Source organism: Mesorhizobium sp. B1-1-7, from assembly GCF_006442705.1.
GTDB lineage: Bacteria > Pseudomonadota > Alphaproteobacteria > Rhizobiales > Rhizobiaceae > Mesorhizobium > Mesorhizobium opportunistum.
Genome location: NZ_VFWQ01000012.1, coordinates 1 through 227383, shown reverse-complemented (window position 1 = coordinate 227383; position 227383 = coordinate 1). Strand labels below are relative to the sequence as shown.

The 227383-nt window shown below is 63.1% G+C and carries 212 protein-coding genes, 7 tRNA genes and 1 riboswitch (1 of these 220 cut by a window edge); of the genes, 121 read left to right on the top strand and 98 right to left on the bottom strand.

What is annotated here, in order from left to right; all coding sequences use genetic code 11:
- The 3 genes from FJ978_RS21955 to FJ978_RS21940 form a co-directional block, all read right to left on the bottom strand.
- On the bottom strand, positions 1-337 hold the beginning of the coding sequence (locus tag FJ978_RS21955) for an ABC transporter permease (RefSeq protein WP_140573911.1). Its footprint begins 611 nt before the window's first position; only the first 337 of its 948 coding nucleotides appear in the window; its start codon is at positions 335-337; its stop codon lies beyond the left edge, outside the window.
- A gap of 256 nt (positions 338-593) precedes the next feature.
- Entirely contained in the window at positions 594-2072 is a 1479-nt protein-coding gene (locus FJ978_RS21945) for an ABC transporter substrate-binding protein (RefSeq protein ID WP_140573909.1), read from the bottom strand.
- Positions 2073-2231: 159 nt separating this feature from the next.
- Positions 2232-3512, bottom strand: coding sequence for an acetylornithine deacetylase/succinyl-diaminopimelate desuccinylase family protein (locus FJ978_RS21940; protein ID WP_140573907.1), 1281 nt, complete (start codon positions 3510-3512; stop codon positions 2232-2234).
- Between the two features lie 226 nt (positions 3513-3738).
- Between FJ978_RS21940 and FJ978_RS21935 the strand changes: the two genes are divergently transcribed.
- Entirely contained in the window at positions 3739-4167 is a 429-nt protein-coding gene (locus FJ978_RS21935; RefSeq protein WP_013895020.1) for a L,D-transpeptidase, read from the top strand.
- Between the two features lie 163 nt (positions 4168-4330).
- Here the strand turns inward: FJ978_RS21935 and FJ978_RS21930 are convergent, their stop codons facing one another.
- The 10 genes from FJ978_RS21930 to FJ978_RS21880 form a co-directional block, all read right to left on the bottom strand.
- On the bottom strand, positions 4331-5314 hold the full coding sequence (locus tag FJ978_RS21930; protein ID WP_013895021.1) for a lipid A biosynthesis lauroyl acyltransferase: 984 nt from the start codon (positions 5312-5314) through the stop codon (positions 4331-4333).
- Positions 5315-5327: 13 nt separating this feature from the next.
- Positions 5328-6356, bottom strand: coding sequence for a zinc-binding dehydrogenase (locus tag FJ978_RS21925; RefSeq protein ID WP_140573905.1), 1029 nt, complete (start codon positions 6354-6356; stop codon positions 5328-5330).
- Positions 6357-6392: 36 nt separating this feature from the next.
- Complete coding sequence (locus tag FJ978_RS21920; protein WP_140573903.1) at positions 6393-7670, bottom strand: beta-ketoacyl-ACP synthase; 1278 nt, start codon at positions 7668-7670, stop codon at positions 6393-6395.
- Between the two features lie 43 nt (positions 7671-7713).
- On the bottom strand, positions 7714-8904 hold the full coding sequence (locus FJ978_RS21915; RefSeq protein WP_140573901.1) for a beta-ketoacyl-ACP synthase: 1191 nt from the start codon (positions 8902-8904) through the stop codon (positions 7714-7716).
- Positions 8905-8960: 56 nt separating this feature from the next.
- Complete coding sequence (locus tag FJ978_RS21910; RefSeq protein WP_010909964.1) at positions 8961-9242, bottom strand: acyl carrier protein; 282 nt, start codon at positions 9240-9242, stop codon at positions 8961-8963.
- A 231-nt stretch (positions 9243-9473) separates the two neighbouring features.
- The gene (locus FJ978_RS21900) at positions 9474-10616 is read right to left on the bottom strand and encodes a slipin family protein (protein ID WP_181176744.1); all 1143 of its coding nucleotides are present in this window, start codon (positions 10614-10616) and stop codon (positions 9474-9476) included.
- A 344-nt stretch (positions 10617-10960) separates the two neighbouring features.
- Positions 10961-11030: transfer RNA gene (locus tag FJ978_RS21895), tRNA-Met, on the bottom strand.
- Between the two features lie 5 nt (positions 11031-11035).
- Positions 11036-11107, bottom strand: a tRNA-OTHER gene (locus tag FJ978_RS21890).
- Positions 11108-11313: 206 nt separating this feature from the next.
- Positions 11314-11862 (bottom strand): histidine phosphatase family protein, encoded by a 549-nt coding sequence (locus FJ978_RS21885; protein WP_140573896.1) that lies wholly within the window; start codon positions 11860-11862, stop codon positions 11314-11316.
- A gap of 100 nt (positions 11863-11962) precedes the next feature.
- Complete coding sequence (locus tag FJ978_RS21880; RefSeq protein WP_140573894.1) at positions 11963-14983, bottom strand: caspase family protein; 3021 nt, start codon at positions 14981-14983, stop codon at positions 11963-11965.
- 111 nt (positions 14984-15094) lie between these two features.
- Between FJ978_RS21880 and FJ978_RS21875 the strand changes: the two genes are divergently transcribed.
- The 3 genes from FJ978_RS21875 (at position 15095) to FJ978_RS21865 (ending at position 18789) form a co-directional block, all read left to right on the top strand.
- Positions 15095-16045 (top strand): AEC family transporter, encoded by a 951-nt coding sequence (locus FJ978_RS21875; protein ID WP_140573893.1) that lies wholly within the window; start codon positions 15095-15097, stop codon positions 16043-16045.
- Between the two features lie 170 nt (positions 16046-16215).
- Entirely contained in the window at positions 16216-17673 is a 1458-nt protein-coding gene (locus FJ978_RS21870; RefSeq protein ID WP_013895029.1) for an NAD-dependent succinate-semialdehyde dehydrogenase, read from the top strand.
- 93 nt (positions 17674-17766) lie between these two features.
- Entirely contained in the window at positions 17767-18789 is a 1023-nt protein-coding gene (locus FJ978_RS21865) for an aldose epimerase family protein (protein WP_140573891.1), read from the top strand.
- A gap of 75 nt (positions 18790-18864) precedes the next feature.
- On the opposite strand, the gene FJ978_RS21860 is transcribed toward FJ978_RS21865, so the two are convergent.
- Positions 18865-19386 (bottom strand): hypothetical protein, encoded by a 522-nt coding sequence (locus FJ978_RS21860; RefSeq protein ID WP_224731534.1) that lies wholly within the window; start codon positions 19384-19386, stop codon positions 18865-18867.
- A gap of 139 nt (positions 19387-19525) precedes the next feature.
- Complete coding sequence (locus FJ978_RS21855; protein ID WP_140573889.1) at positions 19526-20452, bottom strand: sugar kinase; 927 nt, start codon at positions 20450-20452, stop codon at positions 19526-19528.
- A 149-nt stretch (positions 20453-20601) separates the two neighbouring features.
- Here FJ978_RS21855 and FJ978_RS21850 point away from each other — a divergent pair, with 149 nt between their 5' ends.
- Positions 20602-21051, top strand: coding sequence for a FixH family protein (locus FJ978_RS21850; protein WP_140573887.1), 450 nt, complete (start codon positions 20602-20604; stop codon positions 21049-21051).
- Between the two features lie 7 nt (positions 21052-21058).
- Complete coding sequence (locus tag FJ978_RS21845; RefSeq protein WP_140573885.1) at positions 21059-22258, top strand: cytochrome c peroxidase; 1200 nt, start codon at positions 21059-21061, stop codon at positions 22256-22258.
- 68 nt (positions 22259-22326) lie between these two features.
- On the opposite strand, the gene FJ978_RS21840 is transcribed toward FJ978_RS21845, so the two are convergent.
- A complete protein-coding gene (locus tag FJ978_RS21840) occupies positions 22327-22779 on the bottom strand; it encodes an Lrp/AsnC ligand binding domain-containing protein (RefSeq protein WP_140573883.1) in 453 nt (150 codons plus the stop codon).
- 163 nt (positions 22780-22942) lie between these two features.
- On the opposite strand from FJ978_RS21840, the gene putA reads away from it, so the two are divergent.
- Together putA and FJ978_RS21830 are read left to right on the top strand one after the other, a co-directional pair.
- Positions 22943-26551: a bifunctional proline dehydrogenase/L-glutamate gamma-semialdehyde dehydrogenase PutA gene (gene putA / locus FJ978_RS21835; protein WP_140573881.1), complete on the top strand. Its 3609-nt coding sequence runs from the start codon at positions 22943-22945 to the stop codon at positions 26549-26551.
- Between the two features lie 108 nt (positions 26552-26659).
- Positions 26660-27712 carry a glycosyltransferase family 2 protein gene (locus FJ978_RS21830; protein ID WP_031250597.1) on the top strand — a complete coding sequence of 351 codons (1053 nt, stop codon included), beginning with the start codon at positions 26660-26662 and terminating at the stop codon, positions 27710-27712.
- A 127-nt stretch (positions 27713-27839) separates the two neighbouring features.
- Here the strand turns inward: FJ978_RS21830 and FJ978_RS21825 are convergent, their stop codons facing one another.
- From FJ978_RS21825 to FJ978_RS21810, 4 genes are read right to left on the bottom strand one after another with little or no spacing between them, the layout of a single operon-like run.
- Positions 27840-28154, bottom strand: a complete 315-nt coding sequence (locus FJ978_RS21825) for an antibiotic biosynthesis monooxygenase (protein WP_013895038.1) — start codon at positions 28152-28154, stop codon at positions 27840-27842.
- 59 nt (positions 28155-28213) lie between these two features.
- On the bottom strand, positions 28214-29362 hold the full coding sequence (locus tag FJ978_RS21820; RefSeq protein ID WP_246678178.1) for a TonB family protein: 1149 nt from the start codon (positions 29360-29362) through the stop codon (positions 28214-28216).
- Positions 29363-29370: 8 nt separating this feature from the next.
- Complete coding sequence (locus FJ978_RS21815) at positions 29371-29814, bottom strand: hypothetical protein (protein WP_023780372.1); 444 nt, start codon at positions 29812-29814, stop codon at positions 29371-29373.
- 5 nt (positions 29815-29819) lie between these two features.
- Positions 29820-31997: a TonB-dependent hemoglobin/transferrin/lactoferrin family receptor gene (locus FJ978_RS21810; protein ID WP_140573879.1), complete on the bottom strand. Its 2178-nt coding sequence runs from the start codon at positions 31995-31997 to the stop codon at positions 29820-29822.
- Positions 31998-32197: 200 nt separating this feature from the next.
- Between FJ978_RS21810 and hemP the strand changes: the two genes are divergently transcribed.
- From hemP to FJ978_RS21785, 5 genes are read left to right on the top strand one after another with little or no spacing between them, the layout of a single operon-like run.
- Positions 32198-32404, top strand: a complete 207-nt coding sequence (hemP, locus tag FJ978_RS21805; protein ID WP_023780370.1) for a hemin uptake protein HemP — start codon at positions 32198-32200, stop codon at positions 32402-32404.
- A 22-nt stretch (positions 32405-32426) separates the two neighbouring features.
- Entirely contained in the window at positions 32427-33485 is a 1059-nt protein-coding gene (locus FJ978_RS21800; protein ID WP_140573877.1) for a hemin-degrading factor, read from the top strand.
- 11 nt (positions 33486-33496) lie between these two features.
- Positions 33497-34435, top strand: a complete 939-nt coding sequence (locus FJ978_RS21795) for a hemin ABC transporter substrate-binding protein (RefSeq protein ID WP_246678177.1) — start codon at positions 33497-33499, stop codon at positions 34433-34435.
- A gap of 5 nt (positions 34436-34440) precedes the next feature.
- Positions 34441-35544, top strand: a complete 1104-nt coding sequence (locus tag FJ978_RS21790) for an iron ABC transporter permease (protein ID WP_140573875.1) — start codon at positions 34441-34443, stop codon at positions 35542-35544.
- A 22-nt stretch (positions 35545-35566) separates the two neighbouring features.
- Positions 35567-36358: a heme ABC transporter ATP-binding protein gene (locus FJ978_RS21785; protein ID WP_140573873.1), complete on the top strand. Its 792-nt coding sequence runs from the start codon at positions 35567-35569 to the stop codon at positions 36356-36358.
- Between the two features lie 28 nt (positions 36359-36386).
- Here FJ978_RS21785 and rirA read toward each other — a convergent pair whose 3' ends face one another.
- Positions 36387-36848 (bottom strand): iron-responsive transcriptional regulator RirA, encoded by a 462-nt coding sequence (gene rirA, locus FJ978_RS21780; protein ID WP_013895047.1) that lies wholly within the window; start codon positions 36846-36848, stop codon positions 36387-36389.
- A 286-nt stretch (positions 36849-37134) separates the two neighbouring features.
- On the opposite strand from rirA, the gene FJ978_RS21775 reads away from it, so the two are divergent.
- The 3 genes from FJ978_RS21775 (at position 37135) to FJ978_RS21765 (ending at position 39717) form a co-directional block, all read left to right on the top strand.
- Positions 37135-38430, top strand: coding sequence for a DUF445 domain-containing protein (locus FJ978_RS21775; protein WP_140573871.1), 1296 nt, complete (start codon positions 37135-37137; stop codon positions 38428-38430).
- Between the two features lie 101 nt (positions 38431-38531).
- Entirely contained in the window at positions 38532-38960 is a 429-nt protein-coding gene (locus tag FJ978_RS21770; protein WP_140573869.1) for a phasin family protein, read from the top strand.
- Positions 38961-39219: 259 nt separating this feature from the next.
- Complete coding sequence (locus FJ978_RS21765; protein WP_140573867.1) at positions 39220-39717, top strand: MaoC family dehydratase; 498 nt, start codon at positions 39220-39222, stop codon at positions 39715-39717.
- 125 nt (positions 39718-39842) lie between these two features.
- Here FJ978_RS21765 and FJ978_RS21760 read toward each other — a convergent pair whose 3' ends face one another.
- Entirely contained in the window at positions 39843-41285 is a 1443-nt protein-coding gene (locus FJ978_RS21760) for an MFS transporter (RefSeq protein WP_140573865.1), read from the bottom strand.
- Between the two features lie 130 nt (positions 41286-41415).
- Here FJ978_RS21760 and FJ978_RS21755 point away from each other — a divergent pair, with 130 nt between their 5' ends.
- Entirely contained in the window at positions 41416-42306 is an 891-nt protein-coding gene (locus FJ978_RS21755; RefSeq protein ID WP_140573863.1) for a LysR family transcriptional regulator, read from the top strand.
- Between the two features lie 2 nt (positions 42307-42308).
- On the opposite strand, the gene FJ978_RS21750 is transcribed toward FJ978_RS21755, so the two are convergent.
- Positions 42309-43658 (bottom strand): PLP-dependent aminotransferase family protein, encoded by a 1350-nt coding sequence (locus FJ978_RS21750; RefSeq protein ID WP_140573957.1) that lies wholly within the window; start codon positions 43656-43658, stop codon positions 42309-42311.
- Positions 43659-43848: 190 nt separating this feature from the next.
- On the opposite strand from FJ978_RS21750, the gene FJ978_RS21745 reads away from it, so the two are divergent.
- Positions 43849-44712 carry a DMT family transporter gene (locus FJ978_RS21745; RefSeq protein WP_140573861.1) on the top strand — a complete coding sequence of 288 codons (864 nt, stop codon included), beginning with the start codon at positions 43849-43851 and terminating at the stop codon, positions 44710-44712.
- 21 nt (positions 44713-44733) lie between these two features.
- Here FJ978_RS21745 and FJ978_RS21740 read toward each other — a convergent pair whose 3' ends face one another.
- The 3 genes from FJ978_RS21740 to FJ978_RS21730 all read right to left on the bottom strand — a co-directional run bounded on the left by FJ978_RS21740 (position 44734) and on the right by FJ978_RS21730 (position 47236).
- Positions 44734-45774, bottom strand: coding sequence for a zinc-dependent alcohol dehydrogenase family protein (locus tag FJ978_RS21740; RefSeq protein WP_140573859.1), 1041 nt, complete (start codon positions 45772-45774; stop codon positions 44734-44736).
- Positions 45775-45875: 101 nt separating this feature from the next.
- Complete coding sequence (gene maiA / locus FJ978_RS21735; RefSeq protein WP_140573858.1) at positions 45876-46526, bottom strand: maleylacetoacetate isomerase; 651 nt, start codon at positions 46524-46526, stop codon at positions 45876-45878.
- Between the two features lie 11 nt (positions 46527-46537).
- Complete coding sequence (locus FJ978_RS21730) at positions 46538-47236, bottom strand: fumarylacetoacetate hydrolase family protein (protein ID WP_140573856.1); 699 nt, start codon at positions 47234-47236, stop codon at positions 46538-46540.
- Positions 47237-47442: 206 nt separating this feature from the next.
- Here FJ978_RS21730 and FJ978_RS21725 point away from each other — a divergent pair, with 206 nt between their 5' ends.
- Complete coding sequence (locus FJ978_RS21725; RefSeq protein ID WP_013895059.1) at positions 47443-48126, top strand: response regulator transcription factor; 684 nt, start codon at positions 47443-47445, stop codon at positions 48124-48126.
- Positions 48127-48302: 176 nt separating this feature from the next.
- On the opposite strand, the gene FJ978_RS21720 is transcribed toward FJ978_RS21725, so the two are convergent.
- From FJ978_RS21720 to FJ978_RS21705, 4 genes are all read right to left on the bottom strand, one after another.
- On the bottom strand, positions 48303-48698 hold the full coding sequence (locus FJ978_RS21720) for a hypothetical protein (protein ID WP_140573854.1): 396 nt from the start codon (positions 48696-48698) through the stop codon (positions 48303-48305).
- 14 nt (positions 48699-48712) lie between these two features.
- Entirely contained in the window at positions 48713-49072 is a 360-nt protein-coding gene (locus tag FJ978_RS21715; RefSeq protein ID WP_140573852.1) for a lysozyme inhibitor LprI family protein, read from the bottom strand.
- Positions 49073-49592: 520 nt separating this feature from the next.
- A complete protein-coding gene (locus tag FJ978_RS21710) occupies positions 49593-50933 on the bottom strand; it encodes a hybrid sensor histidine kinase/response regulator (RefSeq protein ID WP_140573850.1) in 1341 nt (446 codons plus the stop codon).
- A 14-nt stretch (positions 50934-50947) separates the two neighbouring features.
- Complete coding sequence (locus FJ978_RS21705) at positions 50948-52054, bottom strand: FIST signal transduction protein (RefSeq protein ID WP_224731551.1); 1107 nt, start codon at positions 52052-52054, stop codon at positions 50948-50950.
- A 343-nt stretch (positions 52055-52397) separates the two neighbouring features.
- Between FJ978_RS21705 and FJ978_RS21700 the strand changes: the two genes are divergently transcribed.
- The 7 genes from FJ978_RS21700 (at position 52398) to FJ978_RS21665 (ending at position 62530) form a co-directional block, all read left to right on the top strand.
- Entirely contained in the window at positions 52398-52898 is a 501-nt protein-coding gene (locus FJ978_RS21700; protein ID WP_140573955.1) for a (2Fe-2S)-binding protein, read from the top strand.
- 113 nt (positions 52899-53011) lie between these two features.
- Entirely contained in the window at positions 53012-55363 is a 2352-nt protein-coding gene (locus FJ978_RS21695) for a xanthine dehydrogenase family protein molybdopterin-binding subunit (RefSeq protein WP_140573846.1), read from the top strand.
- A 115-nt stretch (positions 55364-55478) separates the two neighbouring features.
- On the top strand, positions 55479-56276 hold the full coding sequence (locus tag FJ978_RS21690; protein ID WP_140573844.1) for a xanthine dehydrogenase family protein subunit M: 798 nt from the start codon (positions 55479-55481) through the stop codon (positions 56274-56276).
- 272 nt (positions 56277-56548) lie between these two features.
- Complete coding sequence (locus FJ978_RS21685) at positions 56549-57571, top strand: acyltransferase (RefSeq protein WP_140573842.1); 1023 nt, start codon at positions 56549-56551, stop codon at positions 57569-57571.
- A 240-nt stretch (positions 57572-57811) separates the two neighbouring features.
- Entirely contained in the window at positions 57812-59194 is a 1383-nt protein-coding gene (locus FJ978_RS21680) for an OFA family MFS transporter (protein ID WP_140573840.1), read from the top strand.
- Between the two features lie 377 nt (positions 59195-59571).
- Positions 59572-61134, top strand: a complete 1563-nt coding sequence (locus FJ978_RS21670; RefSeq protein WP_181176743.1) for a caspase family protein — start codon at positions 59572-59574, stop codon at positions 61132-61134.
- Between the two features lie 97 nt (positions 61135-61231).
- Complete coding sequence (locus tag FJ978_RS21665) at positions 61232-62530, top strand: glycoside hydrolase family 3 N-terminal domain-containing protein (protein ID WP_140573834.1); 1299 nt, start codon at positions 61232-61234, stop codon at positions 62528-62530.
- 19 nt (positions 62531-62549) lie between these two features.
- Here FJ978_RS21665 and FJ978_RS21660 read toward each other — a convergent pair whose 3' ends face one another.
- Entirely contained in the window at positions 62550-63044 is a 495-nt protein-coding gene (locus FJ978_RS21660) for a GNAT family N-acetyltransferase (protein ID WP_140573832.1), read from the bottom strand.
- Positions 63041-63799, bottom strand: coding sequence for a copper homeostasis protein CutC (locus tag FJ978_RS21655; RefSeq protein WP_181176742.1), 759 nt, complete (start codon positions 63797-63799; stop codon positions 63041-63043). Before FJ978_RS21655 ends, FJ978_RS21660 begins: the two co-directional genes overlap by 4 nt.
- A 202-nt stretch (positions 63800-64001) precedes the next feature.
- On the opposite strand from FJ978_RS21655, the gene FJ978_RS21650 reads away from it, so the two are divergent.
- Positions 64002-64430, top strand: coding sequence for an SRPBCC domain-containing protein (locus FJ978_RS21650; RefSeq protein ID WP_140573828.1), 429 nt, complete (start codon positions 64002-64004; stop codon positions 64428-64430).
- Between the two features lie 125 nt (positions 64431-64555).
- Positions 64556-65011 (top strand): carboxymuconolactone decarboxylase family protein, encoded by a 456-nt coding sequence (locus FJ978_RS21645; RefSeq protein ID WP_140573826.1) that lies wholly within the window; start codon positions 64556-64558, stop codon positions 65009-65011.
- 100 nt (positions 65012-65111) lie between these two features.
- Here FJ978_RS21645 and FJ978_RS21640 read toward each other — a convergent pair whose 3' ends face one another.
- On the bottom strand, positions 65112-65543 hold the full coding sequence (locus FJ978_RS21640) for a cupin domain-containing protein (protein WP_140573824.1): 432 nt from the start codon (positions 65541-65543) through the stop codon (positions 65112-65114).
- A gap of 351 nt (positions 65544-65894) precedes the next feature.
- Here FJ978_RS21640 and FJ978_RS21635 point away from each other — a divergent pair, with 351 nt between their 5' ends.
- The 5 genes from FJ978_RS21635 (at position 65895) to FJ978_RS21615 (ending at position 70015) form a co-directional block, all read left to right on the top strand.
- Positions 65895-66383 carry an Hsp20 family protein gene (locus tag FJ978_RS21635; protein WP_140573822.1) on the top strand — a complete coding sequence of 163 codons (489 nt, stop codon included), beginning with the start codon at positions 65895-65897 and terminating at the stop codon, positions 66381-66383.
- Positions 66384-66449: 66 nt separating this feature from the next.
- A complete protein-coding gene (locus tag FJ978_RS21630; RefSeq protein WP_140573820.1) occupies positions 66450-66896 on the top strand; it encodes a hypothetical protein in 447 nt (148 codons plus the stop codon).
- 46 nt (positions 66897-66942) lie between these two features.
- Entirely contained in the window at positions 66943-67242 is a 300-nt protein-coding gene (locus FJ978_RS21625; RefSeq protein ID WP_013895077.1) for a DUF982 domain-containing protein, read from the top strand.
- A gap of 426 nt (positions 67243-67668) precedes the next feature.
- Positions 67669-68115, top strand: a complete 447-nt coding sequence (locus FJ978_RS21620; RefSeq protein ID WP_013895078.1) for an ATP-dependent DNA ligase — start codon at positions 67669-67671, stop codon at positions 68113-68115.
- A 1588-nt stretch (positions 68116-69703) separates the two neighbouring features.
- The gene (locus tag FJ978_RS21615; protein WP_140573818.1) at positions 69704-70015 is read left to right on the top strand and encodes a hypothetical protein; all 312 of its coding nucleotides are present in this window, start codon (positions 69704-69706) and stop codon (positions 70013-70015) included.
- Here FJ978_RS21615 and FJ978_RS21610 read toward each other — a convergent pair.
- A complete protein-coding gene (locus tag FJ978_RS21610) occupies positions 70002-70460 on the bottom strand; it encodes a phospholipase D-like domain-containing protein (protein WP_140573816.1) in 459 nt (152 codons plus the stop codon). The two genes, FJ978_RS21615 and FJ978_RS21610, sit on opposite strands and share 14 nt — an antisense overlap.
- Positions 70461-70581: 121 nt before the next feature.
- Positions 70582-70656 (bottom strand) — tRNA-Asn (locus tag FJ978_RS21605).
- Between the two features lie 221 nt (positions 70657-70877).
- Here FJ978_RS21605 and FJ978_RS21600 point away from each other — a divergent pair.
- Complete coding sequence (locus tag FJ978_RS21600; protein ID WP_041164196.1) at positions 70878-71138, top strand: hypothetical protein; 261 nt, start codon at positions 70878-70880, stop codon at positions 71136-71138.
- 38 nt (positions 71139-71176) lie between these two features.
- Here the strand turns inward: FJ978_RS21600 and FJ978_RS32860 are convergent, their stop codons facing one another.
- Positions 71177-71422, bottom strand: a complete 246-nt coding sequence (locus FJ978_RS32860) for a hypothetical protein (protein ID WP_181176741.1) — start codon at positions 71420-71422, stop codon at positions 71177-71179.
- A 224-nt stretch (positions 71423-71646) separates the two neighbouring features.
- Between FJ978_RS32860 and FJ978_RS21595 the strand changes: the two genes are divergently transcribed.
- From FJ978_RS21595 to FJ978_RS21555, 9 genes are all read left to right on the top strand, one after another.
- Positions 71647-71720, top strand: a tRNA-Cys gene (locus FJ978_RS21595).
- A gap of 90 nt (positions 71721-71810) precedes the next feature.
- Complete coding sequence (locus tag FJ978_RS21590; RefSeq protein WP_140573814.1) at positions 71811-72479, top strand: protein-L-isoaspartate O-methyltransferase; 669 nt, start codon at positions 71811-71813, stop codon at positions 72477-72479.
- A 180-nt stretch (positions 72480-72659) separates the two neighbouring features.
- Positions 72660-74045 (top strand): TolC family outer membrane protein, encoded by a 1386-nt coding sequence (locus FJ978_RS21585; RefSeq protein ID WP_013895085.1) that lies wholly within the window; start codon positions 72660-72662, stop codon positions 74043-74045.
- Between the two features lie 410 nt (positions 74046-74455).
- Positions 74456-75325, top strand: a complete 870-nt coding sequence (locus tag FJ978_RS21580) for a PopZ family protein (protein WP_140573812.1) — start codon at positions 74456-74458, stop codon at positions 75323-75325.
- 263 nt (positions 75326-75588) lie between these two features.
- Positions 75589-78372 carry a valine--tRNA ligase gene (locus FJ978_RS21575; protein ID WP_140573810.1) on the top strand — a complete coding sequence of 928 codons (2784 nt, stop codon included), beginning with the start codon at positions 75589-75591 and terminating at the stop codon, positions 78370-78372.
- A gap of 360 nt (positions 78373-78732) precedes the next feature.
- Positions 78733-80022: an outer membrane protein transport protein gene (locus tag FJ978_RS21570; protein WP_140573808.1), complete on the top strand. Its 1290-nt coding sequence runs from the start codon at positions 78733-78735 to the stop codon at positions 80020-80022.
- A 377-nt stretch (positions 80023-80399) separates the two neighbouring features.
- Entirely contained in the window at positions 80400-81692 is a 1293-nt protein-coding gene (locus tag FJ978_RS21565) for an OmpP1/FadL family transporter (protein ID WP_140573806.1), read from the top strand.
- 306 nt (positions 81693-81998) lie between these two features.
- Positions 81999-83723: a dihydroxy-acid dehydratase gene (ilvD, locus tag FJ978_RS21560; RefSeq protein WP_140573804.1), complete on the top strand. Its 1725-nt coding sequence runs from the start codon at positions 81999-82001 to the stop codon at positions 83721-83723.
- Positions 83710-84561 carry a tetratricopeptide repeat protein gene (locus tag FJ978_RS21555; protein ID WP_013895091.1) on the top strand — a complete coding sequence of 284 codons (852 nt, stop codon included), beginning with the start codon at positions 83710-83712 and terminating at the stop codon, positions 84559-84561. The genes ilvD and FJ978_RS21555 overlap by 14 nt, the downstream gene beginning before the upstream one ends.
- Positions 84562-84599: 38 nt before the next feature.
- On the opposite strand, the gene FJ978_RS21550 is transcribed toward FJ978_RS21555, so the two are convergent.
- The 4 genes from FJ978_RS21550 to erpA form a co-directional block, all read right to left on the bottom strand.
- Positions 84600-84917, bottom strand: coding sequence for a hypothetical protein (locus FJ978_RS21550; RefSeq protein ID WP_023778716.1), 318 nt, complete (start codon positions 84915-84917; stop codon positions 84600-84602).
- Positions 84918-85003: 86 nt separating this feature from the next.
- Complete coding sequence (gene xth, locus FJ978_RS21545) at positions 85004-85798, bottom strand: exodeoxyribonuclease III (protein WP_013895093.1); 795 nt, start codon at positions 85796-85798, stop codon at positions 85004-85006.
- A gap of 7 nt (positions 85799-85805) precedes the next feature.
- Entirely contained in the window at positions 85806-86198 is a 393-nt protein-coding gene (locus FJ978_RS21540) for a VOC family protein (protein ID WP_013895094.1), read from the bottom strand.
- A 10-nt stretch (positions 86199-86208) separates the two neighbouring features.
- On the bottom strand, positions 86209-86556 hold the full coding sequence (gene erpA / locus FJ978_RS21535) for an iron-sulfur cluster insertion protein ErpA (RefSeq protein ID WP_140573802.1): 348 nt from the start codon (positions 86554-86556) through the stop codon (positions 86209-86211).
- Positions 86557-86646: 90 nt separating this feature from the next.
- Between erpA and FJ978_RS21530 the strand changes: the two genes are divergently transcribed.
- From FJ978_RS21530 to FJ978_RS21470, 13 genes are all read left to right on the top strand, one after another.
- Positions 86647-87861 carry a deoxyguanosinetriphosphate triphosphohydrolase gene (locus FJ978_RS21530; protein WP_140573800.1) on the top strand — a complete coding sequence of 405 codons (1215 nt, stop codon included), beginning with the start codon at positions 86647-86649 and terminating at the stop codon, positions 87859-87861.
- Between the two features lie 62 nt (positions 87862-87923).
- The gene (gene argS / locus FJ978_RS21525) at positions 87924-89681 is read left to right on the top strand and encodes an arginine--tRNA ligase (RefSeq protein ID WP_140573798.1); all 1758 of its coding nucleotides are present in this window, start codon (positions 87924-87926) and stop codon (positions 89679-89681) included.
- A 103-nt stretch (positions 89682-89784) separates the two neighbouring features.
- Positions 89785-93156, top strand: coding sequence for an SPOR domain-containing protein (locus FJ978_RS21520; RefSeq protein WP_140573796.1), 3372 nt, complete (start codon positions 89785-89787; stop codon positions 93154-93156).
- Positions 93157-93390: 234 nt separating this feature from the next.
- The gene (gene nagZ, locus FJ978_RS21515) at positions 93391-94410 is read left to right on the top strand and encodes a beta-N-acetylhexosaminidase (RefSeq protein WP_013895099.1); all 1020 of its coding nucleotides are present in this window, start codon (positions 93391-93393) and stop codon (positions 94408-94410) included.
- A gap of 63 nt (positions 94411-94473) precedes the next feature.
- Positions 94474-95274 (top strand): ScpA family protein, encoded by an 801-nt coding sequence (locus FJ978_RS21510; protein ID WP_140573952.1) that lies wholly within the window; start codon positions 94474-94476, stop codon positions 95272-95274.
- Entirely contained in the window at positions 95271-96035 is a 765-nt protein-coding gene (scpB, locus tag FJ978_RS21505) for an SMC-Scp complex subunit ScpB (RefSeq protein WP_140573794.1), read from the top strand. The genes FJ978_RS21510 and scpB overlap by 4 nt, the downstream gene beginning before the upstream one ends.
- 180 nt (positions 96036-96215) lie before the next feature.
- Positions 96216-96437, top strand: coding sequence for a twin-arginine translocase TatA/TatE family subunit (locus FJ978_RS21500; protein ID WP_013895102.1), 222 nt, complete (start codon positions 96216-96218; stop codon positions 96435-96437).
- A gap of 30 nt (positions 96438-96467) precedes the next feature.
- A complete protein-coding gene (tatB, locus tag FJ978_RS21495; RefSeq protein ID WP_140573792.1) occupies positions 96468-97211 on the top strand; it encodes a Sec-independent protein translocase protein TatB in 744 nt (247 codons plus the stop codon).
- A complete protein-coding gene (tatC, locus tag FJ978_RS21490) occupies positions 97208-98083 on the top strand; it encodes a twin-arginine translocase subunit TatC (protein WP_013895104.1) in 876 nt (291 codons plus the stop codon). Before tatB ends, tatC begins: the two co-directional genes overlap by 4 nt.
- A 102-nt stretch (positions 98084-98185) precedes the next feature.
- Positions 98186-99490 carry a serine--tRNA ligase gene (serS, locus tag FJ978_RS21485; protein ID WP_140573790.1) on the top strand — a complete coding sequence of 435 codons (1305 nt, stop codon included), beginning with the start codon at positions 98186-98188 and terminating at the stop codon, positions 99488-99490.
- Positions 99490-100248, top strand: a complete 759-nt coding sequence (gene surE / locus FJ978_RS21480) for a 5'/3'-nucleotidase SurE (protein ID WP_013895106.1) — start codon at positions 99490-99492, stop codon at positions 100246-100248. Before serS ends, surE begins: the two co-directional genes overlap by 1 nt.
- The gene (locus FJ978_RS21475) at positions 100245-100904 is read left to right on the top strand and encodes a protein-L-isoaspartate(D-aspartate) O-methyltransferase (RefSeq protein ID WP_013895107.1); all 660 of its coding nucleotides are present in this window, start codon (positions 100245-100247) and stop codon (positions 100902-100904) included. Before surE ends, FJ978_RS21475 begins: the two co-directional genes overlap by 4 nt.
- Before the next feature lie 258 nt (positions 100905-101162).
- Positions 101163-102695, top strand: a complete 1533-nt coding sequence (locus FJ978_RS21470) for a peptidoglycan DD-metalloendopeptidase family protein (protein WP_041164198.1) — start codon at positions 101163-101165, stop codon at positions 102693-102695.
- A gap of 114 nt (positions 102696-102809) precedes the next feature.
- Here the strand turns inward: FJ978_RS21470 and FJ978_RS21465 are convergent, their stop codons facing one another.
- Positions 102810-103700 (bottom strand): NAD-dependent epimerase/dehydratase family protein, encoded by an 891-nt coding sequence (locus tag FJ978_RS21465; protein WP_140573788.1) that lies wholly within the window; start codon positions 103698-103700, stop codon positions 102810-102812.
- 113 nt (positions 103701-103813) lie between these two features.
- Here FJ978_RS21465 and FJ978_RS21460 point away from each other — a divergent pair, with 113 nt between their 5' ends.
- Positions 103814-104629 (top strand): AraC family transcriptional regulator, encoded by an 816-nt coding sequence (locus FJ978_RS21460; RefSeq protein WP_140573787.1) that lies wholly within the window; start codon positions 103814-103816, stop codon positions 104627-104629.
- Positions 104630-104666: 37 nt separating this feature from the next.
- On the opposite strand, the gene FJ978_RS21455 is transcribed toward FJ978_RS21460, so the two are convergent.
- On the bottom strand, positions 104667-105587 hold the full coding sequence (locus FJ978_RS21455; RefSeq protein ID WP_140573786.1) for an ATP-binding protein: 921 nt from the start codon (positions 105585-105587) through the stop codon (positions 104667-104669).
- Between the two features lie 271 nt (positions 105588-105858).
- Between FJ978_RS21455 and yajC the strand changes: the two genes are divergently transcribed.
- From yajC to FJ978_RS21425, 6 genes are all read left to right on the top strand, one after another.
- Positions 105859-106200, top strand: coding sequence for a preprotein translocase subunit YajC (gene yajC, locus FJ978_RS21450; RefSeq protein WP_010909882.1), 342 nt, complete (start codon positions 105859-105861; stop codon positions 106198-106200).
- Positions 106201-106251: 51 nt separating this feature from the next.
- Complete coding sequence (secDF, locus tag FJ978_RS21445; RefSeq protein ID WP_140573784.1) at positions 106252-108801, top strand: protein translocase subunit SecDF; 2550 nt, start codon at positions 106252-106254, stop codon at positions 108799-108801.
- Positions 108802-108826: 25 nt separating this feature from the next.
- Positions 108827-109222 carry an Mth938-like domain-containing protein gene (locus tag FJ978_RS21440; RefSeq protein WP_032928014.1) on the top strand — a complete coding sequence of 132 codons (396 nt, stop codon included), beginning with the start codon at positions 108827-108829 and terminating at the stop codon, positions 109220-109222.
- 1 nt (position 109223) lies between these two features.
- On the top strand, positions 109224-110072 hold the full coding sequence (locus FJ978_RS21435; RefSeq protein ID WP_181176740.1) for a phytoene/squalene synthase family protein: 849 nt from the start codon (positions 109224-109226) through the stop codon (positions 110070-110072).
- Positions 110073-110155: 83 nt separating this feature from the next.
- Positions 110156-110590 carry a hypothetical protein gene (locus tag FJ978_RS21430; protein WP_140573782.1) on the top strand — a complete coding sequence of 145 codons (435 nt, stop codon included), beginning with the start codon at positions 110156-110158 and terminating at the stop codon, positions 110588-110590.
- Positions 110590-111540 (top strand): sterol desaturase family protein, encoded by a 951-nt coding sequence (locus tag FJ978_RS21425; RefSeq protein WP_181176739.1) that lies wholly within the window; start codon positions 110590-110592, stop codon positions 111538-111540. The genes FJ978_RS21430 and FJ978_RS21425 overlap by 1 nt, the downstream gene beginning before the upstream one ends.
- A gap of 2 nt (positions 111541-111542) precedes the next feature.
- Here FJ978_RS21425 and FJ978_RS21420 read toward each other — a convergent pair whose 3' ends face one another.
- The 5 genes from FJ978_RS21420 to FJ978_RS21400 form a co-directional block, all read right to left on the bottom strand.
- On the bottom strand, positions 111543-111872 hold the full coding sequence (locus tag FJ978_RS21420; RefSeq protein WP_140573948.1) for a type II toxin-antitoxin system RelE/ParE family toxin: 330 nt from the start codon (positions 111870-111872) through the stop codon (positions 111543-111545).
- Positions 111847-112149 (bottom strand): type II toxin-antitoxin system ParD family antitoxin, encoded by a 303-nt coding sequence (locus FJ978_RS21415; RefSeq protein WP_140573778.1) that lies wholly within the window; start codon positions 112147-112149, stop codon positions 111847-111849. The genes FJ978_RS21420 and FJ978_RS21415 overlap by 26 nt, the downstream gene beginning before the upstream one ends.
- Before the next feature lie 70 nt (positions 112150-112219).
- Positions 112220-113629: a methylenetetrahydrofolate--tRNA-(uracil(54)-C(5))-methyltransferase (FADH(2)-oxidizing) TrmFO gene (gene trmFO / locus FJ978_RS21410; protein WP_140573776.1), complete on the bottom strand. Its 1410-nt coding sequence runs from the start codon at positions 113627-113629 to the stop codon at positions 112220-112222.
- A 394-nt stretch (positions 113630-114023) separates the two neighbouring features.
- Entirely contained in the window at positions 114024-114164 is a 141-nt protein-coding gene (locus FJ978_RS21405; protein ID WP_013895120.1) for a DUF1127 domain-containing protein, read from the bottom strand.
- Between the two features lie 49 nt (positions 114165-114213).
- The gene (locus tag FJ978_RS21400; RefSeq protein WP_013531315.1) at positions 114214-114354 is read right to left on the bottom strand and encodes a DUF1127 domain-containing protein; all 141 of its coding nucleotides are present in this window, start codon (positions 114352-114354) and stop codon (positions 114214-114216) included.
- A gap of 237 nt (positions 114355-114591) precedes the next feature.
- Between FJ978_RS21400 and FJ978_RS21395 the strand changes: the two genes are divergently transcribed.
- Together FJ978_RS21395 and FJ978_RS21390 are read left to right on the top strand one after the other, a co-directional pair.
- On the top strand, positions 114592-115710 hold the full coding sequence (locus tag FJ978_RS21395; RefSeq protein ID WP_140573774.1) for a DUF2157 domain-containing protein: 1119 nt from the start codon (positions 114592-114594) through the stop codon (positions 115708-115710).
- A complete protein-coding gene (locus FJ978_RS21390) occupies positions 115707-116291 on the top strand; it encodes a GDYXXLXY domain-containing protein (RefSeq protein ID WP_140573772.1) in 585 nt (194 codons plus the stop codon). The genes FJ978_RS21395 and FJ978_RS21390 overlap by 4 nt, the downstream gene beginning before the upstream one ends.
- 49 nt (positions 116292-116340) lie before the next feature.
- On the opposite strand, the gene FJ978_RS21385 is transcribed toward FJ978_RS21390, so the two are convergent.
- Positions 116341-116425: transfer RNA gene (locus tag FJ978_RS21385), tRNA-Leu, on the bottom strand.
- 362 nt (positions 116426-116787) lie between these two features.
- On the opposite strand from FJ978_RS21385, the gene tig reads away from it, so the two are divergent.
- The gene (tig, locus tag FJ978_RS21380; protein WP_140573770.1) at positions 116788-118281 is read left to right on the top strand and encodes a trigger factor; all 1494 of its coding nucleotides are present in this window, start codon (positions 116788-116790) and stop codon (positions 118279-118281) included.
- A 156-nt stretch (positions 118282-118437) separates the two neighbouring features.
- On the top strand, positions 118438-118959 hold the full coding sequence (locus FJ978_RS21375) for a hypothetical protein (RefSeq protein WP_140573768.1): 522 nt from the start codon (positions 118438-118440) through the stop codon (positions 118957-118959).
- A gap of 47 nt (positions 118960-119006) precedes the next feature.
- On the opposite strand, the gene FJ978_RS21370 is transcribed toward FJ978_RS21375, so the two are convergent.
- Positions 119007-119687 (bottom strand): GntR family transcriptional regulator, encoded by a 681-nt coding sequence (locus FJ978_RS21370; RefSeq protein WP_140573766.1) that lies wholly within the window; start codon positions 119685-119687, stop codon positions 119007-119009.
- A 220-nt stretch (positions 119688-119907) separates the two neighbouring features.
- Between FJ978_RS21370 and FJ978_RS21365 the strand changes: the two genes are divergently transcribed.
- The 7 genes from FJ978_RS21365 to FJ978_RS21335 all read left to right on the top strand — a co-directional run bounded on the left by FJ978_RS21365 (position 119908) and on the right by FJ978_RS21335 (position 128409).
- Positions 119908-121035 (top strand): sugar ABC transporter substrate-binding protein, encoded by a 1128-nt coding sequence (locus tag FJ978_RS21365; protein ID WP_140573764.1) that lies wholly within the window; start codon positions 119908-119910, stop codon positions 121033-121035.
- A gap of 103 nt (positions 121036-121138) precedes the next feature.
- Complete coding sequence (locus tag FJ978_RS21360) at positions 121139-122671, top strand: sugar ABC transporter ATP-binding protein (RefSeq protein ID WP_140573762.1); 1533 nt, start codon at positions 121139-121141, stop codon at positions 122669-122671.
- Positions 122668-124743, top strand: a complete 2076-nt coding sequence (locus FJ978_RS21355) for an ABC transporter permease (RefSeq protein ID WP_140573760.1) — start codon at positions 122668-122670, stop codon at positions 124741-124743. The genes FJ978_RS21360 and FJ978_RS21355 overlap by 4 nt, the downstream gene beginning before the upstream one ends.
- A 13-nt stretch (positions 124744-124756) precedes the next feature.
- Positions 124757-125563: an SDR family oxidoreductase gene (locus tag FJ978_RS21350; protein ID WP_140573758.1), complete on the top strand. Its 807-nt coding sequence runs from the start codon at positions 124757-124759 to the stop codon at positions 125561-125563.
- A 13-nt stretch (positions 125564-125576) separates the two neighbouring features.
- A complete protein-coding gene (locus FJ978_RS21345) occupies positions 125577-126524 on the top strand; it encodes a 3-hydroxyacyl-CoA dehydrogenase (protein WP_140573756.1) in 948 nt (315 codons plus the stop codon).
- Complete coding sequence (locus FJ978_RS21340) at positions 126521-127483, top strand: 3-keto-5-aminohexanoate cleavage protein (RefSeq protein ID WP_140573754.1); 963 nt, start codon at positions 126521-126523, stop codon at positions 127481-127483. The genes FJ978_RS21345 and FJ978_RS21340 overlap by 4 nt, the downstream gene beginning before the upstream one ends.
- A 47-nt stretch (positions 127484-127530) precedes the next feature.
- The gene (locus FJ978_RS21335; protein WP_013895132.1) at positions 127531-128409 is read left to right on the top strand and encodes an SMP-30/gluconolactonase/LRE family protein; all 879 of its coding nucleotides are present in this window, start codon (positions 127531-127533) and stop codon (positions 128407-128409) included.
- A 24-nt stretch (positions 128410-128433) separates the two neighbouring features.
- On the opposite strand, the gene FJ978_RS21330 is transcribed toward FJ978_RS21335, so the two are convergent.
- From FJ978_RS21330 to map, 10 genes are all read right to left on the bottom strand, one after another.
- A complete protein-coding gene (locus FJ978_RS21330; protein WP_140573752.1) occupies positions 128434-129750 on the bottom strand; it encodes an ArgE/DapE family deacylase in 1317 nt (438 codons plus the stop codon).
- A complete protein-coding gene (locus tag FJ978_RS21325) occupies positions 129750-130709 on the bottom strand; it encodes an ABC transporter permease (RefSeq protein ID WP_140573750.1) in 960 nt (319 codons plus the stop codon). The genes FJ978_RS21330 and FJ978_RS21325 overlap by 1 nt, the downstream gene beginning before the upstream one ends.
- A complete protein-coding gene (locus FJ978_RS21320) occupies positions 130706-131692 on the bottom strand; it encodes an ABC transporter permease (RefSeq protein WP_140573748.1) in 987 nt (328 codons plus the stop codon). Before FJ978_RS21320 ends, FJ978_RS21325 begins: the two co-directional genes overlap by 4 nt.
- Before the next feature lie 7 nt (positions 131693-131699).
- The gene (locus FJ978_RS21315; protein WP_140573746.1) at positions 131700-132686 is read right to left on the bottom strand and encodes an autoinducer 2 ABC transporter substrate-binding protein; all 987 of its coding nucleotides are present in this window, start codon (positions 132684-132686) and stop codon (positions 131700-131702) included.
- Positions 132687-132720: 34 nt separating this feature from the next.
- Positions 132721-133491, bottom strand: coding sequence for an ATP-binding cassette domain-containing protein (locus FJ978_RS21310; protein ID WP_140573744.1), 771 nt, complete (start codon positions 133489-133491; stop codon positions 132721-132723).
- Between the two features lie 28 nt (positions 133492-133519).
- Complete coding sequence (locus FJ978_RS21305) at positions 133520-134296, bottom strand: glutamine amidotransferase (RefSeq protein ID WP_140573742.1); 777 nt, start codon at positions 134294-134296, stop codon at positions 133520-133522.
- A gap of 58 nt (positions 134297-134354) precedes the next feature.
- The gene (locus FJ978_RS21300) at positions 134355-135542 is read right to left on the bottom strand and encodes a PfkB family carbohydrate kinase (protein WP_140573740.1); all 1188 of its coding nucleotides are present in this window, start codon (positions 135540-135542) and stop codon (positions 134355-134357) included.
- Positions 135543-135887: 345 nt separating this feature from the next.
- Positions 135888-136655, bottom strand: coding sequence for a hypothetical protein (locus FJ978_RS21295; protein WP_140573738.1), 768 nt, complete (start codon positions 136653-136655; stop codon positions 135888-135890).
- Positions 136656-136953: 298 nt separating this feature from the next.
- The gene (gene radC, locus FJ978_RS21290) at positions 136954-137715 is read right to left on the bottom strand and encodes a DNA repair protein RadC (RefSeq protein ID WP_013895141.1); all 762 of its coding nucleotides are present in this window, start codon (positions 137713-137715) and stop codon (positions 136954-136956) included.
- A gap of 57 nt (positions 137716-137772) precedes the next feature.
- Positions 137773-138600: a type I methionyl aminopeptidase gene (map, locus tag FJ978_RS21285; RefSeq protein ID WP_023763563.1), complete on the bottom strand. Its 828-nt coding sequence runs from the start codon at positions 138598-138600 to the stop codon at positions 137773-137775.
- A 334-nt stretch (positions 138601-138934) separates the two neighbouring features.
- Here map and FJ978_RS21280 point away from each other — a divergent pair, with 334 nt between their 5' ends.
- The 3 genes from FJ978_RS21280 to FJ978_RS21270 all read left to right on the top strand — a co-directional run bounded on the left by FJ978_RS21280 (position 138935) and on the right by FJ978_RS21270 (position 139937).
- On the top strand, positions 138935-139231 hold the full coding sequence (locus tag FJ978_RS21280; RefSeq protein WP_140573736.1) for a DUF982 domain-containing protein: 297 nt from the start codon (positions 138935-138937) through the stop codon (positions 139229-139231).
- Between the two features lie 198 nt (positions 139232-139429).
- A complete protein-coding gene (locus FJ978_RS21275) occupies positions 139430-139693 on the top strand; it encodes a DUF6074 family protein (protein WP_140573734.1) in 264 nt (87 codons plus the stop codon).
- Positions 139694-139861: 168 nt separating this feature from the next.
- Positions 139862-139937 (top strand) — tRNA-Cys (locus FJ978_RS21270).
- Between the two features lie 160 nt (positions 139938-140097).
- Here the strand turns inward: FJ978_RS21270 and FJ978_RS32855 are convergent.
- The 5 genes from FJ978_RS32855 to phaC form a co-directional block, all read right to left on the bottom strand.
- Entirely contained in the window at positions 140098-140274 is a 177-nt protein-coding gene (locus FJ978_RS32855; protein ID WP_181176749.1) for a hypothetical protein, read from the bottom strand.
- 149 nt (positions 140275-140423) lie between these two features.
- Positions 140424-140498: transfer RNA gene (locus FJ978_RS21265), tRNA-Glu, on the bottom strand.
- Positions 140484-140642, bottom strand: coding sequence for a hypothetical protein (locus FJ978_RS32850; RefSeq protein ID WP_181176738.1), 159 nt, complete (start codon positions 140640-140642; stop codon positions 140484-140486). Before FJ978_RS32850 ends, FJ978_RS21265 begins: the two co-directional genes overlap by 15 nt.
- A 46-nt stretch (positions 140643-140688) precedes the next feature.
- Positions 140689-141930, bottom strand: a complete 1242-nt coding sequence (locus FJ978_RS21260; protein WP_140573732.1) for a YcbK family protein — start codon at positions 141928-141930, stop codon at positions 140689-140691.
- A gap of 215 nt (positions 141931-142145) precedes the next feature.
- A complete protein-coding gene (gene phaC, locus FJ978_RS21255) occupies positions 142146-143981 on the bottom strand; it encodes a class I poly(R)-hydroxyalkanoic acid synthase (protein ID WP_140573730.1) in 1836 nt (611 codons plus the stop codon).
- 98 nt (positions 143982-144079) lie between these two features.
- Between phaC and FJ978_RS21250 the strand changes: the two genes are divergently transcribed.
- The 8 genes from FJ978_RS21250 (at position 144080) to recJ (ending at position 151170) form a co-directional block, all read left to right on the top strand.
- Positions 144080-144472: a hypothetical protein gene (locus FJ978_RS21250; RefSeq protein WP_140573728.1), complete on the top strand. Its 393-nt coding sequence runs from the start codon at positions 144080-144082 to the stop codon at positions 144470-144472.
- Positions 144473-144531: 59 nt separating this feature from the next.
- On the top strand, positions 144532-145749 hold the full coding sequence (locus tag FJ978_RS21245; RefSeq protein ID WP_013895148.1) for an LL-diaminopimelate aminotransferase: 1218 nt from the start codon (positions 144532-144534) through the stop codon (positions 145747-145749).
- A gap of 37 nt (positions 145750-145786) precedes the next feature.
- Positions 145787-147100 carry a homoserine dehydrogenase gene (locus tag FJ978_RS21240; protein ID WP_013895149.1) on the top strand — a complete coding sequence of 438 codons (1314 nt, stop codon included), beginning with the start codon at positions 145787-145789 and terminating at the stop codon, positions 147098-147100.
- A gap of 111 nt (positions 147101-147211) precedes the next feature.
- On the top strand, positions 147212-147568 hold the full coding sequence (locus tag FJ978_RS21235; protein ID WP_140573726.1) for a hypothetical protein: 357 nt from the start codon (positions 147212-147214) through the stop codon (positions 147566-147568).
- 70 nt (positions 147569-147638) lie between these two features.
- A complete protein-coding gene (locus tag FJ978_RS21230) occupies positions 147639-147806 on the top strand; it encodes a Thivi_2564 family membrane protein (protein WP_023763577.1) in 168 nt (55 codons plus the stop codon).
- Between the two features lie 205 nt (positions 147807-148011).
- Positions 148012-148995, top strand: a complete 984-nt coding sequence (glpX, locus tag FJ978_RS21225) for a class II fructose-bisphosphatase (RefSeq protein WP_140573724.1) — start codon at positions 148012-148014, stop codon at positions 148993-148995.
- A gap of 73 nt (positions 148996-149068) precedes the next feature.
- A complete protein-coding gene (locus FJ978_RS21220) occupies positions 149069-149293 on the top strand; it encodes a DUF6434 domain-containing protein (RefSeq protein WP_140573722.1) in 225 nt (74 codons plus the stop codon).
- Positions 149294-149388: 95 nt separating this feature from the next.
- Positions 149389-151170, top strand: a complete 1782-nt coding sequence (gene recJ / locus FJ978_RS21215; RefSeq protein WP_140573720.1) for a single-stranded-DNA-specific exonuclease RecJ — start codon at positions 149389-149391, stop codon at positions 151168-151170.
- 21 nt (positions 151171-151191) lie between these two features.
- Here recJ and FJ978_RS21210 read toward each other — a convergent pair whose 3' ends face one another.
- From FJ978_RS21210 to folE, 4 genes are all read right to left on the bottom strand, one after another.
- A complete protein-coding gene (locus tag FJ978_RS21210) occupies positions 151192-151749 on the bottom strand; it encodes a dihydrofolate reductase family protein (protein ID WP_140573718.1) in 558 nt (185 codons plus the stop codon).
- 159 nt (positions 151750-151908) lie between these two features.
- A complete protein-coding gene (locus FJ978_RS21205; RefSeq protein ID WP_174324779.1) occupies positions 151909-152883 on the bottom strand; it encodes a patatin family protein in 975 nt (324 codons plus the stop codon).
- An 81-nt stretch (positions 152884-152964) separates the two neighbouring features.
- Positions 152965-153423, bottom strand: coding sequence for a phosphoribosyl-AMP cyclohydrolase (hisI, locus tag FJ978_RS21200; protein ID WP_140573946.1), 459 nt, complete (start codon positions 153421-153423; stop codon positions 152965-152967).
- Positions 153424-153514: 91 nt separating this feature from the next.
- Positions 153515-154150, bottom strand: a complete 636-nt coding sequence (folE, locus tag FJ978_RS21195; RefSeq protein WP_013895157.1) for a GTP cyclohydrolase I FolE — start codon at positions 154148-154150, stop codon at positions 153515-153517.
- A gap of 241 nt (positions 154151-154391) precedes the next feature.
- Between folE and FJ978_RS21190 the strand changes: the two genes are divergently transcribed.
- Positions 154392-154838, top strand: coding sequence for an iron-sulfur cluster assembly scaffold protein (locus FJ978_RS21190; protein ID WP_140573716.1), 447 nt, complete (start codon positions 154392-154394; stop codon positions 154836-154838).
- Here FJ978_RS21190 and FJ978_RS21185 read toward each other — a convergent pair.
- On the bottom strand, positions 154835-155749 hold the full coding sequence (locus FJ978_RS21185; RefSeq protein ID WP_140573714.1) for a LysR substrate-binding domain-containing protein: 915 nt from the start codon (positions 155747-155749) through the stop codon (positions 154835-154837). The genes FJ978_RS21190 and FJ978_RS21185 overlap by 4 nt on opposite strands.
- A 93-nt stretch (positions 155750-155842) precedes the next feature.
- Here FJ978_RS21185 and FJ978_RS21180 point away from each other — a divergent pair, with 93 nt between their 5' ends.
- From FJ978_RS21180 to blaOXA, 3 genes are all read left to right on the top strand, one after another.
- The gene (locus tag FJ978_RS21180) at positions 155843-156001 is read left to right on the top strand and encodes a hypothetical protein (RefSeq protein ID WP_140573712.1); all 159 of its coding nucleotides are present in this window, start codon (positions 155843-155845) and stop codon (positions 155999-156001) included.
- 74 nt (positions 156002-156075) lie between these two features.
- Complete coding sequence (yidD, locus tag FJ978_RS21175) at positions 156076-156450, top strand: membrane protein insertion efficiency factor YidD (RefSeq protein WP_013895161.1); 375 nt, start codon at positions 156076-156078, stop codon at positions 156448-156450.
- Positions 156451-156591: 141 nt separating this feature from the next.
- A complete protein-coding gene (gene blaOXA / locus FJ978_RS21170; RefSeq protein WP_140573710.1) occupies positions 156592-157413 on the top strand; it encodes a class D beta-lactamase in 822 nt (273 codons plus the stop codon).
- A gap of 5 nt (positions 157414-157418) precedes the next feature.
- Here blaOXA and FJ978_RS21165 read toward each other — a convergent pair whose 3' ends face one another.
- The gene (locus FJ978_RS21165; RefSeq protein WP_140573708.1) at positions 157419-158255 is read right to left on the bottom strand and encodes an SAM-dependent methyltransferase; all 837 of its coding nucleotides are present in this window, start codon (positions 158253-158255) and stop codon (positions 157419-157421) included.
- A 209-nt stretch (positions 158256-158464) separates the two neighbouring features.
- Between FJ978_RS21165 and thrS the strand changes: the two genes are divergently transcribed.
- Positions 158465-160441, top strand: a complete 1977-nt coding sequence (gene thrS / locus FJ978_RS21160) for a threonine--tRNA ligase (protein WP_013895164.1) — start codon at positions 158465-158467, stop codon at positions 160439-160441.
- An 85-nt stretch (positions 160442-160526) separates the two neighbouring features.
- Positions 160527-161465, top strand: a complete 939-nt coding sequence (locus FJ978_RS21155; protein ID WP_140573706.1) for a GNAT family N-acetyltransferase — start codon at positions 160527-160529, stop codon at positions 161463-161465.
- A 2-nt stretch (positions 161466-161467) separates the two neighbouring features.
- Here FJ978_RS21155 and FJ978_RS21150 read toward each other — a convergent pair whose 3' ends face one another.
- Positions 161468-162430: a hypothetical protein gene (locus tag FJ978_RS21150; protein ID WP_140573704.1), complete on the bottom strand. Its 963-nt coding sequence runs from the start codon at positions 162428-162430 to the stop codon at positions 161468-161470.
- Between the two features lie 154 nt (positions 162431-162584).
- On the opposite strand from FJ978_RS21150, the gene FJ978_RS21145 reads away from it, so the two are divergent.
- Both FJ978_RS21145 and FJ978_RS21140 read left to right on the top strand, forming a co-directional pair.
- Entirely contained in the window at positions 162585-163169 is a 585-nt protein-coding gene (locus FJ978_RS21145) for a nitroreductase (RefSeq protein WP_140573702.1), read from the top strand.
- Positions 163170-163778, top strand: coding sequence for a flavin reductase family protein (locus FJ978_RS21140; protein ID WP_023778778.1), 609 nt, complete (start codon positions 163170-163172; stop codon positions 163776-163778).
- A gap of 19 nt (positions 163779-163797) precedes the next feature.
- Here FJ978_RS21140 and FJ978_RS33265 read toward each other — a convergent pair whose 3' ends face one another.
- The gene (locus tag FJ978_RS33265; RefSeq protein ID WP_246678175.1) at positions 163798-164013 is read right to left on the bottom strand and encodes a hypothetical protein; all 216 of its coding nucleotides are present in this window, start codon (positions 164011-164013) and stop codon (positions 163798-163800) included.
- A gap of 305 nt (positions 164014-164318) precedes the next feature.
- Here FJ978_RS33265 and FJ978_RS21130 point away from each other — a divergent pair, with 305 nt between their 5' ends.
- The gene (locus FJ978_RS21130; protein ID WP_140573700.1) at positions 164319-166220 is read left to right on the top strand and encodes a hypothetical protein; all 1902 of its coding nucleotides are present in this window, start codon (positions 164319-164321) and stop codon (positions 166218-166220) included.
- 30 nt (positions 166221-166250) lie between these two features.
- Here the strand turns inward: FJ978_RS21130 and FJ978_RS21125 are convergent, their stop codons facing one another.
- Together FJ978_RS21125 and FJ978_RS21120 are read right to left on the bottom strand one after the other, a co-directional pair.
- Positions 166251-167132, bottom strand: coding sequence for a CoA ester lyase (locus FJ978_RS21125; protein ID WP_140573698.1), 882 nt, complete (start codon positions 167130-167132; stop codon positions 166251-166253).
- On the bottom strand, positions 167132-167584 hold the full coding sequence (locus tag FJ978_RS21120; RefSeq protein WP_013895173.1) for a MaoC family dehydratase: 453 nt from the start codon (positions 167582-167584) through the stop codon (positions 167132-167134). Before FJ978_RS21120 ends, FJ978_RS21125 begins: the two co-directional genes overlap by 1 nt.
- A gap of 152 nt (positions 167585-167736) precedes the next feature.
- Here FJ978_RS21120 and FJ978_RS21115 point away from each other — a divergent pair, with 152 nt between their 5' ends.
- Positions 167737-168861 carry a DUF2336 domain-containing protein gene (locus FJ978_RS21115; RefSeq protein WP_140573696.1) on the top strand — a complete coding sequence of 375 codons (1125 nt, stop codon included), beginning with the start codon at positions 167737-167739 and terminating at the stop codon, positions 168859-168861.
- 19 nt (positions 168862-168880) lie between these two features.
- Here FJ978_RS21115 and FJ978_RS21110 read toward each other — a convergent pair whose 3' ends face one another.
- Positions 168881-170950, bottom strand: coding sequence for an FUSC family protein (locus tag FJ978_RS21110; protein ID WP_140573694.1), 2070 nt, complete (start codon positions 170948-170950; stop codon positions 168881-168883).
- A 104-nt stretch (positions 170951-171054) separates the two neighbouring features.
- Positions 171055-173112, bottom strand: coding sequence for a DNA topoisomerase IV subunit B (gene parE, locus FJ978_RS21105; protein ID WP_140573692.1), 2058 nt, complete (start codon positions 173110-173112; stop codon positions 171055-171057).
- 257 nt (positions 173113-173369) lie between these two features.
- Between parE and cpaB the strand changes: the two genes are divergently transcribed.
- From cpaB to FJ978_RS21055, 10 genes are all read left to right on the top strand, one after another.
- Positions 173370-174269 carry a Flp pilus assembly protein CpaB gene (gene cpaB / locus FJ978_RS21100; protein ID WP_023778788.1) on the top strand — a complete coding sequence of 300 codons (900 nt, stop codon included), beginning with the start codon at positions 173370-173372 and terminating at the stop codon, positions 174267-174269.
- 31 nt (positions 174270-174300) lie between these two features.
- Positions 174301-175746 (top strand): type II and III secretion system protein family protein, encoded by a 1446-nt coding sequence (locus FJ978_RS21095; protein ID WP_140573690.1) that lies wholly within the window; start codon positions 174301-174303, stop codon positions 175744-175746.
- Between the two features lie 4 nt (positions 175747-175750).
- The gene (locus FJ978_RS21090; RefSeq protein ID WP_013895179.1) at positions 175751-176020 is read left to right on the top strand and encodes a hypothetical protein; all 270 of its coding nucleotides are present in this window, start codon (positions 175751-175753) and stop codon (positions 176018-176020) included.
- 46 nt (positions 176021-176066) lie between these two features.
- Positions 176067-177281 (top strand): response regulator/pilus assembly protein, encoded by a 1215-nt coding sequence (locus tag FJ978_RS21085; RefSeq protein WP_013895180.1) that lies wholly within the window; start codon positions 176067-176069, stop codon positions 177279-177281.
- Positions 177278-178699, top strand: coding sequence for a CpaF family protein (locus FJ978_RS21080; RefSeq protein WP_013895181.1), 1422 nt, complete (start codon positions 177278-177280; stop codon positions 178697-178699). The genes FJ978_RS21085 and FJ978_RS21080 overlap by 4 nt, the downstream gene beginning before the upstream one ends.
- Positions 178700-178704: 5 nt before the next feature.
- Positions 178705-179670 carry a type II secretion system F family protein gene (locus FJ978_RS21075; RefSeq protein WP_140573688.1) on the top strand — a complete coding sequence of 322 codons (966 nt, stop codon included), beginning with the start codon at positions 178705-178707 and terminating at the stop codon, positions 179668-179670.
- A gap of 1 nt (position 179671) precedes the next feature.
- The gene (locus FJ978_RS21070; RefSeq protein ID WP_013895183.1) at positions 179672-180637 is read left to right on the top strand and encodes a type II secretion system F family protein; all 966 of its coding nucleotides are present in this window, start codon (positions 179672-179674) and stop codon (positions 180635-180637) included.
- Positions 180638-180780: 143 nt separating this feature from the next.
- On the top strand, positions 180781-181614 hold the full coding sequence (locus tag FJ978_RS21065) for a hypothetical protein (RefSeq protein ID WP_140573686.1): 834 nt from the start codon (positions 180781-180783) through the stop codon (positions 181612-181614).
- A gap of 162 nt (positions 181615-181776) precedes the next feature.
- Positions 181777-182250 carry a hypothetical protein gene (locus FJ978_RS21060; protein WP_140573684.1) on the top strand — a complete coding sequence of 158 codons (474 nt, stop codon included), beginning with the start codon at positions 181777-181779 and terminating at the stop codon, positions 182248-182250.
- Between the two features lie 185 nt (positions 182251-182435).
- Positions 182436-183611 carry a GGDEF domain-containing protein gene (locus FJ978_RS21055; RefSeq protein WP_140573682.1) on the top strand — a complete coding sequence of 392 codons (1176 nt, stop codon included), beginning with the start codon at positions 182436-182438 and terminating at the stop codon, positions 183609-183611.
- On the opposite strand, the gene gcvP is transcribed toward FJ978_RS21055, so the two are convergent.
- The 3 genes from gcvP to gcvT are packed head-to-tail and all read right to left on the bottom strand — an operon-like array spanning position 183612 to position 187914.
- The gene (gcvP, locus tag FJ978_RS21050; protein ID WP_140573680.1) at positions 183612-186422 is read right to left on the bottom strand and encodes an aminomethyl-transferring glycine dehydrogenase; all 2811 of its coding nucleotides are present in this window, start codon (positions 186420-186422) and stop codon (positions 183612-183614) included.
- A 17-nt stretch (positions 186423-186439) separates the two neighbouring features.
- Positions 186440-186808, bottom strand: a complete 369-nt coding sequence (gene gcvH / locus FJ978_RS21045; protein ID WP_023763607.1) for a glycine cleavage system protein GcvH — start codon at positions 186806-186808, stop codon at positions 186440-186442.
- Positions 186809-186813: 5 nt separating this feature from the next.
- Positions 186814-187914 carry a glycine cleavage system aminomethyltransferase GcvT gene (gene gcvT, locus FJ978_RS21040; RefSeq protein WP_013895189.1) on the bottom strand — a complete coding sequence of 367 codons (1101 nt, stop codon included), beginning with the start codon at positions 187912-187914 and terminating at the stop codon, positions 186814-186816.
- A 149-nt stretch (positions 187915-188063) separates the two neighbouring features.
- A riboswitch (glycine riboswitch) is annotated at positions 188064-188150 on the bottom strand.
- A 173-nt stretch (positions 188151-188323) separates the two neighbouring features.
- On the opposite strand from gcvT, the gene FJ978_RS21035 reads away from it, so the two are divergent.
- Positions 188324-189325: a hypothetical protein gene (locus tag FJ978_RS21035; protein ID WP_013895190.1), complete on the top strand. Its 1002-nt coding sequence runs from the start codon at positions 188324-188326 to the stop codon at positions 189323-189325.
- On the opposite strand, the gene FJ978_RS21030 is transcribed toward FJ978_RS21035, so the two are convergent.
- The 7 genes from FJ978_RS21030 to FJ978_RS21000 all read right to left on the bottom strand — a co-directional run bounded on the left by FJ978_RS21030 (position 189322) and on the right by FJ978_RS21000 (position 194533).
- On the bottom strand, positions 189322-189759 hold the full coding sequence (locus FJ978_RS21030) for a GNAT family N-acetyltransferase (protein WP_140573678.1): 438 nt from the start codon (positions 189757-189759) through the stop codon (positions 189322-189324). The two genes, FJ978_RS21035 and FJ978_RS21030, sit on opposite strands and share 4 nt — an antisense overlap.
- Positions 189759-190550: a molybdopterin-binding protein gene (locus FJ978_RS21025; RefSeq protein WP_140573676.1), complete on the bottom strand. Its 792-nt coding sequence runs from the start codon at positions 190548-190550 to the stop codon at positions 189759-189761. The genes FJ978_RS21030 and FJ978_RS21025 overlap by 1 nt, the downstream gene beginning before the upstream one ends.
- A gap of 1 nt (position 190551) precedes the next feature.
- A complete protein-coding gene (locus tag FJ978_RS21020) occupies positions 190552-191433 on the bottom strand; it encodes a cytochrome b/b6 domain-containing protein (RefSeq protein ID WP_140573674.1) in 882 nt (293 codons plus the stop codon).
- 97 nt (positions 191434-191530) lie between these two features.
- Positions 191531-192208, bottom strand: a complete 678-nt coding sequence (locus tag FJ978_RS21015; RefSeq protein ID WP_140573672.1) for a DUF1345 domain-containing protein — start codon at positions 192206-192208, stop codon at positions 191531-191533.
- Between the two features lie 30 nt (positions 192209-192238).
- Entirely contained in the window at positions 192239-192706 is a 468-nt protein-coding gene (locus FJ978_RS21010) for a YaiI/YqxD family protein (protein ID WP_140573670.1), read from the bottom strand.
- A 63-nt stretch (positions 192707-192769) separates the two neighbouring features.
- Positions 192770-193339: an S-(hydroxymethyl)glutathione synthase gene (gene gfa / locus FJ978_RS21005; protein ID WP_140573668.1), complete on the bottom strand. Its 570-nt coding sequence runs from the start codon at positions 193337-193339 to the stop codon at positions 192770-192772.
- A 66-nt stretch (positions 193340-193405) separates the two neighbouring features.
- Positions 193406-194533, bottom strand: a complete 1128-nt coding sequence (locus FJ978_RS21000) for an S-(hydroxymethyl)glutathione dehydrogenase/class III alcohol dehydrogenase (RefSeq protein ID WP_140573666.1) — start codon at positions 194531-194533, stop codon at positions 193406-193408.
- A 238-nt stretch (positions 194534-194771) separates the two neighbouring features.
- Between FJ978_RS21000 and FJ978_RS20995 the strand changes: the two genes are divergently transcribed.
- The 3 genes from FJ978_RS20995 (at position 194772) to FJ978_RS20985 (ending at position 201444) form a co-directional block, all read left to right on the top strand.
- Positions 194772-196784 (top strand): acetyl/propionyl/methylcrotonyl-CoA carboxylase subunit alpha, encoded by a 2013-nt coding sequence (locus tag FJ978_RS20995; RefSeq protein WP_140573664.1) that lies wholly within the window; start codon positions 194772-194774, stop codon positions 196782-196784.
- A 264-nt stretch (positions 196785-197048) separates the two neighbouring features.
- A complete protein-coding gene (gene dnaE / locus FJ978_RS20990) occupies positions 197049-200576 on the top strand; it encodes a DNA polymerase III subunit alpha (protein ID WP_140573662.1) in 3528 nt (1175 codons plus the stop codon).
- Between the two features lie 64 nt (positions 200577-200640).
- Positions 200641-201444 (top strand): ion channel, encoded by an 804-nt coding sequence (locus FJ978_RS20985; protein WP_140573944.1) that lies wholly within the window; start codon positions 200641-200643, stop codon positions 201442-201444.
- Positions 201445-201561: 117 nt separating this feature from the next.
- Here the strand turns inward: FJ978_RS20985 and FJ978_RS20980 are convergent, their stop codons facing one another.
- Positions 201562-202443, bottom strand: a complete 882-nt coding sequence (locus tag FJ978_RS20980) for a DMT family transporter (RefSeq protein ID WP_140573660.1) — start codon at positions 202441-202443, stop codon at positions 201562-201564.
- Positions 202444-202635: 192 nt separating this feature from the next.
- Here FJ978_RS20980 and FJ978_RS20975 point away from each other — a divergent pair, with 192 nt between their 5' ends.
- Positions 202636-203142 (top strand): hypothetical protein, encoded by a 507-nt coding sequence (locus FJ978_RS20975; protein WP_140573658.1) that lies wholly within the window; start codon positions 202636-202638, stop codon positions 203140-203142.
- A 44-nt stretch (positions 203143-203186) separates the two neighbouring features.
- Here FJ978_RS20975 and FJ978_RS20970 read toward each other — a convergent pair whose 3' ends face one another.
- Complete coding sequence (locus tag FJ978_RS20970) at positions 203187-204515, bottom strand: DNA polymerase IV (protein WP_140573656.1); 1329 nt, start codon at positions 204513-204515, stop codon at positions 203187-203189.
- A 66-nt stretch (positions 204516-204581) separates the two neighbouring features.
- On the opposite strand from FJ978_RS20970, the gene FJ978_RS20965 reads away from it, so the two are divergent.
- Together FJ978_RS20965 and FJ978_RS20960 are read left to right on the top strand one after the other, a co-directional pair.
- Positions 204582-205169 carry a GNAT family N-acetyltransferase gene (locus tag FJ978_RS20965; protein WP_140573654.1) on the top strand — a complete coding sequence of 196 codons (588 nt, stop codon included), beginning with the start codon at positions 204582-204584 and terminating at the stop codon, positions 205167-205169.
- Between the two features lie 22 nt (positions 205170-205191).
- The gene (locus tag FJ978_RS20960) at positions 205192-206790 is read left to right on the top strand and encodes a hypothetical protein (protein WP_181176736.1); all 1599 of its coding nucleotides are present in this window, start codon (positions 205192-205194) and stop codon (positions 206788-206790) included.
- Positions 206791-206840: 50 nt separating this feature from the next.
- Here the strand turns inward: FJ978_RS20960 and FJ978_RS20955 are convergent, their stop codons facing one another.
- Both FJ978_RS20955 and FJ978_RS20950 read right to left on the bottom strand, forming a co-directional pair.
- Positions 206841-207494 (bottom strand): hypothetical protein, encoded by a 654-nt coding sequence (locus FJ978_RS20955; protein ID WP_140573650.1) that lies wholly within the window; start codon positions 207492-207494, stop codon positions 206841-206843.
- Positions 207491-207790 carry a DUF3572 domain-containing protein gene (locus FJ978_RS20950; RefSeq protein WP_140573648.1) on the bottom strand — a complete coding sequence of 100 codons (300 nt, stop codon included), beginning with the start codon at positions 207788-207790 and terminating at the stop codon, positions 207491-207493. The genes FJ978_RS20955 and FJ978_RS20950 overlap by 4 nt, the downstream gene beginning before the upstream one ends.
- A 247-nt stretch (positions 207791-208037) precedes the next feature.
- On the opposite strand from FJ978_RS20950, the gene FJ978_RS20945 reads away from it, so the two are divergent.
- The 9 genes from FJ978_RS20945 (at position 208038) to ugpC (ending at position 218300) form a co-directional block, all read left to right on the top strand.
- Positions 208038-208409: a response regulator gene (locus FJ978_RS20945; RefSeq protein ID WP_006334976.1), complete on the top strand. Its 372-nt coding sequence runs from the start codon at positions 208038-208040 to the stop codon at positions 208407-208409.
- Between the two features lie 33 nt (positions 208410-208442).
- On the top strand, positions 208443-209816 hold the full coding sequence (locus FJ978_RS20940) for a PleD family two-component system response regulator (protein WP_013895209.1): 1374 nt from the start codon (positions 208443-208445) through the stop codon (positions 209814-209816).
- 547 nt (positions 209817-210363) lie between these two features.
- The gene (locus FJ978_RS20930) at positions 210364-211857 is read left to right on the top strand and encodes an FAD-dependent monooxygenase (RefSeq protein WP_140573942.1); all 1494 of its coding nucleotides are present in this window, start codon (positions 210364-210366) and stop codon (positions 211855-211857) included.
- Positions 211858-212027: 170 nt separating this feature from the next.
- Entirely contained in the window at positions 212028-212762 is a 735-nt protein-coding gene (locus tag FJ978_RS20925; RefSeq protein ID WP_013895211.1) for a FadR/GntR family transcriptional regulator, read from the top strand.
- On the top strand, positions 212759-213946 hold the full coding sequence (locus FJ978_RS20920) for a PLP-dependent transferase (protein ID WP_013895212.1): 1188 nt from the start codon (positions 212759-212761) through the stop codon (positions 213944-213946). Before FJ978_RS20925 ends, FJ978_RS20920 begins: the two co-directional genes overlap by 4 nt.
- A 29-nt stretch (positions 213947-213975) precedes the next feature.
- The gene (locus FJ978_RS20915; protein ID WP_013895213.1) at positions 213976-215253 is read left to right on the top strand and encodes a sugar ABC transporter substrate-binding protein; all 1278 of its coding nucleotides are present in this window, start codon (positions 213976-213978) and stop codon (positions 215251-215253) included.
- Between the two features lie 203 nt (positions 215254-215456).
- Positions 215457-216380: a sugar ABC transporter permease gene (locus tag FJ978_RS20910; protein WP_140573646.1), complete on the top strand. Its 924-nt coding sequence runs from the start codon at positions 215457-215459 to the stop codon at positions 216378-216380.
- Entirely contained in the window at positions 216380-217228 is an 849-nt protein-coding gene (locus FJ978_RS20905) for a carbohydrate ABC transporter permease (RefSeq protein ID WP_013895215.1), read from the top strand. Before FJ978_RS20910 ends, FJ978_RS20905 begins: the two co-directional genes overlap by 1 nt.
- 4 nt (positions 217229-217232) lie before the next feature.
- A complete protein-coding gene (ugpC, locus tag FJ978_RS20900; RefSeq protein ID WP_140573644.1) occupies positions 217233-218300 on the top strand; it encodes a sn-glycerol-3-phosphate ABC transporter ATP-binding protein UgpC in 1068 nt (355 codons plus the stop codon).
- 103 nt (positions 218301-218403) lie between these two features.
- Here the strand turns inward: ugpC and rpmG are convergent, their stop codons facing one another.
- From rpmG to FJ978_RS20860, 8 genes are all read right to left on the bottom strand, one after another.
- Complete coding sequence (gene rpmG / locus FJ978_RS20895) at positions 218404-218571, bottom strand: 50S ribosomal protein L33 (RefSeq protein WP_006201775.1); 168 nt, start codon at positions 218569-218571, stop codon at positions 218404-218406.
- Between the two features lie 154 nt (positions 218572-218725).
- Positions 218726-219184 (bottom strand): hypothetical protein, encoded by a 459-nt coding sequence (locus FJ978_RS20890; RefSeq protein ID WP_140573642.1) that lies wholly within the window; start codon positions 219182-219184, stop codon positions 218726-218728.
- Between the two features lie 115 nt (positions 219185-219299).
- Positions 219300-220478, bottom strand: coding sequence for an MFS transporter (locus FJ978_RS20885; protein ID WP_013895218.1), 1179 nt, complete (start codon positions 220476-220478; stop codon positions 219300-219302).
- A 77-nt stretch (positions 220479-220555) separates the two neighbouring features.
- Positions 220556-221296 (bottom strand): NUDIX hydrolase, encoded by a 741-nt coding sequence (locus FJ978_RS20880; protein WP_013895219.1) that lies wholly within the window; start codon positions 221294-221296, stop codon positions 220556-220558.
- Positions 221297-221369: 73 nt separating this feature from the next.
- Positions 221370-221822, bottom strand: a complete 453-nt coding sequence (locus FJ978_RS20875; protein ID WP_140573640.1) for a DUF983 domain-containing protein — start codon at positions 221820-221822, stop codon at positions 221370-221372.
- The gene (gene rnr, locus FJ978_RS20870; RefSeq protein ID WP_140573638.1) at positions 221822-224140 is read right to left on the bottom strand and encodes a ribonuclease R; all 2319 of its coding nucleotides are present in this window, start codon (positions 224138-224140) and stop codon (positions 221822-221824) included. Before rnr ends, FJ978_RS20875 begins: the two co-directional genes overlap by 1 nt.
- Positions 224141-224146: 6 nt before the next feature.
- Positions 224147-226759 carry a type I DNA topoisomerase gene (gene topA, locus FJ978_RS20865; RefSeq protein ID WP_140573636.1) on the bottom strand — a complete coding sequence of 871 codons (2613 nt, stop codon included), beginning with the start codon at positions 226757-226759 and terminating at the stop codon, positions 224147-224149.
- Between the two features lie 339 nt (positions 226760-227098).
- On the bottom strand, positions 227099-227383 hold a 285-nt coding region (locus FJ978_RS20860), incomplete at its 5' end, for a hypothetical protein (protein WP_140573634.1).

Here is a 227383-nt window from a genome sequence, read left to right as displayed (position 1 = left end):
CGATGACCGTGGACAGCACAAGCGCGATCAGCGCCAGCGGCAGCGACACGGCAAGCCGTTCGCGCACGAGATCGATGACCGGCACCGAATAGGTATAGGAGCGGCCGAAATCGAGGCTGAGCAGGCCGCCGGCCCAATGCAGGTAGCGCCATGGCAGCGGTGCGTTGAGGCCCATCTGGTTGCGCAGCAACTCGACCTGGTCGGCGCTGGCGTTCATGCCCAGCATCAGCCGGGCAGGGTCGCCGGGAAGGATTTCCAGCACGGCGAACACCACCATGGTAGCCAGCACCAGCGTGGCGAGCGCGATGGCGAGGCGCTTGAGGAGGTAGGCGGTCATGGGAGATGAGGGACGGTGGTGTTGCCGATGGCAACCAACAGGTGACGACTTCGTTCTACGGCGCCCCCCTCTGTCCTGCCGGACATCTCCCCCTCAAGGGGGGAGATTGGCAGTTTCAGCGCCGGCGCCACAAATGCGTCGTTGATGATTGGCGAAAGCAGCGGCGACAGCGCAATCTCCCCCCTTGAGGGGGAGATGCCCGGCAGGGCAGAGGGGGGCGCCAAGGTGCGCAAGCGCCGCCTGTTAGCCAACAGCCTCACTCGCCCCACTTCACCTTGGTCAGGTCATTGGCCTGGATCGGGGCATTTTCCCACAGCCCTTGCAGCTTGGCGTCCCAGACCCCGACTTTTGGCAGTTCGTAAAGGAAGCCGACCACGGCGTCGTCGGCCAGGATCTTCTGCGCCTGTCCGAGCAACGCCTTGCGCTTGGCCGCGTCGGAGGTGAGGTTGAGGTCGGCGATCACCTTGTCGAAGGCCGGATTGTCATAGTTGAAATAGTAATCCTTGCGCGAATAGATATCGATGTCGTTGGGCTCGGTGTGGGAGACGATGGTCAGGTCGTAGTCCTTTTTGGTGAACACCTGATCCAGCCACTGCGCCCATTCGACCGGCAAGATCTCGAGGTTGATGCCGACGTCGCGGAGTTCCGAGGCGATGATCTCGCCGCCGAGCCGCGCATAGCCGGGCGGCGGCAGCTTCAGCGTCGCCTTGAAGCCGTTCTCCAGGCCTGCTTCCTTCAGCAATTCCTTGGCCTTGGCGACATCATGCGGATAGCGGCCGGTGAGATCGACATAATCCTTGTTGGCCGGCGACATGTGCGAGCCGATCGGCTGGCCGAGGCCGGCCGAGGCGCCGTCGATGATCGCCTTGCGGTCAAGCGCGTAGGAGATCGCCTGCCTGACCTGCAGCTTGTCGAAAGGCGGCTTCTTGTTGTTGATCGAGAGGATGGTTTCGCCCTCGGTCGAGCCGATCACCACCTTGAAACGCGGGTCGTCCTTGACCTGTGCCAGGCTGTCGGGATCGAAGAACGGGAAGGCCTGGATGTCGCCGGAAAGCAATGCCGGAACGTTTGCGGCGGCATCCGGCACGATGCGGAACTCAACCTTGTCGAGGAATGCCGGCGTGCCCCAATAGTGGTCGGCTTTCACCAGCGTGATCGACGACCCCTTGGCCCAGCCCTGGAACTTGAACGGACCGGTGCCGATCGGGTTCTCCTTGTTGGTGTCAGCCGATTTTGGCGACACCATCACCGCGTCGCCCCAGCCCATATTGTAGAGGAAAGACCCTTGCGGGTTCTTCAGCGTGACCTTGACCGTCGCCGGATCGATGACATCGACCTTGTCGATGGCCGCGAACAGGTTCTTCTGAGCATTGACCGAATTGTCGGCGCGGGCGCGGTCCAGCGAGAATTTCACGTCGTCGGCGCTGAAGTCGGCGCCGTCGTGGAATTTCACGCCGGTACGCAGCTTGAAAGTGTAGGCCTTGCCGTCGTCGGAAATGGTCCAGCTTTCGGCCAGGTCCGGCAGTACTTCGCCATTCGGGCCGATGCGTGTCAGGCCCTCGAACACATTGGCGTAGAGCACCTCATCGATGGCGGCGGCGGCGCCGGCGGTCGGGTCGAGATGCGGCGGCTCGAGCGGAATGCCGATGACAAGGTCGGTGCGCGCGGCAAAGGCCGGGCTTCCGGCGGCCAGTGCCAGGACGGCCGCGGCCAGAATGGTTTTCCACAATCTCATCGTGCACTCCCATGCGTTCAGACACGTGCTCAAACCGGGCGATAGAAGCGTGATTTCGCGCGGGAGTAAATTGCGTTTCGTGCTGCCGGGCGTCATGGTTGGGAAAGTTTTTCTCCCGGCGGCCGTTTCGATCGGTCGAAGCTTGCCCGGCGGGAGGCCTCAGCCTGCGGCCGTGCCGCGCAGCAGCACGTTCAGCCCGATCGCCATCACCTTAGCCGATTCCACCATGTCCGATATCCCGACCCACTCATCCGGCCGGTGGGCAAGGTCGAGAATGCCGGGTCCATAGGCGATGCAATCATAGATGTGGCCGATGCGGGCAATATGCTTCTGGTCGTAGGTGCCGGGCGAAATGACGTAGTCAGGCTCGCGGTCGAAGATCGCATGAATGCCTTGCGCCACGGCCTTGACCACGGGCGCGTCGCGCTCGGTCATCAGCGGCAGCACTTCCATGAGGTCGCGTATCTCGTAGTCGAACTTCTTGCGCTCGCGCTTCAGCCGGTCGAGAATGCCGGTCACTTCGGCTTTGACCGTGGCCAGATCCTCCTCGAGCAGGAAGCGGCGATCGATGGTCAGCCGGCAGGAATCGGGTACATTGGGCGAGGGCAGGCCGGGCCGGAAATCCTCGGTCTGGCCGCCATGAATGGAATTGATGTTCATGGTCGAGCGCCTCGCCCCTTCGGGCACCACCGGCATGCGTGTCATCTTGCGGTCAAGCGCGGGGAACAACTCGTCCTCGAAAGCTTGCAGTACAGCGCCCATATGGCGCACCGCGTTGTCGCCGAGAAACGGCATGGAGCCATGCGCGATCTCGCCCTTGGTCTCGATTTCCGCCCACCAGACGCCGCGATGGCCAAGGCAAATGCGGTCCTTGTTGAGCGGCTCGGGGATGATGACGTGATCGACCCTGGGCTTCGAGAAGTAGCCGAGCCCGGCCAGATGGGCGACACCGCCGAAGCCGCCGGATTCTTCGTCCACCGTGCCCGATATCTCGATGGCGCCGGGAAAGTCGGGGAATACTTCCATGAAGGCCTCGACGGCGATGATGGAGGCGGCGAGCCCACCCTTCATGTCGCAGGCGCCGCGGCCGTAGACCTTGCCGTCCTTGACGACGCCGGCGAAGGGATCGACGGTCCAACCATCGCCGGCTTCGACGACGTCGATATGCGAGTTGAAGTGGACGCAGGCGCCTGGAGAGCGTCCGTCAAATCGCGCGACGACATTGATTCGCGGATAGCGATCCGTATCGCCGGGCGTGCCGTCGGCGCGGATGAATTCCGTCTCGAAGCCGCGCTTCTTCAGCCGCGCACCGAGATATTCCGCGCATGGCCCATAGGCTTCGCCGGGCGGATTGATGGTCGGAAAACGGATGAGGTCGGCGGTCAGCGCAACGACATCGTCGCGCTTGTTGTCGATTGCCTTGAGGAGTCGCTCGTTCATACGACGAGTTGAGCAGCGATATCGGCGGTTTTGCAAGCCCGCTGGTGATCAGGCCCGCGCGGCGTGTCGTTGCGGCAACTATCGCGGGAAATCGTTCAAATTCTCTGCTTTGGATTGGCCAATTGGTCAACGAGTGTGTGTTACTTCATTCACCTGCCATTAAAAAGATGAAAAGCATCGTGATGGCAGGCAGGCAAGCAAGGGGCAATCAAAGGGGTTTGATCGCATGAAAAAGACAGTTCTCATGGCGGCCGTATTTGTCGCGATGCTGTTCGGCGCTTCGGGGCAGGGCTGGGCAGCCAGCCTCGTGGCGAACATAGACGTATCTTCGCAGACGATGACGGTCCGGTATGGGCTATCGGTTTACACGTGGAGCGTGTCGACCGCGCGCACTGGCTATTTCACGCCGCGCGGCAGCTATCGGCCGCAACGCACGGCCCGGATGTGGTATTCGCGCAAATACCATATGTCGCCGATGCCGTATTCCGTGTTCTTCCATGGCGGCTATGCCATCCACGGAACCGGTGCCGTCAGGCAGCTCGGCCGCCCGGCTTCGCATGGCTGCGTGCGGTTGCACACGGCCAATGCCGCGGCCTTCTATTCGATGGTGCGGGAAGTGGGATTCGGCAACACGCGCATCGTCGTCACCAACTGAGCGCCTGATTTCGCCGGTACATGGTCGGCTGGCGTAGAACGGATGTTCTCGCCTGCGACCTTGCTTAAAGCGCGTCGCGACGAAACAGGTTCATGCGACGCGCTTTAAATCTTTGCTTATGCATCTCGTTCGCTCAAAACCAGATCAGTTTGGGCGACATGTATTAGGTGTTTGCGACTGAAGCCGGCTTCGGGCGCTGTTTGCGACGCCAGTTGCTGATCTCCCACCTTTTGTGGAACCACATCCACTGGCCGGGATCCTCGCGCACCCAGCGCTCGACCACGTCATTCAGCATCTGGGTGGTGGCGTGGACGTCGACGCTGCCGTCGGCGGTGCGCGGCAGAACCAGCTTGTCCTCGATCTCGAGCCGGAAGCGGTTGCCAGGCAGCCTGACGCAGCGCGCCGGATAGACGTCGCAGTCGTAGTGGCGGGCGAGCGTGCCCAGCACGCGGTTGCTCTGGCAGGGACGGCCGAAGAAGGTCGTCTCCAGGCCGTTGGAGAATTTCTGGTCGACAAGGACGCCGATATTGCCGCCGTTTTCCAGGACGCCCGCCAATGCGAACGAGGCGCCGGCCATCGACGGCAGCAGGGAACCCATGGTCGAGCGGCGCGTCGAGAGGATGTAATCGGCAAGGTAGGGGTTGTTGGGCGGGCGAAACAGCGCCGTGATGTTCATGCCGAAGGTCGCGGCTGCCACCGGCAGCAGTTCGAAATTGCCGAGATGGCCGGTGAAGACGATATGCGGCTGCTTTTCGGCGGCTATCTCGACGAAGTGCTCCGTTCCCTTGACCTCGACGCGGCCCGGCTTGCTCGAGGCGGGGTCGTAGTCGAACAGGGCGTCGAGAAAGATGTATTCGGCGGCCAGCCGGGCCATGTTGCCCCACATGTCCGACGCAATGGCCTGGATCTCGCTTTCGCTCTTTTGCGGGTAGGCCTTGCGCAGATTGTCGATGGCGACCTGATGACGCCCGACCCAGGGGCCGATGCGGCGCGCGACGCGGTCGGCGAAATTCAGCGCGGCGTCGACCGGTAGCAGGCGCAGTATCGAGATGATGATCATGGCGGCGCGCGCAACCAGCCAGTAGTTCACCTGGCGCAGCTGCCTGCCGTAGCGAAACCTGAGATCGCGGCGAAACTTCTTGAGCACCGAAGTCAAGGCTCTAGACGACGCGCAGGATGATCTTGCCGAAGACGTCGCGGCCTTCCATGCGCTTCAGCGCCGCATCGATGTCGTCGAAGCCGACCTCGGTGTCGATGACCGGCGCGACCTGGCCCGCCGCCATCTTCTGCATGGCGTTGGCCATGTTTTCCATGCGGCAGCCGAAGGATCCCAGCAGTTTCAGCTGCTGCTGGAACAGCTGCATCAAATTGATCTGTGTCGACACGCCCGACGTCGACCCGCAGGTCACCAGGCGGCCACCACGCTTCAGGCACAGCATCGAGCCGGCGAAGGTATCCGCGCCGACATGTTCGAAGACGACGTCGACGCCCTTCTTCTTGGTCAGCTTGCGCACGACGCCTTCGAAACGGTCGTCACGGTAGTTGATGACATGGTCGGCGCCGAGCGCCTTGGCCTTGTCGATCTTGTCGTTGGAGCCGACCGTGGTGATGATTGTGCAGCCCATGTGCTTGGCCAGCTGGATCGCCGCCGAGCCGATGCCGGATCCGCCGGCATGGATCAGGATCGTCTCGCCGGGCTGAAGCCTGGCGTTGTCGAACAGCATGTGCTCGACGGTGCCGAAGGTCACGGGCGCCACCGCGGCCCCGATATCGGTCACGCCGGGAGGTGCGGGGACGAGCAGACGCGCCGGCAGGTTGATCTTCTCCTGCGCGAATCCGTCGAGGTGGAAGCCGTGGACACCCGAGACATGCTCGCAGAGATTGTCGCGGCCTTCGCGGCAGGCGCGGCAGAGGCCGCAGGTGCGCGCACCGTAGATCGACACCAATTGTCCGGGCAGCAGGCTGGAAACACCAGGACCGACCGCCTCGACCTCGCCGGAGGCTTCGGCGCCGACGACCAGCGGCAGCTTGCGCTTGGCGAAGGCCATGCCGCGCCAGCCCCAGACGTCGATATGGTTCAGCGCCACCGCCTTGATGCGCAGCGTGACTTCGCCGAGTGCGGGTGGCGGCGGGGGCGGCAGGTCCACCGTTTCAAGACGGCGGTCCTCGATAAGTTGCAGTGCGCGCATGAGGCCTGTCGGTTCTGTATGGCTGAAAAAGGTCGCTTAGACCGGTTCCCGCGCCATGACAAGGCAAGTGTTCTGGCCGCCGAAGCCGAAGGAGTTCGACAAAACGCTGCGAACCTCGGCATTGCGCTTCTTGTTCGGCACCACGTCGAGCACGATCGCGGGGTCCGGATTGTCGTAGTTGATGGTTGGCGGAATGACGCTTTCGCGCATCGTCATCAGCGAGAAAGCGGCCTCGACAGCGCCGGCCGCCGACAATGTATGGCCGATCATCGACTTGTTCGACGACACCGGCATGGAGCTTATGCGCTCGCCGAACACCGTCGAGAGCGCCAGATGTTCCATCTTGTCGTTCTCCGGTGTCGACGTGCCGTGGGCGTTGACATAGTCGATTTCGTCTTCACCCAGGCCGGCATCGGCCAGCGCGGCGCGAACCGCGGCAATGGCCGGCGAAGCGTCCGGTTTCGAGCGGGTGCGGTGGAAGTCGTCGGCCTTTTCGCCGCAACCGCCCAGGATGCCGAGGATGGTGGCGCCGCGAGCCAAAGCCGTCTCAAGCGATTCCAACACCAGTGCTCCGGATCCCTCGGCCAGCACGAAGCCGTCGCGATCCCTGGAGAAAGGTTTTGACGCTTTTTCGGGAATGTCGTTGTGCGTAGACAACGCCGAAAGCAACGAGAAACGGATCAGTGCCTCGGCGGTCGCCGAGCCATCGGCGCCGATCGAAAGCGCCCGGTCGCATTCACCGCGGCGGATCGCCTCGACGCCGAGCTGGATGGCTGTGGCGCCCGAGGCGCAAGCCGTCGACAGTGTGATCGGAAGACCGCGTGTGCCAAGGCGGTCGGCAAGGCGGTCGGCGATCGAACCGAACTGGGTAGTCTCGAAAATATCCAGCTCTTTCAAGCTGCGCGCCACCCGGAGCAGTCTTTCGGCGGCGGTGTCATCCTTGTCCTTGTCGGAATTGTAGAGCGAAAAGCGCTCGGCCCAGTCAAGTTCGACCGGCGGGGAGGCAAGGAAGAGCGGTCCGCCGAAATCGTTGGAATCAAGACCCGCTTCGGCCACCGCTTCGATACCCGCAAGCTCGGCCAACTCGTAGGTGAGGGGGCTCGCGCCTTTCGAACTCGACGGCAGGAAGTCGACCATGCCGGAGATGCGAGTGTTCAGTTGATCGATGGGAAAGCGGGTGATCGGATGGATGCCCGACTTGCCCGAGGTCAGTGCTGCCCAATTGTCCGATTTGCCGACGCCAAGCGAGGTCACCACGCCGATGCCGGTGACGGCGACGATTGGCCTGCCCATGTGATCTCTGAGATTGGCCATTCGGGAGCCCCCTTGTCGTTGCAGCATGGATCGTGGAGCCGCGTTACGCGGCGTTGACCAGCGCCATGCCCTCGAATTGGTGATAGCCGATCGCCGTTGCAAGGACGCTTGCGGGAATGCCTTCGAACGGCTTCTCGGCTGTGGCATCGAAGACAGGGTAGCCAGCCTTGCGGTCGACGGCCAGTGCCGCCAGCGCCACGGCAAACGGAAACTGCGCTTCCTTCATATGCCCGGTCAGCGTCGAGAAACCGCGCGCGGCGATTGCCTCGACAGCATCGAGCGCCGCTTTCTCGGCGATGGTCGCCGCATGCGCGCCAGAGGCGCCGGACATCGCCAGCAGCTTGCCGTTCGGCAAGGCCGCCCGGCTGAGCAGTGCCGCGATCTCCGCGTCCAGTTCCCCGCGCGAACGTCTCGCGCGGCCGGAGACGACCGGCCCGAGTTCGGCGTAGATCTTGCGCCCACGGCTTGCCGCGTGCTCGCGCTGCTCCAGCACCAGGAAGGCGCCGCCGGAGCCCGATACCACGCCACCGCCCTCGGTGCCCTGTCTTTGCCAGACGGGTTTCCAGGGGCCACGATGCAGGTAGCCGGCAAGTTCATAGCCGAGCAGCATGTCGGAATGTTCGGTCTGGAAGGCACCGCCGACCAGGACGTGCGTCGACTGGCCCGAGCGGATGCGCGCGGCGGCCGTCTCGACGGCTGAAACACCGGCACCTTCCTCGCCCATGAAGGTGCGCGACGAGCCCGTCACCTTGTGGACGATCGAGATATTGCCGGCGAGCAGATTGGAGAGCTGGGCCAAAAACAAGGTCGGCCGCAATTCCGTCGTCAGCTTCTCGTTGAGCAGCACATCGCGGTCGTTTCGGCTTTCCGAAGCAGCCAGAATGGCGGCATCGACTGCCTCGTCGCGCTCGCCGCCGCCGGCGGCCACCACCATGTCCATGGTCGTGCACAGTTCGTCATTGCCCTTGATGCCGGCGTCATCCAGCGCAAGTCCCGCAGCATAGGTGCCGAGCCGCTGCCAGGTTTCCATCTGCCGCTGGTCGCCGCGCTTGGCGATCTGCAGGTTCCAGTCGATCTCCGGCAGCGGATGGACGGTGTACGGTGCAAAGCGCGCGGCTTCGAGCACCGGCTGCAGGCCTGGCTGCGAGAGTTTCTGCCAGTGTGCGTCAGGGCCTTCTCCCAGCGAGGAGACAAGGCCGATACCAGTGATGACGACGTCGTGGGGGCTGCTCATGAGCGGCTTTGTGGGTCAGGAGGCGCAGCCCGTCAAGACCGCGCGCTTGCCCGATCTCAGGCGGTCTTGGCGGCAACCAGCGCGTCGATCTTGGCGCACAGGTTCTTCATGACGAAGTAGTCGTCGGTCGATGCCTTGCCGTCGTTGACTTCCTGGGTCCACTTTTCCAGCGGCACCTTGATGCCGAATTCCTTGTCGATGGCAAAGACGATGTCGAGGAAATCGAGGCTGTCGATGCCGAGATCGTCGATCGTGTGGCTCTCGGGCGTAATGGTGTCGATATCGATCTCGCTGGTGTCGGCAATGATCTTGGCGACTTTGTCGAACGTGGTGGACAAGGGCTTTTCCTTCTTTGCGGGCGGAATCTGTCCGCATTCGTTTGGGCGCTGTCTAATCGGTTTTTCCCGGCAGGAAAAGGCCTGATAAGCCGGGCGCAGATGGGAAGCGTGCCCAAGAAAGGCAAGAAGGGCCGCCGGTCAAACCTGCGGCCCTTCCCATTGACGTTGCGTCAGCCTTGTTTGGATGCATGTCGTTATCCCAAAACCGGCCCCACTTTTGGGCGACATGCATCAACCTTCGCGGAGCTTCACAAGGTCGTTGAGCAGCCCGCCCGTCCCGTTGTGGACGGTCAGCCGCTCGACCTTGCCGGCGATGGTTTCCAGAGCCTCGAGCTCCTTCAGCCGCAGCATCACCGGGTTCTCCGCCATCACCTTGGCCGTGTTGAGCAGGGAACGCGTGGCGTTCGTCTCCTCGCGGCGGCGGATGACGTTGGCCTCGGCCTGCTTTTCGGCCGACACCACCTGGTTCAGGATCTCGCGCATCTCGCCCGGCAGGATGACATCCTTGAGCGCGATATCGCTGACCTCGACCCCGATCTCGGCCATGTCGGCGCGGACCTTGGCCGCCGCTTCCTCGTCGATCGTCACCTTCTTCTCCAGGATCTGGTCGAGGGTGAGCGCGCCAAGCGTCTTGCGGAAGGCGTACTGCAGGGCGCGGTAGAGGGCCTCGGAGAAGTCCTTCACAGCGCTCACCGCCTTGACCGGATCGACGACCCGGTATTCGGCGGCGATGTTGACGCGGATCGTGACGCGATCCTTGGTCAGCACTTCCTGCCCGGCGACATCGAGCGACTGGCGCTTGAGGTCGACGACCTTGATCTGCACCATGCGTCCGACATTCCAGAAGCCATGCACGCCCGCGGCGAGCGTGCGCACCAGGACACCGTCGACGAACAGCAGCCCGGCCTGGCCGTCGAGGACCGGGTGGACGGACATCAATTCCGCCTTTCGGGCCTGGCCGAGCCGGCGCATCACCGCCGGATCGACGGCGAGATCGGCCGAGGTGTCGACCAGCGTCACCTTCCACGGACCGGCATCCGTCCACAGCACCAGCTTGCGATCCGGCGCCAGAACGGCGTGCAGGTTGCCGTCGCGCTCGATGATTGCGACGTCCGTGCGCCCGGTGCGAACGACGGTGAAATGACGCGCGGCCACGTCCGGGAGCTTGTCGAACAACGCCTTCTCGTACGCCGAAACGAATTCCGGGTTCTTCAGATCGTGCCGCGACACCTCAAGGCTTCCACCCCGGTTGGCGAGCCGATGCTCGCCCGGCAGCAGGACAGCCTTGATCTCACCCTTGTAGAGGGTGAGGGCACGTTCGTTTTCCTTTACGAGGACGCGCTGGCGTCCAAGAACCTTATCGAGAACAGTCATTGTCTTACTCCTGTCGGGCATGGCCCCATGCGAGGCGCCACGTCATGCGTCGATCTTCCCTTCGTTTCTCGTTTCACGTCGTCATGGTCCGGGCATGAATGATCCGGGGACTGGTGGCATCAATCCGCGGCGGGCCTTCGGGAGCGGATCGCGGGGGCAACGAAGCGGGCGCCGGAGGCCTTGGCCTCCCTTGCCGGCGACGCTGTGCCTTGATCGTCACCGCGGGCCTGGCCGCGAGCGGATGGCGTCGGACCTTTCGATGCGGCCTTGGCCCGAAGGCTTCGGCCGTCCGTCAGGTCCTCAGCATTCCAGTCCCCGGACCGTTTTTCAGATGGCTTATCAGGCCAGTGGAGAAGGAATCGAACCTTCGACAATCAGATTATGAGTCTGATGCTCTAACCAATCTGAGCTATCCATGATGTGGATGAAGGGACTCGAACCCTCGACCTCCGGAGCCAAATCCGGCGCTCTAACCTCTGAGCTACACCCGCAATCCCAACACCCGAAGCGGCGCCGTATACAGGGCGGCAAAGCCGCCTGCACGGGCGGAGGCAAAAGCTCCAACCGTTGTGCTCGCTTCGGTTTTCGTGACCGGGAGCGCGGCTATAGAGCCTGCGACGGGTTGTCGCAAGCGGCATTGTCGCGGCGAATTCGCGGCTTCTTCGGATAGTGGTATTTCGGCAACACGGCTGCCATCTCAAAACGTGACGCGGCCGAGCACCCGCAGGCCGTCGCCTTGCGGCTCGACGACCACGGCCTCGCCTTCGCGCGGCGAGATGCCGGTCAACGCCACGATGTCTTCCAGATGGGTGACCATGACCAGATTGTCGGAGCCGGAATAGGCGCGGATTTCCTTCATGATCGCGGCGACCTGCTCTGCCTTCTGCGCATCGCCGCCCTTCAGCAGGTCGAGCGGCGCAAAGGGTTCCGGTTCGGCCTCGAAGGCGATGCGCGCGGTGTCGAGGCAGCGGCAATAGCGGCTGGACAGCACGCGCTCGATGGGAGCGGCGCGCGCGGCGAACAAGGCACCGATCTTGCTCGCCTGCTGCTTGCCGCGCGCCGAGAGATTGACCTGGGTGGCGCAGCTGTCGATGTCGAAATTGGCGGGGTCGGTGGTGCCGGTGACCATGGCATGGCGAAGCAGCACGACATGGCCGCCGTCACCCAGCAGTGCCCAGCCGGCATCCGTGGCGTGGGCAGCGACGGGAACGACGAGCAGAAACAACGCCAAGGCAAATCGAATCATCGCAACCTTCCAGGGGCGTGGCATCACGCGCCGGTCATTCGCATATAGGGATCGGAAAGCGGGCACAAAGACAAGCAAAGCACCTGTGGCCCCCGTCGCCTCACTTTTTGGCGATCTGCTTCTTCACCAGGTCGATCTTCTGGTCGGTAAGCGGGATAGGCATGGTGTAGCCGGCTTCGGTAAAGCCCTGCTTGGCGTTCTCGAAGAATTCGATCGCCTTGAGATATTCCGGTTTGCCGCCGCCATAGCCGGCGCGGTTCCAGTGGATGTCGCCGAGATTGTTCTGTTCGAACGCCCATTGCATGGGCTGGCTTTCCCTGGTGAACACTTTCAGCGTCGCCGTGAAGGCCGCTTCCGCATCGTCGAGATATTTGCCGGTGCGCTGGATGTTGCCGAGGTTGAGCAGGCTCATGCCGATGCCGTTCTGGGCATTGGCCCAGTCGACGGGTGCCGTTTCCATGGTGAGAATTTCAAGCGCGGCCCGCCGCGCGGCGATCGAATCCTGCAAGGTCTTGGGATCGGCATTGCTCATGCTCAGCCAGTGCAGCGTCGATCCGATGCCGGCCTGGGTCAGCGCCCACTGCCGAGGGTTCGTCTCGCGCTTGTACTCGCGCAACGCATCGCGGTAGGCGTCGACCGCCTGGCTGTAGTGCTCGGGCTTTTCCGTCACGCCGCCAAGAAGCTGCAGCGTGTTGCCGAGATTGTAGTAGCTCATGGCCCAGTCGAGAGGGAATTTCCGCCTGACATAGACTTGCCGGGCTGCCTGGAACGCTGCTGCCGACTGCTCGAGCTTGGCTGCGTCGCGGGTGCGCTGGCCAAGCGTCTGATAGATCGAGCCGAGATTGTTCTGGGCCGACGCCCAGTCCATCGGGAACCTTTGCCGGGTAAATACCGTCAGTGCGTCGTCATAAGCTTCCGCCGCCTCTTCGAGCGTGCCGGTTCCCATGTCGAAGCGGGCGACGCCGCTCAGCGCATTACCGAGGTTGAGGCGGCTGGTGGCCCACGAGACCGGGAAGGTTTCACGGGTTCGCACTTCGAGCGCGGCGCGGAAAGCATCCGCTGCCTCGTTGATCTTGGCCTTGTCGTTGAGCTGGATACCAAGCGTCACAAGCGTGTTGCCGAGATTGTTCTCGACCATCGCCCATTCCACGGGTGCCTTTTGACGCGTGTATTCCTCAAGCGCCAACCGATAGGCTGCTTCCGCTTGGCTGAGATGCTCGCCGGCGGGTTCGCGCTCGGAGAGCGCATAGAGCGCGAGGCCGAGATTGTTCTGCGACGAGGCCCAGTCGAGCGGTACCTTGTCGCGCGGGCGCTTCTCCAGTGTGGCACGCATCGCCGCAACCGCTTCGTTCAGCCGCTTCGGGTCGCTTTCGCGCTCGCCGATCTTCAGTAGCACATTGGCCAAATTGTTCTGCGCGGCGGCCCAGTTGAGATCGTCCTTCACGCGATCGAACACCACAAGCGAATCGCGGAAGATCCGCGCTGCCTCTTCGAGGCGCGCGGTCTCGGTCTCGCGCTCGCCGATGGTCTGCAGCACCACCGCCATGTTGTTGCGGGTGATCGCCCAGTCGCGATTCTGTTCGCCATTGGGGATGAAGTACAGGATGACGCGATAGGCCTCGATGGAATGCTGCAGCGCATCGAGGTCGCCGGTGGCGTACCCATAGGCGTTGAGCGCTTCCGCTTCCTGGTTCTTGTAGTTCCAGCGCAGCTTGTCGTCCCATTTCTGCGCCAGTGAGAACGCCTTGGCGTAATCGCCGGCGGCGGATTTGTAATCGAACACCAGCGCCGAGGCGTCGGCGCGCCTGGCATAGATCGCAGCGTCGGCAAGGCGCTTCTGCCTGACGAGATCCTCGGCCTCGTCGACCGCATCGCTGGTCCGCTCGATCCGGCCGACCGCGTCGTCGAGGAACTTGCGCGCCGTCACGATCGCGCCCTGGCCGATGGCCTTGTCGGCGGAGGCGACCAGGCGCTTGATCTCCGGATCGTCGGTGCGCAGCGCGGCGCGCTCGGACATCATCTTCTTCAGGCGCTCTGCCTGCGCGTCGAGCACTTTCTGCAGGTCGGTCGGATCCTCGGGGATCTTCTCCGTGCCAAGCGCCCTCAGCACACCATAGAGTGCATCGAGCGGCACATTTTCCTGCAGCGAGGCCAGTTCTACTTGGGCGCGCTTCGGGTCGGGCAGGTCGGATATGGTCAAAAGCAACTGCCGCCGTTCGCCGGTGATCAGTCCGTCGTCGCCGGTCGGTTCCGGCGGCGCCACGCCGAAATAGAGCAGCCGGCGCAAGCTTTCATTGATCCAAGGGCGCTGCCTCGCCTTGGTGTCGAGATAGACTTCCTCGGTCACCATGCGCATGACCGAGCCGAACTCGGTGCCCTTCATCGCTGCAAGATGGCGCAGCAGCGCTGCCGCGTAGGGGCTGTTTTCGCCAGCAGCACCATCCAGCGCCGGGCGGCCGGGCTCGGCGGCGAAGCCGACCACCGTGCCGAGGCTGGCGTCAGCCGCCGGCGCGTTGCCGAGCGCCTTGGCGCCACGCACCGGCTCCAGTCCGCCAGCGCCAATCGGCTCGGCGGAGGCGGTCGGCGCCCGCCGGACCATGGCGTTGGCCGGGAACGGGTTGGTGCGGCAGGCATCGAGCAGCACGATCGTGACCGGCACGGTCTTTTTCAACTCGTCCATGACCGCCGATATCGGCACCAGCGCCTGGTCGGCATCTGCGAGCGACGACACGTCCGCATCGACCGGAACCAGGTAATTCTCGCCACCGGCCTCGATGCCGTGACCGGAATAATAGATGAGGGCGACGTCGGCTCCCTCGGCATCTTCCGTGAAACGCTCGAGGTCGCGTTTGAGCTTGGCGGCATCGCGATCGCTGACGTTGCGGGCGTCGAAGCCGAGATCGGTCAGCATCTTGGCCATGTCGCGGGCGTCGTTGGCTGGATTGGGAAGGGCGGCGATGTGCTCGTATTGCGACTGGCCGATGATCAGCGCCACGCCTTTGAGGTTTTTGGTCTCGGCAAGTGCAAGCGTGGTCGCGGCAAGGCAGAACAGCGCGGCGGCGAAAGCCGTCCGCCATGTCTGCCGGAAAAGATTACGCCTCGAGATTTCGACAAAGCCCATTTGTCGCCCGCGTCCGCCCTGATACTCCAAACCCTGTATAACGCTGTCAGTCCACCATGATCAAATTTGGGCGTGATTGCGCCGCGCGCGTGGCTCGCCTATCCCTGAAAAATGTCTCCGCTTACCGAAACCGTGCTTTTTGTCTTCAGCCTCGTGGCGCTCGGCTATCTCGCCGGGCTCACGGGCTATCTCAGACCGGCGAGCGGCGAGGGGATAGCCGATTTCGCGGTCTCGGTGGCGATGCCGCTGCTTTTGTTCCAGACGATGGTGAACGCCGATTTCCACGGCGTGGCGCCATGGCCGCTGTGGGGCGCCTACTTCACCGCCGTGGCGATCACCTGGGCGGCGGGCCATATCGTTACCACCCGGGTTTTCGGGCGCGATGCGCGCGCGGGCGTCGTCGGGGGCGTATCGTCGGCCTATTCCAATGTGGTGCTGCTTGGCGCGCCCTTCATTCTCGGCATATTCGGCCCGAGCGGCTTCGAAGTGCTGTCGCTGCTGGTTTCCGTTCATTTGCCTGTTATGATGATGGCGTCGATCGTGCTGTTCGAGATGTTCGGCCGCGGCGGTGGCGAGCACGTGCATCCGCTGCGGGTGCTGCGCAGTTTCCTGCGGCGGTTGTTCATCAACCCGCTGATCATCGGCATTCTCCTGGGGCTGGCATGGCGGCTGAGCGGCGTGCCGCTGCCCGACCTCGTCATGCGGCTGGTCGATGCGCTGGCCGACACGGCAGGGCCGGTGGCGCTGTTTGCCATGGGGCTCAGCCTGCGCCGCTTCGGCATATCCGGCAATGTCCGCCCGGCGCTGGCGCTTTCGGTGCTGAAGCTGTTCCTGATGCCGGCTCTGGTGCTTGCTTTCGTCTGGTTGCTCGGGCTGCCGCCGTTGACGGCCAAGGTCGCCGTCGTGGTTGCCGCCTTGCCGTCCGGCATCAATTCCTATCTCATCGCCGTTCAGTTCAACACCGGCCAGGCGCTGGCGTCGAACCAGATGACCATCGCCACGGCCTGCGCCGCTGTCACCACGGCTTTCTGGCTGACGGTTGTCTTGCACGTTTTCGGGTAGCTCTCGTCTCGCGCTGGCCCAAGCCCTATATGCCATCTTGCGATTGCTTGCGGGCCTTGCCCTAGGTAAAGAGCAGTGGCTCCGGCGTGCCGGCTTTTCCAGAGGCGTGGCGCCCGCTCACCGAAGAATTCACAGGCCGGCCCGTCAGTGCGCCGAACGGAGGATAGACCATGCTTCAGAAAACCAGCCATTTCATGCGGCAGGCCAATCTCATCAACGGCGACTGGGTGCAGGCCGACAGCGGCCAGACGGTCGACGTCAACAACCCGGCCACCGGCCTGAAGATCGGCACCGTGCCGAAGTCGGGCAAGGCCGAGACCCGCCGCGCCATCGAAGCCGCCAGCGAAGCTTTCAGGAGCTGGCGCAAGACCACCGCGCTCGAGCGCTCGAAGCTGCTGCGCAAGCTGCATGACGCGATGATGGACAACCAGGATGTGCTGGCCGAATTGCTCACCATCGAGCAGGGCAAGTCGCTGTTCGAATCGAAGGGCGAGATCGGTTCGGCTGCGGCATACATATTGTGGTTCGCCGAGGAAGGCCGCCGCACCTATGGCGACGTCGTGCCGTCGCCGTGGGCGGACCGCCGCATCCTGGTGACCAAGGAACCGGTCGGCGTCATTGCCGCCATCACGCCGTGGAATTTCCCGTCCTCGATGCTGGCCCGCAAGCTTGGCCCGGCCCTTGCCGCCGGCTGCACCGCGGTCGTCAAGCCGGCCTCGCAGACGCCGTATTCGGGTCTGGCCTGGGGTGCGCTGGCCGAGGAAGTCGGCTTCCCCAAGGGCGTCGTCAACATCCTGACCGGTTCGGCCAGCGAGATCGGCGACGAGATCTGCGCCAACCCGCTGGTATCGAAGATCACCTTCACCGGCTCGACCGAGGTCGGCAAGCTTCTCATCCAGAAGTCGTCGGTGACCGTCAAGAAGGTGTCGATGGAACTGGGCGGCAACGCGCCGTTCATCGTCTTCGATGATGCCGACATCGAGCGTGCGGTCGCCGGCGCGATCACCGCCAAGTACCGCAACTCCGGCCAGACCTGCGTCTGCACCAACCGCTTCCTGGTTCAGGCCGGCGTCTACGACAAGTTCGTCGAGAAGCTTGCCGCCGCCAGCAACGGGCTGAAGGTCGGTTCCGGCCTCGAAGAGGGTGTGCAGCAGGGCCCGCTGATCGACGAGAAGGCGGTCGAGAAGGTCGAGGAACTGATCGCCGACGCCACGTCGAAGGGCGGCAAGGTCGTCGCCGGCGGCAAGCGCCATGCGCTGGGCGGCTCGTTCTTCCAGCCGACCGTCATCGCCAACGCCACGCCCAAGATGCGCTTCATGAAGGAAGAGATCTTCGGGCCGGTAGCACCCGTGTTCAAGTTCGAGACCGAGGAAGAGGCTGTCGCGCTCGCCAATGACACCGAATTCGGCCTTGCCTGCTACTTCTACACCGGCGATCTCGGCCGTGCCTTCCGGGTCATGGAAGGACTGAAATACGGCATGGTCGGCGTCAATGAGGGCCTGATCACCACGCCGGAAGCGCCGTTCGGCGGCGTCAAGGAATCGGGTCTCGGCAAGGAAGGCGGGCATCAGGGCATCGAGGATTACCTCGATACCAAATATGTCTGCATCGGCGGCCTCGGCCTCTGATAGACTGCTCTGAGACGGGCAGGTCGGTGACCTGCCCACCTGGGCTTAAGAAAACCAGCCGAAGCCCTCTGGATCAATTTGGCATTTGCGGGCATGGCGATGAAAGACGGCGAGGTTTTCGGTACGACGCGGGCGGGCGAGCCGGTGCGCCGCTTCACGATCAGGGGCGGCGGTCTCACCGCCAACATCATCGGACTCGGTGCCGTCATCCAGGATCTGCGGCTGACCGGGCATGATGCACCGCTGGTGCTCGGCTACAACACCCTGGAAGCCTATGAGGCCGACAACGCCTTTTTCGGCGCGGTTGTCGGCCGCTATGCCAACCGCATCCGCGACGGCCGCTTCACCATCGGCGGTAACCGCTACCAGACCGAGCAGAATTTCCTCGACAAGCACACGCTGCATGGCGGCTCGCAAGGTTATGCGCGCCGCTCGTGGGCGGTTTCGCTGCATGGCAGGGATTTCGTCACGCTGACGCTGCATGATCCCGACGGCGCGATGGGCTTTCCCGGCGCGCTCGATGTTACCTGCACCTACCGGCTGAAGATCCCCGGCACGCTCAGCGTCGAACTGACGGCGACCTGCGAGGAGCCGACATTGTGCAATCTCACCCAGCATTCCTACTTCAACCTGGATGATGGCGGTGCCGGCGACGTTCTCGACCACAGGATGATGCTGAATGCCGGCGCCTATCTGCCTGTCGACAGCGACATGATCCCAACCGGCGTGGTCAAGCCGGTCGACGGCACGCCCTTCGACTTCCGCCAGGCACGACCGCTGCGCATGGAGACCGAGGGCGAACAGCTTCCTTATGACCAGAATTTCTGCCTCGGCGCGACGCGCGGGCCGCTGCGGCAGGCGTCATGGACGCAAGGGGCGAGTTCCGGCGTCGAAATGGAAGTCTGGACCACGGAACCAGGCGTCCAGCTTTATACCGGCCAGTATGTGACGCCGCGCACGGGCCTGGAAGGGCGGGACTACAAGGCCTTTTCCGGATTCTGCCTCGAGCCGCAGATATGGCCGGATGCGCCGAACCGGCCGTATTTCCCGCAAGCGACGCTGTGGCCGGGCGCGATCTACCATCATGTGACGGAATACCGGTTCAGACTGCCTTAATCGGGCCAATCTTCCGGAATTCGCAGCCATGACAGGCCTAAAGCAGGATGAATTGAAGTCGAATTGGTCACCCTGCTAGACCTGCATGATCGCGAACAGCCACGCCAAGATGTCCAGCAACAACAGAAACAGGGCAAGCTGCAGTGTGACGCGCAGGCGTTGGATGATCCGCCAATTGCTGGCCATGTCGGCTTTGATGCGAAGTGCGAGCGCCCGGTACATGCCGTCAATGGTCTCGGGCGGATCCCGGTCGACGAACTCCTGCAGCAATTGCTCCGGGTCGAAGCGGAACGTGTAATTGTAGTATGGCCACACCATGATCACGGTCAGCAGACCGATAAGAAAAAGCAATGCCAGCGCCAGCCAGTCCCAGAGCCCCAGTCCATTCGCCAGTGCTCTGCCGCCAAGAAGCGAATTCACGAACGCGGTCGCGAAGATCAGATTTCCCGCTCGAGCGTTGAGACTTTCCACCACACCCTGCTGGTGTTCGAGGCCACGAACAGCCTCCGCATAGATAAATGCCAGGCGAGGATCGCTGCTACGTGTCTCGGCGGGCTGGGAATTGCGCTCTTCCGCTGGTGAACGCTGCTCGACCATAATTGCCGTCCTGCGCCAATCGGATCATCCATGGCCCAATGATCATCCATAGCATTGGACGCGAGCCCGAGAGAAGATGCGGGCCAAGTCGCTCGCGGTGTGCGGCGATACGATAGCATTCCTACGACGACAGCAGGTCTCAACCTGGCATTTCGAATGCCGCCCTCAACGTCTCGAACGGCGCCAACGCGCCGCGCACCTGCACCACGGCGGCGGCGACGCGGTGGCCGCGGCGCGCGGCTTCCACCGGCTCATGGCCGGCAAGGCGCGCCGCAAGATAGCCGCCGTTGAAGGAATCGCCGGCTCCGGTCGTGTCGACAGGGGCCGCGACATGAATCGCCGGCACGTCGTGGATTGTCCCTTTACTGGCAACCAGCGCCGGCGCTTCGCCGTTCTTGACGACTACTTCGCCGACCCATTGTCCAAGCCGCTCCGCCGTCGCTCGCGGGGTTTCGTCACCGAACAGCATCTGCTCATCTGGGAAGGTCGGCAATGCGATGTCGGTGACACCTAACGCCTCGACGATCGCTGCCTGGGCGTCCTCGCGGCGACGCCAGAGCCGTGGCCGATAGTTGGGGTCGAAGGCGATCAGCGAGCCTGCCGCCCGCGCCTTGGCGATGGCCGCCAGCAATGTGGCGCGCGCGGCATCGTCCAGAATTGCCAAAGTGATTCCCGAAAAGTACACAAGAGACTGATTTTCAAGGTTTTTTGAAAGCGCTTTGGGGTCCGAAGCAAGCTGCCGGGCCGCGGCGTCGCTGCGCCAATAGGTGAAGGAGCGCTCGGCGCCGGTCAGCGTGATCGCGTAGAGGCCGGGCCGTGCACCGTGTATGACCGGGCTGGAGCCGATGCCGATGCCATTTTCAGCGAAGAAGCCGATCTGGCCTTGCGAGAAGGGATCGTCGCCGAAGGCCGAGACATAGGTTGCCGGCCGGTCGCCGCTCAGCGCATGCAGCGCCCAAAGCGTGTTGAACGTGTCGCCGGCAAAACCCATGCGCCAGTTCGGACCCGTCTGACCCGACAGTTCGAGCATGCATTCGCCGATCGAGGCGACACCGTTTCCAGCCATCCAGAATCCTCCAGTGATTTCGGTGCTGTAGCTTTTTGCCACCGGCAGCGCCATGCTTGGCAAGCAGGCTTTTTTGCGCCACAGCGTTTTCCCACAGCCGACGGGATGCGATCCGCCCGGCAAACGTTGTCTGCAGAAGAGGAACCGGTTTGGCATCGTTATGGCGTTATCTCTTAGCGGGTCTTGGTCTGGCTGCCTTGCTGGTCAGCATCCTGGCGGTCGTCTACCTGACCGCGCCGCACTCGGCGCGGCCCGCCGGCCCGGATGTGTCGCGCACCAGGAACAGCGACAACGGGCTGTTCACGGCGAGTTTTTCGCCGGAGCGGGGTGTAGTGCGGCAGGGCGAGCTGGAATCCTGGCTGCTGACCCTGAAGACCAAGGCCGGCGCGCCGGTGGAAGGGGCCGCGATCGCGATCTCCGGAGGCATGCCGCTGCACAATCACGGCCTGCCGACCAGCCCGCAAGCGACCGACTATCTCGGCGACGGGCGCTACCGGATCGAAGGGGTCAAGTTCACCATGAGCGGCTGGTGGCAGTTGCATTTCGCCATATCGGCCACCGCCGGTTCCGACACGGTGCTGTTCAACGTGGTGCTGTGAGCGATCGATGAGGCGCCTTTCTTATTTTCTGGCGCTGATGGTGGCCGTTGTCCTCGCGGGCTGCGGCAAACCGGATTTTTCTGACGCTGAGAAGAAGAAGATCGCTTCGCTGGCGCTGAACACATTGCCGCCACTGAAGCCCGACACGACGAACCGGTTTGCCGATGTGCCGGCGGCAGCCGCGCTCGGCTCGACGCTGTTCTTCGATCTCGGCATGAGCCGCGACGGCACGGTCTCCTGCTCGACCTGCCACAAGATCGACCGCCAGTTCCAGGACGACCTGCCGCAAGCCGTCGGTGTCGGCCGCACCAACCGGCGCACCATGCCGCTGGCCGGCGTGGCGCGCGATCCCTGGTTCTTCTGGGACGGCCGCCGCGACAGCCTTTGGGCGCAAGCGCTGACACCGCTTGAAAACCCGCTGGAGCAAGCGGGAAACCGCGCCGCCTACGCCCATTACATCAAGGCGCGCTTCGGCGAGCGCTATGCGCGCATCTTCGGGCCGTTGCCCGATTTTTCCGGCATTCCGGCGAATGCCAGTCCGCTTGGCACCGATGCCGAAAAGGCCGCCTGGAGCGCGATGAGCGACACGCAGCGCGACGCGATCAACCGCGTCTTTTCCAATATCGGCAAAGCGATCGCCGCCTTCGAGCGGTCGATCGAGCCGGCACAGACGCGCTTCGATCGCTTTGCACTGGACCTTGCCACAGGCGCAGAGCCGAAGGGCGATGCCGTCTTTTCCCGGGAGGAAATCCTCGGGCTAAAACTGTTCATCGGCAAGGCCAATTGCGTGACCTGCCACGACGGTCCGCGCTTCACGGACAACAGTTTTCACAACACTGGCGTGCCGCCCGTGACGGGCCTGCCGCCGGATCGCGGCCGCGTCGACGCGGTGACACAGGTCGAGGCGGATCCGTTCAATTGCTTCGGCGCCTATCGCGACGGCGGTGCCGGCGCCTGCGGCGAGCTGCGCTTCATGGTCAAGGATGCGCCGCAACTGGTTCGCGCCTACAAGACGCCCTCGCTGCGCGGCGCTGCAACGCGGCCGCCCTACATGCATGCCGGGCAATTCTCGTCGCTCGACGAAGTGGTGGCGCATTATGCCAAGGCCGCGCCCAGCGTGGAGGGGATATCCGAGATTCACCCGCTGGAGCTGTCCGACCGAGAGCGCGCGGCGCTGGTGGCGTTTTTGAAGACGCTGTCGGAATAAAGCTGGCCGACGAAAGATGATTGCGCCCGTGGATGAAAGGTGGAGGCGCTTCGGCCAATCTCGAAACTCTACCTATCCTTCACCGTCTCCATCGCCACGAAGGTCGAGGTCTGGGCGACATGGGGCAGGGCGGAGATGCGCTCGCCCAGCACGCGGCGATAGGCGGCGATGTCCTTCGTGCGGACCTTCAGCAGATAGTCGAAACTCGATGCTATCATGTGGCACTGCTCGATCTCGGCTACGCCCTGCACCGACCGGTTGAAGGCGTCGAGGGCCGCGGAGCGGGTGTCGGACAGTTTCACCTGGACGAAGGCGACATGGCCTTCACCCATGCGCTCGCGGTCGATGATTGCCTGGTAGCCCCTGATATAGCCGTCCTTCTTCAGCCGCTTCACCCGTGCCTGCACCGGCGTTTTGGACAGACCGACCTTTGCCGCCAGTTCGGACATGGAGAGCCGGCCATTGCTTGCCAGTGCCGACAGGATGTTCCTGTCGATGCGGTCCAATTGGTCTTCTGTCATCAAAAAGGCAGTCTGTTTGCCGGATTTTGACCGCAATGATAGATCAAGTGACCTGCCATGTCGATTTCTTTGGACCGGCTGAAATTCCGCGCCTGTGCTAGCTTGCGCCATTCGGTCCGGTGACCGCCGGCCCGCTCCCCGATGCTCGCTCCGCAGGACCGCCATGCCGCTCGACACCATCCGCCAGCAGATCCGCGCCAACTACCTGCCCGACGAAGACGAGGCCGTGAAGCGGCTGGCGGAGACGACAGGGCTTTCCGCGAAAGACCGCAAGGCGATTTCGGCGCGAGCCGCGGATCTGGTCAGGGCTGTGCGCGGCTCGTCCGATCCGAGGCTGATGGAGGTTTTTCTCTCCGCCTATGGCCTCTCCACCAAGGAGGGCGTGGCGCTGATGTGTCTGGCCGAGGCGCTGCTGCGCGTGCCGGACACCGAGACGATGGACGATCTCATCGCCGACAAGATCGCGCCGCACGACTGGTCGTCGCATTCGGGCGGTTCGAGCTCCATCTTCGTCAACGCCTCGACCTGGGCGCTGATGCTGACCGGCCGCGTCCTCGACGAGGGCGAGGGCGGCATCGAAGGCACGCTGCGATCGATGGTGCGGCGGCTGGGCGAGCCGGTCATCCGCAAGGCGGTGGCGGCCGCGATGCGCGAAATGGGCGAACAATTCGTGCTCGGCCGCACCATCGCCGAGGCGGTCAAGCGCGGCCGGCCGATGACGCAGAAGGGCTATCTCTATTCCTTCGACATGCTGGGCGAGGCGGCTCGCACCGAGGCCGACGCGCTGCGCTATCACAAGGCCTATGCCGACGCCATTTCCTCGCTCGACAGCGGTTCGAACGGCCCCGACATCCGCCAGAACCATGGCATCTCGGTCAAGCTGTCGGCGCTGCATCCGCGCTACGAGGTGGCGCAGAAGGAAGAGATGCTGCCGGTGATGGCCGAGCGGCTGCTGTCGCTGGCGCTGGCCGCACGGCATTCTCGCATGGGCCTCAACATCGATGCCGAGGAAGCCGACCGGCTCGACCTGTCGCTCGACGTCATCGAGCGGGTGCTGGCCGAGCCGGAGCTCGCCGGCTGGAACGGCTTTGGCGTCGTCGTCCAGGCCTATGGGCCGCGTGCGGCCTTTGCCATCGACTGGCTCTACGCGCTGGCCAAGAAATACGACCGCAACATCATGGTGCGGCTGGTCAAGGGCGCTTATTGGGACACCGAGATCAAGCGGGCGCAGACGCTCGGACTATCGGGCTATCCCGTCTTCACCCGCAAGGCCAACACCGACGTCTCCTACATAGCCTGCGCAAAAAAGCTGCTTGGCATGACGGACCGGATCTACCCGCAATTCGCCACCCACAATGCCCACACCGTCGCCGCCATCCTGTCGATGGCCGACAACCGCGACGCCTTCGAGTTCCAGCGCCTGCACGGCATGGGCGAGGCGCTGCACGAGACGGTGCGCCGGTCCGAACGCACGCGCTGCCGCATCTATGCGCCGGTCGGCGCGCATTCGGATCTGCTTGCCTATCTGGTTCGCCGACTGCTGGAGAACGGTGCCAATTCCTCCTTCGTGCACCAACTGACCGACGAGGACGTCGAGCCGGAGGACATCGCGCGCGATCCGCTGGAAACCGTCTTGAGCCAGGGCCCGGCCGCCAATCCGGCGATTGCCCGGCCATCCCAGATTTTTGGGGCCGGCCGCCGCAACTCCAGGGGATTCGACATCACCGACACGGTGACGCTGGCGGCGATCGACGAGGCCAGGGCGGCCTTTGCCGGTCCCGACCGCTGGCATGCCAAGCCGATCACGCGCGCCGCCGGCTACGGCAAGCAGCGCCCGATCGTCAATCCGGCGAAGCCTGACGAGGTGGTCGGTACGGTTCACGAGGCCGCCGCCAAGCAAGTCGCGACCGCCGTGCGCATCGCGGTCGAGGCGCAGCCGGCCTGGGCCAAGCGGCCCGTGGCCGAGCGTGCCGCCATCCTCAACCGCGCCGCCGATCTCTATGAGGCGAATGCCGTCGAGTTTTTCGCGCTCGCCACCCGCGAGGCCGGCAAGTCGCTGGCCGACGGTGTGGCGGAAGTGCGCGAGGCCGTGGACTTCCTGCGCTACTACGCTGCCGAGGCAGCCAATGCCGAGCCGGGCACGCAGGCGCGTGGTGCCATTGTCTGCATTTCGCCGTGGAATTTCCCGCTCGCCATCTTCACCGGCCAGATCGCGGCAGCGCTGGTCACCGGCAATTCGGTGATCGCCAAGCCGGCCGAGCAGACGCCGCTGATCGCCTTCCGCGCCGTCGAACTGTTGCGCGAAGCCGGCGTGCCGGAAGACGTGATCCAGTTGCTGCCCGGCGACGGCCCATCGGTCGGCGGGCCGCTGACCGCTGATCCACGCATCGCCGGTGTCTGCTTCACCGGTTCAACCGAGGTCGCCAAGCTGATCGAGAAACAGCTCGCCGAGACCGCCGCGCCCGACGCGATGCTGATCGCCGAGACCGGCGGGCTCAACGCCATGATCGTCGATTCCACCGCGCTGCCCGAGCAGGCGGTGCGCGACATCCTGGCCTCGGCCTTCCAGAGTGCCGGCCAGCGCTGCTCGGCGCTGCGCGTGCTCTATGTGCAGAAGGACGTCGAGAAGAAGATGCTGGAGATGCTGAAGGGCGCGATGGAAGCGCTCAACATCGGCGACCCCTGGCGGATCTCGACCGATGTCGGCCCGGTCATCGACGACGAGGCGCAGGCTTCGATCCGCGATTATTGCACCACGATGGGCCTGCAGGGCCGCCTGATCGCCAAGCTCGAGGCGCCGAAAGACGGACGCTTCGTCGCGCCGCATGTCTTCCGGGTCAAAGGCATCGAGGAGATGCAGCGCGAGGTATTCGGCCCGGTGCTGCATGTCGCCAGCTTCGACGCCGACGAGATCGATACGGTGATCGCCGCCATCAACCGCAAGGGCTATGGCCTGACCTTCGGCCTGCACACCCGCATAGAAGGCCGTGTCCAACATTTCGTCGACGGCATCCATGCCGGCAACATCTACGTCAACCGCAACCAGATCGGCGCCGTCGTCGGCTCGCAGCCGTTTGGCGGCGAGGGGCTGTCGGGCACCGGGCCAAAGGCCGGCGGACCGCACTATCTCCGGCGCTTCCGCAGGGGGCCGGAAGCCGGCACCGAAGTTGGCGAGGGCCACAAGGTGACGGCGACCGAACTGGCCGACAACCTTCCCGATCCGACACTCGGCGGCTGGTCGACGCGGCCTGATCGCATCGCCATCCTGAGGAAGCATCTGCGCGGCAAGGGCGCGGCCGCCATTGGAGCCGCCGCCGGTATCGACTTCGGCCAGGTCGACCTTCCCGGGCCGACCGGCGAGGCCAACACGCTATCGTTGTCGCCGCGCGGACGCGTGCTGTGCCTCGGTCCCGACGCCGATACGCTGCTTGCCCAGACGATCCAGGCGCTTGCCGCCGGCAATGCGGTCCTGGCCGTGGCGCCGGGCGCACCGGCCGCACTCTCGGCTTTGACCGGCAAGGGATTGCCGCTGGCCGCGATCGACGGCCGGCCGGATCCAGTCGAGGCGCGCTCGCTGCGCGTCGATGTCGTCGCTTTTTCGGGCACGGCTGAAGCCGCGCGCATCGTGCGCAAGGTCATTGCCGACAGGGCTGGTCCGATCGTACCGCTGGTCAGCGAGGTGCTCAATCCGGCGGCCTATGCGCATGAGCGGGCCGTCTGCGTCGACACGACGGCGGCGGGCGGCAATGCGAGCCTGCTCGCCGCGGCTTAGGAGGAAGGCTTTCCCTTGCCATCGGCTTCGGGTCCCTTGTCATCGGCTTCGGGCCGGTGCAAAGGGCAAGAGCCCGAAAACCTGGGCGTCCATCGGGGCAAGCCACGCATGCCAAGCACGACCGTGCTATTCGAGCTTCCTCGAGTAGGCGTCATCATCACTTGTCACAATTATCGCGCCTATGTCGGGGATGCGATCCGCTCGGTATTGGCGCAGACCTATCAGAAATGGGATTGCGTCATCGTTGACGATGCCTCGACGGATGGTTCGGCCGAACATGTGCGCCAGCTTCTCGAAACGATTGGCGACCCACGCCTGCGTCTACTGGTGCGGCCGCAAAATGGCGGCCAGATCGCAGCGTTCCGTGACGGTTTTGCCGCCGGCGATCAGCCGTTCGTGGCTTTCCTCGATGCTGACGATGTCTGGCTACCGAATTTTCTCGTCGCGCATCTGTCGGCTCATCTGAACACGATGCATCCGGCATCTCTGTCCAGTTCCGATGCTTTTCTGGTTGATCGCGACCGTGTCGCCCTGAGCGGCACCTACCTTGGGCTGCGCAAGCCACGTTCCGGGGAGAACCCGATTGGCGTTGCCGTGCCGTCCGTCAATCGGATCGGTGAGGTGGCGCCGGAGATCGCCTATTCATCGGAATATCCAATTACCTATCTGGGCCCCAAAACCCCCGGCTGGATATGGGCACCGACATCATCGATGGTTTTCCGGCGTGGCGTGCTGGAACCGGTGCTGCCTTTCCCATTCAAGGTGAGGACGGGGACAGACTATCTGGCGGCGACTTGTGCGCATATGGTGGCCGGCAGCCTGCTGTTGTCGGAATCTCTAGGCCTCTATCGTCTGCACGGTGCCAATATCTCCACCAACGGCGCATATGAGGGCGGACATGTGCAGCTGTTGCCGGCGAACAAGGTCAAGCAAATCGCTTTGGGCGCCGATGTTCTCGACTATGTTGTGGCTAATGCCGAACGCCTCGACGCGATAAACGGCAAGGGTTTCGTGTCAGAAGTGCTTGCCCATCATTTAAGGCGATTTGGCAAGCTGTTTGACGATCCACGCATAGCGCCCTTTCTGAGCCCAAGAAACCGTTGGCGATGGTGGCGCAAGCGTGCCGTCAGGCATCTGCGGCGCTTGTTTGGCCAAGCCTGAAAGTTGGTGCCGTGGTCGCTGAGACCTACGCCTCTTCCGGGGCGCAGCCGAAAATGCAGCGGCGGCACTTCGCCGCCCTGATGTAAGCAGGACGAGACTTCAGGCGGCTTGCACGACGTTTCCGTCGTCAGGCACCCTCGACGACGGAAAAGCCCTCGAATTGCGGGTGGCCGAGATAGTGGACCTTCGTCGTGCCGACGTTCCTGTGTGCGGCACGGAAATTCTCGGACTTGGTCCAGGCGACGAAATCGTCGTGGCTCGCCCACACCGTGTGCGAGGCGAACAGCGTGTAGCCTTCGGTCTCGTTGACCGGGCCGCGCAGCAGATGGAATTCGCGGAAGCCTTTCATCCCGGCAAGGCTGGAATCGCGGTTCTTCCAGACGGCTTCGAAATCGGCCTCCGAGCCGGCCTGCACCTTGAAGCGGTTCATGGCGATGTACATGGGGTTCCTTTCATGCGGACGTTGATGGTTGGCGCCGCGGCAGTTCGTTCCGGGCGTATTCAAAATGGGCCGATTTCAGCCTCGAACTCCAAACTCGAGCTTGCGGCCTGCGGCGGAATTGGAGGAAAGGGCGCGGCCTTGTGCACGATGCCGAGGGCGGTCTGATCGAAGTTGGGAGATCCTGAACTTTGCAGGATGCGCAGTTCATCGATGCCGCCCCGGCTGCCGATGACGAACGTCACCACGGCGTTGTTGCGTGCGGTCAGTTGCACCGAAGGCGGGACGCTGCGGTTGACACGGCTAAGCTTTCTGACGACGTCACTGCGATAGCTGAATTCCGCGTCGCGGCCTGCTTCCTTCTGCTTTTTACCCTTGCTGGCCGGCGGTGCCAGCTCATCCCGGCCATCCGCCGTGCCGCGCTTCTCGTCCGCTGTTGTTGAAGGGGCGGCAGCCGGGGTTGGCCTGGCGCTGGGGATTGGCGGTTGGTCTGGAACGGCGACAGGCATTTCGACGGTTTCGGCCTGGACGCCCGGCTGTACCGGCGTTTCGGTCTTGGCGGTCATATTCTCAGCGGCGACGCTCTGGTTATCAAGGCGCGGCGTTGCCGCCACCAGTATGTCCGGCGTGGCCACAGACTGTTTGGCCGGTTCCGGCGAGGGCTCCGATGCCTGCTTCGCCGCGTCCCGGACAGGCTCGGGAGCATGCGTCACGGTTTCTTGCTCAGGCTGCGAAGGTTTTGTCGGGGGTACCGGCCTAGCTGCCCTTGCGGGTTCCGGTTTGGCTGGCGGCGGGCTTGGCACCAGCTTGACGCTCACTGCCGCCGGATCCTTGTCCAGTGCGCTGCCGGCTATCTTGTCTCCGACCTGATCGCTGCCTTCCGGCTGCACCGAATCCCTGGAATCGAATGATCCCGAGGATGAAATCAGAAAAGCCACGGCGGCATGGAGCAGGCCGGAGATGACGATTGCCGTCGCCCACTTGCCGGTGCCAGCGGTCGGCCCCACCAACGCAAGCGGTTCGATTGGTTTTATAGCCAGCTCGGCGCTGGCGTCGGGGAGCGGGCTGATGTCCTGCATGTCTCGCGACGAGACCTGCAGCGACCCGAGCAAAATTGTCAAATCAAGTTCGTTCGCTGACGGCGGTAGCTGGTCATGGCCGGCCAGCGGCCAGGCCGCGGTGTTTCGCGTGAATGCGGGATGCAGTCCCAACGCCGTTCTCAGACGCCGAACGCGATGCCGGTCTTGGTGCCTGTCTTCAGCTTGCGCATGCAGGCATTCGGTTCGACACCGTTGCCGGTGCATTCGGTGGCGCTGTTGATCAGCACGCGGCTGATCTTGGCGCAGTCGGTGCCGGCGAGATCGAAACGCGTCACCTTGGTCTTGCCGGCCGGCAGGTCCTTGAAGTCGAGCACGGTCAGCCGGTCGACGACATCGGCCTCGTTGAACAGCGCGATCTCGAACGCCGCCTTGGAGAGGTCGGCGCCGAGACTGTTGTTGACAAGGAAGGTCAGCCGGCAGCCCTTGTCGGAAGGTTGCGCGGCATTGAGTTCGAGGGTGAGCGCGGGGACCGGCGCGGGCTCCTCAGCCCACGCCGGAACCATCGCAAGCGACACCGCCAGCATCGAGGTCAGCAGACGAAGGGATGTCGTCAAGCTCGTCATGGTCATCAGCCTCCAAAGCGCATGGTTGCCGCCAGCTTCAACGTTACGCCGGGCTCGTAAACGGCGACTGTCGTGCTGCCGTTCAACGGGTTGACGTATTTGACATCGAACAGATTGTCGGCTCGGAAATCGACTTTGAGATTGTCGGTGGCCTGGTAGCTGGCGAAGGCATTGACCAGCGTATAGTCCTCGGCCACCGCATTGCCCTTCGGCTTGCCATTGTATTGCACTTCGCCACCGACGGTCAGCTTGTCCTCAAGGAAGCGCAGTCCGAGCTGCGCCGTGACCTGCGAGGAGGGGATGGTGGCGAGGTCCGCCCGGTCGCCTTCATACGATATGGTATGGCCGTTGGTGATCGAGGCAGAGAGACCTGCATAACCCCATGCCGCGTCGTACACGCTTTCCAGTTCGAAGCCGTTGATCTTCGCCTTGGCAAAATTCTGGTACTGGAAGCAGATCGGGATGCCCGGCCCAAACGGGCAGCCGCTGGTGGGGTCGAACGGCGATAGCGTCACGCCATCGATATAGTCGTCGACGTCGTTGTTGAAATAGGCCGCCTTGAGACGGAACGCGTCGCCGGCCTCAAGGATTTCATTCTGCTTGTAGTTGACGCCGAATTCGGTGGTCTTGCCTGTCTCGGGCCGCAGATTGGGGTTGGGCAGGAAAGGAAAGCTGACGCCGGCCGGATGATTGCCGCTGATCAGCGTCTCCGTGATCGATGGCGAGCGATAGCCTTCCGCATAGGTGCCATAGAACTGAAGGCCTGCAAGCCCGGCGGACTCAAACGGCGAGACACCGACGGTGATGCGCGGCGATACCCTGTCGCCGGAAATGTCGTGGGTATCGTCCTTCAGGCTGTAGCTGTCGTAGCGCAGGCCGCCAATCACCTCGAGCCACTCCCAGGTGAGCTTGTCCTGGACATAGGCGCCGGACACGTTGCGCTTGCCCGAAGGCGTATAGAAGCTGTCGCCGCCGGCAGCGCCGCCGGTCTTGACGTTGTCGCCGACCCAGTCGCCGCCATAGGTCAGCTCATGAGCGACACCGCCCGTTTCGAACCGGGACGTGTTCCAGATGTCGATGCCGGTCGTGCCGACGTCAAATGTCGACTGCGATCCTGCCGGAAGAACCACGGGCACGCCGGTTACCGGATCGAAGCGGTTTTGCGCAACGAGGCTGGTCAGATCGAGATTGGTCTTGTTGTAGGAGGTGTTGATGTGGAGATCGAGCCAGCTCTTGTCCTCATCCGTGATGTTGTAGCGGGCCGTGAAGGTGTTCGACTTCAGGTCGACATCGTTGACCGGAACGCCGCCGCTGGTTTCGTCCCAACTGTCGCTGGTGCCGACCCAGCCGAGCTTCAATTCACTGTTGTCGGTCGGACGGATGGTGGTCTTGAGCAGGCCGCTCAGCACGTCGAAGCCGGTGCCGTTGACGGTATCGCCGCCGCCATCCTTGTAGTTGTCGTAGTTGCGGTAGACGATATTGCCGAGCGCATCCCAGTTCTCGTTGAAACGGTAGGCGCCGGAGGCACTGGTGGTCCAACCCTTGCCATTGTTCTCATAGCGTCCGGTCACCGAAGCGCCCCATGTTTCCTCCGGCTTGAGGAAGTCCACCGCATCCTTGGTGTCGAAGAAGACGACGCCGCCGATGGCGCCCGAGCCGTAGGTGTTGGCGACAGGACCACGGATCACGTCGACGGATTTGACGAGCTCCGGGTCGATGTAGAAGGTCGACTGGGTGCCGTGGTCCGAACGCTGGAAATCCTGCCGCGCGCCGTCGACGATGACCGCGACGCGGCCGAAATCCTGCAGGCCGCGTATGTTGATGCTGGTGCTGACGCGCCTGGCGTCGGCCTGTGTCGCAACACCGGGAACACCGAGCAGCATCTCGTTCGGCGTCGTCGCCATGCGACGGTCGAGTTGCTCCTGGTCGACATGGCTGGCCGAGGCCAGCGATTCGATTGCCGTTTCACCGGTGCGGCTGATGACCAGCACCTTGTCGAGCAGCGTCGCGCCCGCTTGTCCCGCTTTTTCCTGGTCGGCCTTCTTCGTCTCATCCGTCTGCTGCATTGCCTGCTGGGCGTTGGCAAGCTGCGCCGACAAGGCGATCGCCGCCACGCTTGTCAGCAAAGCCGCCGCACCGTTCGCCGCAGACCGGCCGCGCCGTTCCCAATTCATCAACCCCATGCCCCAACTCCAAATTCCAGGTTCGATGCTGGCTCGCCCGGGGCTGGCTGGCATTTTTGATCGTGTCCGGCGTCTTAAATCTTGACTCGTTTGCTCCGGTATTGCACTGACTAATAAACATGATTATTCTAGTCAAGAAATGAATCGGTAATTATGCAACGCCCAGCCAGATGCCCGGCACAGGAGAGGGATCGACACAGATGAACACGCACAATCCCAACGATTTTCGCCATCGCGTCCGCCGTTCCGACGACACCGCAGTCCGTTTCGACCGGGTTCCGCTGGCGGTGCGGACCCTGTCCAGCAACACCCTTTTCCAGGGCGAGCACGAGATCGGCATCGAGCACCATGGTGCTCTCTACAGGCTGAAGATCACCCGCCAGGGCAAGCTCATTCTCAACAAGTAAGGCAAGGCAATAGGGGTAAGACATGGACCAGCGCGTAAAACCCGCCCCGCATGAAATCCGGCGGGCACGGACGGAAAATCCGAAAACGCGCGAGCGTGACCTGGCCGCCCAACTCGGCATTTCGGAGGCCGAGTTGGTCGCTGCGCATTGTGGCGACGCCTTCGTCCGCATCGAGCCGCGCGTCAACGACCTTCTGACCGGGCTCGAGGCCGTCGGGGAGGTGATGGCGTTGACCCGCAACGGAAGCGCCGTGCATGAAAAGATCGGCGTCTACGACAAGGTCGTCACCGGTAACCACAATGCGATGGTGCTCGGCGAGAATATCGATCTGCGCATCTTTCCGAAAGTCTGGGCGCACGGCTTTGCCGTGGAGAAACGCGATGGCGACGAGATCCGCCGCAGCCTGCAGTTCTTCGACGCGGCGGGCGAGGCGGTGCACAAGGTGCATTTGCGGCCAGCCTCCAGCCTCTACGCCTACCAGAAGCTGGTTGCCTCCCTGGAATCATCGAACCAGGATCCGACGATCGACATTTCAGGACCAATCTCCGAAGAGAACGAGGCCTCGGCGGCCACCGCCAATCTCGACGATCTGCGCGACCGCTGGAGCCGGCTGACGGACGTCCACCAGTTCTTCGGCATGCTGAAGACGCTGAAGCTCAGCCGCCGCCAGGCGGTGCGCATGGTCGGCCAGGATTATGCCTGGCTGCTCGACAATAACGCGGTCCAGGCCATGTTCCATCACGCCGCCCAAGGCGAGATGCCGATCATGTGCTTCGTCGGAAACCGCGGCTGCATCCAGATCCATTCGGGGCCAGTCAAGTCGATCAAGCCGATGGGGCCGTGGCTCAACGTGCTGGACGAGACCTTCCACCTGCACCTGCGGACCGACCACATCCATGAAGTCTGGGCGGTACGCAAGCCGACCAAGGACGGCCATGTCACGTCGCTGGAGGTCTACGCGGCCGACGGCAGCATGATCATCCAGTTCTTCGGCAAGCGCCACGAAGGCGAAAGCGAGCGCGACGATTGGCGGTTCCTGGCCGAGAACCTGCCGCGCGTTCCAAACCCGACGGCAGCCTGAGGACAAGTGTGATGCGCTCTTTCCTGAACATGCCGGCCCTGAATCGGCCGGCCATGAACCTGCCGGCAGTACGCCGATCAATCCTTGCGCCGATGATCGGCCTCTCCCTTGCTTTTGCCGCGCTGCAGCCGGCCGGCGCCACCGAAGGCGTCTCCGTCTTTTCCGATCCGTCGAAGATCGCCGCCATAGGCGGTTCGATCACCGAAATCGTCTATGCGCTCGGCGAGGAGAAACGTCTGGTGGCCCGCGATTCCACCAGTCGCTATCCAAAGGCCGCGCTCGACCTGCCCGATGTCGGCTATATGCGCGCGCTCTCGCCCGAGGGCGTGCTGTCGGTCAATCCGACAGGCATCCTGGCGCTGCAGGGCAGCGGCCCCAGGGAAGCCGTCGATGTGCTGAAGAAGACCAGCATTCCGTTCATCGAAGTGCCTGAGCATTACAGTCACGAAGGCATTGTCGAGAAGGTCCTCATTGTCGGCAAGGCACTCGGCGTCGACGCCAAGGCCGAGGTGCTGGCCAGGGAGCTCGATGCCAAGCTCAAGGCCGCCGAAAGGCAGACGGCCTCGATCAAGGAGCGCAAGCGCGTCCTCTTCGTGCTCTCCATTCAGGGCGGCAAGATCCTGGCGGCCGGCAGCGACACTGCGGCCGACGGCATGGTCAGGTTGGCTGGCGGGGTCAATGCCATCGAGGGCTTCTCCGGCTACAAGCAACTGTCCGACGAAGCGATCATCACGGCCAGGCCGGACGTGATCCTGATGATGAGCAATGCCGGGCCGCCGGTGTCGGACGACGAATTGTTCGGCAATCCGTCCATCGCCTCGACGCCGGCGGGTGTCGCGCGCAAGCTGGTCCGCATCGATGGCGGCTACCTGCTCGGCTTCGGGCCGCGCACGGCGGATGCCATCCACGATCTCGCCGTCTCATTCTATGGCGCGCAGGTCACGGACTGAGCATCATGGTCGATCAGTCGATCGCCGGCCCGGTGAAGGTGATGGCGAATGCATCCGAAGGCGACCGCTCGGGTCGCGCCCGCATTGTTATCCTGCTGCTGTGCGCGGGGCTCTCGGCCGCCGTGTTCCTGTCGCTGACATCGGGCGCGTCGGACGCATCCGCCGTCAACGTCATCAGGGACTGGTTGTCTGGAGCCATTCCAGGCGATGCGGCGCTGAGCGCGCGCGACAGCCTGATCGTCTACGACATCCGCCTGCCGCGCGTCATTCTCGGCATGCTGGTCGGTGCAGCGCTTGCGGTATCCGGCGCTGCCATGCAGGGCCTGTTTCGCAATCCGCTGGCCGACCCCGGCCTGATCGGCGTTTCGGCCGGCTCCAGTCTCGGCGCGGTGGCCATCATCGTGCTCGGCGGGACAATGTTAGCTCCAGTGACGGCCTTGCTCGGCACGCTTGCGCTGCCGTTGGCGGCGTTCTTCGGCGGTCTTGCCACGACGCTGGTGCTTTATCAGGTTGCGACGCGGCGCGGGCAAACCTCGGTCGCCACCATGCTTTTGGCCGGCATCGCGCTGGCAGCCCTTGCCATGGCGCTGACCGGCATCCTGATCTTCATGGCTGACGACCGCCAGTTGCGCGACCTGACCTTTTGGTCGCTCGGATCGCTCGGTGGCGCGACCTGGGGCAAGATCGCTTCCGTCGGGCCGATCATCGTGCTGGCATTGGCGGCGATGCCGTTCCTGGCGCGTGGCCTCAACGCGCTGGCGCTGGGCGAGGCGACCGCCGGCCATCTCGGCATCCCGGTGCAGCGGTTGAAATACACGGCCATCGTCGGCGTTTCGGCGGCGGTCGGCGCGTCGGTCGCCGTCAGCGGCGGCATCGGCTTCGTCGGCATCGTGGTGCCGCACCTGCTGCGCCTGCTGATAGGCCCGGACAATCGTTACCTGCTGCCGGCTTCGGCACTGCTCGGCGCCTCGCTGCTGCTGCTCGCCGACGCTGTCGCCCGCACCATCGTGGCGCCGGCCGAATTGCCGATCGGCATCGTCACCGCTGTGGCAGGCGCGCCGTTCTTCCTGTGGGTTCTGCTGCGCAAGCGCGGCGTGATTGATTTGTAGATTTTGGATTTGTGAGGCTGGGATGATCGAGGCGAGGGATGTTTCGGTTGATATCGCCGGCAAGCGCATCGTCGGCGGTGTCGATTTCGATGCACGGCCAGGCGAGGTGGCGGCGATCGTCGGCCCCAATGGGTCGGGCAAGACGACCTTCCTCAAGGCGCTGTCGGGCGAACTTGCCTTTACCGGACGCGTCGTTCTCAACGGCTGCGATCTCTCGGCCATGAAGCCGGTCGAGATCGCCGTCCAGCGGGCGGTGCTGCCACAGGCGACGACGCTGTCGTTTCCGTTCACCGTGCGCGAGGTGGTCAAGCTTGGCCTTGTCGGTGGCCGCTCGGGCGCCTTGCCCGGCGAGGATCTGCGGCTGCCGGAGCGGGCGCTGGCGCGTGTCGATCTCGACGGCTTTGCCGGGCGCTTCTACCAGGAGCTTTCAGGTGGCGAGCAACAGCGCGTCCAGCTTGCACGCGTGCTCTGCCAGGTCTGGGCGCCGGTGCTCGACGGCAGACCGCGCTATTTGTTCCTCGATGAGCCGGTTTCCAGCCTCGACATCAAGCACCAGCTGATCATCATGAACATCGCCCGCGATTTCGCCAGACGGGGCGGCGGCGTGGTCGCCATCCTGCATGACCTCAATCTGACGGCCATGTACGCCGACCGCATCTTCGTCATGCATCGCGGCCGGCTGGCCGCGACCGGTTCGCCACGGGATGTGCTGAGCGATGATCTGATCGAGAAGGTTTTCGACTGCCGGCTCCGGGTCGGTGTGCTGCCGACCGGCAACATGCCATTCGTGCTGCCGCAATCCTCGGTCGGTTGATATTTCAGGTAAGGCCGGCCTGGCCAGGTCAGGCGGCCGGGGCGCGGCGCTCCAGCATGTCGATGCCGAGCAGGCTGCGGACGTTCGGGCGCGCCGCCACCATATCGGCGATCGTGTATCGCTCCAGCACCGCGAAGAATGCGTTCAGCGCTTCACGCAGCGCCGAATTCAGCGCGCAGCTATCGACCAAGGGGCATTCGGCGGCATCATTCTCGAAGCATTCGGCCATGGCGAAGCTTTCTTCCGTCACCCGAACGACGTCGAACAGGCTGATCGCTTCGGCCGCGCGGCCAAGCCTGACGCCGCCATTGCGGCCACGCACGGTCTCGACAAGGCCATGCTCGACCAGCGGCTGCAGGATCTTGAACAGAAACAGTTCCGACACCGAATAGGCGGCCGCGATCTCCGGAATACGGCTCAGCCGGTCGTTGTTGGCGGCACAATACATCAGGATGCGCATGGCATAGTTGGTCTGGCGTGTAAGCCGCATTTCGTCCTCACTCAGCGCTGGTGCGGTGCAACGCGCCAGATTCCAGAACTTGCCGGCGCGGCTCTCACCCGGAATTTGGGATTCGCCACGCTGGCCTCGGCCGAATATGGCCTATACCTTGGAATAATTCCAGACTAGCCGGGCATTATAGATGAATATTCCCGTCAACTTTATGTGCGGAGCCGGGCAAAACGCGGGGCGATGTGGCTGTCACGGGCATTTCGGCGGCCGCAACACTAGATAGGCTCGGGATCGCCCTGCGAGTTCGATGAGGAGCAGTTCATCCATGGCACAATCGGCTTCGTCCCTGGCGCCGGTCCGTTTCGATGCCGACGCTGCCGCCAAGCTCTCCGCTTTGCGGCGGACGAAGTTCGTCGCCACGGCCGCGCTGGCGCTTTGCGTGCTGGTGTTCGCGTTGGCCAAATCGTTCGAACACTCGTATCCGTGGCTGGGATTCGTCGCGGCCTTCGCCGAGGCGGCGACCATCGGCGGTCTGGCCGACTGGTACGCGGTGGTGGCGCTGTTCAAGCGGCCGCTTGGGTTGCCGATCCCGCATACCGCCATCATTCCTGAGAACCAGCACCGTATCGCCGACAATCTCGGCCGCTTCATCGAGGTGAACTTCCTCGCCCCGGAACCGGTGCGTGAAAAGCTTGCCGAGGTCGATTTTTCGGCGCTGGTCGCCGACTGGCTGGCCGACGGCGAACGCGCGGCCGGGCTGTCGCGCTTCGTCGTGCGGCTGGTGCCGCAGACGCTGGCTGCCGTAGAACAATCCGGCCTGCGTGGCTTCGTCACCAGCCGCATGCTGGAGCAGATCGAAAAGGTGCCGCTGGCGCCGCTCGCGGCCGAACTCTTGTCCGCGCTCACCGACGACCGCCGCCACCAGAAACTGTTCGACGAATTCACCAAGGTGGTCGGGCGGTTCCTCAATGACGAACAGGCATTGGCGACGATGCGCGAAAAAATCCGCGAGGAGTTGCCGTCGCTGTTCAACCTGTTCCGGGCCGACGCCTATCTCTTGAAGAAGATCGTCGCCTCGGCCGGCTCCCTGCTCGACGAGGTGCGGGCCGATCCCGACCATCCGATGCGCGCCGAATTCGACCGTTTCGCCCAAGGCTTCATCGAAAAACTCAGAACATCGAAGCAATACGCCAAACGCGCCGAGCAGATGAAGCGGGATTTTCTGGCCCGGCCGGAGGTCAAGGGATTGGCCGGCGACATGTGGGCAAGCCTCAGCCTGTTCATCGAGCAGGACGCCAAGGCGCCGAATTCGATGATCCGCGCGCATCTCGCCAACATATTCGTCGAGGTCGGGCGCCATCTCGCCGGCGACGCGCAGATCCGGGCCGACATGAACCAAGGGTTCGTCGTGGCGCTCGCCTCCTTCGTCGAGAGCCAGAAGAGCGGCGTGTCGAAATTCATCGCCGACCAGGTCAAGCGCTGGGACCTTGCCCAACTGACGCGGCTGATCGAGATGAACATCGGCAGGGACCTGCAATACATCCGCTTCAACGGCATGATCATCGGCGGGCTGGCGGGTATCGCGCTCTACACGATCGAACTGCTGCTCCCTGTCAATTGATGCGCATCGGTCGCCTGCCCGTGTTCGAAATGGACACGCGGCAGCCGAGTGCTATGCTCCCGACGAGGCACCCGCATCCGCGGCACAGGGGAGAAGACATCATGGCCAAACAACCGGAATCCGATTCCTTCATGGACATGTTCGGCAGGTTCGGCCGCGACCTGAAGGTGCCCAATGTCGATGTCGAGGCGATCCTTGCCCATCATCGCAAGAACCTCGAAGCCTTGGAGAAATCGGCGCGAGCCGGCGCCACGGGCGCGACCTCGCTGTTGTCGAGGCAACGCGAGATGTTGCAGGACACGCTGCGTGACGTTGCCGACATGGCGCAGGGCTACCGGGCGCCGGGCAATCCGCAGGAAATCATGGCCAAGCAGACGGAGTTCGCCAGGAAATCCTTCGAGGCCGCGCTGAAAAATGCTGGGGAAGTGGCTGAATTGGCCCGGAAATCCGGCACCGAATCGATCGATATCCTGCGCGCGCGCATCAAGGAGGCGATGGAGGAAATCCGCGCCGGTTATGGGCAGAAATAGGCTCCCGAGGCCTGTCGCTCCGCCTTCATCCGGGCACACCGGCTCGCAGTTCCGCAACCTTGCGCGTAGTTGCATCCACGCCATGGAATAAGCACCAGCAGGGCCGGGAGGCCCGAAAATCCGGATTCGACCCTGCCATTGAATCGCAAGGCATGGCACGATTCCGCTGGAATTCGGCGGAACGGATTCGTGCAGGGCGAATTGACAGAGGCCGTCAGTTCGTGGTCCGGAGGCGCTGAAAGCGATCGGGAAAGCAGGAATGACAGAAATACGGCCTAAAACGCCGCCGACCTACGAGCAGTTGAGGACGATGTCCGGGCAGGAGCTCGGCGTCTCGGAATGGACCACTGTCGACCAGGACCGTATCGACCAGTTCGCCGAATGCACCGGCGACCATCAATGGATCCACGTCGATCCGGAACGGGCGCGGCGGCAAAGCCCATTTCGCACCACGATCGCGCATGGCTACCTGACGCTGTCGATCATCGGCGCGCTGGCGCTCGGCATGGGCATCGTGCCGGAGAATACGCAGGCTGCGTTCAACTACGGCTTCGACAAGGTGCGCTTCCTGGCGCCGGTCAAGGTCGGCGCGCGCATCAGGCTGCGTACGGTGCTGCTGTCCATGGAAGACAGGGGGCCCGGCCAGTATCTGATGAAGGCCGCCAACACGGTCGAGATCGAAGGCGAGGAGAAGCCGGCGCTGACGGCTGAAACATTGGTCTTGCTCTACGAGCGCCGCAAACGGGCAGGGGCCTGATATCCATATTTAGGTGAGGCCGGCCTGCAAACGCTGGCCTCCTGCGCTTCTCCGTTCTACTGCGTCGCAGTAGAACTGTGGTCACGTACTTCAGTACGCTCCGCTCCGGCTCCCGGAAACCACCACTATTGTGAGGCCAACGTGCTAGGTATCCGGCTGGCAAAACGGGCCGAAAGAACTGCCAGGACCAGCGCAGCTAGCACCATGCCGGTTGCCGCTCCGAAAGTGGTCTGCATTCCCTGCGCGGCCGCGGCCGGCGACAGGATCGCCGTGTCCGCAGCGCCTTGCGCGAATATCGCTCCCATCAAGGATGCGCCTGTGATCAGGCCGAGGTTGCGCGACAGGTTGAGCAGGCCTGATATGACCCCGCGTTCGCCGGCGTCGACACCGCTCATGACGGCTGCATTGTTGGAGGTCTGGAACAGGGCGTAGCCGAAGCAGGTGACGGTGATGGGAACGACATAGCTGGCAATGCCGAGCTTCGTCATCGCGAGCGACAGCAGTAAGGTGCCCATGGCGAGGCCGAGCAGGCCGGCGACCATCATCCTGTGGGCTCCGAAACGATCGGCAAGTCGTCCGGCCAGCAGCGCCGACAGGGCCGAGACCAGCGGCCCGGTGGAAAGCACCAGACCAACCATCGCGGCATCCAGCTCCAGTCCGCGCGACAGGTAGAATGGCGCTACCACCAGGGTCGCCATCATCACCGTGGCGACGACGAGGCTCATGACCAGGCTGGCGCTGAGCTGGAGGTCGCGGAAGCTGGCGAGCTGAACCAGCGGTGTCTTCACTCTCGCCTGCGCAATGGCGAACAGGACGACGCCGATGCCGGCGGCAGCCAGCAGGCCGATGTTGAGCGCGCCGAAACTACCCCGGCCAAGCGTCATCGCCATCGCATAGGCGCCCAGGGTCAGGGCGAGCAGCGCCGTGCCTGTCGCGTCGAACTTGCCTCGGGCGGCATGCGTTCCATTGCTGCGAGCAGGCAGGGCACGCCAGGCGAGCGCAAAGGTCAGGAGGCCCAGCGGGACATTGACCAGGAAGATCGCCCGCCAGCCGAGGCCGGCGATCAGCAAGCCGCCGAGCGAAGGGCCGAGTGTCGTGCCGATCGCGGACATAGCGCCGAGCAGGCCCATGGCGCTGCCAGTCCGGTCCTTGCTCACCGTTTCGGCGACAAAGGCAAGCGTCAGCGCCATCATCAGCGCTGCCCCCAGCCCTTGCACGGCCCGCGCGGCGATCAGCAGCCACAGTGTCGGCGCCAGGCCGCAGAGCACGGACGCCGCTGTGAACAGTGCGATGCCGCCAAGCAGCAACGGCTGGCGCCCGACCATGTCGGCCAGCCGCCCGGCGCTGACGATCAGCGTGGTGATGGCAAGGAGATAGGCCAGGACCACCCATTGCACGGCCTGGAACGAGGCCCCGAACGTCTGCATCAGCGAGGGCAGCCCGACGCTGGCAATGCTGGTTCCGAGTGACGACAAAAGCGTGGCGAGCGACAGGCTGGCCAGCGCCCAGCCGGCGGATTCTTTCTGTTGCGGCGCTGATATCGGTCCATTTTGCTCGGCGACTGCCATGACGATCTCCTTTTGTCGGCTCCGGTACCGGAGCTGTCGGAGATCTAGTCCTGCGGCTGATATGGCGAAAGGCGCAGCATTTGCATCATATTCGTGCACCGAACGCCATATCATATGCTATGATCGGCCGATGACGTCACCCGATCTCAATCTGCTCTTTGCGCTAGACGTTCTGCTCGCGGAAGGCAGCGTGGCACGCGCCGCGCGCCGTTTGCGTCTCAGCCCTTCGGCCATGAGCCGGACACTGGCACGGCTGCGCGAGGCAACAGGCGATCCCCTGCTGGTTCGCGCCGGACGCGGCTTGGTGGCGACGCCGCGCGCGGAAGAATTGCGGCGGCAGGTCGGCCCTGTCGTCCAGGAAGCGGAGGCGCTGCTGCTCCCCGCCGAACTGCTTGATCTCTCAAGCCTGGACAGCGTCTTCACATTGCGCACCAACGAAGGCTTCGTCGAAGAATTCGGGCCTCGTCTCGTCGCCCGCATCGAGGCCGATGCGCCAGGGGTGCGGCTGCGTTTCGCGCCGAAGTCCGACAAGGATGCGATGTCGCTGCGTGAAGCGGCGATCGACTTGGAAATCGGCGTCGCCGGTGAAACCGGTCCCGAAGTGCGTATCCAGGCGCTGTTTCGCGACCGCTTCATCGGTGTTGTTCGAGCCGGCCATCCCTTTGGCGAAGGCCCGGTGACGCCCGAGCGCTATGCGGCGGGCCGGCACATCAGCGTCTCGCGGCGTGGCCGCGAGAGAGGGCCGATCGACGAGGCCCTGAGCGCGCTTGGTTTGCAGCGGACGGTCGTATGCATGGTGTCGGGTTTCTCGGCCGCGCTCGCCATGGCACGCGGCTCGGACCTGATCGCCAGCGTGCCCGAGCGGCATACGGTTGGTGCGCGCGCCGGCATGCATAGTTTTCCGCTGCCGGTCGCCATCGTGGATGTCACCATATCGATGCTCTGGCATCCGCGCCTCGATGCCGACCCGGCGCAGCGCTGGTTGCGCGACTGCGTGCGGGAGGTTTGCGTGAGCCGCTGAGATCAGCGCGCCATCGCCGCCTCGAGCACCTTGAAAATCCGCTTGTCTTCGCACTGGGCAACATTGAAGCGGAGGAAACGGCTGGCGGTCTGGGACAGGCTGAACGCGTTGCCGGGCGCCAGCACGACATTGTCGGCCAGGGCACGGCGTGCGATTTCGGCCGCGTCCACGCCATCGGGCAGGCTGCACCACAGGAACAGGCCGGCCGGCTGGTCGATCCAGGGCGCGATGCCGATCGCCTTCAGGCGGGTGCTGGTCTCGCTCATGGCGCGCGCAAGCTTGGCGCGCAGCAAGTCCATGTGCTTGCGGTAGCTGCCGTCCTTCAGCAGCGTCAGCACCAGTTCGGCCGCCAGCCGTCCGCCACCGAAAGTCGTGGCGATCTTGAGATCGGTCAGGCCCTCAATCCAGTCGCGAGGCGCGGCGACGAAGCCGCAACGGACCGAGGCCGACAGCGTCTTGGAGAAGCTGCCGATCTGGACAACGCGGCTGAGACCATCGAAGGCTGCCAGCCTGGGGGCGGGGGCATGTTCGAAATCGGCGAAGATATCGTCCTCGACAATGGTCAGGTCCGACTGATCGGCGAGTTTCAGCAGCCGGTGTGCGGTGACCGGCGACAGGATCGCGCTGGTCGGGTTGTGGATGGCGGAATTGGTGATGTAGAGCCGCGGCCGGTGTTCGGCGAGCGCCTGCGCGAACAGTTCGATATCCGGTCCCGACGGCGTGTAGGGAACGCTGACCACCTTGGCGCGGTGGGCGCGCAGCAAAGCGTGGAAATTGAAATAGCAGGGATCGTCGACCAGCACCGTATCGCCGGGCTCGATCAGGAACCGGCACAACAGGTCGATGGCCTGCGTGCCCGATTCCGTCAGCATGATCTGTTCGGGCGAGACTTCGATGCCATACCCGGCCATGCGCCGCGCCAGCAATTGCCGCAATGGCGGCAAGCCGAGCGGCGTGCCGTAATCGGCGAGCGCAACATCATCGGCACGCGCCACCGTGCGCAGTGCGCGACGCAATGCGGACTGGGGCATCCAGGAGGCCGGCAGCCAGCCGCAGCCGGGTTTCAGGATCTCGTCGCCGGCTTCCAACGACTGGCGCGAGACCCAGAGCGGATCGACGGCACGATCGAGCCGCGGGCCGATCTCGGCCAGTGACAGCGGCGCCAGCGAGCCGGCGGCATAGAAGCCCGAGCCCGGCCGGGAGCGGATCGCGCCTTCGGCTGCGAGCCGCTCATAGGCCTCGACCACGGTGGATTTCGACACCTGCATGGATTTGGCGAAGGCGCGGATCGAGGGCAGTCGCGCTCCCGGTGTCAGGCTGCGCGCGGCGATACGCTGGCGAATGGTCGCCATGACAGTCTCGACGAGGGTGGTCGCGACAGGGATGGTCGCGACAAGGGCGTGTGCACCGTCCGGTTCCAAAGCGGGTTCAGCCATCTGTACTGCTCGATCGTTCATTACAGTTTCGTGAAATTGTACCCCATTGTCTCTGGCTGCACCATGGGTGTCTGCCCGATAGAGGGCGAAAGACATGGAGCCTGGAATGGACAAGATCGCGAGCGGCTGGCTGAACGGATTTATCGGCGTGCTGATCTTCAGCGGCTCGCTGCCGGCGACGCGTGTGGCGGTGGTGGATTTCGATCCGACATTCCTGACATCGGCCCGGGCCGCGATTGCCGGGCTGCTTGGCCTGGCCATGCTGATCCTGTTCCGGCAAAAGCGCCCGGAGCGTGGGGATTTGCTGTCGCTGGTGATCGTCGCACTCGGCGTGGTGGTCGGCTTTCCGCTGCTGACCGCGTTGGCGCTGAAGCACGTCACCTCCGCCCACTCGATCATCTTCGTCGGCCTGCTGCCGCTGGCGACCGCGATCTTCGGCGTGCTGCGCGGCGGTGAGCGTCCACGAGCGGCGTTCTGGCTGTTTTCCTGCGTGGGCAGCGCGCTGGTCGCGGGTTTCGCGCTGATGCAGGGCGTGACGGCCTCGCCGGTCGGCGACGGTTTGATGCTCGCCGCCATCGTGGTCTGCGGCCTGGGCTATGCCGAGGGTGCCGCGCTGTCGCGCAAGCTCGGTGGCTGGCAGGTGATCTGCTGGGCGCTGACGCTGTCGCTGCCGATCATGCTGGTGCTGACTTTGGCGACCCTGCCGCCGTCGTTTGCCGCCGTCGGCTCCCACGCCTGGATCGGGCTCGCCTATGTCTCGCTGTTCAGCATGCTGATCGGCTTCGTCTTCTGGTATCGGGGTCTGGCGCAAGGCGGCATCGCCGCCGTCGGGCAGTTGCAGTTGCTGCAGCCCTTCTTCGGCCTTGCGCTGGCGGCGACGCTGCTGCACGAACAGGTCAGCCCGCTAATGGTGGCCGTCACGCTAGGCGTGGTGGCCTGCGTGTTCGGGGCGAAGAAGTTTGCGCGGTAGTTCGGAAAGCGACGGCCGCACTTAGAACTTCGTCACCACCCCGATGCCGATGCCCTCGAAGCCACCCATTGCCATCAGGGCGGCGGGCGCTTCGTCGAGGCTGATCTTTTTGCCGACCAGCAGTTCAGGCTTGAGCTTGCCGTGGCGGATCATCTCCATCATCGCCGGGTACCGATAGGCCTGCATGCCGTGGCTGCCGAGGATTTCGAGTTCGAAGGCGATCACCTTGTCCATCGGCACCTGCGGGCGGGCGTGATCGCCAAGCATCAGCCCGACCTGCACGTGGCGGCCGCGGCGGCGCAGATTGGCGATCGAGTTGAACGAGGTGGTCGGGTGGCCGAGCGCGTCCATCGACATATGCGCGCCGCCATTGGTGATCTGCTTGACCGCCTTGACCACGTTCGGCGTCGTGGATGCGTTGATGGTCGCCACCGCACCGATCTTCTTTGCGAAATCCAGCTTCTCGTCGGTGAGGTCGATGGCGATGACATTGGCGCCCATCGAACTGGCGATCATGATCGCCGACAGGCCCACGCCGCCGCAGCCATGCACCGCCACCCATTCGCCCGGCGTCACCCGGCCCTGGTCGACGATGGCGCGGAATGAGGTGACGAAGCGGCAGCCGAGGCTGGCGGCGGTGGCGAATTCCATCTCGTCGGGCAGGCGCACGAGGTTGGTGTCGGCGTGCTCGATGGCGACATATTCGGCGAAGGAGCCCCAGGCGTTGAAGCCGGGCTGCGATTGATGTTCGCAGACCTGGTGATTGCCCGAATTGCATTCGAAGCAATGGCCGCAGCCGACGGCGAACGGCACCGTGACGCGCTCGCCGGCCTTCCAGCGGGTCACATGCTTGCCTGCCGCGACGACGATGCCGGCCAGTTCGTGGCCCGGCACATGCGGCAGGCGGATATCGGCGTCATGGCCCATCCAGCCATGCCAGTCGCTGCGGCAGAGCCCGGTCGCCTCGACCTTGATGACGACGCCATCGGCGGCCGGTTTCGGATCGGGAACGGTCTGGATAGTCGGCGCTTCGCCGAATTTCTCGAAGACGACGGCTTTCATTGGTCACTCCACCCTAAGACGGCATGCATTGCGGGAAACGATAGCCGATTCCTTGTCCGGTCAAGCGGAAATCGATTCCGTCGGACGTGATAGAGGATTGCCTACTCGGCATCGATCTGGTTCTCAGGCGCGGCCTTCTGGAAGGCCGGCAGTGCCATGCAGTCGGCGTTGATGCGCGCGATTGTCGGGTAGGGCGCCAAGTCCACGCCGAAACGGGCGTTGCTGGCGATTTGTGCAACCAGGCAGATATCGGCGAGCCCCGGCGTCTCGCCGTGGCAGAATGTTCCGGTCTCCGGCGACGACGCCAGGAGCTTTTCAAGCGGCTGGAAACCTTCATTCACCCAGTGGCGGAACCAGTTGGTGATGTCCTGGTCGCCGGCGCCGAACAGGGTGCGCAGCGAGGTCAGCACGCGCAGATTGTTCACCGGGTGGATGTCGCAGGCGATCATCTGCGCCAGCATTCTCACGCGCGCCCGGCCAAGTGCGTCCCCAGGCAGCAGCGGCGGTTCGGGCTGGATCTCGTCGAGATATTCGATGATCGCCAGCGACTGCGTCAAAAGCGTCCCGTCGCCCAGCACCAGCGCCGGCACCAGCCCCTGCGGATTGACCGCGAGATAGGCGGGCTCCAGATGGTCGCCATGGCGCAAATGGTGCGGGACATAGTCATAGCTCAGCCCCTTCATCTCCAGCGCGATCCGCGCCCGATAGGAGGTGGAGGACCGATAGTAATTGTGCAGGACGAACTCGCTCATGGCTATATCGCTCACAATTGGGGCTGGCCAAAGGTGACTTCGATCGTGCCGATGCCGTCGACGCCGCCGGTCATCGTCTCGCCTGGCTTGACCGCGCCGACACCAGCGGGCGTGCCGGTAAAGATCAGGTCCCCGGCTTCGAGCCCCATCGCCTCGCTACAGATCGAGACGATGTCGGCGATCGGCCAGATCAGCTCGGCGAGGTCGGCGTCCTGCCTGACCTTGCCGTCGACCGCGAGCCAGATGCGGCCCTTTTGCGGGTGGCCGGATTTCTGGGCCGGCACTAGCGGGCCGCAGGGCGCCGAGCGGTCGAATGCCTTCGACCAGTCCCAGGGCCGCGCCGCCTTCTTGGCCTCGTCTTGCAAATCGCGGCGGGTTAGGTCGATGCCGACGCCATAACCCCAGACATGATCCAGCGCCCGCTCACGCGGGATGCGGAAGCCTGGTCTGCCGATCGCGGCGACCAGCTCGATCTCATGGTGCAGGTTGGCGGTGAGCGGCGGGTAGGGAATGGTCACACCGGAATCGACCACCGCGTCGGCCGGCTTGGTGAAGAAGAAGGGCGGATCGCGCTCATCATTGCCGAATTCACGCGCGTGCGCCGCGTAGTTGCGGCCGACGCAGAAGATGCGGCGCACGGCGAACCGCTCGGTTGACCCGCTGACGGCGACAGAAGGCGTTGGCGGGACGGGGAGAACGAAAGCGGTCATGGTGGTCTCTGTCTTGGACGTCGGATGCCGGGTACCTTCGGCCGAATTCAGGGGCCGGGCAAGGCGTCGCATTTCACAGGGCACGCGCGCCGCGGTGCCTGTATGAGAATCCGCCTATCAACGGTAGACTATTTGGCAATAATCCGGTCATGCTCGTGGGATTAGCTTGTGCTGGAAACTGAATAGGGGGCTTCGGAACGAATGTGATGACCGCAGTCAATGATCGCGCCCGGTTCCTCATCATCGACGACCACCCGCTGTTTCGCGAGGCGCTGCACAGCGCCGTTCAGATGGCTTATCCGGAAGTCGATACGGTCGAGGCGCGCTCGATCACCGAGGCGCTCGATCTCCTGGCCGACGCCAAGCCTTTCGACCTCGCGCTCCTCGATCTCTCAATGCCCGACGTGCACGGCTTCGACGGCCTGCTGCAGCTCAGGACCCGCTATCCGCGCCTGCCGGTGGTGATCGTGTCGGGATATGAGGAGCCGAGGATCATCTCCGAGGCCTTGTCCTATGGTGCGGCAGGCTTCATTCCGAAATCGGCGCGCAAGAGCGACCTGGCGGCTGCCATCCGCTCGGTGATGGACGGCGCCATCTATGTGCCGCAAACCTATGAGGGCCAGCCGGCGGACGCCGACAGCAGCGACCGCGCCGACATGGTCCAGCGCCTGTCCAAGCTGACGCCGCAGCAGTTGCGGGTGCTGCAGATGCTGCGCCAGGGTCTGCTCAACAAGCAGATCGCCTACGAGCTGCAGGTCGGCGAGACTACGGTCAAGGCGCATGTCTCCGAGATCCTGCGCAAGCTCAATGTCTATAGCCGCACGCAAGCGGTGATCGAGGTTTCGAAGCTGGACAATGCGGAGCTGTTTCGCGACCAGGCCGGGTTTTGATCTTTTACCCTCCCTTGTGGGCAGGGTCGATCCGCGAAGCGGAGCGGGATGGGGAGCTTGGCGCCGCACCCTGGGGCTCCGCGCCGACGGCATTCAGCGCACTTTGGCCGTCAAGAGATCAGGAGCGGCGGGCGTGAGGGCAATTACCACCAGCCCGTCGCGTGGAAGGTAGCAGCCTAGTTATTATCGTCAGCATCCGGATTGTCGACCTGACAGCCAATGCCATGACATCCGATATAATTGCCTTGGGTGTCGAAGTTCGGATTGCCGTCTTTGTCGTACTGAGGCCTGTTATCGATGACACTAGGACTCGCGGTGGATTGGAGATCATTCCTGCGCTTGCGATCTCTTCGGTCCTGCCGTTCCAGATCGTTCATTGTACGGCGCTGGTCGTCGGCGCGTTGCTCGTCCTGATCCCTCATGCAATCGGCAAAACTGTTAGATCCCGGTCGATAGCCGTATGAAGCGCATTTTTCCTGGTCTGCTGCTCGCTGGTCTTCAGTGCTGACGCAGCCGGCAACCGCCAGCGGCACAAGCGCGATCAGCAGATATCTCATCTTGAAGGTCGGCATTTTGTTTCTCCCGGCTATTCTGCTGGCACCGGGCAAGCCAGGTCGCCCTCCTGGCAGTTCAAGTAGGCCTTCAACTGCTTGTTGCGATCCTTGGTAAGTTCAGCCTGGCACGCAGCGGCAACCATCGGTGCGGCGGATCCGCCGTCATCCCCACTGGATTGGAAAGTGCATTCGGCATTGCGGAACGCGATCCAAGTTCTCTGCGCTTTCACAAGCCGCGCTTTGCCGCCGGAATCGTCTGCAAGCCGTTTCTGAATTTGCTTGAAGGTCTGGTTCAATCCTTGGTCTGCTCTTTTGAAGTCCGAAGCAGGATCAGCCAGAGCCGCAGTGGTGGCAAACGACAGCGTGGCAATGGCAGCAAGTAGAAAACGCATGGTTGTATCCCTCAAATTGCATCAACCAAGGGAAGCACGCATGGGGGATGGCCGGCAAGCATTGGCGAATTCGTATAGTAACCAAATGGTTGGATCGGGCGTTGCGAACGCGGAAAGCTATTCCAGCGCCGCGGACTGCGCAGCCTATGCCGTCAAGGAGTCCTTCGCTTCCTCGCTAGCCATCCGCAGCTGAGGCTGCGTTGCGGCGCGCTACCCGCCATCTGGACGCCAGCTATCGCGGCCGGTTTCCAGGCCAGCGGGTGAAAGGGCGTTCTCAAGGTTTGAAGTGGCCCAGGTCCGACGCTTACGACCCAAGGTTAACGAGTTCGCCAGCGATGAAATTCCGCATGAGATCATCGATGCACGCTGCGACCTCGCCATCATCGAACTGGCCGATCCGGGCAATCTGGCGCTGACAGCGACGCCGGGGGCAGGTCAAGGTCGAGGGCATCGAGGTCGAGTATGCCGCTGTTTCGGCTGTCCGGGTCGTTTGGATCAGCCTCACCGCACGTTATGGAGCTCAGGCCAGCAAATGTGCCAGCAGCGCCCTTAGTTGTGCCGGTTTCAGCGGCTTGCGCATAAGCTCGATGCCGCCCGCGCGGGCGGCCTTGGCAATTTCCTCGGAATTGTCGGCGGTGACGATCAGCGCGGGCACGGCGCGGCCGAGATAGTTGCGGACCTCAGATATGGTGGCGGTGCCGAGATCGCCGCCGTCGAGATGCTGGTCGGCGATGACGATGTCTGGCACCCAGTCGGTGTCGCCAAGCATGTTCAGCGCATCGTCGGTCGACGTCGCGGCCCGCACCAGGCATTGCCAGCGTTCGAGCAGGAAGGTCATCGCCTCCAGCACCTCGATGTCGTTTTCGACCAGCAGCACCTTGGTGCCGAACAGGCCGTAGCCGCGCGGCCGCTCCAGACTGGCGGCGCTGGCGATGGCGTCGGCAGGGGCGCCGATGCCGACAGGAACATCGATGTGGAAGATCGTGCCGCGGCCTACCTTCGACGAGAATGTCACGGGGTGCCCGAGCGCGCCGGCCATGCGACGCACGATGGCAAGCCCGAGCCCGAGACCGCCGCCGTTGAGCTCGGCATTGGCAGGCAAGGTGCCGCGATGGAACTCCTCGAACACCGCCTCGCGCTGGTCCTCGGGAATGCCGCAGCCGGTATCGGCGACATCGATGCGGATGGTGTCGCCGCGATGCCTGGTGCCGACAAGGACGCCACCCGAACGGGTATAGCCCAGCGCATTGGAAAGGATGTTCTGCAGGATGCGACGCAGCAATGTGCGGTCGGAGCGGACCACGGCGTTGACCGGCCGGAATTTCAGCGACAGCTGCTTGAGTGCCGCCACCGGCTGGAAGTCCGAGCGCAGCGAGGAGAACAACGCCTCCAGGCTGACGTCGCCGATGTCGGGCTGCACCACGCCGGCATCGAGCTTGGAGATGTCGAGCAGGGTGCGCAGCAGATCTTCCATCGTTTCCAGCGAGCGCTCGACCTGGCGCACCAGCTTCCTGCCTTCGTCGCTGGTCTGCACTTCGGCCAGCGCCGAGACGGAGAGGTGGGCCGCGTTCAGCGGCTGCAGCACGTCGTGGCTGGCGGCGGCGAGGAACCTCGTCTTGGACAGGTTCGCCAGCTCGGCATTTTCCTTGGCGGCGCTGAGGTCGATGTTGGATTGCTCCAGTCGGCGCAGCGTCGAATGCAGCTCTTCGGTGCGCGTGCGCACGCGATTTTCCAGCGAAATCGCGGTCTGGAACAGCGAGAAGGCGTTGCCTTGCTGGTCCATCGACCGCTCGACGCGGCTGACCAGGGCGGCGTTGATCTTCTTCAGCTTTTCAAGGTCGTTTATGCTCCTGAGCGGCATTTTGTCCGGCTGCCTTATTCTGCCGCCTGGCGGTCGCCGAAAGCGATTCCAGTGAAGGTCTGGTTCAGATGCATCGACCGGTACTGCTCGCCATAGGTGCCGAAGCCGACGACATTGTTGATCCGATAAAGCTCCGAAATGTCACGAAAGACCTGCCGGTTGCGCGCATCCAACCGGCGCAGCACGCAGTCGAAGCCGAGGATCAGGTCGATGCCACCCAGCCGCTCCTCGACCTCGCGCAGGGCGGCACGTGTCGATTCCACCATGTCCTTGGGCTGGGCGATCGACAGCACGACGCCGTCGTCGATGGCGCAGAAGAACGACAGCGAGCCGTCCGCATGCATTCTCTGGATCGAGCGGCAGTAATATTCGCCGCCCACCTTCACCACCACCGGATGCGAGGCGAAGCTCAACGGCGTCAGGGCCTGCGGGAGAATACCCACGGAAGCGGCATATTCCTCGGCCGCATTGGTGGCGTTGAACTCGCGCACGACGCGATGATCGGCATCGGACGCCGTCACCACCAGCTTTTCGTCGGTCGGAACGAAATTGTCGGTCTTGAAGACGTGGAAAGGGATTTCCGTGGCGATCAGCACGATGATGGCGCTGTCCGAGCTGACCCTGCCGTTCGAGATCAGGCGTGTCGTCTCGAACTTCAGATCGTCGCCGGCCGAGCCGCCGAGCAGGGGGATGTCGTCAAGGCCCCAGTGGATGGCGGAGCTGACCGCCTCCTCGGCATAGGATAGCCCGTCGATGAAGCAGAGCGCGAACGTGTTCCTGGTGTGCTCGCCGCCGACCCGGCCGCGCAGGTTGCGCCTCAAGGCTTCAACCTCGCTGGTGATCCTGTCCATGCCCGACGAGGACAGATCGTCGACCATGGTGCTGACGGCGGTGAACGCCGCCGAGGGCAGCAGCATGGCGAGCACATGGCCGTCCTCGAGGCCCTGCGGCGTGATCTCGCCGGCGGTCGAGCAGCCGGCATGGTGGAGCCCCGGTGCGTGGGTCAGAAGTGCCCGTGACAGGGCGTCGGCCTCGACGAGGCTCTGGGAGAAGAACAGCAGGGCAAAACCAGCGTCGATGGCGGCAGCCTCGGCGGCCACCGCGCATGCAAATGCGTCCATGTTGGGCTCGTCCGTCGTCAGCGCCGACAAGCCGCATGCGTAGCGCGTCCGTGAACTCGTCAGCGGCGTTCTCCCGCATTTCCTCCGACGCTGTTTTTATGCGCTGCTGTTTTTACAAGCTTCCGGCGCGCGGGCGTCGAAGGACATTGTTGCTTCCAACCGGCGTTTTGGCAATGGGGTGAGGGGAATGCATCCTTGGCCCTGGCCATGACCGAAAGTACAATGATCCGGCTTTTCCGTCGCGCTGTTTTTTGTGCATTGTGCGGTGTACGAATGACGCATGGCCGAAGTGCCACAGCGCGTCGGCAGCGTGATGACCAAGGTTGATACCCAGGGAGGGACCATGTCGGACGTTTCGTTGATGGTGAACGGCAAGCGGGTCAGCGGCGCTGCCGAGGATCGAACGCTGCTGGTTCACTTCCTGCGCGAGAATCTCGGCCTGACCGGCACGCATGTCGGCTGCGACACGTCGCAATGCGGCGCCTGCGTCGTGCATGTCGACGGCAAGGCGGTCAAGTCCTGCACCATGCTCGCGGTCCAGGCGTCCGGCTCCAGCGTGGTGACGATCGAAGGTCTTGCCAATGGCGCCGACCTGCATCCCGTCCAGGCGGCGTTCAAGGAACATCACGGCCTGCAATGCGGCTTCTGCACGCCAGGCATGATCATGACGGCAACCGACATGATCAAGCGCCATCCCGAAGGCCTCGACGAGGCGACGGTGCGGGCCGAACTGGAGGGCAATATCTGCCGATGCACCGGCTACCACAACATCGTCAAGGCGATCCTTGCCGCATCGAAGACGATGTCGAAGGGTGCCAAGGGCAAGGCGAAGCAAGCTGCGTGAACGAGGCAGTAGGGCAGTAAGGCAGTAGGGCAGTAGGGAACCGGAGCCAATTTTCCCTACTGCCGTACTGCCCTACTCACCTACTCCCCTACAATCTCGGGAGGGAATTTCTGATGGGCATTGAAGGTGTTGGCGCTCGCGTGGCGCGCAAGGAAGACAAGCGCTTCATCACCGGCGCGGGCCGCTATGTCGATGACATGGTGGTTCCCGGTATGAAGCATGCGGCGTTCGTGCGCAGCCCGCATGCGCATGCGCAGATCAAGAAGATCGACGTCAAGAAGGCGCAGGACATGCCGGGCGTCATCGGGGTGCTAACCGGCAACGAACTCAAGGCCGACGGCATCGGCAACCTCATCTGCGGCTGGATGATCCATTCCAAGGACGGCTCGCCGATGAAGATGGGCGCATGGTCGCCGCTGGCCGTCGACAAGGTCCGCTATGTCGGCGACGCCGTCGTCATCGTCGTGGCCGAGACCAAGGGCCAGGCGCGTGACGCGGCCGAGGCGGTCGAGATCACCTACAAGGAACTGAAGGCCGTCGTCGACGCCACCAAGGCGCTCGAAAAGGGTGCGCCGCAGGTCCACGCCGAGGCTGAGAACAATTTGATCTTCGACTGGGAGATCGGCGATGCCAAGGCGACCGACGCCGCCATCAAGGCGGCGGCGCATGTCACCCGCATGAAGATCGTCAACAACCGGCTGGTGCCGAATGCCATGGAGCCGCGCGCGGCTCTCGGCCATTACGACAAGGCGGAGGATCACTACACTTGCTGGACGACATCGCAGAACCCGCATGTCGCGCGGCTGGTGATGAGCGCCTTCTACAATGTCGCGCCGGAAAACAAGCTGCGGGTGATCGCGCCCGATGTCGGCGGCGGCTTCGGCTCCAAGATCTACATCTATCCCGAAGAGATCGTCTGCCTGTGGGCGTCGAAGAAGACCGGCGTGCCGGTCAAATGGGTCGCAGACCGCACCGAAAGCTTCCTCACCGACGCGCATGGCCGCGACCATGTCTCGACCGTCGAGATGGCGTTCGACAAGAACAACCGGATCACCGGCTTCAAGGTCGACACGATCGCCAATCTCGGCGCCTACATGTCGCTGTTTTCGTCCTGCGTGCCGACCTATCTCTACGCGACGCTTTTGTCGGGTCAGTACGATATCCCGGCCATCCATGCCAATGTGCGCACCGTCTACACCAACACGGCACCCGTCGATGCTTATCGCGGGGCAGGGCGGCCGGAGGCTACCTATCTCCTGGAACGCACCATGGAAGCAGCAGCGCGCGAACTCGGCGTCTCTCCGGCCGAGCTGCGGCGCAAGAACTTCATCACCGTCTTTCCGCACCAGACCCCGGTGATCATGAACTATGACGCCGGCGACTATGGCGCGTCGCTCGATGCGGCCATGAAGACCTCCGACTATGCCGGCTTTGCCAAGCGCAAGGCCGCAGCGGCAAAGCAGGGCAAGCTGCGCGGCATCGGCATGAGCTGCTACATCGAGGCGTGCGGCATCGCGCCGTCCGCGGCGGTCGGCTCGCTCGGCGCCGGGGTCGGCCTTTGGGAGTCGGCGGAAGTGCGGGTCAACGCGGTCGGCACGATCGAGGTGCTGACCGGCTCGCACAGCCATGGCCAGGGCCATGAGACGACGTTCGCGCAATTGGTCAACGAGCGTTTCGGCGTGCCGATCGATTCGGTTTCGATCGTCCATGGCGATACCGACAAGGTGCAGATGGGCATGGGCACCTACGGGTCGCGCTCGGGTGCGGTCGGCATGTCGGCGATCGCCAAGGCGCTCGACAAGGTGGAGGCCAAGGCCAAGAAGATCGCCGCGCATCTGCTCGAGGCCGACGAAGGCGACATCGTCATCGAGAACGGGGCGCTGAAGGTCGCCGGCACCGACAAGAACGTGCCGTGGTTCCAGGTGGCGCTTGCCGCCTACACCGCGCACAATCTGCCGGCTGGAATGGAACCCGGGCTGAAGGAAACGGCCTTCTACGATCCGTCGAATTTCACCTTCCCGGCGGGCTGCTACATCTGCGAGGTCGAGATCGATCCGGAAACCGGTACGACCGAGATCGTCCAGTTCGTCGCCGCCGACGATTTCGGCAACATCATCAACCCGATGATCGTCGAGGGCCAGGTGCATGGCGGCATCGCCCAGGGCGTCGGCCAGGCGCTGCTGGAAGGCGCTCATTATGATGCCAGCGGGCAGCTGCTGACGGCGAGCTACATGGACTACACCATGCCGCGCGCGGACGACCTGCCGTCCTTCAAGGTCTCGACGTCGAACACCCCGTGTCCGGGCAATCCGCTCGGCATCAAGGGCTGCGGCGAGGCCGGCGCCATAGGCTCGCCGCCGGCGGTGATCAACGCCATCACCGATGCCATCGGTATCCCCGACATTGCCATGCCGGCTTCGCCGTCCACCGTGTGGGCAGCGATCCGTGCCGCGACGAAGCACTGAAAGGAGTGAGTGTGGAGTAGTGAGTAGCGAATAGGGAAGCGCTTCATCAACAACGGCAGCTGATCATTCACTACCGACTACCCACTACTGACTAAGCACTCTCAAGGAGGATCCCATGTACGCAGTCAACTACCACCGTGCCGCCTCGGTCACTGAAGCCGCCAAGCTGATCAAGACGGACGACGCCAAGCTGCTCTCGGGCGGCATGACCTTGATCCCGGCCATGAAGACGCGGCTGGCGGCGCCTTCCGATCTCGTCGATCTGTCGCGCATCACGGAGCTGCAAGGCGTCAAGGTGTCGGGCAAGACGGTCACCATCGGCGCTGCCACGACGCATTTCGACGTCGCCAATGACGAGAAGCTGAAGAAGGCGTGCCCGGCGCTTGCCCATCTGGCGTCGCTGATCGGCGACCCGGCGGTACGCCACAGGGGCACGATCGGCGGCTCGATCGCCAACAACGATCCGGCGGCCGACTATCCCGCGGCGCTGCTGGCGCTGGGGGCCACCATCGTCACCAACAAGCGCGAGATAGCCGCCGACAAGTTCTTCAAGGGACTGTTCGAGACCGCATTGAAGGATGGCGAGATCATCACCGCGGTCACCTTCACCGCACCGGCGAAGGCCGCCTATGAAAAATTCCGCAACCCGGCCTCGCGCTACGCGATCGTCGGCGTGTTCGTGGCCAAGGGCAAGGATGGCGTCAGTGTCGCCGTCACCGGCGCCGGCGACGACGGCGTCTTCCGCTCGAAGGAGATCGAGGCGGCGCTGGCGAAGAGCTTCGACGCCGCGTCGCTCAATGGTGTGAAGGTGTCTGCCAAGAACCTGATGACCGACATCCACGCTTCCGCCGACTATCGCGCCAATCTGATCTCGGTGATGGCCAAACGCGCGGTGGCGGCAGCCAACGCCTGACACCATCGGTTTTGGACAAGGGAGGGGCCGCGACGGCCCCTTTTTCGTATGCGGCGACCCTTAGCGGTCCAATTCCCCTAGGGAATCGACTCCTGCGCAGTGCCTTTGCTTGAAGCAATGACGGCCAGCTAGTTCTCCTGGTACTGCCCGGGCTGCAATCTCGCACTTGCACAAATTTATCTTGCACTGCAATATGACCTGGGCGGGAATGCGAGCCGGGTTCGGAGCATGCACCGCCGTGCCTTTCGCATGTCCAACGCGAAGGGATCGGCATGTCCGAAATTTCCGCCACCCATCTGGCTCCGCCGCTATCGGTCGCCGACAGATCGACCAGAACCAGGCTGGCCTATCTCGACGGCTGGCGCGGACTGTCGATCGCCCTGGTGCTGATCGGGCATTTCTTTCCGGTTCCCGGAATCAATCTCGGGGTGCTGGGCGTCGAATTTTTCTTCGTGCTCAGCGGCCGGCTGATGGGCGAGATCCTGTTCATCGAACGCTACCCTCTGAAGAAGTTCTTCAAGCGCCGCTTCTCGCGCATCTATCCAGCACTTCTGGTGTTCGTTGCCGTTGCCATGGTCGCGCTGTCGGGAACGTTCATCGCCTTCAAATGGAAGGCGGCGCTGACGGCGCTGACATTCACCTACAATTACGCCGGAATTCTCGTCACACGCGCCGGTGCGCTGGACCATATCTGGTCGCTCTGCGTCGAGGAGCATGCCTATGTGATCCTGGCCCTGATCAGCGCCACCGTTGCCAGGCGCGACCGCGTCATACCGTTGCTGCTGGCGCTGGCCTTGCTCGCAATGGCGAACGGGGCGGTGTCTTACTGGGTGTTCAGACTGGACTACGAGAGCACCTACTGGCGCACCGATGTGCACATCGCATCGATCCTGCTGTCGGCATCGATCTGCCTGCTCAAGGCCGATGGCAGGCTGCCGGCCATGTTGAAGGGGCCCTATGTCGCCCTGGCGGCTGCGGCCGGCGCGGTTTTGCTGTTCATGGATCCCGTGCCGACGCCGATCCATTACCTGGTCGCCGTGCCGCTGCTGGCGATTGCCGTCAACGCGCTCGATTTCAGCGCCCAATTCTTTTCCGGATTGCTGTCGTCCTGGCCGATGGCGACGTTGGGCCTGTGGTCGTATTCGCTCTATCTGTGGCAGCAGCCATTCTACAAATTCGTCTACGAACAAGGCAGCGACCCGTGGCTGATGCTGGCCGGGGTTTTTGCCTGCGCGCTCTGCAGCTACTACGTCATCGAGCGGCCGGCGCGCGAATGGCTCAACCGCAACTGGTGAATGCTATCGTCATCGCTGCCAATGCCGTTCAGGCCACGCTGCTCACCTGAGCAGATGATCAATTGATAGTCTCTAATGTACCCAATTTTGCGCGGTGGTCTGATTGCCGACGCATCCATGTCTTCTTAGACATTGGTCTTATGGGCATGCACTCCTTATTGCCCCGCCTTCTTGCCCGCCTAGTTTGTTCACGGGAATACCATCTGGGAGGATGGTTCGGGGGCTATCTGGGAGGATGGAATGGCGACGACGACCGCAGAAGGCGCCGCAGGCTGGCTTGATCGCTCACACACGATCGCCGAGCCGGGTTTCAGCCGATGGATGGTGCCGCCGGCCGCACTCTGCATCCACCTTTGCATCGGCCAGGCCTATGCGTTCAGCGTCTTCAATCTGCCGATGTCGAAGCTGATCGGCATCACCGATTCGGCGCCCGACGACTGGAAGCTGACCGGGCTCGGCTGGATTTTCTCGATCGCGATCCTGTTCCTAGGCATCGCGGCCGCGTTCGGCGGCGGCTGGCTGGACCGCGTCGGGCCACGCAAGGCCATGGTCGCGGCAGCCTGCTGCTTCGGTGGCGGCTTCATCGTCTCGGCGCTCGGTGTCTACCTGCACCAATTGTGGATCATCTATCTCGGCTACGGCGTGCTCGGCGGCATTGGCCTCGGCCTTGGCTACATCTCGCCGGTCAAGACGCTGATCACCTGGTTTCCCGACCGGCCGGGCATGGCGACCGGCATGGCGATCATGGGTTTCGGCGGCGGCGCCTTCATCGCCTCGCCGCTGTCGGTCTATCTGATGAAGCTGTTTTCGACGCCCGAACACATCGGCGTCGCCGAAACCTTCGTCGTGCTGGGCGTCGTCTATTTCATCTTCATGCTGATCGGCGCCGTCATCGTCAGGGTGCCGCCGGAAGGCTGGCGGCCCGCCGGCTGGGTGCCGCCGGCAACGCAAAATTCGATGGTGACGAGTGCCAATGTCCATCTCGACGATGCGCTGAAGACGCCGCAATTCTGGCTGCTGTGGGGCGTTCTCTGCCTCAACGTGACGGCAGGCATCGGTGTCCTCGGCCAAGCCTCGGCCATGAGCCAGGAGATGTTCCCAGGACGCATCTCGGCTGCCGCCGCAGCCGGTTTTGTCGGGCTGCTGTCGATCTTCAACATGCTCGGCCGCTTCTTCTGGGCCACGACCAGCGACTATATCGGCCGCAAGATGACCTATGCGGTGTTCTTCGCGCTGGGCGTCGTCCTCTACGCGGCGGTGCCGTGGACCGGCCAGTCGGGCAGCGTGTTCCTGTTCGTGCTGTTCTACGGCGTCATCCTCAGCATGTATGGCGGCGGCTTTGCCGCCATTCCCGCCTATCTGCGCGATGTCTTCGGCGTGCGCTACGTCGGCGCCATCCACGGTCGTCTTTTGACGGCATGGTCGGTGGCGGGCGTGCTGGGGCCGGTGCTGGTGAATTACATCAGGCAATACCAGATCGACAGCGGGGTGGCGAAGGCCGATGCCTATACGGTCACCATGTACATCATGGCCGGCCTGCTCGTTGTCGGCTTCCTGCTCAACCTCATGATGCGGCCGGTCAATCAGCGCTTCCACATGAAGGCCGAACGGGCTGCTGCGTAAAGAGAGTGATGACGATGCACTCGATCAAACTGACGCTCGCCTGGCTGCTGGTCGGCATACCGCTGGTGTGGGGTTTCTGGATGACCTTGATGAGCGCGGCGGCGTTGTTCCAATAGCCGCGCCTGCCACTGCAACTCTGCTTGGCCGGATGACCGCGTATCCGGCACGCCAGCAGGTAGCCACCTCAAGGTTGCCTTTCTTTTGGCAATATACTTATCATAACTGCTGGCTACGAGACCGCGCTTGAAATGCTTGAGCGGTTGCGGCCGGGGTTCGGCGTCATGCGGATTTGGCGCTTTGGGTGGGGCGGTTGGATGCATAGGGTTGTAACGGCTCTCGGGCTGATGCTGTGGTGCATCCTGTTTGCCTTGCCGTCATTGGCCGCCGACAAGGTGGCCCTGGTCATCGGCAATTCGAATTATGACCATGTTGGCCTGCTCCCCAATCCGAAGAACGATGCCGACGACGTCGCCGCGGCCCTTGAGGGCGTCGGGTTTTCGGTGCGAAAAGCGACCGATGTCACCTTCGATCAGATGAGGCAGGCGCTTGGTGCGTTTTCGCACGACGCCGCTCAGGCCGATATGGCCGTGGTGTTCTTCGCAGGGCACGGCATCGAAGTCGACAAGCACAATTTCCTGCTTCCGACCGATGCCAAGCTGGAAAGCGACCTGGACGTCAATTTTCAGACCGTGCCGCTCGATATGGTGGTGGACGCGGTAAGCCGGGCGCACTCCCTGAGACTGGTCTTTCTCGACGCTTGCCGAAACAACCCTTTCGCCAACCGCATGCGCCTGTCGGACGCGACGCGTTCGATCGGACGGGGGTTGTCGCCCATCGAACCCAAGGGCAGCACGATCGTTTTCTATTCAGCGCGCGACGGAACCGTCGCCAGCGACGGATCGGGCCGCAACAGCCCTTACAGTCAGGCGTTGCTCAAATATCTCCCGCAGGCCGATCTCGATGTCGACAAGATGCTGAGGAAGATCAGGGATGATGTGCTGAAGGCCACCAACAACGTCCAGGAGCCCACCACCTATGGGTTGCTGCCCAGCGAAGATATTTTCCTGGTTCAGTCGCGGTCGGCCGTTTCCCTCGTCGAAAAGCCAAAGGGGGACGATCCGCCGGTGACGGTCCCGGCTGCAATTCCGGTCGACCCGGCAGCGACGGAATGGGCGGCGATCGAAAACCTTGAAAGTCCGGCAATTCTGCGGACCTTTATCCAGGCGCACGGCGATACCGTGTATGGGAAATACGCCGAGGCAAGGCTCGCCGAACTGCAAGAGCGCGAAAGGCAACGCCAGCAGACAGGGGAACAGCAATCCAGCCAGCCGCCACCGGCGAGCCAGGCTTCGCTTCAGTCGCCGCAATACAACATTCCTTCGACAACGCCGGCACCGCCCCGGCACTGGTATCTGGCGACATATTCGAACGTGGATTTTTATGGTGGAGACCTGTACTCGAAAGGTCTTGAATCGGCGTCGCTGGATCAGTGCGCGCAGACTTGTGCCGCCAACCTTTCCTGCAAACTCTTCACCTACAACAGTGCAAAGAACCGTTGTTTTCCCAAGTCGGAATTTTCCTACGCCCAGATAATGTCGGGTGCTCAGGCAGGCTATTTCTTTGAAAGCGAAAGACGGGACCAGGCTCCGACATTCAGGGCCGAATGGGAAATCTTCGTGAAGGCCGACCTTTTGGGCGGCGACAATTACTCCGCCAGGGCATCCTCGTATGACGACTGCCTGCTGATGTGCAAATCGGATCAATCCTGTCGCGCCTTCTCCTATGTGCCGTTCGGCAAAAGCAAAAGCTGTTGGATCAAGACGTTCGCTGCGACGTTGCCCACATACAGTCAAAAGACGGAGCGGGGCATCGTGTCGGGCAGGCGGGCCGATATGGTCGTCAGGGCCGACGGCGTCTACGACACGGCCGCACGGTACTGACCTTGCGGTTTCGGTCGCGGCAGCTGTCATGGTTAACCGTCGGTTAGCGACCTCGACGTATTGATTGCGGGGAAACCGTCAAACGGGAGATTCACGGGTGTTCTCCATCAAGCTGGTAACCGGGTTTTTTTCGGCGCTGCTGATGACTTCGGTGGCCGTCGCGGGTCCGCAGGCGGCTCAGGTGAAAGCCGATGCCAAGACGTCCGACTCCAAGACGGCCGCTTCGCGAAGGGTCGACGATTCGAGTCTCCGCGTGATGATTGGCCAGATGATCCTGGTCGGCTTCAATGGAGTCTCGGCCGACGCGGCGTCGGTGGTCGCGGTCAGGCAAGAGATCGCCGACGGCAGCATCGGGGGGATCATGTATCTTTCTGACAACGTCAGCGACAGAACGCACGTGGCGGCGATGAACGCGGCGTTTCTGGCCGCCAATCGGAAGTTGCCGCCCTTCATTTCCGTCGATGAGGAGGGAGGGGCAATTGCAAGATTGACGGCTGGCAACGGATTTCACGAGGTTCCGGCCGCCGTCGATGTCGCCAGCAAGTTCTCGCCTCGCGGCGCGTACGAACTCTACTCCAGGCTCGCGACGGATTTGCACGAATGGGGCTTCAACCTCAATTTCGGTCCGGTGGCGGACCTGAATGTGAATCCCGCCAATCCCATTATCGGGAAGTTGGGCAGGAGCTTTTCCGCGAACCCGGAAATCGTCGCCCAATATGGCGCGGCCTTCGTAAGGGCACATCGTGATGCGGGTGTCGTAACCACGCTCAAGCATTTTCCCGGGCACGGCTCGAGCTCGACCGATAGCCACAAGGGGCTGGCGGACGTATCCGGCACCTGGTCGAGCCAGGAACTGATTCCGTTTCGCAAACTGATCAATGCGGGCTACGCGGACTCGGTCATGGTGGGCCATCTCTACGACCGCGCCCTGCAAAAGGGGGAAGCCGTGGGGCCAGCCTCGCTCTCATCGGCGATCGTTACTGGCCTGCTGCGCAAAGACCTTGGCTTCGAAGGCGTCGTCTTTTCGGACGACCTGCAAATGAACGCCGTGGAAAAGAGCTATTCGTTCGGTGGCGCGGTTGTGCGCGCCGTCGAGGCGGGAGATGATATTCTGATCTTCTCGAACCATAAGAACCCGGATGCCGACCTACCCGAAAAGGTCATCGACATCCTCATGGCTGAAGCCCGCAGGAACCCGGTGGTCGCGGCCAACATCGTGAAGTCGTTTGCCAAGATATCGGCTCTCAAGGCAAGCCTCGCACAGCGGGGTGGTCCAAAGATCGATCTGCTTTCGACCAAATCCATCACGCCCGATCCGGGAAACGAGGTCATGCCGGCCGACGTGGAGATGGTTCGGCGCGACATGGCCTTGAAGGTCGTTGGGCTGCCGGGCTGACCCGTCCTGGCCTGACCCGCTAGGCCGCCGCGGCCAATTTCCGCGCGTAATAGCGCACTGCCTTCTTGCCGCCATGGATCACCGCGTCGCCGACTTCGGCGAAGCCGAGCGCGGCGTGGAAGGCGTCAGAGGCGGGGTTGGGCGGGTCGCTGTTGACCTCGCAGGTGACCAGCGTGTGGCCGGCGCGCCGGGCGTGGTCGAACAGATCCTGATAAAGCAGGCGCGCGTGGCCACGGCCCCTCGCATGCGCGGCCACCACGACACGGTCGACATAGACGAAGCGTTCGTAGCGTTCGCGGAACCAGACAAAATTCGGGCTGTCGTAGCTGGCGTCCTGGTCGAAGGTCATGATGAAGGCTTCGAGATCGCCGATGCGCCTGGTGTAAAACGCTTCGCCGAGCAGGAAGGACAGCCGCTCGGCTTCGAGCCACGACAGTTCGGCGGCATGCTCGTTGTTGAGGGCGAGGATAGAGGCTTCGTCGCCTTGTGATATGCGGCTGATCGCGGAGGTCATGCCTTGGCCGCCGCGATCGTTGCCGCCACCAGCGGTGTGTCGGTCAAAATGTTGCGATACTCACGGTCGAGATCGGAGCCGCCCATGCCAACCCTTGGATTGCGGTAGCGCATGGCGCTCGGCACGTCCTTGAGGGCGGCGAAATGCATTTCCGCCAGCCCGGTCTTTGCGCGCACCTCGGCGATGTTGCCGAGATCGAGCCCGCCGCAACCAAGGATGATGATCCGGTCACCGGCCTGTCGCACCAGATCCGCCAGCAACGGCAGGCCTTCGATGGCGGTGTCGCGCTGGCCGCTGGTCAGCACGCGGCCGACCTTGCAGCGTATCAGCGCATCCAGCGCCTCGCTGGGATCGCGCGTCATGTCGAAGGCGCGGTGACAAGTGACGTTCAGCGGACCTGCTGCCTCGGTCAATTCGCCCATGCGCCGTTCATCGATGGTGCCATCGGCGTTCAGGCAGCCATACACGACGCCGGGCACGCCGAGGTCGCGGAGTGCTGCTACATCGGCGAGCATCGAGCGGTATTCGGTCTCGCTGTAGAGAAAATCGCCGCCGCGCGGCCGCACCATGACGTGAAACGGCACGGTGGCCTGGTCCAGCGCCGCGCGCACCGTGCCGAGACTCGGCGTGATGCCGCCTTCGACAAGGCTGGCGCACAGTTCGACCCGGTCGGCCCCGGCCGCCTGCGCGGCAAGCAGGCCATCGATGCCTTCGACACAGATTTCGATCAGCGGTGGGCGAGTTTCAGCGGTCAAGGGATGATCCAGTCCATGATGTCGCGAAAAGCCCTAGCACCCGGGCGGCCGGCGCGAAAGCGTGAACGGCAGGCCGTCATTTGGACCAGGCGGGCATTTGCCGGCTTGACAGTTGTATAACTGCGAGGTTATGGGTTAATTCATAGCTGGTGAGTTATTGATTTTGCCTGAGCAGCGCGAACACGGCAAGGAGGAACGAGGCATGACACAAACCAAATCGATCGTCGTCGAGCGGCTGATTCCGCATTCGGCGGAGAAGATATGGCGCGCACTGACCGTGCCTGAACTCGTTGCCGAGTGGCTCATGCAGAACGATTTCGCGGCGCAGGAGGGGCATCGCTTCACCTTCCGGGCAGCACCGGTGCCGGGCTGGTCTGGGGTGACGAACTGCGTGGTGTTGAAAGTCGAGGCGCCGCGCCTGCTTGCCTATAGCTGGGGCGACGGAAGCGAATCCGACAGCGGGCTGAAGACCGTGGTGACCTGGTCGCTCACGCCCGAGGGTGCTGCGACCCGGGTGCGGATGGAGCATTCGGGGTTCCGGCCCGCCGACGGGCGCGGATATGTCGGCATGGGAAGCGGCTGGCCGCGTATTCTGGAACGGCTGGAGCAGGTGGCCGCGAAGCAAGGCTGACGGCCGAGCTTTCATCGACCAGACCGGTCGGCACTGCTGCCGATCGCAACAGTTCGCGCCGGAGGCTCCGCTCCCGGGCTCGGCAAAACACGCCCTGCCAAAACATGTTTTCAAAGGAGAAGACCATGCAAGCGAGAATCAAGAACCCGGTGATGCTTATCCCAGGCGCCCTGCAGGCGTTGCTGGCGCTGGACAAGTCGACCGAGGCGGCCGACGTGCCCTATGTGACGCGCAAGCTGATCCATCTGCGCGCCAGCCAGATCAATGCCTGCAGCCTATGCGTCGACATGCATGCGCGCGAACTGAAGAAGGCCGGCGAGAAGGACGAGCGCATCTTTGCGCTGGCGGCATGGCGGGAGACGCCATACTTCACCGATGCCGAACGCGCGGCCCTCGCGCTGGCGGAGGCCGGCACAAGGCTCGCCGATCGCCCGGACGCCGTGCCGGACGATGTCTGGGACGAAGCCGCCCGCCACTATGACGAAAAGGCGCTTGCCGCGCTCGTTGTCCAGATCGCCCTGATCAACGCTTTCAACCGGCTGAACGCGACGACACGACAGATGGTCGGCTCCTGGGGCTGAGCGCTGGGTCAAGCGCTTGGGGCAAGCCGACTGTCGGCGACCGCGCGGAAAGGCGGGCGGCGCTCGCGTTCCCGCCTTCAGGGCACAGGCATCGCCTTGGCTACTGGCGCAATTCCGTATTCTTGGCGCCTTCCTCGACCTGATCGATCACCAGCAGCTTGACCGGGCCATCGCCGATGTTGGTGGCCTGATGCCATTGGCCGATCATTTCGATGATGAAATCGCCCGTCTTGTAGGTGTTGCTGTTGCCGGTCTCGACATTGGTGACCTTCAGCGTCCCGGCCTCGACATAGGCGTAGCGCGGGAAGGGGTGCCGGTGCACCGGCAAGGTCGCGCCCGGCGCGATGTCATAGGTCGACACCAGCACCTGCACGCTCTTCTGCGGCAGCGTGATCGGCTGCCCGGATGCGGTGGTGGTGCGCGAAGCCAGCGGCGTGACCACGACAGGCGTGCCGCTGCTGTCGAGTGCCAGGGCATTCGTTGCAAACGATGCAGCTGTGAGTAGCAGTGCCGATGCCAGGATCTTGCGCATGATTCCTCCCTGAATCGCCACATCTATCACCCGGCGGCGGGGTGCGTACAAGCATTGTACTTGAGTTGAGGGTGATGCGATCGAGTAACGGCGGGCCGGCCCATGATCCACGCACTCGCAACGTCACGCATGGAGTCGCTAGGATTACGACACAGTTCTCATAGCAGCGGTCTCGTACCGCCAGGGAAGGATCGTTGGTGCTGTTCCGAAAAAATTTTCGCAACGACCTCTTGAAGGGAAAAAACGCGATTCCCAGATCGTTTTCCGTCGAGGCTACGGCTCGACAAAATGGCGTCGCGGCGACGCTGCGGCGGCCTCATAACCCCATGTTGCTTCACGGAGGATATGGCTATGAGAAGCTTTGATTATGCCCCCCTTTACCGCACGACGGTCGGTTTCGACCGACTCTTCGACATGCTCGAAAACAGCGTGCGTTCGGACTGGCCCCCTTACAACATCGAGAAGAATGGCGACAATGACTATCGCATTACGATGGCTGTCGCCGGCTTCGGTCTCGACGAAGTAGAGCTTGTGCAGAACGGACCCGAATTGTCCGTGACCGGACAGAGGAAACCTGATCAGGAAAATCGGGAAATCCTCCATCGCGGTCTGGCGATAGGCAACTTCAAGCAGGTTTTCAAACTTGCAGACCACGTCAAGGTCAAGGCAGCCAATCTCCAGAATGGCCTGCTGTCGGTGGACCTGGTCCGCGAAGTGCCCGAAGAACTCAAGCCCCGGCGCATCGAGATCAGCTCCGAAGCCAAAGGGCTTCCCCTCAAGAAATCCGACAAGAAGGAAGCCATCAAGCTGAACGCAGAACCGGAGCGCGAAGTAGCTTGACCCTGCAATCCAGTTTGTTGTCTGCCTCCCGGCTCTGCCGGGAGGCACAGATTGCGGAGAATGGAGATGAAATCCGAAGCTTACGATTATCATGAACCGAAAAACCTCGCCGCTGAATACGCTGCGCTGCAGACACCTGATGACGTGCTGAAAGAGGAGATGACGATCGGCGCAAAACGGGCTTTGCTCGCTTACTGGGCTTCCGATGTCCATGCGGTTCCGGGCAGGCCTGCCTTACGTCAATTGGAAAACGGCGTCATCGTGAAGGTCGGCGATATCCTTCGTGCTCTCAACCAGTTGGACGAAATTGAAGGCAAGCCGCCGGTTTCCAGGGCGCGGGAGAGCGGCGGCCGATCCTCAGATCGGCGTCGCGACAAAGCCAGGCGCAGCTGGCTGCGGTATCCCTGGCGAGATGACGATGATGATCCGCCGCCGGTTCCCGCGTATGTCGCGGTCCCGCCCAGACGCGGAGATGGTGGCGTGTTCGCGGCGCCTGAGCACGCAGCCGCGTGACGAGCCGATTCAGCAAACTGGTTCGCTCAACCGAAAGGAGGTCTAGATGGGCGATAGGATGTTCGATCAACCGGTATTGGTAATCAATGGCCAGTTCATTCAAGAACTGGGATGTCTCGAAGACGCTTTCGATTTCTTGCATGATTGGCCACGGGAGCGGCGGGGCCCGATTTTCGAAACCGCCTTCCGGGCCTGCCAGCGTGCTTACGACGGCCAGGTTTCACTGTCGGTCGCGCGCGATGCTGTTGCTGGGTTCGCAAGATCCGTCAAAATCCTGCAAGAGCCGCTTGCTCCGCTCCCCTGGATGGGCGGCATGAATTCCGGCCGCGGCGGGATCGCGGCTTGATTTCGACAATGATGGCGGCGCCACGAAGGTGGCGTCGCTGCCGCTATGCTGCTCTTCCGGATGTCTGCGCCGCCGTGCAACTTTCCGGGGGTCGGCGGGCCGAGGTCCGATAGCTTCGTCATCCCCATCGAACTTTCAGTTCGTCTAAAATGTTCCGGAACCCTCCGTTCCGTCAAAGTCTAATGATCAGGAACGCACACTGGAAAGCTCGTGCGGTAACGGTTGATTCAACCATCGATGGTAATTTGGTGTGCAGTGGCGGCTCCGACATGGGGGCGGGCGCTTGAGTGCCGGAGCCGCCTGCGCAGCCCGGTTGGGGTTTGACCGCGCCGTCCTAGAATGGGACAGCGCGGTCAACGATTCGTTAAAATTTTCCGGAACTAATTAAGCGCATCCTAATTGGGTCGCGATTCGCGAGTCAGTTTCATGCGTTTGAAGTTTATCCATCCGATGGAGCCCGAACTGGTCGATACGCCACCGCAGGGCGATGACTGGCTCCACGAGATCAAGTTTGATGGCTACCGCACCCAGGTCATCAAGGACAAAGACGGCATCCGGCTGATCACCAAGAACGGCTACGACTGGACGGGCCGCTACATCCAGCTCGCAGGCGAAGCGGCGGCGATCGAGGCGGAAGACTTCATCATCGATGGCGAGGCGATCACCATCAATGAGGCGGGCCTGGCCAAGGCAGACAAGCGGCAGCGCCTTTGGGACCACGTCCAAGGCAAGATAGGCGGACCGGCGTCTGCAAGGCTCAAGAGCGACAAGGCCGAATGGCTGAAACCTGGTCTAGTCGGCCGGGTGCGGTTCCTGAAGGGCGAGGAGAAGCTGCGCCATGCCAAGCTGCTGGATTTCAGGGATAGGCAATAGACCAGACCGCTCCACCTCACTTGAGGATGAAGTAGAGCGGGACAAGCATTGAAAATGCTGCGACGCCAGTGAGGAAAAGGTCTGTGATCATGAGCCCCCGCTCGGAAATTCATGAACCACTTCCATAGCCAATTTAGCTAAAATGCAAGGAGCGCTCCGCTTTGGTCATTCTTTTGCGCGGATGGGTCCAAATTCACACCCTTGGACTCTATCGCGCAACCTCAAGGTAGTGCTAGGCGAGGCTGAAGCAGGAATATAATCCTCCCGTTGCGGCGAACCCTTCAACGGAGATCGCCTTGCCTCAGAAGACCCTCGCCGACACCCTGGCCGCCCGCGAAACAGTCTATGTCACCTGTGAGCACCCTATGTGCTGCAGGTCGACCCGCCTCGACATCCAAGTGCCGATTGACCGGCTCGGACCGGATCACGGGTCAATGCATCAGGATCTTGCCGGATTGTTCATCTGCTCGGCATGCGAAGCTGATGGCCGTGATCGCCGGCCGGTGTTCTTCACATCTGTTCCTGACTACGAAAGCCACACGCGAAGCTCAACAGCGACTGGAAGCCGACGTTCAAACGATAAGATGGCCACCGGCAGGGCGGGCTGGCAAGATCTGGCAAGATCGTACGCGTCCACCGAATGTGACATTGGGGCAACCTGATCGCGCGAACGAACATGCGAACGGAACAGTCGCTTGACGCTCGAAGCAGACTGCGAGAGCGTTGTGCTGTCCGGGGGTAAAGCGGCGCACGGCTCGTCGAGAGCTGTTAAAGGCGGGGGCCTTTCTCGACGAGCCTGCCTTCGGACATAGGCGCTCGCTAACGGAGATCGGCGACAAGGTGCGGGTCGAGGAGGCACCCAAATGGACAAGCGGCAAAACAGGATCGTTGAGGCGTATTGTCTCATCGCCGTTCCGGCATCAATGCTTCTCACGATTGTACTAGCTCAAATGATCCTTGGCTGAGAGCGCTAGGCGTCATGGCGAAAGGCTGGACGTGCCATAAGCCCGTGAAGCCCTATGCCGAAGAGAGCATCGGCCGACGTGAAGTGATAGAAAATGGTCATGTCGTCCGCAGCCTAGCTCCGGTGCCTTCGCCATTCGTGATGTCAACATTGTGCGTAGCGTACGCCGCGACGATCTTTGCCTTCGTGGTCTCGCTCGCATTTCCGGTCTGTTCGTAGCGATGAACCGTCGTGAATGCGATACCAGCTTTCTCGGCAAGGTCGCGAACTGACCACCTCAGGACAGCGCGGGCGGCTCTGTTTGCTTCAGGTGTTAGTGGAGCATTTTGCATACAGTTGTAACTATTACCGTTGATGACTTTGCGTACAGGCTTTAGGCCCGCTGCCAATGGTGGCGGGCTTTTTCATGCTGCTGACATGGCGCTGCACACGAACCATTTCGAGGAGACGCCGGGCGCCCGCTCGGGCCTAGGGCAGGGGGCGGCTTCTTGCGAAGTGTCTTATATTAGCAATACACGATATATTAACGGCTTCTGATGCAGCCTTCCGCACGGAGGACTGGTATACGACGTACCAACGCGCGCCTGTAGCGCCGGGGACGCTCGACCAATGCGGAGCAAGCGCATGAGTGTCGGAACAGCTCTCGAACAATTGCTGCGGTTGATTCATCGCCGAGCCATGAAATTAGCGGCGTTGCCAGAGGATGAAAGGGATTTACACTACGATCTCATCCGGCTGTCATGTTGCAAAGCCGCCGAGCACATTGGGCAAAGTCCCGACGAGGCAGCCATCACGGCAAACGATATGGCTGGGTTTGTTCGCGCACTGGTCGGAATCGTTGAGGTGGGCTGTCGATCAGATCAAGGGCGAAGCGACGATCGGCCGCCGCCGATACGACATTTTGGTGGTGGGGAGAATGGCACTACGCGCATCTAGAGATGGCCCGCTGGCTCACGGTGGTGGGCTCAGAGTGGAGCGGCGGCTTCCACATGTCGATGTAGGCCGGAATCTTAAGCACTGCGACTTCGGCCGGCACCACTGTTATCGACGCTGGGGATCTCGCTGCCAGATCCTTGAATGACTGACTCACATTCCAGACCTTGGCGTCATCGACGATAATAAGTCGATCATGCAGCAGTCGGGCGCCCGTGGTTCGCGCCTTGATCGGGCGCTTGGCGTCATATTGGGCTGACCATCGTCTAACAGCCGGCGCCAGTGTGGCCTTCACAGAGGCGCCGTCGCATAAAAGATCGATCTTCACGCCTTCGGCGCCCATTGGAGCGAAGTCGGTCAGAATCGTCTCATCCAGATAAGGGTCGACGATGAGCAGCCTGGATCGAGCTTCCTTGAGAATCTTGCCGATGGCGGACATGGCGTCCATGGCATTCCCTACCGGCAGAAACGCCCCAGAGGTCGCGGCCGGCGCCGCGAGTTTGTAGCCCAGATGGAGTTTTGGCTGAAGGAACCGAAGGGCAGTCTATAAGCTAAGTGCTTGGAATTGTTGGCTCCCCGGGCCGGATTCGAACCAGCGACCAACCGGTTAACAGCCGGTTGCTCTACCACTGAGCTACCGGGGAACAGAGGCTCTTCAGCAAGTGGCGCAGCCTATAGCAAACCCTTTTCCGCTTTGCAAAGAAGCATTTCGTATTTTTCCGAGACTTTTTCGCTCAGGCGTTTCTCGCAATCGGCGGCGGCCGCCCTCATATTAGCCGTCTTGGCGATCGGCGCGGAACCGAAATGGTGGTCGCGGCTTTCGTAAACAGGTATTGTCGAGGCACAGACGGGACAGCCATTCGCGATGACGGCAGCAGACGAAAACCGGATACCGGCACGAAAGATCTCGGTGTTCGGGCGCGAGTTCACCATGCCGCAATCGCGCGGGCTCAGAATCACGATCGGCGTGCTTTTGACGATTGGCGGCATTCTCGGCTTCCTGCCGATTCTCGGCTTCTGGATGGTGCCGCTCGGATTGCTGGTGCTCTCCTATGAATTTGCCATGGTGCGCCGCCACCGTCGCCGCTTCGTCATCTGGTGGGAGCGGCGGCGACGGCCGGATTGAGCGGCCGGGCGTCAGCCGCGCCCTCGATCGCCTGTCAGCTATGCTTTTGTTCGGGTTCCGGATTTTCGTGGATCCGGTTTGCTCTCCGCGCTTCTTTCCAGGTCCTCGCGGATTTCCTTGAGAACAGCGGCGGCCGATGCGAGGCGCGCGCGATCACGCGGCGAAAGCCGGCTGGTGCCTTCTATTGCGATGCACTCGATGGCGTAACGCAGCAGCTCCTCGCATGCTGATCGCGACAAGCCGTCCCAGGCGCTCGTTCCATTGTTCCGGATTGCCGGCCGCATGGCGCAGTCCTCCTCGTTCCTCAACGGCGGCGGGGGCGTGGAGTTTCTCGCAATCTGCTGATATACCTAACGCGTTGCTAATGTGCGTCGCGACCATTGTGGCCGCGATGCTCGATATGGAGAGGCAAATTCATGCAGAGGAAACCGCGCGGAATGCGTGGTGGCCGCTTGACGCCATTTTCGCCGCAACCTATTGGAACCGGGTGGAACGCCGGGAGCAATGAGGCCTCGTGGCGGAGTGGTTACGCAGAGGACTGCAAATCCTTGCACCCCGGTTCGATTCCGGGCGAGGCCTCCAATGCCCCAGGCTCCCGCGCGCCAGCGCCGGGGCCTGAAGTTCCGATCGTAATGAACCGCGGTTTGGCGCGGCAAGCGGATTGGTTGGGACATGAACGCTGATTTTTCCGAACTCCGCGTCAAGATGGTCGATGGTCAGGTTCGCACCACCGACGTGACCAGCGCGCCGCTGCTCGACGCGATGCTTTCGGTCCCACGCGAGGATTTTGTCGGCGCCGCCCAGCGTGAGCTTGCCTATATCGACGAAGACATCCGTATCGCCACCGGGGCCGGTGGCGCACGCTACCTGATGGAAGCCTCGCCGCTGGCCAAGCTGATGCAGCTGGCTGAAATCAGCGCTGCCGATTCGGCGCTCGATGTCGGCTGCGGCACCGGCTATGCCTCGGCCCTCCTGTCTCGGCTGGCGAAGTCGGTGGTGGCGCTCGAAAGCGACCCGGCGCTGGCCGAAACCGCCAGGTCGACGCTTTCCTCGCTGGGCTGCGGCAATGTGACCGTGGTCCAAGGGGCGCTGGCGCAGGGCCATGCGGCCAAGGCACCCTACAACGTCATCTTCATCGGCGGCAGCATCGAGAAAGTGCCGGAATCGCTGCTCGACCAGCTCGCCGAAGGTGGACGCCTGGTCGCCGTCGAAGGGCAGGGCAATTCCGGCGTGGCGCGACTCTTTTTCAAGGCCGGGGGGGTTGTAACCGGGAGAAGGGCATTTAATGCGGCAATTAAGCCACTACCCGGGTTCGAACGTGAGCATGCTTTTGAATTCTGAATGATTTGGCCTTGCAGCAGAGGCTTTGTCATGGTCGCTTGCATTTGAACAATCGTTGCAAATCCCAAACTGGGGGCACTTTGGGCTGAGCGACGGGGAACATGAAACACGCCACGCCGGTTGCTCCAGGGAGAAACCGGCGTGGCGCGGTTCCCGTGGAAAACGAATGAGGGATATACCGTGCCGTCTGTATCCAAGACCCTTTTTGCCGCTGTCCTTGCCTCCGCGACAGCGCTTTCTTCGCTGACCGCCTCGGCGGAAACCATCTCCGGCGCGCTCGCCAAGGCCTATCAGTACAACTCCACGCTGAATGCATCCCGCGCCGGCGTGCGAGTCACCGACGAAGGCGTGGCCATCGCCAAGTCGGGCTGGCGCCCGACGGTTACGGGCTCGGCCAACATCGATTATACGAACACGCGCCGGGCAAATGGCGGCAGCAACTCGAAGCTGACGTCCGGCAGCTACGGCATTCAGATCAACCAGTCGCTGTTCGACGGCTTCCAGACCAGGAACAACGTGGCCGCGGCCGAATCCCAGGTCAAGGCATCGGTCGAAAGCCTGCGCAACACCGAGGAGAACACCCTGTTCAGCGCGGCCACGGCCTATATGGACGTGATTCGCGACCGGCAGATCGCGGTGCTGACCGAACAGAACCTGCAGTTCCTGACCGAGCAGGCGCGTGCGGCGCGCTCGCGCTTCGAGGTTGGCGAGGGCACGCGCACCGACGTTGCCCAGGCCGACGCGTCGCGTGCCTCGGCGGTGGCCTCGCTCAGCGCCGCCCGTGCGCAGGCGTTGGCCAGTGCCGCGACCTATCACCAGGTGGTCGGCGACGAGCCGGGCAAGTTGAAGCCGGCTTCGCCATTGGGCAGGCTGCTGCCGTCGAGCCTCGACGCGGCGATTGCCATCGGGTCGAATGAACATCCGGCCATTCTCGCCACCCAGCATCTTGTCGACGCTGCCGCGTTCTCGGTGAAATCGTCCGAGGGCGCGCTGTTGCCGCAGCTGTCGGCTTCGGCCGGCATTTCGCAAGATTATCGCAAATCCATTCCCGACGTCACCGGCTCCAACGGCAATTCGACCTCGGCCAATATCGGCGCGACGCTGACCATTCCGATCTATTCGGGAGGCCGGACCTCTGCGCTCGTGCGGCAGAGCAAGGAATCGCTCGGCCAAGCCCGTATCCAGGTCGACGTCAGCCGCGACCAGGTGCGTCAGGCCGTCGCCACGGCATGGTCGCAATACACCGCCGCCCAGCAGAGCGTCTCCGCCAACAAGCAGGTGATCGACGCCGCGCAACTGGCGCTGAATGGCGTCATTGAAGAGCGCAATGTCGGCCAGCGCACGACACTCGACGTGCTGAACGCGCAGGCTGCGGTCATCACCGCCAAGATCAACCAGGCCAATTCCGAGCACGACGTGGTGGTGGCGAGCTATGCCATCCTGTCGGCCATGGGGCGCCTGTCGATCGACCGGCTCGCCTTGCAGGTGGCGAAGTACAAGCCCGAGGAGCACTACAACGCCGTCAAGGACAAGTGGATCGGCCTGCGCACCCCGGACGGCCGCTAGAGAATTTCACCGTTTCACGGAAACGGCGAACCGCTCTATCTCTTTGTTTTTACGCAATTCCCAAGGGAAAAGCGCTAGGCGCTTTTCCCTTGGGAATTGCTCTAGGCTCCGCCGGGTCGCATTGCGACCCTCTTGGTTGAGCGGGATATTTCGAAAAACTGTCCCGCTTTTTCGGCTTCACGCTCTATCTCCCTGTTTGGCGCAATTCCCACGGGAAAGCGCTATGCGCTTTTCCCGGGAAAGCCGTTTCACGCTTTTCGCGGAATTGCTCTAATCTGTTGAAATCCCACATGTCCCCAGATTGGGGATTCTCGTGCGGCGATCCGTCGGTTACGCTGTGGCCATGATTCGAATCCGGCTTTTTGCCGGAGCGGAAGACTACTGAGGTCACAAGGGCGGCGGATGTGACGATGGCGACGGCAAGCAGCGCACAGCGCGAACCTTCCATGGAAGAGATACTGGCTTCCATCAGGAGGATCATCGAGGATAGCGACAACGGCCGCAAGCCGGGCGAGGCCGATGAGCTGCGCCAGGACCTGGAGCCGGCATCGGGCGCGGCGGTAACCAACGACGTCGACGCGTTTCGCGCCGAGTTGCAGGCCGCCCCCGAAGTCAGGAAGCCGGCCGCGCTGGCGGAAGTACCGGTCACGCTTGGCGAAGTGCGGGCGCCATCGCCCGAGCCGGTGATCGCACGCATGGAATCGGTGTCGCGTACCGATGCAGCCCCGGTCAAGCCGTCGATGACGCTTGCCGAGGTCAGCGCCAGGATCGCTGCGGAGCCGGTGCCTGCCGTCAGGACGGATGCGCCAATGGTCCCGCAGGTTGAGGTCCCCGAGGCCAGTGCGACGAGCGATGCCATCGTCGCCGATTGGCGGCGCGAGATCGCCTCGGTTGGCGAGCAGGCGAAGGCGATGCCGGACAGGAGCGTCCGCAAGCCGGTTGGCCAACCCGAGGCGCCAGCGGATGAACCGGTGGCGGAGCCTGCTTTCGAGCGGCCTTCTTCAAGCGGTGCTCCGGCAGGCACCTCCGAGGTGCGTGCGGCAAGTGAAGCGCCCGCGGTCCGCGCCGCAATCCTTTCCGAGCACACGGGCCGGCAGGTGGCCGCTGCCTTCGGTGAGCTGTCCGACGCGTTTGCCAGTCGCAGCAAGAAGACATTCGACGAGATGGCCGAAGAGATGCTGCGGCCGATGCTGCAGGACTGGCTGGACAACAATCTGCCGACGCTGGTCGAAAGACTGGTGCGCGAGGAGATCGAGCGCGTCGCGCGCGGGGCGCAGTAAGGATCACAGCCCATTCCGGAATCAAAGCGCCGCCCTCGATCGGCGCTTTCCTGAAGCCGATGCGATCTCCAGCAGCGCCGGCACGGTATTGCCGTGATGCCGGTGGTCAAGGCGCGAGCGGCGCTCACACGACCTTCCGTTGAAAAGGACAAGGCCGCGCCTATCTGCTTGTGGTGAACCGGGTCCGCCCTTGCGGTTGACTTGGCCGAGGCCTTCCGATTTACACCGAACCAGCAAATCCCGACAGCGCGGACCGTTTCCCCATGCTTGAAAAGACCTACGACGCAAAGACCGTCGAGCCGAAGATCGCCAAGGTGTGGGAAGAGGCCGACGCGTTTCGCGCCGGCGCCGGCGCCGAGGAGGGCGCCGAGGCCTTCACCATCGTCATCCCGCCGCCCAACGTCACCGGCTCGCTGCATATGGGCCACGCGCTCAACAACACGCTGCAGGACATTTTGGTGCGCTTCGAGCGCATGCGCGGCAAGAACGTGCTGTGGCAGCCGGGCATGGACCATGCCGGCATCGCCACGCAGATGGTGGTCGAGCGCCAGCTGATGGAAAAGCAGATCCACCGCCGCGACCTGACGCGCGAACAGTTCATCGAGAAAGTGTGGGAGTGGAAGGCCGAATCCGGCGGCGCCATCTTCAACCAGCTGAAGCGGCTCGGAGCCTCGGCCGACTGGTCGCGCGAACGCTTCACCATGGACGAGGGCCTGTCCAAGGCCGTGCTCGAAGTGTTCGTCACGCTCTACAAGGAGGGCCTGATCTACAAGGACAAGCGCCTTGTGAACTGGGACCCGAAACTGCTGACCGCGATTTCCGATCTCGAGGTGGAGCAGCAGGAGGTCAACGGCAATCTCTGGCACTTCCGTTATCCGATCGAGGGCGTGGCGTTCGACCCGGAGAACCCGAAAACCTTCATCATCGTGGCGACGACGCGCCCCGAGACGATGCTGGGCGACACCGCGGTCGCCGTGCATCCGGATGATGAACGCTTCCAGCATCTGGTCGGCAAGAACGTGGTGCTGCCGATCGTCGGCAGAAAGATCCCTGTCGTGGCGGACGAGTATTCCGACCCTGAAAAGGGTTCGGGCGCGGTCAAGATCACGCCGGCGCATGATTTCAACGATTTCGAGGTCGGCAGGCGCCACAAGCTGCCGGCGATCAACATCCTGACCGTCGAAGCCGCCATCAAGCTCAAGGATAATGAGGATTTTCTCGCCGGCCTCGATATGACGCCCGAACGCCTGGCGGTCTGGGACGAACTCGACGGGCTCGACCGTTTCGCCGCGCGCAAGAAGATCGTCGAACTGATGGAGGCCGGCGGCTTCCTCGACAAGGTCGAGCCGCATCGCCACGCCGTGCCGCATGGCGATCGCGGCGGCGTGCCGATCGAGCCGTTCCTGACCGAGCAGTGGTATGCAAACGCTGCCGAACTCGCCAAGCCGGCGATCGCCTCGGTGCGCGAAGGCCGCACCAAGATCATACCGGGCAACTGGGAGAAGACGTACTTTCAGTGGATGGAAAATATCGAACCTTGGTGCATCTCGCGCCAGCTTTGGTGGGGTCATCAGATACCCGCATGGTACGGGCCGGACGGGCGCGTCTTCGTCGAGAAGACCGAAGAGGAGGCTTTGAGCGCGGCGATAGAATATTATCTGGCGCTGGAAGGGCCGTGGAAGGCCTGGGTCGAGGACAAGCTCGAGAACTACAAGCCGGGTGAGATCCTGACCCGGGACGAGGACGTGCTCGACACCTGGTTCTCGTCGGCGCTGTGGCCATTCTCGACGCTGGGCTGGCCGGACCAGACGCCGGAGCTGAAGACCTACTACCAGACCGACGTACTGGTGACCGGCTTCGACCTGATCTTCTTCTGGGTCGCCCGCATGATGATGATGGGCCTGCACTTCATGGATGAGGAGCCGTTCCACACGGTCTATATGCACGCGCTGGTGCGCGACAAGAACGGGCAGAAGATGTCGAAGTCGAAAGGCAACGTCGTCGATCCGCTCGACCTCATCGACGAATATGGCGCCGATGCGCTGCGCTTCACGCTGGCCGTGATGGCGGCGCAGGGGCGCGACGTGAAGCTCGATCCGGCGCGCATCGCCGGCTACCGCAATTTCGGCACCAAGCTGTGGAACGCGACCCGCTTCGCCGAGATGAACGAAGTCGCCCGCAACGACGATTTCTGGCTGAACGACGCCAAGCTGGCGGTCAACCGATGGATCCTGACCGAGCTGACGCGCGCGGCGCGCGAGGTCACCGACGGCATCACCTCATACCGCTTCAACGAGGCGGCGGGCGCTGCCTATCGCTTCGTCTGGAACCTGTTCTGCGATTGGTACCTGGAACTGCTGAAGCCGGTGTTCATGGGCACGGACGAGGCGGCCAAGGCCGAAAGCCGCGCCTGCGTCGCCTTCGTGCTCGACGAGATCTACAAGCTCTTGCACCCGATGATGCCGTTCATGACGGAAGAGCTGTGGGCGCAGACGGCGGGCGAGGGCAAGGAGCGTGAGTCGCTGCTATGCCATGCGGCGTGGCCTTCGCCGGACTTCGAGGACGCGGCCGCGGCCGCCGACATCAACTGGCTGGTCGATCTCGTCTCCGGCATCCGCTCGGTACGCTCGGAGATGAACGTGCCGCCGGGCGCAATAGCGCCGCTGGTCGTCGTCGGCGCCAACGCCGTGACGCGTGAACGGCTGGCGCGCGAAGAGTCTGCGATCAAGCGCCTGGCGCGTGTCGGCGACATCTCGCTCGCCGATGCCGCACCCAAGGGCTCGGCGCAGATCGTGCTCAACGAGGCGACGATCTGCCTGCCGCTCGGCAGCCTGATCGATCTCGCCGCCGAGGCCTCACGACTGCAGAAGGAACTGGCCAAGGTCACCGAAGAGATCGCACGCCTGCACAAGAAGCTGTCCAACGAAAGATTCGTCGCCAGCGCGCCGGCCGAGATCGTCGAGGCCGAACGCGAGAAGCTCGCCGAATACCGCGATGCGCAGGACAAGCTTTCGGTGGCGCTGACCAGGGTCCGCGACGCCGGTTGAAAGGCAAGATTCGCCGTGACGCCGGAGGGGATTCCCATGCGTCACCTGCCTCGAAGACGGGCATTCCCTTGCGTTAATATTGACGTAAACGGAAACTTTTAGCCCCATTGTTGCCATAATGTAACAATGGGGCGGTAGCCCCTCAAAAACGGCTATTTTTTGAGCCATTTTAGTCGTTTTCTCTCGCTTTTCGGGCCGCCACAAGCTTCGCTAGGCGATTTTAAGCGTTCTGGCGCTGCGTCGCATTTTGTCAAAAATGCGTTTGGCGAACATGTACATGTACGCCTCTGAATTCGTTGTTGCACCGTTAACCCGAATTGGTTCTAGCTTGATGCACTGGTTATTCGGGGGAGGACATCCATGAACACTTTGCGTTTGAAAGCACTGCTGGGGGCGGGGTGCTTTTCGCTGGCTTTGATCGGGACGGCGCATGCCGGCGGCTTCTCGCGCGGCTCGGCTGACACCGATATTCTTTTCGAGGATGGCAATTTCAATATGCGCGCTGGCGTGACGTATGTTTCGCCGCATCGTGAATTCACCAAGAATCCAAACCCGGCACTTGTCGGCACCGAATACACGGACGACTACGTCATCCCGTCGGCGGCTGTGAAGTTCAACCTGACTGACAATTTCCGTTGCGCGGGGACGATGGTCGACAACAATGGCGGTTCGACCACTTACGACTTCCCGAAGGTCAGCGGCAAGCTTGCCGAGGACTTCACTACCAATGAAAAGGCGCTGACATGCGGCGTTAAATTCGATCTAGGGCGAGGCAATCTTTGGCTCCTCGGCGGCGGATTCGCGGAAACTCTTGACTACAACCGCGTCAACGCGCTGGGGACGCTTCCTCCGTTCAATGTTGCGCTCCCAAATGCAAATCTTGAGTTGTCGGGGCAGGACTTTGGTTACCGTATTGGGGTGGCGTACGAGATTCCAGAAATAGCTCTTCGCGCCCAAGTGATGTACCGATCTGGAACCAGCTACGGCGCCGATGGCAGCCTTTCGGTGCCGACCGCGGCGTTGCTGGGAGCGCAGGCAAAGCAACTCCAGGCTGCAGCTATTGCCGCGTTCGGAAGTGGCAATCCCGTGCTTGGCGCCGCACTGGCCCAGCAAGCGGCAGCGGCGCTAACACAAGCCAATTTCGCTGCCGCCAACAACCTGGAAACCGCCGCCCCTGCTACTGGTACTGGTAATCTGCCCCAGAGCGTTGAATTTAAACTCCAGTCGGGTATCGCGCCTGGCTGGTTGGCTTTCGGTTCCGCCAAATGGATGGATTGGAGTGTTCAGAAGGCGCTGATCGTCAATTCTCCGATAACCAACACGATCGATACGTATAATTGGAAAGACGGGTGGACGATAACCGGCGGCGTTGGCCACGCGTTCACGGATCGTCTCTCCGGAATTGTGAGCCTGACTTGGGACCAAGGTGTTGGAACTGGTTGGGATCTCACCAGCGACACTTATACGCTCGGCGTCGGCGGCTCGTACAAGGACGGGATGGGCGGCGAGTTGCGGGGCGGTGTCGGCTTCAGCTATCTGACCTCGGCGGCCGAAACCCAGTATGCCGAAATCCCGGGAGTGTCAGGCAACCAGGCTGTCAAAGCTGGCTACGCCGTCGCGGTTAATCTCGGTTACGCTATCAAGTGGTAAAACCATTTTTATCTGCGATGGAAAGGCCGGGCATTGCTCGGCCTTTTCTTTTTCGGTTGCGCCGTCGTTCCAAAAGCAGTTGCTTAACTAGAGTGATCTTGACGTAAACGGAAGTTTTTGCCGCATTGTTGCCGTAATGTAACAGTGGGCGCATTTGGCCATCAGAGACTGCGTTCCCGAGGTATTTTGGCCGTTTTTCGGGGTTTCGCGGATGCCTTGAGCGCAGACGGGTATCTCAAGCCTAACCGCATGGACGTTCAGCGCGTCGGAACGTAACTCTAAAAAAATACGTACATGTACGCCTCTTGAAATCGTTGTTGCGGAACCCATGCAAATTGGTTCTTGCTTGGGTTGTGCTCGATTTCGGGGAGAGATTCATGGACAATTTGCGTCTGAAAGCGCTGCTGGGGGCAGGGTGCTTTTCACTGGCTTTGCTCGGGACGGCGCTCAACTCAGCGCATGCCGGTGGCATCGAGCGCGGCGGCTACGACATCGATCTGCTGTTCGATCCGGCGCCGTTTGCCGTGGACACCGACGCGACCTATGTCTCACCGCACCGCAAACTAAAGAACGCGGTCGACACATCGGGAAACCCGGCTCCGCTCAGCGGCAACAGCTCGACCCGCAACACCGAGGACTATTGGGTCCCCTACTTCGGCGTCAAGGCTTCACTCGGTCATGGGGTGGACTGCCTGCTTGACTACTCGCAGCCATGGGGCGCGAGTTCGAATCCGGGCATTTGGAACGGCTCATATTCCAATATCGAAACCAGCATCAAGAGCAACAATTACTCCGGCACCTGCTCCTACAAGATGGACGTCGGCAAGGGCCAACTGCGCTTTATCGGCGGCGCTTTTTATCAAGAAGTCTATGGCTTTAAGACAAGCTATATCGGCGGTGTTCCTGACCTGTCGGGCGCCTTCCCCGTTCCCGCCAATTTCGTCGGGCGCGTCGATCTGAAGGCAGACGGTTGGGGATGGCGAGCCGGTATTGCCTACGAAATTCCCGATATCGCTTTGCGTGCCAGTCTGGTTTACAATTCCCAGGTCAAGCTCGACAATATTTCGGGTACGCTCGATACGACGTCCCTGGCTCCGATCGCGGCTTTTCTGCCCCCCGGCTCTTCTGCGGTGACCGACATTTACGGTTCGGCGAAGATGCCGGATTCGGTGGAGTTGAAGCTTCAGTCCGGCATCGCTCCTGGTTGGCTCGCTTTTGGTTCGATCAAGTGGGTCAACTGGAGCGTGCTGCAAAGTGTTCCGATCTGCTCGACGGCAAGCAAGGGTGTCGCACCCTGTACATCGGTTTCCCCAAGCCCTGTTAGGCTAACCTCGCTCGATCTGATGTATCGCGACGGCTGGACAATTAGTGGCGGTATCGGTCACCAGTTCAACGAGCAGTGGAGCGGTGCGGTCCAGATCGCATGGGATCGGGGCACCTCGCGTGGCTATGGTGACCAGACGGACACTTGGACTTTCGGCGGCGGTGTTGCCTATACGCCGAAGCCGAATATCGAATTCAAGCTCGGCGGGGCTCTCGGTGTGCTGACCAGCGGTCACTCTGGAGAAGTCTCCGATAGTAATGGCTACGTCGCTGGTACGGACGTCCGCTACGACTTCGGCAACGATTTGGTTGCAGCGCTTACCGGCGGCGTCAAGATCAAATTCTAAGTCGTCGGAAATACGGCATAAAGGCCGGGCATTGCCCGGCCTTTTCCGTTTGAGCCGGCATCGCCGGTGCGCCTGGTATCCAAGCTACGTTGCATATAGGCGACACCGTTGCCGCCTCGTGCGATTGTGACGTTTTGGCAACACGTTCTGAACAACCCCTGAGCTAGAAGCCGGGCCGAGGAAATTGCCCATTTCCCGCCATAAACCCGGCGCACCTCGATCTTGTCTCGGGACACGCGCCAAAAGGCTCGGCGATGGGAGAGGCCGCACCGCCCCATTTGCAGGGAAGATGGGGCAAGGAAGAGAATGGACGCCAAAGTCATTTCCAAGGCCAAGCTCCCTAGCCGTTATGTGACCGTCGGTCCGGCGCGTGCGCCGCATCGCTCCTATCTCTATGCCATGGGGCTGTCCGCGGCCGAGATCGCGCAGCCGCTGGTCGGCGTCGCGTCCTGCTGGAACGAGGCGGCCCCTTGCAACATCTCGCTGATGCGCCAAGCGCAAGTGGTCAAGAAGGGCGTCGCCGCCGCAAACGGCACGCCGCGCGAATTCTGCACCATCACCGTCACCGACGGCATCGCCATGGGCCACCAGGGCATGAAATCGTCGCTGGTGTCGCGCGAGGTCATCGCAGATTCGGTCGAACTCACCATGCGCGGCCATTGCTACGACGCGCTGGTCGGCTTGGCCGGCTGCGACAAGTCGTTGCCCGGCATGATGATGGCCATGGTGCGCCTCAACGTGCCGTCGATCTTCATCTATGGCGGCTCGATCCTGCCCGGCAGCTATCGCGGCCGGCAGATCACCGTGCAGGACGTGTTCGAGGCTGTCGGCCAGCACTCGGTCGGTACGATCGATGATGCCGAACTGCTCGAGATCGAACAGGTCGCGTGTCCCTCGGCCGGCTCCTGCGGCGCCCAGTTCACCGCTAACACCATGGCGACCGTCGCCGAGGCGATCGGCCTGGCGCTGCCCTATTCCTGCGGAGCGCCCGCGCCTTATGAAATGCGCGACCGCTTCAATTTCGCGTCCGGCGAAAAAATCATGGAACTGATCGCGAAAAACATCCGGCCGCGCGACATCGTCACGTTGAAGGCGCTGGAGAATGCCGCGACCGTGGTCTCGGCCACCGGCGGCTCGACCAATGCGGCCCTGCATCTGCCGGCGATCGCGCATGAAGCGGGGATAAAGTTCGACCTGTTCGACGTGGCCAGGATTTTCGAGAAGACGCCTTACATCGCCGATCTCAAGCCTGGCGGCAAATATGTCGCCAAGGACATGTTCGAGGCCGGCGGCATTCCGCTGTTGATGAAGACGCTGCTCGACCATGGCTATCTGCACGGCGATTGCCTGACGGTCACTGGCCGCACTTTGGCCGAAAATATGGAGCATGTTTCCTGGAATGAACACCAGGATGTGGTCCGCCCGGCCAACAGACCCATTACCCAAACCGGCGGTGTCGTGGGGTTGAAGGGAAACCTTGCCCCCGAAGGCGCGATCGTGAAGGTCGCGGGCATGACGGAGTTGAAATTCTCCGGCCCGGCGCGCTGCTTCGATTCGGAAGAGGAATGTTTCGAGGCGGTGACGCATCGCAATTACCGGGAAGGCGAGGTTCTCGTCATCCGCTACGAAGGGCCGCGCGGTGGGCCGGGCATGCGCGAGATGCTGTCGACGACGGCAGCACTCTATGGCCAGGGCATGGGCGGCAAGGTGGCGCTGATCACCGACGGCCGCTTCTCGGGCGCGACACGCGGCTTCTGCATCGGCCATGTCGGCCCCGAAGCGGCGGTTGGCGGCCCGATCGGTCTCATCCGGGATGGCGACGTGATCTCGATCGACGCGGTGAATGGCACGATCGAAGTGGCGCTGACCGAGGCCGAACTGGCGGCGCGGGCAAAGACATGGAAGGCGCGCACGACCGACTATCAGTCGGGCGCGATTTGGAAATACGCACAGACGGTAGGTTCCGCCCGCGACGGCGCGGTCACCCATCCGGGCGGTGCGAAAGAAACACACTGCTATGCGGATATCTGAGTTGTTGAAGTCAACACCAGAGTTGTTGAGGTCATCTGTCCTTCCGGCACTGGTCGCGTTTGCGATCTTTGGCGCCGTGGGCCAGGCTTTGGCCTTCGACGACAAGGTGTTCGACGACAAGACCGGCGTGAAGCCGCAATCTAGCCCCTGGGCGGTGTTCCAGTTCGGCTTCTCCGCCTACAAGAACGGCCACAAGGAACAGGCCGCGGAGGCCTATAAATACGCCGCCGAAAACGGCCAGATCGGCGCCACCTGGAAGCTTGCCCGCATGTATGCCGAGGGCGACGGCGTGGCGCGCGACGACTATGAAGCGTTCAAGTTCTTCTCGGAGATCGTCGACCAGGACGTCGAGCCCGGTTCGCCCGAGGAAAGCTACGTCTCCGACGCGCTGGTCGCGCTCGGCGATTACCTGCGCAAAGGCATTCCTGGCAGCCCGGTCACCGAGAACGAGGTGGCGGCACAGGAATATTACATGCGCGCCGCCGCCAACTACCGCAATCCGAACGCCCAGTTCGAGATGGGGCAGATGTTCCTGAAGGGCGAGGGCGGGGTGAAGGCCAGCGTCAAGCAGGCCGGGCGCTGGTTCCAGCTTGCCGCCGAGAAGGGCCATGCCGGTGCGCAGGCGACGCTTGGCCACCTGCTGTTCCAGAGCGGCAAGATCGTTCGCGGCCTGGCGATGATGACGGCGGCGCTCGAACGCGCCTCGCCGGCCGATCAGCCCTGGATCCGCGGCATGCAGGAAGAGGCCTTCGCCGCCGCCGGCGAAGCCGACCGGCGCACCGCGATCTCGCTCGCCGACGACATCCTGACCAAGGGCACCACCAACGCGGAACAGTAAGGGTGATCTCCCCAAAGGGGGATCAGACAACGGGAAAATCAGTTCTCGGTGGGTTCAGTCGGCACCATGCTTGGCGCGGGCGTCGAGATCGGGGTGACGTGCAGGTGTGGCGCCATGGTGTTTTCGGGGCAGTTGTCGCCGACCTTCGTCCAGGATGTGTTGTTGAGCACCATCTCACAGCGAGCCAGATGGCTCTGGTCGGCAACGGTCAGGCAGGCGACCTGACCGACCGGATAGGATTTGCCATTGGCAAGACATTCCGGTGCGGCGAAAGCCGGCACCATAGCGGCGGTGGCAAATGCCAAGCCGATCGGACAAACAAGAAATCGAATGCTCATGGGAACCCCAGCCGCCATGATGATCTCCCATCATGCGCCTGAATGTGGCGACATGAGGTCCAGCTCGGCTGTGTCCCGGCATCTGGCCCGGGGGCGCTTCTCCGTCAGGCCGGCAACAAGGCGAGGTCGATCGCCACCGGCACATGGTCGGACGGCTTTTCCCAGGCGCGCACATGTTTTTCGATCGAGGCCGACGAGAATCGGTTGGCGGCTTCCGGCGACAGCAGCAGATGGTCGATGCGGATGCCGTTGTTCTTCTGCCAGGCGCCGGCCTGGTAATCCCAGAACGTATAGGTGTCCGGCGCATCGGTAACCGCGCGCACGGCCTCGGTGAAGCCGAGGTTGAGCAGCCGCCGGAACGCTTGCCGCGTCTGCGGCTGGAACAGCGCGTCGCCCAGCCAGTTCTCCGGAAACCGCGCGTCGATCGGCTCGGGAATGACGTTGTAATCGCCAGCCAGCACCAGCGCCTCTTCCAGCCTCAGGCGCTCTTCGGCCCAGCGCTCCAGCCGCGCCATCCAGGACAGCTTGTAGGGAAATTTCTTCTCGTCATCGATCGGATTGCCGTTCGGCAGATAGAGCGAGGCCACCCGAAGGGCGCCCTTGTCGGTCGAGAACACGCCCTCGATGAAGCGCGCCTGTTCGTCGGCATCGTCGCCGGGCAGGCCCTTGGTGACCTCGTCGAAGCGCAGCTTCGACAGCAGCGCCACGCCATTGAAGCCTTTCTGGCCATGGGTTTCGACATTGTAGCCCAGCGCCTCGATCTCGGCGCGCGGGAATTGGTCGTCGACCGTCTTGATCTCCTGCAGGCAAACGATATCGGGCGCGCTCTCGGTCAGCCAATGGGTGAGGTTGCCGATGCGGGCGCGAACGCCGTTGATATTCCAGGTGACGATTTTCATGACGGTCTTATTCTTCCTGCGGCGGATGGCGTTCGACGAGGCCGATCGTATTGCCAGCAGGATCTTTTATAAAGGCCATCCACTCGCTTTCTCCCGCTGGACCGAACTGGCCTTCGGTATCGTGATGCACCAGCGTCGGCGGTGCGGTGAAGGGAACGCCCGCGGCCTTCGCCTGGGCATGGAAAGGTTCGAGGCCGGCAATGTCGAGATAGACGGTGCCGGCCGGAACGCCGTCGGTGAACAGCAGGCGCACATCGCCCGCCATGATGAAGGCGATACCCGGGGGATCGTAGCGGGCGTGAACGCCCATACCAAGCACATCGCGCCAGAAGGCCAGCGTCGAATCAAGGTCGCGTCCGGCCGACAGCGCGACCTGACGGACCGCGCCGATGGCAGGCATCGCAATGCCGCTAGATGGAGAAACTGGTGCCGCAGCCGCAGGAGGCGACCGCGTTCGGGTTCTTGATCTGGAAGGATTGGCCCATCAGATCGTCGACGAAGTCGATCACCGAGCCGCCCATATAGACCAGCGACAAATCGTCGATCAGCACGGTGGCGCCGTCCCGCTCGATGGCGACATCGTCGTCATTGCGCGTGTCGACCAGGTCGAACTTGTAGGAAAAACCCGAGCAGCCGCCGCCTTCGACGGAAACGCGCAGCGCCGTCTTGCCGGTTTCGCCAGAAACGATCTTGGCGATCCGCCTGGCGGCGGCCTCGGTCATGTCGACTTTCATGGCAGTCTTGGCATCAGCGCCCATGGGCGTCACCTTGCTTTCGGTTTCACATGATAGGTATGAAGCGAGAGGGGCCAAGTCAACTAGATCAAGTCAACCGCGGCAGCATCAGCCATGACCAACGAGTTGGGCGACATCGGATTCGGCTATCGGCCGCGCGCGGCCTATGCCACGGATCCGGCGCGCTCGCGCGGCCGGCTGTTCGACGAGGTCGAGAGCCCGACCCGCACGCCGTTCCAGCGCGACCGCGACCGCATCATCCATTCGACGGCGTTCCGGCGGCTGAAGCACAAGACGCAGGTCTTCATCGCCCATGAAGGCGACCACTACCGCACGAGGCTGACCCATTCGATCGAGGTGGCGCAGATCGCGCGTGCCCTGGCGCGGGCGCTGCGCGGCGACGAGGATCTGGCCGAGGCGGTGGCGCTGGTGCATGATTTCGGCCACACGCCCTTCGGCCACACCGGCGAGGACGCGCTGAACGAGAAGATGGCCCAATGGGGCGGCTTCGACCACAACGCGCAATCGCTGCGCATCGTGACCAGGCTTGAGGCGCGATACGCTGAATTCGACGGGCTGAACCTGACCTGGGAAACGCTGGAAGGGCTGGTCAAGCACAATGGCCCGCTGACCGACGGCAGCGGCAAGGGCCTGAAAGGAGCCGTGCCGCAGGCAATCCGCGATTACTCGCAGTTGCAGGACCTCGAACTTGACCGGTTCGCCGGCATCGAGGCGCAGTGTGCCGCGATCGCCGACGACATCGCCTACAACAACCACGATATCGACGACGGGTTGAGGTCAGGGCTGCTGACGCTGGACATGCTGAAGACTGTCTCGCTGCCGGGAACGATCCTGAAGAGTGTACGCGAGCGCTATCCAAGGCTCGATGACGTTCGCACCGGCCATGAGCTGATGCGGCGGCAGATCACCGCCATGGTCGAGGACGTGATCATGTCGACGACAGCCAATCTGGAGCGCGTCAGGCCGCAGAGCGCCGATGCGGTGAGGGCGGCGGGCGAGACGATGGTGACCTTTTCCGCCGAGATGGCAGCGGTCGAGAAGGAACTGAAGGCTTTCCTCTACAAGCACCTCTACCGCCACAAGGAAGTCATGCGGGTGCGCGGCGATGCCGAGCAGATCGTCAGGGACCTGTTCGACGTCTATTTCGCCGACCCGCGCGCCATGCCGGATGGCTGGCGCGAGGGGTTGGACCGGGCTGAAGATCGCATCAAGGCCCGCAGCGTGGCCGACTTTCTGGCCGGGATGACCGACACTTACGCGCTGAAGGAACACCGGCGTTTGTTTGACCGCACCCCGGATTTGAGCTAGGGCGGGCTCGATTTTGCCGGCCAACGAGCCGGATTCGCCATAAAGCCGCCAGAGCAATACCCATGAACATCTTCGCCGATTTCACCGCGCGAGTCATAAAGGCTGTCGAAGCGCTTGATCTGAAAGACAAAGACGGCGTTTCGCCCGATCTGTCGCGCATCGCAGTCGAGCCGCCGCGCGACGCCAGCCATGGCGACCTTGCGACCAATGCTGCAATGGTGCTGGCCAAACCTACGGGGCAGAACCCGCGCGTGCTGGCCGACAGGCTGGCGCTGGTGCTGCGGGATGACGTGGATGTCGCCGCCGCCGAGGTCGCCGGTCCGGGCTTCGTCAACCTCCGGCTCAAGGACGGCTTCTGGCAGGCCCACCTGTCGGCACTTCTGGGCGAGGGGCGCAACTATGGCCGCTCGACGATCGGCGCCGGCCGGAAAACCAATGTCGAATATGTCTCGGCCAACCCGACCGGGCCGATGCATGTCGGCCATTGCCGGGGCGCGGTTGTCGGTGACGCGCTCGCCAATATCATGGCCTTCGCCGGTTACGACGTGACCAAGGAATATGTCATCAACGATGCGGGCTCGCAGATCGACGTGCTCGGACGCTCGGCCTTCCTGCGCTATAGCGAGGCGCTCGGCGAGGACATCGGCGAGATTCCGCCAGGGCTCTACCCCGGAGACTACCTCGTCCCCGTCGGCGAGGCCCTGGTCAAGGAATTTGGACGCTCCTTGCTGCAGATGCCGGATGACGAGGCGCTGGCCATCGTCAAGGACCGGACCATCGATGCGATGATGGCGATGATCCGCGAGGATCTGGCGTTGCTCAACGTGCATCACGACGTGTTCTTCTCCGAGCGCACGCTGCATGCCGACAATGCCAGGAAGATCCGGTCGGCGATCAACGACCTGACGCTGAAGGGCCATATCTACAAGGGCAAGCTGCCGCCGCCCAAGGGCGAGAAGCCGGACGACTGGGAAGACCGTGAGCAGACGCTGTTCCGCTCGACCGCGGTCGGCGACGACATGGATCGGGCTCTGGTCAAGTCCGACGGCTCATTCACCTATTTCGCCGCCGACGTCGCCTACCTGAAGGACAAGGTCGATCGCGGGTTCGTCGACCTGATCTATGTGCTCGGCGCCGACCATGGCGGCTACGTCAAGCGGCTGGAGGCACTGGCGCGGGCAATTGCCGGCGACGACGTCAAGCTCACCGTGCTGCTGTGCAACCTGGTCAAGCTGTTTCGCGATGGCGAGCCGGTTCGCATGTCGAAGCGCTCCGGCGATTTCGTGACGTTGCGCGAAGTGGTGGAGGAAGTCGGGCGCGACCCGATCCGCTTCATGATGCTCTACCGCAAGAACGATGCGCCGCTCGATTTCGACTTCGCCAAGGTGACCGAGCAGTCCAAGGACAATCCGGTGTTTTATGTGCAGTACGCCTCGGCACGCTGCCATTCGGTGTTCCGGCAGGCGAGCGAGCAGTTGGGGGAGGCGAATTTCGACCGCAACAGCCTTGTGGCGGCGGTGACGTCGCTGACCGATGAGGGCGAGATCGGCCTGATCCGCAAGCTCGCCGAATATCCGCGTCTCATCGAGTCCGCCGCGCTTGCGCTGGAGCCGCATAGGCTGGCATTCTACCTCTACGATCTCGCTTCCAATTTCCACGGACACTGGAACCGTGGCACAGATAATCCGGACTTACGTTTTGTTAAGGTTAACGACCGAGAATTGACGCATGCCAGACTAGGGCTGGTGCAGGCTGTTTCGGACGTTCTGACGTCCGGCCTGACGCTGATCGGAGCCGCCGCGCCTACCGAAATGCGTTAGGTTTGACTAAAAAACCTGTCACCTTTTGCCCACATTGCGCTGGTAAGGGCCAACCCTGCGCGACGTCCATGGCGTCCGACTGAGTGCGAGTTCGGGAACAATAATGGCAGACAGAACCCAGCTGAGAGTAGCCGACAACAACGACATCGCCGACGATGATCCGTTCGCGGAACTGACCAGGATCATGGGATTCGACCCGCGCCAGCCGGTCAAGCCGAAAGCCGACGTCGCCAGTCAGCCGGCGGATGAGGGCGACTTCGATATCGACCTCGAAAAGGAACTGATGGGCGAGTTCGACGCTGGCGACAGCGACGCCGCTCCGGGTGTCGAAGCTCATGAGCCGGCATTCGAAACGGCTTCCGCTCATGAAGGGACGGATGACGATCTTCGCGCGGACGATGATCTTGCGCTTTCGCTCGACGACGATTTCCACCTGGACTTCACTGCTGCCGATGAGCAGGCGTCCGTCGCCAGCCATGGGAACCCCAGCGCTGCCGAAGCCGCACCAGCCGTCGAACCTGCCTTCGACGCCGATTTCGATAATGCCGTCGCCAGTTCGCTCGAAGACGTTTCGCCCTTCGAAGACGATGTGCCGATGGAGGACGAGCTTGCCGCGTCGCTCGATCAGGATTTCCGCATCGAGGACGAAGTCGCCGGGACCCAGCACGCGGTTGCCGAAGTGCCGGTTGTCGAGGCAGCCTCCCATCCTGAGTTTGACGACGAAGCCGCGATTTCGCTCGAAGACGAATTGATGCTCGACGGCCATCCGGTGGATCAGCGTCATGCGGCTGCGACCACGGTGGAATACCCAGAGCCGGTGGCGGCCGGCCAGGACCAGGCGATTTCCGACGAGGATTTCGAGGGCCGTTTCGACGACGCCATTGCCGATGTCGATGTGGATTTTGACGTTCCAGCGGACGAGCCGGCGGCCTTCGATCAGGCGGAAGCAGACGAAGTGCGCGCCGATGCCGTGGATACTGGCGAATTTTCAAGCCCTGAAGCCGGGCCGGATGATGCATTCGATCCGAGCTTGGACGATGGCGTTGCCGAGCCTGCCGAAGAGCCCGTCGTTGCCGAGGCCGCGGCCACTCCCGCCTGGCTGGTGGCGCCCGCCGCAACCGTGACGGCCCCTGCCGCCAATGAACGAAGCCTGGAAGACGAGTTGAACGCGCTGCTGGGTGCCATGACCCAGCGCACGGCTCCGGCGGCCAAGGAAGAGCCCGTCATGGCTCAACCCTTTGTGGCCCAGGCCCAGCCTTCCGCTGCTCCCGCCCAGCCTGCTGCCGCACCAGAGACGGTTGCCGACGAGCCCGCCGACCTTGCTGGCGACCTCGACTGGGATCTCGATGAGTCGGCGTCCGAAGAGGCGCATGCCGCCCAGGCCGCCGATGTCGATCTCGACGATATGCTGTTCGATGAACTCGGGGATCACGGCTCGGATGCCGCCGAGGTCGACGTTGATTTCGACAATGATGCATTCGACGCCGCCTTGGCCAACAGCCTCGATCCACGTGAGGGGACCGCTTCCCCGCAGGATCGGGATGATTCTCTCGATTGGCTGGCGGAACGTTCCACGCCGACGGAGCCAGCCCGCTCGTGGAGCCGCGTGACGCCGGTTCCCCAGCCGCCGGCGTTTGCCGCGCAGCCGTCCGCTTCGATGGCGGCCAGGACCGCCACACCGGAAGCGGCCCCAGCGGTGGCATCTGTGCCGTCCTACCGTGCGGCCGAACCGGCTGCGGCTGCTGCCTACACAACCCCAGTCTCGGCACCGCCGGCGCCGCAGTCCCCGCGCTACGACGAGATGCCCGATGTCGAAACGGTCGATGTGCCCGAGCGCGTCGTGGCGCTGGCTGACGATCTCGACATTCCGGAGCTGCACTTCGAGGAAGATGCGCCGACGACGGCCGGCTATGACGATCTCGATGCTGAGTTCGCCAGCCTTTTGACCGAGATGAATTCGGTCGAGGTGGCGCCGGCCTCCGCTGGCAGCGCTTCGTATGCCGATGAATCCTACAACGCCGGTTTCAACCCTGGTGGCCTCAATCCGGCCTATGAAGAGCCCAAACCGGCCTATCAGCCGGAAGCGCGGACCTATGCGGCGCGACCGGCGGAAATGCCGGCCCGTGCGGCGACGACCGCAAGCTATGCCGATGCCGCTGACGGCTTCGACCTCGACAGCCTGCCAGGCAGCCAGCCGGTTTCGCAGGCGGACGATTTCACCGTCGACGAACTCGACTACGATCCGGAACTCGACGAGGCGATGTCCGTTCCGGGTCTGGGCGAACGCGAGGCGGCCAAGTCGTCGGGGCGTCGCGGCCTGTTCATCGCGGCGATTGTCGGTGCGGTGGCGGTTGCAGGCGGCCTTGGAGCCTTTGCGCTGTCTTTGGGTGGCAAGGGCGGGAGCGAAGCTCCGGTGATCGTCAAGGCCGACAATTCGCCGATCAAGGTCAAGCCTGAGAATCCGGGCGGCACCGTGGTGCCGAACCAGGACAACAAGGTCTATGACGCGGTGGTCAAGGGCGCGAAACCGGCCGAGCCGGTTCAGCAGAAGCTTGTCACCGACGTCGAGGAACCGGTGGATGTGCAGGCGAAGGACCCGGCACGCGCCGTCGATCTTTCCCCCGACCAGAACGCTGCGGCTGACCAGAACGCTGCCGCCGGCGAAACGGGCGACAACAACGCCGCGCAGACGACCGCCAATGCCGCGCCGGCGACCGCCAATGCGGCGCTGGCGACTGCCAATGCAGCGCCGACCGGCGATGCGGCGCCAGCCGACAACGTAGCGCCGGCACCCAAGTCCGAGGATCGCATCGCGCAGGTGCTGCAGGATGCCGAGAAGGGCACCAACGCCGATGTCGTCGCCGTTGCGCCGCGCAAGGTGAGGACCATGGTCGTCAAGTCGGACGGCTCGCTGGTGCCGCGCGAGGACCCGGCACCGGCCGCACCGCAGGTGGCCGTCACCGAACCGGCCGATCCGGCGCCGCAGCATGTCGCCCCTGCGGCCCAGTCCGATGCCGACCAGACCGGCACCGTGGCGCCCGTCGCCGCACAGTCGGACGACGCGCCGGCCCTCAAGCCGGCAGCCAAACCGGAAAAGGCCCAGTCAGCCAATACTCCGGCCAAGGTTGCGATCGCGCCACAGCGTCCGTCAGACCAGCCGGTCGACGTCGTCGGCGAGGTCAAGCCCGATCAGGTCGCCTCCATCGATCCGGCAACGACGGCAACCGGTGGCGGTTCGTGGTCGATGCAGGTTGCTTCGCAGCCGACGGTGGAAAGCGCCCAGTCGAGTTACCAGGATCTGCAGCGTCGTTACGCCAGCGTGCTTTCCGGCCGCAAAGCCAACATCGTCAAGGCCGAGATCGCCGGCAAGGGTACGTTCTACCGCGTTCGCGTCGTGGCTCAGTCGCGCAACGATGCCATCAACCTGTGCACCAACTACAAGGCTGCCGGCGGCAACTGCTTCGTGTCGCGCTAGAGCAATTCCAGGAAAAGCGTGAAGCGATTTTCCGTTCGGAATTGCGTCAAAACCAAGAGTTAGAGCGGTTTGCCGTTTCCGTGAAACGGTGACCCGCTCTAGTCACCGGTCAACCAATCAAGCCGGCGCGGTCTTATACCGCGCCGGCTTTTTCATGTGGAAGCCGTTCTGGCGCCGGGCGGCGGTGATCCCGGGACGATTCCCTTTCGTCGCGCGAAGTCCTAGACTCCAGGCATGACCGAATCAAAATCCATGATCCTCGGCTGTGCCGGGAAATCGCTCACCCGCGAAGAAATCAATTTCTATCGCAATGAATGCCCGTGGGCCTTCATCCTGTTTGCCCGCAACATCGGCGAGACCGAGCAGATCCGCGACCTGGTCGCCGAGATGCGCGACTGCATCGGGCGTCCCGATGCGCTGGTGTTCATCGACCAGGAGGGTGGCCGGGTGCAGCGCCTGCGGCCGCCGCTGGCGCCGAACTATCCAGCGGGCGGCGCGCTTGGCGCGTTGTGGCGCGACGATCATGACGCCGGTGCCCGCGCGGCCTGGCTGTTGGCGCGCCTGCACGCCTTCGACTTGCTGCGCTACGGCATCACGGCGGATTGCCTGCCGGTGCTGGACGTGCCGATCGAGGGCGCCAGCGACGTCATCGGCGCGCGCGCCTACGGCAAGGAGCCGCGTCCGGTCATCGAACTCGGCCGCGCCGCTGCCGAAGGCTTGATGTCGGGCGGCGTGCTGCCGGTCATGAAACATATTCCGGGCCATGGCAGGGCCTTCGCCGACACCCATTTCGAGCTGCCCGTCGTCAACGCCTCGCTCGGTGATCTGCAGCGGCACGACTTTGCTCCGTTCCGGGAGCTCAACCATCTGCCGATGGCGATGACGGCGCATGTCGTCTACAGCGCCATCGATCCCAACAACCCGGCGACGACGTCCGGCAAGGTCATCGACGAGATCATCCGCCGCGAGATCGGCTTTGATGGGCTCCTGATGAGCGACGACACCTCGATGAAGGCACTTTCTGGGGATTTCCCGACAAAGGCGGCCTCGATCCTTGCGGCGGGCTGCGATCTGGTCCTTCACTGCAACGGCGTTTTCGAGGAGATGGCGGGCATCGCGTCGCGGACCAAGGGGCTTGAGGGCAAGTCGCTTGAGCGTGCAAAGCGCGCGATGACCTATATAGAGAAACGCGACGCGGCCGAAGAAACCGAGATACGCGCCGAATTCGCCACCTATTTCGATGCGGTGGCCTAGCTGAAAGGAAGTGACGGGGCAGTGGCGGAAACATTGGAAGGCAAGGCCGCGAAGGCCGCACCGATGGACCGCCTGTGGGCCGAGAACGACGATTCACGGCTGACGGGCGACCCGTCGCTGGTCGTCGACGTGGCCGGCTTCGAAGGTCCGCTCGACCTTCTCCTGCACCTTGCCCGCACCCAGAAGGTCGATCTGGCGCGCATCTCGATCCTGGCGCTGGTCGAGCAGTATCTGGCCTTTGTCGAGACGGCGAGGACGCTGCGGCTGGAGCTTGCCGCCGACTATCTGGTGATGGCGGCATGGCTCGCCTTCCTCAAGTCGAAGCTGTTGATCCCTAAGCAACCGGGCGAAGAGGGCGAAAGCGGCGAAGAGCTGGCAGCGGTGCTGCAGTTCCGGCTGAAGCGCCTGGAAGCCATGCGCGACGCTGCGGCGCGCCTGGTCAACCGCAACCGGCTCGGCCGCGACGTGTTCGCGCGCGGCATGCCCGAAATGGTCATCATCGAGAAGCGCAACGCCTATTCGGCGTCGCTCTACGATCTCTTGACCGCCTATGCCCAGCAGCGGCAGAAGCAGGCAATCAACAATGTGACGATCGCCAGGCGTGGCGTCTGGTCGCTCAAGGACGCGCGCGACGTCCTGACCCGCCTGGTCGGGGCTGTTAGCGACTGGACGACGCTGGAAAGTTTCCTGATCGTGTACATGACCAGCCCCGAGGAAAGGCGCACGGCGATCGCCAGTTCCTTTGCGGCAACATTGGAACTGGTGCGTGACGGCACGATGGACGTTCGTCAGGATCAGACGTTCGCACCGATCTATCTGCGCGGCCGGGTGCAACCGATCAAGGCAGTCGAGGTGGCAACATGAGCGAACGCGCCAATGCTTCCGTGATCCCGTTCAAGGTCGAAGATGAGCCGGAGCAGGAGCTTGTTGCCGAAGAGGGCGCCGAGCAGGTCCAGAATCCGGCCGAGCGGCTGCATATGGCGGAGGCCGTGCGTATGGCCGAGGCGATCGTGTTCGCCAGCGCCGAACCCGTCAGCGAAAAGCAGCTTGCCGCGCGCCTTCCCGACGGCATCAATGTCGCCCTCGCGATGACCGAGCTGCAGCAGATCTACGCCCGGCGCGGCGTCAATCTGGTGCGCGTCGGCGATGGCTGGGCGTTCCGCACCGCCGGCGACCTGGCCTTCCTGATGAGCCGCGATACGGTGCAGCAGCGCAAACTGTCGCGGGCGGCGCTCGAAGTGCTGGCGATCATCGCTTATCACCAGCCGGTGACGCGCGCCGAGATCGAGGACATCCGCGGTGTCGAGACCTCGAAAGGCACGCTCGACACGCTGCTCGAGACGGAATGGGTGCGCATGCGCGGCCGCCGCAAGACGCCCGGCCGTCCGGTCACCTACGGCACCACCGAAACCTTCCTCGACCATTTCGCGCTCGAGGAAATCCGTGATCTTCCCGGCATGGAAGAATTGAAGGGCGCCGGCCTGCTTTCGGGCCGCATGCCGTCTAATTTCTCCATTCCGCAGCCGCCGGCCGACCCGGATGCGCTGACCGAGGACGAGGATCCGCTGACCGACATCGATCTCGAGGAACTCGGCCTGTTGACGCCGCGCGTCACGGAAGATTGACCGCGAAACCTGTTTCAAAAGCAGCTGGCAGACTGTACATGCGCGGATTCGTAGCGGGCCATCACACTGAAAATGCGTGACAACCGCCACCCTTTCATAAACTCTGTCGCAGTTGTGTTTGAATCCCAACGCGAAAACGCATAGATCATCGCCAGGGAAACCATTCGAGAGAGATTTGCTATGGGTTCATTTTCGATTTGGCACTGGATGATCGTGCTGGTCATCGTGCTTCTGGTGTTCGGCCGCGGCAAGATCCCCGAGCTGATGGGTGACATGGCCAAAGGCATCAAGAGCTTCAAAAAGGGCATGGCGGATGACGATGTCGCCGAAGACAAGCGCACCGTCGAACACCGTGCCGACGAGACCGTTTCGGCCGTGAAGGAAAAAGCCAGCAAGAGCTGAGCCAGAAAGTTCTAGTCGGAACAGATTGCCATGTTTGAAGTCGGCTGGACCGAAATGCTGGTGATCGCGATCGTCATGATCGTGGTCGTCGGACCGAAGGATTTGCCCAACATGCTGCGTACCTTTGGCCGCACGACGGCGAAGCTGCGCGCCATGGCCGCCGATTTTCAGAAGCAGTTCAACGAAGCGCTGAAGGAAGCAGAGCTCGACGACGTCAAGAAGTCGGTCGACGAGCTCAGGGGCCTCAGCCCCGTTGCCGAGATCAAGAAGCAGCTCAATCCCTTCGAGCAGGCAGCAGCCGATGTGCGCGCCGGTGTCGACGCGGCGATGAAGCCGAAGCCGGCCCCTGATCCGGCAACGCCCGCACCCTCTACACCCGTGGCGGCCGAGCCATTGAAGAATGGCGCGACAACCATGCCTGGCGGCGCGGAGGTCGCGCCGGCGACTTTCCCGGCAATGACCGATGAATCGGTGGTAACGCCGTCATCGAGTGCGGCGCCCAAGGCGCCCGCGGCGAAGAGGGCGACCAAAGCTGCGCCGGTAAAGGCTGGGCCGGTTGCAAAAGCGTCGGCGGCAAAAGCTTCTGCGCCTGCGAAAGCGAAGACCGCGCCTGCGCCAAAGCCTGAAGCGGCGAAGCCTGCTGAGGCCAAGACGATTGCTGCCAAGACGATTGCTGCCAAGACGATTGCTGCTAAGACCGCGGCGAAGGCCGAACCGAAACCTGCGCCAGTGAAGAAGCCGGCAGCCAAAAAGACGGCGGGAGCCGCCAAGTGAGCGTTTCGGACAAGGAAAAGGACGAGATCGAAAAATCGTCCGCTCCACTGATGGAGCATCTCATCGAACTGCGCCGGCGGCTGATCTGGTCGCTCGGTGGCTTCTTTGTCGCCTTCCTGGTCTGCTTCTTCTTCGCCAAGAGGCTGTTCAACCTTCTGGTCGTCCCGTTCAAATGGGCGACGAAATGGGCGGGGCTCGATCCGCACAAGGTCGAACTGATCTACACCGCGCCGCAGGAATTCTTCTTCACGCAGGTCAAGCTCGCCATGTTCGGCGGCATGGTCATCGCCTTTCCGCTGATCGCCACGCAGATCTACAAATTCATCGCGCCCGGCCTCTACAAGAACGAGCGCAACGCGTTCCTGCCGTTCCTGATCGCGTCGCCCATTCTGTTCCTGATGGGTGCCTCGCTGGTCTATTTCTTCTTCACGCCGATGGTGATGTGGTTCTTCCTCGCCATGCAGCAGGCTGGCACCGACGATCAGGTGCAAATCTCACTCCTGCCGAAAGTGTCGGAGTATCTCAGCCTCATCATGACGCTGATTTTTTCCTTCGGCCTGGTGTTCCAGTTGCCGGTGGTGACCAGCCTGATGACGCGCGTCGGCATGCTGTCGTCCAAGGCGCTGGCGGAAAAGCGCAAATGGGCGATCGTCATTGCCTTCATCGTTGCCGCCGTGCTGACACCGCCGGATCCGATGAGCCAGATCGGCTTGGCCATTCCGACCATCCTTCTCTACGAGGTCTCGATCTGGGCCGCGCGGTGGATCGAGCGGGATCAGGAAAAGCAGCGGGTGGCGCGCGAGAAGCAGGAAGCCGGCGAGACCGTGGCGGATAAAGCGCCGGACGAGCCCCCAGCGCCGGCTGCTTCGTAAGACAACAGGCAGCGCTGGAAATAGACAGTCGCTGTCCGCTCTATCTTGCATCAATCAAGGATGCGGTTTACGCCCTCTCGCATAGCTGAGGACGGATAAACCATGCTTGACATCAAATGGATTCGCGACAACCCGAAGGCCCTTGTCGAGGCGCTGGTCAAGCGCTCGTGGTCGGCGGCTGAGGCGCAGTCCACGGTTGATGAATTGATCGCCATGGACGAGGCGCGGCGCGAGCATGTAACCGAGCTGCAGGCCAGTCAGGAGCGCCGCAACGCCGCCTCGAAGGAGATCGGCAACGCCATGCGTTCGGGCGATGCGGCCCTTGCGGAAAGGCTGAAAGCCGAAGTCGGCGAGATCAAGACCTTCATCCAGAATGGCGAGGCGCGCGAGCGCGAACTCGACAAGGCGCTGAACGACGCGCTTGCCGTGCTGCCCAATGTGCCGTTCGACGACGTGCCGGTCGGCAAGGACGAGCACGACAATGTGGTCAAGCATATCGTCGGCGAAGTGCCGACGCGCCGGAACTGGGTGAAGGAGCATTTCGAGATCGGCGAAGCGCTCGGCATGATGGATTTCGAGCGCGCGGCAAAACTGTCGGGCTCACGCTTCACCGTCCTGAAGAGCGGTCTGGCACGGATGGAGCGCGCGATCGGCCAGTTCATGCTCGACTTGCACACCAACGAGCACGGCTATGAGGAAATCATTCCGCCGCTGATGGTGCGCGACGAGGTACTGTTCGGCACCAACCAGTTGCCGAAGTTCGAGGAGGATCTGTTCTTCGCGCAGCACGGGGAGGGCCGGCTTGGCCTGATCCCCACCGCCGAAGTGCCGCTCACCAATCTGGTGCGCGAGGAAATCACCGCGCATGAAAAGCTGCCGCTGCGCTATACCGCGCTGACGCCGTGCTTCCGCTCGGAAGCAGGGTCGGCCGGGCGCGACACACGCGGCATGCTGCGCCAGCACCAGTTCTACAAGGTCGAGCTGGTCTCGATCACCGATCAGGAATCGTCGCTCGCCGAGCATGAGCGGATGACGCAATGCGCCGAGGAAGTGCTGAAGCGGCTCGGCCTGCCGTTCCGGACCATGGTGCTGTGCACCGGCGACATGGGTTTTGGCGCACGCAAGACCTATGACATCGAGGTCTGGCTGCCCGGTCAGAACGCCTATCGCGAAATCTCGTCCTGCTCTGTCTGCGGCGATTTCCAGGCGCGCCGCATGGACGCTCGCTACAAGGACAAGGACGGCAAGGGCAACCGCTTCGTCCATACGCTGAACGGTTCGGGCACCGCCGTCGGCCGCGCTCTCATAGCTGTCATCGAAAACTACCAGAATGAGGATGGCAGCGTAACCATTCCTGAAGTGCTGCGGCCTTACATGGGCGGTCTGGAAAAGATCGAATCGAAATAATGCGCATTCTTCTGACCAATGACGACGGCATCCATGCCGAGGGCCTGGCGTCGCTCGAGCGCGTTGCCCGCACGCTCTCCGACGATGTCTGGGTAGTGGCGCCGGAGCAGGACCAGTCCGGCTATGCGCATTCGCTCTCGATCTCGGAGCCGCTGCGGCTGCGCAAGATCGGCGAGAAGCATTTTGCCGTGCGCGGTACGCCGACAGACTGCGTCATCATGGGCGTGAAGAAGATCCTGCCCGGCGCACCCGACCTGATCCTGTCGGGCATCAATTCGGGCGCCAACATCGCAGACGACGTGACCTATTCAGGAACCGTCGCAGGCGCCATGGAAGGCGCGCTGCTCGGCATCCGCTCGATCGCGCTCAGCCAGGGCTACAGCACAGTCGGCGAGGATCGCGTGGTTCCCTATGAGACCACCGAGGCGCTGGCGCCGGCGCTGCTGAAGAAGCTTGTCGCGACGCCGCTGCCCGATGGCGTGCTGCTCAACGTCAATTTTCCGAACTGCCTTCCCGAGGAAGTCGCAGGCACCGTGGTCACCTCGCAGGGCAAGCTCGTGCACAGCCTTTGGGTCGACGAGCGGCGTGACGGGCGCGGCCTGCCTTACTATTGGCTGCGCTTCGGCCGCGAACCGGTCGAGGGCAAGCAAGGCACCGATCTCTACGCACTGCGCAATCGTCTGGTGTCGGTGACGCCGTTGCAGCTCGACCTCACCGCGCATGAGATCCGTGACCAATTGAGCAAGGCGCTTGCATGAACCAGGGCTTTCCAATCGACGATCGCGAAGGATTTGCGGCTTTCCTTTTGCGCCTGCGCGGCAGGGGAACCGTGCCAAAGGCGCTGATCGCGGCTTTCGAGGCAACGCCGCGGCGTGGCTTCCTGGCGGCACAGTTTCATCAGATCGCCTGGTCGGACCGCATGCTGCCGATCGAATGCGGCGAGGCGATCGAAGGGGCGGACATGCAGGCGGCGGTGATCGCCGCACTCGCCATCGAAGCGGGAAACCGCGTGCTCGAGATCGGAACCGGCTCTGCCTATACCGCTGCGGTGATGTCGCGTCTGGCGGCGCGGGTCGTCACCGTCGACCGCTACAAGACGCTTGTCGAACAGGCCAGGCAGCGTTTCGAGGCGCTCGGCATCGGCAATGTCATTGTCCGGCAGGCCGACGGCTCCGGCGGTTTGCCCAACGAAGGGCCATTCGACCGCATCGTTGCCTGGGCCGCCTTCGACAGCCTGCCGCGCTTCCTGCTCGATCAGCTATCGAGCGGCGGCATCGTCATCGCACCGATCGGGCCGGAGGAGGGCGAGCAGGTGCTGGCCAAGCTGACCAAGGTCGGCAGCCGTTTCGAGCGCGAGGATATCGGCCTGGTGCGCTTGCAGCCGATCTTGCGCAGCGTCGCCGCGGTGATCTAGGCGCATGAGATTCAGGTGAGGCCGGCCTGCAAATGGCTGATGTCTGCGCTTCCAGCGCTCGCGTACTGAAGTACGCTCCGCTCCGGTTCTCGGTATCAACCATTTTCGACTCGGCTTGACCTGAATCTCAAAGCGCCTCCGGCGCACTCGAAAATGTTTTAAGAAAATTTTCGTCGGATTCTAATGGGTTAACCGACCAGTAACATTAACGCGCTTTAATCCTGTCCAGTTGGTTCAGCGTTTGTGCGGGTTAGTGCGATGCAATTCAGTGTTTTGAAGGCAAATAGTCGCAATCTGGCGCGGGGCTGCGCTGTTCTCATGATTGCAGGCGCGGCAGCAGGGTGCAGTTCCCAGGCTTCGCGGTTCAACAGTGTCGATGACGTTTTCACCTCTTCGACCAACAATCAGCGCGCCATCATCAACAAGCAGGATGCCGTACAGCCCTATCCGGGCGACGTCTCGGCCGCTCCGCTCGATGGCAGCCATACGCAGTCGGTGAGCCGCTCCAGCCTCGATCCGGTCTCCAGCCGGCCGTTGCCACCGCCCGCCACAGCCCAGGCCCAGCCAGAGCCGGCACTCGCGCCTGCCGCCAATCCGGTGCGTGTCGCATCGGCGCCGGCCATGGTCCGGCCGGCTCCTCATGTCGACAGGACGACAACCGGCACCGTCGCGCCGGCCGCGAAGCCGTTCAAGGAAGCGCAACCCGATGCGCCGAAGGTGGCGGAGGCGGGCAGGCCGCACGCGACCGAAATCGTCGTCAGGGACGGTGAGACCATTTCCGGCCTGGCAGCGCATTACAAGGTGCCGGCCGATGTCATCATGAAGGTGAATGGCCTCAGCCCGACCAAGGGGCTGAAGAGCGGCCAGAAGATCGTCATCCCGGCCTATGCCTATTCGAGCAAGGCCGAGCCGAAGGTCGCCGACGCAAAGCCGGCGAAGGACGGGAAGCATAACCTGCCGGCCACCGCGCCGGACAAGGTCGCAGTGCTGCCGCAGCAGCCGAAGCTCAAAGAAGGCAAGACTGCCGCTCAGGTCGATACGTCGGCCGCCGCAAGCCAGCCCAAGGAGCCCAAACCAACGCAGGTGGCCAAGGCAACCAGTGCGGCTGGCACCTATACGGTCCAGTCGGGTGACACGATGTCGTCGATTGCCAGGAAGACCGGTGTCGGCGTCGTTGCGCTGAAGCAGGCCAACGGCATGAAGGATGGCTTGCTCAAGATCGGCCAGACCTTGAAGGTGCCGGCCGGCGGAACCGCGACTGTCGCCAGCGTCAAGCCGGCGAAGGTCGATCCGGTGACGACGGCAACGACGCAGCCTGCGGCAAAGACAACGCCGTCGGAAACGCTGGCATCCTACACGCCGCCGAAGAAGGATGCGAAGGTCATCCAGCAGGCCGAGGACGACGACGCGGTGGCGCCGGATGCCACGGGTATCGGCAAGATGCGTTGGCCGGTGCGCGGCCGGGTGATCTCTGGTTTCGGATCCGGCAAGGACGGCGTCGACATCGCCGTGCCCTCGGGCACGCCGATCAAGGCGGCCGAGAACGGCGTCGTCATCTACGCCGGCGACGGCCTCAAGGAATTCGGCAACACGGTGCTGGTGCGCCACGAGAATGGCCTCGTCACCGTCTACGGCCACGCCAGTTCGATCGAGGTGCAGCGCGGCCAGAAGGTCAAGCGCGGACAGGAAATTGCGCTGTCTGGCATGAGCGGTACGACGGATTCGCCGAAGCTGCACTTCGAGGTGCGCAAGAACTCGGCCCCGGTCGATCCCTCGACCTATCTCGAATAGAAGAAAAAAAGCGATTTTGCGGGCCGTCTGACCTCCAGTCCAGCCCGCCGGCTCAGCCCGCTCCGCAAGGAGCGGGCTTTTTCAGTTGCTGCCCAACACCTATTCCCTCAAGGCTCAAAGATGATCACGCAGCGTGTCGGCGATCATCGTCTCAAGGCTGCTCGCCTTCACGCCGAGAAGCGTCTCGGCGTCGGAGAAATCGACCAGCAACGGGCTTTCGAAGAGGTAGCTCATCTCGATGAGTTCATGCATGCCCAACGCTTCCATCTCGGGGATCGAATAGGAACGTGTGTCCACAATATTCCGGCGGAGCATCGCCGCGGTTTTATGGATGAGCTCCCGGGGTGAGGCGTGTTGGGAGGGAACATGAAATACCCGGTCCCATTCACCCGTATAGCGGGAAGCCGCGACGAGCGTCTTGGCGACGTCCTTGGTGAACGTCCAGGCATGGGTTGCGTCGAGGTCACCGATGAAAGCGGTAGGTTTTTCCTCGATTATTGAGGGCAGGGCGAGGAGTGAGAAATAGCTGATCGCGCCATGTCCCAGATAGTCGCTGGACCGCACCTCGATTGCTGGTACATCGGCACGAACCGACCGCTGCCACATGATCGTCCTGACGGTTCCTTTCCTGGAAGTCGGATCCAGGGACAGGTCGGAGCGAAGCGGGCTGTCGGCATTTTGCCCATAGCCGTAAAGGTTGCCGAGCACGACCAGCTTCGCACCGACCGTTTCCGCGGCGCGCACGGTACCGTCGATGATCGGGAAAAAGTCGGTCGGCCACCGATGATAGGTGGCCATGGCACACATGAAGATGGCATCGGCGTTTCGGCCGATACGCGATAGTTCCGCGGCATCGGTGGCGTCGGACTGCACGGTGCGGACGTTTTGCAGCGCGTTCGAACCGACACTTCGGCTCGTCAAGACAACATCATGTCCCTCTTCGCCCAGAAGGCGCGCGGTCTCGCGACCAACCGGGCCTGCTCCGACAACAACATAGAAACTCATGGCATAACCTCTCATCCAAGTTTGATGGAGAGGCGTAGGTACATAGCCACGGCATTGAAAATCGCGCGGGAATTGCCAAGTCTTGGACAGGTTTTGCCATGAATCGAGAACGCATGCATTTGCAAGTCGCTCCGGCCCCGTCAGACGTAACAATGGCGTCCCGGCATGTGGAAGCGGGTGTCCATCGTCTGGCCCGGGCGCCACACCATCGCATCATGGTGCATGCAAGTGCCGCGACGCGCTCCTACTGCAGTGAGGTTCGACGATATTTCGTCAGGCGCGCCGGCGATATCGACCTGGTGCCTGCCGGACAGGAGGGCGGATTCGAGGCTGAGACCCCGTTCGGCACGATCGAGATCGCGTTGCAGCCAGCCTTGCTGGAAAGGGTGGCGGCGGAACTTGGGGGTAAGGTGCAGGCATTGCGGCTCGATACGCGCCATCTGCTTCGTGACCAGCGCATCGAACACCTCGCTCGGGCGCTCGAGAGCGATCTCAATGCGAAGTCGCCGAGCGGGTCGTTGTTTGCCGATAGCATCGGCGCAGCGCTCGCGGTGAGGCTGCTTGGCCTCGGTGAACCTGATGTCGGTCGAACGAACCGGTTGTCGGATACCCAACTCAAGCGCGTGCTTGACCATATCGAGGCTGCTCTCCACGAGCCCCTTTCGATCTATCGACTAAGCCGGGTTGCCGGCGCGAGCAGCTCGCACTTGCGGACATGGTTCAAGGTGGCGACGGGCTTCACCCTGCATCGCTATGTGTTGCGACGTCGCGTCGAACGTGCGCGCGTTCTGCTGCAGCGAGGCGATCTCAGCACAAGCGAGGTGGCGGAATTGACGGGCTTCGCACACCAGTCACACCTGGCGCATTGGATGCGCCGCGAGATTGGTCAAACGCCGCGCGACTTGCGACGGGCGCTGCCGCCCAAATGACCGTGTCGCTGGATCGCGTCGGCGACGCGATCAAGCGTCAATCCTTCAGCGGTTTGCCGAGCCGACCGGCCAGGTCCTGCGTGAACTGCCAGGCGACGCGGCCCGAGCGGCTGCCGCGGGTCGTTGCCCATTCCAGCGCCTCGGCGCGCAACTGCTCGGGGTCGACGTCGAGGCCGTGATGGCTGGCATAGCCGTTGATCATGTCGAGATATTCGTCCTGCGAGCATTTGTGGAAGCCGAGCCACAGGCCGAACCGATCGGACAGCGAAACCTTTTCCTCGACCGCCTCGGACGGGTTGATGGCGGTCGAGCGCTCATTGTCGATCATGTCGCGCGGCAACAGATGGCGACGGTTCGAGGTGGCGTAGAAGATGACGTTGGCCGGGCGGCCTTCGACGCCGCCTTCGAGCGCTGCCTTCAGCGACTTGTAGGACGTGTCGTCATGGTCGAAGGACAGATCATCGCAAAACAGGATGAAGCGGAAGGGAGCCGCCTTCAGCAAGCCCATCAGCTTCGGCAGCGTGTCGATGTCCTCGCGGTGGATCTCGATCAGCTTCAGTGGCAGGTCGGACCTGGACTGGTCGGACTTGGATTGGTCGGACTTGGATTGGTTGGATTTGGCTTTGGCATTGATTTCCGCATGCACGGCCTTGACCAGCGACGATTTGCCCATGCCGCGCGCGCCCCACAAGAGCACGTTGTTGGCAGGGTGGCCGGCGGCGAAGCGCTCGGTGTTGTCGACCAGGATGTCGCGGACGCGGTCGACGCCGCGGATCAGGCCGATGTCGACGCGGTTGACCTTGCGCACCGGCTCCAGATAGCCGGGATCGGCCTGCCAGACGAAGCAGTCGGCTTCGCCGAGGTCGGTTTGAGGCACCGGCGGCGGGGCGAGGCGGCTGACGGCCTCGATCAGGCTGTCGAGTTTCTTGTTGAGGGCGTCGATGCTGCTGTCGGTCATTTCAGGTCTTTTGCTTCGTTTCCTGGGGCAGGTGGGAGGGATCTTTTCGAATCCGTCGGGTTCGAAACCGGTTCCAACCTTTTGTTCGAGCGTGATCTTTTCGGAAAACCGGCTCGCGCTTTTCGCGATCATGCTCTAACACGGCTCAACAGGCCGGAAAAGCAGCCGATTTGCCGGGCCGCGCAGTTGCATTGACAACTTTACCGACTATATTCCGGCCAAATTTCAAGGGGGCCGTTCGCGGCCGTTTTCAAAATTCAGGAGTACCTCGATGTTCGTGACACCGGCATACGCCCAAGGCATCGGCGGCGCCTCTCCCGATATGTTCATCAGCATTTTGCCGTTTGTCCTGATTTTCGTGATCATGTATTTTCTGATCATCCGCCCGCAGCGCACGCAGCTGAAGAAGCGCGGCGAGATGCTGGCGGCGGTCCGTCGCGGCGACACGGTCGTCACGGGCGGCGGTTTCGTCGGCAAGGTGACGAAGGTGATCGACGACAATGAGCTCGAGATCGACCTCGGCGGCGGCACCAAGGTGACAGCGCTGCGCTCGACGATCGCCGATGTGCGCGTCAAGGGCGAGCCGGTGGCCAACCAGAACGCCAAGAAATAACCCAATTCCAGGCGGAGCGATCCGCGGACACGCTCTGACGGACGACGCCATATGCTGTATTTTTCGCGCTTCAAGATGATCCTGATCTGGGTGGCCGTGGCCATCACAGTGATCCTCGCCGCGCCCAATCTGTTCCCTGCCAGCACGCTGGCCCAACTTCCGAGCTGGGTTCCGAAGCGGCAGATGACGCTCGGCCTCGATTTGCAGGGCGGCTCGCACATCCTGCTGGAGATGAACCAGAACGACCTGATCAAGGATCGGCTGGAGACGACGCGCGACGAAATCCGCACACTGCTGCGTGATGCCAAGATCGGCTATACCGGTCTTGCCGGCAACGGGCGGACCTTGCAGGTACGCATCACCGATCCCGCCCAGCTCGATGCCGCCAAGAAGGCCTTGAAAACCTTGACCGACCCGGTCGCCGCCGGCCTGTTCACCGGCGGCTCCATCCAGGAAATGTCCCTGGATGAATCCGAGCCCGGCCTGCTCAAGTTCACGGTGACCGACGCCGGCATCAAATACCGCACGTCGACCGCATTGGCACAGTCGATCGAGGTGGTCGAGCGCCGCGTCAACGAGCTCGGCACCACCGAACCTATCGTACAGCGGCAGGGCGACGACCGCATCCTTGTCCAAGTGCCTGGCCTGCAGGATCCGCAGCGGCTGAAGGAAATCCTCGGCCAGACCGCGAAGCTGACCTTCCAGATGGTCGACCAGTCCATGCCGGTGCAGGACGCCCTCAAGGGGCGCCCGCCCGCGGGCTCGTCAGTGCTCTATTCCCAGGACGATCCGCCGGTTCCGTATCTGATCGAGAACCGCGTCATCGTATCGGGCGAAAACCTCGTCGACGCGCAGGCGACCTACAATTCGCAGAACAACGAGCCGGTGGTTTCATTCCGCTTCGATTCGAAGGGTGCGGCTCGGTTCGGCCAGGCGACCGCGCAGAATGTCGGCAAGCTGTTCGCCATCATCCTCGACAACCAGGTGATTTCGGCGCCGCAGATCCGCGAGCCGATCCTCGGCGGCACCGGCCAGATATCCGGCAATTTCACCGCGCAGAGCGCCAACGACCTAGCCGTGCTGCTGCGCGCCGGCGCGCTGCCGGCGACACTGACGGTGATCGAGGAACGCACGGTGGGTCCGGGCCTTGGCCAGGATTCGATCCACGCCGGCAAGGTCGCCGGCATCATCGGCTCGATCCTCGTCGTTGCCTTCATGTTCGTCGCCTATGGCTTCCTCGGCTTCCTGGCCAATATCGCGCTTGCCGTGCACGTGGCGATGATCGTCGGCGTGCTCTCCTTGCTCGGCGCGACACTGACCTTGCCCGGCATTGCCGGTATCGTGCTGACCATCGGCATGGCGGTCGATTCCAACGTGCTGATCTACGAACGCATCCGCGAGGAACGACGTGCCGGCCGCTCCGTGATTCAGGCGATCGACACCGGTTTCACCAAGGCGCTGGCGACGATCGTCGATTCCAACGTCACCTCGCTGATCGCCACCGTGGTGCTGTTCTATCTCGGCACCGGCCCGGTGAAGGGCTTTGCCATCACCTATGCCATCGGCATTCTGACCACGGTCTTCACCGCCTTCACCTTCACGCGTCTGCTGGTGTCGATCTGGCTGCGTCGGGCTCGCCCGAAGGAGTTGCCGAAGGCACCGGTGACTTTCGTTCCGCCCGGCACGAAAATCCCGTTCATGGGCATCCGCCGTTGGACGTTCGCGCTGTCGAGCACCTTGTCGATACTGTCGGTGGTGCTGTTCATGAGCGTCGGCATCAATTACGGCATCGATTTCAAGGGCGGCTCGCTGATCGAGGTGCAATCCAAGTCCGGCAATGCCGATCTCGCCGACATCCGCGGCAGACTAACGGAACTCAACATCGGCGAAGTGCAGGTGCAGCAGTTCGGTGCTCCGAACGACGTGCTGATCCGCGTCGGCACGCAAGATGCCGGTGAGAATGCCGAGCAGACGGTGATCGACAAGGTCCGCGGCGAGTTGCAGGACCAGTATGATTTCCGCCGCGTCGAGGTGGTGGGGCCGACGGTTTCCGGCGAATTGGCCAAGCAAGGCACCATCGCCATGATCGTCGCGCTGGTCGGCATCCTTGTCTATGTCTGGTTCCGTTTCGAATGGCAGTTCGCGGTTGGCGCCATCGTCGCGACGGTGCACGACGTGGTCATGACGCTCGGCTTCTTCGTCATCACCGGGCTGGAGTTCAACCAGTCATCGCTGGCCGCGATCCTGACCATCATCGGCTACTCGCTGAACGACACGATCGTCGTCTATGATCGTGTTCGAGAGGACCTGCGAAAATACAAGCGAATGCCGTTGCCGCAGCTGCTGAACAACGCCATCAACGAAACGCTGTCGAGAACGACGCTGACCTCCGTCACGACCAGCTTGGCGCTGCTGGCGCTGGTGCTGTTCGGCGGCGAAGTCATCCGCTCCTTCACGCTGGCGATGTTGTTCGGCGTTGTCTTCGGCACCTATTCGTCGATCTTCATCGCGGCGCCGCTGCTGATCCTGTTCAAGCTGCGGCCGCAGGCTTCGGCTGACGAGGAGAAGCCGGTCAACGGCGGCAAGGCGGTCGCGACCTGACGCGCGGCGCTGAAGGGGTGACAAAGTGGTGACCGGCAAAGGCATCGTCATCCGCGAGGCGCATTTCCCTGGTCGCGCGCCGATCGAGGCCTACGGCAATGGCGGCTTCCGCTTTGCCGACATGTCGCATCGCGGCTCGCTCCTGTGCCTGCCGTCAGGAATCCATGGCTGGGAGCCGGCAGACCCCTCGGCACTGACCGTGGCGGATTTCGACAGGCTGCTGGCCGAGGCGGACAAGGTCGAGATCCTGCTGGTCGGCATGGGCAGGGATTTGAGGCCATTGCCGGCGGCGCTGCGGGCGGCGCTGAAGAATGCAGGCATAGCCTCCGATCCGATGTCGACGGGCGCTGCCGTGCGGACCTACAACGTGCTCCTGGCCGAGGACCGCGCCGTGGCCGCCGCGCTTATCGCCGTCGACTGACATGTCCCGGAACACCGAGATCGTCATGGACACGGTGCGCGCCGCCGACCACGACCGCTACCTGACCGCGCTCTATGCGCCGGCCGACAAGCGCGACGCGCTGTTCTCGCTCTATGCCTTCAATGCCGAAATTGCCGGCATCCGTGATCGCATCCACGAGCCGCTGCCCGGCGAGGTGCGGCTGCAATGGTGGCGCGATGTGATAGCCGCCGGCGGCGAGGCGGGCGCGGGCCATCCGGTTGCCGAAGCCTTGAATGCCACCATCGCCGCGCTAAGATTGCCGAAACTTGCCTTCGAAAACATGCTCGAAGCCCGCATCTTCGATCTCTACGACGATCCGATGCCGTCGCGCACCGATCTGGAAGGCTATTGCGGCGAGACGGCAGCGGCACTCATCCAGCTTGCGGCGATGGTGCTCGATCCGGTCGAGGCGCCAAGGTTCGCCGAACTGGCGGGCAGGGCAGGCTGTGCCCAGGCAATGACCGGCCTGTTGCTTCTGCTGCCGCTGCACCGCAAGCGAGGGCAGTGTTTTGTCCCCGCCGACATCCTGGCGGCGGCGGGCTCATCGCCGGAGGAATTCGTTGCCGGCGATGGCGGACCTGGTGCGCAGCGCGCCATGGCGGCGATGATGGCGCTGGCGCGCGAGCATCTTTCCGCCTTCGAGCAGGACGCCGCAGCGCTGCCGGCGTCCTTGCGCCCGGTATTCCTGCCGCTGGCGCTGTCGCGTGCCTATCTCGGCAAGATGGAACGGTCGCGCCAATCACCGCTCGATGGCGTCGTACGGCTATCCGCCTTGCGCCGGCATTGGCTGCTGCTGCGTCGTGCAAGCAAGGGCTGGCCGGCACTTTGACGTAAACGTCAACCGTGTTAAGGATTCGACCGAGCTGAGAACTGTCGCCGAAGACGACGGGCCGGCCCGGAGGAAATCCATCCATGAGCTTGCCCGTGCTGGTCGTCCTTGTCGTGTTCGGCATTGCGCTGTCGGTCGCTGCCGTGCATTTCACCGGCGGCAGCAGGACGGCAATGCTTGCCGGCGCAGATCAGGCATTGAGCCGTTTCGGCGAGGATTTTCCCGACGAAGTGGCCGCGAAAGTCCACCTGACGGCGGATGCCAGGACGGCATTCCTGGATATCGGGCACGGGCGCATCGGCATCGTGCACAGCGTCGGCGACTGCTTTTTGACCCGCATCGTCACGGCTGCGGACGTATCCGTGTCCAATTCCGACGAGACGAACACAATTCTGATGCGCCTGGCGGACTTTACCTGGAAGGGCGGCAGCTTCCGCTTTGCCCGTGCCGGCGATGCTCAAGCCTTGCTGAATGCTCTCAGCGCGCACCAATCAAATTCCACCGCGGAGGCTGCTTGATGGACGACTACAATTTTCCGCAAGTCACCCAGCTGGCGATTCCGTTCTTCGTCGCCGCCATCCTGATCGAGCTTTGGCTGGTGCGCACAGGCCGCGCCAAGGGCTCGTTCGAGACGCGCGACACGCTGACCAGCCTGATGATGGGCACCGGCAATGTTGTTGCCGGACTGCTGCTTGGCGTCGTCTCCTACTGGGCGCTGCTGTGGCTGTGGCAGTTCCGCGTCTTCAACCTCGGCCTGTCGGTCTGGGTGTTCCTGGCCGCCTTCCTGCTCGATGATCTGCGCTACTACGTCTATCGCCGCATCGCGCACCGGGTGCGCTGGGTGTGGGCCGAGCACGTCAACCATCACTCCAGCCAGCATTACAATTTGTCGACGGCGCTCAGGCAAAGCTGGACCGGCCTGTTCACCTTCATGTTCGTGCTGCAGGCGCCGCTGGTGCTGCTCGGCTTCCATCCGGCGGTGATTGCCTTCACCTTCGGCTTCAATCTGGTCTGGCAGTTCTGGATCCACACAGAGACCATCGGCAAGATGTGGGGCTGGTTCGAATTCGTCTTCAACACGCCTTCGCACCACCGCGTCCACCACGCCACCAATCCGCGCTATCTCGACGCCAACTATGCCGGCACGCTGATCATCTGGGACCGCATGTTCGGCACTTTCGTCGAAGAGTTGGAGGAGGACCGGCCGCGCTACGGCATCGTCAAGAATCTCGGCACCTTCAACCCGCTGAAAGTGGCTTTTCACGAGTGGATCGGCATGTTCAGGGACGCTTTTGCGCCAGGTCTTTCGATTGGCGATCGCATCAACTATCTGATCAAGCCGCCGGGCTGGAGCCATGACGGTTCGCGCGAGACTTCGGAGAGCCTGAAGGCGGCCTATGTCAGGCGAAACCCAGGCGAGGCGGGGAAGCCGGGGCTGCCGGTGGCGGCAGGGGAGCCGGCCGAGTAGCGCTACGAAGGCTCGCGCGAACCACCATCGCGCATCAGTGCTTCGTAGTCACGGCCGCCGTAGAAGATGTTGACGATGCGGACGAAATTGTCATTAGCGACATAGACGATGGCGGCGGAATGTTCGAAGGGGACAGCTCGTAGCCCCGGCATGATGTCGTCGCGGGGGCGACCCCCGCGAGGGGCGTTACCGATGCCCTGGCAGCGATTTTTGATCCGATCGACAAAACGGTTGGCGATGGTTTCGCTTCCGCTGCTATCGAAGATGTAGACAGCAATCGCTTCGAGATCGGCAATCGCCTCTTCGCTAAGAACGACGGCGAGACGCTGTATCACCGGTGTCTCGCGCGAGTTGCGAAATGCGGCTCTTTACTCTTTCAATTGCATTTTCGAGTGGAACGGCGGGCCTCGTATCCTCGATCGACGCCTTCACCCGCGCCCGGATCGACGCCATCCGTTCGGCGTGCTCTTCCTCTTCGCGCTGGAAGGCGCGCAGCGCCGCGCGGATCACTTCGCTCGCGGAGCCGAAGGAACCATCCTCGACTTTCTCGCGGATCATGCGCGCCATTGCGGGCGTGACGGTGACAGACAGTTTCTCGGCGGATTCCATAGAACGGCTCCCATCAATCAGGAGTAGTATATTATCCTACTTCTTGCGTGAGTCCAATCCGAAAGGCTCGTTATTCGGCGGCCTGCGCCTGTGCCGGCAAGCCCAGCCACTCCCTGCAATCGGCCAGCGCGCGCGAGGTAATAGCGTGGCGCTTGGCAACGGTCTTGTCCTTGCCGCGCAGGCGTTTGCCTTCGATCTTCGCCGCTTCGACCGGCGGAAACAGGCCGAAATTGACGTTCATCGGCTGGAATGAGCGCTTGCCCGGCTCATCGTCGGAAACGATGTGGCCGCCGGTGATGTGGTTGAGCAGGGCGCCGAACGCTGTCGTCAGCGGCGGCAGCGACGGCTGCTGGCCGAGCCGCTCGGCGGCGGCGAAGCGGCCGGCGAGCAGACCGATCGCAGCGCTCTCGACATAACCTTCGCAGCCGGTGATCTGGCCGGCGAAGCGCAGGCCAGGCCGCGACTTCAGCTGCAGCGAGGCGTCGAGCAGGGTCGGCGAATTGATGTAGGTGTTGCGGTGCAAGCCGCCGAGGCGGGCAAAATCGGCGTTTTCCAGGCCCGGAATGGTGCGGAAGACGCGCACCTGCTCGGCATGCTTGAGCTTGGTCTGGAAGCCGACCATGTTGTAGAGCGTGCCCAGCGCATTATCCTGGCGAAGCTGCACCACGGCATAGGCCTTCACCGTCGGATTGTGGGCATTGGTGAGGCCCATCGGCTTCATCGGGCCGTAGCGCAGCGTTTCGACGCCACGCTCGGCCATGATCTCGATCGGCAGGCAGCCATCGAAATAGGGCGTGCCTTCCCATTGCTTGAACTCGGTCTTCTGGCCGTCGACCAGCGCTTGCACGAAGGCGAGGTACTGGTCCTTGTCCATCGGACAGTTGATGTAGTCCTTGCCGGTGCCGCCCGGGCCGACCTTGTCGTAGCGCGACTGGAACCAGCAAATGTCCATGTCGATCGTGTCGAAATGGATGATCGGCGCAATGGCGTCGAAGAAGGCGAGCGCATCGGCGCCGGTCACTTCCGCGATCGACTGGGCAAGCGACGGCGCGGTCAGCGGGCCCGTGGCGATGATTGCCTGGTCCCAATCCGCCGGCGGCAGGCCCGGCACTTCCTCGCGCTGGATGGTGATCAGCGGGTGCGCTTCGAGCTTTTTCGTCACCGCGTCGGAAAAACCGTCGCGGTCGACGGCCAGCGCGCCGCCTGCCGGCACCTGGTTGGCGTCGCCGGCGCCCATGATCAGCGAACCGGCCAGCCGCATCTCGGCATGCAGCAGGCCGACGGCGTTGTTCTCGGCATCGTCGGAGCGGAAGGAATTGGAACAGACGAGTTCGGCCAGCCCATCGGTCTTGTGCGCGTCAGTGCCGCGGACGGGCCGCATTTCATGCAGGATGACCGGTACGCCGGCTTGCGCCGCCTGCCATGCGGCTTCGGAACCGGCGAGACCGCCGCCGATGATATGGATGGGATTTTTGCTCATGAGCGCCGGAATAATCGCTTGGTGCGGCGATTGCAATTGCCGTGCTTGGTGTTGGGCAAACCGCAGAAGGGCGAAACCAGGCGCTGAATACAACAACACCCGCCGGGGGAGGAGGTCCGGCGGGTGTCGTTTTGAGGGTCGACCCTCGGGAGGAGGTGAAGATCGACCGTATTCGTCATTGCCGGGGAGGAGGTCGGCTTTGACGAAATCTCTTTTGCTATCTTTTGAAAGGGGCAAAACCCTTTGGAGCAAATTCATTTTGCTCCGGGGAAACAACGCCCGCCGCGGGAGGAGGTGCGGCGGGCGTCGTTTTGGTGGTCAACCCTCGGGAGGAGGATAAGGGCTGACCGTTCGCTGGAGGTCGGGGAGGAGGTCGACCCCAGCGAAATTCCTGTTAGATCGCGCGGCGGGCGACGATCTTGATTTCGTCGCGGACGATACCGAGATCATGCAGCTGGCGGTTCGAAAGGCGACCCAGCTCGGTAACCGTCTCGCGATAAACGCGCCAGTTACGATAGTTGCGGATCAGGTTCATTGTCGTTCTCTTTTTCAAAACTGGTTCGGACCATTCGCGGTCCGAAGAATTAGACCGCCTTGCGGGCGACGTAGGGAATGTCGCTGCGGCTGATGCCGAGGTCGGTCAGTTCACGGTTGCTCAGGCGGCTCAGCTCGGACACGGTGTCCCTGTAGCGGCGCCAGTTGCGGTAATTGCGGATCAAGTTCATGGTAGTTCTCGTTTCGTCTTTCTTGCGGATCATTCCGTTTGTGTACGAACCATAAATAGGGGGACCCATATCGATTTAAAAGCGCTATGGCTGCATGGCAGCAATGCAAATTGTGCAATGCAACATTAACGCGCCTTCACGGACCTGACACAAAGAAGCCAGAATCAGAAAGTGCCGCTGGGTCAAAGGTTTGACCGGGCCGGCTGAAAAAAAGACCAAACTTGGGGGAGAAGCGGGATGGCGGGCTATTCGTCACGAGTAAGGTCGGATATCGCGCGGTGGCGGCAGGCGGGCCTGATCGACGCGGCGACAGCCGATACGCTAACGCGTGATGTCGAGGCCAACGAGCGCAATTCGCTCAGTTTCGGTTCGATCCTGGCAATGATGGCCGCCTTGCTGTTCGGCGCCGCCATCCTGATCTTTGTCGCCGCCAACTGGGACGCGATCCCGCGGCTGGCGCGGGTTGTAGCCCTTTTCGCCATCATCCTTGGCGGTTATGTCGGCGGCGCCGTGCTGAAGACGCGCGACCATGCGGCAATCGGCGAGGCCCTGTGGATCGTGGCCGCCGCCGCTTTCGGCGGTTCGATCGCGCTGATCGGCCAAATGTATCATCTCTCGGGCGACGAGGCTTCCGCCCTGATCACTTGGGGCGCCGGCACGGCGCTGGCTGCGGTGGTATTGCGGTCGAACCCGCTGACGGTCGCCGCGGTCGGCATCGCCGATGCCTGGCTGTTCCTGAGAGGGTTCGACTATTTCTATCGCAATGAATTTCCGCACGCCTTCGTCATCATGGCAGCCGTGCTGTTTGCCGTCTCGTTCTGGACCCGCAGCCAGCCGGCACGCCATTTGATCGTCCTGTCGCTGCTCTTCTATCTCGTGCTGTTGGCGATGAACCACGCGACGCTGCCGGTGGCGATCCCGCTGGCCGTTGTCTCTGCGGTGCTTTTCGCGGCTGCCGTGTTCGCACCGGAGCCGGTCGACAGGATCGTCCAGCTTGGCGGCCGCTTGCCCTTGCACGCACTGCTCGGCTTCCTCACCGGCCTGGCAATCATCCAGTTCGAACTGGCCGACGAGAGCACGTACAACAGCGGCTTTGCCATCGCTTCCGTCATCGCGCTAGCCGGCATCGTCGCGGCGATCGTGCTGGCAGGACGGGAGAGCCGCGGTCTGCGCTGGCTTGCCTATCTCGGCTTCGCCTTCGAACTCGCCATCATCTATGTGGTGACCTTGCAGTCGATGCTCGACACGGCAGGCTTCTTCCTTGCCGCCGCCGTACTGCTCGGCATCCTCGCGGTGGTCATCATCCGTGTCGAAAAACGCATGAAGGGTCCAGTCACCAAGGGAGCGACGGCATGATGACCGGAAAGCGGCTGATCATTTCGGCGCTGGTGCTGGTGCTCGTCCAGATAGGGTTCCTGAGCTGGATCATCGCCGGCCGGGCGGCGATCCTGCGCAACGGCAAGGACGTGCTGTTGAAGATCGAACCCGTCGATCCGCGCGACCTGCTGCGCGGCGACTATATTATCCTCGGCTACGAGATTTCGCGCATCCCGGTGAAAATGATCGCCAACATCCCGGCTGGCAAATTCTCCAGCGACGATACGCCGATCGTGGTCCGCCTGAAGAAGGGGGCCGACGGCTACTGGACGCCAACCACCGCCTGGTTTGGCAAGGCGCCGACGCCCGCCGGCACCGACGAAGCGGATATATCAGGGCATGTCGCCGAGGGCTGGGATCTTCGCGGGGAGAGCGCGACGATCGCACCGGACTACGGCATCGAGCGCTTCTACCTGCCCGAAGGCGAGGGGATGGCGATCCAGAACGACATGCGGGTGCGCCCCTTCGGGATCAGGCTTGCCCTTGCCAGCGACGGCAAGGCGCAGATCAAGGCGCTGGTCGATGGCGACAAGACGCTGTTCGAGGAGCCGCTGTATTAGTGATAGAGCCTCAGGTGGCCTGCCACCCGAAGCTCGTCAGAGCGAAGGGTGGTGCGGATGAAGGGACTCGAACCCCCACGCCTTTCGGCACTGGAACCTAAATCCAGGGCGTCTACCAGTTCCGCCACATCCGCATGATCCGGCAATCCCATGTAGCCATCATTCTGTCAATGTCAGGGGCGAAATGTTGGGTCAGGACCAAAAATGTTGGTTATCGGCCGAAATGCGAAGACTGTTGAAAATTAGCCTCGCGTGTGACAAAAGGCGTGTCAAATGTGACGGGACGCGACGATCCGCTTCTACAGAATGTGATAAGAAGTAGGAAAAACAAGAACTTATTCACATTTTGGAACGCAGTTTGGGAGAGTTTGAGCCGTATTTCCGGTCAAACCGCCAGGTTCCGTACCAAAAGCCATTCCCGGCAAGACTATACCGGCAGGCTGTGAACGGCAGGGAGCCGTTTGGCAGCCTCATTGGTGAAAACAAAGGTTTTACGATGCAGGTCACCGAAACACTCAACTCCGGTCTCAAGCGCGAGATCAAGATCACCGTGCCGGCCGGTGACATGGAAGCCAAGCTGATGGCGCGGCTGTCGGACGCCCGCAACAAGGTCCGCATCAACGGCTTCCGGCCGGGCAAGGTGCCGGTGCAGCACCTGCGCAAGGTCTATGGCAAGTCGTTCATGGCCGAAGTGGTCAACGAGATCCTCAACGATTCGACACGGTCGATCATCACGGGCCGCGGCGAGAAGGCAGCCATGCAGCCCGAGGTCATCATGACCGAGGACGAGAAGGAGGCCGAGAAGATCCTGGCCGGTGGTGCCGACTTCGAATTCCGCCTCAACTACGAGGTCATTCCGGCGATCGAGATCAAGGATTTCTCCGACATCAAGGTAACGCGTCAGGTGTACGACGTGCCTGAAACCGAGATCGACGAGCAGGTCAAGCGGGTCGCCGAATCGGCACGCAGCTACGAGCCGAAGACCGGCAAGGCCGCCGAGGGCGACCGCGTGAGCATCGACTATGTCGGCAAGATCGACGGCGAGGCCTTTGCCGGCGGCGCAGGCAACGATCAGCCGCTGGTGCTGGGCTCCAAGGAATTCATTCCCGGCTTCGAGGATCAGCTCATCGGCAGCAAGGCCGGCGACGAAAAGCAGGTCACCGTGACCTTCCCCGAAAACTACCAGGCGGCGCATCTGGCAGGCAAGGAAGCCACCTTCGACGTCACCGTCAAGGAAGTGTCGAAGCCCGGCGAACTCGAAATCAACGACGAGACCGCCAAGAACCTTGGCCTGGAGTCGCTGGAGCGCCTGCGTGAGATCGTGCGCGGCCAGATCGAGAACCAGTTCGGTTCGATGACGCGCCAGAAGGTCAAGCGCCAGTTGCTCGACCAACTCGACGCGGCCTATTCGTTCGAGGCACCGTCGAAGCTCGTCGAGGCCGAGTTCAACAACATCTGGGCGCAGGTCAACCGCGATCTGGAAGCGGCCGGCCGCACCTTCGCCGACGAAGAGACGACCGAGGAAGAGGCTCGCGCCGAATATATGCGCCTTGCCGAGCGCCGCGTGCGCCTTGGCCTGGTGCTGGCCGAGATCGGCGAGAAGGCTGGCGTCACCGTGTCGGACGAAGAGCTGCAGCGCGGCCTGTTCGAGCAGGTTCGCCGCTTCCCGGCCAACCAGCAGCAGGAAGCCTTCGAGTTCTACCGCAACAATCCCGAGGCGCTGAATGCGCTGCGGGCGCCGATGTTCGAGGAGAAGGTCGTCGACCACCTGCTCGGCCAGATCTCGGTCACCGACGTCAAGGTCAGCAAGGAAGAGCTGATGGCCGACGACGAGGAAGCGGAAACCACGACCAAGGCCAAGCCGGCCAAGAAAGCCGCAGCCAAGAAGGCCGACGACAAGAAGGCCGATGCCAAGTCTGGCGATGAGGCCGAAGAGCCGAAGAAGAAGGCTGCGCCTAAGAAGAAGGCGGCCGCCAAGGACGCCGAATAAGTCTCGGCACTCGATGGAATTGACGAAGGCCGCCCCCGAGGCGGCCTTTTTCGTTGCGAAACTGCAACAGGCGGCCGGCTTCTCAGGCCGTGGCACTTGGCGATACCAAGCGTTGATCACTATCTGCGCTTCTGCTGCAAATTCCTGGAGGGGGCGTTGAGCCTATTCTTCGAAACGGGGCGTGCTGTCGCCCTGACGCTCGTCCTGGCCTTCGCCTGCAATCTTGCCCCCGCCGACGCGATTGCCGGCGACTGGCGCTTCGGCACGGCTGACGATGGGCTTGTCACGGCTTCGCTCCATGCCACCAACAAGCTGATCACCGGCGGTGGCGCCTTGAGCTACAGTCCGGTCCTGACCATTGCCTGCCGGGCAGGCGGCGAACCGCGCTGGACCGAATGGCTGCAATTGAACGACGCGGTTTCGGCCAGCCGCAAGATCACGATGTCGGTTGCCGTCGACGGCGACAAGTTCGACGAGAGTTGGTCGGTCGGATCGCGCGGCAGGATGCTGGTGCTTGACGGCGCCGATGCGATCAAGCGGCTCGTTTCCGCAAGCCGGCTGTCGCTTTCCTGGCGGTTCGGACTGTTGTCAGGGCGCGGCCAGGCGGATTTCGACCTTGCGGGGTTTGAAGAGGCGGTCGAGCAGATCGCCGGGAACTGCCATATCGATCCGCCGTGACTATCGTCCTCGACCTTGGGGCGAAAGCCCGAGCAGGCTTCGCAGTCCTATTTCAGCAGGCCGACCAGGACGTCGAAGGCCGCGTCGATGTCGGCGCGGATCGCCTGGCGGACGGCTTCGACATCGCGGTTGCGCAAGGCCGCGAACATCTCCTGGTGGTGCTCGTTGGCGGTCGAGTAGTTTCCGGAATCATGCAGCATGTTGAAATAGGGGCTGATCTGCAGCCACAGGTTCTCGATGATGTTGAGGATGTTCTCGGACCCCGCCGCCCGGTAGATGGAGAAATGAAAGGCATAGTTGGCGCGCAGATAGGATTTGACGTCTCCCGCCGCGTTGGCCTGTTCGAGCGCATTGAGGTGCAGGCTGAGCTGGGCGATGCCCCGGTCATCCATGCGCTCGGCCGCCCACGCGGCGGCGATCGCTTCGATCTCGAAGCGGACATTCCTGAGATCGATGAGGCGTGCGCGGCTGAGTGCGGGAATTCCGATCGAGCGGCCTGAAACAACCATCAAGGCGTTGGCCGCCGTCAGCCGCCGCAAGGCCTCCCTGACCGGCATCGGACTGACCCCGAAGGCGTCGGCCAGGCTTTGCACGGTCACCATCTCGCCAGGCACGATGCTGCCGTCGAGGATCAATTCGGTGACATGGCGATAGACCCTGTCCTGCAGGGTTTCCCTGGACAGGGGCACGATCTCGACACCAGGCTTCCTGAACGCCGCTCCGGCCATCTCCCCATCAACCTTTCCGCGCAAGGCCGCGCCACAACCCGTTCCCGGAATGCAGGGTTCCGGCAGCGGCGTCAAGCGTCCGCGACTGTCGCCTAACCGTCAAGACTTTTCATCATTGATCTTTGATCAAATCATGGTACGGTTTCCAATGTCGGATGGCGAGGGCTGGCTTTCGTGCCCTCGGGAGGCATTCGGTCATTCGGATCGGGAGGAATTTCACATGGGTATCGGATTGAAAGTCCGGCGGCTCACGCTGCTGGCAGGCATGGCTATGTGTGCTTTTGACATGTCCGCGGCTGACGCGGCCCAGAAGCACAAGATCTTTCTCAGCATGAGTTATATCGGCAATGACTGGCAGGCGGAGGCAGCCAACATGGTCAAGGCCATCGCGGCGCACAAAAGCCTGGCCGACAAGGTCGACCTGCAGGTCCAGGTCGCAGGACCCAACGCGCAACGCCAGATCCAGCAGATCAACGCCATGGTGCAGAGCGGCGCAGAGGCGATCGTCGTGTATCCGATCTCGCCGACGGCGCTCAACCAGGTCGTCAAGAATGCCTGCGACAAGGGCGTGAAGGTCTTTGCCTATGACGCCGAGATCACCGAGCCTTGTGCCTACAATGTCCATATCGATCAGCTGGAAGCGGGCAGGGTGACCGCCGAATGGCTCGTCAAGAAGCTCAACGGCAAGGGCAACATCATCGCCATCACCGGTGTTCCCGGAACATCGGTCGACGACCAGCGCACCAAGGCCGCCAAGGAAGTCTTCGCCAAATATCCTGACATCAAGATCGTCGGCGAGGCTGTCGGCATGTGGAGCCAGGCGGTCGCCCGCACCGAGCTGTCCAAGATCCTCGCCACGCGCAGTTGGGGCGACATCAACGGTCTGTGGATGCAGGTCGGCTGCTTCACCGCCAACTCCATGCAACTCGAGGCCGGTAAGAAGAACAGCGAACTGCTGCCTTGCGCCGGCGAGGGCTCGAATGGCGGCCGCATCCAGATGCTGCCGGAGGGGACCGAGGTCGAAGGTGCCGCTCCTCCCTATGCACCGGCGGGCGCGCAACGCATTTCCTATGCCTCGCCGCCCTATTCCGGCGCGTTGGCGTTGAAGCTTGCCGTCGAGGCGATCGAAGGCAAGGACGTGCCGAAGACCACGATCCTGCCGTTGCCGGTCGTCACCAACGAGACGATCAAGCTTTGCAACGAGGGCACCTGGGCGGAGATGAAGGCCGGCTGCAACGTCTTCAAGCCGTCACTGGTTTCCAATCCCGGCTGGTTCGCTTCGATCTTTTCGGACCAGACGCCCGAGATCGGCCTCAACGCCGCCCTCGTCGGACAGCCCGAGAACTAGCCTCCCAAGGCAAACCCAGACGATGCGCGGACATCTTGTCCGTGCATCGTCGATCCGCACTAATGCGTGTCGCCCAGAAATGCGCAGCCCGGCGATCGAGGACATGACAGAACACCCAGCGCTTCCCGCCATCGAGATCGACGGCATCGGCAAGGCCTTCGGGCCAACGGTGGCGCTGGACGGCGTGTCGTTCCGCATCGCGCCCGGCAGCGTCCACGCGCTGCTGGGCGAGAACGGAGCCGGCAAGTCGACACTGGTGAAACTGCTGTCCGGGCTGGTGCGGCCGAGTGCCGGCCATGTCCGTGTCTTCGGCGAGGAGATCGGCTACGGCGCACCGCGCGCGGCACACGCGCTGGGCGTGCAGACGGCGTTCCAGGAAATGACCCTGGTGCGCGACCTCTCGGTCCTCGACAACATGCTGATGCCTTATGCTCCGGTCGGCGTCTCCGGCCTGATCCGGCGCGCGGCGGCGCGCAAGGCGGTCCGTCGCCATATCGACGAGCTCGGCTTTTCCGTCGATCTCGATGCCGAGGTCGGCGAGCTCGAGCTTTCCGTGCGCCAGAAGATCGAGATCGCGCGCGCCGTCTACCGCCAGCCACGCATCCTGCTGCTCGATGAGCCGACCTCGACGCTCGCCGGTCGCGATGTCGAGTGGCTGGGCGACATCATCGCCAGACTGAAGGCGGCAGGCACCACCATCGTCTTCATCACCCATCGCATGCGCGAGGTTCGCGCTTTTTGCGACACGCTGACGATCCTGAGGAATGGCCGCCACATCGTCACCGCGCCGGTTGCCGATGTCTCGGACGCCGACGTCATCGAAAAGATCATCGGCCGCAGCATCGAACAGACCTTTCCGCCCAAGCCCGATGGCGCCCAGGCTTTCGGTCCGCCGGTCCTGGGCGTGCGTGACTTGAAGGTCGGGCGCAAGCTCGACGGCGCGAGCTTCGATCTGCACCGCGGCGAGATCCTGGGCATTGCCGGGCTGCAGGGCATGGGCCAGCAGGACCTCTTTCTAGCCTGCTTCGGCATGGCCGAAATCACCCGCGGCGACGTCCTTGTCGACGGCCGCAAGGTCTGGCTCGGCTCTCCGGCGGATGCCTTGCTGCCCAACATGGCCATCGGCCTGGTGCCGGAGGACCGCAAATCCGAGGGCCTGTTCCTGAAACTGCCGGGCAGCCAGAACGCCACGCTGCCCGTGGTGTCGCGCTTCACACGCTTCGGCCTTGTCGATGCCGTGGCCGAGGCCCGCTCCGTCGAGGCGGCGTTCGCCACCGTCGAAGTCGACCGCCGCGCGCTGTGGACGCGGGCCGGAGCTTTTTCGGGTGGCAACCAGCAGAAGATCGCCATTGCCAAGTGGCTGGTGGCGCAGAGCCGCATCCTGCTGTTGTTCGATCCGACGCGCGGCATCGACGTCGGCACCAAGCACGAGCTCTATGTGATGATGCGAAACTACGTCGCCGCCGGCGGCTCGATCCTGCTGCACTCGACCGAGATTCCCGAACTGGTCCACCAGTGCGACCGGGTCCTGGTTCTCTATGACGGGCGCATCGCGGCCGAGCTCGAAGGCGACGCCATCGCCGAGCCTGCCATCATGCGGCCGGCGCTTGGACATGGCGGGGATGTGGCCGCATGAGCAGCGTTTCCCCCTCTGCTTCCGCCGGATTCGGCCTGCGCCGTGCGCTGATACGCAATCGCGGTGCACTGATCGCCGCGGGCGTCCTTGCGATCCTGCTTTTCATCGTCGACTGGATCAGCGCCGGGCCACTGACCTATTTCGACGTGTCGTTCCTGTCGAGCGGCGGCGCGACCTCGGCGCTTGCGGCGATCGGCCAGACGATCGTGATCCTGTCGGGCGGCTTCGACCTGTCCGCCGGCGCGGTGATATCGCTGGTCAATGCCGTGCTGGCATCGAGCATGGATCCGATGGCGCCAGGCGCAAGCATCCTCTTGTGGACGGCCGTCGGCATCGGCGTCGGCATGGCGGTGGGCGCCTTCAACGGCTTCTTCATCGCGGTGCTGCGCATGCAGCCCATCGTGGTGACGCTGTCCACCATGTTCATCCTGCAAGGCGTGACGCTGCTGGTGATGGACAAGCCCGGCGGCTTCGTGTCGCCCGATCTCGGCACCTTCTATTTGGGCGACGCGATCACCGGCTGGCTGCCAATGCCGCTGGTGGTGATCGGCGTCGTCCTGCTCGCCTGGTTCTGGCTGAAGGGAACCCGTTTCGGCACGGCGCTCTATGCGGTCGGCAGCGACGCGGATTCGGCTGCCGCCGTCGGCATCAACGTCGTGCTGGTGCGCTTTGCCGTCTATGTGATCGCCGGCGGCTGCTACGGCCTTGCCGGCGTCTTCATCAGCGCCCAGACCGGCAGCGGCGACCCGCTGGTCGGCAATCCGCTGCTTCTGTCTATGTTCGCGGCGGTGGTTGTCGGCGGCACGCGCCTGGGCGGCGGGCAGGGTGGTCCGGTGGGTTCTGTGTTCGGCGCCTACATCCTGATGATAGTGGTGAACATCCTGCTGGTGCTCAATGTATCGGCCTATTATTCGACCATCGCCGAAGGCACCATCCTGGTGCTGGCGGCCCTTGCCGGATCCTTGTCTCACGCATCGGTGCTTGCCGTGCAACTGCGCGCGGCGCGAGCCCGGCTGGCCGCCTGGCGCGCGGGTATTCTGCCCTCGCAGCTTGAATCGATCGACCGGCGGCTCAAGATTGCCGGACCCTCGCATGGCAAGCCCGACACAGCATCTCCGCGTCCCGCCTTCCATGTTCGCAACGCGGAGACGCTGCGCTACGCGCTGCCTGCCTATGTCTGCCTGCTCATCATCGTGGTCGTCACCCAGATCTGGCTCGGCCGCGCCATCCTCAACCCCGGTTACTGGAATTCGCTGCTGGTGCTGTCGTCCTTTCTCGCCGTGCTGGCGCTGGGACAGGGAACGGTCATCCTGACCGGCGGCCTCGATCTCTCCGTGCCGTGGACGATCGGTATTTCCGGCATCATCCTGGCCGGCATGGTCAACGGCTCCGACGCGGCACTCCTCTACGCCTTGCCTGTCGTGCTGGTGATGGCCTGTGCCATCGGCTTCGCCAATGGCTTCGGCATCGTCTATCTCGGCATCTCGCCGATCGTCATGACGCTCGCCACCAACGGCATCCTGCAAGGCTTCGCACTGCTCTATTCGCAGGGCACACCGGCCGGTTTTTCCTCGCCGATGCTGCGCTGGTTCATGACCGCCAAGCTCGGTTTCGTGACTCCGGTGGTCCTGCTGATGGTCGTCTTCGTGGTGGTGGCGGTGCTGCTGCTTGGACGCACGCCGTTCGGGCGCCGGGTCTACGGCATCGGCAATGGGCTGCGCGCGGCGCGCCTGTCCGGCATCGGCGTCGAGCGCACGTTGATCCTGGTCTATATGCTGTCGGCAGTCTGCGCCGCTGTCGTTGGCATCATGCTGACCGGCTTCTCCGGCCAGGCGAGCCTCGGCATGGGCGACGACTATCTCTTGCCGTCGATCGCCGTCGTGGTGGTGGGCGGTGCGCTGATCACCGGCGGGCGCGGCCATTATCTCGGCATGCTCGGAGGCGTGCTGCTTTTGACGGCGCTGCAGATGCTGCTGGCCGGTACCACGCTGCCCTACGCCACGAGGGCAATTCTCTACGGACTGGTCGTTCTGGGCGCCGTCATGGCGTTGCGCGAGCGGCAGTTGCAATGAAAAGGACGGAACGATGAGCGCAAAGGCACCTCAAACGGCGGACGAATTCCTGGCCGGTCTGAAAGGACAGCGCGTGCTGGTGACGGCGGGCGCCGGCGGCATTGGCTTTGCCATCGCCGACACGCTCTCGCGGCTTGGCGCGCGTGTCGTCGTCTGCGACGTTTCCGACGAGGCACTTGCTGCCGCGCCTGGCAAGATCGACCTCGTCGCGGCGGTCAAGGCCGATGTCTCGCGCGACGATGACGTCGATCGGCTGTTCGAGGCGGTTGAGAAAAAACTCGGCGGGCTGGACGCACTGATCAACAATGCCGGCATCGCCGGGCCGACCGGTGGTGTCGACGAGATCGAGCCGGACGACTGGCGTCGCTGCATCGATATCTGCCTGACCGGCCAGTTCCTGTGTGCGCGGCGCGCCGTGCCGCTGATCAAGGCGGCGGGCGGCGGCTCGATCGTGTCGATGTCATCGGCGGCCGGCCGCCACGGCTATGCCTTCCGCACGCCCTATTCGGCGGCCAAGTTCGGCGTCATCGGTTTCACCCAAAGTCTCGCCAAGGAGCTTGGGCCGCACGGCATCAGGGTCAACGCGATCCTGCCGGGCATCATCGAAGGGCCGCGCATCGAGGGCGTCATCTCGGCGCGCGCCAGGCAGGTCGGCATCAGCCACGAGGAGATGACCGCGCGCTACCTGCAGAACATTTCGCTGCGCCGCATGACCAGCCCTTATGACGTCGCCTCGATGGTGGCGTTCCTGCTGTCGGACGCCGGCATCAACATTTCCGGGCAGTCGCTCGGCGTTGACGGCAACGTCGAAACGCTCTGAGGAGGGCCGATCCATGGCAAAGGTTGCGATTGTCGGCAGCGGTTTCATCGGGCGGGCCTGGGCGATCAGCTTCGCCCGCGCCGGCCATGACGTGCGGATGTGGGACCAGTCGCCCGCCGCGACGGGCGGTGCGCGTGACTACATAGAAGGCGTGCTTGGCGACCTCTCTTCGAACGACCTGCTGCGTGGGCAGTCCGTCGATGCCGTGCTTGGCCGCATCGCCATCGCGGTCGAACTGGAGGAGGCGCTGGCCGGAGCAATCCATGTCCAGGAGAACACCCCTGAAAACCTCGATGTGAAGCGGGAAGTGTTCTCCCTGATCGACAGTCTGGCCGGCCCGCAAACGGTGATCGCCAGTTCCACCTCGGCGCTGTTGCCGTCGAAGTTCACCGACCATCTGCAGGGGCGGCACCGCTGCCTAGTCGTGCATCCGATCAATCCGCCCTACCTCATTCCGGCGGCCGAGGTGGTGCCGGCGCCATGGACGTCGGTCGAGACGCTGGAAAGAACCCGCGCCTTCCTCATCGATGCCGGTCATGCGCCGTTGGTGATGAAGCGCGAGCTGGACGGCTTCATCATGAACCGCCTGCAGGGTGCCTTGCTTGAGGAAGCCTTCCGGCTCGTCGCCGACGGCTATGCCAGCGTCGAGGATGTCGACATAGGCATCCGAGACGGGTTGGCGCTGCGCTGGTCGTTCATGGGGCCGTTCGAGACCATCGACCTCAACGCGCCCGGCGGCGTGCGCGATTATGTCGATCGCTACCAGGGCATCTATTCCAACATTTTTCCGCAGATGCTGCGCCGGGTCGACTGGGCGGGCGAGGTCATGGCAACCGTCGAGGCCGAGCGCAGCAAGCGCCTGCCGAGGGAAAATCTGGGCGGGCGGCAGGTCTGGCGAGATCGCCGGCTGATGGCGCTGGCGGCACACAAGAAGAAATCGGATCAGGAGTTCGGACAATGAAAGAAACCAGCCGCAAGCCCGGCGCGACGGCGACCAGGGGCAAGGTCATCATCACCTGTGCGGTGACCGGGGCGATCCACACGCCGACCATGTCGCCCTACCTGCCGATCACGCCGGACCAGATCGCGTCGGAAGCGATCGCCGCGGCGGAGGCCGGTGCCGCGATCCTGCATCTGCACGCCCGCGACCCGGAGACGGGCAAGCCTGACCAGACGCCGGAGGCCTTTGCCCGCTTCCTGCCACGCATCAAGCAAGGCACCAATGCCGCCATCAACATCACCACCGGCGGCAGTCCGTACATGAAGGTAGAAGAGCGCGTGCGCCCGGCCGCCCAGTTCAAACCGGAAGTCGCTTCGCTCAACATGGGCTCGATCAATTTCGGGCTTTATCACCTCGCCGATAAATACGAGACCTTCAAGTTCGACTGGGAAAAGCCGCATCTGGAGGCGACGCGCGACCTAGTCTTCCGCAACTCGTTCAAGGACATCGAGTACATTCTGGCGACCTGCTACGACAATGGCACGCGCTTCGAGTTCGAGTGCTACGACATTGCCCATCTCTACAACCTCGCCCATTTCGCCGATCGCGGGTTGGTGAAGCCGCCGTTCTTCGTGCAGTCGGTGTTCGGCCTGCTCGGTGGCATCGGCACCCATCCGGAAGACGTCGCCCATATGAAGCGCACCGCCGACCGGCTGTTCGGCGACCAGTTCCGCTGGTCGGTGCTCGGCGCGGGCGCCAGCCAACTGCGCATCGCCGCACAATCGGCCGCACTCGGCGGCAACATCCGGGTCGGGCTGGAGGACAGCCTGTGGGCCGGCAAGGGCAAGCTCGCCAAGTCGAACGCCGAACAGGTCGTGCTGGCGCGCAAGATCATCGAGGGGCTCGGCATGGAGGTGGCGACGCCGGACGAGGCGCGCGAAATCTTATCCCTGAAGGGTGGCGACAAGGTTGCCTTCTGACGCGGCCCGACCAATCGCTGCGCGGCGTCAATAGAGAGGAGGACAGCATGAAGATCGAAGTCGTGGTGGATGTGAAGACCACTTTGGGAGAGGGGCCGCTTTGGGACGTCGAACAGGAGCGCCTTTACTGGATCGACAGTTTCGACGGGCGGGTGTTCCGGGCGACCGCCGACGGGCGCGAAATCCGCTCCTGGGACGTGCCGATGAAGATCGGCTCGATGGCGCTGCGCAAGGACGGCGGCGGCGCGGTGGTTTCGCTGCAGCGCGGCTTCCACCTGCTCGATTTTGCCACCGGTGAGGTGACGCTGATCCATGATCCGGAGCCGGACAAGCCGATGAACCGGCTGAATGACGGCAAGGTCGACCGGCACGGCCGTTTCTTCGCCGGCTCGATGGATACGATGGAGGAGGGGCCTTCAGGCGGGCTCTATCGGCTCGATCCGGATTTCTCCGTCACCCGGATCGATTCCGGCATCATCTGCTCCAATGGCCCGTGCTGGAGCCCCGACGACCGCACCTTCTACTTCGCCGACACCTGGACCGGCGAGATCTGGGCCTACGACTACGACATCGCCACCGGTACGGCCACCAACCGCCGCACCTTTACCCGCGTCGACACAAGCCGGGGCGGTGCGGCCGATGGCTCGACCGTCGACGCCGAGGGCTATCTGTGGAATGCGCTGGTCTATGACGGCAGGCTGGTGCGTTATGCGCCGGACGGCAGCATAGATCGCATCATCGACATGCCGGTGAAGAAAATCACCAGCGTGATGTTCGGCGGGCCGAAGCTCGACACGCTCTACGTCACCTCCATGGCCAAGCCGCCACTGCCGCGCTTTCCCGGCGACGGTGTCCTGCGCGGCAGCCTGTTCGCCATCACCGGCCTCGGCGTTACCGGCGTGCCGGAGCCACGATTTGGCGGGTGACCGGCCACCCGGTTCTGTGGCCTGTTAGCGGCACCATTTCTCGACGGCAATCGCAATCGCCTTTGTGCAATCGACGAGATCGCGCACCGAAACGCGTTCGTTGGGCTGGTGCGCCTGCGCCGGGTCGCCCGGGCCGAAGTTGACGGTTGGTGTGTTGCCAAGGCCGGTCGGCAGGCCGATGTCGCTATGCGCGCCAAAGCCACTGAGGACCGGTGACAGATTGGCTTCCTCGACCGCCTGCTGGAAGGCGCCGACGAACGGGTTGTCCGACGGGATCTCGGCGCAGTCCGCGTCGAGAATCCATTCGACGCGGGCCGGGTGCTTTCGCAGATAGGGGTCTGCCTGGCAGACGTTGGCGATATGCTCTTCGATTTCGCGTTTGACGTTGCCACCCAGCCTGAACTCGTCATGTTCGCTCGGCAGATACTGCGCGTCGATGATGATTTCGCCGCGACCCGCCATTGAAGAAGGGTGCTCGCCGGCATTGATCTGGGTGACGATGATCTGGTTGGGCAGGTCCATCAGGGGATGGTTTTTCCTGGGATCGAACATCCAGCGCCGGTTGAGAATGTCTACGCCGTCGAGAATTTGCCGGCAAAGCTGGACGGCATCGACCGGGCCGCTCGAATACCAGGCATTCGGCGTGAGCTCCGCGTGGCCACCTATGCCGTCGATGATGATCTTGCCCCACAGGATGCCGTGGCAGAGTGGTGCGATCTTGTTCGCCGTCGGTTCGGTCATGATGCCGGCGTCGGCGTGAAAGCCGCGATCGACCATGGCAAGCGAGCCCATGCCGCCGATCTCCTCATCGACTACGGTCGTGAAGACGACGTCGCCGGACAGGGGAATCTCGAGGTCCCTCAGGATCTCGACAGCCATCAGCATGCAGGCGACGCCGCCTTTCATGTCGACCGTGCCGCGGCCGTGCAGGAAGCCGTCCTTGAGGACGGGCTGGAACGGGTCGGTCGTCCAATGGCTCGCGGCGCCCGGCGGGACGACGTCGATATGGCCGGTGAGCATGATGGAGCGTCCTCCACCCGTACCCTTCAGGACGCCGCCGAGATTGGGCCGGCCCTCGAATGTCCGGCCCTTGTTGGCGCCGGCGCGTCCCTTGTATTTTTCGTAGAGCGCCGGGCCGTCCGGATCCCAGAGGTCGGTCGAGAAGCCAAGCGCTTCGATGCGTTTTTGCAGATAGAGCTGGCAATCACGCTCGCCGGGGCCGGCTTCCTTAGGGTTGGATTTCACGATCGAGGGGAAGGCGACGAGATCGCTCAGCGTTGCGACAATACGGTCGGCACTCGCCTCGACGCGCGCGGCGATGATCTCTTCTTTGGACGGCATCATGATCTCCAACGTTGGGACAGTCGGTCGGCGAGAAGGACGAAAACCAGAAGGGCGCCGACAATCCCCACCTGCCAAACCGTGTTAATGTTCAATTGCAGAAGGCCGGTCTTCAGCGTGACCAGCAGCAGGACGGCCGCAAACACGCCGCCGACGCCGCCGCGTCCGCCGGTGATGACGATGCCTCCCAACATGGCGGCGGTCAGCGATTCGAGTTCGAGGTTCTGGCCGATATTGGGCCTGCCGCTGCCGAGCCAGGCGAGCGAAACCAGACCGGCAGCGCCGGCGAGCGCGCCGCTCAGCACATAAAGAATGAAGCGCACGCGGTCGACCGGAATGCCGACCAGTTTGGCCGAGCGTTCGTTGAAGCCCATGGCGTAGATCCAACGCCCCCAGGCCGTCGAGATCAGCACCAGGCCGGCAAGGGCAAAGCACGGAATGGCAAGCGTGAGGAAGGGCATTGGAATGCCCATGACGACGCCGCGCCCCCACACAAGCAGCCACGAGGGCACGCCTGCCTGAGCGGCACCCCCGGTAACGGCAAGTGCCGCGCCGGAATAGACGAAAAATGTGCCAAGCGTCGCAATGAAGGGGAGAAGGGCGAGCCCGTTTACCAGCCATCCGTTCAATGCGCCGAGCATTGCGCCGGCGAGGATGCAGATCGCCGGCAGCAGGGTTGGTGGCAGGCCCAGCTTGAGGCAGAGCATTGCGACGATGGCCGAAAGCGAGACCGCGCCGCCGACCGAAAGGTCGATGCCGGCGCCGCCGGCCATGATGACCAGCCCTTGACCCAGGCCAACCAGCGCCAGGATCGTCGAAAACTGAAGAACGGTGGTGACGGTGCCGAGATTGAAAACCGAGGGCCTCAGCGCCAGCAGGCCGACAATCACGACCAGCCAAAGCCCACAGAGCAAGGCCAGGGTGAGGGCGGGGCCTTGCAAGTTGCGGAGTGTTTTCATGCGCGGGCTCGCTGTATCAGGCTAAGTGGCAATCGGCCGGAGATGGCCTCGAAACCGAGCACGCCGATGATGAGAACACCGGTGACCACGGGCTGCCAGAGCGAGGGGACGCCAATCAGCAGCAGTCCGTTCTGGAGGATTCGCAGGAGGAGCACGCCGAGCACGGTGCCGATCAGGCTGCATTTGCCACCCAATATGCTTGTGCCGCCGAGAATGACCGCGGCAATGGCATCCAGCGCCAGCGTGCTGCCGATGGTCATTTCCACATTACGGTAGGTGGCGACGTAGAAAGTCGCGGCAATGCCAGTCAGGACCCCGCTGATGATGAAGGTCATGAAGCGGGTCTTTATGACCGGTATTCCCGACAGCCGCGCCTTTTCCTCCGAATTGCCGATTGCCAGCAGATAGAGTCCATAGGGCGTTCGACGCAACGCCATCCAGACGATCAGATAGGCCACCGCGATCACCAAGGCAGGAACGGGGACACCAAGTATAGTGGCTGCAAGAAGATTGGTGAGGCTCGAGGGCAGGCCGGAAAGCCATTGCCCGCCGAGAAGGGCGAAGACGGCGGTGCGGTAGACGCCGAGCAGGCCGAGCGTTCCGACAATCGCCGGAACGCGGCCGAGGACGACGACGGTGGCCGTCACGCATCCCAGCAATGCCCCGACCAACGGGCCGACAACGATCGCCAGCACCGGATTGCCGTTCGCGCCGAGCACGCGGCCGATGGCAATCGCCGCGAGACCCATGACGATGCCGATCGACACATCGATGCCGCCCATGGCCAGAAGCAGGGTCATGCCAAGGCCGATCAACAGAAGTTCGACGCTGTTGCGCAGGACTGTCGCCGCATTGCCTGATGTGGCGTAGTGGGGTGATGCGACAGAAAAGATGACGATCGCCAGCAAACAGGCGACAAGCAGAGACCACTCTCGTCCGTTCATGGAGAAGACACCATTTGCAGCCTGTCGCATCGCGCTCATGTCAGGCTCAGAAGTTGAACTTGTCGACATTGTCCTTGGTGAAGACAGCCGGCGGCCCGAGCAGCAGGATGCCCTTGGCGGCATCGTAGGTGACAGGCTTTTCCAGGCCGGCGATCTTGTTTTCCGCCTCGAAGGCCTTGCCGTCGATGAGCTGCTTGCCGGCCCAGACCGTGAGATAGCCGAGCTGCTCGGGATCCCACAGCACGGTGAAGCCGAAGGCTCCGCTCTTCAGGTAGGCCCGCGCCGTGTTCGGGCTGCAGTAGCCGGCGCCGATGACGGAGCCGATCTTGCCGGCGGTCTCTATGGCCTGGGCAACGCCCGGGCATGTCGAGGATGCGACGGCAATGATGGCCTTGATATCGGGATTGGCGGCCATGAGATCGCCGGAGATCTGCGCGGCGCGCTCGGCTGTGCCGCCGGCAAATTGCGGCGCGAGCAGCTTGAGCTTCGGATATTTGGCGGCGGCTTCCTTTTGCATGAAGCCGATCCAGGCATTGAGATTGGACGCCGTCGCTTCGCCGGAGACGATGCCGATCGTTGCGTCCTCGCCGACGCGCTTGACCAACTCGTCGACGATCGTGATGCCGAGGCCTTCGTCGGTTGCCTGGGCCACGTAGACCGCACGGCCGCTATCGGGTGCATCGCTGTCGCTGGTGAACAGTTTGATGCCCTTCGCCTTGGCGCTCTCGACCACGGGGGCAATGCTGGAGGCATCGAGCACGCTGACCGAAATCGCCTCTACACCCTGGTCGATCAGGTTCTGCACGATTTGCAACTGGTCCACCGGGTTGGTGTCGACGGGACCGGAGTAGATGAAATCGACGCCGAGATCCTTGGCGGCGCGATTGCCGCCGGCTTCCATGGCGTTGAAATAAGGGATGCCGATCAACTGCGGGACAAAGGCGATCTTGTGCTTGTCGGCGGCGTGCGCTGCGGTTGCGACAGCGAGTGACAGAGCTGAGGCTGCGAGCACTTTCTTGAAATGTGAAAGCATTGTGGTTTGATCCTCTCTGGAAATGACGTGCGTTTCAGTTTGTTTTTTCGAGCGCCCGCACGTCGGGGTGAGCGCCTGTTATGAGCGAAACGACTTCCTCGTGATTGGTTTCGGCCGCCAGCCGTTCGGCCACCTTGCGGCCGCGCCGGAACACCACGATGCGATCGGCAACCTCGAAGACTTCGGAAATGTTGTGGCTGATGAGGACGACGGCACAACCGCGAGCGGCAAGCCGCCGCGTCAATGCCAGCACCTTGCGGGTCTCGGCGACGGCCAGGGCTGCGGTTGGCTCGTCCATGATGACCAGTTTGGCGTTCAAATTGAGTGCCCTGCAGATCGCGACGGCCTGACGTTGGCCGCCCGACAGGCTTCCGACGGGCGCTTCCGGGTCGGAAATATGAGCGTCGAGCTCCCTCAGCAGACCGTCGACGCGCTGGCGCATTTCCTGGCGCTTCAGAAACGGAATGCCCAAAATGGAGCGTTTCAATTCTCGGCCGAGGAAGACGTTTTCGGCGATCGATAGGTTCTCGGAAAGCGCCAGTTCCTGGAAGATTGTCGCGATTCCCGATGAGGCCGCATCCTTGGGGGAGGAAAAGGCAACTGGATTGCCCTCGATGACGAGTTCGCCATCGCTGGGCGCATGGGCGCCTGCCAGGATCTTGATGAAGGTCGATTTGCCCGCGCCATTGTCGCCAAGCAGCGCCAGCACCTCGCCGGAGCGAATCTCCAGGTCGACATTTGCCAGCGCGGTCAGTGCGCCAAAGCGCTTGGCGATGTTTCTGGCGACAAGAAAAGGTGCTGTCATGACGGTTCCTCCGGCGACTGCCGATTGGCTAGGCGGCGTTGCTCACGCAGCGCAGCACATTCTTCCAAAGGCGCGCGTAGCCCGGCCATTCGACGAAACTGTTGGGCAGCCAGTGCGGGCCGATATCCGATGTCCAGACCAGGGTGCGGCCTTTACCATGGCGCCCGGTAACCAGCAGGGGGTGACCGCCCTGGTCCTGCGGCAGCCGTGCCAGCACTTCGACATCGTCCCGGTCGCGGGCAACGACCTCGTTGGCACCAAGAAGAACGGGCCATTCACCGGTGATACCGGCAAAGAGCGGATGATCACTGGGGCCGGTGATCTCGGGCCGGAAGCCTTCTGGGATTTCAAGCCGGTCGTCATTGGGAAGGCAGGTCACCGGCAGCGCTTCCTCGACAGCCGTGCGATGCCAGCGGGCTTTGCCATCGATGCCCTGGAAGGAGAAGTAGCCGCCAATCATGATCAGACCGCCGCCGGCCAGCGTCCAGTCGCGCAGCAGCTTGAGCCGGTTGGGGACCGTCTTGCCGTGCAGCCAGACATCGGGATGGAGCAGCAGCGAGTTGGCGCCAATGTCTGAGAGGATGATCGCCTTGTATTGCGAAAGACCCTCCATGGTGAAGGGCAGCTTTTCGACGGCTTCATGGGCCGGCATGTACTCAAGATCGAATTCGCTGTCCTTCAGGGCGGCAACGAGGGGCGCTGCGCCGAGATGAAAGGTGACGCTGCCGAACTGGTCGAACCCCTTGTAGTGGGTCGCCGAACTCATCCAACTTTCGCCAACCAGAAGGACTTTTGCTTTCGCCATGATCATGCTCTCCTGATGTCGCCACATGGCGGATGTCCAGAACCGATAAGTCTTTGATTTAGCTTGCCATCACAGCGTCGTGCGCCAAGGCGGTGGCCTTGAGGGTCGCGAAATCCGCTATATAGCCCTGCGCGCCCTCGACCGTCGTCGTCAGGCTCGCGCCGATCGCGGCGTAGCGGGCGGCGGCGTCCAGCGATGCGCCATGCAGCCACAGGCTGAGGAAGATGCCGGCGAAGCTGTCACCGGCGCCGGTGGCATCGACGCGGTTGACCGGCAGTGCCGGCACCTCGATCTGCCGGCCGCCGCCCGACGGGAAGACGACGGCGCCGAATTCGCCGAGGGTGATCACGACCGTTCCGCGCTGCTTTATACGCGAGAGGACCAGCCGCGCCTCTTCGATCATGGTCGCCATCCCGGTACGAAAGCCGAAAATCTCCCGCATCATCACGTCGTTGATGAAGGTCAGATCGATCTGTTTGACCATGTTCGCGAAAGTTTCGGGTGTGCGCGCGCTTCTGGGTAAGCCGGCCGAATGCAGGCTCACCTTCCAGCCGGCCTGATGGAAGCGTTCGATTGATGCCGTCATCGTCTCATAATGAAAACCTTCGATATGAAGGCAGGCCGGACGCTGCTCGGGCTGGATGTCCAGATTGGCGGTCAGGTCGACCTCACCCAGTTCGAACGGTTCGCTGATGATGGTGCGGCTGCCGTTGCGCTCGATGATGACGATCGCCTGTGAGAGCCGGTTGTTGGGCGTGCTGCGGATGGGGAGGGCGTGGACACCCAGTTTGGAGAGCTCGCCCAGCGCCCAGTCGCTCTCGGCGTCCCTGCCGACTGCCGTTGCCAGTTCCACGTCAAGGGCGTAGGGCGCCGCAACGCCGGCGGCGGCAACCGCGAGATTGGCAGCTGGTCCGCCCAGCGCCTTTTCGATATGGCTTGCGGTGATCCGGTCGTCACGATGAGGGAGCACGTCGACTCGACACAGGAAGTCGACACTCACGCGGCCGGCGACCAGAAGCCTTGGCAGGTGATCGAGATTTTTCGGCCTGCGGGGCCCGCGGCCGGGCAGCGAACGCGCGAAGGAACTGGGCCGGTACATCAATGCGGCAACCGCCTTCTCGATGCGTTCGCGTGTGTCGTCCCTGAGGCCGGCGGTTCCATTGATGAAGTTCGAAACCGTGCCGATGGAGACACCGGCGGCTCGTGCGACATCCGCTATGGTAGGGCGCTTGCGTTGCAAGTGCATGGTTCCAATTGAAGCGTTTCAAACGGTAGCAGTGGATGCGCGACGCCTCAACGAAATGATTTTCTAAAGAATTGAAGTTTTCTCATGTTAACTGGAAGGCTGATCCCGGAAGATGGGGATGGTTGGATTGCTCTTTCCAGGATTGAACGATTTTCAAATTTCCTGCATTTCGTTCGAGCGTGACGCTTGACCGGCGCTTGTCGCATCACCTCCAGCAACTCGGCCGACATCTGCCGCGCCGAATGGCCTTGGGCGTTCCGCTACGACCAGAAACAACAATGCCGCCGGGCGAACCCGACGGCATCATCTTTGACCAATAAGGGTAATGTCGTTTTGGTGAACGCCTTAAGGCGTCGTTTCCGCTTCGATCTTGGTAGCCGTCTGGTCGATCTTATCGGCAAGGACTCCTTGGGCCCAAGTCGTGACCTCGGCGTCTATGGGCTTGTTGGCCATGTTTGCCAGCGCCGCGTCGAGTGATGCCTGATCGGTGCCGACGGTGGCCGTGGCAGCTGCTGCCTCAGCTTCGGCGGCGGCCGCGTTGGCGTCGGCGACAACGGCCGTCTGAGCCGTGATCTGCTTATTCAAGGCCTGGATCTGTGTGGCGTTGGCGACAGGGTCCAGGCCGGCCAGCTGCGTATTCAGGTCATCCAGTTTGGCCTGGGCCGCTGCCGCTGTGGCTGCCGCCGTCTCAGCCGCGGCTTGCGCGACCTTGGCTTTCGCGGATTGCGTCACGAATGCCTGAACACCGGCGAACTTCTTGCTCTTGGAGTTCATATAGGCGTTTATGTTGCGCTGCAGAGAGTTCAGCCGGCCAAGCTTGGCGTGGATGTTCTTTTCCTTGGTCACCGACGAGACCTGCGTGCTCGTGTCGACCGTCGTGTTCTTTTGCGCCTTGGCTACCTGCCCCGGGGCCGACGAGGACTTGCCATGCGAAGCGCCGCTGTTGCCGTGCGTGGCGCCTGCATTGCCACCGCCGTTGCCGTTGCCACCGCCGTTACCACCGCCATTGCCACCGCCGTTACCGCCGCCATGCCCGTTGCCACCAGCGAGCGCCGGAGATGCCAGGAGCGCCAGTGAGGCAAGGGCAGCAAACAGAGTTTTTCGGGTTGTCATGGTAACCTCCTCGAGGAATCGCCATCCGCCCGACAGCTAAGAAAGCGTCGTATGAGAAATCACTAATTCTACAGAGTAAACTTTAGACAAATGCCGTATCAATACGCGAGCCCGCAGCCAGCAGACGCGGTAACGGTTTGATAATACAAAGAAATCAGCGCCATAAAGCCGATGCAGTACTGAAGTCCCATGTCGGCGGGACCTTGGTCCTAGTTGCCAACCGCGGCACTACTACGCCCAGCGCGAACGCCTGGTTTCGTCTTGGCGTAGACGACTTCACGACGTGTGTTTTGTTGCCCTAGATCAGCAGCAAACCTTTCATCGAGGCGTGGCCTTTGCGCCCGATGATGATGTGGTCATGGACGGCGATGCCGAGGGGCTTGGCCGTATCGATGATCTGTTTGGTCATCTCGATGTCCGCGCGCGATGGCGTCGGGTCGCCTGACGGGTGATTGTGCACCAGGATAATCGCGGTCGCTGACAATTCGAGTGCCCGCTTGACCACTTCCCTGGGATAGACGGGCGTGTGATCGACCGTGCCCGTCTGCTGCACCTCGTCGACGATCAGCGTGTTCTTCTTGTCGAGGAACAGGATGCGGAACTGCTCGCGCGCCTCGAAAGCCATGGCCGAACGGCAATAATCGAGAAGCTGCTGCCATGAGGAGAGGATCTCGCGGCCGTGGATCTCGCTGCGCGCCATGCGCTGCGCGGTCGCCGCGACGATCTTCAGGTCGAGCGCCACCGTGGGGCCAATGCCCTTGACCTCCTGCAGCAGCCCGACGGGCGCGCCAAGCACTTCGGCCAGCGTGCCGAAGCGCGCCAGCAGCGCCTTGGCGGCCGGCTTGGTGTCGGCGCGCGGGATCAGCCGGAAGAGCAAAAGTTCCAAAAGCTCGTAGTCGGGCAGGGCGTCGGGACCGGCCGAGGCAAAGCGCTCGCGCAAACGGTCGCGATGGCCGAGATAGTGCGGCTTCTCCTCGATCGCCGGCCTGGCCTTCGCGGCCGGCCGGGCCGGCACCTCGGAGAAGAAACTCCGCTCGTCGTCGTCGCTTGCCTTGCCCATCCGCCCCCGCATCCGGCAATCAATCGGGCAAAGCCGTCGCCCGAAATGTCAAGAATATCAGGCCGGCAGACCGGGGCGGTCGAGTTTGTTCGGCGAGAGCGTGAAAATCTCGCAGCCCGTGTCGGTCACCCCGATCGTGTGCTCGTACTGCGCCGAAAGCGAGCGGTCGCGCGTCACGGCCGTCCAGCCATCCGACAGGACCTTCACATGCGGGCGGCCGAGATTGATCATCGGCTCGATGGTGAAGATCATGCCGGGCCGCATTTCCACGCCTTCATTGGCGTTGCCGTAGTGCAGGATGTTCGGGGCGTCGTGGAAGAGCTGGCCGACGCCATGGCCGCAGAAATCACGCACCACCGAGCAGCGCTCCGCCTCGGCATAGGTCTGGATGGCGGCGCCGATGGCGCCGGTGCGTGCGCCCGGCCTGACTGCCGCGATGCCGCGCATCAGGCATTCATGGGTGACCTCGAGCAGACGTTCCGCCGCTCGCTTGATGGTGCCGACCGGATACATGCGCGAGGAATCGCCGTGCCAGCCGTCGAGGATGTAGGTGACGTCGATGTTGACGATGTCGCCATCCTTCAACGGCTTGCTATCGGGAATGCCATGGCAGACGACGTGGTTGATCGAGGTGCACGATGACTTGGTGTAGCCGCGATAGTTGAGTGTCGCCGGCAGTGCGCCGTGATCCATGCCGAATTCGAAGACGAAGCGGTCGATCGTGTCCGTGGTGACGCCGGGAGCGACCATCGGCACCAATTCGTCCAGACAGCGCGCGGTGAGGTCGCATGCCCTGCGCATGCCGGCAAAACCTTCCTCGCCATAGAGGCGGATCTGGCCGGTGTTTCTGAGTGGTGCCGTGGCGGCGTCGAGATAGGTGACCATTTTGTCCGTATAGAGCTGGGGCGCTGCAAGAGTGCTGGCGTGAAGATGCCACCAGATTTGGCACTTGGGGGCGAAAGGTTCAAGGAAGAACTGCCTGATACGGCCCGCGCCGCCGGGATATTCGTCTGGTTGGTGCGATCTCTTGCCGCTTTCCCTTCTGGCCGTCATGCGCTTGGGTCGCCCGAGCGGGTCAGATCGCGCGAAGCGTCGCTGATGGCAGCCTGCTCATGGGCCACTTCCGCAGTGACGACACATTTGCATGGCACAAAACCGTCACGGCAACTTTTGACGACGAACGGCGTTGCTTGGGCGACGCCGGTTCGGGAGATGACGGATGGACAGATTGCAGTTCGAGGTGCCGGTGCGCATTGCGCAAGCCCCCGGCTTGCCCGTCGAGGAGATCTACAGCGTCGAGCAGGCGCTCGACTTTCTCCAGGACTGGCCAGCACGCCGGCAAGGACCGGTATATCAGAAAGCCTTCAATGCCTGTTTTGGCGCCACAGTGGACGTGGTCAAGACCGAGGATGCCTGCCGGGCATTCATGGCGTTCTGCCGTGTCACCGGATTGATGGCTGGCGACATGCTGGCTCGGCGCAAGCGCGGCGGCGAGGCGAGGGCACTGCAGGCCTGAGGGCCATAGCGGTTGTCACAGGCAATAACCGCCTAAACACGCGGCCATGCGGTGGCCGGGGCGCTGCACACTTATCATCCTGCAGCCAACCCACGAAGACGCGTCGACGGCGTCGTTAAGCTTCCGTTTCCACCTTAACGGCTACGCCATTGCTGTTCAGCGATGGTTGATTCGTTGCGTCAGTTCAGGGTTCGGAAGATGTCCTCAGAAAAAGTTCGTGCGTTCCCGATCGACCGTCAGGTATTCCTGGTCCGGGAAGTTGCCGCCAGGCTCGATAGCCTGCAAGGCGAAACTGCCGCCTCGTTCTGGAGGGCAAAAGCGGCGGAGTTGCTCGATCTCGTGGTCGGATCGGGAAGGGATAAAGCCGCAGCCACCGATGAAGTACGCAGGTTCTTCCTGGCCGTGCAAAGAGAACTGTTGGCCAGAGTGACGGCTCAGCCGGCGCCAGTTCTTTCCGCCTGAAGCAAGGTTTTTTCCTGGCGGGGGATGAACCAGCGGGCGGATGTCTGCACGCCATTGCTATCTGATTGACGTATCCCGCGCCGTGCCTTTTCCGTCGTATGGATCAGTGAAATTTTTACCAAAGACGTCAACAACCTTTAAACTTCTTACCGCTACTACCAGTTGCATGGCCTCGTGGCGGAGCGGCTACGCTAGAGACGGCAAATCTCGGAAGCCTCGGTTCGATTCCGAGGCGAGGCCTCCAATCTCCTAAAGCAAGTAACTGGACGGCGGATTCGGCTGCAAGCTTGAAACGCGCACGGCTTGATCGAGGCGGTCTAGGATCGTTAGCGACGTCCAAGCGCCGAATCCTATCCCTACTCCGAAGTTCGATATTCACGGCTGCTGTTGCGGTAGCGGGGCCGTCATGGCGATGGTGAACTGCCTTGCATATACCCGCTCTTTGCCGCTACGGGTTGATCGGGCTGCTGCGCGTTGGCGGCCTGAGAGGCCGTCGAGGCGAAGAAGACCGTCTGGGTTAGAAGGGCCGAAAAGACGGCGACCTGGACCAGCACAGCAGTCAAAGCGATCTTTTTGAGCATGCCAGAGAACGCGTTGGCCTGTCTCGGGTTCCCGGCTCTCGCATTCGCCCGCTGCCTCACGGTGGCGGGTTTTTCAATGGCTGGAGTTCGATTTGCCTTTGGCCAATTGGACAGATGAGAGGAGTTGTCGGCCACATGCTTGAGATCTCTGGTACGCCCAAGGGGAATCGAACCCCTGTTACCGCCGTGAAAGGGCGGTGTCCTGACCGCTAGACGATGGGCGCGCTCAGATGAAAGCGGCTTATACTGGCGTTGCGCGCAACCGGCAACCCGTCAGGTGCCGCCTTGGACAACTTTTTTCCAGCCCGCCAAATCGGCGATTTCACCAGCATCGGCAAGGTGTTGATATCTGTCCGGCCGCCCGCCATGCCAAGGTCTCCGCGAAAGAACTTCGCCTGAGTGACGACTTTGCCGCTAGCCGTCGTCACCGCCGCTGCGGCGCCGGCAGCGCCAGTTCCAGTCGCGCTCGGGGCCGACGTCGACGTGGACCGATTCGGTGTGGCAGTAGGTGCCGACGCCGCCGCGGCCGGGCATCGTCCTGATGTAGCTCGCCAGCTCCCATTTGGAGACGCCGGGCACCTGGATGTCGGCGGCGGCGCAGTACATGTGCAGCGAATTCTTGGCGCCGTTGGCGCGACGGTTGCGGGCCGGGTCGCGATAGCCCGAGGTCACCATCATCTTGCGGCCGTAGTGGCCTTCGATCGTCTTCAGCACGCGAACCAGCGACGGCTTCAGGCAAGCGACGTCGACGCTTTCGTTCTGCTTCAGCAACCCGTTGGGCGCGAGACGGGCCATGCCAGCGGCGGACGCGACCTGGTAGGAGCCGCCCGAGCCTTCGTCCTCGTTGAGATCGACGTCGCTTTCGTCGTCGATGCCGGATTTTCGCTTGATCTCGAACAGGGCGGTCTGGCGCACGCCGGGCAAGGCATCGCTGCCGGTGATGTGGCCGGCTTCATCCCCCGTGGAAGCCAATTGTATCGGTTTTGCCGTGGAATCGGCCGAGGCCAGCGTGATGATCGGCTTTGCCGCCGCCAGCGCGGGCTTGGCCTGTATGGCCGGCTGTTCGCCCGATCGCGTGCTGATCAGCGGAGCAGGCGCCGCCGAAGCGGGCGTGGCGCCGAACATCGAGGCCAGGAAGCCTTTTTTCTTGGGCGCCTCGGCTTGCGGCATTTCCCCGGCGGTCAAATAGACGGGATTGTTCATCGCCGGTGCCGCGGCCGGCTTCGTCACGCCGGCATCGGCGGCGGCGATCTTCTGGGCAACCGCATCGGTCTGCTGCGCCGTCTGGGCGGGCTGCTGAAGGGCCTGCGGCGTTTGTCCCGCGATGGTTTCAGCGCCGGCCGGCGTCGTCAGCGGAAACGCGGCTTGGGGCTTGGCCTCCGGCACGTAGGCGACCTTTTCGGGCAGCGCCGTATCGCTTTCGCTCATCACGGTCGTCTGCGTGGTCGCCATCTGAGACGACGAATCGGCGCCGGCGGCCGGCTTGCCGGAAGCGGCGTTGATGTCCGATGCGGAGGCATTGTAGCCGGGCATTCCGACCGACATCGTCTGGTCGCCGGCCGATGTACAGGAGGCCAGGAGCACGGAGCAGAGCGCTGCCACAATGGCGCGGCGTTCTCCCTTTGCGAGGCTCCATCCTGCTGATTTCAAAGTCAAATTCCCCCTCGATGCCCGGTCGGTATGTCCTTGGCGCGGAACCAAGATATCCGCGTCGAGGTGACTTTGTCTCCGATCCGGAAACGAGACCTGTGTCAAATCCGCAAGCCTGGAGGTATTTTTGCAGGGATCGCCGAATTACGGCCGCTTGAAGGTTGACGACACCATTTCGCCCGCTTTTACCGGGCCGTCAACTCACCAGACATTACAGTCCGTTACACACGCACCTTCACATAGGTGCCGGGAGCATCGCCCAAGGTTTTCATATGCTTGCCGGGTTTGCGGGCAGGCACGCGGGTGTTGTCCTTGGCCTCTATCCAACTTTGCCAATGCGGCCACCAGGAGCCTGGATGGTCGGTGGCGGCGGCAATCCATTGGTTGAAATCGCCCGCCGGCGCGCCGCCGGTCCAGTACTGATACTTGTTGGACGCAGGTGGATTGACGACGCCGGCGATATGGCCGGAGCCCGCCATCACATACTCGACCTTGCCACCGAAATATTTCGAGCCGAGGAAGACGGACAGGGCCGGCGCGATGTGATCTTCCCTCGAGGCGAGGTTGTAGATGGGAATGGTGACATCGCCGAGCGAGACGGTGTGGCCCGCCAGTTCCATCGTGCCGCGCGAGAGGTTGTTCTCGAGATAGCAGTTGCGCAGGTAGAAAGAGTGGTTGGCGGCCGCCATGCGGGTCGAATCGGCATTCCAGTAGAGCAGGTCGAAGGGCAGGGGATCCTTGCCGCGCATGTAGTTGTTGACGACATAGGGCCAGATCAGGTCTCCGGAGCGCAGCATGTTGAAGGCGGTCGCCATCTTGGTGCCGTCGAGATAGCCCTTTTCGTTCATCGACTTTTCCACCGCCGCGACCTGTTCCTCGTCGACGAACACTTTCAGGTCGCCGGCATAGGTGAAATCGACCTGCGTGGTGAAGAAGGTCGCCGACTTGATGCGGTCGTCACCTTCCTTGGCCATCAGTGCCAGGGCGGCCGCCAGCAGCGTGCCGCCGACGCAATAGCCGATCGCGTTGACGTCGCGCTCGCCGGTCGCCTTCTCGATCGTGTCGAGGCCGTATTGCAGGCCTTCCCGGATATAGGCTTCCCAACTCTTGGCGCCGTGGCGTTCGTCCGGATTGATCCAGGAGATGACGAAGACGGTGTGGCCTTGCTCGATCGCCCAGCGGATGAAGGATTTCTGCGGGTTGAGGTCGAGTATGTAGAACTTGTTGATCCAGGGCGGGCAGATCAGCAGCGGGCGTTTCAGCACCGTCTCGGTCGCCGGATCATATTGGATGATCTCGGCTACATCGCTGCGGCCGACCACCTTGCCGGGCGTGGTGGCGATGTTCCTGCCGATCTCGAAGGGTGAATAGTCTGCCTGGCGCAGCTTCAGGTCGCCCTTGCCGGCGGCGATGTCCTCGGCCAGCATCTTCATGCCGCGCACCAGGTTCTCGCCGTTCGAGGCAACGGTTTCGCGAAACAGTTCCGGGTTGGTCAGGATGAAATTCGACGGCGAGATGGCGTTGGATACCTGCTTGACGTAGAAGCTGGCCTTGTGGCGGGTGTGCTCGTCCAGACCTTCGGCGTGCTCGACCAGTTCGGACGCCCAGCGCGAGGTGACGAGATAGGCCTGCTTGAGAAAATCGAAGAAGGCGTTGCGGCCCCATTCCGGATCCTGGAAGCGCTTGTCGCCGCGCTCCGGCTTGACGGCATCGTCGGCGCCCTCGGCGCTGGGGCTGACGCGCTGGATGGCGTTCGCCCAAACCGTCATGTAGCCGGCGAACAGCCGCGTCTGCGCTTCGAGCGCGCGCTGCGGGTCGGCAAGCCAGTATTCGCTAAGCTTGGAGAAGGTCTTGACCATGTCGACGACGGGTTCGGCGACGTGGTCACGCACTTCGCCCCTTTCGCGCGGTTCGGCCCAGGCGGAGGCCGCCTTGCCGGCCTGCTCGACCATGCGCGCCATATTCAACGCGAAGCGTTCCGGATCCTTCACCAGATATTGCTCGACGGTCGAAGGCTCGTCATCTTCCGCTTTGCCCGAATCGGGTGTTTTGGACATGGTTCGCGGGGTTCCTCCCGAAGCGTTTTCTTGACATATTAACATGGGACATCCGGCAGGGTCCAATCTCGCTCTACCCCGGCTGCCAAGGAAACAATATGACGATTAAGATTGGCGAGACTGTTTTTTTTGACGCCGGACGCTTTTGCCGCATCGGCGCGGCGATCGTGCTGCTGGGCATTGCCGGGTGCTCGAGCACCAATACCGGTGGACCGGTGCCCATCGCGACGGACGCAGGCCCGAAGGATACTGGCTCCTTTCCGAACCTGAACATCAAACCGCAAGTGGCGGCCAAGCAGTTCACCGAAGCGGAGAGGAATGCCAAGCTCGCCGAATTGAAGGGAGACGAGAATGCGCAGGCAGCCAAAGGCGGCGCCGCCAACGTCTCCAACCAGGCGGCGCTGTCGGATCTGGCCAAGAAACATGGCCCCCAGACGCTGAAGCAGATCGAAGGCAAATGCGACCCCGCCCTCGACCCTACCTGCAAATGAGTATATAGCGCGCGCCCAACGCCTCGGATGTCCGGGGCCCTTCGATGTCTGGAACTGCCATGGAAGAATTTCACAAGGTCCGCCGGCTTCCGCCCTATGTCTTCGAGCAGGTCAACCGGCTCAAGGCCAGCGCCCGTTCGCGCGGTGCCGACATCATCGACCTCGGCATGGGCAATCCGGATCTGCCGACGCCAAAAGCCATCGTCGACAAATTGTGCGAGGTGGTGCGCGATCCGCGCACGCATCGCTATTCCTCCTCGCGCGGCATTCCGGGCCTGCGCCGCGCCCAGGCCGCCTACTATCAGCGCCGCTTCGGCGTGAAGCTCAACCCCGACACGCAAGTGGTGGCCACGCTCGGCTCGAAGGAAGGCTTCGCCAACATGGCGCAGGCGATCACCGCGCCCGGCGACGTGATCCTGTGTCCCAATCCGACCTATCCGATCCACGCCTTCGGCTTCATCATGTCGGGCGGCGTCATCCGCTCGCTGCAGGTCGAGCCCGATGACGGCTTCATCCCGGCGCTGGAACGCGGTGTCCGGCACTCGATCCCGAAGCCGCTGGCGCTGATCCTCAATTATCCGTCGAACCCAACGGCGCTGGTCGCTTCGCTCGATTTCTACAAGGACGTGGTAGCCTTCGCCAAGAAGAACGACATCATCATCCTGTCCGACCTTGCCTATTCGGAGATTTATTTCGACGGCAACCCGCCGCCTTCGGTGCTGCAGGTCCCCGGTGCCATCGATATCTGCGTCGAGTTCACCTCGATGTCGAAGACCTTCTCCATGCCCGGCTGGCGCATGGGCTTTGCCGTCGGCAACGAGCGGCTGATCTCGGCGCTGACGCGGGTGAAATCCTATCTCGACTACGGCGCCTTCACGCCGATCCAGGTGGCGGCGGCGCACGCGCTCAACGGCGACGGCGCCGATATCGCCGAAGTCCGCGACATCTACCACAAGCGCCGCGACGTGATGGTCGATGCCTTCGGGCGCGCCGGCTGGACCATTCCGGCCCCGGCCGCCTCGATGTTCGCCTGGGCGCCGATCCCGGAGCCGTTCCGCCATCTCGGCTCGCTCGAATTCTCCAAGCTGCTGATCGAGCACGCCGACGTGGCGGTGGCGCCCGGTGTCGGCTTTGGCGAACATGGCGACGATTTCGTGCGTGTCGCGCTGGTCGAGAACGAGCACCGGATCCGGCAGGCGGCGCGCAACATCAAGCGCTTCCTGTCGACCAGCGCCAAGCAGCCCAACAATGTGGTGCCGCTTTCCGCCCACCGGTAAATACAATTCCGATCTGATTTGAGGGACGTCGCCTTCCATGGCTGAAGCATTGCGTGTTGGAATTGCCGGACTTGGCACGGTCGGCGCGTCCGTGGCGCGCGTGCTGCGCGACAAGGCGGCGGAACTGACCCGGCAATGCGGGCGCGACATCATTGTGTCGGCGGTTTCGGCGCGCGACCAGAAACGCGACCGCGGCGTTGATCTCGGTTCGGCAAAATGGTTCGACGATCCGGTCATGATGGCGCAGACGGCCGACATCGACGTGTTCGTCGAACTGATCGGCGGCGACGAAGGTCCGGCGCGGTCGTCGGTGAAGGCGGCGCTCGAAGCGGGTCGCCATGTCGTCACCGCCAACAAGGCGCTGCTCGCCAAGCATGGTGTGGCACTTGCCGAGATCGCCGAGAAGAAGGGCGTGCTGCTCAACTACGAGGCAGCGGTGGCCGGCGGCATTCCCGTCATCAAGACGATGCGCGAAGCGATGGCCGGCAATTCGGTCACCCGCGTGTTCGGCATCCTCAACGGCACCTGCAACTATATCCTGACCCGCATGGAGGCCGAGGGCATCTCGTTCGACGCCTGCCTGAAGGATGCGCAGCGGCTGGGCTATGCCGAGGCCGACCCGACCTTCGACATCGAGGGCCACGACACCGCACACAAGCTGTCGATCCTGACCAGCCTTGCCTTCGGCACGAAGATCGCTGCCAACGACATCTACATGGAAGGCATTTCCAACATCACCCAGGCCGACATCCGCGCGGCCGGCGATCTCGGCTACCGGATCAAGCTGCTCGGCGTCGCCCAGCGCACCGAAAGCGGCATCGAGCAGCGCGTGCATCCGACCATGGTGCCGACCGCTTCGGTCATCGCGCAGGTGCATGGCGTCACCAATGCGGTGGCGATCGAGACCGACATCCTCGGCGAGCTGCTGCTTTCAGGCCCCGGCGCCGGCGGCAACGCCACCGCCTCGGCCGTCATCGGCGACATCGCCGACATCGCCAAGAGCCGGCCGGGCTTCCAGCATGGGCCCGTCTTCGGCCGGCCAGCGAAGGAGTTGAGGCCCTACAAGAAGGCGCAGATGCGCAGCCATGCCGGTGGCTATTTCATCCGGCTGACCGTGCACGATCGCATCGGCGTGTTCGCCGCGATCGCCAAGCGCATGGCCGACAACGACATTTCGCTGGAATCGATCGTCCAGCAGGCGATCGGCGGCGAGGCGGTGGCACAGAAGACGGTGATCCTCGTCACCCACGAGACGACAGAGGCGGCCGTGCGCAAAGCCGTCGACGGCATTACCAAGGACGGCCACCTGACCGACAAGCCGCAGGTCATCCGCATCGAGCGGGCTGGATAGCGCCGCGCCATCGCGCCTTGGTTTGGTTCGGGTCGGTGCCGGGGGCGGGATTGCCGGAACCAATCCTTGCCGGCGTCGTTCTCCTGAGGTCCCCAAACCGAAGGAACCGCAATGGCCGAAGCATCGAAATCCGATAGCCCTCAAATCGACGATGTCCAGAAGACGCTGGAAAAGCAGATCGCCGAACTGCGCAAGGAGATCACCAAGATCAACAAGAGCATCTCGGCGCGCGGTGCCGAAATGCTCGACGATGCCAGCGAGCAGGCTTCCGATTTCTACGAGACGGCGGCATCCCGCGCCTCACGGACGGCACAGCAGTTGCGCAGCCAGGCCCAGTCGGTTTCGGAAGTCGCGCGCGAAAATCCCGGCACGACGACCGCCGTGGTTGGCGTGATCGGCCTGCTCGGCTTTCTCGCCGGCCTGGCCGTCGGCCAGTCGATGAACGACACGTCGCGCCGCTGGTATTGACGGCGCCGGTACTCAGCCGGCGTTGCCGGCTCGTTTCCCTGCTTCAGGAAATCATTTCAAGGAGGGTACCATGGCTTCGTCCGCGCTGATCGGCATCCTGATCACGTTCCTCGTCATCATTCTCGTCCTCTATTTGGTGCAACGCCTGCCGCTCGACGCCAGGATGAGACAGATCGCCCAGATCATCGTCATCATCATAGGCATCGTTTCGCTGCTCAAATATCTCGCGGTTTTCTAGGCTGCGAAGGGCAGGGATCTTCCCGTTTCAAGCCGGCTTGGTCCCTGTCGACCTGGCCGGCATCTGTTTCAAAAATTCTGTTTAATCGAATGATATTGCTAGCTTTTCGATAAAATCGCCCGGCTGGTCTTGCCGTTGTCATGCTCGTTTGACAAAACAGGCATGCCTCCGGCGGGAGGCGGCCTATAAACGAGGATTTGCCGAAATGAACGTGGCCCAGAACATCGTCGCCGGCCTTGACCGGATACTCACCATGGAACTGGTGCGCGTCACCGAACGGGCCGCCGTCGCGGCCGCCAGGCTGCGCGGCCGTGGCGACGAGAAGGCGGCCGACCAGGTTGCCGTGGACGCCATGCGCCAGGAACTGAACCGGCTTGCGATCAAGGGCACGGTGGTGATCGGCGAGGGCGAGCGGGACGAGGCGCCGATGCTCTACATCGGCGAGCAAGTCGGCACCGGCAAAGGTCCGGCGGTCGACATCGCGCTCGATCCCCTCGAGGGCACGACGATCTGCGCCAAGAACCTGCCGAACGCGCTCGCCGTCATCGCGATCGCCGAGAAGGGCAGCCTTTTGTTCGCGCCCGACGTCTATATGGACAAGATCGCCATCGGCCCGGGTTATGCCGAAGGCGTCATCGACATCGATGCCTCGCCGGCCGACAACATCGCTAGCCTCGCCAGGGCCAAGGGCGTCGCTGTCTCCGACATCACGGCCTGCATCCTCGACCGGCCGCGCCACGCCAGGCTGATCGACGCCGTGCGCGCCACCGGAGCCGCGATCCGGCTGATCGGCGACGGCGACGTCGCCGGCGTCATCCACACCACCGACGCGGATGAAACCGGCATCGATATCTATCTCGGCATCGGGGGTGCGCCGGAAGGTGTTCTGGCCGCAGCGGCGCTGCGTTGCACCGGCGGCCAGATGCAGGGTCGGCTGATCCTCGACACGCAGGAGAAGGTCGCACGCGCGGCGAAGATGGGCATTTCCGATCCGAAGCGCGTCTATCGGGCTGAAGACATGGCGCGCGGCGATGTGCTGTTCGCGGCCACCGGCGTCACCGACGGCAACATGCTGGCGGGGGTCAAGTTCGGCCGCACCACCATCACCACCCATACGATCGTGCTGCGCTCGTCGTCGCGAACCGTGCGCGAGATCAAGGCCCGGCACCAGGATTTGGATAAGTTCTAGACCAGCTTGCGAAGCCACGTCACAGTTGCTAGCCATTTAGAGGCGAGCCTGAAGCTGGCCGCAGGATTTGACGATGAAGGCGTTCGACGGGCACGCGGATCCGATTTCGCGTGCCACTCTCATTACGAAATCCTATCGCAACACCCAGAATGTGCGTCGCTTTCTCACCCGCGAATGCGGCGATGCGTTCAGGTTCGATCGGCCGTTCATGGCCTGGCTCAAGGACGGTCGGGAAAAGACGATGGGGGACGCAGCCGACGAATGGATCCGGCGCCAGGCTGAAAAGCGGAAAGCGTAGTTTTTCTTGAGTTGTCCCGCGACGTCTGCCGCCGTGAAGCTTGGTTTTGCCCGCCTTCGGCCTATCCTGCACCGAACTATGAGTCGACAAAGCGCATGATGGGCGAAAGGCGCCTCTTTCTCGATGTCAGGCAGTCGGCCACCGGTCTCGCCTGGGAGCATCGGCTGACCGAACGGCAGGACATGATCGCGCTTGCGATCGCGCAAGGACATGGGGTGCCCGACATCGTTGCGCGCGTGTTGGCCGGACGCGGCGTTACCGCCGATGAGACCGAGCGGTTTCTCGACCCGACAATCCGCGACCTGTTGCCGGATCCGGCATCGCTGACCGACATGGACAGGGCAGCTGCCCGCATCGCGGCGGCGGTGATGGCCAAGGAAAAGGTGGCGATCTTCGGCGACTACGATGTCGACGGCGCCGCCTCGTCTGCCTTGCTGAAGCGGTTCCTGACGCATTTCTCGGTGCCGTCGGAAATCTACATCCCGGATCGGATCTTCGAGGGCTATGGCCCCAATCCCGATGCCATGCGCGAACTCGTCTCGCGCGGTGCGACGCTGATCGTCACTGTCGATTGCGGCACCAACAGTGCCATTTCCGTCGACGCGGCCAATGCGGCCGGTGCCGACGTGGTTGTGCTGGATCACCATCAGGTTGGCGGCGCCTTGCCGGCGGCGATTGCCGTCGTCAATCCCAACCGCGACGATGACCTTTCCGGGCAGGGCCATCTCTGCGCCGCCGGTGTCGTCTTCCTTGCCCTGGTGCAGACTGCAAGGGTCCTGCGCGGCCTGACCGACGCGCCGCCGCCGGACCTGCTTTCGCTGCTCGATCTCGCGGCACTTGCCACCGTGTGCGACGTGGTGCCGCTTACCGGCGTCAACCGCGCCTTCGTGGTCAAGGGGCTGCAGGTTGCGCGCCAGCAGAAGAATGAGGGGCTGGCGGCACTGGCGCGGGTTTCGCGCATCGGCGAACCAATCAGCACCTTTCATCTCGCTTATCTGATCGGTCCCCGCATCAATGCCGGCGGACGCATCGGCGATGCGGCACTCGGCAGCCGGCTGCTTGCGACCGACGATCCGGTCGAGGCCCGCACCATCGCCGAGACGCTCGACCGGCTCAACCAGGAGCGGCAGCTGATGGAGCAGGAGATGCTGGCGGCGGCCCGCACCGAGGCCGATGCCGAGCTTGCCGGCGGCAGCGGTCCGGCGATCGTCGTTACCGCCAGCAACAACTGGCATCCCGGCATTGTCGGCCTGCTCGCCTCGCGGCTGAAGGATCACGCGCGCCGACCGGCTTTCGCCATCGCCTTTAATGCCGTGGGCATAGGTACCGGTTCGGGCCGTTCGGTGTCGGGCTTCGACCTCGGCCGGCTTGTGCGCGAAGCCGCCACTGCCGGGCTGATCGTCAAGGGCGGCGGCCATGGCATGGCGGCCGGCATCACCGTGGAGCGCGCCAGGCTCGGCGAGCTCAGGGCGTTCTTCGAGGAACGGGCGGCCGCCGACGTGTTTCGGCTGCAGGACGAGGAAAGCCTCGCGATCGACGGCGCGCTTGCCGCCGAAGGCGCGACGCTCGGCCTGCTCGATGCGCTGGAAAAGGCGGGGCCATTCGGCGCCGGCCACGTGGCGCCGGTTTTCGTGCTGCCGCGGCATCGGCTGGCCGACGCCCGGTCGGTCGGCACCAACCACATCCGCTGCGAATTACAATCCGACAGCGGCGGCCGCATCCAGGCGATCGCCTTTCGCGCGGTCGACACGGTGCTGGGCGAATTCCTATTCAAGAACCGCGGCAAGACGGTGCACGTCGCCGGCTCGCTGTCGGGCAATCACTGGAACGGCAACCGCACGGTGCAGTTCCGCATCATCGACGCTGCGCGAGCGTAACAGCACCGGAGGCCGCGGAATTCAGCTGGCCGGCGCATAACGCAGCAGCGTCACGCCCTGGCTCAGGCTTTCCGTGCCAAGCGGTCTCAGCGTCAGCGATTGGCCGGGCTGGAAGTATGGCTTGCCGCCGCCAAGCACGACGGGATGCATGTAAAGCCTGAATTCGTCGACGAGACCGGCACGTGACAAGGAGGCGGCGAGATCGGCGCCGCCGAGGATGACGAGGCCGTCCGTCTCGGCCTTGAGCGACCTTACGGTGGTCCCGGCATCGCCATTCACCAACCGGGCGTTCGGTCCAACCTCTCGGAGCGTGGTCGAGAATACGATTTTGGGCGTCTCTCGCCACGCGCGGGCAAAATCCCGCTCGACCTCGGTGTCGCCGGTCTCGCGGTCAGGGCTGTCCCAGAAGCGCATCATCTCGTACATGCGTCGTCCGGCTAGGACGACCGAGGCCTGTCGCATCATGTCGTTGAAATGCTGGTGCAGCTTTGCCTCGGGAACGGGCAGAGCGATGTCCCCGTCCGGTCCGGCTATGTAGCCATCCAAGGACGTCAGCATGGAATAGACGATTTTGGCCATCGGCGTGCCTCCGTTCCATCTCTTGTAAACGAGCATAACCAATTGCGTTTTGCAATCGGTTTGTCTCGTAGAGGCAAAATGGAATCGACGTAAAGCCGGTCCGACGAAGCATCTCCCTGGACATGAGATGCAGCGGCGCCTTCAAGCGATTGACGTATTCTAAGCCAGAACCGTCTGAAGCCGGGCCAGTTCGCCGATCTGCGCCATGGTCGCCTGGTAGCCGAGCTGGATCGCCTCGTCGGCACGGTGGAACTCGGTCAGGCCGATATGGCTAAGCTTGGGCTGCAGCGACATGTCGGGCGGATCGCCGGCAAGCCTGGCGCGCGAAATGCGGTCCTGGATGATGTTGAAGGCCTCGACCATGACGCCGGTGATGCCAAGCCGCGTCTGATGCGACTGGCGCTCCGGATCCGGTTGACCGACCCGCGGCGCGTCCTTTTCGACAACCAGTTCGCCGGCGCTGTGTTTTATCACGGCGGCACGGCCGAACAGGTCGTAGTGAAGATTGACCGCCACGACCAGCGGCTGCTCGTAGGCGCGGCAGACCGACACCGGGACCGGATTGACCAGCGCGCCATCGACCAGCACGCGGCCATTGCAATTCACCGGCTCGAACACGCCAGGCAGCGCATAGGAAGCGCGCATGGCTGTGATCAGCGAGCCGCTCGACAGCCAGATTTCGTGGCCAGTGCGGATTTCGGAAGTGACGGCGACGAACGGCTTGGGCAGGTCCTCGAAGCGAACGCCCGCCACATGTTCGCGCAGGCGCGCATCGAGTTTCATGCCGCCGAACAGGCCGCTGCCGCGCAAATTGAGATCGAGCAGGCCGAAGATGCGCCGCCTGGTGAGGCTGCGGGCGAACTCTTCCAGCTCATCCAGTTTGCCGGCGAGATAACAGCCGCCGACCAGTGCGCCGATCGAGGTGCCGGCGATCATCGACACTTCGATGCCGGCCTCATCGAGCGCGCGCAGCACGCCGATATGGGCCCAGCCTCTGGCGCAACCACCGCCAAGGGCGAGCGAAATGCCTGTTTTCCTGGGAGATTTGGTTTCGGATGCGCCACCGGGCGAGGACAGGCCGTTGGCCTCCCTGACATCTGGTCTGTTACGCAATGACGCCCACTCGAGCATCATGATCTCCCTTGTCCCATGTCCTTTGTAGCGGAAGGACGTTTGAGAATAGTGAACATGGGTGGTTTGTGAATATTGAATGGTTCACAGAGGCTTCCGATACGTCTCTTCCGCATCGAACAGCGGCTTGCTGCCATCGTCGGCAAGGGTCCCCTTGCCATCGACCAGCCCCACCGTCCGATAAAAGCAAGAACGCCGGCCCGTGTGACAGGTTGCGTCGTGGCCCAACACTTTGACGCGCAACCATATGGCGTCCTGGTCACAATCCGTGAGCATCTCGACGACATGCTGGAGATTGCCCGAGGTTTCGCCCTTTTTCCAAAGTGCGTTGCGCGACCGCGACCAGTAGTGCGCGATGCCTGTTTCCAGCGTCAGCGCCAGCGCTTGCGCGTTCATGTGCGCGACCATCAAGAGCATACCGTCGGCGGCATCGGTGACGACGACGGTCACAAGGCCCGAGACATCGAAGCGCGGTGAAAACACCGCGCCTTCTTCCAAGGCCTTTTTGTCTGACGGAGCTTTTGGAAATTCCAGTGCCGACATCGCCGATGTATTTTCCTGTTTGACCATGACTTATCCCGAAAACCGGTTTCCACTTTTCGGGATCATGGTCGGGCGATGCCGGTGACGGGGCTTATATCCCGCCGCCGCGCACCATGGTGACAAAACGAACCTGCTCCTCGGGCGTGTCCTTGAAGACGCCGGTGAAGGTGGAGGTCAGCGTGGTGGAGCCTTGCTTGCGGATACCGCGCATGGCCATGCACATGTGCTCGGCCTCGATCATGACGGCGACGCCGCGAGGATTGAGCACATCCTGGATGACGCCGGCGATCTGCGCGGTCAGGGCTTCCTGCGTCTGCAGGCGATGGGCAAAGATATCGACGACGCGCGCGATCTTGGACAGGCCGACGACCTTGCCGTCCGGCAGATAGCCGACATGCGCCTTGCCGATGATCGGCACCATGTGATGCTCGCAATGCGAATGGAACTGGATATCTTTGACGATGACGAGATCATCATAGCCAGCGACTTCCTCGAAGGTGCGGCCGAGTTCCTCCGCGGGGCACATGTCGTAGCCGCCGAACATTTCGCGATAGGCCTTGGCCACGCGCTTGGGCGTGTCGACCAGTCCCTCGCGATCCGGATTGTCGCCGGTCCAGCGCAGCAATGTGCGCACGGCGGCCTCGACTTCGGCTTCGCTCGGCCGGTCGGTGACCGGCTTTTCCATGTAGGCGGACTGGGGCATGAGTTTCTTGATGACGGCATCCATAAAAAGGCGTCTCCCGTAGTTCCTCTCACAGGAGGAACGAGTTGAACGGACCACGACCTTTCGGTGTCGGAAACTCGCCCCGTTTCCAGCCCCGTAAGCGGCGTGAACTTCCCGGCAAGGACATTGGCTTGCGCAGCCTTGTCGATACCGATCTGCCAGCATTATATAAGGTCATGGCGAGCGAAAGAAAGACACGGCAGCGGCAATCGCTGTTCGCTTGGCGGCGACGGATTGGAAAATAATGATCAACGATGTCTACAATGCGAAAATTCTCGGTTTTGCCGGAAATATCGCGCGCATCGGCCGGCTCGATCACCCCGACGCGACCGCAAAAGCCCATTCCAAGCTGTGTGGGTCGACCGTCACCGTCGACCTCAAGATGCAGGACGGCGTGGTCACCGACTTCGCCCATGACGTGAAGGCGTGCGCGCTCGGCCAGGCCTCGTCCTCGATCATGGCGCAGCATGTCGTCGGCGCGAATGCCGAGGAATTGCGCGCGGTGCGCGAGACCATGCTGAAGATGTTGAAGGAAAATGGCGAGCCGCCCGACGGGCGCTTTGCCGACCTGAAGTATCTGGAACCGGTGCGCGACTACAAGGCACGCCATGCCTCGACCATGCTGACCTTCGACGCCGTGGTCGACGCCATCGGCCAGATCGAGAAGAAGCGCGCCGAAGAAGCGGCTTAGGTCTCGCTGGAAGCGCGCCTGCTTTCGGCGAATTCGCTTCTAACCCAGTCGGCGAAGGCCAAGGCCGGCTCCGAGAGATCACGCAGACTTCTGGCCACCAGCCAATAGGCGCCTGACGCGACGTCGATGTCGAATGGCTTGATCAGTGCGCCGGATGCGACTTCTCCACCGATCTGCAAGAGATCGCCGAGCGCTACGCCATGTCCAAGCAAGGCGGCCTGCTTTGAAAGCGATGCGTCCGCCAGCATGGGGCCTCGCGCGGGTACGGCATCGGGCGGCACGCCGGCTGTCTCGAACCAGCGTGTCCATCCCTGGCGATTTTCCTCATGCAAAAGTGTGTAGTTGGCAAGGTCGATCGGCTTCTCAAGAGGAGGGCCTGAGGCAAGCAGAGCCGGCGACAGGACCGGGGAGTCAACCGTCGAGGCAAGCCGCTCGGCCTGGCTGCGGGGCCACGAGGAAGCGTGGGCGCTGAAGCGAAGGGCAAGTTCAGGCTGACCGCCGCGGAATTCGATCAGTCTGGGATCGACTTCGAGGGACACGTCGATATCGGGCCGCATCTGGCGAAACCGGTTGAGCCGGGGGACCAGCCACACCGATGCCAGCGACGGCTCGACGCTGACACGAACCACGGACTGCGCCGGAATCGCGGCCAATTCCGAAAGCAATTTGTCGATGTCGTCGAAACTCCTGACCAATTGGGAAAGCAGCCGCCGGCCTGCATCCGTCAGTTCGACGCGGCGGTGATGGCGTTCGAACAGGGGCTGGTGCAGGAAGGTTTCGAGCTCGCGGATCTGTCGGCTGATCGCCGCCTGCGAAACGAAAAGTTCTTCGGCCGCGCGGCTGAAGCTCAAAAGACGGCCGGCAGCCTCGAAACTCCTCAGTGCCGTCAGGGGAAGTCGTCCGCGCTTCATTCGTATAATCTCAAGTTATCCGAAGTGGAAATTATACTCGTTTGAAGGCGAGGGCCAGCGGCGGTCTAATCCGTGTCGAAGGAGACACGGGTCATGATCCAGTTCCTGAGCATCTTCGGCGATGTCATGCGGATCGCAACGTTTCAGTGGCGCGACGAGAGGCAGCACGCAAAGCGATGTGAAGAGCCGGCCAGCCTTGACCGGTGGACAGCTGCGGCCGACCGGCAGCCATTTCGCCGTTTCCGTTCGTGACAGCAAGGCGGTGGGATTGCGTTCTCCCGCACATGCCCACATCTATCGCGTGGAAACGCAATACGGAGACAGCAGTGGGCGACCGGCACGGGCATGTGCATCCAGCGGAACCGCCGAGGCGCGGCCGCAACTGGTCCGGCCCGTGGCGCAAGACGCCTGGCCGTCTCCTCGGCACGTCGATCGTACGCCTCTACCAGCTGACGCTGTCCGGCTTTGTCGGCAACTCCTGCCGCCATCTGCCGACCTGTTCGGAATACGCGCATGAGGCGATCGCCAGGCATGGCCTGTGGGCCGGCGGCTGGATGGGATTTTTCCGGGTGCTGCGCTGTGGGCCATTCGGCACGCATGGCGTCGACCTCGTGCCGGAAGTGCTGGCGGATCGTTATGTCTGGTTCATGCCCTGGCGGTATTGGCGGATCGGCAAGAAACGCCGGGAAGTGCAGGGGTGATTGTGCCGATGCGCTAATGGGCCGTTTTTACGATCCGGTAGGGTTAACGCAAGCCTGCACAAAGACTGCGCATTTGAGACAAAATCGAGACAAGAGACCTCGCTAAGCCGCTCGCGAACATCCTTCTGGAGCGAGCAGCACATGCGCAATTTCGACCGTCTTCCCTTCATCTTCGCCGGCATCCTTTTCCTGCTTGCCTGGCTGCTGGGATTTCCGATGCGCGCGCAATCGGCGCCACTTGGCGATGTGCAGTGCACGCTGATCGCCGATGCGGCGAGCGGCAAGACGCTTTACCAGGATGGCATCTGCGATCAGCGGTTCAGCCCGGCCTCGACATTCAAGGTGCCGCTCTCGCTGATCGGCTACGATGCCGGGATCCTGAGCGGCGAGCACACGCCGGCCTGGGACTACAAGCCCGAATTCAAAGCGGTGAAACGGGATCAAAAGACCGTCGATCCGGTGATCTGGGAGCGGGACTCGATCATCTGGTACTCGCGGGAGATCACCCGCCGGCTCGGCAACGAGAAATTTGCCGGCTATGTCTCGAAACTCGGTTACGGCAACAGCGACGTGTCCGGCAATCCCGGCAAGGACGATGGCTTGACCCATTCCTGGGTGAACTCCTCGCTCAAGATCACGCCGGTCGAGCAGGTCGATTTCCTGCGCAAGCTGCTTGCCCGCCAACTGCCGGTGTCGGCCAAGGCATATGACATGACATCGGCCATCATCCCGACGTTCCAGGCCGGAGGCTGGACCGTGCAGGGCAAGACCGGCAGCACCAGGCTTGGCGGTGACGCGGACAAGGACAAGCGCTCGCTGGGCTGGTTCGTCGGCTGGGCGAAAAAGGACGGCCGCCAGATTGTCTTCGCGCGGCTGGTCGTCGATGCCACCCGCACCGACATGCCCAAGGGACTGAAGACCCGGGCCGCGTTCCTGAAGGATCTGCCGCTGCTGGTGAAATAGATCGGTCAGGTGCTCCGGCGCGCACGGATGATGTGGCCGCCGGAGTTGGCTGTCCTTTCCATCGGAGTTCTGGAAAGGCGAGCGGCGATATCGCTGCTCTCGAGATCCTCGGTCTCGTCGAAGCCGAGGCCGTGGAGAGATAGTGCCAGCTCACCGGGAACGAAGAAGCTGATCCATGGCTCCCCAACAGCGGCAACGCGTGCCGCGTGGAAAGCCAGGGCAGCCTGGCCCGCCGCATCGCGGTTCTCGGCCGGTTCGCTGTAGTCGAACACCACCTCCGAGCCAGGAATACCGGCTATCCAGGACAGCGTCTTGAAGATCGCTTCCTTCGTCAGGTAGGGGACGACCCCCAGCCAGATGAAGAAGCTCGGTTCGGTCGACTGCAAACCGGCCGCGGCCAATTCCGCTGACAGGCTCTGCCGCTCGAAATCGACCGGCACGAATGTTGTGGCGGATGGTTCGGCAAGACCAGCATTGGCAATGCATTTGCGTTTCCAGGCCTGCGTCGCCGGGTGGTCGACTTCGAACACGCTGAGATCCGGATACGGATTGCGCAGCGAAAACGTGTCGAGGCCGGCGCCAAGCACGACGAGTTGCCGAACGCCGCGACGAACCGCCGCCGCCAGCCAGTCCTCGGCGAACCGGGCGCGCGCGCTCACGAACAGGCGCATGCGCCGGCGGCGCTCGTCTTCCTGCTCAAGCTCCTGTGCCGTGGGAGCCGCTTCACCCAGTATCGCGATCGCGTAAGGATCGCGAAACAGCCCCGCCTGCGGTGAAAACTGATGCAGGGCCCTCATGCGTGCGACGCCAAGGGCGGTTCGGCTGGGTGTAGCGTCTTCCATGCTGATGATTCCAGTTGGTGTCGTGCCTTTTCGCAAGGCTCTGCGACATCTGTAGCGACGTTTCCTGACGGTTGCGCCAATTGCCGCTCTTTACCTGACGCGGCACTGCCTCTAAAACCCGCCCGCTGCCGGTTGTCCATGTGATTTGGCGCATCCGGCTTTACCCACGACCACCCGCGCTCGTTTGCGGGACTGGATAGGAGATACCCATGCTGAATTCCGTTTCCCTGACATTTCCCGATGGCTCCGTCCGCGACTACGACGCGGCGATGACCGGTGCGGGCCTTGCCGAATCGATCTCGAAGTCGCTGGCCAAGAAGGCCGTCGCCTACGCCATCGACGGCACCGTGCGCGATCTCTCCGACCCGCTCGGCAAGTCCGGCAAGGTCGAGATCATCACCCGCGACGATGCGCGCGCCCTTGAGCTCATCCGCCACGACACCGCGCATGTGCTGGCGGAAGCCGTGCAGGAATTGTGGCCGGGGACGCAGGTGACGATCGGGCCGGTGATCGAGAACGGATTCTATTACGACTTCGCCCGCAACGAGCCGTTCACCCCCGACGATTTCCCGGTGATCGAGAAGAAGATGCGCGAGATCATTGCGCGCAACAAGCCGTTCACCAAGGAAGTCTGGTCGCGCGAGCAGGCGAAAAAAGTGTTTGCCGACAAGGGGGAGCGCTACAAGCTCGAGCTGATCGACGCCATTCCCGAAGACCAGGATCTCAAGATCTACGCGCAGGGCGACTGGTTCGATCTATGCCGCGGTCCGCACATGGCCTCGACCGGCCAGATCGGCAACGCCTTCAAACTGATGAAGGTGGCCGGTGCCTATTGGCGCGGCGACTCGAACAACCCGATGCTGACCCGCATCTACGGCACGGCCTGGGCCGACCAGGCGCAGCTCGATGCCTACCAGACGATGCTGGAGGAAGCCGAGAAGCGCGACCACCGCAAGCTCGGCCGTGAGATGGACCTGTTCCATTTCCAGGAAGAGGGGCCAGGCGTCGTCTTCTGGCACGCCAAGGGCTGGAAGATGTTCCAGAACCTGGTCAACTACATGCGCCGCCGCCTCGACGAGCAGGGCTATCAGGAGGTCAACGCCCCGCAAGTGCTTGACAAAAGCCTGTGGGAGACGTCGGGACACTGGGGCTGGTATCGCGACGCGATGTTCAAGGTGACGGTCGCCGGTGACGACACCGACGACGACCGCGTCTTCGCGCTGAAGCCGATGAACTGCCCGGGCCACGTGCAGATTTTCAAGCATGGGTTGAAGTCATACCGCGATCTGCCCGTAAAACTTGCGGAATTCGGCAATGTGCATCGCTACGAACCGTCAGGTGCGCTGCACGGGCTGATGCGCGTGCGCGGCTTCACGCAGGACGATGCGCACATCTTCTGCACCGAGGAACAACTCGCGGCGGAATGCCTGCGCATCAACGACCTGATCCTCTCGACCTACGCCGATTTCGGTTTTGAAGAGGTCAGCGTGAAGCTGTCGACGCGGCCAGACAAGCGCGTCGGCACGGATGAGGCGTGGGATCATGCCGAGGCGATCATGGGCAATGTTCTGGAGACGATCAGGACGCGCTCCGGCAACCGCATCAAGACCTCGATCAATCCGGGCGAGGGTGCCTTCTACGGGCCGAAGTTCGAATATGTGCTCAAGGATGCCATCGGCCGCGAATGGCAGTGCGGCACCACGCAGGTCGACTTCAACCTGCCGGAGCGCTTTGGCGCCTTCTACATCGGCTCGGATTCGGAGAAGAAGCAGCCCGTCATGGTGCACCGCGCCATCTGCGGTTCGATGGAGCGTTTTCTCGGCATCCTGATCGAGAACTACTCCGGCCATTTCCCGCTGTGGTTCGCACCGCTGCAGGTGGTGGTGGCGACGATCACGTCGGAGGCGGACGGCTATGCGACCGAAGTGGTGGCAAAGCTGAAGGCGGCCGGACTTCTGGCGGAGGCCGACCTGCGCAACGAGAAGATCAACTACAAGGTCCGCGAACATTCGCTGGCCAAGGTCCCGGTCATTCTCGTCTGCGGCAAGCGCGAGGCGGAGGAACAGACGGTCAATATCCGCCGGCTCGGCTCGCGCGACCAGCAATCGCTTGGCCTTGCCGAGGCGATCGCACAGCTGACCGAGGAAGCGATCACACCCGATCGCCGGCGCAAGCGCGCTGCCTGATTTGAACAGCCCTTCCAGTCATGGCGGTGGATCGATCCACCGCCATTTTCATATCCCTGTCACGGCGACCTTGTAACGAGCCTCCATGCTCAAGCTGAAATTGCGCGAACGGCCCTTTCCCGAGCTTTCCTACGCCAACCCGCGCCAGCCGGCGCTGGCGCGCTGGTTCATTCATTCGGTCGAAGGCCTGTCGGGCCGCGATCGTTTCGCCGCGCTTTATGATTTCTGGCGCCGCCAGGTGGTGCCGAGCGGCGAGCGGGTATTCAGCCGCATGCTGGAACTGATCGACGTCGGCGTGCGCACCGCCGATCAATGGCCGCCGGCGCAATTGCCCGACACACCGCTCGTGATCGTCGCCAACCATCCGTTCGGCATCGGCGACGGAATTGCCGTGCTGTCGCTGGCCGAGCAGTTGGGGCGGCCGTTCCGGGTGATGATCCACAAGGATCTGCTCAAGATCCGCGAGATGGAACCTTATTCGCTGCCGATCGATTTTTCCGAGACCAAGGACGCGCTGAAGAACAACATGGCCGTGCGCCATGAGGCGGTGCGGCTGCTCAGGGAAGGCGTCACCATCGTGGTGTTTCCGGCCGGCGGCGTCGCCACAGCGCCAAAAGGGTTTGGCCGGGCGCGCGACCTGCCGTGGAAGATGTTTCCGGCCCGTCTCGTCCAGGAGGCGAAAGCATCGGTCATTCCAATGCATTTTTCCGGGCAGAACGGCAGGCTGTTCCATCTGGTCAGCGGCCCGATGAACATGGCCGAGCGCGATGGCCGTGTGGCCAAATTCGTCGGCAAGGCGTCGCTGACCCTGCGCACGTCGCTGCTGATCCGCGAGTTCGCACGGCTGTCGGGCAAGGCGATCGACGTGCGCGTTGGCGATGTGCTGCGCTGGAGCGAGTTGGAGCCTTTGCGCGACCGCAAGCTGCTGCTCGAGCGCCTCTATCGCGGCGTCTTCGACCTGGCGCCGACACAGCCACGCCGCCGGATTCCGTTCCTGCCGGCCCGGACCAAGCTGGCTGCTTAAGGCTAGTCCGCGCCTTCTTCAGGATCCATTGCTGCAGCCTCGGTGGCAAGAACCTCGATTTCCTGGTTCTGTCCGCCGACGACCGTGAAGTCCTTCTGGTAGATGCGGTCGCGGTTCTTGGCGATGATGGTGTAATCGCCTTCGGCAAGCACCATCGAGGCGAAGGCGCCGACGGTCTCCTTGATCGGATCGCCGGATTCGTTGAGCAGCGACCACGAGGTGTCGGCGATTGCCTCGCCGCCCGATTCGCGCACCAGCTTCATCGTGATCTCGGCAGCATGGTGCTCGACGGTGGCCTCGGTCAGCTTGCCGGCCTCGACGCGGATGTCGGAGCGGATGACCGCGTTGACCGCGCCGTAGGTCGATACGACATGGTAGATGCCGGCGTTGAGCCGCACGACGCTGTTGGGCTCGACGTCGGGGATGATCAGCGCGCGGTCGCCATTGGCCTCCGCCGTGCCCTCGTAGATCGAGAAGCGCAGCTTTTTCGGCGGAATGCGCACGCCGCCGGACAGCACCGCGTCAAGCTTCAAGCCGCCAGCGTCGAGCACCAGGCTTTCGCGCTTGGCTTCCTTGCCGACCGTGATGCGCTTGGTGGCGCCGGCCCGGCCGTAGGACGCATGGACCAGATAGCTGCCCGGTTCGAGCTGGAAGACGGCGTTGCCGCCATGCGCGGAGGCGACCATCGGCAATTTGCCGTTGACGGCCTCAGGTTTGAAGACACGCCAGACCAGGCCACGGGTGATATCGGCGCCTTTGTCGGTCAACTGGGCCGACAGAGTGATGGCGCCACCGCCGCCAAGCGCCAGCGGGGTTTCGCTCTTGGGCGTCGCATAGCTCGAAATTCCGGGAAGTTTCAGGTCGCCGACGCCGTCCTTTTCCTGCGCGGCAGCCATGGTGACCGGCAGCAGGAACAGCGCGGCGCAGAGCCGGACCAGGAAAAGACGCAGTCGCCCCTCAAACATGCCTTGCGTTGAAGCCCATGGCGGTGGCAATTTCAAGGCTTAAGAGTCCGATCCACGACTCTTCAGTCCGGCGCTTGCGCGCCTTTGCCCGAGCCGCCCGACTTCCCGATGGTGCGCTTCAGCTCAAAACAGAGTGTTCAGGAGACTTGCGCCCATGGCGTCGCCGATCATCGACTTCCTGCTGACCCGAAATTCAGCGCCGATTCCGGACCTCAAGGAGCCAGCGCCGAGCGACGCCGATATCGCAACGATGATCGCTGCCGCCACGCGCGTGCCCGACCATGGCCGGCTCGAACCCTGGCGCTTCATCCTCTATCGCGGCGATGTCCGCATCGAGATCGGCAAGAAGTTGGCCGACCTTGCCGAGCAGCGGGAAGGACCGTTGCCCGAAGGCCGCCGCAACCAGGAATTGGCGCGATTCTCGCGGGCGCCGCTGGTGATCGGCGTGGTGTCGGCGCCGAAGGAGAATCCGAAAATCCCGCAATGGGAGATGTTCCTGTCGGGCGGCATGGCGGCGATGAACCTGATGATTGCGGCCAATGCGCTGGGCTATGGCACCAACATGATCAGCAACTGGTATTCCGACGTCGCGGAGGGCAGGGCGATCCTCGGACTGGCGCCGCAGGAGCGTGTCGTCGGCTTCGTCCACATCGGCTCTTATGCCGGCCCGGCGCCGGAGCGGCCCCGGCCCGATCCCGCAAAGCTCTATGCGGATTACTCAGGGCCTTGGGCGGGCTGAATGTTCTACGAGCCATCGAAGGGGCACGGACTGCCGCACGATCCCTCCAAGGCGATCGTGGCGCCGCGCCCGATCGGCTGGATATCGACGCTGAACAAAGCGGGCGAGATCAATCTCGCGCCATACTCTTTCTTCAATGCGGTTTCGACGCGGCCGTTCATCGTCTGGTTTTCCTCGGAGGGAGAGAAGGACAGCGCCTCCTTCGCCCAGGAAACCGGCGAGTTCGTCGCCAATCTCGTCGGCCGCGATCTCGCGGAGAAGATGAATTACACCTCCGTCAACGCGCCGCGCGGCGTCAACGAGTTCGTCTATGCCGACCTTGCAATGGCGCCTTGCCGTCTAGTCGCGCCGCCGCGCGTGGCAGCAGCACCCGCCGCGCTGGAATGCAGGGTGACGGAAGTCTTTCGGCCGCGGGCCCTGGATGGATCGCCGACGAGCGCTGTCGTCGTCGCCGGCGAAGTGGTCGGCGTGCACATCGACGATGCCTTTCTGAAGGACGGCCTGTTCGACATCACCAAGGCCGGCAATGTCGCTCGTCTCGGCTACATGGACTATGCCAGCGTCGACGAAGTCTTTTCGATGCGCCGGCCGCGCTGGGGCCAGGAATAAGGGCCTTCCAACTTGTTCGTTACCGCGCCCTGCCGGCATTCGTTCGCCGCGCCGTCATGACGGCCCGCACATAACCGGGCTCTCCGATGCGAATGCTTCCGTCGGGGAGGCCGAGTATGCGGTCCAGGGCGATCTCGTAGAGCCTGACGCGTTTCTCCAGGGTTTCGATCGCGATATCCATGTCGGCGTCGCTGCCGCCGGCGAATGCCTTGGCGACCACGTCATGCGTGGCCATGCCGAACTGCATGACGATGTCGGCGACCCCCTCCGGATCGAAGGTCCTGAAGGTGCCGTCTTCGACACCTTGCCGGATGATCCTGACCAGCAGGGGCGAAAACGATGCGCTGGCGGCCAGATTGATGCGGTCGTAGCGTACAGGCGAAAACGCCTACCACTCGCGGTCCGCCATCGCGGCGGCTTCTTGGTCGCGAGCGCGCGAAAAGCGATTTCCCTTCATTTGAACACAGGCTAAGAGAACGGCTTCGGCGATGCGTTGGGGTTGGCGCATCGACCTTGGGGATAGTGCGGGGCACCGGCAACATGAAGAAGCGAGACACGCTGGGGACCCGGCTGCGCTACGGGTTTGACAAGAGCATGGCCGCGGGACCGATAGCGCTGATCGGTTGGCTCGCCGTCGTTTCCCTGCTGATCATCATCGCCGCCGCGGCTTTGCTTGCGGTGACCCGCATCGCACCGGAGGGCGGCGAGCCGCTGAACTTTTTCGAAGCGTTCTGGGAATCGCTGATGCGCACACTCGATTCCGGCACGATGGGCGGTGACACCGGCTGGGCTTTCCGTCTCGTCATGCTGGTCGTCACGCTAGCCGGCATCTTTGTCGTGTCGGCCCTGATCGGCGTACTCAGCGCCGGCGTCAACGGCAAGCTCGATGAATTGCGCAAGGGCCGTTCGCGCGTGCTGGAGGCCGATCACACCATCATCCTCAACTGGTCGCCGTCGATCTTCGACATCGTCTCCGAACTGGTCATTGCCAATGCCAGCCGGCGCCGTCCACGCATCGTCGTCATGGCCAATATGGACAAGGTCGCGATGGAGGACGAAATCGCGGCCAAGGTCGGCAAACTGGGCAACACGCGCATCATCTGCCGCAGCGGCGATCCGACCGATCTCTACGACCTGGCCATCGTCAACCCGCAGACCTCGCGGTCGGTCATCGTGCTGTCGCCGGAAGGCGACGATCCGGATTCGCAGGTCATCAAGACAGTGCTGGCGCTGGTCAACGACCCAAACCGCCGCGCCGACCCCTACAACATCGCCGCCGAGATCCGCGATGGCAAGAACGCCGAGGTCGCCCGCGTCGTCGGCGGAACCGAGGTGCAACTCGTACTGGCCGATCAGCTGATCTCGCGTATCGTCGTGCATTCAAGCCGGCAGTCGGGTCTCAGCGGCGTCTATTCGGAGCTGCTCGATTTCGACGGCTGCGAAATCTACACGACCGGGCAGCCGGAGCTTACCGGCAAGACCTTCGGCGAAGCGGTGATGGCGTATGAGCACTGTGCGCTGATCGGCCTTTGCGACCCGCAGGGGCGCGTCGATCTCAATCCGCCGTCGGATCTGGTGATCGGCCAGGACATGCGCGCCATCATCATCGCCGAGGACGATGCCGCGATAAAGCTGGGAGGCACCGGGATCAAGATCGACGCGGCGGCGATCCACGGTCCTCGGCCCATCGAGACGAAGTCGGAGCGGATGCTGATCCTCGGCTGGAACCGGCGCGGTCCGATCATCACCTATGAACTGTCGCGCTACGTCGCGCCTGGTTCGATCCTGACCATCGCCGCCGATACGCCCGGGCTCGAGCAGGAAGTTGCCGGACTGACGGTCGCCAGCGACAATCTGTCGGTTGAGTGCCGCATCACCGACACCTCGAGCAGCGCAGCACTCGCGAGCCTGGATGTGCCTTCCTACGATCACGTGCTCGTCCTCGGCTACAGCGAAACCATGGCGGCGCAGCCAGCCGACACGCGAACGCTGGTGACGCTGCTGCATTTGCGCAAGATCGCCGATGATGCCGGCCTGCACATCTCCATCGTCAGCGAAATGATCGACGTGCGCAATCGGGAGCTCGCTGCGGTGACCAAGGCCGATGATTTCGTCGTCAGCAACCGGCTGGTCAGCCTGATGCTGGCGCAGGCGTCCGAGAACCAACACCTCGCCGCGATCTTCGATGATCTGCTCGACGAGAAGGGCTCCGAAATCTACATGCGCCCGGTCGCGGATTATGTCGCAATCGACCAGCCGCTGACCTTCTGGACGATCGCGGAATCGGCGCGGTTACGCGGCGAGATCGCCATCGGCTACCGGCGCATCCGCACTGGAGATGCCGACCAGCGGGCGCTGGGGGGCGTCATCGTCAACCCGCTGAAGTCGGAAGCGCTGACGTATCTGCCGGAGGACCGGATCATCGTGCTGGCGCGGGACTGAGAGCAATTCCAGGAAGAGTGTGAAACGGATTTAAGCGGAAATCCCCGCCGCCCGCGCGCGTGCCAGAAGCCGTTCGGCCAGCCGCAGGTGCGGCCGGTCGAACATCTTGCCGTCGATGCCGACGACGCCGGGATTTCCCGCCGCCGCGAATGCGTCGACGATTGCCTGGGAGTGTTTCACAGCCTCCGTCGACGGCGTGAAGGCGGCGTTGATGACAGACACCTGGTCGGGGTGGATCGCCATCTTGCCGGTGAAGCCGTCGCGCTCGGCCTCGGCGCATTCCTCGGCGAAGGCCGCCATGTCGCGAAAATTCGGGAAGACCGTGTCTATAGCTGCGACTTCCGCCGCACTGGCGGCGAGAATGGTCATGGTGCGGGCAAGGCGGAACACATCGGTGTAGCGGCCGCTCTCGTCGCGCGCCGATCGCGCGCCGATCGCCGCCGACAGGTCTTCCGCGCCCCAGGTGAGGCCGACTAGGCGCGCGCTAGCACCGGCATAGGTCGCGGCGGCGAGCACACCGGCCGGGGTTTCGGTGATGATCGGCAGGATTTTGATCGCCCCGTCCGCCAGGCCGTTTTCGGCCTCGCGAACCCTGAGCTTCGTCGATAGTTGCTGGACGTCCTGGCCACTGTTGGATTTGGGCAGCATGATGCCATCCGGCTTCGCCGGCACGAGCGCGGCAAGATCGTCATCCGTCAGCCCGCTCGAGAGGTCGTTGACCCTGACGTAGATCGCCGAACTGGGTTGGCTCCGGTGCCCGGCGATGAAGCGTGCCGCGATCGCGCGCGCCGTTGCCTTGTTCTGCGGCGCCACCGAGTCCTCAAGGTCGACGATGACCACATCGGCGCCGACGCCAAAACCCTTTTCCAGCTTCCGTTCGGAATCGCCGGGGACGAACAGCAACGAACGCATCAGGCAGCCTTCTTCAGCATCATCGCTTGCCTCGTGCATTTGGCGACGAGGTCACCATGCTGGTTATAGGCGCGGTGCTCGAACTCGACGATGCCGCGATCGGGCTTCGATTTCGATTCCCGCACCGAGACGACCGTGGTCTCGACGCGGATGGTGTCGCCATGGAACACCGGGTGCGGAAACACGGTCTCCTTCATGCCGAGATTGGCGACCGTCGTGCCGACCGTGATGTCGTTGACCGAGATGCCGATCATCAGCCCGAGCGTGAACAGCGAGTTGACCAGCGGCTTGCCCCATTCGCTCTTGGCGGCGAAATCGAAGTCGATATGCAGCGGCTGAGGGTTCAGCGTCATCACCGAAAACAGCATGTTGTCGCTTTCGGTGACGGTCTTGCGCAGCGTGTGCTGGAAGACGTGGCCGACGACGAACTCCTGGAGATAAAGCCCGGCCATTTTCTGTCTCCTTCGCTGCCTGACGGTTGATAAGCGCTGCAAATCGGCCCCGCAAGCCAGTTAATGAACATGGTGAACCGTTCGTAAACCATTTCTACCTACCGTAATGACCGGGGCCAGAAACCTTCTGGCTAGGGGCGTAAGCAGACGGCATGGTTGTTGTTTCGCATTTCCTGAAGTGGATCTACACGGCCAGGGTGTCCGAGCGCGCCGCCGCGGCAAGCGCGCTGGCCCGTGCCTACATCAATTCCGAATTGCCGTTCGAGGACCGCTGCGCCGCCGAGGCGGCGCTGACGCTGCTGCTCGACGATGCCTCATCGAAGGTGCGGCTGGCGATGGCGGAGGCGCTGTCGATGAGCCATCACGCGCCGCTGCAGATTATCAGCGCACTGGCCTCCGACCAGCCGGAGGTTGCCGGCGTGGTGCTGGCACGCTCACCGCTGCTCACCGACGCCGACCTGATCAACCGCGTGGCGGCAAGCCAGAAGGCAACACAGACGCTGATCGCCGATCGGCCGCTGGTCTCGATGGCGCTGTCGGCGGCCATCGCCGAGATCGGCGAGGCGGAAGCCTGCGCGGTGCTGCTGGCCAACAGCGGCGCCGATATAGCGTCGCTCAGTTTCCGCCGCATGGCCGAGCGCCATGGGCATCTGCCCCTGGTGCGCGAGGCGCTGATATCGGATATCCGCCTGCCTGCCGACTGCCGGCACATGTTGCTCATCAAGCTCGGCGAGACATTGAAAACATCACCGCTGGTCATGGCCCTGATGGGCGCCGCGCGTGCCGAACGCGTCATGCGCGACGCTTGCATCAAGGCCTCGGTGACGCTGATAGAAGGCACGCGCCCGGAAGAGCACGCGGCACTGATCGAGCATTTGCGCCTGCGCGGCGATCTCACGGCGAGCTTCCTCATCCGCACCATCGCGCACGGCAAGGTGGATTTCTTCGGCTCCACGCTGGTCGCGCTCAGCCAGCAATCCGAACAAAGGGTGAGGGCGCTGCTCGCCGGCGGGCATGATGTCGCCCTGCAGGCGCTGTTCCGCAGCGCTGGCCTCGCCGCCGCCACGCACGCGATCATCCTGCGGGCGCTGAAAATCTGGCGAGAGGTCGCCAATGGCAAGCGCGTCGCTGGCGTGCAGGAGGTCAGCTGGCTAATGCTCAAGGAATTGGGCGGGCAATCCGCGGACGGCGACCTCGCCATCCTGGTCAAGTCGATCCATCTCGAGGCGCTGCGCGAGAACGCGCGCGGCCATGCGCTGGCGATCGCCGCGGCCTGAAGTCGGCGCATTCGGCCACTTAGCTTCGATCCCTGGCAAAGAATTCCGGGAAATCCTCCATCGCCGCCGCGATGATGCGCAGTGACGCCGCGATCTGCAGCATGTCGCCGGTGGCGTTTTTCTGGGCGATGCCCGCCGCATATTGGCGGGCGACGGCGATGGTCGCCGTCTGCGGATCGCCCGGAGCGCGGAAGAGCAGTTCGCGCGCCAGGCCCCTCAGGAAGTTGGCGATCGAAAGCGCGGTTTCGGGCGCAATGGCATGGTTTTGGCTCGTAGCGCGCAGCCGCAGGATCTCCAGGCCGACCGTGACGGCGACGACGCCGCCACCCAGAACCGCCTCGCCCTTCCTGCCCGAATTCTGCACCAGCGGCATCAACTGGTTGATCCGGTCATAGGCGAGGCTTTCGAAGGCCGAACGCCTCGGCACACGTTCGTGCAGGCAAAGCCGTGCCAGATCCTCGCGCATGGCGCGCACGATACGGTTGGCCGCGAGCCACGGATCGGCGGGCAGCACGATGAGGAAGACGCCGATCGCCAGCAGGATGCCGACCAGCACCGACGCCGAGCCGGCGAAGAACGGGCCGGGATCATAGGTCATCGCCTGATGCGGACTGAGGAAGGCGAGGAAGTTGATGGCGAAGGCCGTGGCTACGCCGACATAGCGCGGATTGGCCATGCCCAGCGCCGTCGGCACCAGGATTGGCACGACAAACAGCACGAACCAGCCGAAGCCGGGCAGGGCAGGCAATGCGATCTGGCCGACGAGAAAGGCAAAAGGCAAAGCCAGCAGCGTTCCCTTGAAGAAACCCCAGGACACCTGCACGGGATCGGGGCGGGCAGCAAACAGGCTCGATACGACGGCAACGAGAATGACCGTGCCGGCCGCTTCCGACCATTTCGTCGTCAGCCAGAAGGCCGCGACCAGCAGCGTCGCAAGGGCTGCGCGCACGGCGTTGCGCGCCGCGCCGGGATAGTCGCGGTGTACCACAAGGGCCGGCTGCTGGCTGGCGGGACCTGGGCGCCGCGTGACCGGCGCGCGCAAGGCATCGAGCCCGCGCAGCACCTGCTTCAGCGCCTCGGCGAAATCGGCGGCGATGGTGAGGCGGGTGATGGTGCCGACCTTGTCGTCCTCCTGATCGACCGGGGCATCGGGCATCTGCCGGGCCTTGGCCGAGATCGCATCGAGCCGGGCCACCCAAGGCGCGGTGTCGTCCAGCGCGCCGGGTTTGGTCGCCAGTTCGCCGACAAGCAGCTGCAACTCCGAGCGCACCGGAATGAGCGCTGCGTTCTTCGGCGCGGCGTGCGAATGCAGCGCACGCGCGGCCGAGAGTGCCGACAGCAATTGCCCGATGGTGCGCCGCACGGGATGGGCGCGCGGCGCGAAGCTCGGCGCCTCGAGCCTTGCATAGGCGCGCATCTCGCCAAGTGTCTGGGTGTCGGCGACCAGCTTCCTGTGCAGGCCGGAAAGCGTTGCCGGATCGCCGCCGGAGAACGCACCGCCGGCATAGGTCGCAAGATCGATGATGCAGCGCTTCAGCCGCGAGATGATGGCGTCACTGGCCAGCTTGGGCAGGATCAGCCGGCTTGTCAGGCCGGCGCAGACAATGCCGATCACGATCTCGGCACAACGCGCGACCGCGAGGTCCACGACCAGATGCGGCTGCCCGAAGGCGGGCAGGCCGATGATCATGGCGGTGTAGCCGGCAAGTGCCGCACCATAGGCTTCGGGATTGCGCAGCAGCGACGAGACGAAGGTGCAGATGCCGATCCAGACCGCGAGCACCGTCACCAGCACCCAGGGGCCGGTGCCGAACGCGGTGGTGATGCCGATTGCCGCGACGCCGCCCACAAGCGTGCCGAGCAGCCGGTAAAGGCCCTTTGCCAGCACCATGCCGGCGACCGGCTGGGCAACGATGAAAACCGTCATCATCGCCCATTGCGGGTGGTCGAGCTTCAGTGCATAGGCGGCCAGAAGCGCGATCAGGCCGGCCGAAACAGTTCTAAGGGCGAAAATCCAGTCCGAACGCGTCGGCTGCGTCAGCCCGGCCAGATTGGTGTCGAAATAGTCCTTCAGCCGCACCCAGATCACATGCTGGTCTCCGTCTCGGAAGCGCGAGCAAGAGTAATTCCAGGAAAAGTGTGAAACGGTTTCCGTCCGGAATTACGTCAAACAAGAAATAGACCGGCGGGCGGCTAGATATCCAGCACTTCCGCCTCGGCGAATTCGGCACGTTCCTGGATGAAGCGGAAGCGGGCTTCCGGCTTGGTGCCCATCAGCTCATCGACCCTGTCCTTGGTGGCCGAATCGATTTCGTTCACATCGACCCTGAGAAGTGTGCGCTTCCTCGGGTCCATCGTCGTCTCCTTGAGCTGTGCGGCCATCATCTCGCCCAGGCCCTTGAAGCGGCCAAGCTCGACCTTGCCGCGCCCGGTGAATTCGGTGCGCAGCAGCTCGTCCTTGTGCGCGTCGTCGCGGGCATAGGCGACCTTGCCGCCCTGCCTGATCGAGTACAGCGGCGGGACCGCGAGATAGAGGTGTCCACCACGCACCAGCGCCGGCATCTCCTGGTAGAAGAAGGTGATCAGCAGCGAGGCAATGTGGGCGCCGTCGACGTCGGCGTCCGTCATGATGATGACGCGGTCATAGCGCAAATCCTCATCGCGGTACTTCGATCGCGTGCCGCAGCCGAGCGCCTGGATCAGGTCCGATATCTGCTGGTTGGCGGCCAGCTTGTCGTTGCCGGCGCTGGCGACGTTGAGGATTTTGCCGCGCAGCGGCAGCACCGCCTGGCTGGCGCGGTCGCGTGCCTGCTTGGCCGAGCCGCCGGCCGAGTCACCTTCGACGATGAAGAGTTCGGCACCGGCGGCGGCGTTCTGGGTGCAGTCGGCCAGCTTGCCCGGCAGGCGCAGCTTGCGCACCGCGCTCTTGCGCGACACTTCCTTTTCCTGGCGCCGGCGCACCCGTTCATCGGCGCGCGCGATCACCCATTCGAGCAGCTTGGAGGCTTCCTGCGGATTGTCGGCCAGCCAATGATCGAACGGATCGCGGATCGCGGTCTCGACAATGCGGATGGCCTCGATCGTCGCCAGCCTGTCCTTGGTCTGGCCGACGAATTCCGGCTCGCGGATAAACACCGACAGCATGCCCGCCGCCGAGATCATGACGTCTTCCGAGGTGACGATCGAGGCGCGCTTGTTGCCGACGAGCTCGGCATAGGCGCGCAGGCCCCGCGTCAGCACATTGCGGAAACCGGCCTCGTGCGTGCCGCCTTCACCGGTCGGGATGGTGTTGCAGTAGGAATTGACGAAGCCGTCGCCGCCGAACCAGGTCACCGCCCATTCGAGCGAGCCATGGCCGCCTTGCTTGTCGCTCTTGCCGGCGAAGATTTCGCGCGTCACCTGGAAATCGTCGCCCAGCGATGCCTTGAGATAGTCCTTCAGTCCGCCGGGGAAATGGAATTCCGCCTTGGCCGGCGTCTGGTCCTTTTCCTTGATCAGCGACGGATCGCAGGTCCAGCGGATCTCGACACCACCGAACAGATAGGCCTTCGAGCGCGTCATGCGGTAAAGCCGCGCCGGCTCGAACGCAGCGCCCTTGCCGAAGATCTGCTCGTCGGGGTGGAAGCGGATCTTGGTGCCGCGCCGGTTGTGGACTTCGCCAAGATGCTCGAGGCCGCTGACCGGGACGCCGCGCGAGAATCTCTGCCGATAAAGCTGGCGGCCACGCGCGACCTCGACCTCGAGATGATCCGACAGCGCGTTGACCACGGATACGCCGACACCGTGCAGGCCGCCTGAGGTCTCGTAGACCTTGGAATCGAACTTGCCGCCCGAATGCAGCGTCGTCATGATCACTTCGAGCGCAGGTTTCTTGAATTTCGGGTGCGGATCGACCGGAATGCCGCGGCCATTGTCGGTGACGGAGAGATAGCCGTCGGCCGAAAGCTCGACATCGATGAAAGTGGCGTGGCCGGCAACCGCCTCGTCCATCGAATTGTCGATGACCTCGGCGAACAGATGGTGCATCGCCTTGTCGTCGGTGCCGCCGATATACATGCCCGGCCGGCGCCGTACCGGCTCCAGGCCTTCCAGCACCTCGATGTCGGCGGCGCTGTAGCTCTCCGAACCGTCGCGGCTTGCCGCCGGCCGCTTGGCTGCCGCCTGCACCAGCGGATCCGCCGGGCGCGCCGGCGCGCGGACCGGCTGCGGTTGCTTGTCCAGATCGCCGAAAAGGTCGTTGTTGTCGTCCATGCCTGCCATAGGTCCGGTGCTGCGAATCACCCGCCGATACTGCCACGCTTTTCAGCGCCAAGCGACGGAGGTTCCTGTTACGTTCGGGGATCCGGCCCGTCTTATCCTAAAACCATTCGATAACCAAGCGGGCGGAAATAGGTCGAATGCCGTCGTTCTGCGTTCCTGATTCTTTAACAATGCCGCTTAGCGTGTGCCCAACATAACAAGAAACTACGGGCATCAGGGGTTTGGGCGTGAGGGGCAAGGCCATAACGATGATCGGTATCGCCGCCGTTTTCGGCGCGATCTCGATCTTTGCCGCGGATTTCTGGGTCAAAAGCCAGGCCGATGCCCAGGAGAAGACGGCCTCGATCGTCGCTCCGGCCCCGCCCAAGATCGAATTCAAGACGATCGTGGTGGCCAACGCTCCGTTGCGCTACGGCATGGAACTCGATCGCACGAAGCTCATCGAAATTCCCTGGCCGCAAGATTCGCTGCCGCAGGGCGCCTTTGCCACGATCGATGGGCTGCTCGGCGAAGGCGGCCGCGTCGTGCTGTCGCCGATCGAGGTCAACGAACCGGTGCTGCTCACCAAGCTGTCGGGGCCGAACGGCCGCGCGACGCTTTCCAACATGCTGACGCCCGGGATGCGGGCGGTCACCATCCGCACCGATGAGATCGCCGGTGTCGGCGGCTTCGTCACGCCGGGCGACCGCGTCGATGTCGTGCTGACGCGCGATGCCGGTGAAATCCAGGAGGTCGCCAAGAACGCGCAAGGGGCGGCCGGTTCGACCATCACTTCCGAAATCGTCGTCGCCGACGCCAAGGTGCTGAGCGTCGGCCAGGGCGCCGACGAGCGCCAGACGGCGCCGCAGATCGCCAATTCCGTGACCCTCGAGGTGACGACCGAGGGCGCCCAGAAAGTGGCGCTTGCCCGCACCGTCGGAACGCTGTCGCTGTCGCTTCGCTCAGCCAGCGAAGGCGGCGACGGCAAGAACGGCGTCACCACCATCTCCTCCTTTGGCGGATCGGTGGCGTCCAAGGCGCAGGCCACGGCCGGCTCGTTATTCGATGCCATGACCAAGGAGCCGGAGAAGCCGAAATTCAAGACGGTCATCGTGACGCGTGGCACGAAGGCCGAGGAATACCAGGTTCCGGCGCGGGACCAGAAGTAAAAGGCCGGTGGGGACCGGGTGGGACGGGACAATGCTGATGCGTACCCTATATGGAATGACGGGCCGGTCGTGCTTCGTGCGCGCCCTGGCGATGGCGGTTTCGCTGGCCGCGGGCGCGATGCTCGCCTTCGCCGGCGCGGCCAGGGCGGACAATGACATCGTCTATGTCTCGGCGACCAAGAATGCGTCGATAAAAGTCGCCAAGGGCAAGCCCAAGACGATCATCACGAGCGCGGCTTTCTACCAGATCGTCATCGGCGATCCCGAGATCGCCAACGTCAATCCGCTGACCGATAAATCCTTCTATGTGCTGGGCAACAATCTCGGCACCACCGGCATCGCGCTGTTCGACGACAAAAAGCAGCTTGTCGGGACCGTCGACATCGAGGTGACGCTCGACACCGACGAACTGGCGAACACCATCCGCGCCAGCGTGCCGGACGCCAAGATCAAGGTCGGCTCGGCCAATGGCCGCGTGGTGCTGTCGGGCGAGGCGGACGACGCTGTCGCCGCCGAGAAGGCAAACAAGATCGCCACCCGCTTTTCCGGCAACGAGGAGGTGATCAATTCGGTCAACATCTCGTCGTCGCAGCAAGTCCAGCTCAATGTCCGCTTCGTCGAGATCAACCGCCAGGCGGGCCAGGATCTGGGCGCAAAATACAGCGCCAATTTCGCCTACGGCTTCGGCGGACGCGATGTTTCGCTCGATCCCGGCACGGTGCCGGCGGCGGGAACCGGTGAAATCATCGGCCGGCTACTATCCAATGGCGTCTCCATCGATATCGCCATCAAGGCGCTGGAAGAGCGCGGCCTTGCCCGGCGGCTGGCGGAACCGAACCTTATCGCCCGTTCGGGCGAGACGGCGAGCTTCCTGGCCGGTGGCGAATTCCCGATTCCGGTTTCGGAGGACAACGGCAAGATCTCCGTCAGTTACAAGAAATACGGCGTCAGCCTGGACTTCAAGCCGACCGTGCTCAAGGACGGATTGGTCAGCCTGGACATCGCGCCGGAAGTCTCTTCGATCGACGCGTCGGCGTCCTACAACATCGGCAACATTTCGGTGCCGGGTTTCATCGTGCGCCGTGCCAGGACGTCGATCGACCTGAAGAACGGCCAGAGCTTCATGATCGCGGGGCTGCTGCAGTCGCAGAACGACATCACCACCTCGCGTATTCCCGGTCTCGGCAAGATGCCGGTGCTTGGAGCGCTGTTCTCGTCGAAATCCTACCAGCGGCGCGAGACCGATCTGGTCATCATCGTCACGCCCTATCTGGTCAAGCCGGTCGATCCGTCGAAGAAAATGGCCGTGCCGACCGACGGCACGCAACCGGCCAGCAACGCCGACTACTTCCTCAACAACACGGAGGAAGTGAAAGGGTCGGATACCAACCGCGCCTTGGCTATGGCCGACGGCGGCGCCGCACGGGCCGCTCGCGCCACCACGGTCGGGCATTTCCTCGACCTGCCGAAGGACTGAAGCCATGCGTCTGATCCTGAGATCGAGCGTCGCCTTGCTGCTTGCCGGTTTCGCCGGCGGCTGCACCAGCGACGACTATGTGCGCAGCGAAGGCGTGACGTCAGGCGCCGGCGACGCCCAGGCCGCCAACACCGTCATGCAGATGGTCGACCCGTGGAAGTACGGTGTCCAGAACACCAGGCTTCTGGTGCCTGCGAAGCGTGGCGATGCCGGACCCGTCACGCCCGATCAGGCGGCGGGCGCGAAGGCGGCGCAAACAAGCACAAGCGACTGAATAAAAAAGACAATCGACCAAGGCGATCGACCTACAGGCGGCAAGCATGGCAAACGGCATCAAGACCAAGAAGATCCTGCTCGTATCGACGGACAGGACCTTCGTGCAGGACACGCGGACCGCGTTCGCCGCTTCCGAGATCATCCAGCTCTCGACGGTGGACAAGAGTGTCACCGAACTGCGCGGCGAGGTCCAGGAGACCGACTTCGGCGTCATCATCGTCGACATGGACGCGGCGAGGCTGGAGGAGGTCGAGTCGCTGCAGCGCATCATGCGCCGGCTGGAAGGCAAGGCGCCGGTGGTCGTGGTCACCCAGGAGTTCAACGCCGCCGCCGTGCGCATCCTGGTACAGCTCAAGGTCGCCGACTTCCTGGTCAAGCCGATCACCACCGCCGACCTGGTGCGCTCGGTCGTGCGTGCCCTGCAAGGGCCGGGGCGCGAGGAAAACACCGAGTCGCAGATTTACACTTTCATGCCGGCCGCGGGCGGCGTCGGCACCACGACGCTGGCGCTGCAGACGGCCTTCCAGCTGCATCACTCGGTGACGCGCGGTGCCTCGACCTGTGTGGTCGACCTCAATTTCCAGCAGGGTGCCTGCGCCGAATATCTCGACCTCGAGCCGCGTTTCGACATCACCGAGATCGAGAACCAGCCCGAACGCCTCGACCGGCAACTGCTCGACGTGATGCTGTCCAAGCATGCGAGCGGGCTTTGCGTGCTGGCGGCGCCGACGCATCCCTCGGAAATGCGCTCATTCAAGACCGATGTCGTGGTGCGCATGCTCGATCTCGTGTCGGCCTACTTCGACAATGTCGTCATCGACATGCCGCGGACATGGTTCCCCTGGACGGAAACCGTGCTGCTTGGCTCCAACAAGCTCTACATCGTCGCCGAGATGACGGTGCCGTGCCTGCGCCACACGCAAAGGCTGATCCAGGCGGTCTACGAGACGGTGGGCAAGGAAGTGAAGCCGAACGTCATCGTCAACCGTTTCGAGCAGAAGATGTTCGACAATGGCATCAAGCAGGCGGACGTCCAGGAAATCCTGGGCGAGCATTTCGTCGGCGGCATCGCCAACAACTACCGGCTGGTGCGCGAGGCGGTCGACCGCGGCGTACCGCTGCACGAGATCGATCCTAACGCCAATGTCGTCAACGACCTCAAGCGGATCATCCTTCCGGAAGAGGCGGTCGCGATCGGAGCCAAGTCGAAATCGCTGTTCGGCCTCGGCAGGAACCTGTTGAAGAGGAAGGCCGGATGACCAGCCGTTTTTCCACCCTGCAGAACCGCGATGCGCGCCCACAGCGTCCGGCGGAATCAGCCCCGGTCGCGCACCATGCGGTCGTCATCCCGACCAGTCGAAAAGCTTTGCCGGCAAAGCCGGAGACGGCACCTGCAAAGAATGCCAACAAGGTGCTGGATGCCCGTGTGCGCATCCACAGGATGCTGCTGGAGGAGATCAACCTTGTCGCGCTCGAGCGTTTGCCCCGCGAGGAGATGCGCCGGCAGGTGCACGATTTCGTTTCGGAAAAAACCCGCCAGGAGCGGATGGCGATCAACACCGCCGAACTCGACGCACTGGTCGACGACATCGTCGACGAGATGGTCGGCCTCGGTCCGCTGGAGCCGCTGCTCAAGGATCCCGACATCAACGATATCCTGATCAACGGCCACCAGAACTGCTTTGTCGAAAAGAAGGGCAAGCTGCAGCAGGTCCACATCCCGTTCAAGGATGAGGCACATCTCCTGCGCATCATCAACAAGATCGTCGCGGCCGTCGGCCGTCGCGTCGATGAATCGCAGCCGATGGTCGATGCGCGCATGCTGGACGGCTCGCGCTTCAACGCGGCCATCCGCCCGGTTGGCGTCGACGGGCCGCTGGTGTCGATCCGCAAATTCTCCAAGAACAAGCTCGGCCTGCACAAGCTGGTTGAATTCGGCGCTATCACCCAGAACATGGCCGAAGTGCTGGCGGCGGCGGTTCACGCCCGCAAGACGACGATCATTTCGGGCGGCACCGGCACCGGCAAGACGACGATGCTCAACGCGCTGTCGGCCTTCATTCCGGAAGACGAGCGGCTGATCACCATCGAGGACGCGGCCGAACTCCAGCTGCAGCAGCCGCACGTCGCGCGCATGGAGACGCGCCCCGCCAACATCGAGGGCCATGGCGAGTTGAAGCAACGCGATCTCGTCAAGAACGCGCTGCGCATGCGCCCCGATCGCGTCATCCTCGGTGAGTGCCGCGGCGAAGAAGCCTTCGACATGCTGCAGGCGATGAACACCGGCCATGAAGGGTCGATGGCGACCATCCATGCCAACACGCCGCGCGATGCCATTTCGCGTCTCGAACAGATGCTGGGCATGACCGGCATGCCGATGACGGTGCAGTCGATCCGCAGCCAGATCGCCAGCGCCATCGACCTCATCGTCCAGCTGACCCGGCTTTCCGACGGCAAGCGCAAGGTGACGAGCGTTGCCGAGGTGACGGGCATGGAAGGCGACGTCATCCAGATGCAGGAGATATTCCGCTTCGTGCGCACCGGCATGGACGCCGACGGCAGCATTCTCGGCTATTTCGAGGCGACCGGCATTCGGCCGCGCTTCCTCGAGGATCTGCGCGCGATGGGCATCGAGTTTCCCGGACGATATTTCGAACCCGGCCGGCCGCAGGAGTAGACAGGGTGTTCGACGGACTGAGCGCTATCTATGTCGTCTATGCCGGGGCCGCGCTGACCGGCATCATGATCGCCGAGGCCTGTTATCTTCTCTATGCCGGCCGCAGCGACAAGCGCACCGCCATCAACCGGCGCATGAAGTTGCAGGAAAACAAGATCAGCCAGGAACAGGTGCTGATCCAGCTGCGCAAGGAGCGTGGCCTCGATGCGGGCACCTCGCTGTTCTCGCCGGACCGGTTCCGGGCGTTGCGCACGCAGTCAGGCATGATCATGCCGCTGTCGAAATTCCTGATGATTACCTCCGCCGTGGCCATGGCCATGGCGCTGTTCGCCATCTGGCATGGATTGCCGCTCCTGATGGGGCTTGTCCTGTTCGTCGTTCTGCTGCCGCTGGTGCCGGTTATGGTGATGCGCTTCATGCGCAAGCGCCGGCTCAAGCGTTTCGGCATGCAACTGCCGGAGGCCCTGGAACTGATCACCCGCGGCCTCAAGGCCGGTCATCCGGTGCCGGTGGCCATTGCCATGGTGTCGCGCGAAATGCCCGACCCGATCGGCACCGAATTCGGCGTCATCGCCGATGAGGTGACCTATGGTTCCGATCTGGTCTCGGCGTTGAATTCGCTGTTCGACAGGGTCGGCCACGAAGACCTGCCGCTGTTCATGACCGCCGTCTCGATCCAGTCCAGTTCTGGCGGCAATCTGCGCGAGATTCTCGATGGCCTGGCGTTGACGATCCGCGAGCGGGGCAAGCTGCGCCGCAAGGTGCGTGCCATCTCGACCGAGGGCCGCCTGTCGGCCTACATCCTGACGGCGATCCCGGCGCTGCTGTTCGCCGGCATCATGGCCATGATGCCGGGCTTCTACCGCGATGTCTGGGACGAGCCGAAAACCTGGTACTTGATCGGCGGGTCGGTCACCTGGCTGATGCTGGGCAATCTGATGATGTTCAAGATGTCGAATTTCAGGTTCTGACATGCAGGGCTTCATCGAGTTCCTCGCCTCGCTTGCACCGACCTCATTGACGCCGGTGGCCATCCTGCTCCTGGCGCTGGGCACCGTGGCGGTCGGCTGGCCGATGGTTGCGGCGAAGGGCGACCGCAACGATGTGAAGCGCCGGCTCAAGGTCGACCATGGTCCCGTGGCCGCAAGACCCGAGCCGGTGCAGAAGAAGAACGCCAACGTCGTGCGCGAGAAGGCGGTGAAGCGGGCGCAGGAATTCTACGCCAAGAGCGATCCGGAAAACGTCGCCCGGCTGCGCATGAAGCTGATCCAGGCAGGCTATATGGAGCCGCGCGCTGTCGGCATGTTCTTCATCATCCGCTTCTCGGCGCTGATCGGCGGCGCGATTGGCGCTTTCGTCCTCAACCGGTGGCTGGCCAGTGCCGACGCGACGATGACCAGCCGCTGGGCGTTCATCATCCTGTCGGGTGTGGCCGGCTACTTCCTGCCCGGTCTGGTGCTGAGCCAGAAGACGCGGGAGAAGATGCGCGAATACCGCAATGGGTTTCCCGATTTCATGGATCTGATGATCGTCTGTTCGGATGCCGGCATGAGCATGGAGGCCGGCATCGAGCGCGTCTCGAAGGAACTCGCCAGGACCTATCCGGCGCTCAGCCAGAACCTGCAGCTGGTGTCGCTGGAACTGAGGGCGGGGCGCAGCCTCGACGATGCGCTGAAGGCACTCGCCGACCGCCTCAGCCTGGACGAGGTCCGTTCCTTCGCCACGCTGCTGCAGCAGTCGAAGGAACTCGGCACCAGCCTGTCGGGAGCGCTGCGCGTCTTCTCCGACGAGATGCGTCACAAGCGCATGTCGCTGGCCGAGGAAAAGGCGCATGCTCTGCCGGCCAAGATGTCGATCCCGGTGACCGTGTGCATCCTGCCGGTGGTGCTGATGATCGCGATCATTCCGATCATCGTCAAAATGACGGGCACGCATTAGGACCTGTCCTATTCCGAAGGAGCAGGATTTCGAACAGTACTGCATCGGGATCTGCAAAGTCAGCAAATGAGAGTCGACAAATGCAGAGCCGGGGCTGACAACCCATCATCCTGCCCGAACGCGGCCCTGCGATGCGAGGACTCATGCGAATTCTTCTGTGTACTCTCTCTGTCTCTCTCGCTCTCGCCCCCGCCAGCTTTTCGACCGCCCAGGCCGCGGCCGACGATTGCGGCGATGCCGCCGCCCTGGTGCAGCAGGCCTATCCCAAGGCTCGAAAGAGCGCCGACGGCGCCTCGTTCACGCTCGACCCCCATACCAGCATTGTCCTGCTCCCGCAGGATGATACACCGGGCGTGGTCTGCAAGGTCTGGCCCGCTCATGATGATCTGCTGCTGGTCTCCGTGCCGCTGATCGATAGCGCCAAATCCAGCGACGACGAGCATTATGGCGATATCGAGCTTCTGGTCGTCGACAGGAAGACCCTGCAGGTGCGCCAGCGCCTGCTTCAGCCCAGGCTGATGAACGATGATGCTATTGCGATCCGCAAGATCGAATTCGATACTGGTCGCTATGTCCTGGCGCCCGGTGTCACCGCCTTTGGGCTGCGTATCGACATGGCAAATCACTCGCAGCCCAATCCGTTCAGCGAGACCGATCTGCGGCTCTACGCCATTGCCGGTGGCGCCCTTCATGCGGTGCTCGACGGCCTTGTGGTGGCCAACTATGGCGGTGAAGGCGACACCAATTGCGCTGGATCCTTTCATTCGAGCCAGGTCAGCCTGACGATGAGCCCGGCGAGCCACCATGGCTATCACGATATTGTCGTGGTCGAGCGGTCGGATACGGACGACCCATCTGTCGACAAGAATGGCGAGTGCCAGTCCCATCCCGGCAAGCCTGTGAACCGCACCTACCGGCTGCGCTATGACGGCGGCCGCTATCCGGTTCCGGACGAGCTCAAGGCCCTGGCGCCGTGAGAATGCACTTGCGTCTGCCGGATGGAGGTGTTGCCGCCCAGTGGTTAACAGCTGGTATCCCCGAAACCAAATCTTGTATGCATTTCGGCACCGAAGCTTAACCGCCGTGCTGTAGTGTCCTTGCTGAAGAACGACCCGGCAAATCGGGCGACGGGGCAGGGCATGCGTCAGACAAAATTTGCGGTGGTCGCCACGATGGCGGCCGTCCTGATGATCACCGGGTGCACGACGAACAACAACGTCGACACGACCAAGACCACCGCCATCCAACCGGCGGCGAAGGCCGTCGACACCTCCGACCTCGCGGAAGGCAAGGCGCAGTTTCGCGATGCCAATTATGGTCTGGCCGAACAGCATTTCCGCAAGGCCGTCGAACTGAAGGCCGACAATGCCGAGGCCTGGATGGGGCTCGCCGCTTCCTATGACGAACTCGGCCGCTTCGACTTCGCCGACCGCGCCTATGGCCAGCTGCTGAAGGTTGCCGGTCGCAAGCCGCAGATCGTCAACAATATGGGCTATTCGCAACTGTTGCGCGGCAACAGGAAGAAAGCCAGGGCACTGCTGCTCGAAGCCAAGGCCGGCATGGCCGACCCCACGGTCGTCGACGCCAATCTCGCTTTGCTGAACAAGGGCTGATGTTTCCTGCTCCGCGCCCGGCGTGGTGCGGTTTCGGGTCACATGGCTTCGGGACACATGGCATCGACGCTTTGTAAACCCTATCCGCAGGTTGGATCGAGAGATCGGCTGAAAACCATGTCCGAGGGCTGCCGCTGACCTAGAATGCGGCACAACCGCCGACGCTCGAGAGGCCTTCACCCGACATGCTGGACTTCAGTTCGCTCCTGCTCGCAGCCGCGCTGTCGGGCACTTGCCTCAGCGTTACCATGTTCGCGATCTGGTTTACCGCGCCGCGGGCCAGCTTCGTCCTGACGGTGGCGTGCGGCATTCTCGTGCTCGTCGCGCATGTGATCCTGTTCTGGCAGTACACCAGGGATCCCGACCCGGTGCTCTGCCAGACCGCGCTGGCGCTGCTCAGCCTGGGCTTCCTGATCATCTGCCTGTCGGCCATGCAATATCTCGGCGTCTCCGACTACGGACGTGCCGTCGTGCCGACGCTCTGCGCCATGGCCGTCTGTGCGGCGGTGACCTTCCTCGGTCTTAACGGCATCGGCTTCGTCATCACCTACGCGACGGTAACGGTGCTGCTCTCGGCGATCGGGGCCATGTTCTGGATCAACGGCAGCCACGACCGGCGGATCCTGCTGGTGGTCTCGTTCCTGAGCGGCACCTGTGCGGTGTCGTTTGCCCTTTGCGGCATGGTCTTGTTGGGCAAGGGGCAGTGGACGCTGGGGGCGGCGCCCGACAACTGGGCCGAACGTCTCAATTCCGTCGTCGCGGTGGCCTGCATGACCGGCCTCGGCGCCCTAACGCTTTCCCTTCACCATCTGCAGGCGCAGATCGAGCTGAAGGCCGAGACGATGACCGATCCGCTGACCGGGCTGATGAACCGCCGCGGGTTGACGTCACTCTATGGCGAGCGGACTTTCGGTCCGTTCATGGCGATCGTCATGTTCGACCTCGATCACTTCAAGAGGACGAACGATGTCTATGGGCACCCGGTCGGCGACCAGGTACTGTGCCGGTTCGCCGCCGTCATAAACAAGTACGCCAGGACTGGCGTCGATGCCTTTCGCCTGGGTGGCGAGGAGTTCGTAATCGTCATGTCGCGGATGACGGAAGAGCGGGCCTATGACCTCGCCAGCAGGATCGGCGTCGCCTTCGGCGCCGAGGTCGTTCCCACTCCGCTCGGTCCGTTGCGCAGCACGGTCAGCGGGGGCATCGGCTTTGGCGGGGCTGACGGCAGGTCGCTCGATGACGTGCTGGCCGAGGCGGACGCCGCGCTTTACGCCGCCAAGCGCGCCGGCCGCAATTGTGTCGTCAGCCGCAAAAGAATGAGCAAGGCCGAGCCGGTCAAGCCGGCCTTGCGCTCCGCGTAGTTATTCAGCCGCTCCCAAATAGTCCGACAGCGGCGGGCAGGAACAGACCAGGTTGCGGTCGCCGGCGACATTGTCGATGCGCGACACCGGTGGCCAGTACTTTGCCGCGGTGTCGGCGTCGCCCGCGGGATAGGCCGCTTCGAGCCGCGAATAGGGATGGGTCCACTGACCCGCCAGGGCCTCGGCGGCGGTGTGCGGTGCGTTGACCAGCGGATTGTCGGTCAGCGGCCATTCGCCCTTCGCCACTTTGGCAGCCTCGCCGGCGATGGCGATCATCGCCTCGCAGAAGCGGTCGAGTTCGCGCTTGGGCTCGGACTCCGTCGGCTCGACCATCAGCGTGCCGGCGACCGGGAACGACATGGTCGGCGCATGGAAACCATAGTCGATCAGCCGTTTGGCGATATCGTCGACACTGATGCCGGCGCTGTCCTTGAGCACGCGCGTGTCGAGGATGCATTCATGCGCGATGCGATCGTGCCGGCCCTTGTAGAGCAGCGGGTAATATGGCGCGAGCCGTGTCGCCACATAGTTGGCCGAGATGATGGCGGTCTCCGTCGCCTGCTTGAGGCCAGCGGCGCCCATCATGCGGATATACATCCAGGTGATCGGCAGGATGGAAGCGCTGCCGAACGGCGCGGCCGACACGGCGTGCGCCGAGCCTTCGGTGACGTGGCCCGGCAGATAGGGCTGCAAATGCGCCTTGACGCCGATCGGGCCGATGCCGGGACCGCCGCCGCCATGCGGGATGCAGAACGTCTTGTGCAGGTTCATGTGGCAGACGTCGGCGCCGATGTCGGCGGGGCGGGCCAGCGCGACCAGCGCGTTGAGGTTGGCGCCGTCGAAATAGACCTGGCCGCCATGTTCGTGGATGAGGGCGCAGAGATGGCGCGCGCCTTCTTCATAGACGCCATGCGTCGAGGGATAGGTGAACATCAGCGCGGCGAGATTCCTGGAATGCTCGTTGGCCTTGGCCCGCATATCGTCCATGTCGATGTTGCCGTCCTCCAGGCAGCGCACGACGACAACGCTCATGCCGGCCATCGCCGCGCTGGCCGGATTGGTGCCATGCGCGGAGGAAGGGATCAGGCAGACGGTGCGATGGCCTTCGCCGCGCGCACGGTGATAGGCGCGGATGGCGAGCAGGCCGGCATATTCGCCCTGGCTGCCGGCATTGGGCTGCAGGCTGACGGCGTCGAAGCCGGTGATCTCGGAGAGCCACCCTTCCAGCTCGCCGATCATGGCGCGATAGCCGGCCGAATGGCTGGCCGGCGCGAAGGGATGCAGATTGGCGATTTCAGGCCAGCTCACCGGCATCATTTCGGCCGCCGCGTTGAGCTTCATGGTGCAGGAACCGAGCGGGATCATGCTGCGGTCGAGCGCCAGGTCCTTGTCGGCCAACCGGCGCAACAAGCGCATCATGTCGGTCTCGGAGCGGTTCTCCTGGAAAACCGGCTGGGTGAGGAACTCCTTGCCGCGGGGCTTGCCGGGCATCGAGCCGGCTTCGGTGGCGCCTGGCTTGGCGCCGAACAGGGCGGCGATCGCCTCGAGATCCGCCTCGGTCGAGGTTTCGTCGAAGGCGATGCCGATGTGGTCGGCATCGACGACACGCAGCAACCGGCCACCCTTTTCAGCGGCGGCCGCGATCGAGCCTGCCTTGCCCTTCACTTCTGCCGTCACCGTGTCGAAGCGGCTGGAGCCGAGCACGGAGATGTTTGCTGCCTTGAGCCCCGCTGCGAGGCGGTTGGCGAACCCATGGATGCGTTCCGCGATCGCCTGCAGCCCGGCGGGGCCGTGCCAGATCGCATAGGCCGTCGCCATATTGGCGAGCAGCGCCTGCGCGGTGCAGATGTTGGAGGTCGCCTTGTCGCGGCGGATATGTTGTTCGCGGGTTTGCAGGGCAAGGCGGTAGCCGGGACGCCCCTTGCTGTCGGTCGACTGGCCGACCAGGCGGCCGGGCATCAAGCGGGTCAGCTTGTCGGAGACTGCGCAATAGGCGGCGTGCGGCCCGCCAAAGCCCATCGGCACGCCAAAGCGCTGCATCGGACCAACGGCAATGTCGGCGCCAAGCTTGGCCGGCGCGTCGGTCAGCGTCAGGCCGAGCGGGTCGGCGATGAAGACGACGATGGTGCCCATGGCGCGGGCCTTTTCGATCGCAGCCTTGTGGTCGCCATAGACGCCGAATGTGTCCGGCCAGGAGACGAGCAAGGCGGCTGTGTTGTCGTCGATCGTCTCGCCGTCGATCTCGATGCCGAGCGGTTCGGCGCGGGTGCGCACGACATCCAGCGTCTGTGGGTGCGGGGTGCCGGCAAGCGCCACCTTGGTGCGCTTGTCGCGGTGGTGGCGCAGTGCGATGCCGACCGCTTCGGCTACCGCCGTCGCCTCATCGAGCAGCGAGGCCGATGCCACCGGCAGGCCGGTCAATTCGGTGACCAGGGTCTGGAAATTGAACAGCATTTCCAGCCGGCCCTGGCTGATCTCGGCCTGGTAGGGCGTATACGCGGTGTACCAGGCCGGATTCTCGAACAAATTGCGCTGGATGACCGGGGGCACGTGCACGCCGTGATAACCGGTGCCGATGAAGCTCTTCAGCACCGTATTCTTGGCCATGATCGCCGACAATTCGGCCAGCGCTTCGGCCTCGCTGGCCGGTGCGGGCAGGGTGAGCGGCAGGTCGAGGCGGATCGACTGCGGCACGGCCTGGCTGATCAGCGTCTCGACGGAGGGAACGCCGATCACGGCAAGCATGGCTCTGACATCGTTGACATCAGGACCGATATGGCGGGCCGAGAAGGGGGTGAGTGCTGTGGTCATGGCAATACGTCCTGATATCAACCGATATGAGCTTTGTAGGCGGCCTCATCCATGAGGCTCGCGAGTTGGCCTTCGTCGGCGAGTTTCATCTTCCACAGCCAGCCCGCGCCAGTCGCCGCCGAGTTGACCAGCGACGGGTCGGACGACAGCGTGCCGTTGGCCTCGGTGATCTCGCCATCGACCGGCGCATAGACGTCGGAGGCCGCCTTGACGGATTCGACAACGACTGCGGTGTCACCCTTGGCGAGCTTGCGGCCGGCCTCGGGCAGTTCGACGAAAACGAGATCGCCGAGTTGCTCCTGCGCGTAGTCGGTGATGCCGACGGTGGCGACGCCGCCTTCGACGCGGAGCCATTCGTGATCGGTGGTGAAGTAGGTCGTTGCCATCGGGGTCATCCTTTGCGGTAGCGATGAGGGGTGAAGGGCAGGGAACTGATATCGACAGGGATTTTCGTGCCGCGCACGTCGGCGAAAAGCCGTGTCCCGGGCTTTGCCAGCGGTGTCGCGACATAGCCCATGGCGACGGGATGACCGGCCGAGGGGCCGAAACCACCCGATGTGACATGCCCGGCCGGATTGCCGTCGGCGTCAAAGAGTGCGGCGCCGGCGCGCACCGGCTGGCGGCCTTCCGGCTTCAGGCCGACGCGCTTTTGCGTGGGGCCTCGCTCCACGGCGGCGCGCAAGGCGTCGGCGCCGATGAAGGCGCCGGTCGCGCGGATCTCCTTGGGAATTGCCCACATCAGCGCGGCGGCGGCCGGATCGGTCTCCGGCGTGATATCCTGGCCATGCAAGCAAAGACCGGCTTCCAGCCGCAGGCTGTCGCGGGCGGCAAGACCGATCCACAGAACGCGCTCATCTTCGAGAAGCTTCGTGACCAAATCCCGCGCGTCTGTCACCGGCAGGCCGATCTCGAAACCGTCCTCGCCGGTATAGCCCGACCGGCTCATGAACCAGCTTTTGCGCGGTTCGACGCCGTGCATGAACAGCAGGGAGCCGGTCTCGATGCCGGCGCGGGACAGCACGGCCCAGGCCTCGGGCCCCTGGATGGCCAGGAAGACACGGTCGAGCGGCTCGACCGTCGCATCGAAATCCTTGGCAAGGTCACGCAGGTGCTTTTCATCGGCGACGGCATTGCCGGCATTGGCAACCACCATGAACCTGGCATCGCCGAGCCTGGTGATGATCAGATCGTCCAGAATGCCGCCGGCCTCGTTGAGGAAAAAGGACAGTTTGGACTGCGAGATCTCTAGCGCGCCCGCATCCAGCGGGCAGGCGCGGTCGAGCAGCGCCACCGCTTGCGGTCCGCTGACCTCGAACAGCTTCATGTGCGAGATGTCGAAGAGGCCGGCATGCTCGCGGGTGTGAAGATGCTCCTTCATGACGCCGGCCGGATAGGTCAGCGGCATGGACCAGCCGGCAAAGGCGCCAAAGCGCGCACCGGCCGCTGCATGGATGTCTTCGAGGGGAAGGTGTCTGCTGTCGTCGCCCGTCATGTCATCTCCAGAGTCGCACGCAATCGGCCGCGAATGGCGACCAGTCCGTGCCCCTCTGTCTGAAGCCTGAGAGACTCGCGCAGCCGGAACTCTGTCAGCGGCGCTTACACCTTCGGCGCGGGGGCAAGCCCCGACTTTCCAGAGTGTCTTTCCCGTCTACGGTTCTTTTGCCTGAGAGATTTCGGGCGATTTCCCCTTCGGCGGCAGCTCTCGCTGCTCTCTCCCGCAAACAGGTAGGACTCAAACCCTGAGCCCTCGACGCGCCATCCATAGCCCGTCGGCGACACCTTGTCACCTCCCAGCGACATGGTTCTGACAAGTCTTCGCTAACCACGCCGTTTGCCGGTTTCTCAAGACACTCCTGATATAGCAGGCGGATGTGACGCTTTGGGGCGGACGGGGACGACAGATGGGCGAATTGATCATGAGCGCGCCGGTGGCGGGGCTGACGTCGAAAAGTCGCATCACCGCGGAGGACGTAGCCATGCTGCGCCACGAAGTGTTCGGCGACGGTGTGGTGACGCGGGGCGAGGCAGAGGCACTCTTCGCGCTCGACGCGACGGCGAAGGACAAATGCCGGGAATGGCCTGAATTCTTCGTCGAGGCGGTCACCGACTACATCGTTCACCAGGAAAAGCCGTCCGGTTACATCTCGCAGGACAATGCCGACTGGCTGGTCCGCACGATCTCGCGTGACGGCATGGTCGACAGCCGGACCGAGCTCGAATTGCTGGTCCATGTGCTGGAAGAGGCGAAATCGTCGCCGAGCCGGCTTTGCGTCTATGCGCTGGAGCAGGTCGCGCATGCCGTCATCGACGGCAAGGGGCCGCTGATGCTGGGCGGCGCGCTGGTGCCCGGACTGATCGCCAAAGCGGAAGTCGAGCTGTTGCGCCGTATCCTTCATGCCCATGGCGGCGACGGCAACATCGCCATCACCCGTGCCGAGGCCGAGGTGCTGTTCCGGATCAATGAGCGGACTGCCCAGGCCAACAACGATCCCTCCTGGAACGATTTGTTCGTCAAGGCGATCGCCAATTTCGTCATGTGCTCGGCCGGCTACGAAGCCCCGACCCGTGACGTGGCGCTACGCCAGGAAACCTTCCTCGATCATGCCGACCTGCAAATCGGCGGGTTCTTCAGCCGCATGGTCTCCGGCGGCCTTGCCGGCATCATCGAAGCCTATCGCTCGCCGGATGACGTCGAGACAGAGTGGGAAGCCAGGAACAGGGCAGCCGAAGCACTCGCCCGCCGTGCCGAGACGATCGATGCCGGCGAAGCCAAATGGCTGGTCGAGCATATCGGCACCAACAGGCCTCTATACGAGAATGAACGCGCGCTGCTGACGCTGATCAAGCACGCCTCGCCGGAGATCCATCCGGCGTTGAAGCCGCTGCTCGACAAGGTGGCTTAGGCTGAGCCGTTCGCTGCGATCGTTTTGCAGAGGATGATGTTGGAATGGCCTTCAGGCCATCCTGCAAACTCGGCCATGCGCTCGAAGCCGGCCTTTTCGTATAGGCCCGGCGCCTGGAAGTCGTGGCTCGATACCCATATCCGTCGGGCGCCGCGAGCGGCGGCCTCCGTGACAAAAGCATTGATCAACTGCGTGGCGTAGCCGCGGCCTCGATGGGCCTCATCGATCCACATCAACTCGAGTTCCGACGTGCCTGCCCAGGAATAGCCGGCCACGACACCGATTGTTCGTCCGGCATCCTCGCGAATGACAAAGGCCAGTCCGCGGTCATCGTCACGGCCTGTGAGGCGCCGGTTCTCGTTGTGCAGATGGTGTTCCAGTGTACTCCATTCGGAGGACGACAGGTCGTGCTCCGCCTCCATCCGAATGGCCATCAAATCCCGCCATACCAGTCATAGCCATTGTCTTCCCAATAGCCGCCGCGCCCGCCGCCGATATTGGCGAAGCCGTCGACCAGTTCGATCTTGTAGAGATATTTCGGCATCTTGTAGCCGAGCTGGCGCTCGACGCGGACGCGCAGCGGTGCGCCGTTCTCGACCGGCAGCGGCTTGCCGTTGAGGCCATAGGCGAGGATCGTCTGCGGGTGGCGGGCATCGATGAGATCGATCGTGCCGTAATATTTGATGTCGCCGGACAGGCTGCGGTCGATCGTGTCGAGGCAATGGAACATGACGTAGCGCGCCTGCGGCTTGACCACGGCTTGGTCCAGCACCAGCGAAAGCGGCGTGCCTGTCCATTTGGCGATGCAGCTCCAGCCCTCGACGCAGTCATGGCGGGTGATCTGGGTACGGCTCGGCATGTTTTGAAGTTGCTCGCGCGTGAGCGACAGCGGCTTTTCGACGAGACCTGTCACTTCCAGGCGCCAGTCGGCGAAACTGTTGGCGAGCAGGCCCTTGTAGGTGTCGTCGTCCGGCGCCGTGACACCGTTCGGCCGCTGCGGCTGGCGGATGTCGGCTTCGGTGAATTCCGGCGCCAGCGCGTCGCGGCCGGCGAGCAGGCGCTGTGCGCGATATGTCAGGCCATTGGCGTTTTCGAGGAAGCTGCGCAGGCCGCTGCCGATGCTCAACTGGCTGTCGAAGGCATCGCAGCCCGACAGCATGATGCCGGAGGCGCCGAGGCCGGCAGCGGTGAGGAATTTGCGGCGGCTGATCTGGAACTTCGCCATGTCAGGCACTCCTCTCGTTGGGCTTGTCGTCATGCGCGGGAGGGTCGGTGCGGTACCAGCCGGTGATGATGGAGCGCAGTTCATTGATCGGGCCGGCGGCCAGGATCATCAGGATATGGACGACGAAGAAGCCAACCAGCAGCACCATGACTGTGAAATGGATGGTGCGTGCCGTCTGCCGGCCGCCGAGCAGGTCGTTGAGGAAGGGCAGCACCGAATTCATGCTGGGCGACATCGCCAGGCCGGTGATGATCATCAGCGGCAAGAGCACGAACAGCACACCGCCATAGGCCATCTTCTGCAAGGTGTTGTATTCGCGGGTGTGATGGAATTTGAGCTTCGCGTGGTCGATGATGTCCTTCGGCAGGCGCTTCAAATCATCGAGGCGCGGCGCGAGATCGCGGCGGATGTGGCCGTTGACGATGCTGGCGACCAGCCACACGATCAAGGTCGTGGTCAGTATCCAGGCAAAGAAGAAATGGATGACGCGGGCGGTACCGAGATCATAGTAGGACGGGATGGTCGCCCAGGATGGAAAGCCGCGTGCCGTCTCGTTGCCTGCTGGACCCGACCAGCCGAGCACGCCGGTCGTGTCAAAGCGATGCCCGAAGATTTCGGTGTAGCCGCGCGGGCCAGCGTTCGTGTTCTCGGCGCCGATTTCAAAGATGGTGTTGTTATAGCCGAAGCCCGACTGCTTGCCGATATAGAGCTGCGGGCGGGCATTGAAGATCTGCAGGCCGGAAAGCAGCATGAAAAACAGGGAGATGGCCCAGATCCAGTGCGTCAGCCGCGTCCAGCGCGACTGACGATAGATCAGTGTCTCTTCGCTGGACACGGGAGCGTCCGGCCCGGTGGCGGATTGGCTTCTGGCAACCGATTCCATCTTCGTCTCGTCTCCCGGCCTGGCGGCTTGGCGCGCGTGTCATTGTCCTCCTGATACGTCGCGATCCAAACCAATGTTTCATCCGATCACGGATTTATTACGGGCCGCCCAGGCTGACGGCAAGGTTGACGGCGGCTGCGACGATCACCGTGTTGAAGAAGAACGACAGGATCGAATGGACAAGCACGACACGGCGCATATGCGTCGTCGAAATGTTGGTGTCGGCGGTCTGTGCCGTCATGCCGATAACCGTTGAGAAGTAGAGGAAGTCCCAGCCTTCGGGTCGCTTGTCGCCTGGAAACAGCAGACCGCCGACCGGGATCTTCTTCTTGGTGCCGGCATCGACCTCGTCGCCGTCCATCCAGTAGACATGGGCATAGTGGAGCGCTGCCATGGCGTGGATGGTGAACCAGCCCAATGGGATCGACAGCAGCGCGAAAACGAGCTCGATCGAGTGGCCTCTGTCCTTCTGATTGATCAACAGGAACAACGAGATAATGGCTACAATGACGACGACGAGCGTTACAGCGAAGATGACCAGTACAGGCTGGTCGGTGTCGCGCGCATTCTTGCTCAGATACCTGCCGGTGAACTTTGGCATCTGGGAAACGACGAGAATGACGTAAGCGGCAAAGAATGCGTTGGCGCCGATCGAATAGGCGAGCTTGGCATGGAGCAGCAACGCCACGAGGAGCGCGAAGACACCGAAACACGCCGACGCCGCGAACAGCATGTGACGGTGGATGGGTTTCTCGACCGGGGTTTCGGCGGCCATGGCGGTCTCCACCTGGATGGCGCTTTGTTGCTAGCCCGGTGTGGCGGATTTCAGCGCGCGCCGCAAGATGCGGTCGAGTTCGCCGAGGAAGCGCGAACGGTCCTGTGGCGCGAAAGAGGCATTGTAGCCCTTGCTTTCGCCGGTCTCGCGCAGATGCTGCTTGAGGTCGCGCATCGCCACCGCCATCCCGATGGTTTCGGGCGTGAACGGGCGCCCGGTGGGCCCCAGCACATGCGCGCCGAGTGCCACGGCGCGGGCGGCAAGCGGAATGTCGGCTGTCACCACGATGTCGTTTGATTTCGCGTTTTCGACGATCCAGTCATCGGCGGCATCCGCCCCCTTGGAGACCACGACGTTGCGGATCATCGGATCCCGAGAGGGCCGCAAACCGCCATTGGAGACGTAAGTGACCACAACCCCAAGGCGTTCGGCGACCTTCTCCACCTCGGCCTTGACCGGGCAGGCGTCTGCGTCGACGTAGATAGCGGGCGCTGGCATTGTCTCTCCGAAATGAACAGGGGCCGGAAACATGTCCGGCCCCTGCCTCGAATCTTATGGCAATCAGGCCGGCAGAGCGCCGGATTTCTTAGCGGTCCAGGTGGCCATATAGTCCATCAGGCCGGGGTTGAGGCAATCATAGGGCTCAAGGCCGATCGACTTCAGCTGGCCGCGAATGCCGTCCATGCGGCTCGGATCGACGCCAGATTCGATGATCGAGGACACAAAGGCGGTGAAGCCCGGAGGCGACCAGCCATCCTCCTGGAAACGCTCGGGATGGATGAAGGACAGGCCCTTGAACGGATGATCGCGCTCGACCGGGCCATGCATGTGGACGCCGCAGCCGGTGCAGGCATGGCGCTGGATGAGCGCCGAGGGATCGACCACCTTCAGCTTGTCGCCGTTCTCGGTGACGGTGACATCGCCGGTGCCGGCAACCGCCACCACCGAGAACACCGCGCCTTCCGGCTTCCAGCATTTGGTGCAGCCACAGGCATGGTTGTGGGCGATCTGCCCCTTGACCTTCACCTTGACCGGATTGCTGGTGCAGGCGCAGACCAGCGTGCCGCCGGCAAAGCCAGCGCTTTCCTTCGGCAGGCCATTGTCGATTTTCGGATGCAGTTTTTCAGGCATTTTTTCTCCTCCCATGTTTCACCACCGAGGTCGCTTGCCGGCTGGCAGGCGACATGTGGCGTTGCTTCAGTAAACGACGACGCTGCGGATCGACTTGCCCTCATGCATGAGGTCGAAACCCTTGTTGATGTCCTCGAGCTTGAGCGTATGGGTGATCATAGGGTCGATCTGGATCTTGCCGTCCATGTACCAGTCGACGATCTTCGGCACATCGGTGCGGCCGCGTGCGCCGCCGAAGGCGGTGCCCATCCAGGTGCGGCCGGTGACCAGCTGGAATGGCCGTGTCGAGATCTCCTGGCCGGCGCCGGCGACGCCGATGACCACCGACTTGCCCCAGCCGCGATGCGAGGCCTCCAGCGCCTGACGCATGACCTTGGTGTTGCCGGTGCAGTCGAAGGTATAGTCGGCGCCGCCGATCTGGTCGGCGCCGCGCTTGGTCATGTTGACGAGGTAAGGCACGATGTCGCCGTCGATCTCCTTCGGATTGACGAAATGCGTCATGCCGAAGCGCTCGCCCCACTCCTTCTTGTCGTTGTTCAAATCGACGCCGATGATCATGTCGGCGCCGGCAAGCTTCAGGCCCTGGATGACATTGAGGCCGATGCCGCCGAGGCCGAAGACGACCGCGGTGGCGCCGATCTCGACCTTGGCCGTGTTGATGACGGCGCCGATGCCGGTGGTCACCCCGCAGCCGATGTAGCAGATCTTGTCGAAGGGAGCGTCCGGATTGACCTTTGCAACGGCGATCTCGGGCAAGACGGTGAAGTTGGAGAAAGTCGAGCAGCCCATATAGTGAAAGATCTTGTCCTTGCCGATCGAGAAGCGCGATGAGCCGTCCGGCATCAATCCTTGCCCCTGCGTGGCGCGGATGGCCGTGCACAGGTTCGTCTTCCTCGACAGGCAGGACGGGCACTGGCGGCATTCGGGCGTATAGAGCGGGATAACGTGGTCACCCTTCTTGACCGAGGTGACGCCTTTGCCGACATCGACGACGACGCCGGCGCCTTCATGGCCGAGGATGGCCGGGAACAGGCCTTCGGGATCGGCGCCCGACAGGGTGAACTCGTCGGTGTGGCAAATGCCGGTCGCCTTGATCTCGACCAGCACCTCGCCCTCGCGCGGACCGTCGAGGTCGACTTCCATGATCTCCAGCGGCTTTCCGGCGGCAACAGCGACTGCGGCGCGGGTTTTCATTGGGCAATTCCTCCAAAGGCTATTTTTGCACCCAAGCTTTCAGGTTTTGACCTGCTCATCAACCGTCAGATGAGACGAAATGTCGGCTTTCTTGACGCAGACAGCACATCCCTGAGCGCCCCGTCGCAACGCTGGAGGGCTTCGAGAGCGCGACCTGCGTGTCGCCCACCCCGGCACTTGAGAGATGGCCACATAATCCATAGAACTGAACCTTCGTCCGGAGGGGAATGTCGCGCGCATGTTCACGAAGATCCTGATCGCCAACCGTGGCGAGATTGCCTGCCGCGTCATCAAGACGGCGCGCAAGATGGGCATTGCCACGGTCGCCGTCTATTCCGATGCCGATCGCGACGCCGTGCATGTCGAGATGGCAGACGAGGCGGTGCATATCGGGCCGTCACCCGCCGCGCAAAGCTATCTCGTGCCTGAAAAGATCATCGCCGCCTGCAAGGAAACGGGCGCTCAGGCCGTGCATCCCGGCTACGGCTTCCTCTCGGAACGCGCTGCCTTCTGCGAAGCGTTGGAAGCGGAAGGCATCGTCTTCATCGGCCCGAAACCCAAAGCCATCAAGGCGATGGGCGACAAGATCGAATCAAAGAAGTTCGCCAACGCCGCCAAGGTTTCAACGGTCCCCGGCTGGCTCGGCGTCATCGAGAATGCCGACCATGCGGAAAAAATCGCCGGCGAGATCGGCTATCCCGTGATGATCAAGGCCTCGGCCGGCGGCGGCGGCAAGGGTATGCGCATCGCCTGGGACCGGACGGAAGTGCGCGATGGTTTTGACCGGGCACGCTCGGAGGCCAAGAGTTCGTTCGGCGACGACCGGGTGTTCATCGAAAAATTCGTCGTCGATCCGCGCCATATCGAGATCCAGGTGCTGGCCGACGCGCATGGCAACGCACTCTATCTCGGCGAGCGCGAATGTTCGATCCAGCGCCGCAACCAGAAGGTCGCCGAGGAGGCGCCGTCGCCGTTCCTCGACGCCAAGACCAGAAAGGCGATGGGCGAGCAGTCGGTGGCATTGGCCAAGGCGGTCGACTACCAGAGCGCCGGTACAGTCGAGTTCATCGTCGACAAGGACAAGAACTTCTATTTCCTTGAAATGAATACGCGATTGCAGGTCGAGCATCCGGTGACGGAGCTGGTCACCGGCATCGACCTGGTCGAGCAGATGATCCGCGTCGCCGCCGGCGAGAAACTTGCCTTGAGGCAAGGCGACATCAAGCTGAATGGCTGGGCAATCGAAAGCCGGCTCTACGCCGAGGACCCGTACCGCAACTTCCTGCCTTCGATCGGCCGGCTGACGCGCTATCGGCCGCCGGAGGAGGGGAAATTCGGCGACATCGTCATCCGTAACGACACCGGCGTCACCGAAGGCTCGGAGATTTCGATGTTCTACGATCCGATGCTCGCCAAGCTGTGCACCTGGGCGCCGACGCGGCTCGCGGCGATCGACGCCATGTCGGAAGCGCTCGACAGCTTCGTGGTCGACGGCATCGAGCACAACATTCCGTTCCTGGCCGCCCTGATGCAGCATCCGCGCTGGCGGGAAGGGGCGATATCGACTGGCTTCATCGCCGAGGAATATCCCGACGGGTTTGCACCCGTGGTGCCGAACAGCGAAGAAAAGGCGGTGCTGGCCTCGATCGTCACCGCGGTGGAGTTGTTGCGCCGCGACCGGCTCGACCGGCTGGGAGGGCGGCTGGCACCGCATTCGGGGGCGCTCAAGCGCGACTGGGTGGTGAAGATCGGCGAGGAGTATCTCCAAGCATCCATCCTCGAAGGCATGATTTCGATCCCTATGGAAATCGACCTGTCGATCGACGGCGGCAAGGCGCTGACGGTGTCTTCCGACTGGCGGCCGGGCGACCTGATCTGGCGCGGCACGGTCGGCAAACAGAAAGTCGCAGCCCAGATCCGGCCCGTCGCCAATGGCCATCGCGTCGCCTGGAAGGGCATGTCGGTGACGGCGCGCGCCATGCTGCCACGCACGGCCGAACTCGAAAGACTGATGCCGGAGAAAGTGGCGCCGGACACATCGAAACTGCTGCTCTGCCCAATGCCCGGCCTTGTCGTGTCGATCGCCGTTGCCGAAGGCCAGGAGGTCAAGACCGGCGAGACTTTGGCGGTGGTCGAGGCGATGAAGATGGAAAACGTGCTGCGCGCCGAGCGCGATCTCGTCGTGTCGAAGCTCAACGCCAAGCCGGGCGATAGCCTGGCGGTGGATGCGGTGATCATGGAATTCGCCTGAGAGATTGTTTGGAAATTCTACTCTCGCGGTCATCTGAAGGCGTTTTCTGCGCTTCCGGTGCTCATGGACCCAAATGTCCATTCCGCTCCGGTTCTCGAAACCACCATCATATGACTCGCCAGAGCGAAATTCGAAACAATCTCTGCGTGGGTCGGGCAGGGCAAAGGAAGCCTGTGGCCGGCGGTCGTTTGTGCTGGACTGGTATCGCGCTGTCCCGGACAATACATCTCCATCGACTCAAAACCTTAGGCAGCACGAGAAACCATGGCGGATGAGAGACTTCCACGCGACCCCCTGAAGCGCGAAGCCGCGATTGCGGCCGCACGGCCGGAGGTGCCGGCGCGGCCGTTCGTCCATCTGCGCGTGCATTCGGCCTATTCCCTGCTTGAAGGCGCGCTTCAGATCGGCAAGATCGTCGGTCACGCCGTGAAGGACGAAGCGCCGGCCATCGCCGTCACCGACACCAACAATCTGTTCGGCGCGCTCGAATTTGCGCAGAGGGCGGTCAAGGACGGTATCCAGCCGATCATCGGCTGTCAGGTCGCGCTCGCCTTTTCCGGAGAGAACAGCGACGGCCAGCGCGACCGCCGGCGGCAGGGTCCGGAGATGCGGCCGGTCGTGCTGCTCGCCGCGACCGAAGCCGGCTATTCCAATCTGGTCCGGCTTGTCAGCGGCGTCTACCTGGAAACACCGCCCGGCGAGGCTGTACACCTGACCACCGAGACGCTGGCCGGGCAGACCGACGGGCTGATCTGCCTCAGCGGCGGGCCGCGCGGCCCGATCGGCAATGCGTTGAAAGAGGATCGCCGCGACCTGGCCGAGACGCGGCTAGTGACCCTGAAAACGCTGTTCGGCGACCGTCTCTATGTCGAGCTGGACCGGGTTGCCGGCTATGACAGGGTCATCGAGCACTCGACGATCGAGCTCGCCTACGCGCACGAACTTCCGCTTGTCGCCACCAACGAGGCCTTTTTCTCCTCGCGCGACGATTATGAGGCGCACGACGCGCTGATTGCGATCGCCGAGGGCTCGGTGGTCGCCGTCGACACCCGCCGCCGGCTGTCGCCGGACAATTTCCTGCGCAGCCAGGCCGACATGGCAAAGCTGTTCGCCGACCTGCCGGAAGCGATCGACAACACGGTTGAGATCGCGCTGCGCTGTTCCTATTATCCAAAAACCCGCAGTCCGATCCTGCCGCGCTTCACCGGCGGCGATACCACCGACAAGGACGCCGCCGAAAAGGCCGAGGCCGAGGAATTGGCCCGCCAGGCGCGCGAGGGGTTGGACGCGCGGCTCGCCCTGCACGGTCCGACGCCGGGCTACACGGTCGAACAGTACCGCGAGCGGCTCGAATTCGAGCTCGGCATCATCGAGAAGATGAAATTCCCGGGCTATTTCCTGATCGTTGCCGACTTCATCAAATGGGCCAAGGCGCAAGGCATTCCGGTCGGGCCGGGCCGTGGGTCGGGCGCCGGCTCGCTTGTCGCCTATTCGACGACCATCACCGACATCGATCCGTTGCGCTTCTCGCTGCTGTTCGAGCGCTTCCTCAATCCGGACCGCGTGTCGATGCCCGACTTCGACATCGACTTCTGCCAGGATCGCCGCGAGGAGGTGATCCGTTACGTCCAGCAGAAATACGGCCGCGACCAGGTTGGCCAGATCATCACCTTCGGTACGCTGCAGGCCCGCGCGGTGCTGCGCGACGTCGGCCGCGTGCTGCAGATGCCTTATGGCCAGGTCGACAAGCTGTCCAAGATGGTGCCGCAGAACCCGGCCAATCCGGTGAAACTCGCCGATGCCATAGCCAACGAACCTCGCTTCGCCGAAGAAGCCGAGAAGGAGCCGATCGTCCAGACGCTGCTCGACATGGCGCAGAAGCTGGAGGGTCTCTATCGCCACGCCTCGACCCACGCCGCCGGCATCGTCATCGGTGACAGGCCTTTGTCGGAGCTGGTGCCGATGTACCGCGATCCGCGCTCGGACATGCCGGTCACCCAGTTCAACATGAAATATGTCGAGCAGGCCGGGCTGGTGAAGTTCGACTTCCTCGGCCTGAAAACGCTGACGGTGCTGGAGACGGCGGTGAAACTGATCCGCCGCCGCGGTATCGACATCGACCTGGCGACAATCCCGCTTGACGATCCCGACACCTACTCCATGCTGTCGCGCGGCGAGGTGGTCGGCGTGTTCCAGGTGGAAAGCGCGGGCATGCGCAAGGCGCTGATCGGCATGCGGCCCGACTGCATCGAGGACATCATCGCCCTGGTCGCGCTCTACCGGCCAGGCCCGATGGAGAACATCCCGACCTACAACGCCAGAAAGCATGGCGAGGAGGAGATGGCGTCGATCCACCCCAAGATCGACCATCTGGTGAAGGAGACGCAAGGCGTCATCGTCTACCAGGAACAGGTCATGCAGATCGCGCAGGAGCTGTCAGGCTATTCGCTCGGCGAAGCCGACCTTCTGCGCCGCGCCATGGGCAAGAAGATCCGCGCCGAGATGGACAAGCAGCGCGAGCGCTTCGTCTCCGGCGCGGTCGAGCGCGGCGTGGCAAAACCGCAAGCCGACTTCATTTTCGACCTGCTGGCCAAGTTCGCCGACTATGGTTTCAACAAGTCGCACGCCGCCGCCTACGCCGTCGTGTCGTACCAGACCGCCTATCTGAAGGCGCATTATCCGGTCGAGTTCCTGGCGGCATCGATGACGCTTGACATGGGCAACACCGACAAGCTCGCCGACTTCCGCCAGGATGCGCTGCGCCTGGGCATCGAGGTTCTGGCGCCGTCGGTGATGACCAGCTTCCGCGCTTTCGAGGTCGGCGAGAACCGCATCTATTATTCGATGGCCGCGCTCAAGGGCGTCGGCGACGCGGCGGTCGAACACATCGTTGCCGTGCGCGGCGAAAAACCGTTCAAGAACCTTGCCGATTTCTGCGAGCGGGTCGATCCCAAGATCGTCGGCAAGCGGGTCTTCGAAAGCCTGATCATGGCCGGCGCGCTCGATTGTTTCGGCCACGACCGTGCAGCGATGCTGGCCGGCGTCGAACGGATGATGGGGCTGGCCTCGCTTGCCCAGCAGAACGCCGTTTCAGGCCAGGCCGATATTTTCGGCGCCTCGCTCGGCGCGCAGTCGCAGGCGCTCAACCTGCCGGCGACGGATCCGTGGCTCGCCGCCGACCGCCTGCACCGCGAATTCCAGGTTGTCGGCTTCTATCTTTCGGCCCATCCGCTCGACGAATACAAGGCTGCCTTGCAGAAGATGCGGGTGCAGAACTGGGCCGAGTTTTCGGCGGCCGTCAAGCGTGGCGCCACCGCCGGCCGGCTTGCCGGCACGGTGACCAGCAAGCAGGAGCGCAAGACGCGCACCGGCAACAAGATGGGCGTGGTGGCCTTCTCTGATACGTCAGGCCAATACGAGGCCGTGCTGTTTTCGGAAGGGCTGGCGCAATATCGCGACCTCCTGGAAGCCGGCCGCTCCGTCGTCATCACGGTCGCGGCGGAGGACAGGCCCGAAGGCGTCAATTTGCGCATTAATTCCGTGCAGTCCCTGGAGGACGAGGCAAGCCGCATCCAGAAGGCGCTGCGCATTTTCGTCAGGAACGATGGGCCGGCCTCGATGATCCAGTCCCAGCTCACCCAGCGCGGCGAAAGCCAGGTGAGCATCATCGTCATCAAGGACGAGGCGCAGGGCGAGGTCGAGATTGCCTTGCAGGGCGGCTACCGCGTCTCGCCGCAGATCGCCTCGGCGATGCGCGCCGTGCCCGGCGTGGTCGAAGTGGAGCTGGTGTGATCGCCGCCTTTGCAAGGCGGCCGCGCACCGGGCAGCATTGGCTGCCCACATCGCCGCGATCGGCATGAAGACCGCCGACAGGGGCACATCGCGAGACCTTTCCGCGCTCGCGCGGCTGCGCAACACGCTGCGCAAGCTCTATCATGGGCGCACGCCGGCCGCTTTCCGGTTCCAGCTGGCGGCTGTCATCATCGACCTGGCCATCATCGCCTTCTTCATCGCCACGCCGGTCATCCAGCAGACGGCCTCGTTTCTGTGGCTGGACTATGCCGTGGCGGCCCTCGTTGCCGCCGATCTGACCGCCAGGCTGCTGGCTTCCAATGACATGCTGCGCCTGATGAAGCAGCCGACCTTCTGGGTGGATGTCTTCATCCTTCTGACGCTGCTGATGCCGACGGCGCTCGCCAGCCTCGGCTTTCTGCGCATCCTGCGGCTGTGGTCACTGTCGCGCAGCGGTTCGATCTGGCGGCATTTCGAGATGCGTGGTTTGCGCCCGTGGCGCGAGGCGAGCCACGCGGTCATCAACCTCTTGACGTTTCTTTTCGTCATCACCGGCTTCGTCTACACGTTCTTTTTCCGCAACGGAGCCGGGCTGGAGAACTACATCGACGCGCTTTATTTCACCGTCGCTACGGTGACGACGACCGGTTTCGGCGACATCGTGCTGCCTGGCATAGCCGGCAAGCTGACGGCGATCGTCACCATGATCATCGGCATATCGCTGTTCGTCAGGCTGGCACAGGCGATTTTTCGACCCGCAAAGGTATTCTTTCCCTGTCCGCAATGCGGATTGCAGCGGCATGAACCGGATGCCGTGCACTGCAAGGCCTGCGGGCACGTCCTCAACATCCCGAACGAAGGCGACTAGAGCATTTCACCGTTTCACGGAAACGGCGAACCGCTCTATCTCTTTGTTTTTACGCAATTCCGGACGGAAAACCGTGTCATACTTTTCCTGGAACTGCTCTAGGTGTATTGGCCGGCGTTACGATGCCGCCACTTCAGCCGGCTTTACCGGCCTGCGCTGCAGATTGAGCAGGTTGCCCATCAGGATCAGCAGCGCGCCGCCCGCGGTGAAGGCGTCGATCTGCTCCTGGTAAAGCAGCCAGCCGACCAGCGCCGACAACGGCACGCGCAAAAAATCCATCGGCGAAATGACGGTCGCGTCGGCATAGGTGAGCGCGCGGGCCATGCAGAAATGTGATGACATGCCGGTGAAGGCGATCAGCACGATCCATCGCCAAAGCTCCAATGGAGGGTTGCGCCATTCATAAAGGGCTGGAACGAGGCCAACTACCGATTGGATGATCAGCATCCAGAAGATGATACGCACGACGCTGTCCGTGCGCGTCAGCGATTTGACCAGGACCACCGAAATGCCGAAGCAGACCGCGGCGCCCAGCACGACCAGATGTCCCGGATCAACCGAGCCTACGCCTGGACGCACGATGACCACCACGCCGATCAGCCCGAGGACGACAGCCGCGAGTTTCGGACGGCTCAGTCTTTCGCCGAGAAATGTCACCGCCAGGATCGCCGTCCAGATCGGTGTCGTGAATTCGATCGAAATCAGCACCGCCAGCGGAATCAAGGTCAAGGCGTAGAGCCATGCAGCCTGCCCGGTATAGTGGATGACGTTGCGCGCGATATGGGCGAGGGGGCGCTGCGTGCGCATCGCCGTAAAGCCGCCGCTGGTCAGCACCAGCGGCAGGAGGATGAAGAAGCCGATCACCGAGCGCAGTTCCAGCACCTGGAAGACATTGAGTTCGGCCGTCGTGGCGCGGCCGGCCACCGACATCGCCAGGAACGAGGCGATCGACAGCGCCATCCAGAATGCGGCCTTCGAGAGGGAGGGGGCAGGTGACATGGCCGCTATGTCGCAGGCCGTGGCTTTTGGAGCAATCGCTAGTTGCTCCATTCTTCTGGGCCAGTTGCAAGGGGCAGCGTTGCAAAACGGTCATGCCGCGGGCGGAACCCGATACGGCAAGGGGCGTTGAGTCCCCGATATCCAGCCGTGCTTCGCAAGACGTTTTGCCCTCCAGAGACAAGGAGAGTTTCAATGAGAACATTCACACAATTCGCGCTTGCCGGCTGTCTTCTGGCGGCGACCGGTACGGCACATGCCGACGAGGCCAAGTTCCTGCAGTCATTCAAGGGCAATTTCGCCGGCAAAGGTATCGTCAAGGTCACCGCCGACGCGCCGACGGTGAACGTGTCCTGCATATTCAAATCGAACGCGACATCGACGTCACTGGCGCTCGACGGCAATTGCCGCGGGCTCATTGTGGTGACGCGTGCCATCAGCGCCGACCTGAAAGCCGCCGGCGCGAAATACAGCGGGACCTATGTCGGGTCGCGGACGGGGCCGGCACAGCTCAACGGCAGCCGTTCGGGCAATGCGATCAATCTCGGCATTCGCTGGGCAAAGGAAGTCAACGGTGATCGGAAGGCGCAGATGAAGGTCGAAAAGACGGGCGAGAACAGCATCCGGTTGACGGTTGTCGACACCGACCCAAAGACCGGCAAGAGCATCGTGACGAGCCGGATCGATCTGAGGCGTACCTGATTCTCGATGCACAGAGGGGTGGTGGACGCATCCCTGGGGCAGCGTCATTCCTCGAGCGGCTCCGGTGGGTGGGCATCTCGCCCTTTGCCGAATGTATAACCGGTTTCCACCGCCTTGCGGCCGAACTTGTCGCGCAAGGCATCGATGGCGCCCTCGGCCATGGCGCGTTTGCGCGACTGGAGGTCGACCAGATCCGGCGGGTCGGCCTTGTCGTCGTCGGAGAGGTCGCTGACGCCGATGCCGAGCAATCGGAATTTCGTTCCGTCGGTTTCCTTGCGCAGAAGCTCTACGCCAGTCGAAAAGATGCGATCCGCCAGCCTGGTCGGATCGCCAAGCTGGCGATTGCGCGTGCGCAGCTTGAAATCCTGGGTCTTCAGCTTCAGCACCACGGTGCGTCCGGCGATGCCTGACTTTTTCAGCCGCGCCGAGACCTTCTCCGAAAGGCCTCTGAGCACCGAGACGAGCTCCTCCAGCGACGCGATGTCGGTGTCGAAGGTGGTTTCGGCCGAGACGCTCTTGGCGTCCTGGTCGGGGTCGACGCGGCGCACGTCCTCGCCGCGCGAAAGCCGGTAGAGCCGGTCACCCATCGTGCCGTAGCGGCGCATCAGGTCGGCGCGTTCCATCTTCTGAAGCTGGCCGATGGTGCGGATGCCGTCGCGCTCCAGCGTGGCGTTGAACGCCTTGCCGACGCCCCAGATCATGGTCACCGGCTGCACCGCCAGGAAGCCGACCGCCTCGGCCTCGCCGATGATCGAAAAGCCGCGCGGCTTGCGGAAGTCCGACGCGATCTTGGCGAGGAACTTGCAGTAGGAGAGGCCGGCCGAGACGGTGATGCCGATCTCCTTCTCGACGGCCAGCGCAAAGCGCGCCAGCACCACCGCCGGCGGCAGGCCGTGCAGCCGTTCGGTGCCGGAGAGATCGAGGAATGCCTCGTCGATCGACAGCGGCTCGACGAGCGGCGTCAGCGCCTGCATCATGGCGCGCACCTCGCGGCCGACACGAACGTATTTCTCCATGTTGGGCGGGATCACGACCGCTTCGGGGCAGGCCTCGAGCGCCTTGAACATCGGCATCGCCGAGCGCACGCCCCGGATGCGGGCGATGTAGCATGCGGTGGAGACCACCCCGCGCTTGCCGCCGCCGATGATCAGCGGTTTGTCCTTGAGCGTCGGGTTGTCGCGCTTCTCGATCGCCGCATAGAAGGCATCGCAATCGATATGGGCGAGGTGCAGCCGGTAAAGTTCTGGATGGCGGGCAAGGCGAGGGCTGCCGCAGCGTTCGCAGCGGCGCGTTTCACTGCGCTGATACGTCAGGCAGTCACGGCAAAAACCGTGATCGGGATTGTTGACAGGAGCCGCCATCACTGCGAACATAAAGAGAACAAAAGCAATGGTACGACAGTGCAAGGCCAGCGACAAGCTTGGCCTGGGGAGAACCGTATGAGCACAACCATAGTGCCGCTGGTGCCTGAGCTCTGGCCCGATTTCGAGGACCTTTTCGGCAAGCAAGGCGCCTGCTACGGCTGCTGGTGCACGCACTTCCGGCTGGCGCCGGCAGCGCGGCGCGAGAGCAGCCGCGAACGCAACAAGGACCACATCAAGGCACGCATCGAAGCCGGTCCGCCGCCGGGCCTGCTGGCCTTCGAGGACGGCAAGGCGGTTGGCTGGATGCAGATCGGGCCGCGCGCCGACGTGCCCGAATGGAACAACAAGGGCAGGGGCTCGGCGCCGATCGATCCCGCCGACGCTTCAGATCCGGCCGTCTGGGCGATCTCGTGCTTTTTCATCCGCTCCAAGGCGCGCGGCAGGGGCATCACGCACCGCCTCGTCAAAGGCGGCGTCGAGTTTGCCCGCGGGAATGGCGCACGGCTTGTCGAGGCGTGTCCAATAGACCTGTCCCGCGATTCGCGTTCGCTCGGGCTGTTCGTCGGCTCGTCGCGGGTCTTCGAGAAGGCCGGCTTCGAGAGGCTCGTCGAGCGCAAGGCCGGCCGGCCATTGATGCGGCTGGTGCTGGAGCCTCGCGTCTGACCATCGTCGTCTTGCAGTTGCGATGGTATTTCCCTACCAGAAGTACGAAGCGATTTTGCCTTTTGACCAGAGGGGAATTCCCGTGAACCGTATGTTGCCAGTTGCCTTTACCGCGCTCCTGCTCAGCGCGCCCGCTTTCGGCCAGACCGTCGACAGCCAGGGCGCGAAGCAATTGTCCGATGAACTGTCCCGCTATGTCGGCAAGCAGGCACTCGACAAGGGAATCCTGAAGGTTTCGGCCGAAGGCGATGCCTACAAGATCGTGTTCGATTTCAAGGCGCTCGCCGGGAGTTTTCCTGACCAGAAGCTGGTGAAATTCGACTTTGCTCCGTACGCCTTGATGGTCAAGCCGCGCAGCGACGGGACCTGGGATGTTTCGATGGATTTTTCGCAAAGCGCGTCCTTCGAGTTCAAGGGGCCCGAGGGGCTGCAAAGCACGCAACTTTCGATCAAGGACGGCAAGGGCTCCGGCGTCTACGACCCCGGCCTGGCGGCGTTCATCAGCGGCGTCAGTTCGGTAGCAGGCATGACGATGACATCGAAGGATGCCAAGCAGCAGATGGACGTCAGCGCCGGTGCCGGCACCGCGACCCTGGCCGCCACCAAGGCTGCCAATGGCGGCGTCGATTTCACGACCTCGCAGAAAATGTCGAACTTCGTCGAGGCGATAAAATTCAATGATCCCGAGAGCGGGCTGAATTTTCCGGTCACCGTGAAATCGCCGGAATTTTCCGTGGAGGCCAGCGGCAAGGGCGTGCAGAGCAAGCCGCTGCTCGACCTCCTGGCGTTTGCCGTGGCCAATGAGGACGAGAAGACGCTGAAGGCAAACCAGGCGCAACTCAAGTCGCTTCTGCTCGCCGCGCTTCCGGTGTGGGAGCGCATCGACGGCACCTATGGCTTCAAGGATTTCGCGGTCGACAGCCCGATCGGCACGTTCGGGGCGACCCAGCTCAGCACCGCGTTCGGCAGTGACGGCGTTTCGCAAAACGGCACGGTCAGCTACGGCATCAAGGCGTCGGGGCTGACGGTGCCTCAGCAGCTTTTGCCGAGCTGGAGCGTGGCACTGCTGCCCACCGATATCGACCTGAATTTCGGCGGCGCCAACATCGACCTCGACAGCATGGCGAAGAAGGCGATCGAAGCCTTCGATCTCAATCAGAATCCACCGCTGCCGGCCGAGTTCGGCGACCAGCTTAAAGCCGACTTCCTGGCCAAGACGCCGAAGGTGGTCATTGGCCACAGTGTCGTGAAGAACAAGGACATGGAGATCGTGCTCGAAGGCGAGCTGACGAGCTTCGGCCAGAAACCCGACGCAAATCTCACGGTCGATGTCGCCGGCTTCGACAAGATCGTCGCCGGCCTGCAGGAGGCGGCAAAGTCCGAACCCGAAGTGGCGCAGTACGTGCCTATGGCTCTCGTCGTGAAAGGGTTTGCCAAGACGCTGCCGGACGGCAAGTTGGAATGGGTTGTCAGCACCAAGGCCGACGGCTCGGTCACTGTCAATGGCGTCATGCTGAAGCCCGCCGATCCGGCGGTGGACGACAGCGTCGACGATGGTGATGGCGAGGACGACGACAGCGGCGGCGACAATGGCGGATCAGGGGCGAAGCTGAATCCTTGAAGGTTCGGCCCTCGAGTAATTCCGGGAAAAGTTTTCCGTCTGGAATTGCCTCAGAGCCCCAACGCGCCCGCGATCTTGGGCGCGGCTTCGCGCCAGTCCTGCACGACGATGACGTCGTTCGCGACCGGCGGCAGGAACGCGCGCAGCGAATTGTCGGCCATCAAGTGGAAAAGATCTGCGTCGGCCACCGCTTCCCGCACCGACGCCAAATTGTGCGGCTGATCGTCGACGAAGACCACTGGCCGGCCGCTCTTGCCGCGCAGCCTGGCCACTGCCGGCCCTTTGGCCATCTCGGTGGTCAACAGCGGATAGCGTAGCCCCAGGGCATCGAGATGGGCACGGCGCACGGCGCGATGCCTGTGCGGCATGGCGGTCAAGAGGATGATTTCCGCGCGGCCGCCAAGCCCCGCCAGCGCTTCCGTGGCACCATCGGTGATGCTCTGCCAATCGGCCTGCGCGTCGAAGAAATCGCCCAGGAGCGCCGTTACCTCGGGCTGTTCGATCAGCCGGCCGCTGGCCGTTTCGGCAATGTTGCCGGTCAGGCGGAAGGAGGCCAGCGTCAGGCCGTAACCGCGCGACTTGAGGAAGTCCGGGAAGGGCCGGATGAATTCGAGCACAACATCGTCGACATCGAGCACCAGCAATGGCCTGTCGTCGGCCGCCAGTTCCTCGATCTGGCGCGCGGTCTCCGGATCGTCGCTCATATGGAATGCTCGTGATTGTCGTCGCCGAGCGGCAGCGCCCGCAATGCCTTGCCGACGGCTGCTGGCGGCGTACTGGTTTCCTCGGCAAAGCGCATCAGGGTCGGCTCGTGGGCGAGAATGAACTGCAGGACGCCGGCCAGGAAACCCGGCTCGCCGGCGGCCCGGCGGATGGAATGCGCCTCTATCCCGGTGATCGCCAGGAAACGGGGCAACAGCTCCGGATCGGAGGCGACGAAGCCCAGTGCCTTGACGGCAATGGTTTCAGCCTCTTCGCGCATTGACGCCGCGTTTGCCATCACTACCTTCGGTGTGTGGAATGAGTCTCTCCCGCAGTAATGGCAAGATCTGCTTGCGGCAAGCCTTTACAGCGCGGCGCGCCTTTTGGACGCGCGGGAGGCGAGGTGGAATTCGCGACGCTTTGCAGCCCGAGGGTTTCCGTTTCGTCAATCATATTGCCGTATAGTGAAGCAGGGTTTGGTGCGTTCAAGGGAAGTTCGCATGACGGCCGCCTTCGAGCGGAGGGACGGCCGAGACGGGATGTCGATGCCTAAGAAGGTCATGATCGTCGAGGACAATGAGCTCAACATGAAGCTCTTTCGGGACCTCATAGAAGCCAGCGGCTACGAGACAGTGCGCACCCGCAACGGTCTGGAGGCCCTCGACCTCGCGCGCCAGCATCGGCCGGATCTCATCCTGATGGACATCCAATTGCCCGAAGTGTCGGGACTGGAAGTGACCAAATGGCTGAAGGAAGACGACGATTTGCATGTCATCCCGGTCATCGCCGTGACCGCCTTCGCCATGAAGGGCGACGAAGAGCGCATCCGCCAGGGCGGCTGCGAGGCTTATATTTCGAAGCCGATCTCGGTGCCGCGTTTCATCGAAACCATCAAATCCTACCTGGGCGATGCCTGATGCGCCCTTCCAGCCGAGCCGGAGCCTTATGAAATGACCGCGCGGATCCTCGTCGTCGACGACATCCCTGCCAATGTGAGGCTGCTGGAGGTCCGGCTGCTGGCCGAGTATTTCGAGGTGCTGACTGCCACCAACGGGCCCGATGCGATCGAGACCTGCGAGAACGGCAAGGTCGACGTCGTGCTGCTCGACGTGATGATGCCCGACATGGACGGGTTCGAGGTCTGTCGCCGGTTGAAGAGCGATCCGGCGACGTCGCACATCCCGGTGGTGATGATCACCGCACTCGACCAGGTTTCCGACCGCGTGCGCGGGCTCGAGGCCGGCGCCGACGATTTCCTGACCAAGCCGGTCAACGACTTGCAGCTGATGACGCGCGTCAAAAGCCTGGTCCGGCTGAAATCGCTGACCGACGAACTCAGGCTGCGCGCCTCGACGACGCGCAACATCGGCATCGAGGAACTGCTCAGCCGCAATTTCGCGTCCGAGGACACGGTGCCGAAAGTGCTTTTGATCGACGAACGTAAATCGTCGGTCGAGCGCATCCAGAAGATGCTGCGCGACCGCGCCGACCTCGACGTCACCAGCGATCCGCATGCCGGTTTCTTCCAGGCTGCCGAGACACCCTATGAATGCGTGATGATCTCGACGGCGTTCGCCGATTTCGACCCGCTCAGGCTCTGCTCGCAGCTGCGTTCGCTCGACCGCACCCGTTTCGTGCCGATCATCCTTTTGGCGGATGAGGGCGAGGAGGAGCGCATCATCCGTGGCCTCGAGCTCGGCATCAACGACTATCTGATGCGCCCGATCGACCAGCAGGAGCTGACGGCGCGGCTGCGCACCCAGGTGCGCCGCAAGCGCTACAACGACCAATTGCGCGCCAGCGTCACCCAGACCATCGAAATGGCGGTGACCGACGGCCTTACCGGGCTGCACAACCGCCGCTATCTCGACAGCCACCTGCAGACGCTGTTCGACCGCGCCGTGGCGCGGCGCAGGCCGCTTTCGGTGATGATCACCGATCTCGACCGCTTCAAGGCGATCAATGACACGCATGGCCATGACGGCGGCGACGAGGTGCTGCGGGAGTTCGCGCGGCGGCTGCGCAAGAACGTTCGCGGCATCGACCTTGCCTGCCGGTTCGGCGGCGAGGAGTTCGTGGTGGTGATGCCGGATACCGATGGCGCCGTGGCTGAGAAGGTGGCCGAACGCATCCGCGCTGAAATCGCCCAACAGCCGTTTTCCATCGGCGCCGACGGCAAGACGATCGAGGTCACCGTCAGCGTTGGCGTGTCGTCGGTTCTGAAGGGGGTGGATACGGTGGCGGCGCTGATGAAGCGCGCCGATCTCGCGCTCTATGAAGCCAAGAGCGGTGGCCGCAACCGCGTCGTCGCCAAGGCGGCGTAGCGCCCAGGCCCGATTATCCAGTCAACCCGACAGGGTTACCCGTTTACCTTAATCCAAGCGATTTCCGAGCATTGGTTAAGAAAGTGTTGATTTTCATAAGCTCTTGCGCAAATGTGCTGGTCAAGACGAAGCCGGCACGAGGATAGATAGCCGGCTCGATCCCCAGAATACCCCATGATGCTCAGGTCCGCCGCATCTCCTGGGTCCGTGGGGTCGGCCGGCCGGCGCTGGCAAATAGTGGCCTCCTCGTACCGCTGCCAAACGCCGACCGGCCCCCTTTCCTGAAAATGACATCAGGACTCTGCGCCAAACTCCGAAAATTCCTGGGTTTTTGCGCACGAAAAATCTCGACGCTTCCTGGACTGTGACGGCTCAATCGCGTGTGACGCACCGCCATGCCGCAACGTGAGGATCTTACGCCGTTCATGGATGGAGGGAGAGTCCATGCCTCTCCATTTCATACATATGGCGCACAAGGGACTTGCTTCAAGGCCCGGTTCTTCCCGTAAAACCCCGGCCCAAGCCAACGGAAACGGGAGTGACGAGAATGCTTGTGCCGACAGACGGATCGCCACGGGATCATGCGGTGGTGATCGCCGGCGGCGGTCCGACCGGGTTGATGCTGGCGGGCGAACTCGCATTGGCCGGCGTCGATGCCGCCATTGTCGAGCGGCGCCCGACCCAGCATCTGATCGGTTTGCGCGCGGGTGGTCTGCACGCACGCACGATCGAGGTTCTCGATCAGCGCGGAATTGCCGATCGGTTCCTCTCGCAGGGGCAGTGCTTCCCGACCGTCGGCTTCCACATGATCCGCTTGGACATCAGCGACTTTCCCAGCCGGCACAACCATCTGCTGGCGCTGCGGCAAAACCATATCGAGCGGATATTGGCCGACTGGGTCGGCGAGTTAGAGGTGCCGATCTATCGCGGACAGGAAGTCACGGGTTTTGCGCAGGATGATGACGGTGTCGACCTGGAGCTGTCCGGTGGCCGACGGGTGAGGGCGCAATACCTCGTCGGATGCGACGGAGGACGCAGCACGATCCGCAAGGCGGCGGGCATCGAGTTCGCCGGATGGGATCCGACGATGAGCTGGATGATCGCCGAGGTCGAGATGTCCAGGGAACCGCCATTGGGCTTTCGCAGCGACGCCTGCGGAATTCATGCGATAGGCAAGATCGAGGAAGGCGGTCGCGTAGGTGTCGTTCTAACCGAGCGGCAATTGAACGCCGGCGGCGAGCCGACACTGCGCGATCTCAGCGAGGCGCTCACAGCCATCTACGGCACCGACTACGGCGCCCACAGCCCGACCTGGATATCCAGGTTCACCGACATGACGCGTCAGGCCGCGGCTTACCGCGACAGGCGCGTGCTGCTGGCCGGCGACGCCGCGCATATCCATCCCCCGATGGGCGGGCAGGGGCTCAATATCGGCGTGCAGGACGCGGTCAATCTGGGATGGAAGCTGGCCCAGGTGGTCAAGGGAACCTCACCGGAAAGCCTGCTCGACAGCTACCACGCGGAGCGCCACCCGATTGCCGCCCGCGTCCTGCGCAACACAATGGCGCAGGTCGCGCTTCGTCGCAGGGATGACCGCACCGAGGCTTTGGGCGACATCGTCACCGAGCTTCTCGCCATGGACGAGCCCCGCAGGCGGATCGCCGCGGAAATGTCCGGTCTGGGTGTCCATTACGATCTCGGCGAGGGGCATCCGCTGCTTGGCCGGCGCATGCCCGACCTCGATCTGGCTACAGCCAATGGGCCGTTGCGACTCTTCACGCTGCTGCATGATGCACGGCCGATGCTCCTCAACCTTGGGGAAGCGGGCAGGCTGGACATTGCGCCCTGGGAGGACCGGGTTCGGCAGATCGACGCCGAATATGCCGGTGCTTGGGAGCTTCCGGCCCTTGGGGCGGTCGCCGCGCCAGATGCTGTTTTGATCCGGCCCGATGGCTATGTGGCCTGGGTCGGCGTTGGAACCCGACACGGTTTGGCCGACGCGCTGACCACCTGGTTCGGACCCCCCGCCGCCAAGGGTTAGGTGACACGGTCGGAAGATCGGCCGGGCGTAACCTTCTGAAAACGCAGCTGCTTCGCTACCTTCAACAGCTTGATGGTGGGTGGTCTCCTGACAAGTGATTGACAGGAGTTTCCATCCATGCAGAAATTGGTTGGACCATTGGACCACTTGTGTGCGCTTCGGGAGGATTTGTGGACCAGAACAGCCTGCCACCCATTCAGACGACGGCGCGCGATGACGCCGTGCTGAAGGCGTTGGTGGGCTTTGTTCGTGCCGAGGCCCTGCAGCCGGGCGAGCGGCTTCCGACCGAGCGTATCTTGGCCGAACGGCTCAAGGTCAGCCGCAACACGGTGCGCGAGGCGCTGACGCGGTGGGAGGGGCTCGGCCTCGTCGAGCGCCGGCAAGGCAGCGGCACCTATCTCAAGGCGGCGGTGTCACCCGACATGCTGCACATGCCGCTGACGCTCGCGGGCGGCAACGACTTCACCAGCCTGATGCAGACGCTGGAGATCCGTCGCGCGCTGGAGGCCGAGGCTGCCGCATTGTGCGCCGAGCGCGCAAGTCCGGCCGACATCGCCGAGATCGAGCGCAAGCTCGACATTATGGAGCAGGCGTTTCGCACCCGCGACGGCATGTCCTCGGAAGAAGACTGGGAGTTCCACCAGGCGGTCTACCGGGTCTCCGGCAACCCGCTGTTCGAACAGATCATCGCCGCCATGCACGAGCTGTTCCATCGCTTCTGGGAGCACCCGCTTGGCGTGCGCGACTTCGGCCATGCCAGCTTCCCCTATCATCGCACCATCTACGAATGCATCGCCGCGCGCGACCCCCAAGGCGCTCGCGCCGAGGCGCTCAAGCTGATCGCCACCGTCGAGGACGATCTCAAGCGCGGTGCCGCCAAACTCAAACTTTCGAGCCAGACATGAACGAGCACCTGACCGCTTTCGAGTACGACTATCTCGCCGAGGCGGCGACGCTCCTGGCGCACGACGAACCGTTCCCCGGTGGCGCGGTGGTGCCGCCGATCTACCAGACCTCATTGTTCACCTTCGCCAACTATGCCGAAATGGCCGACACCTTTGCCGGCAAACGAAAGCAGCCGATCTATTCGCGCGGCGACAATCCGACGGTGATGGAGTTCGAGGCCCGCGTCGCCGCACTCGAGGGCGCCGAGGCCGCGCGCGGCTTTTCCAGCGGCATGGCCGCGATCAGCGCCACGGTGCTTGCCTTCGTCGGGGCGGGTGAGCGTATCGTCGCGGTGCGCAACTGCTACGGCGATGCCTACCGGCTGTTCGAGCGTCTTCTGCCGCGGCTCAACATCAAGGTCGACTATGTCGACGGCTCCGATCCGGACGCGGTCGCCGCAGCTCTTCCCGGGGCCAAGCTGCTTTATCTGGAGAGCCCGACCTCGATGCTGTTCGAGCTGCAGGATTTGCCACACCTGACCCGGCTGGCCAGGGAGCAGGGCATCATCACAACCATCGATAATTCCTGGGCAACGCCGGTGTTTCAGAAGCCGATCTCGCACGGCGTCGATCTGGTGCTGCATTCGGCTTCGAAATATCTTGGCGGCCATAGCGACACCGTCGCCGGCGTGGTGGCGGGTTCGGCCGCCCACGTCAAGCACATCAACGAGCAGACCTATTCCTATCTCGGCGGCAAGCTGTCGCCGTTCGAGGCCTGGCTGCTGCTGCGCGGCTTGCGCACGCTGCCGCTGCGCCTGCCGCATCATATGAAGAGCGGCCTGACCATCGCCGACCGGCTGAAGGCGCATGCCAATGTCGAACGCGTCAACCATCCGGCCTATTCCAACCATCCGGGCAAGGCGACGCTGGCCGGCTATGCCGGCCTGTTCTCCTTCGAGGTGACGGAGGATATCGACATCCCGATCTTCGTCGATGCGCTGAAGCTTTTCCGCATCGGCGTCAGCTGGGGCGGCCATGAGAGCCTGGTCGTGCCAGCCAAGGCGTCGCTGGAACAGACGCCGGGACTGAATTCGATGGCGCGCTTCGGCGTCAGCCCCCGAACCATCCGCTTCAATGTCGGATTGGAAAGTGTCGAAGACCTGTGGGCCGACGTGGCCCAGGCCTTCGAAAAAGCCAGAAAGTAACAAGCGGGTTCAAAATGGGAGTCTTGAACATGAAAAAACTGACCGTCATGCTTGCCACCGTTGCGGGGCTGGCGATTTCCGCCGGCGGCGCGCTGGCCGATTCGACCCTGAAGATGGTCGAAGTCATCACCAGCCCGCCGCGCACCGAATTCCTGAAGAAGCAGATCGCCGAGTTCGAAGCAGCCAATCCCGGCGTCAAGGTCGAGCTGATCTCGCTGCCCTGGGGCCAGGCCTTCGAAAAATTCCTGACCATGGTGCAGGCCGGCGACACGCCCGACGTGGTCGAGATGCCGGAACGCTGGATGGGCCTCTATGCAAACAATGCCCAGCTCGAGGATCTCGGCCCCTACATGGCCAAATGGGACGACGCCAAGACGCTGGGCGACCGCGCCAAGCAGTTCGGCTCGACCGTCAACAACACCCAGTTCATGATCCCCTACGGCTACTATGTGAACGCGCTGTTCTGGAACAAGAAGCTGTTCAAGGAGGCAGGTCTGGACGGCCCGCCGGCGACGCTCGACGAATTCGTCGCCGACTCCAAGAAGATTTCGGCCATTCCAGGCAAATACGGCTACTGCCTGCGCGGCGGGCCGGGCGCCTTCAACGGCATGCACATGTTCATGAACATCGCTCAGGGCAAGGGCGGCTACTTCAACGAGGACGGCACCTCGACCATCAACGAAGAGGGATCGGTCAAGGGCCTGCAGATGCTGGCCGACATGTACAAGGACGGCCTGGCGCCGAAAGACGCGGTGAGCTGGGGCTTCAACGAAACCGTCACCGGCTTCTATTCCGGCACCTGCGCCATGCTCAACCAGGACCCCGACGCGCTGCTCGGCATTGCCGACAAGATGAGCGCCGACGATTTCGCGGTGGCGCCGCTGCCGGTCGGGCCGAGTGGCAAATCCTATCCGACGCTGGGGTATGCCGGCTGGGCGATGTTCGCCAATTCCCAGCACAAGGATGACGCCTGGAAGCTGATGTCGACGCTTCTGTCGCCGAAGGACAATCTTGAATGGGCCAAGGAAGTCGGTGTCGTCCCGATCCACAACGGCGCCGACCAGGATCCCCATTTCAAGACCGAGCAGTTCAAGGGCTGGTTCACGGAGCTCAGTGACAGCTCCAAATATGAGATGGTGACGCCGCCGACGCATCTGGAGAACCTCGGCAACTTCGTCGACCAGGTGGCAATCAAGAATTTCCAGGAAGTGCTGCTTGGCCAGAAGACCGCCAAGGATGTCGCCGACCAGTGGGCTGCCTTCCTGACCAAGGAACAGCAGGACTGGATGGCGAAGAACAAGAAATAAGCGCGTTCTTTCCCTCTCCCGTTCACGGAGAGAAGGTGTCACGAAGTGACGGATGAGGGGCGGCGGTAGTTTTGCCTACTTTGCGCTGCCCCTCATCTGCCTGCCCATCCTTCGCAGCCGCTGCGCTGCAGCTTCGGAGGGTGAACCGGCACTTCTCCCCGCTCATTATCCATCCGCTGCTCCAGGGAGCCGATCCTCACCCAATGACCTATGCCGTGTCCGAAATACGATCCGTCGGCAAGCCTCGAAAGAAGCGGCTGTCGCATGCCGCTATCGAGCCCTGGCTCTATCTCAGTCCGGCGATTATCCTGCTGGTGGTGGTGCTTTTGGTGCCGCTGGTCATCGGCATCAGCTATTCGTTCCGTAAATTCTCCGCCTTCAAGTCGGAATATGTCGGCCTCGGCCAGTACCAGGCGATGCTGTCGGACCAGGTGCTGGGGCAGGCGCTGGTCAACACGCTGTGGTGGACGGTCGCCAGCCTGTTCTTCCAGTTCTTCCTCGGCCTTGGCCTGGCGTTGCTGCTCGACAAACCGTTTCGGGGCCGCAAGGCCGTGCAGGCGCTGGTCTTCCTGCCCTGGGCGGTGCCGTCCTTCCTGTCGGGCCTGACATGGGCCTGGTTATTCAACCCGATCGTCGGGCCACTGCCGCACTGGCTGTTCGCCTTGGGGCTGAAGGCCGAGCCGACCAATGTGCTGTCCGATCCCTCGACCGCGATGTGGGGGCCGATCGTCGCCAATATCTGGTTCGGCATTCCGTTCTTCGCCATCACGCTGCTGGCGGCGCTGAAATCGATCCCGTCGGAACTGCATGAGGCGGCGGCGATCGACGGCGCCTCGCCCTGGCAGCGCTTCACCAAGGTGACATTGCCGTTTCTGGCGCCGACCATTGCCATCACCGTGATGCTGCGCACCATCTGGATCGCCACCTTCGCCGACCTGATCTTCGTCATGACCGAGGGCGGTCCGGCCGGCTCGACCAACACGGTACCGGTCTACATCTATGTCAGCGCCTTCAAGTCGCTGGACAAGGGCTATGCCTCGGCGGTGGCCGTGCTGCTGCTCGTGCTATTGATTGCCTATGCGATCGCGCTGATCGCCATCCGCCGCTCGCTGGTGAGGCACGTCTGATGATCGCAGGACGCTCAGCCTCGCAACGCTTCTTCGGCGGCATCGGCCTCTACGCAGCCATCGCCGCTTACGTGATCTTCGCCCTGTTCCCGATCTACTGGACGCTGAAGATATCGGTCACGCCGGAGCGGCTCCTCTATTCCGAAGGCATCACCTTCTGGCCTTCGCAAATGACGTTGCAGAATTTCGTCACCGTGCTCGAGGCCACCGATTTCCCGCGCTATTTCCTCAACAGCGTCATCGTCTCGGTATCGACGGCAGCCCTGGTGACGGTCATCGCGACGCTCGCCGGCTACGCCATGTCGCGCTTCACCTTTCGCGGCAAGGCGGCACTGGCGCTGATGCTGCTTTTGACCCAGACCTTTCCGCTGGTGATGGTCATCCCGCCGATCTACCGCGTCATGGGGCAGATCGGCCTGATCAACAGCCTGACAGGGCTGATCATCATCTACACCGCTTTCAACACCGCGTTCGCGACCTTCCTGATGCAGTCCTTCTTCGACGGCATCCCCAAGGATTTGGAGGAAGCGGCGATGATCGACGGCTGTACCCGTGCGCAGGCGATGCGCAAGGTGATCGTGCCGCTGACGCTGCCCGGCATGGGTGCGACGCTGGGCTTCGTCTTCACCGCCGCCTGGAGCGAACTTTTGTTCGCCCTGATGCTGATCTCCAGTGACGACCAGAAGACCTTCGCTGTCGGCTTGCTCACCTTCATCGGCAAGTTCGCCGTCGACTGGGGGCAGATGATGGCGGCGTCGATCCTGGCGCTGATCCCGGTCTGCATCTTCTTCGCCTTCCTGCAACGCTATCTCGTCACCGGCCTGACCGCCGGTGCCGTCAAAGGATAGATCGATGGCCTCTGTCACACTCGAAAAAGTCCGCAAGGATTATGGCGCCGTCCGCGTCCTGCATGCGGTCGATCTTGAAATAGCCGACGGCGAATTCGTCGTGCTGGTCGGGCCGTCAGGCTGCGGCAAGTCGACGTTGCTGCGGATGATCGCGGGGCTGGAGGAGGCTTCAGGCGGCGAGATCCGCATCGGCGAGCGGCTGGTCAACGACGTGGCCCCCAAGGACCGCGACATCGCCATGGTGTTCCAGTCCTACGCGCTCTACCCGCATATGGATGTGTCCAAGAACATGGGCTTCAGCCTGATGCTGCGCAAAGCCGAGAAGCCGGCGATCGATGCGCGGGTGGATGGAGCGGCCAAACGGCTGGGCCTGGACACTTTCCTGCAGCGCCTGCCGCGGCAACTGTCAGGCGGCCAGCGCCAGCGCGTCGCCATGGGCCGCGCCATCGTGCGCGACCCCAAGGTCTTCCTGTTCGACGAGCCGCTGTCGAACCTCGACGCCAAGCTACGCGTCCATATGCGGGCCGAGATCAAGGCACTGCACCAGCAGTTGAAGACGACCTCGGTCTACGTCACCCACGACCAGATCGAGGCGATGACCATGGCCGACCGCATCGTCGTGATGCATGACGGGCTGATCCAGCAGGTCGGCGCGCCGCTCGATCTCTACGATCGCCCGGCCAACATGTTCGTTGCGGGTTTCATCGGCTCGCCCGGCATGAATTTCCTGCCGGCGGCGGTCCGCAAGGGCGGGAAGTCGGACGCCGTGCTAGCCGACGGCCAGGCACTGCGACTGCCGGACGGACTGCCGCTCGATGACGGCGTCGCCGTCACTGTGGGTTTGCGGCCCGAGCACATCAGGCTGGACGACGACGGTGCGCTACAAGGCGAGGTGGGGGTGGTGGAACCGCTCGGCCTGTCGACGCAATTCTACGTCAAGCTGGCCAACCAGCAGCTTTGCGTGTTTGCCATGGGCCGTGCCGGCGTCAAGCCCGGCGACACCGTGCGGCTGTCGGCCGACCCGGCGTCGCTGCATCTGTTCGACCCGAAAAGCGGCGACCGCGTAGGTTGAAGCAATCGGCCGGGGCCGGGGTACTTCGGTCTGCTGCCCCTGCCTTGCAAACAAAAAAGCCGCCCATCGGGCGGCGTTCCTGTTTGCAAAGGGAAAACCCAGATTACTTGATCTTGGTTTCCTTGAATTCGACGTGCTTCTTGGCGACCGGGTCGTACTTGCGAAACGACAGCTTGTCGGTCTTGGTGCGGCTGTTCTTGCTGGTCACGTAGAAGAAACCGGTGTCGGCGGTCGACAGAAGCTTGATCTTGATGTTTGCGGCTTTGGCCATGATATCAGTCCGTTATGTTCGTGGGGTTTTGGCCGCTGGAGCACGGGAAAACACCCGGACGCGGGAAACTTGGCGCGACACATAAAGAACGTGCCCGGAAAGTCAAGCCCGGCGGAGCTTCTCCGACCCACGGGAACCGCCCGATGGCCGCAAATCACGCGGTTTCTGTCTCCGGCGCCGCAACCTTCTTCCAGTCTCCGGTCGTGTTCCACCAGCGATTCGGGTTGGCGCGGTCGTCCAGCCCCTTGGACCTGCTGGCAAGGATCGGCTGGATGCGGATCACCGGCTCCTGATAGGAGTGCGCCTGGAAAATCGCCTCGACGACGCGGGCAGCCAGCGCCTGGTCATCGGGCAATTCGAATGAAACCTCGACCGTGCCCGGGCGGCGGCGCAATTCGGTTTCAGCGCCGGCCGCTGCCCCGTCAAGCGGCCTGTAGCGCTCGATGCCGTGCGCGGACTGATAGGCGTTACGATCGTACTTGCCCATGGCCAGCGGGGCGAGCGCCACCACCGCGTCCATGATGCGGTCGACATCGGCGGCCGGAGCCTGGAAGCTCACAAGCAGCAGAAGCGTCATGCGCAGAGATGTGGTTTCAAAGCCGCTGTCGATCATGGGAGTGTCCTCAACTTCGGATGTTTTGGGGACACTCTTTTAACCGGGTGCTCCTGACAAGGTTCTGTCAGCATCGTGCCTCCGGGGGCGGACAAGGGCTTCGACCGGTGCGAGACTACAAGAGGATCTTGCGGATCAGCCTGAAGCAGACCAGGGCGATGTAGGCGCCGAAGAACAGGCCGAGCGACCAGCCGAAGCCGGACGGGCCGAATGCATCCATGCCGATGCCGATCGCCTGTGGACCGAGCACCATGCCGACGCCGTAACAAAGCACGAAGGCGGCGTTGGCGGATGCCAGTTCATGGCCGGAAAGCTGAGAGCCGAGATGGGCAAGGCCGATCGTGTACATGGCCGCGACAACACCGCCCCAGACAAACAGAAGGGCGGCCATCAGATGCCAATTCTGCGCAAAGAAAGGCATGAAGACGGTGCCGACGAGGCCGACGGTGGCGCAGGCGAGCAGCAGATAGCGGCGGTCGCTGACGCGGTCGCTGATCATGCCGATGGGGATTTGCAGCAAAACGTTGCCGAGACCGATCATGGTCAGCAGCAGTGCCGCGTCGGCTTCGGAATAGCCGATGCGGTTGCCGTAGACCGGAAACAGCGCGAAGCCGCCGGTCTCGACGGCGCCGAAGACCAGGACCGCGGCGGTCGCCGACGGCACCAGCCAGATATAGCGCAGGAAATTGCTGGTTTCGCCATCGGCTACAATGCTCGGGCTCTCGTTGCGCGCGGCCAGCACCGGTATCGCGGCCAGCGTCACCAGCGCGATGATGACGCCGAACGGCCTGAAGCCGGAACTGCCGAGATGGGCGAACAACCACGGCCCGGCGGCAAAGCCGAGCGACAGGACGGTGGCGTAGATGCCAAGGACCAGACCGCGCCGGTGCGGTGGCGCCGAGGTGCTGATCCAGAATTCCGACAGGATGAACAGCACCGTCAGCGCGATGTGCAGCACGATGCGCAGCGGAAACCACATCCAGAAGTCAGGCGCGAAGTGAAAGCCGACGAAGGCCAGCGCGCCGGCGGCGATCATCGCGATCATGGTCCAGGCGACGCCAAAGCGCATGGCGAGCGGCGTGGCGAGCGGGGCGCCCGCGATCGAAGCCAGGCCGGCGACGGCCGTGTTGAGGCCGATCATCGAAGCCGAATGGCCGCGCGTTTCCAGGATGACGCTGAGCAACGGCATGCCGAGGCCGATGGCGATGCCGACGACGCTGATCGACGAGATCGCCGCCACCATCGGCAGCCAATGTACGCGTTCGTCGCCCTGTTGTTGGGTATCGACCGTCATGAGATGCTGAATACTCTGTCTTTTTGATCTTAGGCAATTCCGGACGAAAACCGCGTCACGCTTTTCCTGGAAGTGCTCTAGAGAAGTTCGCGGGTGAAGCGGTTGCCGACAAGCCGGTAGAAGGGGACGGAACCGCCGGGACGCAGCAGCGGATCATGGGCGAGGCGCTTTTCCAGCTCGTCCAGGATCATTCGCGTGATGTCGGGGATGTCGGCTTCCCTTGCCTTGGCAAGCGGCAGCCAGACCAGTTCCTCGAGTTCGTTGGTCGGGCCGCCGCCAGCCAATTCGACGGCGACATCGTCGCGCCAGGCGCTGAAGAAGCGCGTGTCGAAGCGGCGCACCCGGTTGGGCGGGGTGATGGCCCGCGCGATAAAGCGCAGCATATCCAGGGAGGGCTGCACGCCATGCTCGGCAAAGCCTTGCCAATCACGCCTGGCGGTCGCGAAGACGCCTTTGCGGCCGATCAGCAGCCCGGCTTCCTCATAGGTCTCGCGGATCGCCGACAGGGCGATGGCGCGGGCGCGCGCCGCGCTCGTGCGGCCGGGACCGGCAAGCAGCTTTGCTTCCTGCTCAGCGTGCAACGCGGCGGCGACCGGGATGCGGCTGTCGGCAGGGTCGGTGCGGCCACCGGGAAAAACGAATTTTCCGGGCATGAAGGCATGGCCGGCGTGGCGGCGGCCCATCAGCACCAGCACCTCATCGCCCTTGCGGTCGAGAAGGATCAGGGTCGCGGCATCGCGCGGACGTATCGGCCGATCGCTATGGGCGACCATGCTCCGCTCGATCCCATCGACTTGCGCCTTGGTCATACCATCCATGCGCACGACCTAGCGGAAACTTCTTGCATGCGAAAGTGGCCTTGACCATTGGCGTATTGCGCCAGCCTGCACCTCAGGCCCCGGGATGCGGCTCGATTGCATCCTTTTCGCCACCGAATCCGTGCATATAGAACGCCCATTGCAGTCCGATGACGGCACCTTTGACAGGCTGCAGCAGCGCAACCGACAAAAGGATGGTCAAGGGCACCCAGATGACGATGTGCTGCCAGGTCGACAAGGTCGACGTCGCTTCCACACCCATGAAGGCACCGAGAATGATGTGGCCGACAATGACGATGACCAGATAGGCGGGCAGGTCGTCGGCGCGATGGTGGTGGATCTCCTCGCCGCAGACGCTGCAGGTCTCGACGGTCTTGGTGAAGCCGCAGAACAGCTTGCCTTCGCCGCAATTCGGGCAGCGGCCCAGCAGGCCGCGCTTCATCGCCGTCCACAGCGGGCGGGCAACCCGGCCCGAATGATGTTCGCCACCGAAAACCTGGTCTTGTATCCCTAATTCTTTTGGCATCATCGTCTCCTGCCGCGCGAACCCGGTCGCGATTGCGACGCACGGGCGCGGCCCTTGGCCTTGTGAAACGACTTGACGGAGCCTGGCAGGGGCTTCGGGTCGGTCAACATCTCGAAGCGCATCGCGCCGGCCATCGGTGCCACCTCGACGAGCCGGACCTCGACGCGATCCGCAAGCTGGTAGCCTTTGCCCGAGCGTTCTCCAAACAGGGAGCGGGCCGCTTCGTCGTATATATAGTAATCGCCGCCCAGAGTTGACACCGGGATGAAACCATCGGCGCCATATTGCGGCAATTGGACAAATAGTCCCGATCTGGTGACGCCGGAGATGCGGGCGTCGAAGCGGTCGTCGATGCGCTCGGCAAGATAGGCGGCGATCAGCCGGTCGACCGTATCGCGTTCGGCAGCCATTGCGCGGCGTTCCGTGCCGGAGATCAGCACAGCAACGTCTTCGAGCCGGGCTTCTTCGTCGCGCGTCAGCCCGCCCGGGCCGAGGCCGAGTGCGGCGATAAGTCCACGATGCACGATGAGGTCGGCATAGCGGCGGATCGGCGAGGTGAAATGCGCATAGCGCCTGAGGTTGAGGCCAAAGTGGCCGATATTCCCAGGCGAATATTCGGCCTGGCTCTGCGACCGCAGCACCACTTCGTTGACCAGCCCTTCATTGTCGGCGCCGCGCACGCGCTCCAGGATGCCGTTGAACTGGCTGGGCCGCATCTGTGCGCCGCGCGCCAGCGACAGCCCCAGCGTCTGCAGGAATTCGCGCAGCGATTCCTGCTTGGCGAGCGATGGCGCGTCGTGGACGCGGTAGACCAGCGCTTGCTTCTTCGCCTCGAGCGACTCGGCGGCGGCGACATTGGCCTGGATCATGAATTCTTCGATGAGCTTGTGGGCATCGAGCCGTTCGGGCACGATGACGCGGTCGACCGTGCCATCCGGCTTGAGCACGATCTTGCGCTCCGGCAGGTCGAGTTCCAACGGCTGGCGGCCGTCGCGTCCACGCTTCAGGATCGCGTAGGCGTCCCACAGCGGCTTCAGCACCGTGTCGAGGATCGGGCCGGTCTTGTCATCCGGCACGCCGTCGATCGCCGCCTGCGCCTGCGGGTAGGCGAGCTTCGCCGCCGATTTCATCATGATGCGGTGGAAAGAGTGCCTGATCTTGTGACCGTCGGCGGCGAAGGTCATGCGCACCGCCAGCGCCGGGCGGTCCTGGCCCTCACGCAGCGAACAGAGATCGTTGGAAATGCGTTCGGGCAGCATCGGCACGACGCGATCGGGGAAATAGACCGAATTGCCGCGCTTCAGCGCTTCGCGGTCGAGCGCAGTGCCATAGCGCACATAGGCGGCGACATCGGCGATGGCGACGGTGGCGATCACGCCGCCCGGATTTTTCTCATCGAGGTCCGGCGTGGCGAATACCGCGTCATCGTGGTCCTTGGCGTCGGCCGGGTCGATGGTGACCAGCGGCAGGTCTCGCCAGTCCTCGCGGTGATCGAGCGTCGCCGCCTTGACGGCCTCGGATTCGGCGATGACGTCGGCCGGGAAGATGTGGGGAATGTCGTGGGCGTGGATGGCGATCATCGAGACCGCCTTTTCGCTGGTCAGCGACCCCAGCACATTGAGCACCTTGGCGTGGGGCAGACCGTAGCGCGAGGCGCGCGCGGGCTCGACCTCGACCAGATCGCCGTTTTTGGCGCCGTTCTGGAATTCCTTGTCGACGATCAGTTCCGGCTGGCGCCGTTCCACCGGTTCGATGCGAAAGGTGCCGTCCTTGAGCACGCGGAAGACGCCGAGAACGGCATCGGTGCGTTTCTCGAAGATCTTCATCACCCGGCCGGTATAGGCGGGGCCGCCCAGGGCGACATTCGTCTCGTCGGTGGGAAAGGTCTTGGCCAGCACGCGGTCGCCAATGCCGGGCGCCGGTCCACCACCACTGCGCGACAGGCGGATGGAAACGATGGGCGGCGGTCCATTGGCCGTGTGTTCGATGGGACGCGCCAACAGCACGCCGTCGGCGTCACGGTCGAAAATATCGAGGACCGTGACGTGGGGCAGGGCGCCGACGCGGGCCAGCCCCTTGCGCTCCTTGGTCAGGACACCTTCGTCCTGCAGGTCACGCAAAATGTCCTTCAGCCAGATGCGGTCGTCGCCGCGCAAGGCGAACGCCTTGGCGATGTCGCGCTTTCCGGCGCGATCGGGATTTTCGGCGATGTAGCGCAGGATCTCGTCACGCGAGGGCCGGTAGTCGTCCTTGACCTTGGCCCTGGTGTCGGCGGTGCGCGGATCGCCGTGGCTTCTTCCGGTGATCTTGCGCGCCACGCCGTCCTATCCTTTTTTCTTCGCGGCCGGCTTCTTGGTCGCCGCTTTCTTGGTTGCCGGGGACGCTGCCTTGCGGAACGGCTTCTTGCCGCCGCCGCCCTTGGCTTCCCTCTCGGCGATCAGCGCCAGCGCATCCTCGATCGTCACCGATTGCGGATCCTTGCCCTTGGGCAGCGTAGCATTGACCTTGCCGAAATTGACGTAAGGCCCGTATTTGCCGTCGCGAACGACGATCTTGCCACCGCCGTCCGGATGGTCGCCCAGTTCTTTCAAGGCAGCGGCGGTGCCGCCGTTGCGGCCGCCTTTGGCCTTCGATTGCTTCTCGGCAATCACCGTGACCGCGCGGTTGAGGCCGATCGAGAACACGTCCTCGATGCTGTCGACATTGGCGTAGGTGCCGTCGTGCAGCACGAACGGACCGTAACGACCGAGCCCGGCCGAGATCATCTTGCCAGATTCGGGATGTTTTCCCACATCGCGCGGCAATGACAGCAGTGCCAGCGCCTTTTCATGGTCGATGGATTCGGGTGTCCAACCCTTGGGCAGGCTGGAGCGCTTGGCTTCCTTGCCGTCGCCGCGCTGGATGTAGGGGCCGAAGCGGCCTGAGCGCAGCGTGATTTCCTCGGCCGTGTAAGGATCCTTGCCGAGCACCTTGGTGCCGTCCTCGCCGCCGCCATTCTCGGCATTCGGGTTGGCGGCGTCGCCGAGCTGGCGGGTGAAGGAGCATTCCGGATAGTTCGAACAGCCGACGAAAGCGCCGAACTTGCCGAGCTTCAGCGACAGATTGCCGGTGCCGCATTTCGGGCAGATGCGCGGGTTCGAGCCGTCTTCCCGCGCGGGAAACACCAGCGGCGCCAGTTCCTCGTTCAGCGCATCGAGCACGTCGGTGACGCGCAGTTCCTTGATGTCGGCGACGGCGCCGGAAAAATCCTTCCAGAAGTCGCGCAGCACGTCCTTCCAGGCGAGCTTGCCGTCGGAAATCTCGTCGAGCTTTTCCTCCAGCGAGGCGGTGAAATCATATTCGACATAGCGCTCGAAGAAGCTTTCCAGGAAGGCCGACAGCAGCCGGCCCTTGGCCTGAGGCACCAGCCGGCGCTTGTCGATCGTGACATAGTCGCGGTCCTCAAGCGTCTTCAGGATCGCGGTGTAGGTCGACGGGCGGCCGATGCCGAGCTCTTCCAGCTTCTTGATCAGCGTCGCCTCGGAGTAGCGAGGCGGCGGCTCGGTCGTGTGCTGGGTGGCGTTGATCGCCTGGCGGGCGAGCTGCTCGCCGGCACGGATCTCGGGCAGGCGGCGGTTTTCCTCGTCCTCCGCGTCGTCTTCCTTCTGGTCGGTGTAGGCGGCGATGAAGCCGTCGAAGCGGACGACGGAACCGACGGCGCGAAGCTCGGCGGTGCGCGAGCCGTTCACCGCCTCGATCTCGACGGTGGTGCGCTCGATCTCGGCCGGCTGCATCTGGCTGGAAATGGCGCGCTTCCAGATCAATTCGTAGAGCCGCATCTGGTCGGAATCGAGGTATTGCCTGACCGATGCCGGAGTGCGCATGAAATCCGTCGGACGGATCGCCTCGTGCGCTTCCTGGGCGTTCTTGGCCTTGGTCGTGTAAACGCGCGGCTTTTCCGGCAGGTATTTCGGGCCGAATTCCTTGGCGATCGCATCGCGGGCAGCGTCGATCGCTTCCGGCGCCATCTGCACGCCGTCGGTTCGCATATAGGTGATCAGGCCAGTGGTTTCGCCGCCGATCTCCATGCCTTCATAGAGCCGCTGCGCCACCTGCATGGTGCGGGTGGCGGAGAAACCGAGGCCCGAGGAGGCCGCCTGTTGCAGCGTCGAGGTGGTGAAGGGCGGGCCCGGATTGCGCTTGGTCGGCTTGGCCTCGACGGACAGCGCCTTGAAGGCCGCACCTTCGAGCATCGCCTTGATGTCGTCGGCCTGGGCCTTGTTGGCAATGTCGAGCTTCTGCAGCTTCTTGCGCTCGAAGGCGGTGAGCCGGGCTTCGAAAGTCTCGTTGCGGGGCGTGCCGAGAATGGCGGCGATCTGCCAATATTCCTCGCGGATGAAGCGCTCGATCTCGGATTCGCGGTCGCAGACAAGGCGCAACGCCACCGACTGGACGCGGCCGGCCGAGCGGGCGCCCGGCAATTTGCGCCACAGAACCGGCGACAGCGTGAAGCCGACGAGATAGTCGAGCGCCCGGCGGGCCAGATAGGCATCGACCAGCGGCGCATCGATCTGGCGCGGATTGGCCATCGCTTCCAGCACCGACGACTTGGTGATGGCGTTGAAGACGACGCGGCTGACCGGCTTGTCCTTCAGCGCACGCTTCTGCTTCAGCACTTCCAGCACGTGCCAGGAGATGGCTTCGCCCTCGCGATCCGGGTCGGTGGCGAGGATCAGGCCATCGGCATCCTTGACCGCCTTGGCGATGTCGGCGAGGCGCTTGCCCGAAGCGGTGTCGACCGCCCAGGACATGGCGAAATCCTCGTCCGGACGCACCGAGCCGTCCTTGGCCGGCAGATCGCGGACATGGCCGAACGAGGCTAGAACCTTGTAGTTCTTGCCGAGGTATTTGTTGATGGTCTTTGCCTTGGCCGGCGATTCGACGACGACGACGTCCATGAGGTCTCTTATTCAGCTGTGATGCGCCAGAAGAATTCCGCTGCGCGCGACGAAATCTCGTTCCCTGTTGCCGCTCACATGGCCGCGCTTTTGCATCCGGTCAAGGGGAAGCGCCCAAATTGCGGGGATGCCGGCAGCAATACACTCTTAGAGTGTATGGAGAAAATCACAGAATTTGGCTGAGAGAGACGATGGTCGCAAATTGGCGAAAACGACCGGGCCCCGTTTCGATGAGTCGAGGAATGCCGTCCTCGATCATGAGGCCGGCCGCCGGCGGTATCGAAGGATGCCCGGCGACCAGCTGATGCCCCGCCAACAGGCGGGAAGCGGGAAGGAGGCTCAGTCGGCCTTGACGACGTGCCAGACGCCGGCGACACCGTCACCGCTCATGTCGCCAGCCTTCTTGTCCTTGACGAAGGTGTAGACCGGCTTACCGTCATAGGCCCACATCTTGGTGCCGTCGGTGCGTTTGACAACGCTCCATTCGTCGTCCGCCTTGGCGCTGGCCGCGGCCTTCAGCGGCGGCCAGTTGGCGGCGCATTTGTCGTAGCAGTTCGACTTGCCCTTGCTGTCCTTGTCATAAGTGTAAAGCGTCATGCCCTTGGCATCGGTGTAGATCTTGGT

Coding starts and splice junctions, on each gene's coding strand:
- FJ978_RS21945 (WP_140573909.1), bottom strand. CDS start 2,072: ATGAGATTGTGGAAAACCATTCTGGCCGCGGCCGTCCTGGCACTGGCC.
- FJ978_RS21940 (WP_140573907.1), bottom strand. CDS start 3,512: ATGAACGAGCGACTCCTCAAGGCAATCGACAACAAGCGCGACGATGTC.
- FJ978_RS21935 (WP_013895020.1), top strand. CDS start 3,739: ATGAAAAAGACAGTTCTCATGGCGGCCGTATTTGTCGCGATGCTGTTC.
- FJ978_RS21925 (WP_140573905.1), bottom strand. CDS start 6,356: ATGCGCGCACTGCAACTTATCGAGGACCGCCGTCTTGAAACGGTGGAC.
- FJ978_RS21920 (WP_140573903.1), bottom strand. CDS start 7,670: ATGGCCAATCTCAGAGATCACATGGGCAGGCCAATCGTCGCCGTCACC.
- FJ978_RS21915 (WP_140573901.1), bottom strand. CDS start 8,904: ATGAGCAGCCCCCACGACGTCGTCATCACTGGTATCGGCCTTGTCTCC.
- FJ978_RS21900 (WP_181176744.1), bottom strand. CDS start 10,616: ATGACTGTTCTCGATAAGGTTCTTGGACGCCAGCGCGTCCTCGTAAAG.
- FJ978_RS21885 (WP_140573896.1), bottom strand. CDS start 11,862: ATGATTCGATTTGCCTTGGCGTTGTTTCTGCTCGTCGTTCCCGTCGCT.
- FJ978_RS21880 (WP_140573894.1), bottom strand. CDS start 14,983: ATGGGCTTTGTCGAAATCTCGAGGCGTAATCTTTTCCGGCAGACATGG.
- FJ978_RS21875 (WP_140573893.1), top strand. CDS start 15,095: ATGTCTCCGCTTACCGAAACCGTGCTTTTTGTCTTCAGCCTCGTGGCG.
- FJ978_RS21870 (WP_013895029.1), top strand. CDS start 16,216: ATGCTTCAGAAAACCAGCCATTTCATGCGGCAGGCCAATCTCATCAAC.
- FJ978_RS21865 (WP_140573891.1), top strand. CDS start 17,767: ATGGCGATGAAAGACGGCGAGGTTTTCGGTACGACGCGGGCGGGCGAG.
- FJ978_RS21860 (WP_224731534.1), bottom strand. CDS start 19,386: ATGGTCGAGCAGCGTTCACCAGCGGAAGAGCGCAATTCCCAGCCCGCC.
- FJ978_RS21855 (WP_140573889.1), bottom strand. CDS start 20,452: ATGGCTGGAAACGGTGTCGCCTCGATCGGCGAATGCATGCTCGAACTG.
- FJ978_RS21845 (WP_140573885.1), top strand. CDS start 21,059: ATGAGGCGCCTTTCTTATTTTCTGGCGCTGATGGTGGCCGTTGTCCTC.
- FJ978_RS21840 (WP_140573883.1), bottom strand. CDS start 22,779: ATGACAGAAGACCAATTGGACCGCATCGACAGGAACATCCTGTCGGCA.
- putA (WP_140573881.1), top strand. CDS start 22,943: ATGCCGCTCGACACCATCCGCCAGCAGATCCGCGCCAACTACCTGCCC.
- FJ978_RS21830 (WP_031250597.1), top strand. CDS start 26,660: ATGCCAAGCACGACCGTGCTATTCGAGCTTCCTCGAGTAGGCGTCATC.
- FJ978_RS21825 (WP_013895038.1), bottom strand. CDS start 28,154: ATGTACATCGCCATGAACCGCTTCAAGGTGCAGGCCGGCTCGGAGGCC.
- FJ978_RS21815 (WP_023780372.1), bottom strand. CDS start 29,814: ATGACGAGCTTGACGACATCCCTTCGTCTGCTGACCTCGATGCTGGCG.
- FJ978_RS21810 (WP_140573879.1), bottom strand. CDS start 31,997: ATGGGGTTGATGAATTGGGAACGGCGCGGCCGGTCTGCGGCGAACGGT.
- hemP (WP_023780370.1), top strand. CDS start 32,198: ATGAACACGCACAATCCCAACGATTTTCGCCATCGCGTCCGCCGTTCC.
- FJ978_RS21800 (WP_140573877.1), top strand. CDS start 32,427: ATGGACCAGCGCGTAAAACCCGCCCCGCATGAAATCCGGCGGGCACGG.
- FJ978_RS21795 (WP_246678177.1), top strand. CDS start 33,497: ATGCGCTCTTTCCTGAACATGCCGGCCCTGAATCGGCCGGCCATGAAC.
- FJ978_RS21790 (WP_140573875.1), top strand. CDS start 34,441: ATGGTCGATCAGTCGATCGCCGGCCCGGTGAAGGTGATGGCGAATGCA.
- FJ978_RS21785 (WP_140573873.1), top strand. CDS start 35,567: ATGATCGAGGCGAGGGATGTTTCGGTTGATATCGCCGGCAAGCGCATC.
- rirA (WP_013895047.1), bottom strand. CDS start 36,848: ATGCGGCTTACACGCCAGACCAACTATGCCATGCGCATCCTGATGTAT.
- FJ978_RS21775 (WP_140573871.1), top strand. CDS start 37,135: ATGGCACAATCGGCTTCGTCCCTGGCGCCGGTCCGTTTCGATGCCGAC.
- FJ978_RS21770 (WP_140573869.1), top strand. CDS start 38,532: ATGGCCAAACAACCGGAATCCGATTCCTTCATGGACATGTTCGGCAGG.
- FJ978_RS21765 (WP_140573867.1), top strand. CDS start 39,220: ATGACAGAAATACGGCCTAAAACGCCGCCGACCTACGAGCAGTTGAGG.
- FJ978_RS21760 (WP_140573865.1), bottom strand. CDS start 41,285: ATGGCAGTCGCCGAGCAAAATGGACCGATATCAGCGCCGCAACAGAAA.
- FJ978_RS21755 (WP_140573863.1), top strand. CDS start 41,416: ATGACGTCACCCGATCTCAATCTGCTCTTTGCGCTAGACGTTCTGCTC.
- FJ978_RS21750 (WP_140573957.1), bottom strand. CDS start 43,658: ATGGCGACCATTCGCCAGCGTATCGCCGCGCGCAGCCTGACACCGGGA.
- FJ978_RS21745 (WP_140573861.1), top strand. CDS start 43,849: ATGGACAAGATCGCGAGCGGCTGGCTGAACGGATTTATCGGCGTGCTG.
- FJ978_RS21740 (WP_140573859.1), bottom strand. CDS start 45,774: ATGAAAGCCGTCGTCTTCGAGAAATTCGGCGAAGCGCCGACTATCCAG.
- maiA (WP_140573858.1), bottom strand. CDS start 46,526: ATGAGCGAGTTCGTCCTGCACAATTACTATCGGTCCTCCACCTCCTAT.
- FJ978_RS21730 (WP_140573856.1), bottom strand. CDS start 47,236: ATGACCGCTTTCGTTCTCCCCGTCCCGCCAACGCCTTCTGTCGCCGTC.
- FJ978_RS21725 (WP_013895059.1), top strand. CDS start 47,443: ATGACCGCAGTCAATGATCGCGCCCGGTTCCTCATCATCGACGACCAC.
- FJ978_RS21720 (WP_140573854.1), bottom strand. CDS start 48,698: ATGCCGACCTTCAAGATGAGATATCTGCTGATCGCGCTTGTGCCGCTG.
- FJ978_RS21715 (WP_140573852.1), bottom strand. CDS start 49,072: ATGCGTTTTCTACTTGCTGCCATTGCCACGCTGTCGTTTGCCACCACT.
- FJ978_RS21710 (WP_140573850.1), bottom strand. CDS start 50,933: ATGCCGCTCAGGAGCATAAACGACCTTGAAAAGCTGAAGAAGATCAAC.
- FJ978_RS21705 (WP_224731551.1), bottom strand. CDS start 52,054: ATGGACGCATTTGCATGCGCGGTGGCCGCCGAGGCTGCCGCCATCGAC.
- FJ978_RS21700 (WP_140573955.1), top strand. CDS start 52,398: ATGTCGGACGTTTCGTTGATGGTGAACGGCAAGCGGGTCAGCGGCGCT.
- FJ978_RS21695 (WP_140573846.1), top strand. CDS start 53,012: ATGGGCATTGAAGGTGTTGGCGCTCGCGTGGCGCGCAAGGAAGACAAG.
- FJ978_RS21690 (WP_140573844.1), top strand. CDS start 55,479: ATGTACGCAGTCAACTACCACCGTGCCGCCTCGGTCACTGAAGCCGCC.
- FJ978_RS21685 (WP_140573842.1), top strand. CDS start 56,549: ATGTCCGAAATTTCCGCCACCCATCTGGCTCCGCCGCTATCGGTCGCC.
- FJ978_RS21680 (WP_140573840.1), top strand. CDS start 57,812: ATGGCGACGACGACCGCAGAAGGCGCCGCAGGCTGGCTTGATCGCTCA.
- FJ978_RS21660 (WP_140573832.1), bottom strand. CDS start 63,044: ATGACCTCCGCGATCAGCCGCATATCACAAGGCGACGAAGCCTCTATC.
- FJ978_RS21650 (WP_140573828.1), top strand. CDS start 64,002: ATGACACAAACCAAATCGATCGTCGTCGAGCGGCTGATTCCGCATTCG.
- FJ978_RS21645 (WP_140573826.1), top strand. CDS start 64,556: ATGCAAGCGAGAATCAAGAACCCGGTGATGCTTATCCCAGGCGCCCTG.
- FJ978_RS21640 (WP_140573824.1), bottom strand. CDS start 65,543: ATGCGCAAGATCCTGGCATCGGCACTGCTACTCACAGCTGCATCGTTT.
- FJ978_RS21635 (WP_140573822.1), top strand. CDS start 65,895: ATGAGAAGCTTTGATTATGCCCCCCTTTACCGCACGACGGTCGGTTTC.
- FJ978_RS21630 (WP_140573820.1), top strand. CDS start 66,450: ATGAAATCCGAAGCTTACGATTATCATGAACCGAAAAACCTCGCCGCT.
- FJ978_RS21625 (WP_013895077.1), top strand. CDS start 66,943: ATGGGCGATAGGATGTTCGATCAACCGGTATTGGTAATCAATGGCCAG.
- FJ978_RS21620 (WP_013895078.1), top strand. CDS start 67,669: ATGCGTTTGAAGTTTATCCATCCGATGGAGCCCGAACTGGTCGATACG.
- FJ978_RS21615 (WP_140573818.1), top strand. CDS start 69,704: ATGAGTGTCGGAACAGCTCTCGAACAATTGCTGCGGTTGATTCATCGC.
- FJ978_RS21610 (WP_140573816.1), bottom strand. CDS start 70,460: ATGGACGCCATGTCCGCCATCGGCAAGATTCTCAAGGAAGCTCGATCC.
- FJ978_RS21600 (WP_041164196.1), top strand. CDS start 70,878: ATGACGGCAGCAGACGAAAACCGGATACCGGCACGAAAGATCTCGGTG.
- FJ978_RS32860 (WP_181176741.1), bottom strand. CDS start 71,422: ATGCGGCCGGCAATCCGGAACAATGGAACGAGCGCCTGGGACGGCTTG.
- FJ978_RS21590 (WP_140573814.1), top strand. CDS start 71,811: ATGAACGCTGATTTTTCCGAACTCCGCGTCAAGATGGTCGATGGTCAG.
- FJ978_RS21580 (WP_140573812.1), top strand. CDS start 74,456: ATGGCGACGGCAAGCAGCGCACAGCGCGAACCTTCCATGGAAGAGATA.
- FJ978_RS21575 (WP_140573810.1), top strand. CDS start 75,589: ATGCTTGAAAAGACCTACGACGCAAAGACCGTCGAGCCGAAGATCGCC.
- FJ978_RS21570 (WP_140573808.1), top strand. CDS start 78,733: ATGAACACTTTGCGTTTGAAAGCACTGCTGGGGGCGGGGTGCTTTTCG.
- FJ978_RS21565 (WP_140573806.1), top strand. CDS start 80,400: ATGGACAATTTGCGTCTGAAAGCGCTGCTGGGGGCAGGGTGCTTTTCA.
- ilvD (WP_140573804.1), top strand. CDS start 81,999: ATGGACGCCAAAGTCATTTCCAAGGCCAAGCTCCCTAGCCGTTATGTG.
- FJ978_RS21555 (WP_013895091.1), top strand. CDS start 83,710: ATGCGGATATCTGAGTTGTTGAAGTCAACACCAGAGTTGTTGAGGTCA.
- FJ978_RS21550 (WP_023778716.1), bottom strand. CDS start 84,917: ATGGCGGCTGGGGTTCCCATGAGCATTCGATTTCTTGTTTGTCCGATC.
- xth (WP_013895093.1), bottom strand. CDS start 85,798: ATGAAAATCGTCACCTGGAATATCAACGGCGTTCGCGCCCGCATCGGC.
- FJ978_RS21540 (WP_013895094.1), bottom strand. CDS start 86,198: ATGCCTGCCATCGGCGCGGTCCGTCAGGTCGCGCTGTCGGCCGGACGC.
- erpA (WP_140573802.1), bottom strand. CDS start 86,556: ATGGGCGCTGATGCCAAGACTGCCATGAAAGTCGACATGACCGAGGCC.
- FJ978_RS21530 (WP_140573800.1), top strand. CDS start 86,647: ATGACCAACGAGTTGGGCGACATCGGATTCGGCTATCGGCCGCGCGCG.
- argS (WP_140573798.1), top strand. CDS start 87,924: ATGAACATCTTCGCCGATTTCACCGCGCGAGTCATAAAGGCTGTCGAA.
- FJ978_RS21520 (WP_140573796.1), top strand. CDS start 89,785: ATGGCAGACAGAACCCAGCTGAGAGTAGCCGACAACAACGACATCGCC.
- nagZ (WP_013895099.1), top strand. CDS start 93,391: ATGACCGAATCAAAATCCATGATCCTCGGCTGTGCCGGGAAATCGCTC.
- FJ978_RS21510 (WP_140573952.1), top strand. CDS start 94,474: ATGGACCGCCTGTGGGCCGAGAACGACGATTCACGGCTGACGGGCGAC.
- scpB (WP_140573794.1), top strand. CDS start 95,271: ATGAGCGAACGCGCCAATGCTTCCGTGATCCCGTTCAAGGTCGAAGAT.
- FJ978_RS21500 (WP_013895102.1), top strand. CDS start 96,216: ATGGGTTCATTTTCGATTTGGCACTGGATGATCGTGCTGGTCATCGTG.
- tatB (WP_140573792.1), top strand. CDS start 96,468: ATGTTTGAAGTCGGCTGGACCGAAATGCTGGTGATCGCGATCGTCATG.
- serS (WP_140573790.1), top strand. CDS start 98,186: ATGCTTGACATCAAATGGATTCGCGACAACCCGAAGGCCCTTGTCGAG.
- surE (WP_013895106.1), top strand. CDS start 99,490: ATGCGCATTCTTCTGACCAATGACGACGGCATCCATGCCGAGGGCCTG.
- FJ978_RS21475 (WP_013895107.1), top strand. CDS start 100,245: ATGAACCAGGGCTTTCCAATCGACGATCGCGAAGGATTTGCGGCTTTC.
- FJ978_RS21470 (WP_041164198.1), top strand. CDS start 101,163: ATGCAATTCAGTGTTTTGAAGGCAAATAGTCGCAATCTGGCGCGGGGC.
- FJ978_RS21465 (WP_140573788.1), bottom strand. CDS start 103,700: ATGAGTTTCTATGTTGTTGTCGGAGCAGGCCCGGTTGGTCGCGAGACC.
- FJ978_RS21460 (WP_140573787.1), top strand. CDS start 103,814: ATGCATTTGCAAGTCGCTCCGGCCCCGTCAGACGTAACAATGGCGTCC.
- FJ978_RS21455 (WP_140573786.1), bottom strand. CDS start 105,587: ATGACCGACAGCAGCATCGACGCCCTCAACAAGAAACTCGACAGCCTG.
- yajC (WP_010909882.1), top strand. CDS start 105,859: ATGTTCGTGACACCGGCATACGCCCAAGGCATCGGCGGCGCCTCTCCC.
- secDF (WP_140573784.1), top strand. CDS start 106,252: ATGCTGTATTTTTCGCGCTTCAAGATGATCCTGATCTGGGTGGCCGTG.
- FJ978_RS21435 (WP_181176740.1), top strand. CDS start 109,224: ATGTCCCGGAACACCGAGATCGTCATGGACACGGTGCGCGCCGCCGAC.
- FJ978_RS21430 (WP_140573782.1), top strand. CDS start 110,156: ATGAGCTTGCCCGTGCTGGTCGTCCTTGTCGTGTTCGGCATTGCGCTG.
- FJ978_RS21425 (WP_181176739.1), top strand. CDS start 110,590: ATGGACGACTACAATTTTCCGCAAGTCACCCAGCTGGCGATTCCGTTC.
- FJ978_RS21415 (WP_140573778.1), bottom strand. CDS start 112,149: ATGGAATCCGCCGAGAAACTGTCTGTCACCGTCACGCCCGCAATGGCG.
- trmFO (WP_140573776.1), bottom strand. CDS start 113,629: ATGAGCAAAAATCCCATCCATATCATCGGCGGCGGTCTCGCCGGTTCC.
- FJ978_RS21405 (WP_013895120.1), bottom strand. CDS start 114,164: ATGAACCTGATCCGCAACTATCGTAACTGGCGCGTTTATCGCGAGACG.
- FJ978_RS21400 (WP_013531315.1), bottom strand. CDS start 114,354: ATGAACTTGATCCGCAATTACCGCAACTGGCGCCGCTACAGGGACACC.
- FJ978_RS21395 (WP_140573774.1), top strand. CDS start 114,592: ATGGCGGGCTATTCGTCACGAGTAAGGTCGGATATCGCGCGGTGGCGG.
- FJ978_RS21390 (WP_140573772.1), top strand. CDS start 115,707: ATGATGACCGGAAAGCGGCTGATCATTTCGGCGCTGGTGCTGGTGCTC.
- tig (WP_140573770.1), top strand. CDS start 116,788: ATGCAGGTCACCGAAACACTCAACTCCGGTCTCAAGCGCGAGATCAAG.
- FJ978_RS21370 (WP_140573766.1), bottom strand. CDS start 119,687: ATGGCCGGAGCGGCGTTCAGGAAGCCTGGTGTCGAGATCGTGCCCCTG.
- FJ978_RS21365 (WP_140573764.1), top strand. CDS start 119,908: ATGGGTATCGGATTGAAAGTCCGGCGGCTCACGCTGCTGGCAGGCATG.
- FJ978_RS21360 (WP_140573762.1), top strand. CDS start 121,139: ATGACAGAACACCCAGCGCTTCCCGCCATCGAGATCGACGGCATCGGC.
- FJ978_RS21355 (WP_140573760.1), top strand. CDS start 122,668: ATGAGCAGCGTTTCCCCCTCTGCTTCCGCCGGATTCGGCCTGCGCCGT.
- FJ978_RS21350 (WP_140573758.1), top strand. CDS start 124,757: ATGAGCGCAAAGGCACCTCAAACGGCGGACGAATTCCTGGCCGGTCTG.
- FJ978_RS21345 (WP_140573756.1), top strand. CDS start 125,577: ATGGCAAAGGTTGCGATTGTCGGCAGCGGTTTCATCGGGCGGGCCTGG.
- FJ978_RS21340 (WP_140573754.1), top strand. CDS start 126,521: ATGAAAGAAACCAGCCGCAAGCCCGGCGCGACGGCGACCAGGGGCAAG.
- FJ978_RS21335 (WP_013895132.1), top strand. CDS start 127,531: ATGAAGATCGAAGTCGTGGTGGATGTGAAGACCACTTTGGGAGAGGGG.
- FJ978_RS21330 (WP_140573752.1), bottom strand. CDS start 129,750: ATGCCGTCCAAAGAAGAGATCATCGCCGCGCGCGTCGAGGCGAGTGCC.
- FJ978_RS21325 (WP_140573750.1), bottom strand. CDS start 130,709: ATGAAAACACTCCGCAACTTGCAAGGCCCCGCCCTCACCCTGGCCTTG.
- FJ978_RS21320 (WP_140573748.1), bottom strand. CDS start 131,692: ATGAGCGCGATGCGACAGGCTGCAAATGGTGTCTTCTCCATGAACGGA.
- FJ978_RS21315 (WP_140573746.1), bottom strand. CDS start 132,686: ATGCTTTCACATTTCAAGAAAGTGCTCGCAGCCTCAGCTCTGTCACTC.
- FJ978_RS21310 (WP_140573744.1), bottom strand. CDS start 133,491: ATGACAGCACCTTTTCTTGTCGCCAGAAACATCGCCAAGCGCTTTGGC.
- FJ978_RS21305 (WP_140573742.1), bottom strand. CDS start 134,296: ATGGCGAAAGCAAAAGTCCTTCTGGTTGGCGAAAGTTGGATGAGTTCG.
- FJ978_RS21300 (WP_140573740.1), bottom strand. CDS start 135,542: ATGCACTTGCAACGCAAGCGCCCTACCATAGCGGATGTCGCACGAGCC.
- FJ978_RS21295 (WP_140573738.1), bottom strand. CDS start 136,655: ATGACAACCCGAAAAACTCTGTTTGCTGCCCTTGCCTCACTGGCGCTC.
- radC (WP_013895141.1), bottom strand. CDS start 137,715: ATGGGCAAGGCAAGCGACGACGACGAGCGGAGTTTCTTCTCCGAGGTG.
- map (WP_023763563.1), bottom strand. CDS start 138,600: ATGGTCACCTATCTCGACGCCGCCACGGCACCACTCAGAAACACCGGC.
- FJ978_RS21280 (WP_140573736.1), top strand. CDS start 138,935: ATGGACAGATTGCAGTTCGAGGTGCCGGTGCGCATTGCGCAAGCCCCC.
- FJ978_RS21275 (WP_140573734.1), top strand. CDS start 139,430: ATGTCCTCAGAAAAAGTTCGTGCGTTCCCGATCGACCGTCAGGTATTC.
- FJ978_RS32855 (WP_181176749.1), bottom strand. CDS start 140,274: ATGCTCAAAAAGATCGCTTTGACTGCTGTGCTGGTCCAGGTCGCCGTC.
- FJ978_RS32850 (WP_181176738.1), bottom strand. CDS start 140,642: ATGGCGGGCGGCCGGACAGATATCAACACCTTGCCGATGCTGGTGAAA.
- phaC (WP_140573730.1), bottom strand. CDS start 143,981: ATGTCCAAAACACCCGATTCGGGCAAAGCGGAAGATGACGAGCCTTCG.
- FJ978_RS21250 (WP_140573728.1), top strand. CDS start 144,080: ATGACGATTAAGATTGGCGAGACTGTTTTTTTTGACGCCGGACGCTTT.
- FJ978_RS21245 (WP_013895148.1), top strand. CDS start 144,532: ATGGAAGAATTTCACAAGGTCCGCCGGCTTCCGCCCTATGTCTTCGAG.
- FJ978_RS21240 (WP_013895149.1), top strand. CDS start 145,787: ATGGCTGAAGCATTGCGTGTTGGAATTGCCGGACTTGGCACGGTCGGC.
- FJ978_RS21235 (WP_140573726.1), top strand. CDS start 147,212: ATGGCCGAAGCATCGAAATCCGATAGCCCTCAAATCGACGATGTCCAG.
- FJ978_RS21230 (WP_023763577.1), top strand. CDS start 147,639: ATGGCTTCGTCCGCGCTGATCGGCATCCTGATCACGTTCCTCGTCATC.
- glpX (WP_140573724.1), top strand. CDS start 148,012: ATGAACGTGGCCCAGAACATCGTCGCCGGCCTTGACCGGATACTCACC.
- FJ978_RS21220 (WP_140573722.1), top strand. CDS start 149,069: ATGAAGGCGTTCGACGGGCACGCGGATCCGATTTCGCGTGCCACTCTC.
- recJ (WP_140573720.1), top strand. CDS start 149,389: ATGATGGGCGAAAGGCGCCTCTTTCTCGATGTCAGGCAGTCGGCCACC.
- FJ978_RS21210 (WP_140573718.1), bottom strand. CDS start 151,749: ATGGCCAAAATCGTCTATTCCATGCTGACGTCCTTGGATGGCTACATA.
- FJ978_RS21205 (WP_174324779.1), bottom strand. CDS start 152,883: ATGATGCTCGAGTGGGCGTCATTGCGTAACAGACCAGATGTCAGGGAG.
- hisI (WP_140573946.1), bottom strand. CDS start 153,423: ATGTCGGCACTGGAATTTCCAAAAGCTCCGTCAGACAAAAAGGCCTTG.
- folE (WP_013895157.1), bottom strand. CDS start 154,150: ATGGATGCCGTCATCAAGAAACTCATGCCCCAGTCCGCCTACATGGAA.
- FJ978_RS21190 (WP_140573716.1), top strand. CDS start 154,392: ATGATCAACGATGTCTACAATGCGAAAATTCTCGGTTTTGCCGGAAAT.
- FJ978_RS21185 (WP_140573714.1), bottom strand. CDS start 155,749: ATGAAGCGCGGACGACTTCCCCTGACGGCACTGAGGAGTTTCGAGGCT.
- FJ978_RS21180 (WP_140573712.1), top strand. CDS start 155,843: ATGATCCAGTTCCTGAGCATCTTCGGCGATGTCATGCGGATCGCAACG.
- blaOXA (WP_140573710.1), top strand. CDS start 156,592: ATGCGCAATTTCGACCGTCTTCCCTTCATCTTCGCCGGCATCCTTTTC.
- FJ978_RS21165 (WP_140573708.1), bottom strand. CDS start 158,255: ATGGAAGACGCTACACCCAGCCGAACCGCCCTTGGCGTCGCACGCATG.
- thrS (WP_013895164.1), top strand. CDS start 158,465: ATGCTGAATTCCGTTTCCCTGACATTTCCCGATGGCTCCGTCCGCGAC.
- FJ978_RS21155 (WP_140573706.1), top strand. CDS start 160,527: ATGCTCAAGCTGAAATTGCGCGAACGGCCCTTTCCCGAGCTTTCCTAC.
- FJ978_RS21150 (WP_140573704.1), bottom strand. CDS start 162,430: ATGTTTGAGGGGCGACTGCGTCTTTTCCTGGTCCGGCTCTGCGCCGCG.
- FJ978_RS21145 (WP_140573702.1), top strand. CDS start 162,585: ATGGCGTCGCCGATCATCGACTTCCTGCTGACCCGAAATTCAGCGCCG.
- FJ978_RS21140 (WP_023778778.1), top strand. CDS start 163,170: ATGTTCTACGAGCCATCGAAGGGGCACGGACTGCCGCACGATCCCTCC.
- FJ978_RS33265 (WP_246678175.1), bottom strand. CDS start 164,013: ATGGCCACGCATGACGTGGTCGCCAAGGCATTCGCCGGCGGCAGCGAC.
- FJ978_RS21130 (WP_140573700.1), top strand. CDS start 164,319: ATGAAGAAGCGAGACACGCTGGGGACCCGGCTGCGCTACGGGTTTGAC.
- FJ978_RS21125 (WP_140573698.1), bottom strand. CDS start 167,132: ATGCGTTCGTTGCTGTTCGTCCCCGGCGATTCCGAACGGAAGCTGGAA.
- FJ978_RS21120 (WP_013895173.1), bottom strand. CDS start 167,584: ATGGCCGGGCTTTATCTCCAGGAGTTCGTCGTCGGCCACGTCTTCCAG.
- FJ978_RS21115 (WP_140573696.1), top strand. CDS start 167,737: ATGGTTGTTGTTTCGCATTTCCTGAAGTGGATCTACACGGCCAGGGTG.
- parE (WP_140573692.1), bottom strand. CDS start 173,112: ATGGACGACAACAACGACCTTTTCGGCGATCTGGACAAGCAACCGCAG.
- cpaB (WP_023778788.1), top strand. CDS start 173,370: ATGATCGGTATCGCCGCCGTTTTCGGCGCGATCTCGATCTTTGCCGCG.
- FJ978_RS21095 (WP_140573690.1), top strand. CDS start 174,301: ATGCTGATGCGTACCCTATATGGAATGACGGGCCGGTCGTGCTTCGTG.
- FJ978_RS21090 (WP_013895179.1), top strand. CDS start 175,751: ATGCGTCTGATCCTGAGATCGAGCGTCGCCTTGCTGCTTGCCGGTTTC.
- FJ978_RS21085 (WP_013895180.1), top strand. CDS start 176,067: ATGGCAAACGGCATCAAGACCAAGAAGATCCTGCTCGTATCGACGGAC.
- FJ978_RS21080 (WP_013895181.1), top strand. CDS start 177,278: ATGACCAGCCGTTTTTCCACCCTGCAGAACCGCGATGCGCGCCCACAG.
- FJ978_RS21070 (WP_013895183.1), top strand. CDS start 179,672: ATGCAGGGCTTCATCGAGTTCCTCGCCTCGCTTGCACCGACCTCATTG.
- FJ978_RS21065 (WP_140573686.1), top strand. CDS start 180,781: ATGCGAATTCTTCTGTGTACTCTCTCTGTCTCTCTCGCTCTCGCCCCC.
- FJ978_RS21060 (WP_140573684.1), top strand. CDS start 181,777: ATGCGTCAGACAAAATTTGCGGTGGTCGCCACGATGGCGGCCGTCCTG.
- FJ978_RS21055 (WP_140573682.1), top strand. CDS start 182,436: ATGCTGGACTTCAGTTCGCTCCTGCTCGCAGCCGCGCTGTCGGGCACT.
- gcvP (WP_140573680.1), bottom strand. CDS start 186,422: ATGACCACAGCACTCACCCCCTTCTCGGCCCGCCATATCGGTCCTGAT.
- gcvH (WP_023763607.1), bottom strand. CDS start 186,808: ATGGCAACGACCTACTTCACCACCGATCACGAATGGCTCCGCGTCGAA.
- gcvT (WP_013895189.1), bottom strand. CDS start 187,914: ATGACGGGCGACGACAGCAGACACCTTCCCCTCGAAGACATCCATGCA.
- FJ978_RS21035 (WP_013895190.1), top strand. CDS start 188,324: ATGGGCGAATTGATCATGAGCGCGCCGGTGGCGGGGCTGACGTCGAAA.
- FJ978_RS21030 (WP_140573678.1), bottom strand. CDS start 189,759: ATGGCCATTCGGATGGAGGCGGAGCACGACCTGTCGTCCTCCGAATGG.
- FJ978_RS21025 (WP_140573676.1), bottom strand. CDS start 190,550: ATGGCGAAGTTCCAGATCAGCCGCCGCAAATTCCTCACCGCTGCCGGC.
- FJ978_RS21020 (WP_140573674.1), bottom strand. CDS start 191,433: ATGGAATCGGTTGCCAGAAGCCAATCCGCCACCGGGCCGGACGCTCCC.
- FJ978_RS21015 (WP_140573672.1), bottom strand. CDS start 192,208: ATGGCCGCCGAAACCCCGGTCGAGAAACCCATCCACCGTCACATGCTG.
- FJ978_RS21010 (WP_140573670.1), bottom strand. CDS start 192,706: ATGCCAGCGCCCGCTATCTACGTCGACGCAGACGCCTGCCCGGTCAAG.
- gfa (WP_140573668.1), bottom strand. CDS start 193,339: ATGCCTGAAAAACTGCATCCGAAAATCGACAATGGCCTGCCGAAGGAA.
- FJ978_RS21000 (WP_140573666.1), bottom strand. CDS start 194,533: ATGAAAACCCGCGCCGCAGTCGCTGTTGCCGCCGGAAAGCCGCTGGAG.
- FJ978_RS20995 (WP_140573664.1), top strand. CDS start 194,772: ATGTTCACGAAGATCCTGATCGCCAACCGTGGCGAGATTGCCTGCCGC.
- dnaE (WP_140573662.1), top strand. CDS start 197,049: ATGGCGGATGAGAGACTTCCACGCGACCCCCTGAAGCGCGAAGCCGCG.
- FJ978_RS20985 (WP_140573944.1), top strand. CDS start 200,641: ATGAAGACCGCCGACAGGGGCACATCGCGAGACCTTTCCGCGCTCGCG.
- FJ978_RS20980 (WP_140573660.1), bottom strand. CDS start 202,443: ATGTCACCTGCCCCCTCCCTCTCGAAGGCCGCATTCTGGATGGCGCTG.
- FJ978_RS20975 (WP_140573658.1), top strand. CDS start 202,636: ATGAGAACATTCACACAATTCGCGCTTGCCGGCTGTCTTCTGGCGGCG.
- FJ978_RS20970 (WP_140573656.1), bottom strand. CDS start 204,515: ATGTTCGCAGTGATGGCGGCTCCTGTCAACAATCCCGATCACGGTTTT.
- FJ978_RS20965 (WP_140573654.1), top strand. CDS start 204,582: ATGAGCACAACCATAGTGCCGCTGGTGCCTGAGCTCTGGCCCGATTTC.
- FJ978_RS20960 (WP_181176736.1), top strand. CDS start 205,192: ATGGTATTTCCCTACCAGAAGTACGAAGCGATTTTGCCTTTTGACCAG.
- FJ978_RS20955 (WP_140573650.1), bottom strand. CDS start 207,494: ATGAGCGACGATCCGGAGACCGCGCGCCAGATCGAGGAACTGGCGGCC.
- FJ978_RS20950 (WP_140573648.1), bottom strand. CDS start 207,790: ATGGCAAACGCGGCGTCAATGCGCGAAGAGGCTGAAACCATTGCCGTC.
- FJ978_RS20945 (WP_006334976.1), top strand. CDS start 208,038: ATGCCTAAGAAGGTCATGATCGTCGAGGACAATGAGCTCAACATGAAG.
- FJ978_RS20940 (WP_013895209.1), top strand. CDS start 208,443: ATGACCGCGCGGATCCTCGTCGTCGACGACATCCCTGCCAATGTGAGG.
- FJ978_RS20930 (WP_140573942.1), top strand. CDS start 210,364: ATGCTTGTGCCGACAGACGGATCGCCACGGGATCATGCGGTGGTGATC.
- FJ978_RS20920 (WP_013895212.1), top strand. CDS start 212,759: ATGAACGAGCACCTGACCGCTTTCGAGTACGACTATCTCGCCGAGGCG.
- FJ978_RS20915 (WP_013895213.1), top strand. CDS start 213,976: ATGAAAAAACTGACCGTCATGCTTGCCACCGTTGCGGGGCTGGCGATT.
- FJ978_RS20910 (WP_140573646.1), top strand. CDS start 215,457: ATGACCTATGCCGTGTCCGAAATACGATCCGTCGGCAAGCCTCGAAAG.
- FJ978_RS20905 (WP_013895215.1), top strand. CDS start 216,380: ATGATCGCAGGACGCTCAGCCTCGCAACGCTTCTTCGGCGGCATCGGC.
- ugpC (WP_140573644.1), top strand. CDS start 217,233: ATGGCCTCTGTCACACTCGAAAAAGTCCGCAAGGATTATGGCGCCGTC.
- rpmG (WP_006201775.1), bottom strand. CDS start 218,571: ATGGCCAAAGCCGCAAACATCAAGATCAAGCTTCTGTCGACCGCCGAC.
- FJ978_RS20890 (WP_140573642.1), bottom strand. CDS start 219,184: ATGATCGACAGCGGCTTTGAAACCACATCTCTGCGCATGACGCTTCTG.
- FJ978_RS20885 (WP_013895218.1), bottom strand. CDS start 220,478: ATGACGGTCGATACCCAACAACAGGGCGACGAACGCGTACATTGGCTG.
- FJ978_RS20880 (WP_013895219.1), bottom strand. CDS start 221,296: ATGGATGGTATGACCAAGGCGCAAGTCGATGGGATCGAGCGGAGCATG.
- FJ978_RS20875 (WP_140573640.1), bottom strand. CDS start 221,822: ATGCCAAAAGAATTAGGGATACAAGACCAGGTTTTCGGTGGCGAACAT.
- topA (WP_140573636.1), bottom strand. CDS start 226,759: ATGGACGTCGTCGTCGTCGAATCGCCGGCCAAGGCAAAGACCATCAAC.